General features: G+C 58.7%; 198 protein-coding genes and 5 pseudogenes (1 of these 203 cut by a window edge). 93 read left to right on the top strand and 110 right to left on the bottom strand.

What is annotated here, in order from left to right; translation table 11 throughout:
• The coding region (locus KUF73_RS19130; protein WP_218439618.1) for a hypothetical protein at positions 1–214 on the top strand (214 nt) is incomplete at its 5' end.
• 152 nt (positions 215–366) lie between these two features.
• Here the strand turns inward: KUF73_RS19130 and KUF73_RS19135 are convergent.
• Entirely contained in the window at positions 367–966 is a 600-nt protein-coding gene (locus KUF73_RS19135) for an FMN-dependent NADH-azoreductase (protein WP_218439619.1), read from the bottom strand.
• Between the two features lie 233 nt (positions 967–1,199).
• Positions 1,200–1,529, bottom strand: a complete 330-nt coding sequence (locus KUF73_RS19140; RefSeq protein ID WP_218439620.1) for a 3-phosphoglycerate kinase — start codon at positions 1,527–1,529, stop codon at positions 1,200–1,202.
• Positions 1,530–1,578: 49 nt separating this feature from the next.
• Between KUF73_RS19140 and KUF73_RS19145 the strand changes: the two genes are divergently transcribed.
• From KUF73_RS19145 to KUF73_RS19160, 4 genes and pseudogenes are all read left to right on the top strand, one after another.
• Entirely contained in the window at positions 1,579–2,502 is a 924-nt protein-coding gene (locus KUF73_RS19145) for a LysR family transcriptional regulator (RefSeq protein WP_218439621.1), read from the top strand.
• A 14-nt stretch (positions 2,503–2,516) separates the two neighbouring features.
• Positions 2,517–3,322 (top strand): annotated as a pseudogene (locus KUF73_RS19150) (alpha/beta fold hydrolase).
• 3 nt (positions 3,323–3,325) lie between these two features.
• Positions 3,326–3,883: a peptidylprolyl isomerase gene (locus KUF73_RS19155; RefSeq protein WP_218439623.1), complete on the top strand. Its 558-nt coding sequence runs from the start codon at positions 3,326–3,328 to the stop codon at positions 3,881–3,883.
• A 93-nt stretch (positions 3,884–3,976) separates the two neighbouring features.
• The gene (locus KUF73_RS19160; RefSeq protein ID WP_218439624.1) at positions 3,977–5,809 is read left to right on the top strand and encodes an ABC transporter ATP-binding protein; all 1,833 of its coding nucleotides are present in this window, start codon (positions 3,977–3,979) and stop codon (positions 5,807–5,809) included.
• A 92-nt stretch (positions 5,810–5,901) separates the two neighbouring features.
• Here KUF73_RS19160 and KUF73_RS19165 read toward each other — a convergent pair whose 3' ends face one another.
• On the bottom strand, positions 5,902–7,023 hold the full coding sequence (locus KUF73_RS19165) for a GNAT family N-acetyltransferase (RefSeq protein ID WP_218439625.1): 1,122 nt from the start codon (positions 7,021–7,023) through the stop codon (positions 5,902–5,904).
• A gap of 282 nt (positions 7,024–7,305) precedes the next feature.
• On the opposite strand from KUF73_RS19165, the gene KUF73_RS19170 reads away from it, so the two are divergent.
• The gene (locus tag KUF73_RS19170) at positions 7,306–8,628 is read left to right on the top strand and encodes a putative porin (protein WP_218439626.1); all 1,323 of its coding nucleotides are present in this window, start codon (positions 7,306–7,308) and stop codon (positions 8,626–8,628) included.
• 131 nt (positions 8,629–8,759) lie between these two features.
• On the opposite strand, the gene KUF73_RS19175 is transcribed toward KUF73_RS19170, so the two are convergent.
• The 5 genes from KUF73_RS19175 to KUF73_RS19195 form a co-directional block, all read right to left on the bottom strand.
• Positions 8,760–9,812, bottom strand: coding sequence for an AI-2E family transporter (locus tag KUF73_RS19175; protein WP_218439627.1), 1,053 nt, complete (start codon positions 9,810–9,812; stop codon positions 8,760–8,762).
• A gap of 69 nt (positions 9,813–9,881) precedes the next feature.
• Complete coding sequence (locus tag KUF73_RS19180) at positions 9,882–10,688, bottom strand: DUF4892 domain-containing protein (protein ID WP_218439628.1); 807 nt, start codon at positions 10,686–10,688, stop codon at positions 9,882–9,884.
• An 8-nt stretch (positions 10,689–10,696) separates the two neighbouring features.
• Positions 10,697–11,356 carry a glutathione S-transferase family protein gene (locus KUF73_RS19185; protein ID WP_218439629.1) on the bottom strand — a complete coding sequence of 220 codons (660 nt, stop codon included), beginning with the start codon at positions 11,354–11,356 and terminating at the stop codon, positions 10,697–10,699.
• A 50-nt stretch (positions 11,357–11,406) separates the two neighbouring features.
• Positions 11,407–12,261, bottom strand: coding sequence for an alpha/beta hydrolase (locus tag KUF73_RS19190; protein ID WP_218439630.1), 855 nt, complete (start codon positions 12,259–12,261; stop codon positions 11,407–11,409).
• On the bottom strand, positions 12,258–13,064 hold the full coding sequence (locus KUF73_RS19195; RefSeq protein WP_218439631.1) for an alpha/beta fold hydrolase: 807 nt from the start codon (positions 13,062–13,064) through the stop codon (positions 12,258–12,260). The genes KUF73_RS19190 and KUF73_RS19195 overlap by 4 nt, the downstream gene beginning before the upstream one ends.
• Positions 13,065–13,267: 203 nt before the next feature.
• On the opposite strand from KUF73_RS19195, the gene KUF73_RS19200 reads away from it, so the two are divergent.
• Positions 13,268–16,279: an RHS repeat-associated core domain-containing protein gene (locus tag KUF73_RS19200; RefSeq protein ID WP_218439820.1), complete on the top strand. Its 3,012-nt coding sequence runs from the start codon at positions 13,268–13,270 to the stop codon at positions 16,277–16,279.
• Positions 16,280–16,310: 31 nt separating this feature from the next.
• Here the strand turns inward: KUF73_RS19200 and KUF73_RS19205 are convergent, their stop codons facing one another.
• From KUF73_RS19205 to KUF73_RS19225, 5 genes are all read right to left on the bottom strand, one after another.
• The gene (locus KUF73_RS19205; RefSeq protein ID WP_218439632.1) at positions 16,311–16,754 is read right to left on the bottom strand and encodes a hotdog fold thioesterase; all 444 of its coding nucleotides are present in this window, start codon (positions 16,752–16,754) and stop codon (positions 16,311–16,313) included.
• A 32-nt stretch (positions 16,755–16,786) separates the two neighbouring features.
• On the bottom strand, positions 16,787–18,454 hold the full coding sequence (locus KUF73_RS19210) for an AMP-binding protein (RefSeq protein WP_218439633.1): 1,668 nt from the start codon (positions 18,452–18,454) through the stop codon (positions 16,787–16,789).
• A 158-nt stretch (positions 18,455–18,612) separates the two neighbouring features.
• Entirely contained in the window at positions 18,613–19,065 is a 453-nt protein-coding gene (sixA, locus tag KUF73_RS19215) for a phosphohistidine phosphatase SixA (RefSeq protein ID WP_218439634.1), read from the bottom strand.
• Positions 19,062–19,409 carry a DUF4389 domain-containing protein gene (locus KUF73_RS19220; protein WP_218439635.1) on the bottom strand — a complete coding sequence of 116 codons (348 nt, stop codon included), beginning with the start codon at positions 19,407–19,409 and terminating at the stop codon, positions 19,062–19,064. The genes sixA and KUF73_RS19220 overlap by 4 nt, the downstream gene beginning before the upstream one ends.
• Before the next feature lie 30 nt (positions 19,410–19,439).
• Positions 19,440–20,465, bottom strand: coding sequence for an NAD(P)H-dependent glycerol-3-phosphate dehydrogenase (locus tag KUF73_RS19225; RefSeq protein ID WP_218439636.1), 1,026 nt, complete (start codon positions 20,463–20,465; stop codon positions 19,440–19,442).
• Between the two features lie 195 nt (positions 20,466–20,660).
• Between KUF73_RS19225 and KUF73_RS19230 the strand changes: the two genes are divergently transcribed.
• The 6 genes from KUF73_RS19230 to KUF73_RS19255 all read left to right on the top strand — a co-directional run bounded on the left by KUF73_RS19230 (position 20,661) and on the right by KUF73_RS19255 (position 28,157).
• Positions 20,661–22,784, top strand: coding sequence for a TonB-dependent siderophore receptor (locus tag KUF73_RS19230; protein ID WP_218439637.1), 2,124 nt, complete (start codon positions 20,661–20,663; stop codon positions 22,782–22,784).
• Entirely contained in the window at positions 22,785–23,717 is a 933-nt protein-coding gene (locus KUF73_RS19235; protein WP_218439638.1) for an ABC transporter substrate-binding protein, read from the top strand.
• Positions 23,714–25,615 carry an ATP-binding protein gene (locus KUF73_RS19240; protein WP_218439639.1) on the top strand — a complete coding sequence of 634 codons (1,902 nt, stop codon included), beginning with the start codon at positions 23,714–23,716 and terminating at the stop codon, positions 25,613–25,615. Before KUF73_RS19235 ends, KUF73_RS19240 begins: the two co-directional genes overlap by 4 nt.
• A 247-nt stretch (positions 25,616–25,862) precedes the next feature.
• The gene (gene fabA / locus KUF73_RS19245; RefSeq protein WP_017127984.1) at positions 25,863–26,378 is read left to right on the top strand and encodes a 3-hydroxyacyl-[acyl-carrier-protein] dehydratase FabA; all 516 of its coding nucleotides are present in this window, start codon (positions 25,863–25,865) and stop codon (positions 26,376–26,378) included.
• Between the two features lie 11 nt (positions 26,379–26,389).
• On the top strand, positions 26,390–27,610 hold the full coding sequence (gene fabB / locus KUF73_RS19250) for a beta-ketoacyl-ACP synthase I (protein ID WP_218439640.1): 1,221 nt from the start codon (positions 26,390–26,392) through the stop codon (positions 27,608–27,610).
• A 358-nt stretch (positions 27,611–27,968) separates the two neighbouring features.
• The gene (locus KUF73_RS19255; protein ID WP_218439641.1) at positions 27,969–28,157 is read left to right on the top strand and encodes a hypothetical protein; all 189 of its coding nucleotides are present in this window, start codon (positions 27,969–27,971) and stop codon (positions 28,155–28,157) included.
• Positions 28,158–28,224: 67 nt separating this feature from the next.
• Here the strand turns inward: KUF73_RS19255 and KUF73_RS19260 are convergent, their stop codons facing one another.
• The 9 genes and pseudogenes from KUF73_RS19260 to KUF73_RS19300 all read right to left on the bottom strand — a co-directional run bounded on the left by KUF73_RS19260 (position 28,225) and on the right by KUF73_RS19300 (position 38,172).
• Entirely contained in the window at positions 28,225–29,172 is a 948-nt protein-coding gene (locus KUF73_RS19260; protein ID WP_218439642.1) for a hypothetical protein, read from the bottom strand.
• Between the two features lie 179 nt (positions 29,173–29,351).
• Positions 29,352–29,894: a DUF2058 domain-containing protein gene (locus KUF73_RS19265; RefSeq protein WP_218439643.1), complete on the bottom strand. Its 543-nt coding sequence runs from the start codon at positions 29,892–29,894 to the stop codon at positions 29,352–29,354.
• A 28-nt stretch (positions 29,895–29,922) separates the two neighbouring features.
• Positions 29,923–30,756, bottom strand: a complete 834-nt coding sequence (gene mazG / locus KUF73_RS19270; protein ID WP_218439644.1) for a nucleoside triphosphate pyrophosphohydrolase — start codon at positions 30,754–30,756, stop codon at positions 29,923–29,925.
• 157 nt (positions 30,757–30,913) lie between these two features.
• A complete protein-coding gene (gene relA / locus KUF73_RS19275) occupies positions 30,914–33,157 on the bottom strand; it encodes a GTP diphosphokinase (protein ID WP_218439645.1) in 2,244 nt (747 codons plus the stop codon).
• A 123-nt stretch (positions 33,158–33,280) separates the two neighbouring features.
• Positions 33,281–34,633, bottom strand: a complete 1,353-nt coding sequence (rlmD, locus tag KUF73_RS19280) for a 23S rRNA (uracil(1939)-C(5))-methyltransferase RlmD (RefSeq protein ID WP_218439646.1) — start codon at positions 34,631–34,633, stop codon at positions 33,281–33,283.
• Complete coding sequence (cysM, locus tag KUF73_RS19285) at positions 34,633–35,535, bottom strand: cysteine synthase CysM (protein ID WP_218439647.1); 903 nt, start codon at positions 35,533–35,535, stop codon at positions 34,633–34,635. The genes rlmD and cysM overlap by 1 nt, the downstream gene beginning before the upstream one ends.
• Before the next feature lie 116 nt (positions 35,536–35,651).
• Positions 35,652–35,945 (bottom strand): annotated as a pseudogene (locus KUF73_RS19290) (DUF1016 N-terminal domain-containing protein); the annotation flags it as partial.
• Positions 35,946–36,041: 96 nt separating this feature from the next.
• Positions 36,042–37,463: a sensor histidine kinase gene (locus KUF73_RS19295; protein WP_218439648.1), complete on the bottom strand. Its 1,422-nt coding sequence runs from the start codon at positions 37,461–37,463 to the stop codon at positions 36,042–36,044.
• Positions 37,453–38,172, bottom strand: a complete 720-nt coding sequence (locus tag KUF73_RS19300) for a response regulator transcription factor (protein WP_218439649.1) — start codon at positions 38,170–38,172, stop codon at positions 37,453–37,455. Before KUF73_RS19300 ends, KUF73_RS19295 begins: the two co-directional genes overlap by 11 nt.
• A gap of 215 nt (positions 38,173–38,387) precedes the next feature.
• Between KUF73_RS19300 and KUF73_RS19305 the strand changes: the two genes are divergently transcribed.
• Together KUF73_RS19305 and KUF73_RS19310 are read left to right on the top strand one after the other, a co-directional pair.
• Positions 38,388–41,141, top strand: coding sequence for a response regulator (locus KUF73_RS19305; protein WP_218439650.1), 2,754 nt, complete (start codon positions 38,388–38,390; stop codon positions 41,139–41,141).
• A 177-nt stretch (positions 41,142–41,318) separates the two neighbouring features.
• On the top strand, positions 41,319–42,308 hold the full coding sequence (locus KUF73_RS19310; RefSeq protein WP_218439651.1) for a 2-hydroxyacid dehydrogenase: 990 nt from the start codon (positions 41,319–41,321) through the stop codon (positions 42,306–42,308).
• Between the two features lie 5 nt (positions 42,309–42,313).
• Here the strand turns inward: KUF73_RS19310 and KUF73_RS19315 are convergent, their stop codons facing one another.
• Entirely contained in the window at positions 42,314–42,721 is a 408-nt protein-coding gene (locus KUF73_RS19315) for a hypothetical protein (RefSeq protein WP_218439652.1), read from the bottom strand.
• Positions 42,722–42,855: 134 nt separating this feature from the next.
• On the opposite strand from KUF73_RS19315, the gene KUF73_RS19320 reads away from it, so the two are divergent.
• Complete coding sequence (locus tag KUF73_RS19320; protein ID WP_218439653.1) at positions 42,856–43,290, top strand: hypothetical protein; 435 nt, start codon at positions 42,856–42,858, stop codon at positions 43,288–43,290.
• Positions 43,290–43,694, top strand: a complete 405-nt coding sequence (locus tag KUF73_RS19325) for an META domain-containing protein (protein WP_218439654.1) — start codon at positions 43,290–43,292, stop codon at positions 43,692–43,694. Before KUF73_RS19320 ends, KUF73_RS19325 begins: the two co-directional genes overlap by 1 nt.
• Before the next feature lie 124 nt (positions 43,695–43,818).
• On the opposite strand, the gene KUF73_RS19330 is transcribed toward KUF73_RS19325, so the two are convergent.
• Complete coding sequence (locus KUF73_RS19330) at positions 43,819–44,286, bottom strand: TlpA disulfide reductase family protein (protein WP_218439655.1); 468 nt, start codon at positions 44,284–44,286, stop codon at positions 43,819–43,821.
• Between the two features lie 114 nt (positions 44,287–44,400).
• Here KUF73_RS19330 and arsC point away from each other — a divergent pair, with 114 nt between their 5' ends.
• From arsC to KUF73_RS19345, 3 genes are read left to right on the top strand one after another with little or no spacing between them, the layout of a single operon-like run.
• Positions 44,401–44,754 (top strand): arsenate reductase (glutaredoxin), encoded by a 354-nt coding sequence (arsC, locus tag KUF73_RS19335; RefSeq protein WP_218439656.1) that lies wholly within the window; start codon positions 44,401–44,403, stop codon positions 44,752–44,754.
• A complete protein-coding gene (gene wrbA / locus KUF73_RS19340; RefSeq protein WP_218439657.1) occupies positions 44,751–45,347 on the top strand; it encodes an NAD(P)H:quinone oxidoreductase in 597 nt (198 codons plus the stop codon). Before arsC ends, wrbA begins: the two co-directional genes overlap by 4 nt.
• A gap of 1 nt (position 45,348) precedes the next feature.
• Complete coding sequence (locus KUF73_RS19345) at positions 45,349–45,774, top strand: DUF2069 domain-containing protein (protein WP_218439658.1); 426 nt, start codon at positions 45,349–45,351, stop codon at positions 45,772–45,774.
• 96 nt (positions 45,775–45,870) lie between these two features.
• Here the strand turns inward: KUF73_RS19345 and KUF73_RS19350 are convergent, their stop codons facing one another.
• Both KUF73_RS19350 and ttcA read right to left on the bottom strand, forming a co-directional pair.
• Positions 45,871–46,545, bottom strand: coding sequence for a DNA-3-methyladenine glycosylase I (locus KUF73_RS19350; RefSeq protein ID WP_218439659.1), 675 nt, complete (start codon positions 46,543–46,545; stop codon positions 45,871–45,873).
• 135 nt (positions 46,546–46,680) lie between these two features.
• Positions 46,681–47,505, bottom strand: coding sequence for a tRNA 2-thiocytidine(32) synthetase TtcA (ttcA, locus tag KUF73_RS19355; protein WP_218439660.1), 825 nt, complete (start codon positions 47,503–47,505; stop codon positions 46,681–46,683).
• A 357-nt stretch (positions 47,506–47,862) separates the two neighbouring features.
• Here ttcA and KUF73_RS19360 point away from each other — a divergent pair, with 357 nt between their 5' ends.
• Both KUF73_RS19360 and KUF73_RS19365 read left to right on the top strand, forming a co-directional pair.
• Positions 47,863–48,465 carry a Yip1 family protein gene (locus tag KUF73_RS19360; protein ID WP_218439661.1) on the top strand — a complete coding sequence of 201 codons (603 nt, stop codon included), beginning with the start codon at positions 47,863–47,865 and terminating at the stop codon, positions 48,463–48,465.
• A gap of 160 nt (positions 48,466–48,625) precedes the next feature.
• Positions 48,626–49,120, top strand: a complete 495-nt coding sequence (locus tag KUF73_RS19365; protein ID WP_218439662.1) for a SprT family zinc-dependent metalloprotease — start codon at positions 48,626–48,628, stop codon at positions 49,118–49,120.
• Positions 49,121–49,254: 134 nt separating this feature from the next.
• On the opposite strand, the gene KUF73_RS19370 is transcribed toward KUF73_RS19365, so the two are convergent.
• Positions 49,255–50,436: a CaiB/BaiF CoA-transferase family protein gene (locus tag KUF73_RS19370; protein ID WP_218439663.1), complete on the bottom strand. Its 1,182-nt coding sequence runs from the start codon at positions 50,434–50,436 to the stop codon at positions 49,255–49,257.
• 142 nt (positions 50,437–50,578) lie between these two features.
• On the bottom strand, positions 50,579–51,913 hold the full coding sequence (locus KUF73_RS19375; RefSeq protein WP_218439664.1) for a dicarboxylate/amino acid:cation symporter: 1,335 nt from the start codon (positions 51,911–51,913) through the stop codon (positions 50,579–50,581).
• A 339-nt stretch (positions 51,914–52,252) separates the two neighbouring features.
• Between KUF73_RS19375 and KUF73_RS19380 the strand changes: the two genes are divergently transcribed.
• Positions 52,253–53,266, top strand: a complete 1,014-nt coding sequence (locus KUF73_RS19380) for an AraC family transcriptional regulator (RefSeq protein WP_218439665.1) — start codon at positions 52,253–52,255, stop codon at positions 53,264–53,266.
• Positions 53,267–53,320: 54 nt separating this feature from the next.
• Here KUF73_RS19380 and KUF73_RS19385 read toward each other — a convergent pair whose 3' ends face one another.
• From KUF73_RS19385 to KUF73_RS19395, 3 genes and pseudogenes are all read right to left on the bottom strand, one after another.
• Positions 53,321–54,667, bottom strand: a complete 1,347-nt coding sequence (locus KUF73_RS19385) for an ATP-binding protein (RefSeq protein ID WP_218439666.1) — start codon at positions 54,665–54,667, stop codon at positions 53,321–53,323.
• Positions 54,664–55,341, bottom strand: a complete 678-nt coding sequence (locus KUF73_RS19390; protein ID WP_218439667.1) for a response regulator — start codon at positions 55,339–55,341, stop codon at positions 54,664–54,666. Before KUF73_RS19390 ends, KUF73_RS19385 begins: the two co-directional genes overlap by 4 nt.
• A gap of 74 nt (positions 55,342–55,415) precedes the next feature.
• Positions 55,416–55,736: pseudogene (locus tag KUF73_RS19395) on the bottom strand (hypothetical protein); the annotation flags it as partial.
• A 144-nt stretch (positions 55,737–55,880) separates the two neighbouring features.
• Here KUF73_RS19395 and KUF73_RS19400 point away from each other — a divergent pair.
• Both KUF73_RS19400 and KUF73_RS19405 read left to right on the top strand, forming a co-directional pair.
• Positions 55,881–56,672 (top strand): dienelactone hydrolase family protein, encoded by a 792-nt coding sequence (locus KUF73_RS19400; RefSeq protein ID WP_218439669.1) that lies wholly within the window; start codon positions 55,881–55,883, stop codon positions 56,670–56,672.
• A gap of 149 nt (positions 56,673–56,821) precedes the next feature.
• Entirely contained in the window at positions 56,822–57,547 is a 726-nt protein-coding gene (locus tag KUF73_RS19405; protein WP_218439670.1) for a 4'-phosphopantetheinyl transferase, read from the top strand.
• Positions 57,548–57,664: 117 nt separating this feature from the next.
• On the opposite strand, the gene KUF73_RS19410 is transcribed toward KUF73_RS19405, so the two are convergent.
• Positions 57,665–59,275 carry an ATP-binding protein gene (locus tag KUF73_RS19410; protein WP_218439671.1) on the bottom strand — a complete coding sequence of 537 codons (1,611 nt, stop codon included), beginning with the start codon at positions 59,273–59,275 and terminating at the stop codon, positions 57,665–57,667.
• Positions 59,272–59,994 carry a response regulator gene (locus tag KUF73_RS19415; protein ID WP_218439672.1) on the bottom strand — a complete coding sequence of 241 codons (723 nt, stop codon included), beginning with the start codon at positions 59,992–59,994 and terminating at the stop codon, positions 59,272–59,274. Before KUF73_RS19415 ends, KUF73_RS19410 begins: the two co-directional genes overlap by 4 nt.
• A gap of 735 nt (positions 59,995–60,729) precedes the next feature.
• On the opposite strand from KUF73_RS19415, the gene KUF73_RS19420 reads away from it, so the two are divergent.
• Entirely contained in the window at positions 60,730–63,624 is a 2,895-nt protein-coding gene (locus tag KUF73_RS19420; RefSeq protein ID WP_218439673.1) for a ribonucleoside-diphosphate reductase subunit alpha, read from the top strand.
• 235 nt (positions 63,625–63,859) lie between these two features.
• Here KUF73_RS19420 and flgE read toward each other — a convergent pair whose 3' ends face one another.
• From flgE to KUF73_RS19445, 5 genes are all read right to left on the bottom strand, one after another.
• A complete protein-coding gene (flgE, locus tag KUF73_RS19425; RefSeq protein WP_218439674.1) occupies positions 63,860–65,170 on the bottom strand; it encodes a flagellar hook protein FlgE in 1,311 nt (436 codons plus the stop codon).
• Between the two features lie 31 nt (positions 65,171–65,201).
• The gene (flgD, locus tag KUF73_RS19430; protein WP_218439675.1) at positions 65,202–65,924 is read right to left on the bottom strand and encodes a flagellar hook assembly protein FlgD; all 723 of its coding nucleotides are present in this window, start codon (positions 65,922–65,924) and stop codon (positions 65,202–65,204) included.
• Positions 65,925–65,939: 15 nt separating this feature from the next.
• Positions 65,940–66,383 (bottom strand): flagellar basal body rod protein FlgC, encoded by a 444-nt coding sequence (gene flgC, locus KUF73_RS19435; protein WP_034146132.1) that lies wholly within the window; start codon positions 66,381–66,383, stop codon positions 65,940–65,942.
• A gap of 3 nt (positions 66,384–66,386) precedes the next feature.
• The gene (gene flgB / locus KUF73_RS19440) at positions 66,387–66,794 is read right to left on the bottom strand and encodes a flagellar basal body rod protein FlgB (protein ID WP_218439676.1); all 408 of its coding nucleotides are present in this window, start codon (positions 66,792–66,794) and stop codon (positions 66,387–66,389) included.
• Positions 66,795–66,997: 203 nt separating this feature from the next.
• The gene (locus tag KUF73_RS19445) at positions 66,998–67,969 is read right to left on the bottom strand and encodes an IS110 family transposase (RefSeq protein WP_218439677.1); all 972 of its coding nucleotides are present in this window, start codon (positions 67,967–67,969) and stop codon (positions 66,998–67,000) included.
• A 382-nt stretch (positions 67,970–68,351) separates the two neighbouring features.
• On the opposite strand from KUF73_RS19445, the gene KUF73_RS19450 reads away from it, so the two are divergent.
• Positions 68,352–69,287: a glutathione S-transferase family protein gene (locus KUF73_RS19450; protein WP_218439678.1), complete on the top strand. Its 936-nt coding sequence runs from the start codon at positions 68,352–68,354 to the stop codon at positions 69,285–69,287.
• A gap of 91 nt (positions 69,288–69,378) precedes the next feature.
• On the opposite strand, the gene KUF73_RS19455 is transcribed toward KUF73_RS19450, so the two are convergent.
• Together KUF73_RS19455 and yejK are read right to left on the bottom strand one after the other, a co-directional pair.
• Entirely contained in the window at positions 69,379–69,729 is a 351-nt protein-coding gene (locus KUF73_RS19455) for a glutaredoxin family protein (RefSeq protein ID WP_218439679.1), read from the bottom strand.
• Positions 69,729–70,733 carry a nucleoid-associated protein YejK gene (gene yejK / locus KUF73_RS19460; protein WP_218439680.1) on the bottom strand — a complete coding sequence of 335 codons (1,005 nt, stop codon included), beginning with the start codon at positions 70,731–70,733 and terminating at the stop codon, positions 69,729–69,731. The genes KUF73_RS19455 and yejK overlap by 1 nt, the downstream gene beginning before the upstream one ends.
• A 499-nt stretch (positions 70,734–71,232) precedes the next feature.
• On the opposite strand from yejK, the gene KUF73_RS19465 reads away from it, so the two are divergent.
• Complete coding sequence (locus tag KUF73_RS19465; RefSeq protein ID WP_007905514.1) at positions 71,233–71,514, top strand: HU family DNA-binding protein; 282 nt, start codon at positions 71,233–71,235, stop codon at positions 71,512–71,514.
• 180 nt (positions 71,515–71,694) lie between these two features.
• Here KUF73_RS19465 and rlmF read toward each other — a convergent pair whose 3' ends face one another.
• The 5 genes from rlmF to KUF73_RS19490 form a co-directional block, all read right to left on the bottom strand.
• Positions 71,695–72,717 (bottom strand): 23S rRNA (adenine(1618)-N(6))-methyltransferase RlmF, encoded by a 1,023-nt coding sequence (rlmF, locus tag KUF73_RS19470; RefSeq protein ID WP_218439681.1) that lies wholly within the window; start codon positions 72,715–72,717, stop codon positions 71,695–71,697.
• A 252-nt stretch (positions 72,718–72,969) separates the two neighbouring features.
• Positions 72,970–75,816, bottom strand: coding sequence for a valine--tRNA ligase (locus KUF73_RS19475; RefSeq protein ID WP_218439682.1), 2,847 nt, complete (start codon positions 75,814–75,816; stop codon positions 72,970–72,972).
• A gap of 224 nt (positions 75,817–76,040) precedes the next feature.
• The gene (locus KUF73_RS19480) at positions 76,041–77,357 is read right to left on the bottom strand and encodes an MFS transporter (protein WP_218439683.1); all 1,317 of its coding nucleotides are present in this window, start codon (positions 77,355–77,357) and stop codon (positions 76,041–76,043) included.
• Between the two features lie 242 nt (positions 77,358–77,599).
• The gene (locus tag KUF73_RS19485) at positions 77,600–78,844 is read right to left on the bottom strand and encodes a transporter associated domain-containing protein (RefSeq protein WP_218439684.1); all 1,245 of its coding nucleotides are present in this window, start codon (positions 78,842–78,844) and stop codon (positions 77,600–77,602) included.
• Positions 78,845–78,856: 12 nt separating this feature from the next.
• Positions 78,857–79,669 carry an inner membrane protein YpjD gene (locus KUF73_RS19490; protein WP_218439685.1) on the bottom strand — a complete coding sequence of 271 codons (813 nt, stop codon included), beginning with the start codon at positions 79,667–79,669 and terminating at the stop codon, positions 78,857–78,859.
• Positions 79,670–79,864: 195 nt separating this feature from the next.
• Here KUF73_RS19490 and ffh point away from each other — a divergent pair, with 195 nt between their 5' ends.
• From ffh to rplS, 5 genes are all read left to right on the top strand, one after another.
• On the top strand, positions 79,865–81,241 hold the full coding sequence (gene ffh / locus KUF73_RS19495) for a signal recognition particle protein (RefSeq protein ID WP_218439686.1): 1,377 nt from the start codon (positions 79,865–79,867) through the stop codon (positions 81,239–81,241).
• Positions 81,242–81,490: 249 nt separating this feature from the next.
• Positions 81,491–81,742, top strand: coding sequence for a 30S ribosomal protein S16 (rpsP, locus tag KUF73_RS19500; protein ID WP_003198088.1), 252 nt, complete (start codon positions 81,491–81,493; stop codon positions 81,740–81,742).
• Positions 81,743–81,747: 5 nt separating this feature from the next.
• Positions 81,748–82,284, top strand: coding sequence for a ribosome maturation factor RimM (gene rimM, locus KUF73_RS19505; RefSeq protein WP_053155094.1), 537 nt, complete (start codon positions 81,748–81,750; stop codon positions 82,282–82,284).
• A 2-nt stretch (positions 82,285–82,286) separates the two neighbouring features.
• Positions 82,287–83,039: a tRNA (guanosine(37)-N1)-methyltransferase TrmD gene (gene trmD, locus KUF73_RS19510; protein WP_218439687.1), complete on the top strand. Its 753-nt coding sequence runs from the start codon at positions 82,287–82,289 to the stop codon at positions 83,037–83,039.
• Positions 83,040–83,084: 45 nt separating this feature from the next.
• Positions 83,085–83,435, top strand: coding sequence for a 50S ribosomal protein L19 (gene rplS / locus KUF73_RS19515; protein ID WP_003175895.1), 351 nt, complete (start codon positions 83,085–83,087; stop codon positions 83,433–83,435).
• Positions 83,436–83,525: 90 nt separating this feature from the next.
• Here the strand turns inward: rplS and KUF73_RS19520 are convergent, their stop codons facing one another.
• Positions 83,526–85,334, bottom strand: a complete 1,809-nt coding sequence (locus KUF73_RS19520) for a sodium:proton antiporter (protein ID WP_218439688.1) — start codon at positions 85,332–85,334, stop codon at positions 83,526–83,528.
• 108 nt (positions 85,335–85,442) lie between these two features.
• On the opposite strand from KUF73_RS19520, the gene xerD reads away from it, so the two are divergent.
• The 6 genes from xerD (at position 85,443) to KUF73_RS19550 (ending at position 92,164) form a co-directional block, all read left to right on the top strand.
• On the top strand, positions 85,443–86,339 hold the full coding sequence (gene xerD / locus KUF73_RS19525; protein WP_218439689.1) for a site-specific tyrosine recombinase XerD: 897 nt from the start codon (positions 85,443–85,445) through the stop codon (positions 86,337–86,339).
• Between the two features lie 249 nt (positions 86,340–86,588).
• A complete protein-coding gene (gene dsbC / locus KUF73_RS19530) occupies positions 86,589–87,320 on the top strand; it encodes a bifunctional protein-disulfide isomerase/oxidoreductase DsbC (RefSeq protein ID WP_218439690.1) in 732 nt (243 codons plus the stop codon).
• Between the two features lie 134 nt (positions 87,321–87,454).
• Complete coding sequence (locus KUF73_RS19535; RefSeq protein ID WP_218439691.1) at positions 87,455–88,759, top strand: homoserine dehydrogenase; 1,305 nt, start codon at positions 87,455–87,457, stop codon at positions 88,757–88,759.
• A 66-nt stretch (positions 88,760–88,825) separates the two neighbouring features.
• On the top strand, positions 88,826–90,235 hold the full coding sequence (thrC, locus tag KUF73_RS19540; RefSeq protein ID WP_218439692.1) for a threonine synthase: 1,410 nt from the start codon (positions 88,826–88,828) through the stop codon (positions 90,233–90,235).
• A gap of 122 nt (positions 90,236–90,357) precedes the next feature.
• Positions 90,358–91,719 carry a transporter substrate-binding domain-containing protein gene (locus KUF73_RS19545; RefSeq protein ID WP_218439693.1) on the top strand — a complete coding sequence of 454 codons (1,362 nt, stop codon included), beginning with the start codon at positions 90,358–90,360 and terminating at the stop codon, positions 91,717–91,719.
• A gap of 157 nt (positions 91,720–91,876) precedes the next feature.
• Positions 91,877–92,164: a DUF3509 domain-containing protein gene (locus KUF73_RS19550; protein WP_218439694.1), complete on the top strand. Its 288-nt coding sequence runs from the start codon at positions 91,877–91,879 to the stop codon at positions 92,162–92,164.
• Between the two features lie 171 nt (positions 92,165–92,335).
• Here KUF73_RS19550 and KUF73_RS19555 read toward each other — a convergent pair whose 3' ends face one another.
• Both KUF73_RS19555 and KUF73_RS19560 read right to left on the bottom strand, forming a co-directional pair.
• Positions 92,336–93,304: a TIGR02285 family protein gene (locus KUF73_RS19555; RefSeq protein WP_218439695.1), complete on the bottom strand. Its 969-nt coding sequence runs from the start codon at positions 93,302–93,304 to the stop codon at positions 92,336–92,338.
• Complete coding sequence (locus KUF73_RS19560; protein ID WP_218439696.1) at positions 93,258–94,457, bottom strand: CaiB/BaiF CoA-transferase family protein; 1,200 nt, start codon at positions 94,455–94,457, stop codon at positions 93,258–93,260. Before KUF73_RS19560 ends, KUF73_RS19555 begins: the two co-directional genes overlap by 47 nt.
• A gap of 147 nt (positions 94,458–94,604) precedes the next feature.
• On the opposite strand from KUF73_RS19560, the gene KUF73_RS19565 reads away from it, so the two are divergent.
• The 3 genes from KUF73_RS19565 to KUF73_RS19575 all read left to right on the top strand — a co-directional run bounded on the left by KUF73_RS19565 (position 94,605) and on the right by KUF73_RS19575 (position 98,284).
• Positions 94,605–95,147: a YaeQ family protein gene (locus KUF73_RS19565; RefSeq protein ID WP_053155117.1), complete on the top strand. Its 543-nt coding sequence runs from the start codon at positions 94,605–94,607 to the stop codon at positions 95,145–95,147.
• Positions 95,148–95,213: 66 nt separating this feature from the next.
• Positions 95,214–96,923, top strand: a complete 1,710-nt coding sequence (gene recJ, locus KUF73_RS19570; RefSeq protein ID WP_218439697.1) for a single-stranded-DNA-specific exonuclease RecJ — start codon at positions 95,214–95,216, stop codon at positions 96,921–96,923.
• 254 nt (positions 96,924–97,177) lie between these two features.
• Positions 97,178–98,284, top strand: a complete 1,107-nt coding sequence (locus KUF73_RS19575; protein WP_218439698.1) for an NADH:flavin oxidoreductase/NADH oxidase — start codon at positions 97,178–97,180, stop codon at positions 98,282–98,284.
• Between the two features lie 108 nt (positions 98,285–98,392).
• On the opposite strand, the gene glpD is transcribed toward KUF73_RS19575, so the two are convergent.
• The 4 genes from glpD to KUF73_RS19595 form a co-directional block, all read right to left on the bottom strand.
• A complete protein-coding gene (gene glpD, locus KUF73_RS19580; protein WP_218439699.1) occupies positions 98,393–99,931 on the bottom strand; it encodes a glycerol-3-phosphate dehydrogenase in 1,539 nt (512 codons plus the stop codon).
• A 245-nt stretch (positions 99,932–100,176) separates the two neighbouring features.
• Positions 100,177–100,932: a DeoR/GlpR family transcriptional regulator gene (locus tag KUF73_RS19585; RefSeq protein ID WP_218439700.1), complete on the bottom strand. Its 756-nt coding sequence runs from the start codon at positions 100,930–100,932 to the stop codon at positions 100,177–100,179.
• Between the two features lie 95 nt (positions 100,933–101,027).
• A complete protein-coding gene (gene glpK / locus KUF73_RS19590; RefSeq protein WP_218439701.1) occupies positions 101,028–102,533 on the bottom strand; it encodes a glycerol kinase GlpK in 1,506 nt (501 codons plus the stop codon).
• A gap of 75 nt (positions 102,534–102,608) precedes the next feature.
• A complete protein-coding gene (locus KUF73_RS19595; protein WP_218439702.1) occupies positions 102,609–103,460 on the bottom strand; it encodes an MIP/aquaporin family protein in 852 nt (283 codons plus the stop codon).
• Positions 103,461–103,769: 309 nt separating this feature from the next.
• Between KUF73_RS19595 and ybaK the strand changes: the two genes are divergently transcribed.
• Both ybaK and KUF73_RS19605 read left to right on the top strand, forming a co-directional pair.
• Positions 103,770–104,240 (top strand): Cys-tRNA(Pro) deacylase, encoded by a 471-nt coding sequence (ybaK, locus tag KUF73_RS19600; RefSeq protein WP_218439703.1) that lies wholly within the window; start codon positions 103,770–103,772, stop codon positions 104,238–104,240.
• Positions 104,241–104,403: 163 nt separating this feature from the next.
• Positions 104,404–105,186: a PhzF family phenazine biosynthesis protein gene (locus tag KUF73_RS19605; protein ID WP_218439704.1), complete on the top strand. Its 783-nt coding sequence runs from the start codon at positions 104,404–104,406 to the stop codon at positions 105,184–105,186.
• 87 nt (positions 105,187–105,273) lie between these two features.
• On the opposite strand, the gene KUF73_RS19610 is transcribed toward KUF73_RS19605, so the two are convergent.
• A complete protein-coding gene (locus KUF73_RS19610; RefSeq protein WP_218439705.1) occupies positions 105,274–106,383 on the bottom strand; it encodes an ABC transporter ATP-binding protein in 1,110 nt (369 codons plus the stop codon).
• On the bottom strand, positions 106,380–107,300 hold the full coding sequence (gene argF, locus KUF73_RS19615) for an ornithine carbamoyltransferase (RefSeq protein ID WP_218439706.1): 921 nt from the start codon (positions 107,298–107,300) through the stop codon (positions 106,380–106,382). Before argF ends, KUF73_RS19610 begins: the two co-directional genes overlap by 4 nt.
• A gap of 407 nt (positions 107,301–107,707) precedes the next feature.
• Between argF and KUF73_RS19620 the strand changes: the two genes are divergently transcribed.
• The 3 genes from KUF73_RS19620 to grxD all read left to right on the top strand — a co-directional run bounded on the left by KUF73_RS19620 (position 107,708) and on the right by grxD (position 110,676).
• The gene (locus KUF73_RS19620) at positions 107,708–107,998 is read left to right on the top strand and encodes a hypothetical protein (protein ID WP_218439707.1); all 291 of its coding nucleotides are present in this window, start codon (positions 107,708–107,710) and stop codon (positions 107,996–107,998) included.
• A gap of 134 nt (positions 107,999–108,132) precedes the next feature.
• Complete coding sequence (locus KUF73_RS19625) at positions 108,133–110,238, top strand: molybdopterin oxidoreductase family protein (protein WP_218439708.1); 2,106 nt, start codon at positions 108,133–108,135, stop codon at positions 110,236–110,238.
• Between the two features lie 96 nt (positions 110,239–110,334).
• A complete protein-coding gene (gene grxD / locus KUF73_RS19630; RefSeq protein ID WP_218439709.1) occupies positions 110,335–110,676 on the top strand; it encodes a Grx4 family monothiol glutaredoxin in 342 nt (113 codons plus the stop codon).
• Between the two features lie 199 nt (positions 110,677–110,875).
• Here the strand turns inward: grxD and bfr are convergent, their stop codons facing one another.
• A complete protein-coding gene (gene bfr / locus KUF73_RS19635) occupies positions 110,876–111,352 on the bottom strand; it encodes a bacterioferritin (RefSeq protein WP_218439710.1) in 477 nt (158 codons plus the stop codon).
• A gap of 198 nt (positions 111,353–111,550) precedes the next feature.
• Positions 111,551–111,769 carry a bacterioferritin-associated ferredoxin gene (locus KUF73_RS19640; RefSeq protein WP_008057530.1) on the bottom strand — a complete coding sequence of 73 codons (219 nt, stop codon included), beginning with the start codon at positions 111,767–111,769 and terminating at the stop codon, positions 111,551–111,553.
• Between the two features lie 302 nt (positions 111,770–112,071).
• On the opposite strand from KUF73_RS19640, the gene KUF73_RS19645 reads away from it, so the two are divergent.
• The gene (locus KUF73_RS19645) at positions 112,072–112,674 is read left to right on the top strand and encodes a peroxiredoxin (RefSeq protein WP_218439711.1); all 603 of its coding nucleotides are present in this window, start codon (positions 112,072–112,074) and stop codon (positions 112,672–112,674) included.
• A 194-nt stretch (positions 112,675–112,868) separates the two neighbouring features.
• Here KUF73_RS19645 and rnt read toward each other — a convergent pair whose 3' ends face one another.
• Together rnt and pyrC are read right to left on the bottom strand one after the other, a co-directional pair.
• Positions 112,869–113,546 (bottom strand): ribonuclease T, encoded by a 678-nt coding sequence (rnt, locus tag KUF73_RS19650; RefSeq protein ID WP_218439712.1) that lies wholly within the window; start codon positions 113,544–113,546, stop codon positions 112,869–112,871.
• Positions 113,543–114,589: a dihydroorotase gene (gene pyrC, locus KUF73_RS19655; RefSeq protein WP_218439713.1), complete on the bottom strand. Its 1,047-nt coding sequence runs from the start codon at positions 114,587–114,589 to the stop codon at positions 113,543–113,545. Before pyrC ends, rnt begins: the two co-directional genes overlap by 4 nt.
• Before the next feature lie 159 nt (positions 114,590–114,748).
• On the opposite strand from pyrC, the gene KUF73_RS19660 reads away from it, so the two are divergent.
• Complete coding sequence (locus tag KUF73_RS19660) at positions 114,749–115,654, top strand: OmpA family protein (RefSeq protein ID WP_218439714.1); 906 nt, start codon at positions 114,749–114,751, stop codon at positions 115,652–115,654.
• A 129-nt stretch (positions 115,655–115,783) separates the two neighbouring features.
• Entirely contained in the window at positions 115,784–117,001 is a 1,218-nt protein-coding gene (locus KUF73_RS19665) for an argininosuccinate synthase (protein WP_048720141.1), read from the top strand.
• Positions 117,002–117,146: 145 nt separating this feature from the next.
• Here KUF73_RS19665 and KUF73_RS19670 read toward each other — a convergent pair whose 3' ends face one another.
• Positions 117,147–117,854, bottom strand: coding sequence for a hypothetical protein (locus tag KUF73_RS19670; RefSeq protein ID WP_218439715.1), 708 nt, complete (start codon positions 117,852–117,854; stop codon positions 117,147–117,149).
• Between the two features lie 562 nt (positions 117,855–118,416).
• Between KUF73_RS19670 and KUF73_RS19675 the strand changes: the two genes are divergently transcribed.
• On the top strand, positions 118,417–119,043 hold the full coding sequence (locus tag KUF73_RS19675; protein WP_218439716.1) for a response regulator transcription factor: 627 nt from the start codon (positions 118,417–118,419) through the stop codon (positions 119,041–119,043).
• A gap of 91 nt (positions 119,044–119,134) precedes the next feature.
• Here KUF73_RS19675 and KUF73_RS19680 read toward each other — a convergent pair whose 3' ends face one another.
• The 8 genes from KUF73_RS19680 to metG form a co-directional block, all read right to left on the bottom strand.
• On the bottom strand, positions 119,135–119,314 hold the full coding sequence (locus tag KUF73_RS19680; protein WP_218439717.1) for a PA3496 family putative envelope integrity protein: 180 nt from the start codon (positions 119,312–119,314) through the stop codon (positions 119,135–119,137).
• Between the two features lie 106 nt (positions 119,315–119,420).
• Positions 119,421–120,059, bottom strand: coding sequence for an endonuclease III (gene nth / locus KUF73_RS19685; RefSeq protein ID WP_218439718.1), 639 nt, complete (start codon positions 120,057–120,059; stop codon positions 119,421–119,423).
• 25 nt (positions 120,060–120,084) lie between these two features.
• Positions 120,085–120,672, bottom strand: coding sequence for an Rnf-Nqr domain containing protein (locus tag KUF73_RS19690; RefSeq protein ID WP_218439719.1), 588 nt, complete (start codon positions 120,670–120,672; stop codon positions 120,085–120,087).
• The gene (locus tag KUF73_RS19695) at positions 120,665–121,276 is read right to left on the bottom strand and encodes an RnfABCDGE type electron transport complex subunit G (protein ID WP_218439720.1); all 612 of its coding nucleotides are present in this window, start codon (positions 121,274–121,276) and stop codon (positions 120,665–120,667) included. The genes KUF73_RS19690 and KUF73_RS19695 overlap by 8 nt, the downstream gene beginning before the upstream one ends.
• Positions 121,273–122,259: an RnfABCDGE type electron transport complex subunit D gene (locus KUF73_RS19700; RefSeq protein WP_218439721.1), complete on the bottom strand. Its 987-nt coding sequence runs from the start codon at positions 122,257–122,259 to the stop codon at positions 121,273–121,275. Before KUF73_RS19700 ends, KUF73_RS19695 begins: the two co-directional genes overlap by 4 nt.
• Positions 122,246–123,460, bottom strand: a complete 1,215-nt coding sequence (gene rsxB, locus KUF73_RS19705) for an electron transport complex subunit RsxB (RefSeq protein WP_218439722.1) — start codon at positions 123,458–123,460, stop codon at positions 122,246–122,248. Before rsxB ends, KUF73_RS19700 begins: the two co-directional genes overlap by 14 nt.
• Positions 123,457–124,026 (bottom strand): electron transport complex protein RnfA, encoded by a 570-nt coding sequence (locus tag KUF73_RS19710; protein WP_218439723.1) that lies wholly within the window; start codon positions 124,024–124,026, stop codon positions 123,457–123,459. Before KUF73_RS19710 ends, rsxB begins: the two co-directional genes overlap by 4 nt.
• A gap of 188 nt (positions 124,027–124,214) precedes the next feature.
• Complete coding sequence (metG, locus tag KUF73_RS19715; RefSeq protein ID WP_218439724.1) at positions 124,215–126,266, bottom strand: methionine--tRNA ligase; 2,052 nt, start codon at positions 126,264–126,266, stop codon at positions 124,215–124,217.
• Between the two features lie 256 nt (positions 126,267–126,522).
• On the opposite strand from metG, the gene apbC reads away from it, so the two are divergent.
• A complete protein-coding gene (gene apbC, locus KUF73_RS19720) occupies positions 126,523–127,617 on the top strand; it encodes an iron-sulfur cluster carrier protein ApbC (protein ID WP_218439725.1) in 1,095 nt (364 codons plus the stop codon).
• 89 nt (positions 127,618–127,706) lie between these two features.
• Here apbC and KUF73_RS19725 read toward each other — a convergent pair whose 3' ends face one another.
• Complete coding sequence (locus KUF73_RS19725; RefSeq protein WP_218439726.1) at positions 127,707–128,465, bottom strand: SDR family oxidoreductase; 759 nt, start codon at positions 128,463–128,465, stop codon at positions 127,707–127,709.
• Between the two features lie 161 nt (positions 128,466–128,626).
• On the opposite strand from KUF73_RS19725, the gene KUF73_RS19730 reads away from it, so the two are divergent.
• From KUF73_RS19730 to groL, 4 genes are all read left to right on the top strand, one after another.
• The gene (locus tag KUF73_RS19730) at positions 128,627–129,358 is read left to right on the top strand and encodes a HugZ family protein (protein WP_218439727.1); all 732 of its coding nucleotides are present in this window, start codon (positions 128,627–128,629) and stop codon (positions 129,356–129,358) included.
• A 66-nt stretch (positions 129,359–129,424) separates the two neighbouring features.
• On the top strand, positions 129,425–129,901 hold the full coding sequence (locus KUF73_RS19735) for an FxsA family protein (protein WP_218439728.1): 477 nt from the start codon (positions 129,425–129,427) through the stop codon (positions 129,899–129,901).
• Between the two features lie 249 nt (positions 129,902–130,150).
• Positions 130,151–130,444, top strand: a complete 294-nt coding sequence (locus tag KUF73_RS19740; RefSeq protein ID WP_003227685.1) for a co-chaperone GroES — start codon at positions 130,151–130,153, stop codon at positions 130,442–130,444.
• A 50-nt stretch (positions 130,445–130,494) separates the two neighbouring features.
• Positions 130,495–132,138 carry a chaperonin GroEL gene (gene groL, locus KUF73_RS19745; RefSeq protein ID WP_218439729.1) on the top strand — a complete coding sequence of 548 codons (1,644 nt, stop codon included), beginning with the start codon at positions 130,495–130,497 and terminating at the stop codon, positions 132,136–132,138.
• A gap of 171 nt (positions 132,139–132,309) precedes the next feature.
• Here the strand turns inward: groL and KUF73_RS19750 are convergent, their stop codons facing one another.
• A complete protein-coding gene (locus KUF73_RS19750) occupies positions 132,310–133,053 on the bottom strand; it encodes a phosphatase PAP2 family protein (protein ID WP_218439730.1) in 744 nt (247 codons plus the stop codon).
• Positions 133,054–133,107: 54 nt separating this feature from the next.
• Positions 133,108–135,057 carry an LTA synthase family protein gene (locus KUF73_RS19755; protein WP_218439731.1) on the bottom strand — a complete coding sequence of 650 codons (1,950 nt, stop codon included), beginning with the start codon at positions 135,055–135,057 and terminating at the stop codon, positions 133,108–133,110.
• Positions 135,058–135,258: 201 nt separating this feature from the next.
• Here KUF73_RS19755 and colR point away from each other — a divergent pair, with 201 nt between their 5' ends.
• The 5 genes from colR (at position 135,259) to KUF73_RS19780 (ending at position 138,976) form a co-directional block, all read left to right on the top strand.
• Entirely contained in the window at positions 135,259–135,942 is a 684-nt protein-coding gene (gene colR / locus KUF73_RS19760) for a two-component system response regulator ColR (protein WP_008155536.1), read from the top strand.
• Positions 135,932–137,215: a HAMP domain-containing sensor histidine kinase gene (locus tag KUF73_RS19765; protein WP_218439732.1), complete on the top strand. Its 1,284-nt coding sequence runs from the start codon at positions 135,932–135,934 to the stop codon at positions 137,213–137,215. Before colR ends, KUF73_RS19765 begins: the two co-directional genes overlap by 11 nt.
• A 141-nt stretch (positions 137,216–137,356) precedes the next feature.
• On the top strand, positions 137,357–138,028 hold the full coding sequence (locus tag KUF73_RS19770; RefSeq protein WP_218439821.1) for a class I SAM-dependent methyltransferase: 672 nt from the start codon (positions 137,357–137,359) through the stop codon (positions 138,026–138,028).
• Positions 138,029–138,032: 4 nt separating this feature from the next.
• Positions 138,033–138,746, top strand: coding sequence for a lipopolysaccharide kinase InaA family protein (locus KUF73_RS19775; RefSeq protein ID WP_218439733.1), 714 nt, complete (start codon positions 138,033–138,035; stop codon positions 138,744–138,746).
• Positions 138,747–138,748: 2 nt separating this feature from the next.
• Positions 138,749–138,976: a hypothetical protein gene (locus KUF73_RS19780; protein WP_218439734.1), complete on the top strand. Its 228-nt coding sequence runs from the start codon at positions 138,749–138,751 to the stop codon at positions 138,974–138,976.
• A 137-nt stretch (positions 138,977–139,113) separates the two neighbouring features.
• Here the strand turns inward: KUF73_RS19780 and KUF73_RS19785 are convergent, their stop codons facing one another.
• From KUF73_RS19785 to KUF73_RS19835, 11 genes are all read right to left on the bottom strand, one after another.
• Positions 139,114–142,140 (bottom strand): multidrug efflux RND transporter permease subunit, encoded by a 3,027-nt coding sequence (locus tag KUF73_RS19785; protein ID WP_218439735.1) that lies wholly within the window; start codon positions 142,138–142,140, stop codon positions 139,114–139,116.
• A 13-nt stretch (positions 142,141–142,153) separates the two neighbouring features.
• The gene (locus KUF73_RS19790; protein WP_218439736.1) at positions 142,154–143,302 is read right to left on the bottom strand and encodes an efflux RND transporter periplasmic adaptor subunit; all 1,149 of its coding nucleotides are present in this window, start codon (positions 143,300–143,302) and stop codon (positions 142,154–142,156) included.
• A 205-nt stretch (positions 143,303–143,507) separates the two neighbouring features.
• On the bottom strand, positions 143,508–144,605 hold the full coding sequence (locus tag KUF73_RS19795) for a DUF1513 domain-containing protein (protein WP_218439737.1): 1,098 nt from the start codon (positions 144,603–144,605) through the stop codon (positions 143,508–143,510).
• 14 nt (positions 144,606–144,619) lie between these two features.
• The gene (locus KUF73_RS19800) at positions 144,620–145,684 is read right to left on the bottom strand and encodes an imelysin family protein (protein WP_218439738.1); all 1,065 of its coding nucleotides are present in this window, start codon (positions 145,682–145,684) and stop codon (positions 144,620–144,622) included.
• Between the two features lie 27 nt (positions 145,685–145,711).
• Positions 145,712–147,139, bottom strand: coding sequence for a di-heme oxidoredictase family protein (locus KUF73_RS19805; protein ID WP_218439739.1), 1,428 nt, complete (start codon positions 147,137–147,139; stop codon positions 145,712–145,714).
• Positions 147,140–147,390: 251 nt separating this feature from the next.
• Positions 147,391–148,746, bottom strand: coding sequence for an imelysin family protein (locus KUF73_RS19810; protein WP_218439740.1), 1,356 nt, complete (start codon positions 148,744–148,746; stop codon positions 147,391–147,393).
• A 228-nt stretch (positions 148,747–148,974) separates the two neighbouring features.
• Positions 148,975–151,026, bottom strand: coding sequence for a bifunctional diguanylate cyclase/phosphodiesterase (locus KUF73_RS19815; RefSeq protein ID WP_218439741.1), 2,052 nt, complete (start codon positions 151,024–151,026; stop codon positions 148,975–148,977).
• Positions 151,027–151,030: 4 nt separating this feature from the next.
• Complete coding sequence (locus KUF73_RS19820; RefSeq protein WP_218439742.1) at positions 151,031–151,408, bottom strand: hypothetical protein; 378 nt, start codon at positions 151,406–151,408, stop codon at positions 151,031–151,033.
• 559 nt (positions 151,409–151,967) lie between these two features.
• Complete coding sequence (locus KUF73_RS19825; RefSeq protein WP_065949384.1) at positions 151,968–152,564, bottom strand: superoxide dismutase; 597 nt, start codon at positions 152,562–152,564, stop codon at positions 151,968–151,970.
• A gap of 176 nt (positions 152,565–152,740) precedes the next feature.
• Positions 152,741–153,343 (bottom strand): LysE/ArgO family amino acid transporter, encoded by a 603-nt coding sequence (locus tag KUF73_RS19830; RefSeq protein ID WP_218439743.1) that lies wholly within the window; start codon positions 153,341–153,343, stop codon positions 152,741–152,743.
• 5 nt (positions 153,344–153,348) lie between these two features.
• Entirely contained in the window at positions 153,349–153,750 is a 402-nt protein-coding gene (locus KUF73_RS19835; RefSeq protein ID WP_218439744.1) for an ACT domain-containing protein, read from the bottom strand.
• Between the two features lie 97 nt (positions 153,751–153,847).
• Here KUF73_RS19835 and KUF73_RS19840 point away from each other — a divergent pair, with 97 nt between their 5' ends.
• From KUF73_RS19840 to KUF73_RS19855, 4 genes are all read left to right on the top strand, one after another.
• Entirely contained in the window at positions 153,848–154,747 is a 900-nt protein-coding gene (locus KUF73_RS19840) for a LysR family transcriptional regulator ArgP (RefSeq protein WP_218439745.1), read from the top strand.
• An 89-nt stretch (positions 154,748–154,836) separates the two neighbouring features.
• Positions 154,837–155,829, top strand: coding sequence for an NAD(P)-dependent oxidoreductase (locus tag KUF73_RS19845; protein WP_218439746.1), 993 nt, complete (start codon positions 154,837–154,839; stop codon positions 155,827–155,829).
• A gap of 106 nt (positions 155,830–155,935) precedes the next feature.
• Positions 155,936–156,811: an ATPase gene (locus KUF73_RS19850; RefSeq protein WP_218439747.1), complete on the top strand. Its 876-nt coding sequence runs from the start codon at positions 155,936–155,938 to the stop codon at positions 156,809–156,811.
• Positions 156,812–157,054: 243 nt separating this feature from the next.
• The gene (locus tag KUF73_RS19855) at positions 157,055–157,903 is read left to right on the top strand and encodes a cache domain-containing protein (protein ID WP_218439748.1); all 849 of its coding nucleotides are present in this window, start codon (positions 157,055–157,057) and stop codon (positions 157,901–157,903) included.
• An 81-nt stretch (positions 157,904–157,984) separates the two neighbouring features.
• On the opposite strand, the gene KUF73_RS19860 is transcribed toward KUF73_RS19855, so the two are convergent.
• Positions 157,985–159,502, bottom strand: a complete 1,518-nt coding sequence (locus tag KUF73_RS19860) for an MDR family MFS transporter (protein WP_218439749.1) — start codon at positions 159,500–159,502, stop codon at positions 157,985–157,987.
• A gap of 78 nt (positions 159,503–159,580) precedes the next feature.
• On the bottom strand, positions 159,581–160,765 hold the full coding sequence (gene pobA, locus KUF73_RS19865; protein ID WP_218439822.1) for a 4-hydroxybenzoate 3-monooxygenase: 1,185 nt from the start codon (positions 160,763–160,765) through the stop codon (positions 159,581–159,583).
• A 190-nt stretch (positions 160,766–160,955) separates the two neighbouring features.
• Here pobA and KUF73_RS19870 point away from each other — a divergent pair, with 190 nt between their 5' ends.
• Complete coding sequence (locus KUF73_RS19870) at positions 160,956–161,852, top strand: helix-turn-helix domain-containing protein (RefSeq protein ID WP_218439750.1); 897 nt, start codon at positions 160,956–160,958, stop codon at positions 161,850–161,852.
• A 7-nt stretch (positions 161,853–161,859) separates the two neighbouring features.
• On the opposite strand, the gene KUF73_RS19875 is transcribed toward KUF73_RS19870, so the two are convergent.
• Complete coding sequence (locus KUF73_RS19875; RefSeq protein ID WP_218439751.1) at positions 161,860–162,036, bottom strand: hypothetical protein; 177 nt, start codon at positions 162,034–162,036, stop codon at positions 161,860–161,862.
• Positions 162,037–162,282: 246 nt separating this feature from the next.
• A complete protein-coding gene (locus tag KUF73_RS19880; RefSeq protein WP_218439752.1) occupies positions 162,283–163,188 on the bottom strand; it encodes a LysR family transcriptional regulator in 906 nt (301 codons plus the stop codon).
• 214 nt (positions 163,189–163,402) lie between these two features.
• Here KUF73_RS19880 and KUF73_RS19885 point away from each other — a divergent pair, with 214 nt between their 5' ends.
• Together KUF73_RS19885 and KUF73_RS19890 are read left to right on the top strand one after the other, a co-directional pair.
• Entirely contained in the window at positions 163,403–164,281 is an 879-nt protein-coding gene (locus KUF73_RS19885; RefSeq protein WP_218439753.1) for an MBL fold metallo-hydrolase, read from the top strand.
• A gap of 156 nt (positions 164,282–164,437) precedes the next feature.
• Positions 164,438–165,052, top strand: a complete 615-nt coding sequence (locus KUF73_RS19890; protein WP_218439754.1) for an NAD(P)-dependent oxidoreductase — start codon at positions 164,438–164,440, stop codon at positions 165,050–165,052.
• A 138-nt stretch (positions 165,053–165,190) separates the two neighbouring features.
• On the opposite strand, the gene KUF73_RS19895 is transcribed toward KUF73_RS19890, so the two are convergent.
• Complete coding sequence (locus KUF73_RS19895) at positions 165,191–166,072, bottom strand: LysR substrate-binding domain-containing protein (protein WP_218439755.1); 882 nt, start codon at positions 166,070–166,072, stop codon at positions 165,191–165,193.
• 159 nt (positions 166,073–166,231) lie between these two features.
• Here KUF73_RS19895 and KUF73_RS19900 point away from each other — a divergent pair, with 159 nt between their 5' ends.
• The 6 genes from KUF73_RS19900 to KUF73_RS19925 all read left to right on the top strand — a co-directional run bounded on the left by KUF73_RS19900 (position 166,232) and on the right by KUF73_RS19925 (position 173,689).
• Positions 166,232–167,869, top strand: coding sequence for a 5-guanidino-2-oxopentanoate decarboxylase (locus tag KUF73_RS19900; protein ID WP_218439756.1), 1,638 nt, complete (start codon positions 166,232–166,234; stop codon positions 167,867–167,869).
• Complete coding sequence (locus KUF73_RS19905; RefSeq protein ID WP_218439757.1) at positions 167,866–169,314, top strand: aldehyde dehydrogenase family protein; 1,449 nt, start codon at positions 167,866–167,868, stop codon at positions 169,312–169,314. Before KUF73_RS19900 ends, KUF73_RS19905 begins: the two co-directional genes overlap by 4 nt.
• A gap of 298 nt (positions 169,315–169,612) precedes the next feature.
• The gene (locus KUF73_RS19910; RefSeq protein ID WP_218439758.1) at positions 169,613–170,716 is read left to right on the top strand and encodes an ABC transporter substrate-binding protein; all 1,104 of its coding nucleotides are present in this window, start codon (positions 169,613–169,615) and stop codon (positions 170,714–170,716) included.
• A gap of 148 nt (positions 170,717–170,864) precedes the next feature.
• Positions 170,865–171,773, top strand: a complete 909-nt coding sequence (locus KUF73_RS19915) for an ABC transporter permease (RefSeq protein ID WP_218439759.1) — start codon at positions 170,865–170,867, stop codon at positions 171,771–171,773.
• Positions 171,770–172,618, top strand: coding sequence for an ABC transporter permease (locus KUF73_RS19920; RefSeq protein ID WP_218439760.1), 849 nt, complete (start codon positions 171,770–171,772; stop codon positions 172,616–172,618). Before KUF73_RS19915 ends, KUF73_RS19920 begins: the two co-directional genes overlap by 4 nt.
• A gap of 15 nt (positions 172,619–172,633) precedes the next feature.
• Entirely contained in the window at positions 172,634–173,689 is a 1,056-nt protein-coding gene (locus tag KUF73_RS19925; RefSeq protein WP_218439761.1) for an ABC transporter ATP-binding protein, read from the top strand.
• A gap of 141 nt (positions 173,690–173,830) precedes the next feature.
• Here KUF73_RS19925 and KUF73_RS19930 read toward each other — a convergent pair whose 3' ends face one another.
• Positions 173,831–174,760 carry an AraC family transcriptional regulator gene (locus KUF73_RS19930; RefSeq protein ID WP_218439762.1) on the bottom strand — a complete coding sequence of 310 codons (930 nt, stop codon included), beginning with the start codon at positions 174,758–174,760 and terminating at the stop codon, positions 173,831–173,833.
• Between the two features lie 405 nt (positions 174,761–175,165).
• On the opposite strand from KUF73_RS19930, the gene KUF73_RS19935 reads away from it, so the two are divergent.
• Both KUF73_RS19935 and KUF73_RS19940 read left to right on the top strand, forming a co-directional pair.
• The gene (locus KUF73_RS19935; RefSeq protein ID WP_218439763.1) at positions 175,166–175,519 is read left to right on the top strand and encodes a putative quinol monooxygenase; all 354 of its coding nucleotides are present in this window, start codon (positions 175,166–175,168) and stop codon (positions 175,517–175,519) included.
• 41 nt (positions 175,520–175,560) lie between these two features.
• A complete protein-coding gene (locus KUF73_RS19940; RefSeq protein WP_218439764.1) occupies positions 175,561–175,791 on the top strand; it encodes a hypothetical protein in 231 nt (76 codons plus the stop codon).
• Here KUF73_RS19940 and KUF73_RS19945 read toward each other — a convergent pair whose 3' ends face one another.
• The 7 genes and pseudogenes from KUF73_RS19945 to KUF73_RS19975 all read right to left on the bottom strand — a co-directional run bounded on the left by KUF73_RS19945 (position 175,792) and on the right by KUF73_RS19975 (position 188,360).
• On the bottom strand, positions 175,792–176,421 hold the full coding sequence (locus tag KUF73_RS19945; protein WP_218439765.1) for a flavin reductase family protein: 630 nt from the start codon (positions 176,419–176,421) through the stop codon (positions 175,792–175,794). It abuts the gene before it with no gap.
• Between the two features lie 257 nt (positions 176,422–176,678).
• Positions 176,679–176,933: a hypothetical protein gene (locus KUF73_RS19950; RefSeq protein ID WP_218439766.1), complete on the bottom strand. Its 255-nt coding sequence runs from the start codon at positions 176,931–176,933 to the stop codon at positions 176,679–176,681.
• Between the two features lie 321 nt (positions 176,934–177,254).
• On the bottom strand, positions 177,255–178,574 hold the full coding sequence (locus KUF73_RS19955; protein ID WP_218439767.1) for an MFS transporter: 1,320 nt from the start codon (positions 178,572–178,574) through the stop codon (positions 177,255–177,257).
• 258 nt (positions 178,575–178,832) lie between these two features.
• Positions 178,833–180,157: pseudogene (locus tag KUF73_RS19960) on the bottom strand (sigma-54-dependent transcriptional regulator).
• Positions 180,157–181,917, bottom strand: a complete 1,761-nt coding sequence (locus KUF73_RS19965) for an ATP-binding protein (protein WP_218439768.1) — start codon at positions 181,915–181,917, stop codon at positions 180,157–180,159. Before KUF73_RS19965 ends, KUF73_RS19960 begins: the two are co-directional and overlap by 1 nt.
• Positions 181,918–181,983: 66 nt before the next feature.
• Positions 181,984–186,627 carry a SpvB/TcaC N-terminal domain-containing protein gene (locus KUF73_RS19970; RefSeq protein WP_218439769.1) on the bottom strand — a complete coding sequence of 1,548 codons (4,644 nt, stop codon included), beginning with the start codon at positions 186,625–186,627 and terminating at the stop codon, positions 181,984–181,986.
• A 209-nt stretch (positions 186,628–186,836) separates the two neighbouring features.
• Positions 186,837–188,360: a fumarate hydratase gene (locus KUF73_RS19975; protein WP_162439642.1), complete on the bottom strand. Its 1,524-nt coding sequence runs from the start codon at positions 188,358–188,360 to the stop codon at positions 186,837–186,839.
• A gap of 398 nt (positions 188,361–188,758) precedes the next feature.
• On the opposite strand from KUF73_RS19975, the gene KUF73_RS19980 reads away from it, so the two are divergent.
• From KUF73_RS19980 to KUF73_RS19990, 3 genes are read left to right on the top strand one after another with little or no spacing between them, the layout of a single operon-like run.
• Positions 188,759–189,865, top strand: a complete 1,107-nt coding sequence (locus KUF73_RS19980; RefSeq protein WP_218439770.1) for a diguanylate cyclase — start codon at positions 188,759–188,761, stop codon at positions 189,863–189,865.
• Entirely contained in the window at positions 189,858–190,793 is a 936-nt protein-coding gene (locus KUF73_RS19985; RefSeq protein ID WP_218439771.1) for an iron-sulfur-binding ferredoxin reductase, read from the top strand. The genes KUF73_RS19980 and KUF73_RS19985 overlap by 8 nt, the downstream gene beginning before the upstream one ends.
• A 29-nt stretch (positions 190,794–190,822) precedes the next feature.
• On the top strand, positions 190,823–191,572 hold the full coding sequence (locus tag KUF73_RS19990) for an enoyl-CoA hydratase-related protein (protein ID WP_218439772.1): 750 nt from the start codon (positions 190,823–190,825) through the stop codon (positions 191,570–191,572).
• A 147-nt stretch (positions 191,573–191,719) separates the two neighbouring features.
• Here KUF73_RS19990 and pyk read toward each other — a convergent pair whose 3' ends face one another.
• Entirely contained in the window at positions 191,720–193,171 is a 1,452-nt protein-coding gene (gene pyk / locus KUF73_RS19995) for a pyruvate kinase (RefSeq protein ID WP_218439773.1), read from the bottom strand.
• A 171-nt stretch (positions 193,172–193,342) separates the two neighbouring features.
• Between pyk and KUF73_RS20000 the strand changes: the two genes are divergently transcribed.
• The 6 genes from KUF73_RS20000 to KUF73_RS20025 all read left to right on the top strand — a co-directional run bounded on the left by KUF73_RS20000 (position 193,343) and on the right by KUF73_RS20025 (position 205,802).
• Positions 193,343–193,717 carry a tol-pal system YbgF family protein gene (locus tag KUF73_RS20000; RefSeq protein ID WP_218439774.1) on the top strand — a complete coding sequence of 125 codons (375 nt, stop codon included), beginning with the start codon at positions 193,343–193,345 and terminating at the stop codon, positions 193,715–193,717.
• 247 nt (positions 193,718–193,964) lie between these two features.
• Complete coding sequence (locus KUF73_RS20005) at positions 193,965–194,324, top strand: PilZ domain-containing protein (protein ID WP_218439775.1); 360 nt, start codon at positions 193,965–193,967, stop codon at positions 194,322–194,324.
• A gap of 276 nt (positions 194,325–194,600) precedes the next feature.
• The gene (locus tag KUF73_RS20010) at positions 194,601–194,948 is read left to right on the top strand and encodes a hypothetical protein (protein WP_218439776.1); all 348 of its coding nucleotides are present in this window, start codon (positions 194,601–194,603) and stop codon (positions 194,946–194,948) included.
• 351 nt (positions 194,949–195,299) lie between these two features.
• Positions 195,300–200,432, top strand: a complete 5,133-nt coding sequence (locus tag KUF73_RS20015; RefSeq protein WP_218439777.1) for a Tc toxin subunit A — start codon at positions 195,300–195,302, stop codon at positions 200,430–200,432.
• Positions 200,433–200,578: 146 nt separating this feature from the next.
• Entirely contained in the window at positions 200,579–205,168 is a 4,590-nt protein-coding gene (locus KUF73_RS20020) for a neuraminidase-like domain-containing protein (RefSeq protein ID WP_218439778.1), read from the top strand.
• Complete coding sequence (locus KUF73_RS20025) at positions 205,161–205,802, top strand: hypothetical protein (protein WP_218439779.1); 642 nt, start codon at positions 205,161–205,163, stop codon at positions 205,800–205,802. Before KUF73_RS20020 ends, KUF73_RS20025 begins: the two co-directional genes overlap by 8 nt.
• A gap of 33 nt (positions 205,803–205,835) precedes the next feature.
• On the opposite strand, the gene KUF73_RS20030 is transcribed toward KUF73_RS20025, so the two are convergent.
• The 6 genes from KUF73_RS20030 to KUF73_RS20055 form a co-directional block, all read right to left on the bottom strand.
• On the bottom strand, positions 205,836–207,167 hold the full coding sequence (locus KUF73_RS20030; protein WP_218439780.1) for a DUF58 domain-containing protein: 1,332 nt from the start codon (positions 207,165–207,167) through the stop codon (positions 205,836–205,838).
• Positions 207,168–207,297: 130 nt separating this feature from the next.
• The gene (locus tag KUF73_RS20035) at positions 207,298–208,299 is read right to left on the bottom strand and encodes a MoxR family ATPase (RefSeq protein WP_218439781.1); all 1,002 of its coding nucleotides are present in this window, start codon (positions 208,297–208,299) and stop codon (positions 207,298–207,300) included.
• Positions 208,296–209,459 carry a DUF4350 domain-containing protein gene (locus KUF73_RS20040; protein ID WP_218439782.1) on the bottom strand — a complete coding sequence of 388 codons (1,164 nt, stop codon included), beginning with the start codon at positions 209,457–209,459 and terminating at the stop codon, positions 208,296–208,298. The genes KUF73_RS20035 and KUF73_RS20040 overlap by 4 nt, the downstream gene beginning before the upstream one ends.
• Entirely contained in the window at positions 209,456–211,000 is a 1,545-nt protein-coding gene (locus tag KUF73_RS20045; RefSeq protein WP_218439783.1) for a DUF4129 domain-containing protein, read from the bottom strand. Before KUF73_RS20045 ends, KUF73_RS20040 begins: the two co-directional genes overlap by 4 nt.
• A complete protein-coding gene (locus KUF73_RS20050) occupies positions 210,987–211,964 on the bottom strand; it encodes a stage II sporulation protein M (protein ID WP_218439784.1) in 978 nt (325 codons plus the stop codon). The genes KUF73_RS20045 and KUF73_RS20050 overlap by 14 nt, the downstream gene beginning before the upstream one ends.
• Complete coding sequence (locus KUF73_RS20055; protein ID WP_218439785.1) at positions 211,961–212,686, bottom strand: RDD family protein; 726 nt, start codon at positions 212,684–212,686, stop codon at positions 211,961–211,963. The genes KUF73_RS20050 and KUF73_RS20055 overlap by 4 nt, the downstream gene beginning before the upstream one ends.
• A gap of 184 nt (positions 212,687–212,870) precedes the next feature.
• Between KUF73_RS20055 and sbcB the strand changes: the two genes are divergently transcribed.
• Positions 212,871–214,301 (top strand): exodeoxyribonuclease I, encoded by a 1,431-nt coding sequence (sbcB, locus tag KUF73_RS20060; protein ID WP_218439786.1) that lies wholly within the window; start codon positions 212,871–212,873, stop codon positions 214,299–214,301.
• 99 nt (positions 214,302–214,400) lie between these two features.
• Here sbcB and mvaT read toward each other — a convergent pair whose 3' ends face one another.
• Positions 214,401–214,778, bottom strand: a complete 378-nt coding sequence (gene mvaT, locus KUF73_RS20065) for a histone-like nucleoid-structuring protein MvaT (protein ID WP_218439787.1) — start codon at positions 214,776–214,778, stop codon at positions 214,401–214,403.
• 339 nt (positions 214,779–215,117) lie between these two features.
• Between mvaT and purU the strand changes: the two genes are divergently transcribed.
• Positions 215,118–215,966, top strand: a complete 849-nt coding sequence (gene purU / locus KUF73_RS20070) for a formyltetrahydrofolate deformylase (protein WP_218439788.1) — start codon at positions 215,118–215,120, stop codon at positions 215,964–215,966.
• Positions 215,967–216,055: 89 nt separating this feature from the next.
• On the top strand, positions 216,056–216,232 hold the full coding sequence (locus KUF73_RS20075; protein WP_218439789.1) for a hypothetical protein: 177 nt from the start codon (positions 216,056–216,058) through the stop codon (positions 216,230–216,232).
• Between the two features lie 72 nt (positions 216,233–216,304).
• On the opposite strand, the gene KUF73_RS20080 is transcribed toward KUF73_RS20075, so the two are convergent.
• The 5 genes and pseudogenes from KUF73_RS20080 to KUF73_RS31840 all read right to left on the bottom strand — a co-directional run.
• Positions 216,305–217,300 (bottom strand): lysylphosphatidylglycerol synthase transmembrane domain-containing protein, encoded by a 996-nt coding sequence (locus tag KUF73_RS20080; protein WP_218439790.1) that lies wholly within the window; start codon positions 217,298–217,300, stop codon positions 216,305–216,307.
• Positions 217,297–218,061, bottom strand: coding sequence for a DUF2334 domain-containing protein (locus tag KUF73_RS20085; RefSeq protein ID WP_218439791.1), 765 nt, complete (start codon positions 218,059–218,061; stop codon positions 217,297–217,299). Before KUF73_RS20085 ends, KUF73_RS20080 begins: the two co-directional genes overlap by 4 nt.
• A gap of 3 nt (positions 218,062–218,064) precedes the next feature.
• A complete protein-coding gene (locus tag KUF73_RS20090; protein ID WP_218439823.1) occupies positions 218,065–219,186 on the bottom strand; it encodes a glycosyltransferase family 1 protein in 1,122 nt (373 codons plus the stop codon).
• A gap of 190 nt (positions 219,187–219,376) precedes the next feature.
• Positions 219,377–220,141: a methyl-accepting chemotaxis protein gene (locus KUF73_RS31835; protein ID WP_371135524.1), complete on the bottom strand. Its 765-nt coding sequence runs from the start codon at positions 220,139–220,141 to the stop codon at positions 219,377–219,379.
• Positions 220,142–220,234: 93 nt separating this feature from the next.
• A pseudogene (locus KUF73_RS31840) lies at positions 220,235–221,266 on the bottom strand (cache domain-containing protein); the annotation flags it as partial.
• 190 nt (positions 221,267–221,456) lie between these two features.
• Between KUF73_RS31840 and KUF73_RS20100 the strand changes: the two are divergent.
• A complete protein-coding gene (locus KUF73_RS20100; RefSeq protein WP_218439793.1) occupies positions 221,457–222,938 on the top strand; it encodes a helicase HerA-like domain-containing protein in 1,482 nt (493 codons plus the stop codon).
• A gap of 92 nt (positions 222,939–223,030) precedes the next feature.
• On the opposite strand, the gene KUF73_RS20105 is transcribed toward KUF73_RS20100, so the two are convergent.
• Positions 223,031–223,486 (bottom strand): DUF721 domain-containing protein, encoded by a 456-nt coding sequence (locus KUF73_RS20105; protein ID WP_218439794.1) that lies wholly within the window; start codon positions 223,484–223,486, stop codon positions 223,031–223,033.
• Between the two features lie 307 nt (positions 223,487–223,793).
• Between KUF73_RS20105 and secA the strand changes: the two genes are divergently transcribed.
• The 4 genes from secA (at position 223,794) to KUF73_RS20125 (ending at position 229,607) form a co-directional block, all read left to right on the top strand.
• A complete protein-coding gene (gene secA / locus KUF73_RS20110; protein ID WP_218439795.1) occupies positions 223,794–226,529 on the top strand; it encodes a preprotein translocase subunit SecA in 2,736 nt (911 codons plus the stop codon).
• Positions 226,530–226,650: 121 nt separating this feature from the next.
• Entirely contained in the window at positions 226,651–227,868 is a 1,218-nt protein-coding gene (argJ, locus tag KUF73_RS20115; RefSeq protein WP_218439796.1) for a bifunctional glutamate N-acetyltransferase/amino-acid acetyltransferase ArgJ, read from the top strand.
• Positions 227,869–228,033: 165 nt separating this feature from the next.
• Positions 228,034–228,666 carry a glutathione S-transferase family protein gene (locus tag KUF73_RS20120; protein ID WP_218439797.1) on the top strand — a complete coding sequence of 211 codons (633 nt, stop codon included), beginning with the start codon at positions 228,034–228,036 and terminating at the stop codon, positions 228,664–228,666.
• Positions 228,663–229,607 (top strand): Nudix family hydrolase, encoded by a 945-nt coding sequence (locus KUF73_RS20125; protein WP_218439798.1) that lies wholly within the window; start codon positions 228,663–228,665, stop codon positions 229,605–229,607. Before KUF73_RS20120 ends, KUF73_RS20125 begins: the two co-directional genes overlap by 4 nt.
• Before the next feature lie 135 nt (positions 229,608–229,742).
• On the opposite strand, the gene KUF73_RS20130 is transcribed toward KUF73_RS20125, so the two are convergent.
• Together KUF73_RS20130 and KUF73_RS20135 are read right to left on the bottom strand one after the other, a co-directional pair.
• The gene (locus KUF73_RS20130; RefSeq protein ID WP_218439799.1) at positions 229,743–230,324 is read right to left on the bottom strand and encodes a cob(I)yrinic acid a,c-diamide adenosyltransferase; all 582 of its coding nucleotides are present in this window, start codon (positions 230,322–230,324) and stop codon (positions 229,743–229,745) included.
• Positions 230,325–230,326: 2 nt separating this feature from the next.
• Positions 230,327–230,686, bottom strand: partial view of a HAMP domain-containing sensor histidine kinase gene (locus KUF73_RS20135; protein ID WP_218439800.1) — the final stretch only. The gene runs 1,677 nt beyond the window's last position; the window shows 360 of its 2,037 coding nt (coding positions 1,678–2,037); its start codon lies off the right edge, out of view — the gene reads right to left on this strand; its stop codon occupies positions 230,327–230,329.

The raw sequence follows: 230,686 nt of genomic DNA on the forward strand, positions 1-230,686 counted from the left end.
CGCCACAGGAAGGAAATCGGGTGGCGTGGGGTGTCAGATCAATCTGGAGGGCGTCACCATCAGGCTTGATCGTGACGACAGAAAAGCCCTCCCAAAACGGAAGGAAAGTATTAATATCGCGCATAAGAACGCCGGTTTGTTAGATGTGTTTGCTCGCACGAACATCATCAACCAAATCGGCGTTCTTGTTTCTGTGTTTCCCGGGATTCCGTGAAGAACCAAAAAAAAGCCCGATCTCGCTAAAGCGTTCAATCGGGCGGTAGCACTCAGGAGCAATAAGTGCAAAGGGAGGTTCGATGCGCGTACAGGCTTGAAGGGTTGCGCCAGATCACTAGACCATCCAGCGATTATCTGGCGATTAACGGGTCAGGCCACTTGAGCGAGCTTGGCGTTCGCCTGGTTCAGGCCTTTCTCCTGGAAGTCACCGCCCAGGTTCATGCCTTCAGCGTGAATGAACGTTACGTCGTGGATGCCGATGAAGCCCATGACCTGACGCAGGTAAGGTTCCTGGTGATCCGCCGTGCTGCCGGCGTAGATCCCGCCACGGGCTGTCAGCACATAAGCGCGCTTGCCACTGAGCAAACCCTGAGGACCGGTTTCGGTGTACTTGAAGGTCACGCCGGCACGCAGCACATGGTCGAGCCAGGCCTTGAGTGTGCTTGGGATGGCGAAGTTGTACATCGGCGCGGCCATGACCAATACGTCAGCGGCCAGCAGTTCGTCAGTCAATTGGTTGGAGCGCTCCAGCGAAACCTGTTCGATGTCGCTGCGCTGCTCGGCAGGTTTCATCCAGCCACCCAGCAAATTGATGTCCAGATGCGGCACCGGGTTGACGGCCAGGTCACGCACAGTGATCTCGTCCTTCGGGTGAGCGGCTTGCCACTGGCTGATGAAGGTTTGGGTCAGTTGACGCGAAACCGAGTCTTGCTGACGGGCACTGCTTTCGATGATCAGAACGCGGGACATTGGATGTAGCCTCCATCTGAGAATGCTGTAAGTCGATGGAGTGAAGGTTAAAGAGTGTCATATCGATGAAAAAGCGCAAATAACTGCTATAACCGATCAATAATTTCGTTTATAAGCTGAGCATACGCTCTTGTAGGAGCAAAGTTTGCTCGCGAAGGCATCTCGTCAGTCGATATCGCTGTTGCCTCATGCACCGTATTCGCGAGCAAGCGTTGCTCCTGCAAAGAAGGCGGCTATTTCGGTGCGCAGGCCAGTTCGATGCGTAACTTGATGATGCTGCGGGTGAACTTGGCAGTCGCATTTTTGTGTGTGCCGGCAGCCACTTCGATATTGCGGGTACGCGGCGCTTCAGGACCGTTGATGAATTTCACCTTGCAGCTGGCATCGACGTCGCCGTAGTTCGCGACCTGAATGGAGCCGATGTCGTTATCCGTGTCGTAGGTGATGTAGTCGATCTTCATGCCCTTGAGGTCTTTCTGCACATCGATCGGGTAAGCGAACGCAGTCAGCGGCAACACCGCCAGCAGCACACAACCTGACACCACACAACAAAGCTTTTTCATTCAGCAGCCTCCAATAAGGGCTGCCAGCTTAGGACAAGAGGAGCTCATCATGAAAGCGCCCCGCGTGACCCTTGATCAATGGCGAACGCTGCAAGCCGTGGTCGATCACGGTGGTTTCGCCCAGGCCGCCGAGGCGCTGCATCGTTCGCAGTCATCGGTCAGTTACACCGTGGCGCGCATGCAGGACCAACTCGGTGTGCCACTGTTGCGCATCGACGGCCGCAAAGCGGTGCTGACCGAAGCCGGCGGCGTGCTGTTGCGCCGTTCGCGGCAACTGGTGAAACAGGCCAGTCAACTGGAAGACCTGGCCCACCATATGGAGCAAGGTTGGGAAGCCGAAGTGCGGCTGGTGGTTGATGCCGCCTACCCGAGCGCCCGCCTCGTCCGCGCACTGACTGCCTTCATGCCGCAAAGTCGTGGCTGCCGGGTTCGTCTGCGCGAAGAAGTACTGTCGGGGGTGGAAGAAGTCTTGCTTGAGGGCGTGGCCGATCTGGCGATCAGCGGTTTCAGCATTCCCGGCTATCTGGGCGCGGAACTGAGCGATGTCGAATTCGTCGCGGTCGCCCACCCGGAACATCCCCTGCACCGTCTCAATCGCGAGCTGAATTTTCAGGACCTCGAAAGCCAGCTGCAAGTGGTTATCCGCGACTCCGGCCGCCAGCAACCACGGGACGTTGGCTGGCTCGGCGCCGAACAGCGCTGGACAGTCGGCAGCCTCGCCACCGCCGCGACGTTTGTTGGCAGTGGCTTGGGGTTCGCCTGGCTGCCAAGGCACATGATCGAACGGGAACTCAGGGAAGGGACGCTCAAGCTGCTACCGTTGGACCAGGGTGGCAGTCGTAATCCGAGTTTCTTCCTGTATTCGAACAAGGACAAACCCCTCGGCCCGGCCACGCAGATTCTCGTCGAGCTGCTGCGCACCTTTGACACCGCACCGCTGGACGCCCCTTTCGCCGCCCCTGAACAAGCCTGACACGGAGTGTACGCATGGCCTATTTCGAACATGAAGGTTGCAACCTGCACTATGAGGAATATGGCCAGGGCGCTCCGTTGCTACTGGTCCATGGGCTGGGGTCCAGCACCCTGGATTGGGAAAAACAGATCCCCGCACTGGCCGCCCGTTACCGGGTGATCGTCCCCGACGTGCGCGGCCACGGGCGCTCCGACAAACCACGCGAGCGTTACAGCATTGCCGGGTTCAGCGCCGACCTGGTCGCGCTGATGGAGCATCTGAACCTCGGCCCGACACATTATGTGGGACTTTCGATGGGCGGAATGATCGGCTTTCAACTCGGAGTGGATCAGCCACAACTGCTCAAGAGCCTGTGCATCGTCAACAGCGCGCCCGAGGTCAAACTACGCAGCCGCGATGACTATTGGCAGTGGTTCAAGCGCTGGAGCCTGATGCGCGTGCTCAGTCTTCGCACCATCGGCAAGGCCTTGGGCGGTAAGCTTTTCCCAAAACCGGAACAAGCTGATTTGCGACAAAAAATGGCCGAACGCTGGGCAAAAAACGACAAACATGCTTATCTCGCCAGCTTCGATGCCATTGTTGGTTGGGGCGTTCAGGAACGACTGTCGAAGGTGTCCTGTCCAACCCTCATCGTCAGCGCCGACCACGACTACACACCGGTCTCGTTGAAGGAAAACTACATAAAACTGCTGCCCAATGCCCGGCTGGCGGTGATCGCCGATTCGCGTCACGCCACCCCACTGGATCAGCCCGAACACTTCAACCAGACACTGCTCGAGTTTCTCACCGCAGTCGATACCACCACACTCAGGATCACTGACCCATGCTGAAAAAAATCGCCCTCGTCGCTGGCTCCGTTCTGTTTGCCGCCAACCTGATGGCGGCAACGCCTGCCAAGGCGCCGCATGTTCTGCTGGAAACCACCAACGGCCAGATCGAAATCGAACTGGACCCGGTCAAGGCCCCAATCAGTACCAAGAACTTTCTTGAGTACGTCGACAGCGGCTTCTACAACAACACGATTTTTCACCGTGTGATTCCGGGCTTCATGGTCCAGGGTGGTGGTTTCACCCAACAGATGTCGCAGAAAGACACCAAGGCGCCGATCAAGAACGAGCACAAGAATGGTCTGGTCAACGTTCGTGGCACCTTGTCCATGGCCCGAACCTCCGATCCTGACTCGGCCACCAGCCAGTTCTTCATTAACGTCAAGGACAACGACTTCCTCGACAGCGGTGACGGCTATGCGGTGTTCGGCAAAGTAGTCAAAGGCATGGATGTGGTCGACATCATCGTCAATTCGCCTACCACTGTGCGCAGCGGCATGAAGGACGTACCTGCCGACCCGGTGTTCATCAAGTCGGCCAAGCGCATCGACTGAGACTAAGCTGGACAGGGATGTCAGAGCCGTTGCCGGTCACGCCGGCAACGCTCAAACCGTTTAAAGGAGAGCCCGTTCGCGGGTGAAAAACCGATGCTTTATCGCCGTTTTGAAAAACTGATCGACATATTTCGTGACGCTCCAACCCCCGCACCGCCGGATCGGGTTCTGCCGTTTTATACCTACTACCTCAAGCAGGTCTGGCCAAGTTTCGCCGCCCTGCTGATCGTCGGACTGTTCGCCGCGTTAATCGAAGTTGCGCTGTTCACCTATCTGAGCCGCATCATTGACTTTGCCCAGGGCACGCCGAACGTCAATTTATTCAAGGAACATGGTCTCGAGCTGGCCTGGATGGCCGTCGTTGCGCTGGTCTTGCGGCCAGTGTTTGTCGGCCTGCATGACCTGCTGGTGCATCAGACCCTGAGCCCCAGCATGACCAGCATGATCCGCTGGCAAAACCACAGTTACGTGCTCAAACAGAGCCTGAATTTTTTCCACAACGACTTCGCCGGACGCATTGCCCAACGCATCATGCAGACCGGCAACTCCTTGCGCGACTCGGCTGTGCAAGCGGTAGATGCGTTGTGGCATGTGCTGATCTACGCCATCAGCGCGCTGGTGCTATTCGCCGAGGCCGATTGGCGCCTGATGATCCCGTTGCTGACCTGGATCATCGCGTTCATCAGTGCGCTCTATTACTTCGTGCCACGGGTCAAGGAACGCTCGGTGGTGTCCTCCGATGCGCGCTCCAAACTGATGGGCCGAATCGTCGATGGCTACACCAACATCACGACCCTGAAGCTGTTCGCCCATACCAATTTCGAGCAGCAGTACGCCCGGGAAGCGATCAAGGAACAAACCGAAAAAGCCCAACTCGCCGGCCGTGTTGTCACCAGCATGGACGTGGTCATCACCAGCATGAACGGCTTGCTGATTGTCAGCACTACGGGGCTGGCCCTGTGGCTGTGGACCCAGTCGCTGCTCACCGTGGGCGCCATTGCGTTGGCCACGGGGCTGGTGATCCGGATCGTCAACATGTCCGGCTGGATCATGTGGGTAGTCACCGGCATTTTCGAAAACATCGGCATGGTGCAGGACGGCTTGCAGAGCATCTCGCAACCGGTCAGCGTCACCGACCGTGACCAGGCCAAACCCTTGATGGTGGCCCGTGGCGAAGTGCGTTTCGAGAACGTGGATTTCCACTACGGCAAGCAGAGCGGGATCATCGGCGGCCTCAATCTGACGATCAAACCCGGTGAAAAAATCGGCCTGATCGGTCCGTCCGGTGCAGGCAAATCGACCCTGGTCAATCTGCTGCTGCGCCTCTATGACGTCGAGGGCGGGCGGATACTCATCGATGGCCAGAACATCGCCGATGTCGGCCAGGAAAGTCTGCGCGAGCGCATCGGCATGATCACCCAGGACACCTCGCTGCTGCATCGCTCGATCCGCGAAAACCTGCTTTACGGCAAAACTGACGCCACCGATGCCGAGCTCTGGGAAGCGGTACATAAAGCGCGGGCCGACGGGTTCATTCCTGCGTTATCCGATGCCGAAGGCCGCACCGGTTTCGATGCCCACGTTGGCGAACGCGGGGTGAAACTCTCGGGCGGTCAACGCCAGCGGATCGCCATCGCCCGCGTGCTGCTCAAGGATGCGCCCATCCTGATCATGGACGAGGCCACGTCGGCCCTGGATTCGGAAGTTGAAGCCGCGATCCAGGAAAGCCTGGAAACCTTGATGCAGGGCAAAACCGTGATTGCCATCGCCCACCGGCTTTCGACCATTGCCCGGATGGACAGACTGGTGGTGTTGGAAAACGGCAAGATCGCCGAAACCGGTACCCATGCCGAACTCCTGGCTCATGGCGGTTTGTATGCGCGGTTGTGGCAGCATCAGACGGGCGGGTTTGTCGGGATCGATTGAACCCTAAGATCAAACGATCGCAGCCTTCGGCAGCTCCTGCATGGGGGACGTATTCCAAATGTAGGAGCTGCCGAAGGCTGCGATCTTTTGCTTTATTGCCGGTAAGGCAACGCCGTCCTCGCCTCTTCGGCATACGCCAGAACGCCCAAACGCTCCTGATGCAGGAAGTCTTTGACTGCCGCTTTCAGCCCCGGATGGCGCAGGTAATGCCAGGAATGGGTGATCACTGGCTCGAATCCGCGAATCAACTTGTGCTCGCCCTGGGCACCGGCATCGAAGCGCTGAAAACCATTGGCAATCGCATAGTCCATGCCCTGATAGAAACAGGTCTCGAAATGCAGGCGATCGAACTCCGCGAGACAGCCCCAGTAACGCCCGTAAAAACTGTCGCCCCCCACCAGACTGAACGCCATCGCAACTGGCCGTGAACCTTGCTTGGCCAACACCACACGAATGGATTGCGGCATGCGCTCAGCCAGCAAGCTGAAAAACTCCCGCGTCAGATAAGGCCGTTGTCGACGTACCGCGTAGGTATTGGCGTAGCAGGCGTAGACAAAATCCCACTGTGACTCGGTCAGTTGCCGGCCTTCAAACCATTCGAACTCGATGCCCTGCCCCGCGACTTGCTCGCGCTCTTTGCGCATCTGCTTGCGCTTGCGCGAACTCAGGGCATCAAGGAAATCCTGAAAATCCCGATACCCGCGGTTTTGCCAGTGATACTGACAGCCGATGCGTTGCAACCAGCCCGGTTGCTCGGCCAATGCGGCATCGGTGAATGGATCGGTGAAGTTAATGTGGGCGCTCGAGAGCTGTTCGATTTCCAGGTAGCCGGGCAGGCTTTTCAGTAGTTCGAATCCGTCCTCCACGTTGGCCGCCAGCAACCGCGGACCGCTGACCGGGCTGAACGGCACGGCGGTCAGTAACTTGGGGTAGTAATCGATACCGGCACGTTCGCAGGCATCGGCCCAGGCATGGTCGAAAACGTACTCACCGTAGGAATGCCATTTGCGGTAACTGGGCAATGCGGCAATCAGTCGGCCACCCTCGACGTGCAGCAAATGCTCAGGCTGCCAGCCGGAATGAGGGCCGATGCTGCCGCTGTCCTCCAGCGCGCCGAGAAACGCGTGACTCAGAAATGGCTGACTCTCGGGCACCAGTGCATCCCACGCTTGCGGGGTAATTTCCGACAGACTTTGCAGGCATTGCAACGGCATCACCATCCTCACTCTTCATGGCGTGAAAGCATCGCGAGTATCGCCTATCGCTATCCATTGCACACGATCAATTCGACGACAGCGCTCTAGATCAATGGTTCGCGACGACTTTGTATCGTCATCGACGCGCCATCACATTGCCACCGCCCTGTCATAAACCATCGCGATACTTGCGCCTGTTTTTAGAGCGCCGGGTTATAGCCCGGTCACTGTTTTCCGTCCATCAATGGTCGGTTGTGCCCTGGATGGCTCTGTCATCCACTCTCATCTTCGGAGATTGATATGCGTCTTGCTTCCACAAAAACTGCGGCGGCCCTGTGTGGCGGCTTTCTGCTGGCCATGAGTGTTCCGGCCAGCGCCGCAGTCGACGCCAAACTGCTGGACATGCTTAAGGCTAACGGCTCGATTACCAACGCGCAGTACAGCGAACTGCAAGCCGAGCTGGCCAAGGATCAGAAAGACCAGCAAATTGCCCGTCAGGCTCAGCAAGAGAGCAACGAGCAGATCGCCGCCACGGCGAAGAAAACCACGGAGCTGAGCACCTTCGACCAGAAACTGGCATGGGCCGCCAAGACTCAATTCAAGGGCGACGTGCGTTTCCGTGAAGAAACAGTGCACAACGATGGCGTACCGAACAACAAAGACCAGGATCGTCAGCGCGTTCGTGCCCGCCTGGGTGCCTACAGCGAGATCAACCCGCAAGTCGACACCGGCATTCGTATCGCTACCGGCAGTAACGATGACCCTCGTTCCACCAACCAGGATTTGAACAACTACTTCGACAAGAAGCAGATCTGGCTGGATCAGGGTTACGTTGACTACCACCCCGATGCCATCAAAAACCTGCACCTCGTTGGCGGCAAGATGCCACAGCAATGGGTGAGCATGGGTGACATCATCTGGGATAGCGACATCAACCCGGAAGGTCTGTCGGTTTCTTACAAATACCCGCTGAGCGGCAGCACCGAACTATTCGGTAGCGCCGGCCACTACACCCTCAAGGACAACGTCGACGGCGAAGGCGTGCAGTTCAAACACGACCTGCGTCTGTATGCCGGCCAGTTGGGCGCGCGTTTCGCCATCACTGACAACCTGAAAATGACCTTGGGCGGCAGCATCTACGCCTACGACAACGATGACGACATCACTCCAGGGGGCACCAGCATCCCCTCGGCATTGGCTGTTAACGGCAACACCCCGGGTGAACAATTCAAGCTGTACGAAGGTTTTGGTCAACTCGACATCGGCGGCCTGCCAATGCCACTGTCGTTGTACGGTCAAGTCGTCAACAACAAGGATGCCAGCAACGATCAGGACACTGGCTGGCTGGCCGGCGTCAAGACCAAGTTCTACGGCTTCGCAGTGGACTACAACTACCGCGATGTACAACAGAACGCTGTGGTCGGCGCCTTCACTGACTCTGACTTCGCCAACGGCTTCACCGGTTCGCGCGGTAGCAAGTTGAAAGTAAGCTATGACATCGACAAGAACTTCGCCCTTGGCGCGACGTACTTCATGGCTAACTCCGACTACACCAACGCCAGCGTCAACAAGAAAGACTCCGACATCAACACCCTACAACTGGATGCCGAAGCTAAGTTCTGATTCCCCGCTACACGACTCGGGCAAGGAAGCCCGAGCCGCTTTTACAGCCTGGCGTTGGTAAATCGGTCCCCATCATCCTCCGGTAGGCCAACGCGAGACTGTGTTCTAACTCTTCGCCATCCTTCCAAAAATCAGCGGCGCTCCTCAATTCTCGACTGGCTTTTGCTCCAGTCGGTCAACAAGCTGTAAGCCACCGCCAGCAACGTCGGGCCAATGAACAAGCCGATGAAGCCAAAGGCAATCAACCCGCCAAATACCCCCAGCAGCACAATCACCAGTGGCAGATTCCCGCCGCGACTGATCAGGTAGGGTTTGAGCACGTTGTCCACGCCGCTGATGATAAAGGTGCCCCAAACCCCGAGGAATACCGCCATCCCGTACTCGCCTTTCCAGGCCAGCCAGGCCGTGGCCGGAATCCATATCAGCGGCGGACCCATGGGAATCAGGCTGAGCAGGAAGGTTACGATGCCCAGTACCAAAGCACCTGGCACCCCGGCAATCAGGAATCCGATCAGCGCCAGAACTGCCTGGGCTGCTGCCGTCCCGATCACCCCGTTCACCACCCGCTGCACCGTTCCCGCCACCAATTCGATGTAATACCCGGCTTTGTGGCCGATCAGTCGTTCCAGCAACCCGTGAACAAACGCCGCCAGACGCGGCCCGTCACGATAGAAAAAGAACACGAAGACAATGCTCAAGGTCAGTTCGAGGATGCCGCCGCCAATCTGCGCGCTACGCGCCAGCAACCAGTTGCCGACCTGGCCCAGATAAGGTTTGAGCGCCATCATCAACGCCGCGCCCTGCTGGTCGATACTGTTCCAGATACCCACCAGACGCCCGCCCACCAGCGGAACAGTGCCCAACCAGGCCGGCGCTTCCGGCAGGCCTTCGACCTGCGCGTCCTTGATGAACACCGTGGCATCGCGTATGTGGTCCGCGAGGTTGAACCCCAGCCAAACCAGAGGCACCGCCACCAGCAGCATCCAGCCTACGGTCAGCAAAGCCGCCGCCAGCGACTCGCGGCCATTGAGCAAACGGGTCAGCAAGCGCATCAACGGCCAACTGGCGAATGCCAACACCGCGCCCCAGAACAACGCCGACCAGAACGGCGCCATCACCCAGAAGCTCGCGCCAAACAGCACCAGGAGCAGGATCTGCACCAACAGCCGATCGTTATTGATCATCTAAATCTCGAAAAAAGTCAGTCCGCAAAAGAATAGGCGAACGCGCGGAACGCGTTCACCTGATCAAGCTTATCGCAACAGTTCGAAGTGCAGACCCGCGCTTTCGACGCTGCCAGTCTCCATCCGCGCCGCGCGTACGCCCTGGTCGATCAACGCCTGCCGCCAGGCTTCGGCATTCGCTCCGGAAATACTGATACGCAGCGTCGCGTCCAGGTTCAGGCCGCGGGAGATCAAGCGCAGCCAGGTGTCGTCCGGCGCGTGGGTCAGTTTGGGGAAGTCGAGTTCGCCGGTGCTTTTGAGTTCGCGCAATAAGGTCGCGGACGTCGGCAACAGATCGCCCAGTGGTGCGGCGGCTTCGAACTGCTCGACATGCAAATAGGCTTTGCGATTTCCGCGAGTGATGCTGTAAAGCGCCACCAGCGTGTTGTCCTTAGGCGCCGCCAGACGCAACAGCAAATATGCCTGTTCATTATCGGAGCCGTAGAGCTTGGCGTTACCAAACACTTCATTGGCCCACAGGCTGCTTTCGCCGCAATCACGGGCCTGGCACCAGAACAGCAACTGCGCGCCCTGCTTTTGCAAGGCTTCACGGGCATCGGTGAAAGCCTGGGTCGCCGAATGCTCCGCTGGCAACTCGTAGGTCACCGCCGTGGCATTGCCACGAGTGCTGACCTGACCATCGAAGCGTAACTGGCCGCTGATCTTGCGGATCGAACCGAGCGGGTAAATCCGCTCAAGCTCGACCGCCGGGCGATAGTCGACGATTTGCGCATCGGTCATGCGCGGCAGGATGGGCAGGTCCTGACTGCCCGGAACATCGGCAGCAAACAACAAAGGACTGAAACAGCACAGCGCCAGCAGGTTGAGGGAACGCATCGATAGACTCATCGGATCAGCATGGCCTGGGCACCCTTGACCGCGCTGGCATCATCGGCGCGCTCGGGCGTTCGCAACCCGCGCTGGACCGCCGGACGCGCTTCCATGGTTGCCATCCAGCGTTGCAACGCTGGCAAGCCATCCACTGACACACCGGACCACTCGTAGCCACGTACCCACGGGAACGTCGCGATGTCGGCAATGCTGTATTCGCCGGCAAGAAACTCAACGGCTTGCAGGCGCGTGTCGAGCACTTCGTAAAGACGCCGGGTTTCATGCTGATAGCGGTCGATGGCGCCCTGAAGCTTTTCCGGAAAATAACGGAAGAACACGTTGGCCTGGCCCTGCATCGGGCCGATGCCGCCCATCTGGAACATCAACCATTGCAAAGCCACCGAACGCCCCTTGGGGTCGGCGGGCAACAGTTTGCCGGTCATTTCAGCGAGGTAAATCAGGATGGCGCCGGATTCGAACACGGCAAAATCGCCGTTGGCGCGATCGACAATCGCCGGGATCCGGCCATTGGGGTTGATCTTGAGGAAGTCCGAGGACTTCTGTTCCTTTTTGTCGAAACTCAGGGCATGCACGGTGTAGGGCAGGCCGAGTTCCTCGAGCACGATAGAGACCTTGTGGCCATTCGGAGTCGCAGCGGTGTAGAGATCTATCATGGTTGTCTCCCATTTCAACCCGCCCAGCCTCGACAGTTGCCCGGCGCAAGTCAAGGAACGGCGAAGAACCGATTGAAACAGTCTGCGACAAGGTCGGCACCGGACTCGTCATTCAGGTGTAAATGATGGCCACCTGGCAGCTGTTCACGGCTAAAGGGTAGACGCTCCAGCAGCTCAGGATGTTTGGCGAGCATGCCATCGGCAGCTACCACCAGTTTTGCAGGGCAACTGACCCGCTGGACGAAGGCCATGGCCTGTTCAGTTGTAAGACGCAGCGGAGATGGCAGCGTGAGGCGGTTGTCGGTGCGCCAGGTGTAACCGCCCGGCACCGGCATCAAGCCACGTTGCGCCAGCAGTTCGGCGGCTTCGCGGCTGACGGCTACCAAACCCTTCATGCGTGCTTCGATGGCTCGCTCAAGGGAGTTGTAGACCGGCTTGCGTTTTTCCTGCAGGTCCAGTTGCGCTTGCAGGGCCGTACCCATGCGCTCGGCAGCATTTTCGCCTTTGTCTGTAGGAGGAATGACTCCGTCAATCAACGCCAGATGAGTAACACGCTCCGGCATCGAGCCCGCGAGGATCAACGACGCAATCGCCCCCATGGAATGTCCCAGGAGTGCAAACCTCTTTAGCCCCAGTTGCTCGGCGACTTGCAGCACATCGTGGGCATAGTCCCACATCGCGTATCCGGCACCGGCCGGGCGATGCCCGGAGTGACCGTGGCCGGCCATGTCCAGCGCAATAATGCGCAGGCCTTTGAGTTTCGGCGCCAGGCGCGCGAAGCTGTTGGCGTTGTCCAGCCAACCGTGCAGGGCAATCACCGGCAAACCGTCTTCGGGGCCGAACAGGTGCGCCGCCAGCTCGATGTGCGGCAGGCTCAGACGGACTTCTTCGACGACGTTGCTCATGCGCAATCCTGTTGGCGACGACCGTCCCAGCGACTGAACAGGTTTTTCAGCAGCGTGGCGGTGTCTTGCGGGCGTTCGAGAGGAAACATGTGGCCGCCGGGCATGGTAAGGGATTCACCCAACGGCATGCGCCCGACCGAACTGACGTGATGACGCATCACCACCCGGCTACTGTGCCCGCGCACCACCGCCAGCGGCACTTTCAATTGCCGTGCGCGGCCAGGACTGGTGTGCGGTACGCCACGATAAATGCTGATTTCCGTGGCTGGATCGAAGCGCAGGCGAAGCTTGTCGCCGACCTGATGCAAACCATGCTGCAAATAGGCGTCGAAGCATTCCGGATCGAAGCCGCGGAACAGGGTCTTACCGGAGAAATAGCGACGGGCGCTTTCCAGGTCGGCAAATTCTTCGCGCCGCCCCAGCGTACGACCGGCCGGGGTCAGGCGATCAATGAAACCGAAGCGCTTGGCGGCTCGGATAACCCACTGATCGGTACGCGTCAGTACCGGCGAATCGAGCATGACTACCCCGCGATACAGCTCAGGACAACGCAACGCCGCATGCAGGTGCAGTACGCCGCCGAAGGAATGGCCGACGCCCCACACCGGCTCAGGTTGCTGCTGCAGATGATGGATCAGTTCGTCCACCAGGTTGTACCAATTGTCGTCCGCCGGGTAACGCGGGTCATGGGCATGCTGCTCCAGATGCGTCACCTGATACTCGGGCGCCAGCGCCGCGAACAGCTTGCCGTAGGTCGCTGACGGAAACCCGTTGGCGTGGGCGAAAAATATCTGCTGCGACATACCGGCGATCCATCAACGAAAACAGAGCCCGATTGTCCGCAAGGGCGTCGATATCTGCAATGACCGTAACTGCCAGGAATGATGACAGTCGCGCCGTGGCTATGTCCTTGAACACGCTCGCACCTGTTATTTCTGACAGTTGACAGTCAAGTCGCAACACGCGGATAAGAACACTGTCTCGCACAGGTACAGGCACGATGGTCATCACTCACGCCAATACTCCCGCCATCAAAGCGTTCGACCCTCGCGGGCTCGGCGTGCGTGGCGTGGTATATCACCGGCGTGACGGTGGATCTGCCTCCGAGAGCCATATCACCCAGCAGGTGCACGATGCAGCCGGGCGGGCGGTGTTCAGCCGCGACCCACGCCTGTTCCGTCTGCATCAGGCGGGTCAACCGGCCGCCAATCATATCAATGTGTTCAACCTAACGGGTACGGTGTTGCTGTCGCAAAACAGCGATGCCGGCTGGCGACTGGGAATGCTCGGCGAGGATGGGCAAAGCGTGGAAGGCTGGGATCAGAAGCTCAGCCACAGTGGCGTAGCCTATGACCGGCAACGACGTCCGGTGGCTATGTTCGAACGCGCCCTCGATGAGCCGGAACACTGCACCGGGCGTTTTTCCTACGCCGATGCCAGTGCCGATGATGGGCACAACCGACGTGGCCAGTTGATTCGCAATGACGACACTGCTGGCACCCTGAACTTCACGGAGTTCAGCATCGCCGGCACGTTGTTGCAGCACAGCCGTACATTCATCGCCGATCCAGAATGGGTGGTGGACTGGCCCGAGGCCGAGCCCGAACGCGATGTTTTTCTGGAACACCAACAGGCCGTTAGCCGCACTGACTGCAATGCCGCAGGCGAACCCGTCAGTCAGACCGATGCCTTGGGCAATCGACAGACATTTACTCAGACACGTGCTGGCGAATTGTGCGAAGTCCGTCTGAAACTTGCCGCCGAGTCCGATGAAAAAACCCTGGTCAGTGAAATCCAGTACAACGCCTTCGGCCAGATCGAGCGACAGCGTGCGGGAAATGGCGTCATTTCCTGCGCGACATTTCGCCTCGAAGATGGCCGACTTGAACGCCTGAAGGCTTACGTTTCCGATCAACCGGCGCTGCAAGACCTGACTTACGAATACGATGCGGTGGGCAACATCACCTGCATCAGCGACGCCGCCGAAGCGACCCGGTTTCACCGGAATCAGCGCATTGAACCGAGCAATCGCTACCACTACGACTCGCTTTACCGGCTGATAGAAGCCAGCGGCCGGCAGATTCGCAACGCCCCCGGCGGGCCGCAATTACCGTCGTTCCAGTGCGAGCCTGACCCTGGACAACTGGAAAACTACACGCGGACCTACACCTACGATGAGGCTGGCAACCTGAAGGTCATGCAGCACCAGGCGGCCAGTGCCAGTCGCACCGAACACACCGCCATCGCCGGCGTCAATAATCGCAGCCTGCCGGAAAAGGCTAATGGCGACCTGCCTGATGAGTTGGAAATTGCCGCTGGTTTTGATCTCAATGGCAACCGTCTCGAACTTCAACCGGGGCAAGACTTGCGATGGGATCGGCGTAATCAGTTGTGCCAGGTCGAGCAGATTGTGCGCGAAGACGAGCCGAACGATTGCGAATGTTATGTGTACGACGGCAGTGGCCTGCGCCAGCGAAAAATCCGCAAAGCCTATACCGGCACGTTGACCCGGACTCACGAAACCCGTTACCTGCCGGGTGTGGAAATCCGCACATCCGCCGACGAAGTCCTGCATGTCATCACGGTCAGGGCCGGGCGCGGTACGGTTCAGGTTCTGCATTGGGAAAAAAGGCAGCCGAGCGGCATTCCTCAGGACCAGCAACGCTACAGTTTCACCGATCATTTGGGCTCCAGCACCCTCGAACTGGACGAGGCAGCGTTACTCATCTCATGCGAAAGCTACTACCCCTACGGTGGAACTTGTTGGTGGGCGGGGCGCAACAAGCTGGAAGCCGGTTACAAAACGCTTCGCTACTCGGGGCAGGAACGGGACGCTACCGGGCTTTATTACTATGGGTTTCGCTATTACGTGCCGTGGTGTCAGCGCTGGTTGAATGCAGACCCGGCGGGGACGGCCGATGGGCTGAATCTGTTTGCCATGGTGCACGGCAACCCGATCAGGTTTGTTGATATGCAGGGGTTGAGCGCAGGTGAAACATTGCATGCGGTTACAGCATCGGCAGCCAGGGAGTTGACCAGCGCCTTTATCGCCTCCGCCGCGCAGTATGCTGCGACAGCGGTGCTGAATCCGATCAACTTGGGCGTGACCCTCACCGGTGCTGTTCTGGGCGGTGCATCCGGGGCAGTGAGTGGCTACGCCACAGCGAATTGGGCGCAGAACCGGCTATCGGTTGAAGATATGGAGAGTTGGGCTCCATTCATTGCTAAAGTCTCCGGAGCTGCAATGGGCGCAGCTCTCGGTGCAGCCCCTTCGCTGGTCGGTCATTTCAACCCCAGTGGCAATACCGCCGCTGCGACGCAAATTGGCGGTATGTTTGGAGCCCTGTTTCGCGAATTGTCCTTTCAGAAGCTGCTCAATGCCGGTCCGAACAATGTAATTCCCGGTGGTCCAGACATCGTTACCGGATTGAGCGGCTCCGCCGCCGTGGGTCTGACAGGTGGGGCCGCAGGGTATGCAGGTGCAATATTGTTCGGCAGTAGCAATGCTGGCCGTGCACTTCAGTCAACGGTGATCACTCCACTGGCCACAATGATGGGGACCGGCAGTTCTTCACTTGTAAGAGCCGCACGGGGTGCCGCTAACGTGCCAGCAAAACAGGAGGACTCACCGTTCAATCCGGCCAAAGGTGTGCTCGGCGTCACTAGTCGGCATTTCCTCGCCTCTTTAGGTCAGTTAGCGAATCAGGCCGTGGAACAAATGCCTGGTTACAGTAATTTGTCCCCGGAAATCAGAGCAGGCTTAGCACGAGCCGTCGGCAATGCGATTGGCGAGATGCGCCTGACTTATATGAATGCCCTCAATCCGGGGTTGTTCGCAGAACTTGGTCAAACGGCCTGGGACGTGGAAAGCCAAGCCATCGGGCTTGGCGTCCAGCGCGAGAATGTGCCGACCTCTTCCAGCCAAGCTTACGATCCGGCAGCAACCGAAGTTTTTCACATGACCAGTGAACCGAAGCGCGGTCAACGAAATTACAAAAGATCAACGCTGAACTTTTGACCGTGTTGTCGCCCAGAGAAAAGATGCGTTTTCAACGACCCGGCGGAGTCTCCCCCAACGGCACCACCGCCATGGTCAACCGCGACACACAGCTGGCCTTGCCCTCTTCGCTGGTCAACCGAATGTCCCAGACATGCGTCGTGCGCCCAATGTGAATCGCCTTCGCCACCGCTGTCACCCGCCCACTGCGCAGGCCGCGCAGATGGTTGGCATTGATTTCCAGGCCCACGCAATAAAATTTGCTGGCGTCGATGCACAGGTAACTGGCCATGGAGCCAACGGTTTCGGCCAGCACCACCGAGGCGCCACCGTGCAGCAAGCCGTAGGGCTGATGGGTGCGATGGTCGATGACCATACTCGCGCTCAGTGACTCTTCGTCAAAGGCTTCGAAGCGGATATCCAGCACTTCGCCGATGGTGTTTTTCTGGATTGCGTTCAACTGCTCGATGTTGGGAGTGGTGCGCCACAGACTCATCGCTGCTTTCCTTTGTGGGTTTTGTTCGTGACTCAATCCTGCCACAGCACCGCCTCATTGCGCTCGCTCCATTCCTCGAAGCGGGCGCCATAAGCGGCTTCGATGACGTTGCGCTTGATCTTCAGCGTTGGCGTAAGAAAACCGTTTTCCACCGCCCAACTGTCCTTGACCACCACCAGTCGCCGCAAACGTTCGTGTTTGTCGAGGGCGCCGTTGACCTCCTCCAGCAGCTTTTCCAGGCTCGAATGCAGGCCGGCTCGCGCCGCTCCGCCCGCGTCTTGCTGCCCGACCGCCGAAAGTACGCACAAGCCCAGCGGTGCCAGCAAACCATCGCCCACCACGCACACTTGCTCGATACGCGAATGCACCGCCAGGCGATTTTCAATCGGTGCCGGGGCCACGTATTTGCCTTTGCTGGTCTTGAAAATCTCCTTCAGGCGCCCGGTCAGGCGCAGATTGCCTTCGGCGTCTTCCTCACCTTTGTCACCGGTGCGCAGAAAACCGTCCTCGGTGATGGTCTCGGCGGTTTTCAGTGGTTCCTTGAAATAGCCGACCATGGTCGCGCCGCTGCGCACGAGGACCTCGCCCGTTTCATCGATCCGTACCTCGACCTCCGGGCAAGGCTTGCCGATCCAGCCGGGTTTGTTCTGACCAGGCAGGCAAATGTGCGAATAGCCGCAGCTTTCGGTCATGCCGTAGACCTCTAATACATCCAGCCCGAGCTTTCGGTACCACAGCAACAGGGTCTGCGGCACCGGTGCGGCACCCGACAAAGCAATGCGCAAGGCATCGAGTCCTAACCCGGCGAGTACCTTGTGCCCGACACGCTTACCGATAATCGGCAGGCCTAGCAGGAAGTCGAGGCGTTTTGCCGGGATCTTGCTGTACACGCCCATCTGGAATTTGGTCCAGATTCGCGGCACGCCAAACAGCGCGGTCGGTCGCGCACGTTTCAGATCAACGAGAAAGGTATCGAGGCTCTCGGCAAAGAACACGGTTTGCCCGGTGTAAATCGACGCCAGTTCGACAAACATCCGCTCGGCGACATGGCACAGCGGCAGATAGGACAGAAGTCGATCCGACTCATTGAGGCCGAACAATTGTGTGCCACGAGTGGTGGCAAATCCCAGGTTAGCAAAGCTGTGCATCACGCCCTTGGGCATGCCGGTGGTGCCGGAGGTGTAAATAATGGTCGCCAGTTGATCGGCGGCGGGTTTCGGATCGTCCTGGATTGGCGAGCTTCGTTGCAGATCGGCCCAGCTGAAATCGAAGGTGCCCGGTGGATGCAATGGCAGGCTGATGGTCGGCAAATCCGCGCTGACTCCACGGGACATGCCCGGCCAGTCGTCAAGTTTGCCGATGAAGGCCAACGCCGCTTCCGAATGTTCCAGCACCTGGGCGACCGACTCGGCGGTGAGGTTCGGGTACAGCGGCACCGACACATGTCCGGCCATCCAGATCGCCAGGTCGGCAATGATCCAGTGGGCGCAGTTTTTCGAGATAAGGGCAATGTGACTGCCTTGGGGCAACTCCCGCGCCCGTAACCAGTGCGCAGCGCAGCGAGCCTGATGCCCGACGTCGGCCCAGGTCAGGGTCTCGACTTGTCCGCCGCCGATAGGCTGGACCAAAAAGCGCTGGCGGGGATGACGGGCCTCACGCTCGTAGAAAACGTCCAGCGGCAAACGAAAAGCAGCAGACATGCGACTCGCTCCTTTATTTTTGGTCTGGAGCAAGCGTAGCCAACCAAGCAAGTGCTTGGTTAATTATTTTAGAAGCAAAGGCAAGATCAAAAGATCGCAGCTTTCGGCAGCTCCTACATGGGGTTCCCGTTCCTCCCGAAGGCTGCGATCTTTTGCTTTTAAGGGTGCTTGATACCGTTGAGCTTCATTGAACCGATCAATAGTTCATCACCCTTGAGCTCGGCCAGCCCGGCGGTGCTGACCTTTTCCGGCGGATGGCCGGCACCATGTTGCAGGTAGCTCAGCAAGTTGCCCACCAGCGGGTTGTGGCTGACCAAAAGCACGTCACTCACGGACACCAATTGCTCGGACACCTTGTCGGGGTCGGTTTCCGGCGTCAGCCATTCGACGGTGCGGATTTCCGGGCCGAAACCCAGGGCCTCTCGCACCAGTTGCGCCGTTTCCTGCGCTCGAAGGTAGGGGCTGGCGTAGATCGCGGTGAGCGGTTGGCCTATCAGGTTGGCGGCGCTGCGCAGCACTTCTTCACGACCGTGGGAGGTCAAGGCCCGTTCCGAATCGGGTCGGGAACCGTAAGGCTCGGCTTCACCATGACGCAATACCCAGAGTTTCATAGTTTGGGTTCCTCATCTCGGGCCGGATGCGGGGTTGGCGGCACGGTGTGCGGCGCTTCACCTTCCGGCGTACGCGGTGTTGGCCAATCGGCGAACGGCCAGGGCTTCTGGTCGCTGTGAAAGCTGCCGAAACGACCGATCTGCGCCAAAAACTGGCTCAGGCTGTCGCCAAAATTCATCAGACTGGCGCTCGGGGCTCCGTAAATCAAACGATAGATCAACTGCACCAGTACCACAGCGCCAAGGATGAACTGCGCCACTTGCCAGACCAGCACGAAGACGATCATCCACAACACCCGCAACAGAATGGACTCGTATTTGGCTTCTACTTTTTGATCGCTCATGTCTTGCTCCGTTCCAGATAAGTAGAGGGCTCAGTTGAAACCGCTGGTGGAAATAAAATCGACGTCAGTCTTCGGTTCGCCGCGCATCAGCAGCGCGATCACCTGCTCTAGCGTGCGCCCTTCGAACAAAATCGCGTGCAACCCGGCGACCAGCGGCATATACACGCCGACCTCCTGCGACTTGGCCTTGAGTACCTTGAGTGTGTTTACGCCTTCGGCGACTTCGCCCAAGCGGTTGACCGCCTCGTCCAGGCTCAAGCCCTGGCCAAGGGCGAATCCGACCTGGTAATTGCGGCTTTTTGGCGACGAGCAGGTCACGATCAAATCGCCAACGCCCGCCAGGCCGAGGAAAGTCATCGGGTTGGCGCCCTGATTCACCGCGAAACGGGTCATCTCCGCCAGCGCCCGGGTGATCAGCATGCTCTTGGTGTTTTCGCCCATGTCCATCGCCACCGCCATGCCGGCGATGATCGCGTAGACGTTTTTCAACGCCCCGCCCAATTCCACGCCGAAACGGTCGGCGCTGGCGTACACGCGAAAAGTGCGGCCATGCAGCGCGGCCTGGACCTGTTGGCAGAGGTCTTCATCTTCACTGGCGACCACCGTGGCGGTCAGCGCGTGTTCGGCGATTTCACGGGCCAGGTTCGGCCCGGACAACACGCCGATGCGTGCTTGCGGGGCGATCTCTTCGAGGATCTGGCTCATCAGTTTGAAGGTGTGAGCTTCAATGCCTTTGGTCAGGCTCACCAGCAATTTGCCTCGCAACCTTTCAGCGTGCGGGGCCAGCACCGAACGCAACGCGCTGGAAGGCAGCGCAACGAAACTCAGGTCGCAGGCGTCCAGGGTGGCTTGCAGATCAGTGACCGGTGTTACACCGGGCAGAATCTTGATGCCTTTGAGGTAACGCGGGTTCTCGCGGTTGACCCGAATGGCCTCGGCCTGTTCGGGGTCACGCATCCACTGCAAGACCTGATGACCGTTCTCGGCCAGCAGATTAGCCACGGCGGTACCAAAACTTCCGCCTCCCAGGACCGCAATCGGGCGCTGTTCAGTCATATGTAATCCGTTAATCCATACCAGTGGCGATGTCGGCATTATACGGAGCGGCCCAGTGGCGGCCAGCCCCCGCGTCAATTAGCGGCGCATGTGCAAAGAAGTCCAATAAAACCGAGGAAAATGCCGACATCGTGACTGGAAAAGTCATCCGCCTCGGTTAACATGCGCGCCATCAATCGCTAACAAGGATGTGTTGTGTCACTGGGTCCCTCTTCACCTCGCTCGCCGTTGGTATTGGCGCTGGTCTTCAGCTCGCCATTGCTGGCCGACGATTTGTTCCTCGACAGCGAACCGCTGCCGCAAGTGCTGACGGCCACGCGCCTGAAGCAGTCGCCGGCCGCGGTGCCGGGGAGCATGACGGTGATCGACAGTGCGCTAATCACCGCCACCGGTGCCCGGGACATCAGTGAAGTGCTGCGACTGGTGCCGGGCATGATGGTTGGCAACATCAGCGGCAACCAGGCGGCCGTGAACTATCACGGCACCAACGCCGCAGTGGCGCGGCGCATGCAGGTGCTGATCGACGGTCGCTCGGTGTACCGCGCAGGCCTGGCCACGGTCGATTGGAGTGACATTCCGGTGGCCATGGAAGACATCGAGCGCATCGAGGTTTTCCGCGGCCCCAACACCGTCAGCTATGGCGCGAATGCGCTGATGGCGGTGGTCAACATCATCACGCGCAACCCGGCAGACAGCCACGGCACACGGATGAAAGTCACCCGCGGCCAACGAAGCATCAACGATTTTTACGCCAGCCAGGGCGTGGGTTGGGATGACGGCGATTTACGCCTGTCCCTGTCCGGCCAGCAAGACGACGGGTTTGACTCCGACCGGCGCGGTGCCGATTACCGCGACAGCCGCCGCCTGAACCGTTTCAATCTGGCCGTCAGCCAGACCCTCGACGAACGACAAAGCATCGATTGGCAATTGAACGCCAAGGAAGGCAGCAATCAGGAGCCTTATACCTACCGACCGGTGTTTTCGGGGATTACCAACGCCGGCAACAACTCCGACATCAATGCCAAGGATTACGCCGGCTCGCTGCGCTGGAACCTCGAAATCAACCCTGATCACAGCCTTTATGTACAAGGCTCGGCCCAGCATTGGGATCGCCAGCGAACCTGGCGTGCCTGTGATGCCGAGGTGTCGTTCAGCCCGCAGTTGACCGAGCTCTGGCAGCTCAACCCGAACTACACCGAACGCCTGGCGCGCAATATCACGCGATTCACCGGCCCGGGTGCGCCGCCAGGCACGCCGGCTGAGCAGGCACTGGCCAATCAAGTGCTCGATCAATGGCGCAACGGCGCCAGTCAGACCGTCTGCGGCGACATCGACCAAAGTATCCGCGAGTCGCGCTACGACCTCGAATTGCAGGACACGTTGAGCCTGTCCGATAGCCTGCGACTGGTCAGCGGTTTGAACTATCGTTACGACCGGGCAGACTCCGAGACCTACTTCAATGGCACCCTCGACGACACCACCTGGCGGACCTTCGGCCAACTCGAGTGGCGCGCCACCGAACACTGGCTGCTGCAGGGCGGCGCCATGTTCGAAGACACCCAGTTGATCGGCAGTTCGCTGACCCCGCGGGTGGCGGTCAACTACCTGATCAATCCACGCCACGGCTTGCGGGCGGTGTACTCGGAAGCCATCCGTTCACCGGACATGTTCGAGAACAGCGTCAACTGGAGTTACCAGGTCAACAACCTGAAGCCCAGTGCCTATGGCCAGTCCAGTGCCCGCTATTTCGTCAAGACCCGTGGCCCCGGCAACCTCGATCAAGAACATATGCGCTCCCGGGAACTGGGCTATAACGGCTACTTTGCCGAATGGGGCCTGGCCGTCGATGTGAAGCTGTTCTACGACGAAATCACGGGCATGATCAGTGAACCGCTGCGCAACAATCAGTACATCGCCAGTAACAGCAACACGGCACGCTTTTCGGGAACGGAAACCCAACTCGACTGGCGAGTCGGCCGTGCTGATCGCCTGCGCCTGACCTATGCCTATGTCGATGCCGACGCCAGCAATCCGCTGGATGCGCAACAGACTGCGCGTAACAGCGGCTCCGCCGGGTGGCTGCGCGAATGGGGCCAGGGCTGGAACAGTGCACTCTTCTACTATGGCGACGACGCTCTCAATGGCTACCGCTTCGAGCGGGTCGACACGCGCATTGCCAAACGCATCCGCCTGGGCAACACCAACCTGGAACTGGCGGGCGTGCTGCAGCAGCGTCTCGACAATCAACCGACCACCTTCGTCGACAACAACTACGACGAGCGTCGGGTGATGTACGTCAGCGCGGAGTTGGCGTTTTAAATGCTGCATTGTCCATCACGCAAGGCGCCAACCTTTGGCCACCTGCTGGCCTTGTTGTGCCTGGTATTCAGTGGCTGGCTGACCAGTCTGTCGGCCCACGCCGCGGACATTCTGCTGACCGGCGTCGAGGACAGTCCTGGCGTGCAAACCTTCACCCAGGCCCTGCGCGAGTTACGACCTGCCGATAGCGTGCGTTTTGAGCCGCTGGCCGATATGCCGGCACCGGGCAAGCTGTCCGGCGACATCCGCTTGATTCTGCTCGACCTGCCGAGCCTCGACTGGCGCCTGCAAGATGCCCAAGGTCCGGCGACGCTGGTGCTGCGCATCAGCCGACTGCAAGCGCGGCAGCGCTTGGGCGACAGCCTTCCCCCTCGCCTCTGCCTGCTATGGAGCGATCCGCCCCTGAGCCGCCAATTACGCCTGACCCGTATTCTCCTGCCTCAGGTCAAACGGGTCGGCGTGCTGTATGACGGCCACAGTGAATTCCTGTTGAAGGAACTGCGTCAGGCCGCCCTGCCCCTGGGTCTTGAGGTGGTCACCGAACGCTGGGACAACATCCACGACAGTCGTCCGTTGCAAACCCTGCTGAAAAACAGCGATGTACTGCTGGGCCTCGACGATCCCGACCTGTACAACCCGAAAACCGCGAAAAACCTGCTGCTCAGCAGCTATGCCCGACAACTGGCGCTGATTGGCCCCAATGCCGGTTTCGTCAAGGCCGGGAGCCTGGCCAGCACCTACAGTGATCAGAGCGATTGGCTGGCGATACTCGATGACCTGCTCGATGAACCGCCTGCCAAATGGCCACGCACGCACTACCCATCGCGTTTTAAAGTTTCGAGCAACGCGCAAGTGGCGCGTTCGTTAGGTATTGAACAGATAAAAGAAGCGTCTGTCGCAGCACTGTTGGCAGAAGGAGAACGCCGCCCATGACCTTCCGTCGTCGTTGGGATATCAACACCCGGACCCAGCTCATCAGCCTCGGCCCTGCCTTGTTGCTGACGCTGCTGTTGATCAGCTTCTTCACGTTCGTGCGGATCCAGGACCTGCGCCAGGAGCTCAACCACACTGGCCAGTTGATCGCCAACCAATTGGCCCCGGCCACAGAGTACGGGGTAATTTCCGGCAACAACGAAGTGCTCGAAAGTCTGCTCAAGGCCACGCTGGCCACACCCAATGTGCGCTTCCTGGAAATCCAGGACAGCGCCAACCGGATTCTGGTGTACGTCGAGCAGCCCTCGGCAAACCTCAGCCGCCCTCATCAGGTCGAAGTGTTTCAAGCGCCGGTAAGACTGCAACGGGTACCGTTGCACAATGATTTTTTCCAGAGCAGCAAGGCCGCCACCACCGCGCCCGCCGAAGATTACCTGGGCCGGGTGATCGTCGGCCTGTCCAACGATGCGTTCAGCCAGCGCCAGCAGGAGATTCTCCTCAAGGCTGGCATTCTTGCGCTGTTCGCCTTGCTGTTTACCTTCCTGGTCGCCCGGCGTCTGGCGGGGAGCCTGTCGCAACCGATCCGCGACATCGGCAACGCGGTCAAGGCGATCCAGAACGGCGACTACAAAACGCCGTTGCCCATCGTCGATGACACGGAACTGGGTGCCTTGTCGGAGCACATCAACAACCTCGCCAGCGGTCTTGAACAAGCCAGCCGCGAACAACATCAGGCGATGGCGCAGTTGATCCAGACTCGCGAAGAAGCGGAAAAGGCCAACAACGCCAAGTCCGATTTCCTCGCCATGATGAGCCACGAATTGCGCACGCCGATGAATGGCGTGCTGGGCATGCTGCAGTTGCTGGAAACCACCGACATGACCGAGGAGCAGGTCGAATACGCGGCGCTGGCCTCGGAGTCCACCGAACACCTGCTCAAAGTCATCAACGACATTCTGGATTTCTCGCGTATCGAACGTTCGGAGTTGGAGCTGGAACACATTCCGTTCAATCTCGCGGACTTGATCGGCGCCTGCGCCCAGTCGTTCCAGCACAGCGCTGTGCAACGCGGGCTCGACTTGCAGTTGCAGATTCCGGAAGACATGCGCGCGCTACAGGTTCAGGGCGACCCGACGCGCATCCGGCAGATTCTGGTGAACCTGGTCGGCAACGCCTTGAAGTTCACCGAGAAGGGCCGCGTGGCCATCGAATCGCAGTGGCAATCACTGGACCATGAGTTGTTGTGGTTCACCTGCACCGTGCGCGACAGCGGGATTGGCATCTCGGCCGAGAGCCTGGAATTGATGTTCAACGCGTTCCAGCAGGCCGACAGTTCTATTTCCAGGCGTTACGGTGGCACCGGCCTGGGCCTGCCAATTGCCCGCACCCTCGCCGAACGCATGGGCGGCACGTTGCGTGCCCAGAGCGAGGAAGGTCGGGGTTCGGTGTTCACGTTGGAAATCCCGCTGGCGCTTTATCAACAGCCACTGCCGGTGCTGACACCCCGCACGCCGAGCGGCAATGACGACGGTGAGGGCCGCAACGTGCTGCTGGTCGAGGACAACCCGGTCAATCAAACCGTCATCGAGGCAATGTTGCGCAGCCTGGGCTTTACTGTCAGCGTCGCCACCGATGGCGCGCAGGCAGTACGCAGTGCCGAAAGCCTGATTTTCGAGGCGATCCTGATGGACTGCCGGTTGCCGATCATCGACGGCTACGAGGCCACCCGCCAGATCCGCCAATTACCCGGCTGCACCGACTTGCCGATCATCGCACTGACCGCCAACGCCTTGCAGGGCGACCGCGAAGCCTGCTTGTCGGCGGGGATGAACGATTACCTGGCCAAGCCCTTCAAACGTATTGATCTTCAGCAAATTCTGCAGCGCTGGGTGCAGTAGTACAGGCCTTTCGACCATCTGCGACTGGCGTGAAAGGCGAAAGTGCGGCAGTCTTAGGCACCCGTACAAGCCCGAAAAGGGGCTTGAATAAAAATTTCAGTGCACAAGTGTACATTCATGTCCTTGGTGCTGTGACTTTCACCACAACGCAATAGTCTATGAGTAGGCTGCCGGTTCGAGGCATGAACGCTTCGATCGGCCGGGAAGATTTGCCCCACCTGCCGCATGGGACTATTGAGGAGCTCGCATGACCAAACAAAACGCCTTTACCCGGGAAGACCTGCTGCGCTGCAGTCGCGGTGAGCTGTTCGGCCCAGGTAACGCGCAACTGCCCGCCCCGAACATGCTGATGGTGGATCGCATCACCCATATCAGCGAAGAGGGTGGCAAGTACGGCAAAGGTGAATTGGTCGCAGAGCTGGATATCACTCCGGACCTGTGGTTCTTCGCCTGCCACTTCGAAGGTGATCCGGTGATGCCAGGTTGCCTGGGCCTCGATGCCATGTGGCAACTGGTCGGTTTCTTCCTCGGCTGGCAAGGCCTGCCGGGCCGTGGCCGTGCGCTGGGTTCGGGCGAAGTGAAATTCTTCGGCCAGGTTCTGCCGACCGCCAAGAAAGTTACCTATAACATTCAGATCAAGCGCGTGCTCAAGGGCAAGCTGAACCTGGCCATCGCCGATGGTTCGGTCACTGTCGACGGCCGCGAGATCTACACCGCCGAAGGCCTCCGGGTCGGCGTTTTTACCTCCACTGACAACTTCTAAGGGTTATCCGCATGCGCCGCGTCGTTATCACTGGTCTGGGCATCGTTTCGTGCCTGGGCAATGACAAAGAGACCGTCTCCGCTAACCTGCGTGCAAGCCGCCCTGGCATCCGGTTCAACCCGGAATATGCCGAAATGGGTCTGCGTAGCCAGGTTTCCGGCTCCATCGACCTTCCCCTCGAAGAGCTGATCGATCGCAAGATCTATCGCTTCGTTGGCCACGCGGCGGCTTACGCCTACCTGGCCATGAAAGATGCCATCACTGACTCCGGCCTGACCGAAGAGCAAGTGTCGAACCCGCGTACCGGCCTGATCGCCGGTTCCGGTGGTGCTTCCACGCTGAACCAGATGGAAGCGCTGGACATCCTGCGCGAGAAAGGCGTCAAGCGCGTCGGCCCATACCGCGTAACGCGGACCATGAGCAGCACCGTTTCCGCTTGCCTGGCCACGCCCTTCAAGATCAAGGGCCTGAACTACTCCATCGCTTCTGCCTGCGCCACCAGTGCTCACTGCATCGGTACCGCCATGGAACAGATCCAGATGGGCAAGCAGGACATCGTGTTCGCTGGCGGCGGTGAAGAAGAACACTGGAGCCAATCGTTCCTGTTCGACGCCATGGGCGCACTGTCCAGCAAGCGCAACGACACGCCGGAAAAAGCCTCCCGTGCTTACGACGCTGACCGTGACGGTTTCGTCATCGCCGGCGGTGGCGGCATGGTCGTGGTTGAAGAGCTGGAACACGCTCTGGCCCGTGGCGCGAAAATCTACGCGGAAATCGTTGGCTACGGCGCGACCTCCGACGGCTACGACATGGTCGCCCCAAGCGGCGAAGGCGCCATCCGCTGCATGCAGATGGCCATGTCCACCGTTGATGCTCCGATCGACTACCTGAACACCCACGGCACTTCGACGCCAGTCGGCGACGTCGCGGAAATGAAAGGTGTGCGCGCAGTGTTCGGCGACAAGGCTCCGGCCATCAGCTCCACCAAGAGCCTGTCGGGTCACTCCCTGGGCGCCGCCGGCGTTCACGAAGCGATCTACTGCATGCTGATGATGGAAGGCAACTTCATGGCGGGCTCCGCCAACATCGACGAACTGGACCCGGAAGTGGCTGACCTGCCGATCCTGACCAAGACTCGTGAAGATGTCGCCTTCAACACCGTGATGAGCAACAGCTTCGGTTTCGGTGGCACCAATGCCACGCTGGTACTGAAGCGCTGGCAGGGTAAGTAATACCCGGCTACTTCGCTGCACACGAAAACGCCCCGACTGGTTCGGGGCGTTTTTTTTGCACATGTTTATGGAGGCGCTGCCGCAGGCTGCGATCTTTTGATTTTTTTAACAACAAATCAAAAGATCGCAGCCTGCGGCAGCGCCTACAGGTATTGAGTTCGCACTCGGGAACATGAAGCTTTTGTCATGAAACTTAGCGGCCTGCGACCGAATGCCGCGGGTTTAAAGGCCTGCAGGATTGTGTCCGATTTCGCAATAGTTCCTTTCCAAACTCAGTCATTTACTTAGCGAGCTACCAAAACATATAACAGAGTCCTGCACATGCCTTGGTGCAGATAACAGAGATTGGAGCTAGCAGATGACTGTAAAAGTAACTGAACGCGACGATTCACACATGTCCCATGAAGGCGTAGCCGCCGGTATCCGGATCTGGGATGTGCACCAACAGGACCTGCTGGTCGGGATGTTCCACTCCGAATCCGACGCCCACAGCTACAGGGCTGAACTGGAGTCACTGGAACAGAAGCGCGAGCTCGCAAACGGCTGAAGACAGCATTCACCATCGGCGCAGTCTGCCCAACCCTTTGTAGGCAGGCTGCAGCCACGCCGCCACTTCAGACAATTTGAACAGACGCTAAATGGAGGCTGTCGTCGATCACTACCGAAGGGACATCACCAACGATCAATCCGGCCTCAAGTTTTACCACTTCGCATTCGCCCTCACCCATCCCATCATTCCTGATCGAATACTGAATCGTTGACGGGTGGCGCTTGCCACGGTTGAAATCCATTCCACACGCAATCAGGAAATCGATCTTTGCGCCGGTCAGTTCAATCTCCTTGTCACGCTCACCGTCTTTCAGCACGGCGTAATCAAGACACAGGTTAATGCCAAAGGGACAACCTGAAACAAGGCTGTTAATAAACTTACCTTCGTATCCACCAAAATAACTGTGCTCGGCTCGCACACTACTAACGTCCTTCACCCTGACAACAACATCACCAAAAAGACTGAAGTACCAATACCCCTCAGAAGACCCCACATGCTTGCCGAAATCGATACCTGAGACATAACGTTTTGGCCACATCGACATGAGCGGAATATCCACCTCATATTCTTTATTAGTAATGACCAGCGAATAATTAATCACATCGTAATAACCGGTCTCTCCCTCACCGATCTTTATGAGCGTCGCGCAACTTCCCGCTAACAGGACTATTTTCCCGTATCGCTCCACAGGCAGATCTTTCATCAACGATGCGACGTACTTTGGCACCCTCTCCAGATAGGCCGAATTCAGCGCATGGAGCTCGTCTTCACTCTCGACCTCGCCCCAGGGGATGTTCCAGAAAAACTCCGGCAGGGTAAAGAAAAGACAGACGGCTCCTTCATGGTCCTCTCGAGCGGACTTTGCAGCGATTTTTATTTTCCGACGTATATGTTCAACCCGTGCCTCCAACTCGCTCGCCAGGTAATCATCTATCGATTGACCGGGGATTCGCAATTGTGAGAACTGCGACTTATAAGTGGGCTGACGCAATGAAGCGATACTTACCAGCATTGACAATATCCTTATTTATTAAAATTCAGTCCATGGTTTTTCTCCAGACAGAAAACAAGAACACTTATTTTTTGGCAAAAGAAAACCCGAAAGATCGTATCGATACAATCTTTCGGGTTCAATGTGTTAATGAGGCCAAGTACTAGCAAACATGTAGAGCCGCTAGTTCAACGCATCCGTTACCACATCAGGTCATCAGGAATCTGATAGGCCGCGTACGGATCATCCTCGTCACTGACCTCTTCAGTCTGGACATTCAGCTGCACGATGCGCTGTGGATCGCGCTCCTGGATCTTCAACGCCGCCTCACGCGGTATCACTTCATAGCCGCCGGCGTGATGCACGATGGCCAGCGAACCGCTGCTGAGCTTGTTGCGCATCAGCGTGTTGACCGAGATGCGCTTGACCTTCTTGTCATCGACGAAGTTGTAGTAGTCCTCGGTCGTCAACTTTGGCAAGCGCGAGACTTCGATCAGCTGCTTGACCTGCGCGGCACGAGCCTTGGCCTCGACTTTCTCCTGCTGCTGGCGGTTGAGCTCCTGATCGCGCTTGACCTTCTCGGCCAATGCCTCCTGCGCCAAACGCTGCTGGGTGTCGTCTTGTTCGATCTGGCCTTTATGGACCAGACGCTGCTGCTTCTGTTTGTCTTTGCTGACCTGCTTGGCCTGCTTCTGGTTGACCAGCCCTGCTTTAAGCAACTGGTCGCGAAGGGAAATGCTCATGGTGCTTATTTCTCACTTAGGCAACTGCTCAACCGCAGCTGGGCATATTCTTTTCCTGGCGTTTGGCTTCGCCCCACAAGGCGTCCAACTCTTCGAGGGTGCAATCTTCCATGGGACGGTGGGTGTCGCGCAATGCCTGTTCGATAAAACGGAAACGTCTTTCGAATTTGCTGTTGGCGCCACGCAGTGCGGTTTCCGGATCGACCTTCAGATGACGCGCCAGGTTAACCACGGAAAACAGCAGGTCGCCGACTTCATCGGCTATCGCTGCCGGGTCGTTATCGGCCATCGCCTCAAGTATTTCATCGAGTTCTTCACGGACCTTGTCCAGCACCGGCAACGCGTCCGGCCAGTCGAAACCGACCTGGCCTGCACGCTTCTGCAACTTGGCGGAACGAGACAGCGCCGGCAGCGCGGCGGGCACATCATCGAGCAATGACAGTTGCTCAGGCGCGGCAGATTTTTCCGCGCGCTCTTCGGCCTTGATCTCTTCCCAGCGCTGCTTGACCTGCTCTTCATTCAAACGCGGGACATCCAGCGGGGCGTACAGATCACCAGTGGGGAATACGTGTGGGTGTCGACGAATCAGCTTGCGGGTGATGCTGTCGACCACCCCGGCGAATTCGAATCGCCCTTCTTCCCGGGCCAGCTGACTGTAGTAAACCACCTGGAACAGCAGATCGCCCAACTCACCCTGCAAGTGATCGAAGTCACCGCGCTCGATGGCGTCGGCGACTTCATAGGCTTCCTCAAGGGTATGCGGAACAATGGTGGCGTAAGTTTGCTTGATGTCCCACGGGCAACCGAACTGCGGGTCGCGCAAGCGATTCATCAGGTGCAGCAGGTCTTCAAGTGAATACATCGATCAGTCTCTACATCCGGGACGAGGTGCGCCTGGCAAACCGCATTTCTGTAGGAGCTGAGCTTGCTCGCGATAGCGGTGTATCAGGTAAATCGCTATCGCGAGCAAGCTCGGCTCCTACAGGTATCGGTTCCATAATCCGACGCGGACACTTTATTTACGGGGTGCGGTTACGCCGGGTTTCGATGATGTTCGGCAACTGGGAAATCCGCCCCAGCAAACGCCCCAGCGCATCCAGCCCCGGAATCTCGATGGTCAGGGACATCAACGCCGTGTTGTCCTCCTTGTTCGAGCGGGTGTTCACCGCCAGCACGTTGATGCGCTCGTTGAGCAGCACTTGCGAAACGTCACGCAGCAAACCGGAACGGTCGTAAGCACGGATGACGATGTCCACCGGATAGGTAAGCACCGGCACCGGCCCCCAACTGACCTGGATGATCCGCTCTGGCTCACGCCCAGACAGTTGCAACACTGAGGCGCAATCCTGACGGTGAATGCTCACGCCACGGCCCTGAGTGATGTAACCGACAATCGCATCCCCCGGCAACGGTTGGCAGCAGCCAGCCATTTGCGTCATCAGGTTGCCGACGCCCTGGATCTGGATGTCGCCACGCTTGCCCGGTTTGTAACCGGTGGCCTTGCGCGGAATCAGCTCCAGCTGCTCGCTGCCCCGTTCCGGCTCGACCAGTTGCTGCGCCAGGTTGACCAGTTGCGCCAAACGCAAATCGCCGGCACCGAGGGCGGCGAACATGTCCTCGGCGGTCCTCATGTTGGCTTTTTCGGCCAACTTGTCGAAGTCCACCGCTGGTAAGCCGAGGCGAGTGAGTTCGCGCTCGATCAGGGTTTTACCGGCCGCGACGTTTTGGTCACGCGCCTGCAATTTGAACCAGTGAACGATCTTCGCTCGCGCCCGCGAGGTGGTGACATAACCCAGGTTCGAGTTCAGCCAGTCGCGGCTTGGGGTGCCGTGCTTGCTGGTGATGATCTCGACCTGTTCACCGGTTTGCAGGCTGTAGTTGAGCGGCACGATCCGGCCGTTGATCTTGGCGCCACGGCAGTTATGGCCGATTTCGGTGTGCACACGGTAGGCGAAGTCCAGCGGTGTCGCGCCCTTCGGCAAGTCGATGGCGTGACCGTCGGGGGTGAAGATGTAGACGCGGTCGGGTTCGATATCGACCCGCAACTGTTCAGCGAGACCACCGATGTCACCAAGTTCTTCATGCCACTCGAGCACCTGACGCAGCCAGGAAATTTTCTCTTCGTAGTGGTTGGAGCCGGATTTGACGTCGGTGCCTTTGTACTTCCAGTGCGCACACACGCCCAATTCGGCTTCTTCGTGCATGGCATGGGTACGGATCTGCACTTCCAGCACCTTGCCCTCAGGCCCGATCACCGCCGTGTGCAGCGAGCGGTAGCCGTTCTCTTTCGGGTTGGCGATGTAGTCGTCGAACTCTTTAGGGATGTGCCGCCACAAGGTGTGGACGATGCCGAGCGCGGTGTAGCAGTCGCGCATTTCCGGCACCAGCACGCGCACGGCACGCACGTCATAGATCTGGCTGAACTCCAGACCCTTGCGCTGCATTTTGCGCCAGATCGAATAGATGTGTTTGGCGCGGCCACTGATATCGGCGTCGACGCCGGTGGCCTGCAACTCGTTTTTCAGCTGGCTCATCACGTCGCTGATGAAGCGTTCGCGATCCAGTCGCCGCTCGTGGAGCAACTTGGCGATTTGCTTGTACTGGTCGGGCTCAAGGTAACGGAAGGACAAGTCCTCCAGCTCCCACTTGATGTGACCGATCCCGAGACGGTGGGCGAGCGGCGCGTAGATGTCGAAGACTTCACGAGCCACGCGGTTGCGCTTTTCATCGTCGGCGGTTTTGACCGCACGGATCGCGCAGGTGCGCTCGGCCAGTTTGATCAGCGCGACGCGCACGTCGTCGACCATGGCCACGAGCATTTTGCGCAGGTTTTCAACCTGTCCCTGAGTGCCCAGCACCAGGGATTTACGCGGGCTCAGGCTGTCGCTGATCGCCGCCATGCGCAACACGCCGTCGATGAGTTTGCCAACCACCGAACCGAAGCGCTGGCTGACTGCCGGCAACAGAATCTGCCCTTCGCGTACGCCTCGATACAGAATCGCGGCAACCAGCGAATCCTGATCGAGCTTGAGGTCGGCGAGAATCTCGGCGATCTCAAGGCCGGTACGGAAACTCGAGTTTCCTTCCGACCATAAATTCTTCGCCGCATTGGCTTGTTGTTCCGCCTCACGAGCGAACTCGCAGGCTTCTTTCAAGGCTTCGCGATCCAGTGCCAGATCGACACTGACCGCGTGATCGAGCCAAGCCTCGAGATTGATACTGCCGTCGGTGTTGATCGGCTGGTGTGCTCTCACCTGTACCATCTTGCTTACCTTCCCTACGACGCAGATTCAATGCGTCAAAATCGCTGACCTTCGTTGCCCGTGAGCCCTCGTTGGGCTGGTGCGCGGCTGCACGGGCGGGCCAGTCGGACTAGACGAGCCGTCCTAGCTCGCTTCAAATAACGCCATGGCCTCGACATGTGCCGTCTGAGGAAACATATCGAGAATCCCGGCACGTTTTAACCGGTAGCCCTGCTTAATCAATTCGACCGTGTCGCGCGCCAGAGTTGCAGGGTTGCACGACACATACACCAACCGTTCGGCACCCAGGGACTTGAGCTTGCGCACGACCTCGAAAGCACCGTCACGCGGTGGGTCCAAGAGTACCGCACAAAAGCCTTCGGCGGCCCATTCAGCATCAGTCAAAGGCTGGGATAAATCGGCCTGAAAAAACTGTGCGTTATGCAGATTGTTGCTAATGGCGTTCGCGGCTGCCCGCTCGACCATCACCTGCACACCTTCCACCGCCACCACTTCACGTACGACTTGGGCCAACGGCAAGGCGAAGTTGCCCAAGCCGCAGAACAAGTCGAGAACCCGCTCATCCGCTGTCGGTTTCAACCATTCCAGCGCCTGGGCCACCATCGCTTCGTTGACCCCGGCGTTGACCTGAATGAAATCCCCCGGCCGATACGCCAGCTCCAGCCCCCACTGTTCGAGGCGATAACCCAGCGACTGACCAGGATCGACCGGCTGTGGTTCACCGTCACCGTGCAGCCACAATTGAGCCTCATGGAACGTGCAGAAATCTTTGAGGATCGTCAGGTCGGCATCAGACAACGGCGCCATGTGCCGCAGCAATACCGCCAGCGATGAGCCGCTGAACAACTCCACATGCCCCAACGCCTGAGGCTTGCTCAAACGGCGAAGCATCTCCGGCAAGCGGGTCATGATCGGTTGCAAGGGCTGTACCAGCACCGGGCATTCATTGATGCCGACGATGTCCTGGCTGCCGGCCGCACGGAAACCGACTTCGAGTTTTTTCGCCTTCATGTCCCAGCGCACCGCCACTCGAGCGCGACGACGATAGCCGAATTCCGGACCGCTCAATGGCGCGGCCCATTCTTCAGGCTCGACACCGGCGACCTTGGACAATTGCTCGGCGAGCATGCGCTGTTTCAGGGCAAGTTGTTCGTTGTGCGGCAGATGTTGCACGCTGCAGCCACCGCAGCGGCCAGCATGGGCGCACGGTGCCGGACGACGCAATTCGCTGGCCTTGAATACCCGCTCGGTACGTGCCTCGACCACTTTGCCGTGGGCACCGAGCACGCGCGCCTCGATTTCTTCACCGGCCAATGCGCCGAGGACGAACCAGGTGCGGCCTTCGAAAAACGCGATACCGCGACCGTCATTGGCCAGGCGCTCGATAGTCAGGCGCTGCTTTTTGCCGGTCGGGATTTGCGGGGCCTTGCTGCCGCCCGTGGGCTGGAAGCGCAGGCCTCTCTCATGCTTGGCCATCAGTTGGGCGCGTCGAAAATGCCGGTCGACAAATAACGGTCGCCACGGTCGCAGATGATCGCGACGATCACCGCGTTTTCAACTTCTTTGGACAAGCGCAGCATTCCTGCCACGGCACCGCCCGAGGACACGCCGCAGAAAATGCCTTCTTCGCGGGCCAGTCGACGGGTTACGTCTTCGGCTTCGCTTTGCGCCATGTCAATGATCCGGTCGACGCGATCAGCCTGATAAATCTTCGGCAGGTATTCCTGGGGCCAGCGACGGATGCCCGGAATCGCCGAGCCTTCCATCGGTTGCAAGCCGATGATCTGCACGCTCTCGTTCTGCTCTTTCAAATAGCGCGAGACGCCCATGATCGTACCGGTGGTGCCCATCGAACTGACGAAGTGAGTAATGGAGCCTTCGGTCTGGCGCCAGATTTCCGGGCCGGTGGTGGTGTAGTGCGCCTCAGGATTGTCGCCATTGGCGAACTGATCCAGCACCTTGCCACGGCCTTCGGCTTCCATACGCTGGGCGAGGTCGCGGGCGCCTTCCATGCCCTCTTCCTGGGTGACCAGGATCAGCTCGGCGCCATAGGCGGTCATCGCCGCCTTGCGCTCGGCGCTGGAGTTGTCCGGCATGATCAGGATCATCTTGTAACCCTTGATCGCGGCGGCCATGGCCAGCGCGATGCCGGTGTTACCCGAGGTCGCTTCGATCAGCGTATCGCCCGCGTGGATCTGCCCGCGCAATTCGGCGCGGGTGATCATCGACAGCGCCGGACGGTCCTTGACCGAACCCGCCGGGTTGTTCCCTTCGAGCTTGAGCAAAAGGGTATTGCTGGTGGCACCGGGCAGGCGCTGCAAACGAACCAGCGGAGTGTTGCCGACGCAATCGGCGATGGTTGGGTACTGCAAGGTCATGGCGTATTCGCAATCCAGACTGCGGGGGCGCCTATCATACCGGCAAACCTCAGAAGGCCATATCACGCAAAGTGCGGTGCTTATGGTTTATGGGAATAAGCGGGGGAATCATTACTCTTCTGCTGTTTCAGTGCACCGGAGATTTTTGCCGGTTCGGTGACGCTTCGCTCGAACAAGGCAGCCTTGAACTGCCGCTCCAGCTCCCGCTTCGACCATTTTTCCTGAATTGCCATGCGCAGATAGAACTCGCGTTCCTCAGGGCGTTTGCCTTGGCCGAAGATCAACACGTTATGTGACCAGGATAATTGTCGCACCCGTGGTGCGACTTTCTCCTCAGCGTGGTAAATCTCAAAGAATTGGCGCATCCGGAACAAATTCGACCGCGTAAAACCGCGCAACCCTGGTTGGGTAACAATGCCGGAACGCTCCGGCATGAGCAGCTTTTGATGATGGCTTGGCGGGCTTCTTCGCGGGCAAGCCTCACGCCTACAGGAGATCAATCGTGCTCAAATCGTTTGTGGCTGATGTTGTTCCAATGTGGGAGCGAGCTTGCTCGCGAAAGCGTCATCACTGCCTGCAGATTTATCCGCTATTAACCTCATATTCATCCGTAATCCGGTCCCGGTGTTCTGCGCCCAAAGCTTGCCGCCCTGCCGCCGTACCGCATTCCTCGCAATACTCAGCCCCAAACCAAACCCACCACCTCCCGGTCGCGAACCGTCGAGGCGGGTAAACGGCAGAAAGATTCGTTCCAGATCGGTTTCAGCCACGCCGCCGCCCTGATCCTCCAGCCATAGATGCCAATAGTCACCATCACGCCGCCCGGCAAGCCGGACGATGCCGCCCTTGGGTGAATGTCGAATGGCATTGCGCAGCATGTTTTCCAGTGCTTGAGCCAACGTATTGAGATGGCCGCGCACCCAGCATGACGAATCCACCGTGCACTGCAGTTGCCCGTTCGGCCAGCAACTTTCATAGCAGGCGTTTTCTGTGAGCATTTCCCACAGTGCCTGAACCTGGATCGCCTCATCGGGTAATCGAGTGCGCTCGCTGTCGAGCCAAGCCAGTTGCAGCGTGTCTTCCACCAGGCGCTGCATGCCATCGACTTCTCGACCAATGCGCTCGCGCAATTGCTCCAGGCCCTGCTCGCTTTCACTCGCCACCCGCAGGCGACTCAGCGGTGTGCGCAACTCATGGGACAGGTCGCGCAGCAATTGTTGTTGCAACGCCACGGTGCTTTGCAGGCGCTCGGACATCTGATCGAACGCCCTGCCCAGTTCACCGAGCTCATCCGAACGATTGGTAGTACGGCTCGACAGTCGCACATTCAACTGATCGGCACGCCAGGCATTGGCCTGTTCGCGAAGGTTATTCAGTGGGACCACCAGCAAACGGTACAGCCCGACGCACAACAGCAAAGTGAAGAGCCCTGGAATGACACCGTTGGTAATCACACGCCAGAACAACTTGTAGCGCCCGGGCAGGAACCGCTCGGGCAATTCGATCACCAGGCTGCCAGCGGAATGGTCGCCGGGAAACGGTACCCGCAGCCACGGCAAGCCTTTCTTGTGGATGGGCCAATCCAGGCCACGCAAAAAGGTCAGGCGTTCGATTTCCATTTCCGTCAGCGTATGACTGCTCAAGGACTGCAAATCACCGCCAATCACACCCACCCAGCCCTTTTCACGGTGCTGCATGTTCTGTAGCCAGTTATCGACGCCTTCACGTTGATGTTGCTGCCACGCCTCCTCTGCCTCGGCGGCATAGCGTGCCAGGGTGCCGCGAGCCTGATCCGACAGAAACTGATTTCGCTCTTCCATATAGCGACCCCAGGACCAACTCAACCAGATCATCAGCAGACAGAACGCCACCAGCAAACACGCCAGTTTCCAGATAAGCGAATGCCTGCCCGGCAAGTTACATTTCATCAGTGGCACTCAGGATGTAGCCCTTGCCCCACACCGTGCGCACTTCGCGCTCGGTGTAGTCGATGGCCTTGAGCTTGCGGCGAATCTGGCTGATGTGCATGTCCAGGCTACGGTCATGGGCCGCATAGCCGCGTTGCAGCACATGCTGATAAAGAAAGGCTTTGCTCAACACTTCATCGCCATTGCGATTAAGCGTTTCCAGCAGACGGTATTCGCTGCGGGTCAAGCCAGCAGCCTGCTCGGCATAAAAAACGTCAAACAACTCTTCATCGAATCGCAGGCTGTCCACCGCGGGCGTAATAACTGCAGGCGTCGGTCGACGGTCGAGTGCTACCCGGCGCAGGATCGCCTCGATGCGCACCCGCAACTCAACCATGCTGAAAGGTTTGGGCAAGTAATCATCGGCACCCAGACGAAAGCCGCTGATGCGATCGGCCTCGGCACCAAGTGCTGACATCAGCACCACCGGTGTGGAATGGCTTTGGCGCAGTTGCGTCAACACCGATAACCCGTCCAGGCCCGGCAACAGAATATCCATCAGCACCACATCAAAGGTTTGCCGGCGGGCCGCGTCCAGGCCTTCCTGACCGTTTTGGCACCAGGTCACCTGAAAACCGCTTCGACCCAGATGCTCGTGAACATAGGCACCGAGTACGAGGTCGTCTTCGATGGAAAGGATACGGGGATAGCCAGCTGCAATGGGAGTCATGAGTATCTGCAAATAATTCTCAGATGATAATTATTCAAGATTGCGCCGCGCACGGCAACCCAAGGGTTTGTCCTGAAGGCAAATGTGCTGGCCTGATCGACGAATGACGACACCAACTTTCCGAAGATTGCCCGCATGCAAATGGCTACACTGCGCAAGTGGCGCGTGCCGGACGCACGTGCAGCTCTATAAATAGCTGGATGCAGGAGAAATGCGTGCTCAAGAAACTGGGAATTAAAGGCCGCGTGCTGTTGCTGACCCTGCTGCCGACCAGCCTGATGGCGTTGGTCCTGGGCGGCTATTTCACCTGGATGCAGCAATCCGACCTGCAAACCCAACTCATGCAGCGCGGCGAAATGATCGCCGAGCAACTGGCGCCGCTGGTGGCTCCAGCCATGGGGCACAAGAACAACGAACTGCTGGAACGCATCGCCACGCAGTCCCTGGAACAACCGGACGTGCGCGCCGTGACCTTCCTCGCGCCGGACCGCACGCCGCTGGCCCATGCAGGACCGACCATGCTCAACCCCGCACCGCTGGGCGATGGTTCACAGATGCTGCGGCGCAGTGGCAGTGACGCGACGCGCTATCTGTTGCCGGTGTTCGGCAAGCACCGCAACCTGGCTGGCGACGTGATTCCCGATGAATCCGAACGCCTGCTGGGCTGGGTAGAACTCGAACTGTCCCACAACGGCATGCTGCTGCGTGGCTATCGCAGCCTGTTTGCCAGCCTGATGATGATCGCAGCGGGCCTCGGGGGTGCGGCGCTGCTGGCATTGCGCATGGGCCGTACCATCAATCGGCCGCTGAGCCAGATCAAGCAAGCCGTGACCCAACTCAAGGATGGCCATCTGGAAACTCGCCTGCCACCCCTCGGCAGCCATGAACTGGATGAATTGGCGTCCGGCATCAACCGCATGGCCGGCACCCTGCAGAATGCCCAGGAAGAGTTGCAGCACAGCATCGATCAGGCCACTGAAGACGTGCGCCAGAACCTCGAAACCATCGAAATCCAGAACATCGAGCTCGACCTCGCGCGCAAGGAAGCGCTGGAGGCGAGTCGGATCAAGTCCGAATTCCTGGCCAACATGAGCCATGAAATCCGCACGCCGCTCAACGGCATTCTCGGCTTCACCCATTTACTGCAAAAAAGCGAGCTGACCCCACGCCAGCTCGACTATCTGGGCACCATCGAAAAGTCCGCCGACAGCCTGCTGGGGATCATCAACGAGATCCTCGACTTCTCGAAAATCGAGGCCGGCAAACTGGTGCTCGACCATATTCCGTTCAACCTGCGCGACTTGCTCCAGGACACGTTGACCATCCTCGCCCCGGCCGCCCACGCCAAGCAGCTGGAACTGGTGAGCCTAGTCTACCGCGACACGCCGCTGTCGCTGGTGGGCGATCCGCTGCGTCTCAAGCAAATCCTCACTAACCTAGTGAGTAACGCAATCAAGTTCACCCGTGAAGGCACGATCGTCGCCCGCGCCATGCTCGAAGAAGAACACGAAGACAGCGTGCAGTTGCGCATCAGCATTCAGGACACCGGCATCGGCTTGTCGAACCAGGATGTACGCGCGCTGTTCCAGGCGTTCAGTCAGGCCGATAATTCGCTGTCGCGGCAACCCGGTGGCACCGGGTTGGGGCTGGTGATTTCCAAGCGCCTGATCGAACAGATGGGCGGCGAGATTGGCGTCGACAGCACGCCGGGCGAAGGTTCGGAATTCTGGATCAGCCTGAGCCTGCCAAAAACCCGCGACGATGCCGAAGACCTGCCCAGCCCGCCACTGCTCGGGCGTCGGGTGGCGGTGCTGGAAAATCACGAACTGGCCCGCCAGGCGTTGCAGCACCAACTGGAAGACTGCGGCCTCGCCGTTACCCCTTTCAATAACCTGGAAAACCTCACCAACGGCGTGACCAGTGCCCATCAGACGGATCAGGCCATCGACCTGGCGGTGCTGGGTCTCACCAGCAACGACATGCCGCCGGAGCGGCTCAACCAGTACATCTGGGACCTCGAACATTTGGGCTGCAAGGTGCTGGTGCTATGCCCAACCACCGAACAAACCCTGTTCCACCTCTCGGTGCCCAACCCGCACAGCCAGTTGCAGGCCAAACCGGCCTGCACCCGCAAATTGCGTCGCGCCTTGTCGGATCTGGTCAACCCGCGCCAGCCGCGCAGCGAACCTGGCGAACCGATTTCCAGCCGTGCGCCGAAAGTGCTGTGTGTCGACGACAACCCGGCCAATCTATTGCTGGTGCAAACCCTGCTCGAAGACATGGGCGCCAAAGTGCTCGCCGTGGAAAGCGGTTATGCGGCAGTCAAAGCGGTGCAGAGCGAGACCTTCGACCTGGTGTTGATGGACGTGCAAATGCCGGGCATGGATGGACGCCAAAGCACTGAAGCGATCCGTCAGTGGGAAAGCGAACGGCATTGCACGCCGCTGCCCATCGTCGCCCTCACCGCCCACGCCATGGCCAACGAAAAACGTGCGTTGCTGCAAAGCGGCATGGATGACTACCTGACCAAACCGATCAGCGAACGGCAACTGGCGCAAGTGGTGCTGAAATGGAGTGGTCTGGCGCTGCGTAACCAGCGACCGGATCGCTCCGGCGACAGCCACGGCAGCGCTTTTGAATTGCAGGTGCTCGATCACGAAGAAGGTTTGCGCCTGGCTGCCGGCAAGGCCGATCTGGCGGCGGACATGCTGGCGATGCTGCTGGCGTCGCTGGAAGCCGACCGCGAAGCGATCCGCCAGGCCCAGGAAAGCCACGACCACAACGCCCTTATCGAACGGGTTCATCGCCTGCATGGCGCGACCCGTTATTGCGGTGTTCCGCAACTGCGTGCGGCCTGTCAGCGTAGCGAAACCCTGCTCAAGCAACAGGACCCGAAAGCCTTCGGCGCTCTCGAAGAACTCGACCGGGCGATTAACCGCCTGGCCGCCCAGGCGCGTATCAATGCCTGATGCAGCGCAAGGCGTCGATGGCTGGAAGGGCTAATGTAGGAGCTGCCGCAGGCTGCGATCTTTTGATCTTCGGCGACATTTTGGTCGCCAAATTCAAGATCAACAGATCGCAGCCTGCGGCAGCTCCAACATTAAGGGTGTGATAACGCTTGGACATGAGTCTTCAAGGAGGACAGCATGCGCACGATTCTTTTCAGCAGCCAGACCTACGACCGCGACAGCTTTCTTGCCGCCGACTTGCCGCCCGATATCGAACTGCATTTTCAACCGGCACGTCTGAGCCTCGACACAGCGGCGCTGGCGGAGCATCACGAAGTGGTTTGCGCGTTCATCAACGATGACCTGAGTGCGCCGGTGCTCGAACGCCTGGCTGCGGGTGGCACACGCTTGATTGCCCTGCGTTCAGCCGGTTACAACCACGTCGACCTGGCAATGGCCAAGCGCCTGGGGCTGGCGATTGTGCGCGTCCCGGCCTACTCGCCCCACGCGGTGGCCGAGCATGCAGTGGCGCTGATCCTGGCGCTCAACCGCCGCTTGCACCGCGCCTACAACCGCACCCGCGAAGGCGATTTCAGCCTGCACGGACTGACCGGCTTCGACTTGGTGGGCAAGACTGTCGGCGTGGTGGGCACCGGGCAGATCGGCGCGACCTTCGCCAAAATCATGAATGGATTCGGCTGCCAGTTGCTGGCTTACGACCCCGACCCCAACCCGGAAGTCGAAGCACTCGGCGCCCGTTATCTGAGCTTGCCGCAGCTGCTGGCCGAATCGCAGATCATCAGTTTGCACTGCCCGCTCAACGAGCAAAGCAAGCATTTGATCAACCGCGAATCACTGGCACACATGCAACCGGGGGCGATGCTGATCAACACCGGTCGCGGCGGCCTGGTGGACACGCCGGCGCTGATCGACGCCTTGAAGGACGGGCAACTGGGTTATCTGGGACTGGATGTGTACGAAGAGGAAGCGCAACTGTTCTTCGAGGACCGCTCGGACCTGCCTTTGCAGGACGATGTTCTGGCGCGTCTGCTGACGTTCCCCAACGTGATAGTCACCGCGCACCAGGCCTTCCTGACCCGCGAAGCCCTCGGCGCGATCGCCTCGACCACCCTGCAGAACATCGCGGCGTGGGCAGCCGGTACGACGCAGAATCAGGTCGAGGGCTGACTCGTTCAGGCCTTGGACAAAGCGATCATCAGCCCCAGCCAGCCAAATCCGATCAAGCGCTGCATCGAGGAATGCCCGGGGCGCAGCAGGAACCAGACAAAAAACGGCGGCAGCAGGAACACCATGATCTTCAGCCAAAGCTCGACCGGACGCGGCCCTGTTGGCATTGGTGCTGCAATCGCACTCCCCAACTCAGGCTCGGTCTCTACTGTACGCCGACGCCTGAAAGCCGCAGGCGTAACCCTGGGCACGCTCTCATTGGTCGGTAAACGCCCGAAAGACAGCGGAGCGCTTTGAAGTGTTTCTTTCGGAGCCGCCGCTTGCGCCGACCCTGCAGGCGCACCGCAATGAATACAGGCAGGCGCCGTCGAACTGATGCGCTGTTTGCATTCAAAACACTCGATTAACGCCATGTCCATTCCCTAGAGATGCAAAAGCGGCAGTGTGCCATGAGTCGGCAAGCAAATTGAACCTGATCGAAGGTCATATGCCCACGCCATGCTGCGCGTATGCCCGTGCTAGCATATCGCGCATATTTGGAGGACCCATGGTCGAACACGATTTCCGCTATAGCCTGATGAACCCGCAACACACCCTCACCGAATGCCGCGCCCTGGTGCCGGGGCGTTATCAAGTCACCGGCAACGGCGGCTCGATTCGTAATAATGACGTGCTGGTCGTGACCCTTAAGGGCAGCAAGGACTTGTCCATGCGCCTGACCGTCGAAACGGTTCGCCACTTGATCAACCCGCCGGGACAATGGGTCGCGGTGGCCAGTGGTCCGGTGTTCGGCGAATTGGCGATCCACACCTGGCAAGTCAATTGCGACAGCTGCGCCAAAGCGCTGAGCTTCGAGTTCGCGGTCGACGCCAAACTGGGCAACAAGGCTGAAAAACCTGCCGCCACTGCGCGGATTGCCGAGTTGGGCTGGACGTCCGTTGGCGAGAAACACCTGTGCCCGAAATGCCAGGAGCCTGCGTGATGAAACGCCTTGCTCTGACCGCGATGGTTGGTGCCAGCCTGTTGGGCTGCGCCGCCGAGCCGGTGCAATTGCAACAAAACCGCAGCTACATTCTGGAGTGGATCGGCGAACGTCCGTTGATGGACTACAGCCACCTGACCATCACCCTCGGTGAAGACGGTCGGGCTTACGGTAACGGCGGCTGTAACCATTGGTTCGCGCCGTACACGCTGGAAGGCGGCAAGCTGAGTTTCGGCAAGATCGGCAGCACCCGCAAACTCTGCGCGCCGGCGCTGATGGAGCAGGAAAAACGCTTCCTCCAGGCGCTGGAAAACGTGCAGCGCTGGGACGTCTCACCGATCGACCAGATGCGCTTCTGGCCGGCCGAAGGCAAGCCGCTGCGCTGGTGGCTTGAAGAGGGTTGATCCCTGATAGATCGCAGTCTCTGTAGGAGCACGGCTTGCCGGCGAAGGCGTCCTTGAGACCGCCATCGCGAGCAAGCTCTGCTCCTACAGAGGCTGCGATCTTTTGACCCCTCTTAACAGCAACTCAATTCTTAGCCTGCAACGCCTCCAGCTTCGCCATCACCCCCGCCGCCGTCTGCTCGCCCATCAACTGTTCGCGCACCTTGCCCTTGTTATCGATGATGTAGGTCACCGGCAGTGCCTCACTGCGTGGCAGTTCGAACAACTCCGAAGGGTCCTGCGCCAGCACGGTGAATTTGATCCCGAGTTTTTCGCTGGCACTTTTCAGTTCTTCGCCCTGCACATTGTCGAAGTTGACTCCGAATACACCGATCTTCTTGTCCTTGAGCTGGTCGGCCAAGTGGTTCAATTCCGGAATCTCGGTTCGGCACGGGCCACACCATTCGGCCCAGTAATTGATCACCAGCCATTGCTTGTCCAGACGTTCGGCGGCGACCTTGTGCCCGTTCTGGTCGATGCCATAGTCGTTGCCGCAGCCCCCCAGCATCAACGCCCCGATGATCGCCAATGCCGCTGCCAGTCGCCTTGTCATGTCGTGTTCCTTGTCAAAAATTGAATGCGCCTGCAACCCATCGCCTGCCAAGGTTCTGGATTACGCGCTGCACAGTTAGAATAGCCGCCACCTTACGCAAGATGCGACCCGCTCATGACCGATCTGACGCTTTATCACAACCCGCGCTGCTCGAAATCCCGCGGTGCGCTCGAACTGCTCGAAGCCCGTGGCCTGACCCCGACCGTGGTGCGCTACCTGGAAAACCCGCTGGACGCCGCTCAAATCCAGAGCCTGCTGAGCAAACTCGGCATCGACGCGCGGCAACTGCTGCGCACAGGCGAGGACGAGTACAAAACTCTCAACCTGGCTGACAGCAGCCTGAGCGAGGCGCAATTGATCGCCGCCATCGCCGCTCACCCGAAACTCATGGAACGACCGATTCTCGAAGTCGGCAATAAAGCCGTCATCGGCCGTCCGCCGGAGCAAATCCTGGAGTTGCTGCCGTGAGTGCCCCGTACATTCTGGTCCTGTATTACAGCCGCAGTGGCTCGACCAATGAGATGGCCCGGCAGATTGCCCGTGGCGTCGAACAGGCCGGCCTTGAAGCGCGGTTGCGTACCGTGCCGGCGATTTCCACCGAATGCGAAGCCGTGGCGCCGGACATTCCGGAAGAAGGCGCGCTCTACGCCAGCCTCGACGATCTGAAGAACTGCGCAGGCCTGGCGCTGGGCAGCCCGACCCGCTTCGGCAACATGGCGGCACCACTCAAGTACTTTCTCGACGGCACCAGCAATCTTTGGCTGACCGGCGCACTGGTGGGCAAACCGGCGGGCGTGTTCACCTCCACCGCGAGCCTGCACGGCGGCCAGGAAACCACCCTGCTGTCGATGATGTTGCCATTGCTGCACCACGGCATGCTGATCACCGGCCTGCCCTACAGCGAGTCGGCACTCCTGGAAACCCAGGGCGGCGGCACACCGTACGGTGCCAGCCACCATGCCGGTGCTGACGGTAAAAGCGGTCTGGATGCCCATGAAGTAGCGCTGTGCCGTGCGCTGGGTGCGCGTCTGGCCAAGACTGCACAGAAACTGGAGCGCTGAAGTGGCCAAGAAGCCGAAGATCTTGCCTTCCGTCGAATGGCTCGAACCCCGGGTTCGCGCGATGCGCGTCATCAGCCTGCTGTGTTTTTTTGGTTTGGTGGGGCTGCTTTGCGCCTATTACCTGGTGGTTGCCGACTTGCATGGCGCACGACCGTGGGTGATTTTGCTGATCGAACTGGTACCGCTGCTGTTGCTGGCACCGGGGATGATTATCGGCAGCGCTCGCGGGCATTCGTGGATGTGTTTTGTGGTGAACCTGTATTTCATCAAGGGCGCATTGGCGGCGTATGACCCGAACCGGCAGTTGTTCGGTTTGCTGGAGATGGGGGCGAGTTTGGCGGTGTTTTGCTCGGCGCTGCTGTATGTGCGCTGGCGGTTTCAGTTGAACCGCAAGTTGGCTGGCGAGGGTGAAACCTCCATCGCCTGATAGAAAAAGATCGCAGCCTTCGGCAGCTCCTACAGCTGTACGCATTCCACTGTAGGAGTTGCCGAAGGCTGCGATCTTTTCACGGCCAACCCAATCTCAATGATTCACTGTGTAAGCCAGCATCGTTGAGATCTGGCTCATCGCCCGCCCGCCACTCTCTTCATGCCACTGGTTGAACACGTCCTGGACCAACGCCAGATCCCGCAGACTCGTCGGCACCTTGTCGATGATGTTCTGCGCATTCAACGCAGCGACCACGTCGTAGCTCGGGACGAACGTGTCCTTGCCGACCATCCGCAAAAAGCGCGGGGCTGACAGGCCGCCTAACTGGTGACCGCGTTTTTTCAGAAAGGTCCAGAGCCCGACGATATCGGTCACCGGCCAGTCGGCGATCAACGCGCCGAAACAGCCCTTCTCATGGGACACATCCAACACGAACTGCGCATTGCGCGGCACGCTTTTGAGCTTGCCCAGGTGGCGGATGATCCGCGCGTCCTGCATCAGGCGCTCCAGGTGTTCGGCACTCATGAGCACGACTTTTTCCGGGTCGAACTTGAAGAACACTTCTTCGAAGGCCGGCCATTTGGCGTCTACCAGGCTGTGTTTGAGCCCGGCGCGGAACACGCGCAACGCCATGGTCGAGAGGTAGCGATCGTCGCTGATCTTGCGCAACTGCGCCGGGCTCTTGGGGACGGGCAGATGGGCTTCCAGTTCAGCCGCCGAACCGAAACGGTTCAAGCAGTACTCGTTCAGCCACTTGTAGTCGCGCATGCCCTCTCCAGTAATTTGAAATAAAACGAAAATCCTGTGGGAGCGAGCTTGCTCGCGATAGCGGTGTGTCATTCAACGTTGATGTCGACTGACATGACGCAATCGCGAGCAGGCTCGCTCCCACAGTAATTGGGGTCAGAGGTTAACGACGTTCACGAAGCGCGAGGCGGCGCTTTCGTCGATCTTCAGACTGGTGAAGTCGAACAGATTGCGGTCCGCCAGTTGCGACGGAATCACGTTCTGCAAACTGCGGAAAATACTTTCGGTGCGGCCAGGGGTCTTGCGCTCCCAGTCCAGCAGCATGTCCTTGACCACCTGACGCTGCAGGTTTTCCTGGGAACCGCAGAGGTTGCACGGGATGATCGGGAATTGCTTGAGGTCCGAGTAGGCCTGGATGTCTTTTTCGTTGCAGTAGGCCAGCGGGCGGATCACCACGTTGCGACCGTCATCGGCGCGCAGCTTCGGCGGCATGGCCTTCAGCGAACCGTTGAAGAACATGTTCAGGAAGAACGTCTCGACGATGTCGTCGCGGTGATGACCGAGGGCCATTTTGGTCGCGCCGATTTCATCAGCAAAGGTGTACAGCGTGCCACGACGCAGGCGCGAGCACAGCGAGCAAGTGGTCTTGCCTTCCGGAATCAGCTCCTTGACCACTGAATACGTGTCTTTCTCGACGATGTGGTACTCGATGCCCAGCTCTTTTAGGTAAGCCGGCAGCACGTGTTCCGGGAAGCCCGGCTGCTTCTGGTCCATGTTCACGGCCACGATCTCGAACTTGATCGGCGCGACCTTCTGAAAGTGCATCAGCACGTCGAGCATGGTGTAGCTGTCCTTGCCACCGGACAGGCAGACCATGACCTTGTCGCCGTCTTCAATCATGTTGAAGTCGGCAACAGCCTCACCGGCCTGACGGCGAAGGCGCTTTTGCAGCTTATTCTGGTTGACCGTAAGAGTGCCCATGACGCGAAATCCGTGAGGTGTGACGAAAGGCCGGCATTTTACGCAAAAAATTCAGTTCCGGCGAAGACATGTAGGAGCTGCCGAAGGCGGCGATCTTTTGATCTTCGGCAATTTCGGTCCCGTAACCCGATCAAGATCAAAAGATCGCCGCCTTCGGCAACTCCTACAGATGCAAGCGCGATTACCGCGGTGCTTTACAGCGCAATTTGCTCTAAGCCCATGCTCCTTGTGCGGTTAAGTCCTTCCTATACTGCGACATAAGGTCGCATTCAAATCCAGACCTATAACTTACTTGGCCCGATTGGCCCGTAGGCGCTCCACTGGGGGGCGACGGTAAAAACAAGAGGAGTGACTGGCATGATCCATCACGTAGTGGGGCTCTTCACCCACCCTGACCAAGAATGGAAAGAGATCCGTGGCGATCAGGAGGAAAGCATCAGCCACATGTACCTGACCCATACCTTGATCCTGGCGGCGATTCCCGCAGTGTCGGCGTTTATCGGCACCACACAGGTCGGCTGGGTTATCGGCAATCGAGCGCCGGTGATGCTGACCCATGAAAGTGCGTTATGGATGACCGTCATGTCGTACCTGGCCATGCTCGGCGGCGTGGCCGTGATGGGCGCATTCATCCACTGGATGGCCCGCACCTATGATGCCAATCCGAGCCTGGCGCGCTGCGTGGCGTTTGCGACCTATACCGCGACCCCGTTGTTCATCGGCGGCCTCGCGGCACTTTACCCACACATGTGGCTGGGAATGATCGTCGGCACTGCGGCGATCTGCTACACGGTCTACCTGCTGTATGTCGGGCTACCGACCTTCATGAACATTCCATCTGACGAGGGCTTCCTGTTTTCCAGTTCGGTACTTGCTGTTGGCCTGGTGGTGCTGGTGGCCATCATGGCGTTCACTGTCATTGTCTGGGGACTCGGCGTGGGGCCGGTCTATACCAATTAGCAACACATCACCCTAAAACTAGATCTGCCGACACACAGGCCGCCGCAAGGCGGCCTTTCAATTCTTCAGCCTGCAGAGCGGCAACGACCATTCGGCGCTTCAGCGATTCGCAAGTCCCGAGGGTTGCGGCATACTCGACTTCTCTGGAGATCCATCAAGCATGCCCGAGCAACTCAATACCCGCGTCGAAGACTGTTTCCTACAAGCCGAATCTTTTTTCAAAAGACCTTTCAAACGCCCCGTGGTGAGCCTCAAGCTGCGCGGGCAAAAAGCCGGTGTCGCGCATTTGCACGAGAACCTGCTGCGCTTCAACCCGCAGTTGTACCGGGAAAACACCGAAGACTTCCTCAAGCAGACCGTGGCCCACGAAGTGGCACACCTGATCGCTCATCAATTGTTCGGCGACCGCATCCAGCCCCATGGCGAAGAGTGGCAACTGATCATGCGTGGTGTGTACGAACTGCCGCCCAACCGATGCCACACCTACGACATCAAACGTCGCAGCGTCACCCGCTACATCTACAAATGCCCGTGCGTCGACAGCGATTTTCCGTTTTCGGCACAGCGCCATGGCCTGGTGAGACAGGGGCGGCGGTATTTGTGCCGGCGCTGCCGGAGTACGTTGGTGTTCAGTGGCGAGATGCGGGTCGAGTAGTGAGTTTTTCGGCGCCTGTACCGGCCTCTTCGCGGGCAAGCCCGCTCCCACAGTGATCGACGTCGTTCACAAATCCTGTGCTCAAACCAAATCCTGTGGGAGCGGGCTTGCCCGCGATGAGGCCAGTCCAAACACTAAAGAACCACCTTGGCACGCCGCAACGCTTCGATCCGCTCAGCACTAAACCCCAACGCCCCCAACACCTGATCCGTATGCTGCCCCAGCGCTGCGCCAATGTGCCTCGGCTCGGGCAATCCATCTGAAAACTTCAACGGACACGCCAGCTGCGCCTGACGCGTACCATCCCCGCGCGGCACCTGCGTCACCAATTCCCGCGCCTGCATCTGCGGATGCCGTGCCGCCTCGCCCAAACTCAGCACCGGTTCGACACAGGCATCCAGCTCGGCAAACAGTGCGCACAATTCGGAAAAGTCATGCTTTTCGAACTCAACCTTCAGCGCATCCTTGAGCTGCTTCTGCTGCGCCGGGTTCGGTGATAAACCAAGGCTCGCCAGCTCCTCCAACCCCAACGCCGTGCACAACTGTTTCATGAAACCCGGTTCCAGGCTGCCCACCGACAACCAGCGTCCGTCCCGCGAACGGTAATAGTCGTAGAAGCTGCCACCATTGAGTACCTGGTCTTCCCGCCCCGGCTCGACCCCACAGGCCAGATACCCGGCACCCGCCATGGCGTTCAGGCTGAAGGCGCAATCAGTCATGCTCACATCCAGATGTTGCCCCTGCCCTGTTTGCTGCCGGGCGATCACCGCCGCCAGCAAACCGATCACCCCGTGCAGCGAACCACCGGCAACGTCCGCCACCTGCGCGCCCAAGGGCAGCGGACCACTGTCGGCGCGGCCGGTGTAGCTCGCCAGCCCCGCCAGTGCCAGATAGTTAATGTCGTGGCCGGCGCGATCCTTGTAGGGGCCGGTCTGGCCGTAACCGGTGATCGAGACATAGATCAATTGTGGATTGATCGCCTTCAACGCCTCATAACCCAGGCCCAACCGTTCCATCACGCCGGGGCGAAATTGCTCCAGAACGATGTCGTAGTCCTGCAGCAATTGCTTGATCACCTCCAGCGCTTCGGGCTGTTTAAGGTCCAGTGCCAGGCTGCGCTTGTTGCGATTAAGGTAGGCATGGCTGGCGGAAACGCCTTGATCGTGTGGCGGTAACACCCGCAGCAGGTCCATGCGGGTCGGCGATTCAATGCGCAACACCTCGGCGCCCATGTCCGCCAGCAGTAACGAGGCAAACGGCCCCGGCAGCAGTGTCGAGAAATCCAGAACCTTGAGTGATGCCAATGGACCGAGCATGGGTGTTCTCCCTAAACAATGCCCCAGCCTAGGCAAGCGGTCGCCTTGCAGCAATCACCTTATGCGCCAGTTGCGCTGACCGTTGTGCTCAAACCGCAGGCATGAAAAAACCCGCCGAAGCGGGTTTTTCATACAGCGCGTCTTACTTGACGTTGCTTGGGGTTGGGCCTTCGGCCACGCCCAAGTCGTCTTCTTTACGCTCGTCGGCGATACCGCGACCGCCCGAAGCCAGTTCGGCGTGCATCACGTCGGTGTCCAGCTCCTTGACCCACTTGGCCACCACCAGGGTGGCAACGGCGTTACCCACCAGGTTGGTCAGGGCACGGGCTTCGGACATGAAGCGGTCGATACCGAGGATCAGCGCCAGGCCGGCAACCGGCAAGTGGCCAACAGCCGACAAGGTGGCAGCCAGCACGATGAAACCGCTACCGGTCACGCCCGCAGCGCCCTTGGAGGACAGCAGCAACACCACCAGCAACGTGATCTGGTGCGTGATGTCCATGTGTGAGTCGGTGGCCTGGGCAATGAACACGGCCGCCATGGTCAGGTAGATTGCAGTACCGTCGAGGTTGAACGAGTAACCGGTCGGGATCACCAGGCCTACGACGGATTTCTTCGCGCCCAGACGTTCCATTTTGATCAGCATGCGTGGCAGTACGGACTCCGAAGAGGAGGTACCCAGCACGATCAGCAGTTCTTCACGGATGTAGCGAATCACTTTCAACACACTGAAGCCGTGGGCGCGAGCGATACCGCCCAGCACGACCAGGATGAACAGCAGGCAAGTGATGTAGAAGCAAGCCATCAACTGACCCAACTGCACCAGCGAGCCGACACCGTACGCACCGATGGTGAAGGCCATGGCACCGAAGGCACCCAGTGGCGCGAGCTTCATGATCATGTTGATGATGTTGAACATCACGTGGGCGAAACGATCGATGAAGTCCAGGATCGGCTTGCCGTAGTCACCCAGGCGATGCAGGGCGAAACCGAAGATCACCGAGAACATCAGCACTTGCAGGATGTCGCCCGTGGCGAACGCGCCGACGATGGTGGTCGGGATCACGTTAAGCAAAAAACCCACGACGCTTTGATCGGCACCGGCAGCGACGTAACTGGCGACTTTGGAGGCATCCAGCGTGGCCACGTCGATGTGCATGCCGGCACCCGGCTGCACGACGTTCACCACAACCAGACCCACCAGCAAGGCGATGGTCGACACGATTTCGAAATACAGCAGCGCATAACCGCCGGTCTTGCCCACCGACTTCATGCTTTGCATGCCGGCGATACCGCTGACGACCGTACAGAAGATGATCGGCGCAATGATCATTTTGATCAATTTGATGAACCCGTCACCCAGCGGCTTAACGGCGATACCGAGCTGCGGGTAGTAGTGACCGAGCAAAATACCGATGACAATTGCAACGATCACCTGGAGATACAGGGATTTGTACAGTGGCTGACGAGTCGTCATTGCAAAGTTCCTCAAGAGTGCGCGGTGACAACATCCATCTGTTGTCCACGACACCTGAATTGCGAACCCTCCTGCACTGGAGGGATTTGTTTTTTCGAGCTGCGCAACGGCAAGCATCTGCTCGTTGTATCGCAAGGCCCGTGCCACCTTCCGCGAAAACCCTGCAAGCCTTTTGACATCAAGGGGTACAGGCTGTTCTGCATCATTCCAGGCTTGCGGCGCAGTGGCGGATTTCCGCCCATCGACCAAATCGCGTCCTGCAATTTGGCGGATATCCGCCTTGTTCATCAGCCATTGCCGCCGCTACCATCCGCCGCTCAATGGAGGGGTCTGCCTGCTATGCGCGAACGCACCATCGCCAGTCATTTCGCCCGCGCCGCCCTCGGTGGCGCGCAACGGCGTGGCTACGACTATTCGGGCCTGCTTGAGCAATTGGGGATCAGCCCTGAGTTGCTCGACGAGCCGCGAGCGCGCATCGCCCCGGAGCAGTTCACCCGACTGATCCAGGCACTGTGGCTGGCACTGGACGACGAGCACCTGGGTTTCGGCCAGGGCCCGAGCAAGCCGGGCAGCTTCGCGATGATGTGTCATGCCGTGATCCATTGCCGCAATCTGGATAGGGCACTCAATCGCGGCTTATTATTTTATAGCCTATTCCCCAACGCCCCGCGTCTGACCCTGACCCGCGAAGACGAAATGATCCGCCTGAGCCTGGACGATTCGCAGCTGTGGGACCCGGACCATTTCCTCACCGAGAGCCTGCTGGTGATCTGGCACCGGTTCGGCAGTTGGCTGATCGGCCAGCGCATTCGCCTGGAACAAGCCACGTTCAGCTATCCCAAACCTGACCACGGGGCCGAATACGATTTGCTGTTTTCCTGCACGCTAGGCTTTTCCACAACAAAAAGCAGCACGGACCAAAGCAGCCTGCTGTTCCACAGTCGCTACCTGAACATGCCACTGTTGCAGGACGAGCGCACGCTCAAGCATTTCCTTGAACGCTCACCGGCCGATTTGTTATCGCGCCCCGACGACGGCGACAGCTTGAGTAGCCAGTTGCGGCGATTGCTCAGCCGCGACAGTTCGCGTTGGCCAGACCTCGAAGCCGTGGCCGCGCACTTGCACATCAGCCCGCAGACGTTGCGCCGGCATCTGCGTGAGGAGGGCAGCAGTTTTCAAGAGTTGAAAGATAATTTGCGCCGCGACATCGCGATTTATCACTTGGGCCGTGCGGATCTGTCGTTGCAACAGATCGCCGAACAGTTGGGGTTTTCCGAGCCTTCAGCGTTTCATCGGGCGTTCAAGAAATGGACGGGATTGACGCCGGGAGCCTACCGGGCGCAGGAATTTTAAGATCAAAAGATCGCAGCCTTCGGCAGCTCCTACATGGATTGCGATCTTTTGACTTCAAACCACCGGGAAATGAATCCGGAACGCCGCACCGCCCATCGGCGAGTCGCCCAGGGTGAGCTTGGCGCTGTAGCTTTCGATGATGTCCTTGACCACCGCCAGGCCAATGCCCTGCCCCGGATGCTGGCGGTCCAGGCGTTCGCCGCGTTGCAGGATTCGCGCGCGCTGGTCGGGAGGGACGCCGGGGCCGTCGTCTTCGACGCACAATTCAACGCCGCTTAGCGTCTGACGCACGCTGATGCGTATTTCGCCAAGACACAGGCGATAGGCGTTCTCCAGCAGGTTACCCATCATCTCCAGCAAGGCGCCCTGCTCGATCGGCACATAACAGTTGGAGGGTAAATCGAAGGCCACCCGCACCCGCTTGTCGCGATAAACCTTGTCCAGCGTGTCACACAAACTTTGCAGCACCGGTTGCAGGCGCACCTGATGACGTACCAGACCGCTTTTGCGCAGGCTGGCGCGCTGCAATTGATAGCTGATTTGCTGGCTCATGCGCTCGATCTGGTTTTGCAGAACCCAGGCCTGCTCGCGATTTTCCGGGCGTTGCGCCATGTCTTCGCTGACGCCTTGCAGCACCGTCAGCGGGGTTTTCAGGCTGTGCGCCAAATCGTCGAGGGAATCGCGATAACGGCTGCGCTGTTCACGTTCGCTGTGCAGCAAACGGTTCAGGGAGCCGGTCAGGCGCAGCAATTCGCGCGGGTGTTGTTCGCTTAGGCTTTCGCGGGTGCCGCCTTCGATTTCATCCAGTTCCTGACTGAGCCGGCGCAACGCCTGCAAGCCCCAGGTCAGACCGATCCACAGCAACGCCAGCAGCACCAGCAACGCCGCGCCGAAACCCAGGTAGAGGTTTTCCCGCAGGCCTTCGAGGGTCAGTTCGTACTCACGAACCGGTTGCAGCGCGACAATGCTGAACGCCGCGCTTTTGCCACCCAGCAACTTGACCTCGACGTCATAGACGAAGAATTCCTGGCCATTGGCTTCGCTGATCCGGGCGAACTCATTACCGCGTCCGTCGTAACGCGGTTTGTAATTGATCTGATCTTCCTGAGTGCCTTTCGAACGCCAGACCAAATGACCTTCGCGGTCGTAGATGTAACCGAGCAAGCGGCTGTCGGTGAGGTTGAAGCGCTCGTCGGGCAATTGCGACGGCATCTGCAAGTGGTTGTTCTCCACCCGCGCCGCGGAAATCAGCGTCGTGACATCCGACGCCAGGCGTTGCTCGATGGAATCCTGCAACGCCAGGCTGAACGCGCCCTGCATCGCCGGCAACAGCGCCAGCATGAACAACACCGCCAGGAGGGTGGCGGCGAGCATCAAGCGGACTCGGAGGGAACGAATCAAGTGCAGCGCTCATTGAACAGGTAGCCGAGACCGCGCACGGTATCGATCGGCTTGAACCCGGTCGGCCCTTCGAGCTTGCGCCGCAGGCGGCCGACCAGCACTTCGATCACATTCGGATCACGCTCGTCGTCGTCCGGGTAGAGTTGCTCCATCAAGCGATCCTTTGCCACCACTTGCTGGTGATGGCGCATCAAGTACTCAAGGATCCGGTATTCGTAAGCGGTCAGTGCCAACGGCTGCTCATCGAGCGACGCCTGCTTGCGATTAAGGTCGAGCAGCAACGGCCCGGCAACAATGGTCGACTGGGTGAACCCGCTGGAACGACGCAGCAAGGCATTGAGTCGGGCGTCGAGCTCTTCAAACTGGAACGGCTTGACCACATAGTCGTCAGCCCCGGCGGCGAGGCCTTCGACTTTGTCCTGCCAGTTGCCGCGCGCGGTGAGGATCAGGATCGGAAAGGTCTTGCCCCGCGAACGCAGTTGGCGGATCAGGTCCAGACCGCCCATGCCCGGCAGGCCAAGATCGATCACCGCCAGATCGTGATTGAACTGTTCAGTCTGGTACAGCGCCTCTTCGGCATTGGCCACGGACTCGACCACGTGGCCGCTATCCGTCAGGCGGGTTTGCAGGTGATGGCGCAACAGCGCTTCATCTTCGACGACCAGCAGTTTCATAACGCTCTCCCGAGCAAATCAACGTCTCCAGAAGTACATACGGTGTACCTCGATGGCTCACATCACGATTGTTTGCTGACACCCGACGGATTGGACAAATCATAGCGGCCCATGAGGTCCTCCTGACGGAGTTTAATGCCATTGTGCGAGACCGACACGTTGTCGTAACCGACGTAGTAATCGGACTGGCTGTTTTGTTGCCCCAGGCGCGCGCCCCAAGCGCTGTCATTACCCACTACGGCATTAACGCTCGAACTGCTCAAGACTCGGGACTTTTTGACCTTGTCGCTGGTCTGTCCAAAAACACGGCTGGTGAAATTATCGTCGGCAGCGTGGGCGGCGGTACTGGCGCCCAGGACAGTGAAAGCCAGAATCAGGTTTTTAAAGCCAGTCATAGGGAGTTTCCTCATGCGCTGTTCGCTTTTTGGGTACGGGCAAGGTTACCCACCCCGCCCTGAACTCCCCCTGAACGCAATCTGAACCTAAGCTGAATCAAATCAACCCAAGCGTTTCGATGAGTTTCAACAGGAGATTCGACCATGCGCATGTTTCTCGCTGTCCTCTTGCTGGCCTTGAGCGGGCTCAGCCAGGCCGCCATCAAGACCCAGGAAATTCCTTACCAATCTGCCGACGGCACGAAAATGATCGGCTATTACGCCTACGACGATGCGATCAAGGGCCCGCGCCCTGGTGTGGTGGTGGTGCATGAGTTCTGGGGGCTGAACGACTACGCCAAACGCCGTGCCCGGGACCTGGCCGGTCTGGGCTACAGCGCCCTGGCCATTGATATGTATGGCGACGGCAAGAACACCGAACATCCCAAGGATGCCATGGCGTTCATGCAGGCCGTGTTGAAGGACAGCGCCGTCGCGAGTGCGCGGTTCCAGGCCGGGCTCGACTTGCTGAGAAAACAACCGCAAACCGACCCGAACAAAATCGCCGCCATCGGCTACTGCTTCGGCGGCGGCGTGGTGCTTAATGCGGCGCGCCAGGGCGTTCCATTGAAGGGTGTCGTGAGTTTTCACGGTGCGCTGGCGACTGACTCACCCGCCACGCCGGGTAGCGTGAAAGCTAAAATCCTTGTCGAGCATGGGGCGATGGACAGCATGGTCACGCCGGATAACGTGACGGCATTCAAATCTGAAATGGACAAGGCCGGTGCCGACTACAAGTTCGTCAGTCTCGATGGCGCCAAGCACGGTTTCAGCAATCCTGATGCCGATCGTTTGAGCCATGGTGATCATGGCGGGCCGGACATTGGTTACAACAAAGCGGCGGATGAATCGTCGTGGGCGGACATGAAGGCGTTTTTCAAAAAAATCTTTGCCTGATCAGATAGACCGCATCCGGGCCTTCGCGGGCAAACCTCGCGCCTACAGGGACAACGTAACCCCGAAGAAGCGGCTTGCCCGCGAAGAACGAATACGCGGTTTAACTTGAAGACTACCCAGCCCGAAGGCAACCCGGCAAAATGCCCGACATGAATTCTGTACCCGCCCTTCCCGCCTGTTGCACCCCACTCGATGCCCATTGGCCGCTACCTTCGGTGCTGCCCGATACGGTGCTGTTGAGTACCCATTTCAATCCCTCGCAACTGACCAATGATGATTTTCATCGCAGCGCCATCGAGGCACCCGCGACCATCCAGCGCTCGGTCGCCAAGCGCCAGGCGGAGTTTCTCGCCGGGCGGGTCTGCGCCCGGGCCGCGTTGCAGCAACTGGAAGGTCTGAACTTCAGCCCGGCCATCGGCGAAGACCGCGCGCCGGTTTGGCCGGCGCATATCACCGGGTCGATCACCCACAGCACTGGCCGGGCCGCCGCAATCGTCGCGAAAAAAAGCCATTGGCGCGGCTTGGGCATGGACCTGGAAAACCTGCTCAATGCCGAACGTGCCGAACGCCTGGCCGGGGAAATCCTCACCCCGCCAGAGCTACAGCGCATGGCCGCTGGCCGTCGCGATCAACTGGCGTTGCTGGTGACCCTGACGTTTTCGGTAAAAGAAAGCTTGTTTAAAGCGCTGTACCCCATCGTTCAGCAGCGTTTCTATTTTGAACATGCCGAAGTTTTGGAGTGGACCGAAGCAGGTGAGGTGCGCCTGCGATTGCTGACGGACCTGTCCAGTGAGTGGTGTAACGGCACCGAGCTGGATGCACAGTTTGGCGTCAAGGATGGGCAGCTGTTGAGTCTTGTCAGTATCAAGGCCTGAGGATTCTTGGCGGCTCGGATGGCCTCTTCGCGGGCAAGCCTCGCTCCTACAGGTAATGTGTCTGACCTGAAGGAGCGAGGCTTGCCCGCGAAGGCGATGGGCCAGACAACAAAAATCTCAGCGCTTCTCCTGATTCCTCGGCCAACTCAAACTGAAGCAGGCCCCGCCCAGACTTTTGCTCTTGCCAATCAATGCGCGCCCGTCATGCCAATGAATGATCCGCCGCACGATCGACAGCCCCAAACCATGCCCGCCCGAAGCGCGAGTGCGGCTGTCGTCCAAACGCAGGAACGGGGTGAAGATTTTCTCCCAGGCCAACTCCGGCACGCCCGGCCCGTCATCCTCGACATCCACCCGACAGCGCTGCTGGCCCACCTGATAACTGATGGTCACCCGTGATTGCGCGTGGCGCATGGCGTTACTCACCAGGTTCTGCAACGCCCGGTGCAGGTAGCGCGGCTCGGCCTCCACCCAGGCGTCGTCGCAATCAGCCGCCGACAGGCACAAGCCACGTTGCACCGTGACGTCGGCGCGCAATGGCGCCAGCTCTTCGATCACCTGATTGACCAGTGCATCCAGATCAATGCGCTGGAAATTCAGCGCCGGCGAGCCCTGTTCCAGTCGCGCGTAGGTCAGCATCTCGTCCACTAGACGGTCGAGGTCCTCGATGTCGTGGTCCATGCCTTCGCAGTATTTTTCCAGGGCTTGCGGCGTAGTGGCCGAGCCGATCATCTCCAGGCCGAAGCGCAGCCGAGCTACCGGCGTTCGCAGTTCATGGGACACGGCGCGCACCAGTTCTCGCTGGATCGCCAGCAGTTGCTGCAAGTGCTCGGCCATGCCGTTGAATGCCGATGCCAGACGCCCCACCGAATCCGCACCGCGTGCCGGCACGCGGGTTTCCAGGCTGCCCTTGGCGATGCGCGTGGCCGCGGCTTCCAATCCGCGAAGACGGCGTTCAAGTTGACGCACCAACAGATAGACGATCAAACCGATCAGGGTCAGGCCTAACGCGGCAATCAGCACCAGCCACTCCGGCGGATACGGATTCATCTGATACAACGGGCCGATTTCCAGCACCCACGGCGTGCCGACCATGCCCGCGAACACGCGGATCGAATCGCCGCCCTTGCCCAGCGCCATCACCGTGTCGCCCTCCGATACGCGGCGGCTCTGGTCTTCGTCCATATCGGCCTCTTCGACCGTGACCAGCCGCAAGTCGAACCCGAACCCCTTGTCCTGCTTTAATTGCGCCAGGCGCTTGGGTTGCTCGGCCACTGGCGAGCGCACTAATTCATCGGCCAATAAATAAATGGTCGCCCGCGCCAGTTGCTCGCTGATCTGCTGGACTTCGCCGGTGAGTACTAGCTGTTCCTTATCGCTGACCAACCGGTAAACCTTGGCCGCATGCGGACCGGTCTGCTCCACCAGTGCCTGGCCGTGCAGCACACGGGTGCGCTGGGTGAGGTCGAGGTCGGTCTCGTTAAAGGTTTTCAGCGCCAGCGGAATCCCCAGCAGCCGTTCCCAAACCAACAAGGCACGGTGCCGTTCGGTCTGGTTCATCGGTTCCAGGTTGTCGGCCATCAACGAAAACGTACCGTGGGCCAGCCGCTCGCGGTACTGCTCGCTGCGCACCTGATTGAGCATGTGCAGCGCCAGAACGCCGAGCACCGCTACCAGAACCAGCGCGGCACACATGCCGCCATAAATGCGCAGGAAGATCGAGTTCACAGGGACGAGTCTACGCAGGCCTCGGGAACGAACAGGTAGCCTTTGCTGCGCACGGTCTTGATCAGCCGCGGATGGTCCGGGTCATCGCCGATTTTCGGGCGGATGCGCGAGATGCGCACATCGATGGAGCGGTCCTGGCCGTCATAACCGATGCCGCGTAGCGCGGTGAAGATTTCTTCCCTGGACAGAATGCGCCCGGCGTTGGCCACCAATAGCCAGAGCAGGTCGAACTCGGCGCTGGTCAGTTCGATGCCATTGCCCTGCAGCCAGGCTTCGCGCAATGCGTTGTCCACCACTAGCGGGCCGAATTGCAGGCGCCGTTGTTTTTCCGGCGCGGCTTCTGGTGTTTCACTGCGCCGCAACAACGCCTGGATGCGCGCCAGCAGCAAGCGCGGGCGCACCGGTTTACAGACGTAGTCATCGGCACCCAGGTCGAGGCCGAGGATCTGGTCGGTGTCATCGGTACGGGCGGTGAGCATCAGGATCGGGCCGTCATAACGGTTACGGACCTTGCGGCAAATACTCAGGCCGTCTTCACCGGGGAGCATCAGGTCGAGAATCACCAGGTCCGGCTGCTCCTTGATGATGCGGTTGGCAGCCAGGGCGCCATTGCCCTCGATCGACACACGCAGGCCATTGGCTTCCAGGTAATCGCGAGTCAGCTCAGCCAGACGCTGGTCGTCCTCGACAATCAATACCTGCCAGGCTTCTTGCTCCACGGGTGACCTCTACTTGCCAAGAACTCTAATAAGGAAGGATCCACCCGTCTTTTTGTAATGATTGGGGAGGATAAATTGCATACACACTGGCCGATTGTATAAACGTCGGCCGCGCAGAACACAAGCCGGTAAATGCGTTCGGACAAGACTGTTTTTTGTGATAGGGTTCGCGCCCTTAAAAATCCGCCCGGACCGATTTCGACAGGTGAAAATCTGTGACAAACGGTCTACTCCAGTAGGGTCGCGGCCTACACGCTCTTTCCACCTTTCACACACAATTTACGCACAGGTTTATCCACAGGTAGTACGTTGCAATCGCCCCCCAAAACGCATTATCTTGTACCCCAGCGCCAAAAAAACCCTACATGTAGGGTTTAGCGCAAAAAACCAAACACAAACCGGACACCAATTTCAAGCGCTTTTCTTGCCACTGTCCGGTTGAACCAAACGTATTTTCGAAAGCCCAAACCGCGCGTGCGGATGGCTACTGTATTTCGGCCCATAAGGGTGAAAACGGTACGGGTGTTGCAGTCCCCAACTGTCACCTGAATGGACCCCGGTCTTGTGCCTACGGCGCACGACCAAAGACTTCGGCATGGAAGCGGCGCCCAAATAGCACCCCTTCCTACTGTCCCGAAGTTGTTATGCCCGGCATTCGCCGGTTGTAGTGCTTCAGGACGGAACGGTGGGCACCGTGATGGTGCCCAAACAAACATAGAGAACGTGGAGACACCCATGCAAACCGACACAACTCGCGAGAACCCGCAGGGCACCTTGCCGCAGGCCGCTGATTCGAATTCGGATCTGTCCGCCACCGCGCCAGGCCAGCTTCGCGTGATCAAGCGTAACGGCACTGTCGTTCCTTACACCGATGACAAAATCACCGTCGCCATCACCAAAGCGTTTCTCGCAGTTGAAGGCGGCACCGCTGCCGCTTCGTCGCGAATCCACGACACCGTTGCCCGCCTGACCGAACAAGTCACCGCGACCTTCAAGCGTCGCATGCCTTCGGGCGGCACCATCCACATTGAAGAAATCCAGGACCAGGTCGAACTGGCCCTGATGCGCGCCGGCGAGCAAAAAGTAGCTCGCGACTACGTGATCTACCGTGACGGTCGTTCGAAAGAACGCGCTGCCCACGCTCCGGTCGAGGAAGCGGTCAACGCTCACCCGTCGATCCGCATCACCCGCGCCGATGGCACCTTTGCTCCTCTGGACATGGGCCGCCTGAACACCATCGTCACCGAAGCGTGCGAAGGCCTGGAAGAAGTCGACGGCGACCTGATCCAGCGCGAAACCCTGAAAAACCTGTACGACGGCGTGGCCCTGACCGACGTCAACACCGCGTTGGTGATGACCGCCCGTACACTGGTTGAGCGTGAGCCAAACTACTCGTTCGTAACCGCTCGCCTGCTGATGGACACCCTGCGTGCCGAAGGCCTGGGCTTCCTCGGCGTCGCCGAGAGCGCGACCCACCACGAGATGGTCGACCTGTACGCCAAGGCCCTGCCTGCCTACATCGCCAAGGGTATCGAGTTCGAATTGCTGAACCCGGTTCTGGCGAGCTTCGACCTGGAAAAACTGGGCAAGGCGATCAACCACGAGCGCGACCAGCAGTTCACTTACCTGGGTCTGCAAACCCTGTACGACCGTTACTTCATCCACAAGGATGGCGTGCGTTTCGAACTGCCGCAGATCTTCTTCATGCGCGTGGCCATGGGCCTGGCGATCGAAGAGAAGAATAAAGAAGACCGTGCGATCGAGTTCTACAACCTGTTGTCGTCTTTCGACTACATGTCCTCGACGCCGACCCTGTTCAACGCCGGCACCCTGCGTCCACAGCTGTCCAGTTGCTACCTGACCACCGTGCCGGATGACCTGTCGGGCATCTACCACGCGATCCACGATAACGCCATGTTGTCGAAATTCGCGGGCGGCCTGGGTAACGACTGGACGCCGGTTCGTGCGCTGGGCTCGTACATCAAGGGCACCAACGGCAAATCCCAGGGCGTTGTACCGTTCCTGAAAGTCGTGAACGACACCGCCGTCGCCGTTAACCAGGGTGGCAAGCGCAAAGGCGCTGTGTGTGCCTACCTGGAAACCTGGCACATGGACATCGAAGAGTTCATCGAGCTGCGCAAGAACACCGGTGATGATCGTCGTCGTACCCACGACATGAACACTGCCAACTGGATCCCCGACCTGTTCATGAAGCGCGTCTTCGATGACGGCCCGTGGACCCTGTTCTCGCCATCCGAAGTACCGGACCTGCACGACCTGACCGGTAAAGCCTTCGAAGAGCGTTACGAGTACTACGAAGCGCTGTCCCAGTACCCGGGCAAGATCAAGCTGTTCAAGACCATCCAGGCCAAAGACCTGTGGCGCAAAATGCTGTCCATGCTGTTTGAAACCGGCCACCCATGGCTGACCTTCAAAGACCCGTGCAACCTGCGCAGCCCGCAGCAGCACGTCGGCGTGGTCCACAGCTCGAACCTGTGCACCGAGATCACCTTGAACACCAACAAGGACGAGATCGCCGTTTGCAACCTGGGCTCGATCAACCTGCCGAACCACATCGTCAACGGCAAGCTCGACACCGCCAAGCTGGAACGCACCGTGAACACCGCCGTGCGCATGCTCGATAACGTGATCGACATCAACTACTACTCGGTGCCCCAAGCGAAGAACTCCAACTTCAAGCACCGTCCGGTTGGTCTGGGCATCATGGGCTTCCAGGACGCTTTGTACCTGCAGCACATTCCTTACGGTTCCGACGCTGCCGTCGAGTTCGCCGACAAGTCGATGGAAGCGGTCAGCTATTACGCGATCCAGGCTTCCTGCGACCTGGCAGACGAGCGCGGCGCCTACGAGACGTTCCAGGGTTCGCTGTGGTCCAAAGGCATCCTGCCGCTGGATTCCCAACAGATCCTGATCGAGCAACGTGGCCAGAAGTACATCGACGTTGATCTGAATGAATCCCTGGACTGGGCACCGGTTCGCGCCCGTGTACAGAAAGGCATTCGTAACTCCAACATCATGGCCATCGCACCGACCGCGACCATCGCCAACATCACTGGCGTATCGCAGTCGATCGAACCGACCTACCAGAACCTCTATGTGAAATCGAACCTGTCAGGCGAATTCACCGTGATCAACCCGTACCTGGTTCGCGACCTCAAGGCTCGCGGTCTGTGGGATTCGGTCATGATCAACGACCTGAAGTACTACGACGGTTCCGTTCAGCAGATCGAGCGCATCCCGCAAGAACTCAAAGAGCTCTACGCGACCGCGTTCGAAGTAGACACCAAGTGGATCGTCGACGCGGCAAGCCGTCGTCAGAAGTGGATCGACCAGGCTCAGTCGCTGAACCTGTACATTGCTGGCGCTTCGGGCAAGAAGCTGGACGTGACCTACCGCATGGCTTGGTACCGTGGCCTGAAAACCACTTACTACCTCCGTGCCTTGGCTGCGACCAGCACCGAGAAGTCGACCATCAACACCGGCAAGCTGAACGCTGTTTCCAGCGGCGGCAACCACGGTGACGACTCGGTCCTGGCCGCTCCAGCCGGTCCTGCTCCAGTACCGAAGGCTTGCGCCATCGACGAGCCGGATTGCGAAGCTTGCCAATAAGCTGAGCCAGTAACACGAAACCCCCGACAGGCCTCTGGCTTGTCGGGGGTTTTCTTTTGTGCCCTGCTCAAATGAAAAGATCGCAGCCTCGTTTCACTCGACAGCTCCTACAGGAATCGCATTTCAATGCAGGAGCTGTCGCGTGAAACGAGGCTGTGATCTTTTGACCTTTAACAGCTGTAAAAAAGCCCCTCTTCCGAGGGGCTTTTTGTGCAACCCGTTCAGCCAACCAACATCAGGTCATCTGAATGATGGTCTGCATGATGGTGCTCTGGGTGGAGATGGTCTTGGCGTTCGCCTGGTAGTTGCTCTGCGCCTTGATCAGGTCGACCAGTTCGTTGGTCAGGTTGACGTTGGACTCTTCCAGGGAGTTGGAAACGATCGAACCCAGAGTGCCGGTTTCCGGCGCATCGTAACCCGGGATGCCCGATGCGTAGGTTTCCTTCCAGCTGGTGCCGCCGACTGGCTGCAGACCTTGTTCGTTGGTGAAGCTGGCCAACGAAATCTGACCGATAGGCTTGGTCTGGTTGTTGCTGAAGTTGGCCAGCAACACGCCGCTGCCGTCGATGGTCAGGTTGGTGATCTGGCCAGTGGCGTAGCCGTTCTGCGCAGGAATCGAGCGTGCGGTGTCGGCATTGAACTGGGTAGTGTTGGCCATGGAAATGGTCAGACCGGCCGGATCGGGAGCTGCGCCGTTGGCGGCCCACACACCATTGGTCACTTTACCCGGGACCCAGGTCGTGATTTTCAGGTCGCTGCTGATAACCGGGCCAGGAAGCGTGCTGACCGAAACCAGTTTGCCACTGGTATCGAAGTTCATGGTCGATGGGACCGGAGCCGTCACAGCGGGGTCGCTACCATTCGGGTTACGACCATCGATCAGGGTGTAAGTGTCCCAAGTGTTCGGCCCAGTCTTGACCATGTACTGGTCCATGCTGTGCTGGTTGCCCTGGGTGTCGAACACCGGGGTGGTGAACTGCTTGGTGTAAGTGGCAGTCTTGGTCGGATCGAATTTGTTGGCCGCAACAGTCTGGTCGATCACGTCAGCCGTGGAGTTCAGGTTGATCGTCGACGAAACGCTGTTGGTAGCCTTCGGCGCCAGGTTGGACGTGTCGATGCGCAGGTCGGTCAGCACGCCATTGATGATCTTGCCATTGGCATCCACACCATAACCTTGCAGACGCGCAGTGCCGTCGCTGTTGGTGACGTAGCCGTCCTTGTCAGTCTTGAACGTACCGGCACGGGTGTAGGTCAGCGAGCCGTTGTTGCTCAGGACAAAGAAACCGGAACCCTGGATACCCATGTCGAGCACGTTGCCGGTGTTGTTCACGTCACCCTGGCCAAACTGCTGGGAAACGTTGGCCAGACGCACGCCGTTGCCGACGGTCTTGCTGCCAGTACCCAGCTTGGTTGCCGAGTACACATCTTCGAATTCCGCACGGGACGATTTGAAACCGGTGGTCGCGACGTTGGCGATGTTGTTGCCGGTCACGTCCAGTTGCTTGTTGGCTGCATAGAGACCGCTAAGGCCGATATTGAAAGACATATTCCACTCCTTTGTGCCGTGCTAGTCGGCTCTATATACCAATGGTTTGCACTTTGGACAGGGCGATGCTGCCCAGCCCGGCCAGATTGAGCATCAACTCACCGCCGGTCTGGCTGATGGTCACGCTGTTGACGGTCGCTGGCAGGTTGGTGATCAGCGATACGGCTTGACCATCGATGGTGGTCGAAGCAGCGAAGGTGTACGTGCCTGCGGCCGCCACCTCCCCCGCATCGTTCTTGCCATCCCAGGTAAAGCTGGCATTGCCTGCCTTCTGAGAGCCCATGTCGATGGTGCGTACGACCTTGCCGTCCGCGTCGGTGATTTTCAGTGTGGCATCGGATACCGACGACGGCATCACAACGGTACCGTTCAGAGGCTTCGAGGTGTCGACCACCGCCTTGTCACCAGGTGCAATAACGGTACGCCCTACCAGCGCCGAGGCCTGCAATGCCTGGGACGAGTTGTAGTTGCTGGCCAGTCCGCTCACGGTGTCGTTGAGGGTGGTGATCCCTTCCAGACTACTGAACTGTGCCAACTGGGCCACGAACGCGCCGTTGTCCTGAGGCTCTAGCGGGTTCTGGTTTTTCAGTTGTGTCACCAGCAACTGCAGGAACGCGTCCTTGCCCAAGGCTTTATTACCCGTGGCGCTGCTGGCTGCCGCCCCAAGACCGTCTTGCGAGGTGTTGGTCTTGATCGAAGAATTGGCCAGGATGTCGTTGAGACTCAAACCGCCTGTGGAATCGCTAACACTCATCTGAGTCGCCCCTTATCACTGACCGAGGGTCAGGACTTTCTGCATCATGGTTTTGGCGGTGTTCATCATTTCGGCGTTGGTCTGGAACGAACGGCTCGCGGAAATCATGTCGGCCATTTCTTCCACCACGTTGACGTTCGGGTAGTAGACGTAGCCCTTGGCATCTGCAGCCGGATGGTTCGGCTCGTAGCGCGCCTCGAGGTTGCTCTGATCTTCGACCACGCCCATGACCTGCACGCCTTGACCGGCAGCGTCCTGGTTCTGGAACAGCGAATCACTGCCGCCGCTCTGGCCGCCCTGGAACATGGTGGCGAATACCGGGTGACGCGCACGATAGGTCTGGTCGATGCTCGACGAGACGGTCTCGGCGTTGGCGATGTTCGAGGCCACGGTGTTCAGGCGCGTGGTCTGCGCACTCATGCCGCTACCGGCAATGTTGAAAACACTGGATAGAGACATGACTTACTCTCCGCGCAGGGCTGAAATCAGCCCTTTGAATTTGCTGTTGAGCAGGGTGAAGCTCGCCTGGAAGCCGACCGCGTTTTCCGCGTAGTTCGACTGTTCCAATTGGGCGTCCACGGTGTTCTGGTCGATCGACGGTTGCATTGGCGTGCGATACATCAGCGACTCATCACCATTGCCCAGACCTTCAGCTTCGATATGACGGCTGTTGGTCATGTTCAAGGCGAACGTACCGTTATTGGCCTTGTTGCTCTGCGCCTCGAGTACTTTCGAGAACTCCAGATCCCGCGCCTTGTAGTTCGGGGTGTCGGCGTTGGCAATGTTGTTGGCCAGGACTTCGGCGCGCTGGGCGCGGAAGCCCAGAGCCTTTTCGTGAATACCGAGCGCTTTATCGAAGCTGATGCTCATGTCGGGAAACCTTCGAGTGACCTGATTTTTCGTACGATGAACATAGCAAGCGGCATGCCAATTCAAGAACCCCCGTAAACCGGGCCTTTGCGGGCAGTGGCAAAGCGGCAATGACAGAAAAGCGGCAACGGGTTTCCGCCGTCTGCCGCTTTTCTGCCGCTTTCGTGAATTGCCCGCATCCCCTGTAGATACCGTCTTGACTCTCACCGGGCAAGTGCAAGTTTTGGGTCAAATGGTTGTCCCGATTTGAGCACCCCGTAAACGAAATGCAGCAGCTTACGCATTGCAGCACAGATGATCTGCTTGGGGGCCTTGCCGTTGGCCTTCAGGCGATCTTTCATGGCAATGATCGCTTCGTTATGCCGCAGCGCTACCAGGCCTGGCATGTAGAGGCCAGCACGCAAGCGCGCTGAACCGATTTTAGAGATCAAGGTGCGGCCCTTGAACGTGCCGGAGTCCTGGAGTTCTGGGTTTAATCCGGCGGCGGCAACCAGTTTGCGAGGGTTGTCGTACTTGCGCAGGTCACCCAGCTCGGCCAACAGTCGCTCAAGCGTTTTCTCGCCAATGCCATCGATGGTCACGACCAAGTCGCGCATTTGGCGCATGTCCGGGTCGTCATCGATGTGTTTTTTGATCGCCTTGTGGGTTTCAGCGATTTCTTTTTCGATGTGACGCAGCACCGAATGGATCGAGTCTTTGACGCTTTCGTCGGACACGTCCAGTCGATTGAGCTCCATTTGCTGCATTTCCTGAAGGTCGTCGAGGCGTCGAACCATCGCCTTCAGTTGACGAAACTTCAGTGGTTCCGGGGCCCACAGCTGAAGCTTTTCATTTTTTTCTCGGGCGAAGTCAGCAATCAGCTTGGCGTCGCTTTTATCGGTTTTGATCCGGCGTAACTCGCTGCCGGCATACGCATGCGTGGTGGCCGGATTCACCACACAGACCCGATAACCCTTTTTGTAGATAAACTCGGCAAGCTCCAGGTGATAGACGCTGGTGGCTTCCATCACGATCAGGGCCGAAGGCTCGGCTTGCTTGAGCAGCCAGGCTTCAAACTCCTTGAAACCCTTGGTGTCGTTAGCCAGTTTGGCCTTGGTTTTGTGCTTGCCGTTTGGCAAGTGCGTAGCAATATCAAAGGTGTGTTTAGCGATATCGACACCGACGAAACTGGACATATTCCTCTCCCAATCAGATCAATTGCGATCATCACTGCACTCTGTCCAACCTTGCAAATGCGGGCTCTCGCCAAGGACGGGCCCAAGATACCGTTCGAACTATACGAGTGAGTGTGGAGGGTAGGAGCACGATCTACATTGCAGGCAAAAAGCCTAAGGAGCTGCGCGGCTTCCAGGTCCCTCCCTCGATGATCAGTCGAGAACTATCGCTCCTGACGGAGCGATAGTCGAGATACAAGGAGCTGCCGAAGGCTGCGATCTTTTGATCTGCGCTTGAAATGCCTTATCAATCTGACTGATCAGTTCCCATCAGGCAGATCTGTAGGCTGCTAACCGATTGCGCGCTAAGCTGCGAATTCCTATTCGTGCGGCGGAGCCGAGCATGTCCGAGTTGATCCTGCATCATTACCCGACGTCCCCTTTTGCCGAAAAGGCGCGATTACTGCTGGGCTTCAAGGGGCTGTCCTGGCGCTCGGTGAAAATCTCGCCGGTGATGCCCAAACCCGACCTGACCGCGCTGACCGGTGGCTACCGCAAGACCCCGGTATTGCAGATCGGTGCAGATATCTATTGCGACACCGCGTTGATCGCCCGCCGGCTGGAACAGGAAAAAGCCCTGCCGGCGTTTTTCCCGGAAGGCCAGGAAATGATTGCCGCGTCCTTCGCTGCCTGGGCCGATTCGGTGGTGTTCCAGCATGCCGTCAGCCTGGTATTCCAGCCGGAGTCGGTCGCGGTGCGTTTTGGTCACTTGCCGCCGGAAGCAATCAAGGCGTTTATCGCGGATCGCGCCAAATTGTTCAGCGGCGGCAGCGCCACACGTTTATCAGCCGAGCAGGCCAAGCATCAATGGCCGACCATCATGGTGCGTCTTGAGCAACAGCTGCAGCGCGAGGCGGGCGACTACCTGTTCGGCGAGCCGTCGGTTGCCGACTTTGCTTTGGCTCACCCGCTGTGGTTCCTCAAGGCGACACCGGTGACGTCACCGCTTGTGGATAACTATCCGGCCGTTTCGGCCTGGCTGGCGCGAGTTCTGGGGTTCGGTCATGGGGCGCCGAGCGAAATGACCTCGGAAGAAGCGCTGGAGATTGCACGCAATGCCACACCCGCGGCATTGCCGGATGAAGCCTTTGACGATCCGAATGGGTTCAAGGCGGGTCAGCAGGTGCAGATCGCGGCAACTGACTACGGCGTTGACCCGGTGGCGGGTGAGTTGTTGTTTGCTGGCCGCGAGGAATTGATTCTGCGCCGCGAAGACGAACGCGGTGTCGTGGTGCATGTGCACTTTCCGCGTTTCGGCTTCCGTATCGAGGCGTGCTGATCTACAAAAACGAAAAGATCGCAGCCTTCGACAGCTCCTGCATGAGATCGGTGCAGGAGCTGCCGAAGGCTGAGATCTTTTGATCTTTAAATCATTTCAACGCCGCCATAATCGCATCCGGGTCATACCCGCGAATCAGCGTGCCGTTCACATCAATGATCGGAATCCCGCCACCACCGAGCGCTTCATAGTCCTTGCGCGCCACGGCATCCTTCTCGATATCGAAGTCCTTGTACGGGATGCCCCTTTGATCGAGAAAACGCCGGGTCAGTTTGCAGTAGCCGCACCATTGCGTGCTGTAGAGCACGACGTTGGCTTTGAGCTGAATCTGCTCGGACACCACTTGGGTCGGATCCATTAGCCGCTCGATCTTGCCCCAGTTCTGGTAAACCACCACCACGACCAGGATCAGCAGGAATTTCTTCAATACGCTGCCGAGCATCAGTTGCGTCGCTTGAGCTGGTCGGTGAGCGAGGTGGGCAGGCCTTTGATAATCAGCGTGCCGGCGTCTTCGTCGTACTCGATCTTCGAGCCCAACAGGTGCGCTTCGAAGCTGATGGACAGGCCTTCGGCGCGTCCGGTGAAACGGCGGAACTGGTTCAGGGTGCGTTTATCGGCCGGGATCTCCGGCGACAAGCCGTAATCCTTGTTGCGGATGTGATCGTAGAAGGCTTTCGGGCGTTCTTCGTCGATCAGTTCCGACAGCTCTTCCAGGCCCATCGGCTCGCCCAGTTTGGCCTGGCTGCTGGCGTAATCCACCAGGGTCTTGGTCTTCTCGCGGGCTGACTCTTCCGGCAGGTCTTCACTCTCGACGAAGTCACTGAAGGCCTTGAGCAGGGTGCGGGTTTCACCCGGGCCGTCGACGCCTTCCTGGCAGCCAATGAAGTCGCGGAAATACTCCGAAACCTTTTTGCCGTTCTTGCCTTTGATGAACGAAATGTATTGCTTGGACTGCTTGTTGTTCTGCCACTCGGAGACGTTGATTCGCGCCGCGAGGTGCAACTGGCCCAGGTCCAGGTGACGGGACGGGGTCACGTCCAGTTGATCGGTCACAGCGACGCCTTCGCTGTGGTGCAGCAGGGCGATGGCCAGGTAATCAGTCATGCCTTGCTGATAATGGGCGAACAGTACATGGCCACCGACCGAGAGATTGGATTCCTCCATCAGCTTTTGCAGGTGTTCCACCGCCACGCGGCTGAACGCCGTAAAGTCCTTGCCGCCCTCGAGGTACTCCTTCAGCCAGCCGCTGAACGGAAAGGCCCCGGATTCCGGATGGAACAGACCCCAGGCTTTGCCTTGTTTGGCGTTATAGCTTTCGTTGAGGTCGGCGAGCATGTTCTCGATAGCTGCGGACTCTGCCAGTTCAGAGTCACGAGCGTGGAGAACTGCAGGTGTGCCGTCGGGTTTTTTGTCGATCAGGTGGACGATGCAATGACGGATCGGCATGGGCTTCTCGGCTGATTGAAGAGAGGAGGGCGTGCTCCCCGAAAAAGCGCTCAGTGTACCGCAATCTCCACGTGAGGCACTGTAACCACAACCCTGCAGGAGCTGCCGAAGGCTGCGATCTTTTGAGTTTGATTTTTGGGAAACAAGATCAAAAGATCGCAGCCTTCGGCAGCTCCTACATGGGGGGTGTAGGGCAATTCGAGGGCGACCAGCGGCGCTTATGCGTTTTTTTCCCGGTTTAGAGCAATAAAGCTGACCAAATGGGTAGCTAGAGGCGGATATTTCCCCGCCTCTGTGCTAGTTTTGCCCGGTCTTACGCGAAGTCACTGCGTTAAGCGTGCATTCAGCATTTGTCAGGTCGAACCAAACCCTGATTTCGGTATCTATAACCCCGATCCAGTGGTTATTTAGGCCGAGGGTGCCAGATCCAGAAGATCGGGCTCGATGGCTGACACTGCACTCTGCAATCCATATGAATTTGATAGGGAAGGAACACTACATGGCTCTTACTAAAGACCAACTGATCGCCGACATCGCTGAAGCTATCGACGCGCCAAAAACCACCGCGCGTAACGCTCTGGACCAACTGGGCCAAATCGTTGCTGATCAGCTGGAAAACGGCGGCGAAATCACTCTGCCAGGTATCGGCAAACTGAAAGTGACTGAGCGTCCTGCCCGTACCGGCCGCAACCCTTCGACTGGCGCTGCCATCGAAATCGCTGCCAAGAAAGTGATTAAGCTGGTTGTGGCCAAAGGCCTGACCGACGCTGTTAACAAGTAAGACTTGTTAAAAAAAACCGTGCAACGGAGCGATCCGGGCACGGTTTTTTTGTGTCTGTGATTTGCTACAAATACCGCTAAACCAATGCAGGAGCGAGCCTGCTCGCGATGGCGGCGTGTCAGTTAACGATGATGTCGACTGATGCACCGCCATCGCGAGCAGGCTCACTCCCACAGTGACTCAGCTTTTGCGCGCCCAGCGCTCGCGCCAAACCTGCTGTTCGGATTTAGTCTGATAAGTCCAGGCAACGAAGCGGCTCTGCTTTTGCCCCTGAGACATTTCCACAACCTGGCTTTCCAGAACGCCGGCCTTTTTCAGCGCCGTCTGAATTGCGGGCAGGTTCGAGGCCTTGGAGACCAGCGTACTGAACCACAGCACTTTGTGCTGAAAGTGCGCGCTCTCGGCGATCAGTTGCGTCACAAAGCGCGATTCGCCACCTTCACACCACAACTCGGCGGATTGGCCGCCGAAGTTCAGCACCGGCAGTTTGCGTTTCGGGTCGGCGCGGCCCAGCGCACGCCATTTGCGCTCGCTACCGCGTGTCGCTTCTTCCATCGACGCGTGGAACGGCGGGTTGCACATGGTCAGGTCAAAGCGTTCGCCCGGCTCAAGCAGGCCCAGCAGGATGTGCTTGGGATTGGTTTGCTGGCGCAACTGAATGGCTTTGTTGAGCCCGTTGGACTGCACAATGGCTTTGGCCGAGGCCACGGCCGTCGGGTCGATTTCCGAGCCGAGGAAGTGCCAGCGATAGTCGCTGTAGCCGATCAGCGGATAGACACAGTTGGCGCCCATGCCGATATCGAGCACCTTCACAGGCGCGCCCCGAGGGATCTCCCCGTCGTTGACACTGGCCAGCAGGTCGGCGAGAAAGTGCACGTAGTCCGCGCGCCCCGGCACCGGAGGGCAAAGGTAGTCGGCGGGGATATCCCAGTGATTGATCCCATAGAACGACTTGAGCAATGCCCGGTTGAACACCCGCACGGCATCGGGGCTGGCGAAGTCGATGCTCTCTTTGCCGTAAGGATTGATGATCACGAACTTCGCCAGCTCCGGCGTGCTCTTGATCAGCGCCGGGAAGTCGTAGCGACCCTGATGGCGATTGCGCGGGTGCAGGCTGGCCTTCTCGCGTGGTTCCACGGCTTTGGCCGGGGTCGCGGGTTTTGGCTTTTGGCGCGGGGCTTTGGGTTTGCTAGGGGCGGTCATGGGAAGTCGATTCAAGGTTTGGCTCAAAGTGGCGGGCATTGTCCCACATCCAGCTGCTGTGAGCTCAATTGCAAAGATCACAACTGTCCCCTGTAGGAGCTGTCGAGTGAAACGAGGCTGCGATCTTTTGATCTTGTTTTTAATGAAGCAAGATCAAAAGATCGCAGCCTGCGGCAGCTCCTACATGGAGAATGTAGAGCGGCATAAAAAAGGGAGGCCGCTTTGGCCTCCCTTTTTCATTGCGATTTGCCGTTACAGGCTGGCAATCCGTGCGTGTTGCTCGGCCAGTTTGCCCAGAGCCTGTTCGGCTTCGGCCAGTTTGGCGCGTTCTTTCTCGATGACTTCAGCCGGAGCCTTGTCAACGAAGCCGGCGTTGGACAGCTTGCCGCCGACCCGCTGCACTTCGCCTTGCAGGCGCTGGATTTCCTTGTCCAGACGCGCCAGCTCGGCACCTTTGTCGATCAGGCCGGCCATCGGCACCAGCACTTCCATCTCGCCGACCAGTGCGGTCGCGGACAGCGGTGCTTCTTCGCCTGCGGTCAGTACGGTGATCGATTCGAGGCGCGCCAGTTTCTTCAGCAGCGCCTCGTTTTCGGTGAGGCGGCGCTGATCTTCGGCACTGACGTTTTTCAGGAACAGCGGCAGCGGTTTACCCGGCCCGATGTTCATCTCGCCACGGATGTTGCGCGTGCCGAGCATCAGTTCCTTGAGCCATTCGATGTCGTCTTCGGCGGCCTGATCGATGCGGGTTTCATTAGCCACTGGCCAAGGTTGCAGCATGATTGTCTTGCCTTCGATTCCGGCCAGCGGCGCGATGCGCTGCCAGATTTCTTCGGTGATGAACGGCATGAACGGGTGAGCCAGGCGCAGGGCCACTTCCAGCACGCGAACCAGCGTGCGACGGGTGCCGCGCTGGCGCTCGACCGGCGCGTTTTCGTCCCACAGCACAGGCTTGGACAGTTCCAGGTACCAGTCGCAATACTGGTTCCAGATGAATTCGTACAAGGCTTGCGCGGCCAGGTCGAAACGGAACTGGTCGAGTTGACGGGTCACTTCGGCTTCGGTGCGTTGCAGCTGTGAAATGATCCAGCGGTCAGCCAGCGACAACTCGTAGGCTTCGCCGTTCTGGCCGCAGTCTTCGCCCTTGTCCAGCACGTAGCGCGCGGCGTTCCAGATCTTGTTGCAGAAGTTGCGATAGCCTTCAACGCGGCCCATGTCGAACTTGATGTCGCGACCGGTGGACGCCAGCGAGCAGAAGGTGAAGCGCAGGGCGTCGGTGCCATAGCTGGCGATGCCCTCGGCGAACTCGTCGCGGGTCTGCTTCTCGATCTTCTTCGCCAGTTTCGGCTGCATCATGCCGGAGGTGCGTTTCTGCACAAGCTCTTCCAGTTCGATACCGTCGATGATGTCCAGCGGGTCCAGGACGTTGCCCTTGGATTTGGACATCTTCTGGCCTTGGCCATCACGCACCAGGCCGTGCACGTAAACGGTCTTGAATGGAACCTGCGGCGTGCCGTCTTCGTTTTTCACCAAATGCATGGTGAGCATGATCATCCGGGCAACCCAGAAGAAGATGATGTCGAAGCCGGTCACCAGAACATCGGTGGAGTGGAATTTCTTCAGGAACTCGGTCTGTTCCGGCCAGCCGAGCGTGGAGAACGTCCACAGGCCCGAACTGAACCAGGTGTCGAGTACATCGTTGTCCTGTTGCAGCGCAACATCCGGGCCGAGGTTGTGCTTGGCGCGCACTTCGGCTTCGTCGCGACCGACATAGACTTTGCCCGACTCGTCGTACCAGGCCGGAATACGGTGGCCCCACCACAGCTGACGGCTGATGCACCAATCCTGGATGTCACGCATCCACGAGAAGTACATGTTTTCGTACTGCTTCGGCACGAACTGAATGCGGCCGTCTTCAACGGCAGCAATCGCAGGCTCAGCCAAAGGCTTGGTGGAGACGTACCACTGGTCGGTCAGCCACGGCTCGATGATCGTGCCGGAGCGGTCGCCTTTCGGTACTTTCAGTGCGTGATCGTTAACGCTGACCAGCAGTCCTGCCGCATCGAATGCAGCAACGATCTGCTTGCGCGCTTCGAAACGGTCGAGGCCGGCGTATTCGGCCGGGATCTTGCCGTCGATGCTCTCGTTCAACGTGCCATCAAGGTTGAATGCCTGGGCGGCAGGCAGGACGTTGGCGTTCTTGTCGAAGATGTTCAGCAGCGGCAGGTTGTGGCGCTTGCCGACTTCGTAGTCGTTGAAATCGTGGGCCGGGGTGATTTTCACGCAGCCGGTGCCGAATTCAGGGTCGCAGTAATCGTCGGCGATGATCGGGATGCGGCGGCCAACCAGCGGCAGCTCGACAAACTTGCCGATCAGGGCTTTGTAGCGTTCGTCGTTCGGGTTAACCGCAACGGCGGAGTCGCCGAGCATGGTTTCCGGACGCGTAGTCGCGACGATCAGGAAGTCGTTGCCTTCAGCGGTCTTGACGCCGTCGGCCAGCGGATACTTCAGGTTCCACAGGAAGCCTTTCTCGTCGTGGTTTTCCACTTCGAGGTCGGAAATCGCCGTGTGCAGCTTGGTGTCCCAGTTGACCAGGCGCTTGCCGCGATAGATCAGGCCGTCTTCGTGCAGGCGTACGAAGGCTTCTTTAACGGCTTCCGAGAGACCGTCGTCCATGGTGAAGCGCTCGCGGCTCCAGTCTACGGACGAGCCGAGGCGGCGGATCTGGCGGCTGATGTTGCCGCCGGACTGATCCTTCCACTCCCAGACTTTCTCGAGGAATTTGTCGCGGCCCAGATCGTGGCGATTCTGGCCCTGGGCTTCGAGTTGACGTTCCACCAGCATTTGCGTGGCGATACCGGCGTGGTCGGTGCCCGGCTGCCACAGGGTGTTGCGACCCTGCATGCGGCGGAAACGGATCAAGGCGTCCATGATCGCGTTGTTGAAGCCATGACCCATGTGCAGGCTGCCGGTGACGTTCGGCGGCGGGATCATGATGGTGTAGGACTCGCCCGCGCCTTGCGGGGCGAAGTAATTCTCGGACTCCCAGGTGTTGTACCAGGAAGTTTCAATGGCGTGCGGCTGGTAGGTCTTATCCATGCGCGGCGGGACCCTATTGGCATTTATTCAGGAAAAGCCGGCAAGTATAGCGGGGATGTTCCGATGCGCGTAGAGCGAGGTGACAATGGGGCGGGGAAAAATGTGCTTTGGCAATCAGGAGGTCATGTAGGAGTTGCCGCAGGCCGCGATCTTTTGATCTCGCTTCCTTAAAAACAAGATCAAAAGATCGCAGCCTGCGGCAGCTCCTACCTGTCGTCTATTTGTCAGGCGACCCGATTCAGATCGTTATGGCGTGTTTCCTTCAGGCACAGCACCGCAATCAAACTCAGCACCGCCGCCCCGGACACATACCCGCCGACATAACTCAAACCGCCCATCGCCACCAGTTTCTGCGCGAAAAACGGTGCCGCCGATGCCCCGACAATCCCGCCCAGGTTGTAGGCGGCGGAAGCGCCGGTATAGCGCACATGGGTCGGAAACAGTTCTGGCAGCAGCGCGCCCATCGGGGCGAATGTCACGCCCATGAGGAACAATTCGATACACAGGAACAGCGCCACGCCCCAGGTCGAGCCTTGGGTCAGTAATGGCTCCATCAAGAATCCGGACAGAATCGCCAATACGCCACCGATGATCAGTATCGGTTTGCGCCCGTAACGGTCACTGGCCCAGGCCGAAAGCGGGGTCGCGGCGGCCATGAACAGTACGGCGAAGCACAGCAGGCCGAGGAAGGTTTCGCGGCTGTAGCCAAGTGTCGCCACGCCGTAACTCAGCGAGAATACGGTCGAAATGTAGAACAGTGCATAACACACCACCATCGATCCGGCGCCCAGCAGAACGGGTACCCAGTATTGGCTGAACAACTCGACCAGCGGGATTTTCACTCGTTCCTGACGCGCTATGGCATTAGCGAATACGGGTGTTTCGTGAAGCTTGAGGCGAACGTACAGGCCGACCATTACCAGCGCGGCGCTGAGCAGGAACGGAATCCGCCAGCCCCAGGAGCGGAACTGTTCGTCGGTCAGGGTCATGGCCAAGGTCAGGAACAGGCCGTTGGCCGCGAGAAAGCCGATGGAGGGGCCAAGCTGCGGGAACATGCCGAACCAGGCACGTTTGCCCTTGGGCGCATTTTCCGTGGCAAGCAACGCTGCGCCACCCCATTCACCGCCCAATCCCAGACCCTGGCCGAAGCGCAGCACGCAGAGCAGGATGGGTGCCCAGGCGCCAATGCTGTCGTAACCGGGTAGCACGCCGATCAGCGTGGTGCACACGCCCATCAACAACAGTGAGGCAACCAGGGTCGATTTGCGCCCGATGCGGTCGCCGAAGTGACCGAACAGCGCCGATCCCAGCGGTCGCGCGAGGAACGCGATGCCAAAGGTGAGAAATGCCGAAAGCATCTGCGCCGTGCCGGAAGTCTGCGGAAAGAACACCGGACCGATCACCAGCGCGGCAGCGGTGGCATAGACGTAAAAGTCGTAGAACTCGATGGCAGTGCCGATGAAGCTCGCGGTGGCCACGCGGGTGGCGGAGTTCGTCGGTTGCGCGGGTGCGGAATCGTTGTAAGCCGTGCTGGTCGTCATGCGGTTATCCCTGACAGTCATGTGCCCCAGTGGAGCGAATTATTATGGTCGAACACCCAGGGATGTGGGTTTGGAGCAGGGTGCGGGTAGCACTGGATGTGGCGGGGCTTGGGTAAGCTGTTGGATTATAGGAAGGCGGCTAACGATTCAACAAGAGCAAAAGATCGCAGCCTTCGGCAGCTCTTACAGGCGTAACGCATTCCAGATGTAGGCGCTGTCGAAGGCTTCGATCTTTTGACTTTCTAACGGACAGACACAGTCGACGGCGCCGGGCTGATATGCCAGATCAGCACCCGCGTAACGCGATTGTCTTCCGTCTCCAGAATCTCCAGCCGATAGCGCCCGATCTTCAGGCAAACCGCACTCTCAGGAATGGTCTCCAACGCTTCGGTTACCAAACCATTCAAGGTCTTCGGGCCGTCGCTTGGCAAATGCCAGCCAAGGCTCTTGTTCAATTCGCGGATGGACGCTGCACCATCGATTACCAAGCGGCCATCGGCCTGAGGATGGATGTGCGGGTTGTTCAGGGTTTGCTGGCTTTCGAACTCGCCGACGATTTCTTCGAGAATGTCTTCCAGGGTCACGATGCCAAGCACTTCGCCATATTCGTCGACCACCATGCCCAGGCGTCGTTGCTGTTTGTGGAAGTTCAGCAATTGCAGTTGCAGCGGGGTGCTTTCCGGTACGAAGTACGGTTCGCGACTGGCCGCCAGCAACGCTTCTCGTGTCAGGCTCCCGTCAGCCAGCAAGTGGCCGATTTGGCGGGTGTTGAGTACGGCTTCGACCTGGTTGATATCGCTATGGAACACTGGCAGGCGCGTGCGCTTGTTGTGGCGCAGTTGCTCGATGATTTCTTCGATCGGATCGTCCAGATTGATGCCGTCGACTTCACTGCGCGGTACGAGAATGTCATTGACCGTAATGTTGTCCAGGGCATGAATGCCCGGCAGCGAATGCGGGCGGCAGACGGCGGGTTCGCGATCGTCGTGCCGGTCATTGGGTGTCTCGTCTTCGCTCTGTTGCACCACTTTGGCTTTGCGTGCGAGGGGGCGCATCAGCAATTGGCTGGTGGCGTTGAGCAACCAGGCTGCCGGGTAAATGATTTTCAGGGGAATGCGAAGCAGATTGTTGCCGAAGGCCAGGATCGCATCCGGATGACGGACGGCAAGGGCGCGCGGCAGGAAGTCGGCAAACACCAGCACAAGGGCGCCGGCGCCCAGGCAGGCCAGCCAAGGACCGTTTTCGGCCCAGATAAATATCCCCAGCAAGGTACAGATGATCACCAGCAGCGTACGGCACAGGGTATTGCAGAAGATCAGGCTGTTAAGCGGAAAGCTCAGCCTGGCCAGCGGCTGGTCGCTTGAACGCGAGGCAGTGCGCAGGGCCAGCACATGCTGGTGCGCGGCTTCGATAGCGGTAAACAGCCCTGACCATAAAATCAGCAGAGCCACTACTGCAAGCATCGGCCCTATGGGCAAGTCGTCCATTAATACCGCCCGTCAGATGTGCAGGATGTATTCACGAACCAGCTTACTGCCGAAATACGCCAGCATCAGCAGGCAGAAACCGGCAAGGGTCCAGCGAATGGCCTTGTGCCCGCGCCAGCCGAGGCGGTTACGGCCCCAGAGCAGCACGCTGAAGACGATCCAGGCCAGGCAGGCCAGCAACGTTTTGTGCACCAGATGCTGGGCGAACAGGTTTTCGACGAACAGCCAGCCCGAGATCAGCGACAGCGACAGCAAGGTCCAGCCAGCCCAGAGGAAACCGAACAGCAAGCTTTCCATGGTTTGCAGTGGCGGGAAGTTCTTGATCAGGCCAGACGGGTGTTTGTGCTTGAGTTGATGATCCTGAACCAGCAGCAGCAAGGCCTGGAACACGGCGATAGTGAACATGCCATAGGCAAGGATCGACAATAGGATGTGGGCGAGAATGCCCGGCTCTTCGTCGATGACTTGCACCGTGCCGGCAGGGGCGAACTGTGCGAGCAGAGCGGTCGCGGCCCCGAGCGGGAACAGCAGCACCAGCAGGTTTTCCACCGGGATGCGCGAGCAGGCCAGCAGCGTCAAGGCGATGACGGCAGCGGCAATCAGGCTGGCGGCACTGAAAAAGTCCAGGCCCAGGCCGATCGGCGTCAGCAAGTGAGTGAGCAGGCTGGCGCTGTGGGCCAGCACGGCAAGCACGCCGAGCGTCACCAGCAGGCGTTTGTTCGCCTTGGCACCATTGGCCAGGCGAGTGCCCTGATAGAGAGTCGCAGCGGCATATAAGCAGGCGGCGGCGAGAGTGGTAAGCAAGCTGGGTGACAAGGGGAGCATAAATCCTGTTAGGCAAGCCCGAAAGCCGCTGAGTTTGGCATAGAACCCACGCAGCACGAAAGTGCGAGGTGTCCGCCAGACGCAGTCTTCGCTATAATCCGCGACCTGCCCACGCCGCAGGCTCGCCGAGCACATGTTTAGTCCGGTCCGGGCCGCCATTATCCCGGTCTACACAGGGCCTGAAAGGATCGCGCAATGTTTGAAAACTTAACCGACCGCCTCTCGCAGACGCTTCGCCATGTCACCGGCAAGGCCAAGCTGACCGAAGACAACATCAAAGACACCCTGCGCGAAGTGCGCATGGCGTTGCTCGAGGCCGACGTCGCCTTGCCGGTGGTCAAAGACTTCGTCAATTCGGTCAAGGAACGCGCCGTCGGCACCGAGGTGTCGCGCAGCCTGACGCCGGGCCAGGCCTTCGTGAAGATCGTCCAGGCCGAACTCGAAAGCCTGATGGGTGCCGCCAACGAAGACCTGAACCTGAGCGCCGTTCCGCCAGCGGTCATCCTGATGGCCGGTTTGCAGGGTGCGGGTAAAACCACCACCGCCGGCAAGCTCGCGCGCTTCCTTAAAGAGCGCAAGAAGAAATCGGTCATGGTCGTGTCGGCGGACGTTTACCGTCCGGCGGCGATCAAGCAGCTGGAAATGCTTGCGGGTGAAGTCGGCGTTACGTTCTTCCCGTCCGACCTGAGCCAGAAGCCGGTCGATATCGCACAAGCAGCTATTAAAGAAGCAAAACTCAAATTCATCGACGTGGTCATCGTCGACACCGCCGGTCGTCTGCACATCGATGAAGAGATGATGGGCGAGATCAAGGCGCTGCATGCCGCGATCAACCCGGTCGAAACCCTGTTCGTGGTTGACGCCATGACCGGCCAGGACGCGGCCAACACGGCCAAGGCGTTCGGCGATGCGTTGCCGCTGACCGGTGTGATCCTGACCAAGGTCGACGGCGACGCCCGTGGCGGTGCCGCGCTGTCGGTGCGTGCCATTACCGGCAAGCCGATCAAGTTCATCGGTATGGGCGAGAAGAGCGAAGCGCTCGATCCGTTTCACCCGGAGCGTATTGCCTCGCGCATCCTTGGCATGGGTGATGTGCTCAGTCTGATCGAGCAAGCGGAAGCGACCCTCGACAAGGACAAGGCCGACAAGCTGGCCAAGAAGCTGAAGAAGGGTAAGGGCTTCGACCTCGAAGACTTCCGTGATCAGCTGCAACAGATGAAAAACATGGGCGGCCTCGGCGGCCTCATGGACAAACTGCCGAACATGGGCGGTGTCAACCTGGCGCAAATGGGCAACGCCCAGACTGCGGCAGAGAAGCAATTCAAGCAGATGGAAGCCATCATCAATTCCATGACCCCGGCCGAGCGCCGTGACCCTGAGCTGATCAGCGGTTCGCGCAAACGTCGTATCGCCATGGGTTCCGGCACTCAGGTGCAGGACATCGGTCGCTTGATCAAGCAACACAAGCAAATGCAGAAGATGATGAAGAAATTCTCCGCGAAAGGCGGAATGGCCAAAATGATGCGCGGCATGGGCGGTATGTTGCCCGGCGGCGGCATGCCAAAAATGTAAAAAAATCGCGCAAGGGCACGCTCTTGCGCTACCCACACGGATGTGGGAGATCCAGCAAACCCGCACTTGGCGGGAGCTGACCGGCCGTTTTTACCGACGGCTCTATAGCAAATCTTGATGGCGACCGAAAGGCTGCCGGAAAAAGACATTTGCAAAAGTCCGGATATTCCTTAGAATATGCGGCCTTTCGGGCACCCATGCCCGCTGTGCCTTTAGATTTGCAGCACCGACTACAGGAACGATGTTCACATGCTAACAATCCGTCTTGCCCTTGGCGGCTCCAAAAAGCGCCCGTTTTACCACTTGACCGTAACCGACAGCCGCAACCCGCGCGACGGTTCGCACAAGGAACAGGTTGGTTTCTTCAACCCTGTTGCTCGTGGTCAAGAAGTTCGTCTGTCCGTGAACCAAGAGCGCGTAGCCTACTGGCTGAGCGTTGGTGCACAACCTTCTGAGCGCGTTGCTCAGTTGTTGAAGGAATCTGCTAAGGCTGCGGCCTGAGCAATATGAACGCGACGCCAGCTGTTGCTGATGATTTGATCGTTATCGGCAAGATTTACTCGGTTCACGGCGTTCGCGGCGAAGTGAAGGTGTACTCCTTTACTGATCCGATTAAGAACCTGCTGGAATACAAAACCTGGACGCTCAAGCGTGACGGCAATGTAAAGCAGGTAGAGCTGGTCAGCGGACGCGGGAATGACAAATTCCTGGTCGCAAAGCTCAAGGGTCTCGATGATCGTGAAGAAGCTCGTCTTCTGGCCGGTTATGAGATCTGCGTGCCGCGCAACCTGTTCCCTGAACTGACCGACGGCGAGTACTACTGGTACCAGCTGGAAGGTCTCAAGGTCATCGACACCCTCGGGCAACTGTTCGGGAAGATCGATCACCTGCTGGAGACCGGCTCGAATGATGTAATGGTGGTCAAGCCTTGCGCTGGCAGCCTGGATGATCGCGAACGCCTGTTGCCCTATACCGAGCAATGCGTGTTGGCCATCGACCTCGCCGCAGGTGAGATGAAGGTGGATTGGGACGCGGACTTCTAAGCGTGGCTAACTTGCGCGTAGAAGTGATCAGTTTGTTTCCCGAGATGTTCTCCGCCATCAGCGAGTACGGCATCACCAGTCGTGCGGTGAAACAGGGGCTCTTGCAGCTGACCTGTTGGAATCCGCGAGACTACACGACGGATCGACATCACACTGTGGATGATCGCCCATTTGGCGGTGGTCCGGGCATGGTGATGAAGATCAAGCCCCTGGAAGATGCTCTGGTTCAGGCCAAGGCAGTCGCCGGGGAGGGCGCGAAGGTGATTTACCTGTCGCCCCAAGGCCGCCAACTGAATCAGTCGGCGGTACGCGAGTTGGCGAATCTGGATGCATTGATCCTGATTGCCGGCCGCTATGAAGGCATTGACGAGCGATTTATTGAAGCTCATGTCGATGAAGAGTGGTCGATTGGCGACTATGTACTGTCTGGCGGCGAGCTGCCGGCGATGGTCCTGATCGATGCGGTTACACGACTGCTGCCTGGAGCTTTAGGGCATGCGGACTCCGCCGAGGAAGATTCCTTTACGGATGGTTTGCTGGATTGCCCGCACTACACCCGACCGGAGGTGTATGCGGATCAGCGTGTTCCCGACGTATTGCTAAGTGGCAATCACGCGCACATCCGGCGTTGGCGTTTACAGCAGTCCCTTGGTAGGACCTTTGAACGACGCGCCGATCTTCTGGAAAGCCGCTCGCTTTCTGGAGAAGAGAAGAAGCTGCTCGAGGAATACATCCGCGAGCGGGACGATAGTTAACAACGTATCGATGGTAGATCCGACGATTTACCTTAGGAGCACAGCATGACTAACAAAATCATCCTTGCACTCGAAGCAGAGCAGATGACCAAAGAGATCCCTACCTTTGCCCCGGGCGACACCATTGTCGTTCAGGTGAAAGTAAAGGAAGGCGACCGTTCGCGTCTGCAAGCGTTCGAAGGTGTTGTTATCGCCAAGCGTAACCGCGGCGTAAACAGTGCATTCACCGTTCGTAAAATCTCCAACGGTGTTGGCGTAGAGCGTACTTTCCAGACCTACAGCCCGCAAATCGACAGCATGGCCGTTAAACGTCGCGGTGACGTACGTAAAGCCAAGCTGTACTACCTGCGTGACCTGTCCGGTAAAGCAGCTCGCATCAAGGAAAAACTGGCTTAAGTCCAGCTTCCGATGCAAAAAAAAGCAGCCTGCGGGCTGCTTTTTTGTTGCCTGCAATTTATCCGCAGCAGGAACGGGCTTGCGCGCGAATCAGGCGACGCCGGTCTCAGGTTGAATCAACGCCACCAACGTCCATCCCGCTCCGGGCTTCAACCCGCTGTCCGACGTCGCCACATGCACCCACCCGCTGTCGTCACGGGCGAATAACACCATTGCCCGCTCTCCATGGAGTGCCTGGTATTCCACCCAGCCAAATCCCTCGGTCAGGTTCGTGCTGTACAGCTCCGAGCCCTGATGCAGCTGATTGGCCAAGTGGTTGTAGGTCAAGTCCTCGCTGCCAAGCAAACGCCCGCGATGCTCATGACTGGCGCGGTGCTTGTCGGAGCGTCGGCTTTCCTGGCCACTGGCCAGGCCAAACAGTCGCTGATGACCAAAGTCATGCCGGAAACGCATCGACGCGAGGGTGTTCAATTCGCCGGACGGTGACAGCGTCAACAAGTGTCCGAGGCCGACCAGGTCCAGATGGGCGTCGGCATGCTGGGAAGCCGGATTGCCGAAGTAGGTCGGTAATCCGTCCATGCGCGCCGCGCGAATATTCTCCCAACTCGAATCAGTCAGCAGCACCCGGCTTCCAAGTTGTTGCAGGGCTTTGCCGAGGATGCGTGCGGGGCCATTCGCACCGACGATCAGGAAACCGCTGGGCGCGGGCTCCGCGACTTTCAACAGGCGCGCCAGAGGGCGGGCAGTGGCACTTTGCAAAACCACCGTGCCGATGATCACGGCAAATGTCAGCGGCACCAACAGCAGGGCGCCTTCATGGCCGGCTTCGTCCAGGCGAATTGCAAAAATCGCCGAGACGGCTGCGGCGACTATCCCCCGTGGCGCAATCCACGCCAGCAGCGCTCGCTCACGCCAGCTCAGCTGTGATCCGGCCGTAGAGAGCAGCACATTCAATGGTCGGGCGATGAATTGAATGATCAGCAGCAGAATCAGCACCAGCGGTCCGAGACCGATCAACGCCGTCAGGTCCAGGCGCGCTGCCAGCAAAATGAACAGCCCGGAGATCAGCAGCACGCTGAGGTTTTCCTTGAAGTGCAGAATCTGCCGAACATCCACGCCCTTCATGTTCGCCAGCCACATGCCCATCAGCGTTACGGCCAGTAACCCGGATTCATGCATGACCTCGTTGGACACGATGAAAATGCCCAGTACCGCCGCCAGCGCTGCCAGGTTTTGCAAGTATTCGGGCAGCCACTGGCGTCGTATGAGGATGCCGAGCAGCCAGCCTCCAGCGCACCCGAACCCGCTGCCACACAGAATGACGCCGCCAAACGTGAGCAGGCTTTGACTCAACTCATCGCCTGAGGCCCGGGCGATGATGAAGCTGTAGACCACCACCGCCAGCAAGGCACCGATGGGGTCGATAACGATGCCTTCCCAGCGCAGGATGTTGGAAATCGAGGCTTTTGGCCTGACCACACGCAACATCGGCACGATGACAGTGGGGCCTGTGACCAGCGTCAGGCTGCCGAACAGGATTGCCAGTAGCCAGTCAAAGCCCAGCAACCAATGCGTCGCCACCGCGATCACCAGCCAGGTGGAAAGGGCGCCAATGGTTACCAGGCGATGAACCACGCTGCCGATCTCGCGCCACTCCGAGAGTTTCAGCGTCATGCTGCCTTCGAACAGAATCAGCGCCACCGCCAGGGACACCAATGGCATTAGCAGGGGGCCAAACATTTCCTGTGGATCGAGCAAGTGCAATACCGGACCGACCAATATGCCGGTCAACAACAGAAACAAAATCGCTGGCAACTTCAGGCGCCAGGCCAGCCATTGGCAAGCCAGCGCCCCCGCACCAATGCCACCAAATGCCAACAAAATCTGCTGTTCGCTCATTGCAGCTCCCTGTTCCTTGAAGTGGCGGGCTATGAAAGACTAGCGGCCGTTTCTACAGTCTTCCTGATTATTTACGCGTGGCTTCAAGGCTGCGCGTCTCGAGTGCCCATGCCTGCCATCGAACACCCATTGATTGATCAGTTCCTCGACGCCCTGTGGCTGGAGAAAGGTCTCTCCGATAACACTCGCGACGCCTATCGCAGCGATCTGGCCCTGTTCAACGGCTGGTTGCAGGAGAAGGGGCTGGAGCTGATCAACGCCGGTCGAGAGTTGATCCTCGATCACTTGGCCTGGCGCCTGGAGCAAAACTACAAACCCCGTTCAACCGCCCGATTTCTCTCTGGCGTGCGTGGCTTCTATCGCTATTTGCTGCGGGAAAAACTGATCGCCGTCGATCCGACGCTTCGCATCGACATGCCGCAACTGGGTAGGCCGTTGCCTAAGTCCCTGTCGGAAGCTGACGTTGAGGCGCTATTGAAGGCACCGGACTTGAGCGAGCCCATCGGCCAGCGTGATCGCGCCATGCTTGAGGTGCTGTATGCCTGCGGGTTGCGGGTGACCGAGTTGATCAGCCTGACGCTGGAACAGGTCAACCTGCGCCAGGGTGTGCTGCGAGTGATGGGCAAAGGCAGTAAGGAACGGCTGGTGCCAATGGGCGAGGAGGCGATTGTCTGGGTCGAGCGCTACCTGCGTGATGGCCGGGGCGAACTGCTCGGTGGACGTCCCAGCGACGTGATGTTCCCCAGTCAGCGCGGCGAGCAGATGACACGACAGACCTTTTGGCACCGCATCAAGCATCAGGCCAAGGTCGCGGGGATTGGCAAATCGTTGTCGCCGCACACGCTACGCCACGCGTTTGCCACGCACTTGCTTAACCACGGCGCCGACCTGCGGGTGGTGCAGATGCTTCTAGGGCACAGCGATCTGTCGACCACGCAGATCTATACTCACGTCGCCCGGGCGCGCTTGCAGGAATTGCACGCCAAACACCATCCGCGTGGCTGACTCAAATTTCCATGTAGGAGCTGCCGAAGGCTGCGATCTTTTGACTTGGATTTTTTAAGATCAAAAGATCGCAGCCTTCGGCAGCTCCTACATGAGTCTGTGTCGGTAACAAGATGTCTTGCGACAGGCGCATTCGGCCACGCCGGCCTTATGTGGTAGGCTTTGCCGGTTTGCACGATGGGCGGTTAAGACCCGGTGTTTCGGCACGGGCGTTCTGGCTGTCCCATTTGTCCGCCTTCAGGAGTTCTCATGCGTCTGACCCAGATTTTCGCCGCCGCCGCCATTGCGTTGGTCAGCACCTTTGCCGTCGCCGATGACGCGGCCGACAAAGCCATCCGTAAAAGCCTGGAAAGCCTCCAGCTCGAAGTGCCGGTAGAGAGCATCACCGCCAGCCCGCTGCCCGGCCTGTACGAAGTCAAACTCAAGGGCAGCCGCGTGCTGTACGCCAGCGCCGATGGCCAATACGTGGTGCAGGGCTACCTGTTCGATCTCAAGGACGGAAAGCCGGTCAACCTGACCGAAAAAACCGAACGCCTGGGCATCTCCAAGCTGATCAACGATATCCCGGTCGCTGAAACCGTCGTTTATCCGGCCATCGGTGAAACCAAATCGCACATCACCGTATTCACCGACACCACCTGCCCGTATTGCCACAAGCTGCATGCCGAAGTGCCTGAGCTGAACAAGCGCGGCATCGAAGTGCGTTACGTGGCGTTCCCGCGCCAGGGTTTGGGCTCGCCGGGTGACGAACAGTTGCAAGCGGTGTGGTGCTCGAAAGACAAGAAAGCAGCCATGGACAAAATGGTCGACGGCAAGGAAATCAAGGCCGCCAAGTGCGATAACCCAGTATCCAAGCAGTTTGCCCTCGGTCAGTCGATCGGCGTGAACGGCACACCGGCCATCGTTTTGGCCGACGGTCAGGTCATTCCGGGCTACCAGCCTGCGCCACAAGTCGCCAAACTGGCGCTGGGCGCGAAGTAAATTCGCATCGTCACGGTCAGCCTTTGACGATCATGGTCCGGTGGCAACATTTGCCGGGCCATTAATAGAGAACCGCGAGCACGCGGTTGTTTTCACGGCCGGCCTTGAGTCGGCCGTTTTATGGGGAGTTCACAGTGAAACCGGTCAAAGTAGGCATCTGTGGGTTAGGAACCGTCGGTGGCGGTACCTTCAACGTACTTCAGCGCAACGCCGAGGAAATTGCTCGTCGTGCCGGGCGTGGAATCGAAGTGGCACAAATTGCCATGCGCACGCCAAAGCCTCAGTTCCAAACGACCGGTATTGCGATTACCAACGATGTCTTCGAAGTGGCCACGAACCCTGAGATCGACATCGTCATAGAGCTGATGGGCGGCTACACCGTTGCCCGCGAGCTGGTACTCAAGGCCATCGAGAATGGCAAGCATGTGGTCACCGCGAACAAGGCGTTGATCGCCGTTCACGGTAACGAAATTTTCGCCAAGGCTCGCGAAAAGGGCGTGATTGTTGCGTTCGAAGCCGCCGTGGCGGGTGGCATTCCAGTCATCAAGGCGATCCGCGAAGGCCTGTCCGCCAACCGCATTAACTGGGTGGCCGGCATCATCAACGGCACCGGTAACTTCATCCTTACCGAAATGCGCGAGAAGGGTCGCACCTTCGAAGACGTACTGGCTGAGGCTCAAGCCCTGGGTTACGCCGAAGCCGATCCGACCTTCGACGTCGAAGGCATCGACGCGGCGCACAAGCTGACGATCCTGGCGTCCATCGCGTTCGGCATTCCGTTGCAGTTCGACAAGGCCTACACCGAAGGCATCACCAAGCTGACCACCGCAGACGTGAATTACGCCGAGGCGCTGGGCTATCGCATCAAGCACCTGGGCGTGGCGCGCAGCACCGCGGCCGGTATTGAACTGCGCGTACACCCGACGCTGATCCCGGCCGATCGCCTGATCGCCAACGTCAACGGCGTGATGAACGCGGTGATGGTCAACGGTGATGCGGCCGGTTCGACGCTGTTCTACGGCGCCGGTGCCGGCATGGAGCCAACCGCTTCGTCGGTCATCGCCGACCTGGTGGACGTGGTTCGCGCCATGACGTCCGACCCGGAAAACCGCGTACCGCACCTGGCCTTCCAGCCAGATTCGCTGTCGGCTCACCCGATCCTGCCGATCGAAGCCTGCGAAAGCGCGTACTACCTGCGCATTCAGGCCAAGGACCACCCCGGCGTGCTGGCTCAAGTGGCGAGCATCCTGTCGGAGCGCGGCATCAACATTGAATCGATCATGCAGAAAGAAGCTGAAGAGCATGACGGTCTGGTGCCAATGATCCTGCTGACCCATCGCGTGCTGGAACAGCACATGAATGACGCGATCGCCGCGCTGGAAGCCTTGGCGGGCGTGGTCGGTCCGGTTGTACGAATCCGCGTCGAACACTTGAACTAAGTCAATTTGTTCACCGGGTCCGTGATCGGGCCCGGATTTGCGAACACTGTTTTATTGGAGCCAGTCATGCGCTATATCAGTACCCGCGGCCAGGCACCGGCCCTGAATTTCGAAGACGTCCTGCTGGCAGGTCTAGCCACTGACGGCGGTCTGTACGTCCCGGAAAACCTGCCACGTTTTACCCAGGAAGAGATCGCCTCATGGGCCGGCTTGCCGTATCACGAACTGGCCTTCCGCGTGATGCGCCCGTTTGTCACCGGCAGTATTCCGGACGCCGATTTCAAAAAGATTCTTGAAGAAACCTACGGCGTATTCGCCCACAGTTCTGTTGCACCGTTGCGCCAGTTGAATGGCAATGAATGGGTGCTGGAGCTGTTTCACGGCCCGACCCTGGCGTTCAAGGATTTCGCCCTGCAACTGCTTGGTCGCCTGCTCGATTACGTGCTGGAAAAGCGCGGCGAGCGCGTAGTGATTGTCGGCGCCACTTCCGGCGACACTGGCTCGGCTGCCATCGAAGGCTGCAAGCACTGCGAAAACGTCGACATCTTCATCCTGCACCCGCACAACCGCGTATCCGAAGTGCAGCGTCGCCAGATGACCACCATTTTCGGTGAGAACATCCACAACATCGCCATCGAAGGCAACTTCGATGACTGCCAGGAAATGGTCAAGAACAGCTTCGCTGACCAGAGCTTCCTCAAGGGTACGCGCCTGGTGGCGGTGAACTCGATCAACTGGGCGCGGATCATGGCCCAGATCGTCTACTACTTCCATGCAGCCCTGCAGTTGGGCGGCCCGGCGCGTTCGGTGTCGTTCTCGGTGCCGACTGGCAACTTCGGCGACATCTTCGCCGGTTACCTGGCGCGCAACATGGGCCTCCCGATCAACCAGTTGATCGTCGCCACCAACCGCAATGACATCCTGCACCGCTTCATGAGCGGCAATCAGTACGTCAAGGAAACCTTGCACGCCACGCTGTCGCCGTCGATGGACATCATGGTGTCGTCGAACTTCGAGCGCCTGCTGTTCGACCTGCACGGTCGCAACGGTGCGGCTATCGCCGGCTTGATGGACAGCTTCAAGCAGGGAGGCGGTTTCAGCGTCGAGCAAGAGCGCTGGACTGAAGCACGCAAACTGTTCGACTCGCTGGCCGTGGATGATGCGCAAACCTGCGAAACCATCGCTGAAGTCTACGAGCAGACCGGTGAAGTGCTGGACCCGCATACCGCCATTGGGGTCAAGGCTGCGCGCGAATGCCGTCGTAGCCTGGATATTCCAATGGTGATCCTGGGCACAGCGCATCCAGTGAAATTCCCGGACGCCGTGGAAAAAGCCGGTGTAGGAAAAGCGCTCGAACTCCCCGCACATCTTTCTGATTTGTTTGAGCGAGATGAACGTTGCACCGTGTTGCCGAATGACCTGAAGGCTGTGCAAGCCTTTGTCAGCCAGCATGGCAACCGTGGTAAGCCTTTGTAACCGGCAAAAGCTGTCACACATTGAAGCCCGTCTCATGACGGGCTTCTTCGTTTCTGCATGCCACACTTGTCGGGAAGAGTCGCCCATGAAGGACGGGCGAGCTGATCACCAAGGAAGTGGCAATGCAGTTTTTCACAAGGTTAAGGCCAGCCTCCTGCTGGCTGTTTCTGCTAGGTGTCCTGGGTTTTACCCCGTGGGTACTGGCGGCGCACGCGGTGGCTCATGAGCCCGGTAAGGCCGTCGCGGATGTAAAGATCACGCTGGATGCTCGGGAGTTGAAGTGGATTGCCGAGCACCCGCTAGTCATCGTCGCATCGCTGGAATATCCGCGGTACCTGTTCAAGGACGAGCATGGCCATTGGAGTGGCTTGAACAGGGATGTGCTTGATCGCATCAGCGCCATGACAGGGTTGCAGTTTGTTCATGCCGAATCGTTTTCCACCGAACAGATGCTTGAGCGCCTGGAGCGTGGTGAGGCGGACATGAGCACGACGTTGGCGATGAATGAAGATCGTAAGGCCTTTCTGGACTTCAGCCATGCGTTTGGTGGTGCCGGCTGGGTCTTCGTTGGCCGGGCCGGCGCTGCAAAGGTGCAATCGTTGCAGCAGTTGGCGAAGCGGGTACTGGTGTTGCCGACCCGCCACGCCCTGGAGCCCATGATTCGCCGCGACTACCCGGCCATCGAGTTGCGCTCGGTGAAAACCTATGCCGAGGCCCGAGCCTTGGTCGAAAGCGGTGAGGCCTTTGCCACCATCGAAAACGAAATCGGCGCTCGGCTCTTTCCCTCGGGTCAGCTTCAAGTGGGGCACATCGTCGAGGGCAAGTGGGACCCGGACTACCTGGCGGTGCGTAAAGGTCAGCCGCAGTTGTTGAGCATCCTCAACAAGGCGCTGGAGGCGTTTCCCCCTGCCGAACTGCGCGCCATTCGCCTGAAATGGCTCAATGGGGTAACCACGGCGCCAGAGCTCACTGTGTGGCACCGCATTACCCCGTGGGGTTGCCGGGCGTTGTTGGTCGCCGGCGTATTCGGGCTGCTGTCCTTACTCTGGAACCGCCGGTTGGCCTTGTTGGTTCGGCAACGGCTGGAGGCTGAAAAAAGTCTCAGTGATCAACTCGCTTTCCAGCATGCGTTGATGGATGCCATGCCTGATCCGATGTTCGTTCGTGATCTGCAAGGGCGTTTGATCATGTGCAACAAAAGTTACGAGGAGAGCTTGTCCACCCGATTTGATCAGGTGCAGGGGCGGCAATTGATCGAGCTGGATGTGCTGCCCAAAGCGACCGCCGAGTTGTTGCACGGCGAATTCATGGCCCAGTTGGGAACGCGCAAGATGCGCTTCAGCGACCGGCAACTGCTGTTCAACAACGGTCTGAGGGATATCTACCAGTGGACCGTGCCGTTCTACAGTGCGGACGGCCAGCTGCGCGGTTTGCTTGGGGGCTGGACCGAGAGAAGGGCAGCGTATCCGACCGACGTGACGTGACTGTTTTTTCTCTGTCATCTTTGCCGTGCATGCTCCATCGTTCAGAGACGCAGATTCATCTGCAGCTGTAATCCAGAACTTTCTTCTCGGGCCAGCGGTCATTTACTGTAGGGATGCCCCAGGCACTTCGTTTTCGGACTATTGAGTGGTGATCGAGATGGAAAGTATCAGTCTCTTGCTCGGTGAGGCTCTGAGCCCGTACCAGGTGACGTTGACCCCGTCAGGCATTCGTGGCGAATGCCGGGTGACATTGAAGAATACGAACGGTGCTGTCGTGGTTGATCGTGAGTTCAATCAGGCGCAGTTAACCGATAAGCGTTTGCTCACGGATGTGGTCGACGGTTTGCATCGCGATGTGCTGATCGCAGAAGGGCGCCTGGAGCCCTGTGTCATTGCGGCGTTGCGCAATGCCGCCCAGGACAAGCTGCTGGCCAGCCGAAATTGAATTGGTTTTTGTGGGAACCTTCCTGCGCCAAGGTCAGTCAGACCTTTTAACAGCAGGATCAAGCATTGTGCTCCGGTGCTTGTCGCTTGCTGCTACGGGTCTTTATGTAGGCCACGTTTAACCCCGAGTCGTCTCCCCACTTCTCGGGGTTTCTTTTTGCCTCGAGATTTGTCAGTGCCCGGCCTGCTGCTCAAAAAACGCTCTGGACGCTTCGAGGTATTCACTGCGACTTTCCGGGTCAAGCCAGGCGGCATAGCCCTCGCTCAAATGATCGCGGGGCAGGTTGTGCAGCAGTTGGTTGATCTCGATGATCGCCTGGCGACCCTGCGGGGTATTGGTGCAGCCGATATAGCCGGACAAATATTTGCCCGTGCCGCGAATCGGATAGAACTGCAATTCATCCTCGGCGATTCCTTGCAGTTGGGCCTGGTAGCGAATCTCCGGACGGTAGCCCAACAACAGGCGCAAGCGCCCCCGACGTTGCATTTGCAACAGGCTGCCCAAGGCATCGTTGCCATAGTGGAGCGTCAGTGCTTTAGGCGGCGCCTGTTTGAGCAGTGCATCGAGAAACTCGCCGTAATTGCGCTCGGCAATAATTCCCAGGGTGATGTTGCCGGAAGCCAGCAGGGCCGCGAGGTCTACCTCGCCGTCCTTGATGAAAGGCGTCAGCGTGTCCCGATCAATACGTCGCACAGCCAAGCCATTGCTCATGGCGCGAAAGACCGGAACGGAAAACGCGATCCAGCCTTCGCGCTCTTTGCTCCAGTTCAACGCCGCATCGCAGGTTAGGGAGGATTCACGGAGCATTTGCAGCCCGCGAGCACGATTGACCTTCATCACGCTGTGCTGGTACTGCGGCATACCGGCAACCAATTGCGTTAACAGTTGATCGATAACGCCTTGACCCTTTTTCGGTCCTTCGAAAATAAACAGCGGCGGAAGATCGCGCTTCAGCCAGGCCAGGGTTTCCTTGGCTTGCGCCAACATCGGCGAGGCCAGCCCCGTGAGCAACAGCATACCCGCCAATGCATACAACGCCCGCCCGTTGCGCAACAGGCAGTGTTTGATGAACCGCGCGAGCAGACGCTTCAGCTCAGATGGCTCCGTCTTTGCGCAGTTGTGTGATCTGCGACGCGTCATAGCCAAGTTCCTGGAGTACCTGTGCGTTGTGCTCACCCAGTTGCGGCCCGACCCATTCACAATCACCGGGTGTCTCAGAGAGTTTCGGCACAATCCCCGGCATCTTGAAGTCTTTACCGTCCGGCAGCTTGGCCTGTAGGAACATTTCCCTTGCCAGGTACTGAGGATCGCTGAACATATCTTCGGCACTGAAGATCCGGCTGGCCGGAACGTCAGCTTGATTCAAGCGTTCGAGCACAGTGTCCAGCGGCAGCGAATTGACCCAGCGATCGATCACCCCGTAAATCTCGTCGCGTCGGCTGTCACGGCCATCGTTACTGGCCAGCGCCGGGTCGGTGGCCAGGTCTTCACGGCCGATGATCAGCATGAAGCGTTTGAAGATCGCGTCGCCATTGGCGCCGATCTGCACATGTTTGCCATCGGCGCTGGTGTGGATCGAAGACGGGGTAATGCCTGGCATGATGTTGCCGGTGCGTTCGCGAATGAACCCGAACACATCGAACTCCGGAACCATGCTTTCCATCATGGCGAAGATCGCTTCATACAGCGCCACATCCACTACCTGGCCCTGACCACCGTTGACCTCGCGGTGACGCAGGGCCATCAGCGCACCGATCACGCCCCAGAGCGCGGCAATCGAGTCGCCGATGGAAATGCCGGTGCGCACCGGTGGGCGGTCCTCGAAACCAGTGATGTAGCGCAGGCCGCCCATGGATTCACCCACCGCACCAAATCCTGGCTGATCTTTCATCGGACCGGTCTGCCCGAAGCCAGAGAGCCGCACCATCACCAGTTTCGGATTGAGTTCGTGCAGGACTTCCCAGCCCAGGCCGAGTTTTTCCAGCACGCCGGGGCGGAAGTTCTCGATCAGGATGTCTGCTTCACTCAGCAGTTTTTTCAGAATTGCCAGGCCGTCCGGATGTTTGAGGTTCAGGGTCAGGGACTTTTTGTTGCGTGCCTGAACAAACCACCACAGCGAAGTGCCCTCATACAATTTGCGCCATTTGCGCAGCGGGTCGCCGCCATCCGGTGATTCGATCTTGACCACGTCGGCACCAAATTCAGCACAGATGCGCGAGGCAAACGGGCCGGCAATCAAGGTGCCCAATTCAATGACTTTCAGACCGGACAGCGGTTTGGCGGAGAGCGGCATAGGGATCCTGTAGGACAAAAGGCTGAGCGAATACAGCGTTTTAACATAGCCGACTGTCAGGCGCTCAAGGTAGATCGCCTTCAATTCGATGATTGCCTGCCGCATCGGTTAGACTTGCCGACTTTCCTCGTATCAAGAAGCCCGTTCATGGCCCAGCCGTCCACGACCTACAAGTTTGAACTGAACCTCACCGACCTCGACCGCAGCGTCTACGAGAGCGTCAAGCAGACCATCGCCCGTCACCCTTCGGAAACCGAAGAGCGCATGACGGTGCGCCTGCTGGCCTACGCCCTCTGGTACAACGAGCAGCTGTCGTTTGGCCGTGGTCTGTCAGAAGTGGATGAACCGGCCTTGTGGGAAAAGAGCCTGGATGACCGTGTCCTTCACTGGATCGAAGTCGGCCAGCCGGATGCCGATCGCCTCACCTGGTGCTCCCGCCGTACCGAGCGCACCAGCCTGCTGGCCTACGGCAGCCTGCGCGTGTGGGAAGGCAAAGTGATCCCGGCGATCAAAAACCTGAAAAACGTGCACATCGCTGCCGTGCCGCAGGAAGTCCTGGAAACCCTGGCCAAAGACATGCCACGTGTTATCAAGTGGGACGTGATGATCAGCGAAGGGACAATTTTCGTCACCGACGATCGTGGTCAGCATGAAGTCCAGTTGCAATGGCTGAGCGGCGAACGCGGCTGATCTTTCGCCGCCCATTCGAATTGCACGGTTTTATCCTACGTACTGAAAAGAAGCCCCTGTCACCCCATGCGCATCGAACCTCGTCTGCTGCCCGCCACCCTGCCATTTCTTGGTGATATTCCGCCGCTGCTGACCCGCCTGTACGCGGCGCGGGGTGTGCAGTCCGAAGCCGAGCTGGACAAGAGCCTGGCACGGTTGATTCCGTTCCAGCAACTCAAGGGCATTGATGCCGCCGTGGATTTGCTGGTGACGGCGCTCGAACTGCGGCAGCGGATTCTGATCGTCGGCGACTTTGACGCCGATGGCGCGACAGCCAGTACTGTCGGCACGTTGGGTTTGCGCCTGCTGGGCGCGGCGCATGTCGACTATCTGGTGCCCAACCGATTCGATTACGGCTACGGCCTGACACCGGAAATCGTCGCGGTGGCGCTGGAGCGTCAGCCTCAACTGCTGATCACCGTGGACAACGGTATTTCCAGCGTCGAAGGCGTGGCGGCGGCGAAAAAGGCCGGGCTCAATGTTCTGGTCACCGATCACCACTTGCCCGGCGATGAACTGCCGTTGGCCGACGCCATCGTCAATCCCAATCAGCCGGGTTGCGAGTTCCCGAGCAAGGCGCTGGCCGGTGTCGGGGTGATTTTCTATGTGCTGATGGCCCTGCGCGCGCGCTTGCGCAGCCTCGGTTGGTACGAGAGCAAGCCGCAACCGAACATCGGCGAACTGCTTGACCTGGTGGCGCTGGGCAGCGTGGCCGACGTGGTCCCGCTGGACGCCAACAACCGAATTCTGGTGCATCAGGGCCTGGAGCGAATCCGCGCCGGTCGGGCCCGCCCCGGAATCAAGGCGATTCTCGAAGTGGCCAAGCGTGATCACGCGCGCATCACCTCCACCGATCTTGGCTTTATTGTCGGCCCGCGCTTGAACGCGGCGGGGCGTCTGGATGACATGAGCCTGGGCATCGAATGCCTGCTGACCGAAGACGCAAGCCTGGCCCATGAAATGGCCGCGCAGCTGGACGGCATGAACCAGGACCGTAAATCCATCGAGCAAGGTATGCAGCGGGAAGCGCTGGCCCAGCTCAAGGATTTGCCGGTGGAATCGATGCCGTTCGGTTTGTGCCTGTTCGATCCCGAGTGGCACCAAGGCGTCATCGGAATCCTCGCGTCGCGGATGAAAGAGCGCTATTTCCGTCCGACCATTGCCTTTGCCGACGCCGGCGATGGCCTGCTCAAGGGCTCGGGGCGTTCGGTCCAGGGCTTTCATATTCGTGATGCTCTGAGTGTTGTCGCGGCGCAGCATCCGAACCTGATCACCAAATACGGCGGTCACGCCATGGCCGCCGGCCTGACGCTGCCGGAAGCGAATTTTCCGTTGTTTGCCGAAGCCTTTGACGAAGAGGTACGGCGGCAGTTGCGCGAAGAGGACCTGACCGGACGTCTGCTGTCGGATGGCACCCTGGCGGTCGAAGAGTTTCACCTGGAACTGGCCCGCGCACTGCGCCATGCCGGCCCTTGGGGCCAGCATTTCCCGGAGCCGCTATTTCACGGGGTGTTTCAGCTGGTCGAACAGCGTGTGGTTGGCGAACGGCACCTGAAGGTGGTGCTGAGAAGTGAGTGCGGTTCGGTCAAGCTCGATGGCATAGCGTTTGGCATTGACCGCGACATCTGGCCGAATCCGACCATCAAGTGGGTGGAGTTGGCCTATAAACTCGACGTTAACGAGTTTCGCGGCAATGAGACCGTTCAGCTGATGATTGCCCACATCGAACCGCGATAAATCGCTAAAGATCAAAAGTCGCAGCCTTCGGCAGCGCCTACTTCGATCCATGTAGGAGCTGCCGAAGGCTGCGATCTTTTCTTGAACCCGCCGATATTCCCCGTTGTCGACTAGGCTCTAAGCACTGCTTGATTATCCTTGTGACGTCTTGTCGAATTTTTGCCCGCGGGGGCGGGTGCTGCGCTTTTTTCCTGTCACTCGTCGACTTTTCAAACAGAACCCTGGAGCCTGACCACTGATTTGAGAGGTGCCCCATGAGTCTGCTGCTTGAACCCTATACCCTTCGCCAACTGACCCTGCTCAACCGCATTGCGGTATCGCCGATGTGCCAATATTCCAGTGTCGATGGCTTGGCCAATGACTGGCACCTGGTTCACCTCGGCAGCCGCGCCATTGGCGGCGCGGGGCTGGTGTTTACCGAAGCCACCGCCGTCACCGCCGACGGTCGTATCACCGCGCAAGATCTCGGTCTGTGGAACGATGAACAGATTGAGCCGCTGCAACGCATTACTCGCTTCATCGCCGCTCAGGGCGGTGTTGCCGGCATTCAGTTGGCCCATGCGGGGCGCAAGGCCAGTACCTATCGGCCGTGGCTTGGCAAGCATGGCAGCGTAAAAACCGAAGAGGGCGGCTGGTTGCCCGTCGGTCCGTCGCCGATCGCATTCGACCCTCAGCACACGCAACCCAAACAACTCGACGACGGCGAGATCGCTGACGTCATTCAGGCCTTTGTCGATTCGGCGAAACGCGCGCTGACCGCCGGTTTCAAAGTGGTCGAAGTGCATGCCGCCCATGGTTATCTGTTGCACCAGTTCCTTTCGCCCCTGAGCAATCAGCGGCGTGATCAGTACGGCGGTTCATTCGAAAATCGCATCCGGCTGGTACTGCAGGTCACCGAAGCGGTGCGTGCGGTGTGGCCTGAGGAGTTACCGCTGTTCGTGCGGGTGTCGGCCACCGACTGGGTGGAGGATGGCTGGAATCCTGATGAGACCGTCGAACTGGCGCGACGCCTCAAAGCCTTGGGTGTGGACCTGATTGATGTGTCGTCGGGCGGCACGGCGGCCAACGCGGAAATTCCTACCGGGCCTGGGTATCAGACACGCTTCGCCGAACGTGTACGCAAAGAGTCTGAAATTGCGACCGGCACCGTAGGCATGATTACCGAACCGGCGCAGGCCGAGCACATTCTGCGAACCTGTCAGGCCGACATCATCTTCCTGGCTCGTGAACTGTTACGCGATCCGTACTGGCCGCTGCACGCGGACGATGACCTGGGCGGGCGCAAGGCCGTCTGGCCGGCGCAATATCAGCGGGCGACGCATCGTGATCAGCCCATTCATGAATCGGATTTGCGTGACTGAACATCAAAAGATCGCAGCCTTCGGCAGCTCCTACATGGAACGCATTCCCCTGTAGGAGCTTTCGAGTGAAACGAGGCTGCGATCTTTTGATCCTGACCAGCGCCCTGGTCAGGCCGCTTCGATCTTGCTGCGGTTCTGCTCGACCTTGTTCAGGTAATCCTTGAGCTTGTCCTGTTCCGCGACAGTGGTGAACAACCCGAGCTTGCTGCGGCGCCACAGGATGTCATGCGCGCTGGTGGCCCATTCTTCGCTGCACAGGTAATCGACTTCGCGGGTGTAGAGACCACCGCCAATGTGATCGCCCATGTCGCTCAGGTTCTGTACGCCTTCGAGCATGCGCCATACACGGCTGCCGTAGGTGGTGGCCCAACGACGCGAAATTTCGGTCGGCACCCAGTCGTACTTGTCGCGGATCAGCGAGTTAAGTGCTTGCGGCGTGGTCATGTCCTCGCCGCCCGGCAAGGTCGCGGTGGCGGTCCAGCTCGGCTTGATGTGCTGGAAGTACGGCGCCAGTTGCGCCAGCGCCGACTCGGCGAGCTTGCGGTAGGTGGTCAGCTTGCCGCCGAACACTGACAGCAGTGGTGCCTCTTCGCCGCTACCCGACAGCGCCAGGGTGTAATCGCGGGTGACGGCCGACGGGTTGTCGGACTCGTCGTTGCACAGCGGACGCACCCCAGAATAGCTGTGGAGGATGTCGTCGCGGCTGATCTGCTTCTTGAAGTGGGCGTTGACCACTTTCAGCAGGTAATCGGTTTCGCCTTCGGTGATCGCCACTGTTGCCGGATCGCCGGTGTACTCGCGGTCCGTGGTGCCGATCAGGGTGAAGTGGTTCAGGTATGGAATGGTGAACACGATGCGCTGATCTTCGTTTTGCAGAATGTGCGCATGTTCGCCTTCGTACAGTTTCGGCACGATCAGGTGACTGCCTTGGATGAGGCGGATGCCGTACGGCGATTCCATCTTCAGGTCGTCACGAATGAACTTGGCGACCCACGGGCCGGCGGCATTCACCAGCGCTTTGGCGCGGATCGAAAACAGGCTGCCGTCAGCGCGTTCCAGGTGCAAATGCCACAAACCTTTGGTGCGTCGGGCGCTGACGCAACGGGTCTGGGTGTGCACGTGAGCACCGTTTTCCCGGGCGGCCATGGCGTTCAAGACAACCAGTCGCGCATCGTCGACCCAGCAATCGGAGTATTCGAAGCCTTTAGTGATTTCACTTTTCAGCGGGCTGTCCGGGCCGAATTTCAAGCTTTTCGAACCGGCGAGTTTTTCCCGTTTACCAAGGTTGTCGTACAGGAACAGACCGGCGCGGATCATCCACGCCGGGCGCAGATGTGGGCGGTGTGGCAGCACGAAGCGCATTTGCTTGACGATGTGTGGCGCCTTGGCCAGCAGCACTTCGCGCTCGGCCAGGGCTTCGCGCACCAGGCGGAATTCGTAATGTTCGAGATAGCGCAGGCCGCCGTGGATCAGTTTGCTGCTGGCGGAGGAGGTGTGACTGGCCAAGTCATCCTTTTCGCAAAGGAACACCGAAAGGCCACGGCCGGCGGCATCCGCTGCGATCCCCACACCATTGATCCCGCCACCGATGACGGCGATATCGTAGACCTCGGCGAGAGGGGGCGTAGGCAAGGTAGAAGTGGACATCGGCAAAGGCCTCGGGACTTTTTGATTTTCTGTATTTGAATTCGAACATGAATGTTCATTTGCGAAAATATTAGCCCATAAAGACGCGCACAGCCAGTCAGCTTCGATTGAAAATACTCATCGAAGGGCCGTTAAAAGAAAATATTCGAACATTAAAAGCAAAAGATCGCAGCCTTCGGCAGCTCCTGCAGGTTTGAGTGAACCTGTAGCTGCCGAAGGCTGCGATCTTTTGAGGCTGAAAAGCCTTAAACGACTTCCAACCGAATCTTGTGCTGATTCAACAACTGCATCAGCGCCGGCACCGGCTGCTGATCGGTGACCAGGCAATCGATCAGGCTGATCGGCCCCAGGCGAATCATGGCGTTGCGCCCGAATTTGCTGGAGTCAGCCGCCAAAATCACCTGTCGGGCATTGGCGATGATCGCCTGGGACACCCGCACTTCCTGGTAATCGAAATCCAGCAGGCTGCCGTCTTCATCAATACCGCTGATGCCAACCAGGGCGAAGTCGACCTTGAACTGGTTGATGAAATCGACACTGGCCTGACCGACCACGCCACCATCACGCCGCACATTGCCGCCAGTCAGCAGCACGTCGAAGTCGTCCTTGGCACTGAGCATCGAGGCCACATGCAGGTTGTTGGTGATGATTTTCAGATGATTGTGATTGAGCAGCGCCCGGGCAATCGATTCGGTGGTGGTACCGATGTTGATGAACAACGACGCGTGATCGGGGATCTGGGCGGCAATGGCTTCGCCGATACGCTGTTTCTCGTCGCGCATCTGATCGGCGCGCATGGCGTAAGCGGTGTTTTCGACGCTGGAGTCGTAGGCTGCGCCGCCGTGGTAGCGACGCAATAAATTGGCTTCCGCCAGCTGATTGATATCGCGGCGGATGGTCTGCGGTGTAACGACGAACAGCTGGGCCATCTCCTCGATACTCACATAGCCGCGCTCGCGGACCAGTTCGAGGATTTGCTGCTGACGGGGAGGCAGATTCATGGGGCGTCCTTTGGGCTGCCGTGCAAAATTTGCCCATGATGCCGCAGGAATCCGCTCCCTGCCAGTTACAACCAGATGCGCGTCCTGTCCTTGGCTTATTCAGCCCCTTCCTGGGGTTCCCAGTCGCGAGTACGGCTGACGGCTTTTTTCCAGCCGGCGTAGAGTTTTTCTTTCGCCACTTCGTCCAGCGTCGGTTCGAATTTGCGTTCGATCACTGCCTTGCCGCGCAACTCTTCCAGGCTGCCCCAGAAGCCGCAAGCCAGGCCGGCCAGGTAAGCCGCACCCAGCGCCGTGGTTTCGCGCATTTGCGGGCGTTCGACTTGCGTGCCGAGGATGTCAGCCTGGAACTGCATGAGGAAGTTGTTCGCCACCGCGCCGCCATCCACGCGCAGGGCCTTGAGACGTTCGCCGGAGTCCTGTTGCATGGCATCAAGAACATCGCGAGTCTGGTAGGCAATCGACTCCAGCGCTGCACGAATAATGTGATCCACGCGTACGCCACGGGTCAGGCCGAACAATGCGCCTCGGGCATACGGGTCCCAGTAAGGTGCGCCGAGACCTGTGAAGGCGGGCACCAGGTACACGCCATTGCTGTCCTTGACCTTGTTGGCGAAGTATTCGGTGTCGTGGGCGTCGTTGATGATCTTCAGTTCGTCACGCAGCCACTGGACGGTGGAGCCGCCATTGAACACCGCGCCTTCCAGGGCGTAGGCCACTTCACCGCGTGGGCCGCAGGCGATGGTGGTCAGCATGCCGTGGTTGGACTTCACGGCTTTTTCGCCCGTGTTCATCAGCAGGAAGCAACCGGTGCCGTAAGTATTTTTCGCCTGACCCGCCTCGACGCACATCTGGCCAAACAGCGCAGCCTGTTGGTCGCCGGCGATACCGCCGATGGCGATGCCGCTTTTTGTATAGCCGTAGATTTCCGACGACGACTTCACTTGCGGCAGCATCTCCCGCGGAATATCCAGTACCTCCAGCATCTTCGCGTCCCACTCAAGTGTGTGGATGTTGAAGAGCATGGTGCGCGAGGCGTTGGTGTAGTCGGTGACGTGGACTTTACCGCCGGTAAATTTCCAGATCAGCCAGCTGTCGACGGTGCCGAACAGCAGTTCGCCGTTGCGCGCCCGTTCACGGCTGCCTTCGACATGGTCGAGGATCCACTTGAGTTTGGTGCCGGAGAAGTACGGGTCGGTGACCAGGCCAGTGGTGTCGCTGATGTATTGCTCGTGGCCGTCGCGTTTGAGTTGCTGGCAGATCTCTGTGCTGCGCCGGCATTGCCAGACGATCGCGTTGTAGATCGGGCGGCCGGTATTCTTGTCCCAGACCACCGTAGTTTCGCGCTGGTTGGTGATGCCGATGGCCGCAACCTGGTCGTGATGCAGGCCGGCTTGCGCCAGGGCTTCGACCATCACGGCGCTTTGGGTGGCGAAGATTTCCATCGGGTCATGTTCGACCCAGCCGGCTTGCGGGTAATGCTGGGCGAATTCGCGCTGTGCGGTGCAGACCACGTTGGCGTCGCGGTCGAAAATGATCGCGCGGGAGCTGGTCGTACCCTGGTCGAGGGCAATGATGTAGTTCTTATTCTGTGTGTCGGTCATGTCGATTGCCTTGGACGAAATAAGGAAGTGAGGTCTGGCGCGCGATTGGATGGGCAGACTCACGCGCCAACGGTATCAAGAAATTCTTGGTTTGCCGTCAATGGCAGGTGTGGTGTTCTTTGTAGCAGGTACGGCGCTCGGCAGATGGCGGGCAATTACCCCGCGATAGGCCGCAGCACCGAGACAGGCACCGACAATCGGTGCAAAAACCGGAACCAGGAAGTAAGGAATATCACGCCCGCCAGTGAAGGAAATGTCACCCCAGCCGGCGAAGAACGTCATCAATTTTGGACCGAAGTCACGGGCAGGGTTCATCGCGAAACCGGTCAGTGGCCCCATCGAACTGCCGATTACCGCGATCAGCAATCCGATCAGGATCGGTGCCAGCGGGCCATTGGGCAGGCCATTGTTATCGTCGGTCAGGGACATGATCACGCCCATCAGGATGGCGGTGATGATCACTTCGACCAGAAAGGCCTGTGACGTGGACAGGCTCGGATTAGGGAAGGTTGAAAATACCGAAGCCAACTCCAGGCTGGCTTCAGTGCCGCGAACCATATGGTGAGTTTGTTCGAAATCGAAAAATAGGTTGCTGTACAGGGTGTAGACCAACAACGCGCCACAAAAGGCACCCGCCACTTGGGCAAAAATATAGAACGGCAGTTTGCGCTTTTCGAAGTCGGCGAAAACGCTCAGCGCGATGCTGACGGCAGGGTTGAGATGAGCGCCGGAAACCCCGGCAGTCAGGTAGATCGCCATGCTCACGCCGACGCCCCAGATGATGCTGATTTCCCACAAACCAAAGCTGGCACCCGCGACTTTGAGCGCGGCCACACAACCCGTACCAAAAAAGATCAGCAGCGCAGTGCCTAGGAACTCGGCCATGCATTGGCTCGAGAGCGACGGTTGTTGTAAAGCGGTTGTCATTGAAACCTCATTCTTTTTCTTGTCTGGCGCTTTTATCCACAGGATCAAAGCGCGTTTTTCACCGAGGCAGGATCCCCATCCTGTTCTCGGTCGACTGTCAGGTGCTGCACTACGACAGTTGTGCATTATTCATATTCGAAAAAATATATACAAGAAACACTACTGTCAAAGATCGAAAGTGAACTGTCGGTCATAAAGAAACTATTAGTCGCATGAATGATTATGACTTTGTGCGATAGAGCCTTTTGTGGACCAATGTCCTAGAATTCGGCGCAATATTTTTCTACTGCCGCCAAGTCTGGAGCTGTCATGACACCCGCATTGGATTTGCTGAAAAAGGTTCGGGCCGAACACCGTGTGCACAGTTATGAACATGACCCGAAGGCTGCGTCCTATGGGCTGGAAGCCGCGGAAAAACTCGGGCTCGAACCGGCCCAGGTGTTCAAGACCTTGCTGGCAGCCAGTGAGAAAGGTGAGTTGCTGGTGGCGGTGGTGCCGGTCGGCGGAAGCCTGGATTTGAAAGCACTGGCTCACGCGGCCGGGGTGAAGAAAGTCGAAATGGCTGACCCAGCAGCTGCGCAGCGTTCGACCGGTTATTTGTTGGGCGGGATCAGCCCTTTGGGGCAGAAGAAGCGCTTGCGCACTTTTATCGACGGTTCCGCACAGCCTTTCGCGAGCATTTTTGTCAGTGCGGGTCGACGAGGTCTGGAAGTCGAATTGGCACCGGCCGTGCTGGCCGAACATACCCAGGCGAAGTTTGCCGATATCGGCCGCGCCTGACGGACCTTGAACCACTGTAGGGGCGAGCCTGCTCGCGATGGATTTAAGAACACCGCTGGGAAACAGACTCCCCGCGTTATCGTTGACGACCATTGCAAGCGGGCTCGCTCTTACATAAAAATTTCAACGAATTCATGCGAAGGCCTGACCAAGGGAGAATGTTATGCAGCTTGAGTTTTATCAGGTCGATGCGTTCAGTGATCGTCCATTTGCCGGTAACCCTGCGATGGTCTATCGGCTGGATGCGTGGCTTACGGATGAGTTGATGCAGAAGATCGCTGCCGAGCACAACCTCGCTGAAACCGCTTTCGTGGTGCGCGAAGGCGAGGGCTGGCACATTCGCTGGTTCACACCGACCACCGAGGTTCCGCTGTGCGGTCACGCGACCCTGGCCAGCGCTTACGTCCTGTTTGAAATCTATAAGGAAACGGCCGAGCGCCTGGACTTCACCTGCAAGTCCGGCCCGCTGAGTGTGAGTCGTGAGGGTGGGCGCCTGTGGCTGGATTTTCCGGCAATCGTCCCTTCGGAAGTGGGCGTGACACTGGATGTCGAGCGTGCGCTCGGTGTCGAAGCTGTCGACGTACTGGGCTCGAATGAATTGTTCGTGGTGCTGGAGTCCGAGCAGGCAGTGCTCGATTGCAAGCCGGACATGGTCGCCCTGGCGAAACTGCCATGGCTGGGCGCTATCGTCACTGCCCGGGGCAATAAACACGATTTCGTCTCGCGCTACTTCGCGCCGGCCATTGGCATCAATGAAGACCCTGTGACGGGATCGACCCATTGCAGCCTGATCCCGTACTGGTCGAGACGCTTGGGTAAATCGAGCCTGACGGCTTACCAGTGTTCAACACGGGGCGGGGAATTGTTCTGTCGCCTGGAAGGGGATCGGGTGAAGATTGGCGGGAATGCGACGTTGGTGGCCAGCGGCAAATTGATATTGGGTTGAAACGAAAAGATCGCAGCCTTCGGCAGCTCCTACAGGAGTATGCATTCCATGTAGGAGTTGCCGAAGGCTGCGATCTTTTGATGTTTATCAGATGGCGGTGCTGTAGCGCCGAACACCCGACTCAACAACAGGAATCTGCGCCGCCGTGCTGCCGTTCGCCTGGAACAACACCAAGTGTTCCGCCGCGACACGAATGCCAACCTCTGCGCCGACCAGATGATCGACATGGCTCGGGAAGATCGACTCCAGCTGGGCACCCGTAGGCAATTGCAGGCGATAGAGCGTCGAAGCGCCCTGGAAGGACTTGCCGACTATCCGTGCCTTCAATGCGCTGTCCGGCGCATAGACGATATCGTCCGGACGCAGCAACACGTCCACCGCGCCGCCGACCGGCCAGTTGTAGGCTCGGTTGCCGCGCAATTCACCGAGTTCGGTTTGCACTGATTCCGGGCTGCTCAACTGGCCACGAATGAAGTATCCCTGGCCGATGAAGCTGGCCACATAAGGGGTCAGCGGTTCGTGATACAGGTTGTAGGGCGTGTCCCACTGTTCCAGCCGGCCTTCCTTGAACACGCCGACATGATCACTGACCGCGAAGGCTTCTTCCTGGTCGTGGGTCACCAGAATTGCGCTGGTACCACGGGCCTTGAGAATGTCGCGCACCTCATGGCTGAGCTTGCGGCGCAATTCGCCATCAAGGTTGGAAAACGGTTCGTCGAGCAGCAGCAGTTGCGGTTCCGGCGCCAGGGCACGGGCCAGGGCGACACGCTGCTGCTGGCCACCGGAAAGCTCATGAGGGAAGCGCTTGCCGAGGTTTTTCAGGTTAACCAGTTCCAGCAACTCTTCGGTAACACGCTCCTTCTTTGGATGCTTGCGGATACCGAAGGCAATGTTGTCGGCCACGCTCAAATGCGGAAACAGCGCGTAGTCCTGGAACACCATGCCGATGCGACGTTTTTCTGGGGCGAGGGTAAAACCGGCGCTGGAGATGGTTTCTCCAGCCAGCTGGATGTCACCTTCGTGCACCGGTTCGAAACCGGCAATCGCACGCAGAGTGGTGGTCTTGCCACAGCCTGAGGAGCCCAGCAGGCAACCGATGTCGCCGGCGTTCAAATGCAGGTTGAGGTTCTGCACCACACGCTGGTCTTGATAGCCGCAGGCGAGGTTACGCAGGTTAAGCAGTAATGGCTGGCTCATGCGTGGTGATACGAAGGCGGAACGAGAAATTCGAGCAGGGCCTTTTGCGCGTGAAGACGGTTTTCCGCTTGATCCCATGCGACCGAACGCGGGTCGTCGAGCAGGTCGACACTGATCTCTTCGCCACGGTGGGCTGGCAGGCAATGCATGAACAGCACGTCTGGCGCGGCCAGGTCGAGCAGGGCACGGTTGACCTGGTACGGCGCGAACAGTTGCAGGCGCTTGGCGGTTTCCTCTTCCTGGCCCATCGAGGTCCAGACGTCGGTGCTCACCAGATGGGCGCCGCGTACGGCATCCTTCGGATCGCGAACGATAGTGACCCGGTCACCGGCCTCGGCCAGGAACTGCGGATTTGGCTCGTAGCCTTCCGGGCAGGCGATGCGCAGCTGGAAGTCGAACTGGATCGCCGCTTCTATATAGCTGTTGCACATGTTATTGCCATCGCCGATCCACGCCACGGTCTTGCCCTGAATGGCGCCGCGGTGTTCGAGGAAGGTTTGCATGTCGGCCAGCAATTGGCATGGGTGCAGGTCATCGGACAGGCCGTTGATCAGCGGGACGCGCGAATTGGCGGCGAATTCGGTGAGGGTACTGTGGGAAAACGTACGGATCATCACCGCATCGAGCATGCTCGACATGACGATGGCGGCGTCGCTGATCGGCTCGCCACGGCCCAACTGGGTATCGCGTGGCGACAGGAAGATCGCCTGGCCGCCAAGCTGGATCATGCCGGCTTCGAACGAAATGCGGGTGCGGGTCGAGGACTTCTCGAAAATCATCCCGAGCACGCGGTTTTTCAGGGGCTCGAACAGTACGCCGCGGTTACGCAGGTCCTTGAGCTCAACGCCTCGACGGATCACGCTGACCAGCTCTTCGGGCGTGCAATCCATCAGGGAGAGAAAGTGCCTTGCGCTCATCATTGACTACCTTTTTGCTACAAACCGCAGATGCTCAAAGCCTTGTTTAACGGAACAACGGGCGAGACCTGCGGCGTAAGCCGCACGGGGCGACGAAATAGGGGAAGGCGCGATCTTATAATTAAATGTCGCGTCTTACCAATAGGGCTACGGTTTTTAGGGGATTTCAGAGGGGCTACGGGATAACCGCAGTAGCGCTTTTGAAGCCTGTTTCCTGACAGCAGCCGAGCATTTGTACACCGGCCCTGCGCAGCTTGGCAATCAAGTGCGGCGGTGGCGAGGCACTGACAGTCGGTTTCTGACCTGTTGTTCGCATGCTTCGCAGGCAGCGTTTGCGATCTGAAATATTTGCTAATGCAAAGTGCTGGGTTATAAATAAATCACGAGCGACGCAGGAAGCCTCCGCGATGGAATCGAAAGAACAGCTGCTAATGGAATTGCTTGGGCTTACGGCCCGCTCCCTGACTCACCTGACCGCGTCCATGACCACCATGTCCTTCGAGCTTTTGCGAAGTGACGACCAGGTGACCCGGGACGCCGGCCGACGCATGATCGATCGCATGGCCACCATCAGCGCCGGGCTTGACGAACACTGGCGGCTGATCGGCGAGTTGACCGGCGTGCATATCGCCCATGAGCAGATCGAGACCCTCCAGGAGATCCAGTTGCAGGCGCCGCCCAGGTTGCCTTCAAACTGAGGCGCAGCGTTCATCGGCTGGCCTGATGGCCGCCAATTCACAAGACGAACGTCGCTGGCGCAGCCGTGGGGCACGCGCCATAGTTCTGTTCCCGCGGCCGAAATTGCCCGCCCAGAACAAAATAGAGACTGGCCATGACCAAGACTCTCCATCACCGCGCCTGCCATCTGTGTGAAGCCATCTGCGGCCTGACCATCGAAACCACCGAGCACGAAGGCAGCGTGCAGATCACCTCGATCAAGGGGGATTCGCTGGATACCTTCAGTCGCGGCCACATCTGCCCAAAGGCTGTCGCCCTGCAGGATATTCAGAACGATCCGGATCGCCTGCGTCAGCCGATGTTGCGCGTGGGCAGCGAATGGCAGCCCATCGAGTGGGAGCACGCCTTTAATCTGGTGGCTGAACGTTTGGCGGCGATTCAGGAGCGTCACGGGCAGAACGCGGTCGCGGTCTATCAAGGCAACCCCAGCGTGCACAACTATGGGCTGATGACCCACAGCAATTATTTTCTCGGCTTGCTGAAAACCCGCAACCGCTTCTCCGCGACGTCGGTCGACCAATTGCCTCATCACTTGACCAGCCACTTGATGTACGGCCACGGTTTGCTATTGCCGATTCCGGACATCGATCACACCGACTTCATGCTGATACTTGGCGGCAACCCACTTGCTTCCAACGGCAGCATCATGACCGTGCCGGATGTGGAAAAACGCTTGAAGGCGATTCAGGCGCGCGGCGGTAAAGTCGTCGTGGTCGATCCGCGCCGCAGCGAAACGGCTGCCATTGCGGATCAGCATCTGTTTGTGCGCCCCGGTGGCGATGCGGCATTGCTGTTTGGCTTGCTCAACACGCTGTTCGATGAAGGTCTGACCCGCGACAGTCATTTGCCGGTGGATGGCCTCGAAGAAGTGCGCGAGGCCGTTGCAGATTTCACTGCCGAGGCCATGAGCCCGTTGTGTGCGGTGCCGGCCGAGCAGATCCGCCAATTGGCGCGGGACTTTGCCGCTGCTCCGAGCGCGGTTTGTTACGGACGCATGGGCGTATCGACCCAGGCGTTCGGCACGTTGTGCCACTGGGTTGTACAGTTGATCAACCTCGTTACCGGCAATCTCGACCGCGTGGGCGGTGCGTTGTGCACCGAGCCGGCCGTGGACCTGGTTGCCTCCACGTCGGGCGGGCATTTCAATTTGTGGCAGAGCCGCGTGTCCGGTCGCCCCGAGTACGCGGGCGAACTGCCCGTGTCGGCGCTGGCCGAAGAGATGTTGACCGAAGGGGAAGGGCAGGTCCGTGCGCTGATCACCGTGGCGGGCAACCCGGTGTTGTCGACCCCTAACGGTCGTCAATTGGAGCAGGCGCTGGATGGCCTGGAGTTCATGGTCAGCGTCGACTTGTACATCAACGAAACCACGCGCTATGCCGACCTGATCCTGCCGTCCACCTCGGCGCTGGAAAACGATCATTACGACACCACGTTCAACATGTTTGCAGTGCGCAACGTCAGTCGTTTCAATCGCGCGATCCTGGCCAAGCCCGAAGGCGCGCTGCATGACTGGGAGATTTTTGTCGGGCTGGCCAGGGCGTTCGCGACGAAAACCGGCAAAGAGTTGAAACCGACCATCGCCCCGGCACAGATGATCGACCGCGGCTTGCGCATGGGGGCGTATGGCGACGCTTCCGAACACAAGTTGTCGCTGGCAACGCTGTTCGACCATCCCCATGGCGCCGATCTGGGCGCGCTGAAGTCCAACCTGGCGCCACGCCTGAAAACGCCCAATCAACGAATTCAGGCTGCCCCGGCCGCGATCCTTGCCGACCTGGCGCGTTTTGCTGCGTTGCAGGCACCGGCCGCCGATGAGTTGCTGATGATCGGGCGCCGACATGTACGCAGCAACAATTCGTGGATGCACAACTATCACCGGTTGGTGAAGGGCAAGCCGCGCCACCAGTTGTTGATGCACCCGGATGATCTGTCGAGTCGCGGGCTGAGTGATGGGCAAAAGGTGCGCGTCAGTTCGCGGGTCGGGGTCATCGAAGTTGAAGTGCTGGGCAGTCTGGATATGATGAAAGGAGTGGTCAGTCTTCCGCACGGCTGGGGCCATGCGCGACCGGGCGTGCAAATGACGATTGCGAGTAACCAGCCGGGCTCCAGCGCTAATGACCTGACAGACGAGTGTCAGCTCGATGAGTTGTCGGGGAATGCGGCGCTGAACGGGGTTCCAGTGACTGTGGCGGCGGCCTGATCGTTCTGACGGAGAGACCGAGCATGGCGCTCGGCTTTCCGTTACAATGCGCCACCGTGCCGACCCATGAGTCGGAAAGTTCAGCCGAGGTGCTCCATGGATATCATCGAAACGATTAAAGAGCAGATTGCTAACAACACCATTCTGCTTTACATGAAAGGCTCGCCGAATGCCCCGCAGTGTGGCTTCTCCGCGAAAGCCTCACAGGCTGTGATGGCTTGTGGTGAGAAGTTTGCGTACGTGGACATCCTGCAGAACCCGGAAATCCGCGCCAACCTGCCAAAATACGCCAACTGGCCAACCTTCCCGCAACTGTGGGTGGGTGGCGAGCTGGTTGGCGGTAGCGACATCATGACCGAGATGGCTGCAGACGGTTCGCTGCAAACCACCATCAAGGCTGCTGTTGAAGCCGCTGCTGCCAACAAGAGCGAAGCCTGATTCGCTGGCTCCCCTGTAGGAGCTGACGAGTGAAACGAGGCTGCGATCTTTTGATCTTCAGCAACTAAAAAGCCCCGCCACTCGAAAGAGGGCGGGGCTTTTTATTGGGTTTGAGAAGATGTCGCTACGTCATTACTGCTATCGCCAGGATCGCAGCCTCGTTTCACTCGACAGCTCCTACACAGCTCGTAAGCAAGTCTTACTCGTCTTCGCCCATCTGCGATTGCAGGTAGTTCTCAAGACCGATCTTGTCGATCAGGCCAAGTTGGGTTTCCAACCAGTCGATATGTTCTTCTTCGGACTCGAGAATATCTTCAAGCAGTTCACGGCTACCGAAGTCGCCAACTTTTTCGCAATGAGCGATGGCCACTTTCAGATCGGCATGCCCGGTACGCTCAATACGCAGGTCACACTCGATCATTTCCTTGGTGTGCTCGCCGATGTGCAGCTTGCCCAGATCCTGAACGTTCGGCAGGCCTTCGAGGAACAGGATGCGCTTGATCAGCTTGTCCGCGTGCTTCATCTCGTCGATGGATTCGTGGTACTCGTGTTTGCCGAGCTTGTTCAGACCCCAATCTTCATACATACGCGCATGCAGAAAATACTGATTGATCGCGACCAGCTCATTGGCAAGGATCTTGTTGAGATGCTGGATGACTGTAACGTCGCCTTTCATGATGGGGTCCTGCCCTGTATTAGCTGTCTATAAGGCAGAGTTTGAGCCGCGTATTTAATAGTGTCAAACCTAAGTTATTGAAACTTATATGAAAATTAATCGGAATAAGAATGTTTGTGTTCCGCGTCTAGAGTCTAAGCAGTTGATTTTCAGGCATAAAAAAACCGGACTTGAGTCCGGTTCTTTGAAATACGGTATTTATGCGGCTGTAAATTCAACAGGAAAAGGAATCGCAGCCTGCGCCGTTTGCAGTTTTGTCAGGGTCTCGCGGACCACTTCCTTGGCAAGGCACGCACATTTACCACATTGACTGGCAACGCCGGTGGCCTGGCGCACTTCCTTGTAGCTGCAGCATCCTTCATAGATCGCATCGCGGATTTGGCCGTCGGTGACGCCAGTGCAGAGGCAAACATACATAAGTGAAAACCGTCGCTTGTTTATGTCTTGATGCGATGGATCTTAATGTTAACGAGAATGATTGTCAAAGTGCTTTGAGGCTGCTTTTTCCTGGGGCTGACGAACGGTTTCTTCGAGGCGCGCAGGAACCAAATCGGCCCCGGCGTTTTTTACGTCCAAGGGAAAAACCGTTAAGGACAGGCGAAAAACGCAGTGTATGATGGCCGGTCTTTGCAAGCGGGCTCGTGTCACAGGGCTGTCGCCTGAAGGTGGCAGGCTGATGCGAATCCGGTTTTTCACGTTTATACACCAGGAGATATCCAATGAGCGTACTCGTAGGCAAACAAGCCCCTGACTTCACCGTTCCGGCCGTACTCGGCAATGGCGAAATCGTAGACAGCTTCACCCTGTCGTCTGCCATCAAAGGCAAATATGGCCTGGTGTTCTTCTACCCACTGGACTTCACCTTCGTTTGCCCGTCGGAGCTGATCGCTCTGGACAACCGCATGTCTGACTTCAAGGCACGCAACGTTGAAGTGATCGCTGTGTCGATCGATTCGCACTTCACCCACAACGCATGGCGCAACACCCCGGTGAACAACGGTGGCATCGGCCAGGTTCGTTACACCATGGCTGCTGACATCAAGCAGGAAATCATGAAGGCCTACGACGTTCAGTCCGCTGATGGCGTGGCTTTCCGTGGCGCGTTCCTGATCGATGACAAAGGTGTTGTTCGTTCGCAAATCATCAACGACCTGCCGCTGGGTCGTAACATGGAAGAGCTGATCCGTCTGGTCGACGCTCTGCAATTCCACGAAGAGCACGGCGAAGTCTGCCCTGCCAACTGGAAAAAAGGCGACAAAGGCATGAACGCTTCGCCAGAAGGCGTTGCGGCTTACCTGACCGAGCACGCTGCTGCGCTGTAAGGCACAGGCTCGTTCGAGGCATAAAAAAACCGGCTGATAAGGCCGGTTTTTTTATGGGTGGGATAAACCCGGATTACTGTAGGAGCGAGCCTGCTCGCGAAGGTCGTCAATGATAATGCTGCAATCCTGACTCCCCGCGGCGCTCTTGAGTTCATCGCGAGCAAGCTCGCTCCTACAAAGAATCCGCGACTCAATCAGTCGCTGAAGTCTTCCCAGCCGCCCATTTGTTTCCAGCGATTGACGATGCCGCAGAACAGTTCGGCGGTCTTCTCGGTGTCATAGCGAGCCGAATGCGCCTCGCGACCGTCGAAGTCGATATCGGCGGCCTGACAGGCCTTGGCGAGCACGGTTTGACCGTAAGCCAGACCGGCAAGGGTCGCGGTATCGAAACTGGAGAACGGGTGGAACGGGTTGCGCTTCATGTCCAGACGCGCGACCGCAGCGTTGAGGAAACCCAGGTCGAAGCTGCTGTTGTGCCCGACCAGAATCGCCCGTTTGCAGCCGTTGGCTTTGAGCGCCTTGCGAATGCCGCGGAAGATATCGTTCAGGGCTGCCTCTTCACTCACGGCCATGCGCAATGGGTGATCGAGCTTGATGCCGGTGAACTCCAGCGCTGCCGCTTCGATGTTCGCGCCTTCGAAAGGCTCGACGCGGAAGAAGTAGGTGTGATCCGGGTATACAAAACCCTTCTCATCCATGGCGATGGTGGTCGCGGCGATTTCCAGCAGGGCGTCGGTAGCCGAGTTGAAGCCACCGGTTTCTACGTCGACGACAACCGGCAGGTAACCACGGAACCTGGCGGCCATTGGGTGACGGGAACCGCCCCCGCCGCCATTGCCTTCCTGTTCGTCGTCGAAATGGTCTTCACTCACGCGTGTTCCTCCAGCAGGCGCCAGCGCAGTTTTTCACCGGCGCGCAGCGGGATAACGGTCAGCTCGCCAAACGGCAGGCTGGTCGGGGCGGTCCATTCTTCGCGAACCAGGGTGATGCGATCGGTGTTCGCGGGCAGGCCATAGAAGCGCGGGCCGTTGAGGCTGGCGAAGGCTTCGAGCTTGTCCAGTGCATTACGCTGTTCGAAGGCTTCGGCATACATCTCGATCGCGGCGTAAGCGGTGTAGCAGCCGGCACAGCCGCAAGCGGCCTCTTTGGCGTGCTGGGCGTGGGGCGCCGAGTCGGTGCCCAGGAAGAACTTCTCGCTCCCACTGGTAGCGGCGTCGAGCAGGGCTTCCTGGTGCGTATTGCGCTTGAGGATCGGCAGGCAGTAGAAGTGCGGCCGAATCCCGCCCACCAGCATGTGGTTGCGGTTGTAGAGCAGGTGATGCGCGGTGATGGTCGCGCCAACGTTGGCCGGAGCCGAGTTGACGAACTGCACGGCGTCAGCGGTGGTGATGTGTTCGAACACCACTTTGAGCGTTGGGAAACGCTCGACCACACGACGCATGTGCTCATCGATGAAGATTTTTTCGCGGTCGAACACATCGACATCGCCGCGGGTGACTTCACCGTGGATCAACAAAGGCATTCCGACTTCGGCCATGGCCTCGATTGCCGGGAAGATCTTGTCGATGCTGGTGACGCCAGAGTCCGAGTTGGTGGTCGCGCCGGCAGGGTAAAGCTTGGCGGCGTGAACGAAGCCGCTGGCCTTGGCCTCGCGAATTTCTTCAGGCTGGGTGCGGTCGGTCAGGTACAGGACCATCAGCGGTTCGAACTGGCTGCCGGCCGGGCGGGCTGCGAGGATCCGCTGGCGATAGCCATCGGCCTCAGCCGCATTGCGGACCGGAGGAACCAGGTTGGGCATGATGATGGCGCGACCAAAGGTACGCGCGACATCCGCGACGGTATTGGTCAACACGGCACCATCGCGAAGATGAATATGCCAGTCGTCGGGACGCAGCAGGGTCAGGCGGTCGGACATGAGGGGATTCCAGGCGGGTCAAACTGAGGGGAATGCTACCGGAAAAGACTCTTGCAGGCACTCGCTATCAAGTTTTGCAGGAAGCTTCCGATATCCAACAGGTATGCCGTAAACATGTGTGTGTCGGTCTTTTTGTTGTAGAAGCCAGTGGAGCCTCCCGTGCGCCAGCGTTATTTAGCCTTGCTCAGTGTGTTTGCCAGCCTTCCTGCGATGGCGCTCACTTTCCAGACGCGTCTGGAGAGCATCGAGTGGACGGTCGAAGGTGACAAGTTCGAATGCCGCCTGACCCAACCGATCACCGATTTCGGTTCGGGCGAGTTCGTGCGCCGCGCTGGGGAGCAGGCGACGTTTCGTCTGAAAGCCTACAACCCGATGATGGGCGGCGGTTCGGCCACCTTGCTGGCCGCTGCCGCGCCGTGGCAGCCGGGGCGTGGTGATATCAATCTGGGTACGGTAAGAGTCGGCAGCGGCAATGTGTTATTCAATAGTTCGCAGGTCCAGGCCGGGCGCCTTATCAGCGGCCTGATGGATGGACGCAGCCCTGTGGTCCGGCATTCGTCAGGTGATGGCCGTGTATCGGAAGTGCGCTTGCTGCCGGTCAAGTTCAACAAGGCCTTTGCGGATTATCAAGGGTGTGTTGCCAAACTACTGCCGCAGAATTTCGAACAGGTGAAGCAATCTGAAGTCGGCTTCCCCGGGGGCGGCATCGATCTGGATGCGGCGGCGAAAGCCAAGCTGCAAGTGATGCTGGAGTATATGAAGGCCGATCCGACGGTTAATCACATCGAACTGGATGGCCATTCCGACAACAGCGGCAACCGTTTGACCAACCGCGAGTTATCGCGTCGCCGGGCCTTGGCGGTCATGGAGTTCTTCAAGGCCAACGGCATCCAGGAGTCGCAAATTACCCTGCGGTTCCACGGTGAACGTTATCCGTTAGCGCCCAATTCCAACAACGCCAATCGCTCGAAAAACCGTCGGGTGGCGGTACGTCTGGAGCGTGGAGCGCCGGCCGAACAAGTGGCTCCGCAAGCTATGAAGCCGGCCACGTCGGCAACTTCCTGACTTGTCGGTCATCGTCGCGCCCTCGACATAATCTGTCGCTTCGTCGTCATAAGCTGTCGCGCCACTGTAAATTATCCTGCATGAGCGGTAGACTTCCCGGCTTTCCGTAGAACCCCGTGGAGTGATGGCATGGCGGACGTAAACAAGGTCGTTCTGGCGTATTCCGGCGGCCTGGACACTTCGGTGATCCTCAAGTGGCTGCAGGATACTTATAACTGTGAAGTGGTGACCTTTACCGCTGACCTGGGTCAGGGCGAAGAGGTTGAACCTGCTCGCGCCAAGGCACAGGCCATGGGCGTGAAAGAGATCTACATCGACGACTTGCGCGAAGAATTCGTGCGCGATTTCGTTTTCCCGATGTTCCGCGCCAACACCGTTTACGAAGGCGAGTACCTGCTGGGTACTTCCATCGCTCGTCCGTTGATCGCCAAACGCCTGATCGAAATCGCCAACGAAACCGGCGCTGATGCCATTTCCCACGGCGCCACCGGCAAGGGCAACGACCAGGTTCGTTTCGAACTCGGTGCCTACGCGTTGAAGCCAGGTGTGAAAGTGATCGCCCCTTGGCGCGAGTGGGACCTGCTGTCCCGTGAAAAGCTGATGGATTACGCTGAAAAGCATGCGATCCCGATCGAGCGTCACGGCAAGAAAAAATCCCCGTACTCGATGGATGCCAACCTGCTGCACATCTCCTATGAAGGCGGCGTGCTGGAAGACACCTGGACCGAGCACGAAGAAGACATGTGGAAATGGACCGTCTCCCCGGAGAACGCTCCTGACAAGGCTCAGTACCTGGAACTGACCTACCGCAACGGCGACATCGTGGCACTGGACGGCGTTGAAATGACTCCGGCTACCGTGCTGGCGACCCTGAACCGTATCGGTGGTGAACACGGTATCGGCCGTCTGGACATCGTCGAGAACCGTTACGTGGGCATGAAGTCCCGTGGCTGCTACGAAACCCCTGGCGGCACCATCATGCTGCGCGCCCACCGTGCGATCGAATCGATCACCCTGGACCGTGAAGTGGCTCACCTCAAAGACGAGCTGATGCCAAAATACGCCAGCCTGATCTACACCGGTTACTGGTGGAGCCCTGAGCGTCTGATGCTGCAACAGATGATCGATGCGTCCCAGGCACACGTTAATGGCGTTGTGCGCCTGAAGCTGTACAAGGGCAACGTGATCGTCACCGGTCGCAAGTCCGACGAGTCGTTGTTCGACGCCAACATCGCGACCTTCGAAGAAGATGGCGGCGCCTACAATCAGGCTGACGCTGCGGGCTTCATCAAGCTCAACGCTTTGCGCATGCGCATTGCCGCGAACAAAGGCCGGAAGCTTTTCTGAGACCTTTGAGCGTTTGATGGATTTGTGGCCTCGTCATCGATGAGGCCACAAACCTCAAATTCTGTTTGCCTGTCATTGCGATACCACGTGTTCGTTGTCACTTGCTTCTACCTTCCCTCTGCTTCTCTTTCCTCCAAACCCTGCGTTACTGCTGATCGCCATGTTGCGGTTGGCTGCTCTGGTCAATGACTGTGACCTCATGTGAATTCAAATTGTAAGCAGCACAAAATCTGATGCTGTCGCGTTTTCGCGCCTGCTTTGAGTGCTTGAATGCGCTTTCTTTCAGTACCATCTCCGATTTTGCATTAGTCAGAAACAAAACCACGCGCGCCGTTTCCTGTGGCTTTTGGATTTTTTCCAGTAAAGCGCCGAACTCGATTTTTTTGTTAACCCAGCGTGTATCAATGATGTACAGCTCTTTCAGCAGCTCGGGCACGCGGATGTGATGCGGCGTCGAAAAGAGACTGTGTAAGCCGATTTCCGCAGGTGGGGCCTGGGCAGGGCCAGGAGGCGAACTGGATCGCCGATTGGCCAAAGACGTCTGCCGTTTACTGTTTTTACGTGAAATCGTCGGGTCGTTGTTATCCGGGTGTTCAGTACTGTCCAGAATTTTTAAGAAGTGTTTTCCCTTTTCAAAATCCGAAGGTGCATACAGCGATCGATAATTGAAGTTGAGTGTGGCGAAGAAAAGAAGCAGTAAGTAAAAAGGAAAGCTGATCAGGAACCAGATGTAAATCTCTCTTTCTTTGTTGTCCAGAAAGGGCAGGGAGACAGCCGCCGATGTTTCAGACAGTGTTGCGAATATCGCGATAACGGTCATGGGGTTGGTGATTCTTTTTTTGATATTTGTCATATTTTATACTCATGTAAGTTGGTCTTTTCTCAGTTAGATGATTGGGTTTGTTTATTTGGTTTTTGTCAGTTTATCTGTAATGTTTGTTGTGTGGGTATCTCTATTTTGGCGAAAAGGCTCTTTATGTTGGTTGGGCGTTGTTTTGCTGTGTTAATAATTTTGTTGTCGTATGTACGTAATGATTGTTCATGTTGGGTTTTCTGCTGTAAGAGGATGTGGATACCTCATGTATGATATTTCTGGTGTGAATAGAAAGTCTGAAAATATCGGTTACTTTTCAGCCCTGGTTCGATGATTGTTGTGTGCCGGATTGCTGTTTTCGACACTTTCGTGAGCGATTTTTTGACGTGAATCGATACAAAAAATTGTAGAAAATCGATTGGTACTCAGCTGAGTTTAGTTTTCGAGGCATTCTGATAGCGGTTTTTTTGTAAGACTAATCCGCGATATTCGTAGGGAATGTCTCTTGGTGTGGGTGGCTGGGGGGGGCGGCATGCCAAGGGTGAAACGACTAGGCTATTGTGCGGGCTCTAAAAATTCGAACAGCGAAATTGGACTGCCCATGAATAAAGTGCTGATCGTGGATGATCATCCCGTCATCCGTCTTGCGGTACGTATGCTGATGGAACGTCATGGCTACGAAGTCATTGCAGAAACAGATAATGGCGTGGATGCATTGCAACTTGCCCGCGAATATATGCCAGACATTGTCATTCTGGATATCGGAATACCGAAGCTGGATGGGCTGGAAGTTATTGCTCGACTGGCGTCGACAGGAATGACGATGAAAGTGTTGATACTGACATCCCAGGCACCGGGGCATTTTTCCATGCGTTGCATGCAGTCGGGGGCCGCCGGGTATGTCTGCAAACAACAGGATCTGACTGAGTTGCTCAGTGCAATAAAAGCTGTTTTGTCCGGCTACAGTTATTTTCCCAATCAGGCACTGCATACCGTACGCGCAAGTCTTGGGAACGCCAGTGAAGCTGATATGGTTGACCGTCTGTCTGGGCGGGAAATGATGGTCTTGCAACAGTTGGCCAAGGGCAAGACTAACAAGGAAATTGCTGACGGGATGTTCCTCAGCAACAAGACCGTCAGCACTTATAAGACTCGCTTGCTGTTGAAACTCAATGCGCGGTCATTGGTTGACCTGATTGAATTGGCTCAACGCAATGGGCTGGTGTAGTTCCATCAACCTATGACGAGGCGTGATGAACGGGCATTTATCGCGGTTCGCACAAAGAAAAAAGCCTCCGTTTCGGGAGGCTTTTCAGGTGTCATAAATCAAAATCGTAATCGGCCAATTGCTTTTGCAATCGGCGCTCCTCCAGCAGATTGTCGATGGTACGGCGTTTGCTCAGGTTGGTTTTCGCTACTTCAACCACCGGTTCAGCGTCGTCCGCCTCTGCGGGGGTAAAGTCGTCTTCTACGTCCAATTGCTCTTTGCCAGTGCTCATTTAGTTACTCCAGGCTAAGACTGCCTTTGGGGCTCCTTATATCGACATTCTCCCGGCGGGTAAAAAAGATTTTTTCAATCGATAAATCAATAAACCTAATAGCGCCTCAATCGTCCGAGGTCTTTTGTTTGTATTCGCACAAATCTTCGATGCGGCAACTGCCGCAGCGCGGCTTGCGGGCCAGGCAGACATAGCGTCCGTGAAGGATCAGCCAGTGATGGGAATCGAGCAGAAATTCTTTCGGCACGAACTTCATCAGTTTTTTCTCGACCTCGACCACATTCTTGCCTGGCGCAATGCCGGTCCGGTTGCTGACGCGGAAAATATGAGTGTCCACGGCCATGGTCAGCTGACGGAATGCGGTATTGAGCACGACGTTGGCGGTCTTGCGGCCCACGCCGGGCAGGGCTTCCAGTTCCTCACGGGTCTGCGGTACTTCGCCTGCATGGCGCTCCACCAGCAAGCGACAGGTTTCAATCACGTTTTTTGCTTTGCTGTTATAAAGCCCGATGGTCTTGATGTAGTTCGATAACCCTTCGACACCCAGGGCATGAATTGCCTCCGGAGTGTTGGCTATCGGGAACAGTTTTGCCGTGGCCTTGTTGACGCCGACATCGGTCGATTGCGCCGAAAGTATCACCGCAATCAGCAACTCAAACGGTGAGGAATAGGCCAGTTCGGTCTTCGGTTCCGGATTGTCTTCGTGCAGTCTGCGGAATATTTCCAGACGTTTTGCGGCATTCATGGGCAGTGCTTTTCCTTGAAAACGGTCAGTGTGAGGATTTCGGTCGGTGCCAGGCTTGCCACGCGGCGATCATCAACCCCAGCAGGATGAAGCCGCCTGGCGCCAGCGTGGCCAGGCGCAAGCCGCCGTCGGCGGTCAGAAACCATCCTTGCCAGTCCGCTTGCGAAGCGCCAGCCATCCAGGGCAGATGGCTGCCAAGAGTCCCGCTGCCGATGAGTTCGCGCAACAAGCTCATGACCAGCATCAGCCCGCCGAACATAACGCACAAGCGCGTGCGATCTCGAAGGGAACGCCGGGAAAAACCGGTCTGCTCCAAAACGACGCATTGCAGCGCGATCAAACCTGAATAGATCCCCAAATGCTGATGCCATTGCAGTGACCAGACTTGCGCGCCAAGCTGCGCGCAACTGGTCAGTGTGGCGGCGAGCAATACGCTTGTCAGTAGGTGCGTCGCCGGGAGCAGTCGCGGGCGTAAGGCGTTCATGCACAGGCTAAATGCGCTGACGACGACGATGAGCATCAGCCACAGACCCACAGCGCTGACCAGTGAGCCCGTAGCGCCAATCAACGGCGCAAGCATCAGCGAGTTCTGCAGAACCGATGACTTATTCATGTGACGGGTTCCCGAGCAGCGGTTGCCGGTGCTCATCGAAGTAGCGCAGCGCGTCATGGGTGGCGTTGATCACCGCTCTTGAGGTGATGGTGGCCCCGGCAATCTGGTCGAATTGGCCCTGATCCTTTTTCAAGGCCCAGCCATTGTCGCCAGGCTCGGCTCGGGACTTGCCGGAAAACATCTGAAGCCAGGCATTGGGCCAGTCGGCGATTCGCGCACCCAGTCCGGGGGTTTCCGATTGCTTGAGGGTTTTGACGCCCACCAGCCTGCCGTTGGAATCAATGGCAATCAGCAGCTCGATGGCGCCGGCATAGCCCAGGGTCTGGCAGCGTAGCAACACCGCATAGGGTTTGTCGGCCTTGGTCGCCCTGTAGCCGCCCAGCAGGGTGCTATTGGTCAACGTAATGTTTTCCAGTGTGAGTGGCTGTTCCAGCGGCTGATTGTCATAACTGTCGGGCGGTAGCAGGTCTAGCAGGTTGCGACTGTCGATCAGGCGTTGTTCGCCCGTTATGTGCGGCGCGCTACTGCGCTGCGCCCAATACGTCAGACCCATGCCAAGGCCTGCCAGTATCGCCAGAATCACCAAGCTCGACGCTCGTTTCATGAAGTAAACCGCTCCTGCCTGGACGCGATAATCCGCTCCAGCGCTGGTACACACAGGTTCATCAACAGCACGGCGAACGCCACGCCGTCCGGATAGCCGCCCCACGTGCGAATCAGATACGTCAGCAGGCCGACACCCATGCCGAACAGCAGTCGCGCACCGGGGCTTTTTGCACCGGACACCGGCTCTGTCACGATAAAAAATGCCCCCAGCATGCTTGCACCGCTGAGCAGATGAAACAGCGGGGAGCCATGGGAATCGGAACCCGAACCGTTCCAGCACAACAAACTGATAATGAACAGGCTGCCGAGCATGCCAACCGGCGCATGCCAGCTGAACACTCGGCGTTGCAGCAGAAATGCACCGCCCGCCAAAAATGCCAGACTCACCCATTCCACGCCTCGACCACCGAAATGACCGAACGCCGGGTTTGTGGAGAACAGTTCATCCATGGTCAGGCTTTTGTTGATTCGCAATGTGTCCAGCGCCGTGGCCTGGACCCAGGCATCCGGCAACTGAGCAAAAGCGAAGACCTGCTGCAAACCTCCCGCCAGGTCCATGCCGTGGGACGACGGCCAGTGGGTCATCTGCTGCGGAAACGTCACCAGTACCAAGGCGAAGCCGAGCATCGCCGGGTTGAATGGATTCTTGCCAACGCCACCATACAAATGTTTGCCGAACAGCATCGCGAGAGCGGCGGCGCTGACGGTCAGCCACCAAGGGCAGTACGGCGGCAGGGCCAGCGCCAGCAACGTGGCGCTGACCAGTGCGCTGCCGTCACTCAATGTTGGCTTGAGTGGTCGCTTGCGCAACTGCAGCACGGCCGCTTCAACGGCCAAAGCGCTCACGCCAGACAGGATCAGGTTGATCAAGATTCCCCAGCCGTAAAACCAGAACAACGCCAGCATCCCCGGCAGCGTGGCCAGTAGCACCAGCTTCATGGCCTGCTGAAGGCGTTCGTCGACCGATTCAAGGGGCGACATAGGCATCCACCTGACGCTCGGCTTCCTGCAGGCGAGCGCGAGCCTTGTCGATCAGTTCGACGGGGGCGTCGGCGCGACGTTCGAGTTTGCTTACGTCGGCCCGGGCGTAGGCCAGTTCCGTCTTCAGTTGTCGAAGCTGGTGGTCGATGGCGCGCTTTTCGACACGCGCCAACGGCGGCACGGGTTGCTCACTGACTGCTTCGGCGGCATGCAAGGCTTGCTCAGCCTCGCTGAGAGCACGCTCCAGTGCCTCGATTTGTTCCGCGGAAGTTTCGCTGGCCTGGGCTTTTTTCAGTTCGGCGCGGCGCATGGCCAACTGGATCTTCGCCCGTTTCAGCTCGGCATCCTTCGCTGGAGCTGCCACGGGCGCTGGTGCGGGCGGTGCAGCATTTTCCAACTGCGCCAACGCGTGCTCGGCGGCTTCGAACTGCTGTTGCAGGACGATCAGTTGCGTTTGCTGTTCAAAGGTCGGCGGATGGCCGAAGGCCTTGAGCGATTTGTTCAGTTGCGCCCGGCTCATCGCCAGATCGATCTTGGCTTTTTTCAACGCCGCATCGGCAGTGGCGGCCTTCTGTGCACGGACGCGTTCAAGGGCGGCCTGTACCGGGTCAAGCGTCACCTCGCTTGGCTGAGCGACACGTTGCGCCCGGGCCTGGCGTTCGGCGGCTTTTTGCGCTTCTTCTCGTTGCAATCGAGCGTTGCGCTGCTCGAAGCGTTGCCGTGCATGATTGCGTTTGGCGGCGCGGGATTGTTGTTCTTCAAGGCTGAACGCCAGGCCACCGACAATCGGCAGCACCGTGGCCGCCGGTAACGGGCGCATTTCGATGCAGTCCACCGGGCATGGGGCCACGCAGAGGTCGCAGCCGGTGCATTCGTCGATGATCACCGTGTGCATCAGTTTGGCCGCGCCGACGATGGCGTCGACGGGGCAGGCCTGGATGCATTTGGTGCAACCGATGCATTCGGCCTCGCGGATATAGGCAATTTGCGCCGGGGCCGAACCACGGCTGATATCCAGCTCCAGCACCGGCACATTCAGCAGGTCGGCCAGCGCACTGATGGTTTCGCGGCCACCCGGCGGGCACTTGTTAATGGGCTCACCATTGGCGATGCCTTCGGCGTAGGGCTTGCATCCTGGATGGCCGCACTTGCCGCATTGGGTTTGCGGCAGGAGCGCATCGATGCGTTGAATCAGACTCATGTTTTGATCAGTCCGCTGAATCCGAGAAAGGCCACTGCGATCAAACCGGCACCGATCAGGTCGATCGGCAAACCGCGAAAGGGCAGGGGAACATCGTTATCAAGTGTGCGCTGGCGCAAGTCCTGGAACAGACTCAGCACCAGCCAGAAACCCAGCCCGGCACCCAGGCTCAAGGCGGCGGCATGAAACAGTCCTTTGTCATCCTGGACGTTGAGCAGGGCTACGCCGAGAACGCCGGCATTGCCCAATAAAAGTGGCCAAAGCCCTTCAAGCGACAGCGCCGAAAAAACCCGAGACAGCACCGTCAGCAGCGGGCTGATGAGCAGCACGCTCAGTGGCAAAAATACAAACAGGCGCAACGACGTCATTTCCAGCGGGATCAACAACCAGTGATAGAACGCGTAGCCGAGCAGGCCGACGATCAGCATCAGGCTGGTTGTCGCGATACCCAGCGCATGCACCTGCCTGCGTTCGCTGGCCAATAGCGGATCGACGCCCAGCGGCCAATGCAACACGAGGTTGTTGAGCAGAGCGGTGCTGATTAGCGTAACTAGCACTTCGGTCATAAGCATCCACACAGCGTCGCTGGCTGCTGAATCGTTCTGTAGGAGCTGCCGAAGGCTGCGATCTTTTGACGTTGTTTTTCAAGATCAAAAGATCGCAGCCTGCGCCAGCTCCTACAATATTATGGGCCAGACATGAAAATCCCACAGTCGCGCCAGGCACGACTGTGGGATCGGTTTGCCGCAGTACCTTACTTGATCCGTTGACCAGGCTTGGCGCCGCTGTCAGGGCTGAGCAGGTAGATTTCTTCGCCGCCAGGACCGGCCGCCATCACCATGCCTTCGGAAATGCCGAATTTCATTTTCCGTGGCTTGAGGTTGGCGATCATCATGGTCAACCGACCATTGAGCTTGGACGGGTCCGGATACGCGCTCTTGATCCCGGAGAACACGTTGCGTTGTTCGTCACCGATATCCAGTGTCAGGCGCAGCAGCTTGTCGGCGCCTTCCACATGCTCAGCCTTGAGAATCAGGGCAACGCGCAGGTCGACAGCGGCAAAGGCATCGAACTCGATTTCCGGTGACAGCGGGTCCTTGGCCAGTTCGCCGTTACCGGCTGGTGCGGCTTCGCCGGTGTCGGTCTGGCTGGCGGTCAGGTCTTCTTTCGAAGCGTCGGTCATGGCTTGCACTTTGACTGGATCGATACGGGTCATCAGCGGCTTGAACTCATTCAGCTGATGGTTGGCGAGCCAGATCGCGTGGTCGTTCCAGGTCAGTGGCGCGACATTGAGGAACGCCTCGGCGTCGGCGGCCAGCAGCGGCAGTACTGGTTTGAGGAAGATCACCAGTTGGCGGAACAGATTGACCCCGGTGGCGCAGATGGCCTGGACTTCATCCTGCTTGCCTTCCTGTTTGTTCAGCGACCATGGCGCCTTGTCGGCGATCCAGGCATTGGCGCGGTCGGCCAGACCCATGATCTCGCGCATGGCGCGGGCAAAGTCGCGGGCTTCATAGGCGTCGGCGATGCCTGGCGCGGCGGCCAGGAAGGCTTCGGTCAGTTCCGGCGCGGCATTGGTGTCGACCATCAGGCCGGCATTGCCCTTGTGGATAAAACCGGCGCAACGGCTGGCGATGTTGACGACTTTACCGACCAGGTCGGAGTTGACCTTCTGCACGAAATCTTCGAGGTTCAGGTCCAGGTCATCGACGCCACGGCTCAGCTTGGCCGCGTAGTAGTAACGCAGGTATTCCGGCGACAGGTGATCCAGGTAGGTCCGGGCCTTGATAAACGTGCCGCGGGACTTGGACATTTTCTGACCGTTGACGGTCAGGTAGCCGTGCACGTTGATGCCGGTTGGCTTGCGGTAGCCCGCACCTTCGAGCATCGCCGGCCAGAACAGGGCGTGGAAATTGACAATGTCCTTGCCGATGAAATGGTACAGCTCGGCGGTGGAGTCCTTGTTCCAGAACGCGTCGAAATCCAGCTCCGGCGTACGGTCACAGAGGTTCTTGAAGCTCGCCATGTAGCCGATCGGCGCATCGAGCCAGACGTAGAAGTATTTGCCTGGCTCGTCGGGAATTTCAAAACCGAAGTACGGCGCATCGCGGGAGATGTCCCACTGTTGCAGGCCGGCATCCAGCCATTCGGCGATTTTGTTGGCGACAGCGTCTTGCAGGGTGCCGCTGCGGGTCCAGGTTTGCAGCATTGCCTGGAAGTCCGGCAACTTGAAGAAGAAGTGCTGGGAATCCTTGAGCACCGGGGTGGCGCCGGAAATCGCCGACTTCGGATCTTTCAAATCGGTCGGCGCATAGGTCGCACCGCATTTTTCGCAGTTGTCGCCGTACTGGTCTTCAGTGCCGCATTTCGGGCAGGTGCCCTTGATGAAGCGGTCGGCCAGGAACATTTTCTTTTCCGGGTCGAAGTACTGAGTGATCGAGCGCTGGGCGATGTGCCCGGCGTCGCGCAGCTTCAGGTAGATCTGGTTCGACAGCTCACGGTTTTCTTCGGCGTGAGTGGAGTGGAAGTTGTCGAAGTCCACCAGGAACTCGGCAAAGTCGGCGCTGTGTTCAGCCTGGACATTGGCGATCAGTTGTTCCGGGGTGATGCCTTCTTTTTCCGCGCGCAGCATGATTGCCGAACCGTGGGCGTCGTCGGCGCAGACATAAATGCATTGGTTGCCGCGGTGCTTCTGGAAGCGCACCCACATATCGGTCTGGATATATTCCAGCATGTGGCCAAGATGGATCGAACCATTGGCATAGGGCAGGGCGCTGGTGACGAGGATCTTGCGTGGCTCGGACATGGGGCTCGGCTACTTGATGAAACGGAGGTCGGCCACTATAAAGCGCCGGCGCATATTTTTCACCCCATGGGCCTGTTTCATTGGGTGAGTTACAGGGTAAACCATCAAAAGATCGCAGCCTTCGGCAGTGCCTACAGGAGTAGAGCCGGACATGTAGGAGCTGCCGAAGGCTGCGATCTTTTAAGGGCATCCCGCCAAACGATCAGAACAGGTACGATACCCGCCTGATTTTCCAGTCTTGTTATCGGAGTTGCCCATGAGCGCCGTCAATCGCGCAGCGGTGGAAGCCGTCCTTCGCCAATACACCGACCCTTACCTGAACCAGGACCCGGTCAGCGCCGGGTGCGTGCGCAGCATCGATGTGCAGGGTGATCGCGTCAGCGTCCAACTTGAATTGGGTTATGCCGCCGGTCTGTTCAAGAGTGGCTGGGCGCAGATGCTGGAAATGGCCATTCAGGGGTTGGATGGCGTAGCAAGTGCCCGCGTCGAGATCACCAGCGTAATTGCCGCGCACAAGGCTCAGGCACAGATTCCTGGCCTGGCCAACGTCAAGAACGTGGTGGCCGTGGCGTCCGGCAAGGGTGGCGTGGGTAAGTCCACCACCGCTGCCAACCTGGCATTGGCCCTGGCCCGCGAAGGCGCCAAGGTAGGGATTCTGGATGCGGACATTTACGGTCCGAGCCAAGGCATCATGTTCGGCATCCCTGAAGGCACTCGCCCACAGGTCAAGGAACAGAAGTGGTTCGTGCCGATCCAGTCCCATGGCGTCGAAGTGATGTCCATGGCATTCCTGACTGACGACAACACGCCGATGGTCTGGCGCGGGCCGATGGTCTCCGGCGCCTTGCTGCAACTGGTGACCCAGACTGCCTGGGGCGATCTGGATTACCTGGTCATCGACATGCCGCCAGGCACCGGTGATATCCAGCTGACCCTGGCACAGAAAGTCCCGGTGGCCGGCGCGGTAATCGTCACTACGCCACAAGACCTGGCGTTGCTGGATGCGCGCAAGGGCGTGGAAATGTTCCGCAAGGTCAACATTCCGGTGTTGGGCGTCGTGGAGAACATGGCCGTGCACATCTGCTCCAACTGCGGGCATGCCGAGCATCTGTTCGGTGAGGGCGGTGGGGTAAAACTGGCCAACCAGTATGGCGTTGAGTTGCTGGCTTCGTTGCCACTGGCGATGGCTATCCGCGAACAGGCCGATGGCGGCAAGCCAACGGTGATCGCCGAGCCGGACAGCCCGATTGCGCTGGTCTACCAGGAACTGGCGCGCCATGTCGGCGCACGGATCGTGTTGCAGGAAGCTGCTACGCCGGCGATGCCGAATATCACCGTCAGCGACGATTGATCGGCGCAGCCTATTAAAAGATCGCAGCCTGCGGCAGCTCCTGCAAAGGTCCATGTAGCTGCCGCAGGCTGCGATCTTTTGATCTGGGTTTAGATCCGCAACCCGCCATCCATTTCCAGAATCCGGCCGGTGTAGTAGTCGTTCTCGAAAATGTACGCCGCCGAATGGGCGATTTCCTCAGGCTTGCCCATGCGCTTGAGCGGAATGCCCGAAGTCATCTTCTCCAGTGCTTCCGGCTTCATGCCCAGGGTCATTTCGGTTTCGATAAAGCCCGGTGCAATGCCGGCCACACGAATGCCGTAGCGCGCCAGTTCCTTGGCCCAGGTCACCGTCGCGGCGGCGACACCGGCCTTGGCGGCGGAGTAGTTGGTCTGACCGACGTTGCCGGCGCGAGAAATCGACGAGATATTAATGATTGCACCGCTGTTGTTCAGCTCGACCATTTTCGCCGCGACTTCACGGGTGCACAGGAACACACCGGTCAGGTTGACGTCGATGACCGCCTGCCACTGAGCCAGACTCATCTTGGTCATTTCGCCGTCCTTGACCTTGAGCAACAGGCCGTCGCGCAAGATGCCGGCGTTGTTGATCAGGCCGTGGATCGCACCGAAGTCTTCGGCGACCCGGGCAACCATGTGCGTCACCTGCTCTTCATTGGCGACATTGCACAGGTAGGCGCGGGCTTCGACACCCTTGGACTTGCAGGCAGCCACGGCGTCGTCGAGCTTTTCCTGGTTCAGGTCCACCAGTGCCAGCTTCGCGCCCTTGCCGGCGAAATACTCGGCCATGGAACGGCCTAAACCCTGGCAACCGCCAGTGATAATGATTACTTTGTCAGTGAGTTGCATTCGCATGCCCCGGTAGCAGATCTGAGTTGTTCCTTGTAGAGCGCCTCTCGATCTGCGCCTTACGTGGCTTGGCTGCACATGAGAATTGCCCGATGGCGAACTGAAACACTTATCAGTTGCCCGTCCGTTTTTCTGACGGATTCTATATAAGGAGTCATAAATTGAGCGTTGAAGCGGCCAAGAATGCCCGAGAATTGCTTCTCAAGGAATACCGTGGAGTGCTTTCGACACACTCCAAGGCGATGCCCGGTTTCCCCTTTGGCTCGGTGGTTCCGTACTGCCTGGACGGGCAGGGCAGGCCGCTGATCCTGATCAGCCGCATTGCCCAGCACACCCACAATCTGCAAAAAGATCCGAAATGCTCACTGCTCGTCGGCGAGCGTGAGGCCGAAGACGTGCAGGCCGTCGGTCGCCTGACGTACCTCGCCGAAGCGCAATTGATCGAGGACGAGGCCGCCATTGAAGCCGCCGCCGAGCGCTACTACCGCTATTTCCCCGATTCGCAGAACTATCACAAGGCCCACGATTTTGATTTCTGGGTACTGCAGCCGGTGCGTCACCGTTACATCGGCGGTTTTGGTGCCATCCACTGGGTCAACGACCTGGTCCTGGCTAACCTTTTCGCGGGCAAAGCCGAAGTGAGCATGGTTGAGCACATGAATGCCGATCACGCCAAGGCCATCGCCCATTACGTCGAACTGGCAGGGCTGCCGCAAAGCGAGCCGGCACAGTTGGTCGGTATCGATACCGAAGGCATGCACCTGCGCATCGGCCAAGGGCTTTACTGGTTGCCGTTTCCAACGCCGTGTAATACGCCGACACAAGTTCGGGAAGCCTTGGTTTTCCTGGCTCACGCGGAGCATTGGCCGAAAAATGAAGTGGCTGACGCTTGAATTCACGCAATGGCGACGTCATCTAGGGAAGACTGGCAAGGCATTCTTGCGTTGAGGAACCATTTGATGCGCCCTTTTTTATTGCTCTTTCTGCTGTTTCCGGTGTTGGAGCTGTTCGTATTCGTCAAGGTAGCCGGGGCCATCGGGTTTTTCCCGGCCCTGCTGCTGATTATTCTCGGCTCGATGTTCGGTGTGTTCGTGCTGCGCGTCGCCGGTCTGGCCACGGCATTGCGTGCCCGTGAGAGCCTGAACCGCGGCGAGTTGCCCGCGCAGACCATGCTCGAAGGGCTGATGCTGGCATTGGCTGGAGGCCTGTTGATCCTCCCGGGTTTCATCAGTGACGTGATCGGCCTGATCATGTTGCTGCCGATCTCCCGCCGTCTGCTGGCCAATAAAATGCGTCAGCGCGCCGAGGAACAAGCGATTCGCCAGCGTGCGTTCGCCGATGACCTGCAAGCCCGTGGAGGCCCTGCGCCACGTGAGCCTCTGGGTCGCGAGCCCAACGTGATCGAAGGCGAATTCGAACACCGCGACACCAAGTAACACCGCATGACTGCACGGCACCTTCGGGTGCCGTGTTCGTTTGCGGGGCATCGAGATGAAAATTTTTCGACCCCCGCCCTTGTAATAAGCTTATGCGCCCTTATGTAACGGTCACCGCAAGGTTTCTGGCGATCACGCCAGACAGACTTCCGCGGTTCGCTTGACGAACCGCACCCGGCTCCGCCGGACTTTGTTAAACCCGCCGGGATTACACCGGCCGATGAAAACCACAATTAGGAGAGATCGACAATGAAGCTTCGTCCTCTGCATGACCGCGTCGTCATCCGTCGCAGCGAAGAAGAAAAGAAAACCGCTGGCGGTATCGTCCTGCCAGGTTCGGCTGCTGAAAAAGCCAACCACGGTGTGATCGTCGCTGCAGGCCCAGGCAAGACTCTGGAAAACGGTGAAGTACGTGCGCTGGCCGTTAAGGTCGGTGACAAGGTCGTGTTCGGTCCTTACTCCGGCAGCAACACTGTGAAAGTCGACGGCGAAGACCTGCTGGTAATGGCTGAGAACGAGATTCTCGCTGTACTGGAAGGCTGATTTCCCCGCTCATTTTCCCGTTACTACAAAGTATTTAAGGAATATCGATCATGGCTGCTAAAGAAGTTAAATTCGGCGACTCCGCCCGCAAGAAGATGCTCACCGGTGTAAACGTCCTGGCTGACGCAGTAAAAGCAACCCTGGGCCCGAAAGGCCGTAACGTGATCATCGAGAAGAGCTTCGGCGCTCCGACCATCACCAAGGACGGCGTTTCCGTAGCCAAAGAAATCGAACTGGAAGACCGTTTCGAAAACATGGGCGCGCAGCTGGTCAAAGACGTTGCCTCCCGTGCCAACGATGACGCAGGCGACGGCACCACCACCGCTACCGTTCTGGCTCAATCGATCGTCAACGAAGGCCTGAAAGCCGTCGCTGCCGGCATGAACCCGATGGACCTGAAGCGCGGCATCGACAAGGCGACCATTGCCATTGTCAAAGAGCTGAAAAACCTGTCCAAGCCATGCGCTGACACCAAGGCTATCGCTCAGGTAGGCACCATCTCCGCCAACTCCGACACCTCCATCGGCGACATCATTGCCGAAGCCATGGAAAAAGTCGGTAAAGAAGGCGTGATCACCGTTGAAGAAGGCACTGGCCTGGAAAACGAACTGTCGGTTGTAGAAGGCATGCAGTTTGACCGTGGCTACCTGTCTCCGTACTTCGTCAACAAGCCGGAAACCATGGTTGCCGAGCTGGACAGCCCGCTGATCCTGCTGGTCGACAAAAAGATTTCGAACATCCGTGAAATGCTGCCAGTGCTGGAAGCCGTTGCCAAAGCCGGCCGCCCACTGCTGATCGTATCGGAAGACGTTGAAGGCGAAGCCCTGGCGACTCTGGTAGTGAACAACATGCGTGGCATCGTCAAGGTTGCAGCCGTCAAGGCTCCAGGCTTCGGCGACCGTCGCAAGGCCATGCTGCAGGACATCGCTGTTCTGACCGGCGGTACCGTTATCTCCGAAGAAATCGGCCTGAGCCTGGAAAGCGCCACCCTGGAAAACCTGGGTAGCGCCAAGCGCGTGACCATTTCCAAGGAAAACACCATCATCGTTGACGGTGCTGGCGTAGAGGGCGACATCCAGGCGCGTATCGCTCAGATCCGTGCACAGGTTGTCGAAACTTCCTCGGACTACGACCGTGAAAAACTGCAAGAGCGTCTGGCCAAGCTGTCCGGCGGCGTTGCAGTGATCAAGGTTGGCGCTGGTTCCGAAGTAGAAATGAAAGAGAAGAAAGCCCGCGTTGAAGACGCCCTGCACGCAACCCGCGCAGCCGTTGAAGAAGGCGTGGTACCTGGCGGTGGCGTAGCGCTGATCCGTGCTCTGGAAGCTATCCTGGACCTGAAAGGCGACAACGCTGACCAGGACGTGGGTATCGCTGTTCTGCGTCGCGCTGTTGAAGCACCGATGCGTCAGATCGCTGCCAACAGCGGTGACGAGCCAAGCGTTGTGGTTAACGAAGTCAAGAACGGCAAAGGTAACTTCGGTTACAACGCTGCGACTGGCGAATACGGCGACATGATCGAAATGGGTATCCTGGATCCAACCAAGGTCACCCGTTCCGCTCTGCAAGCTGCATCGTCGATCGGCGGTCTGATCCTGACCACCGAAGCTGCGATTGCTGATGCACCGAAGAAAGATGGCGCTGGTGGTGGCATGCCAGACATGGGCGGTATGGGCGGCATGGGCGGCATGATGTAAGCCAGCCTTACCCCCGTAAGAAAAAACCCCGCCTGCGAAAGCAGGCGGGGTTTTTTATTGTCTTCCATTTGGTAAGTCGAAAGACCGAGTCGCAGCCATCGCGGGCAAGCCACGCTGCCACAGGTTCAGCGCAATCCCTGTGGGAGCGGACTTGCCCGCGAAGACGCCTATTCAGGCGCCGATCGGTTCAGCCTTGCCTACTCGCTCAGGCTTACCCACCGGGCGATACAGAATCCAGTAATACGAGCCCAAACAAATCAGCCAGCAGAAAATCGCCGTCCAGACGTTGTGCGAGAAAAAGTGCGCACCCTGCATCATCCGGCCGATGGAAAACACCGTGCCCAGAGCGAAGGCGAAGGCGAACGCTGCGCGTGCCATGCGCGGACGGCGGTCGCGTAATACAAAGAACAATGCAAACAGTGTGAAGCCAGTCGCCGCATGGCCGCCGGGCCAGCAACGGCCAGGTTTATCGGTAGGCGGGCGAGGGCTCAACAATTCGCTGTAGGTTTCGTGGCCGCCGAACTGTTCAAGGCTCCAAGGGCATTGCACCGCGGTCACTGCTTTCATGGGCGTGACAAAGGATGTCGCCAGACCCAGCGAAAGCACCAGGCAGCCCAATTCCCGTTTGTACGGTTTGAGCCTGGCCATGAAGAACGAGGCGATAAAACCGACGATGGCGAACACCGAAAACGCGATGACCACTTGTTTGGCGCGGTCGTGCAGGATGTTTTCCAGGAAGTAGCTGTGTCTGCCGATGAAGTCACCAGCGGCCGGGTCGTAGAACAATCTGGCCAGATCCATGTCCAGAGACGTCATCTCCAGCAATACCAGAATGATCGCCGCAACGGCAGGAACGCCAAGGCACACCCAAAAGTTGATCGGGCGTGAGGCGGGGCGGACAGCGGTTGATGACATGACGGATCCTGAACAATAGAAAAAACCCCGGGGCATCGGCCCGGGGTCATTCGGTTAATGTTGGCTGACTTGGTCGGTGCCCTCCTTGGGCGCCTTCCAGCCAAGCAGCTGTTGCTTGAAGCCATAACTGGCAGTTTGGTAATAAGTAATTGCCCGGGTGATCAGCGGATCACTGGCAACGGCCCGAGACTCGCGACTATCGGTCAGCGCGTCATCGTGACGACGCAGCCCCTGGCGCGGACTCAGGATCGCCAGATCCTTGCCGTCGAACAAGCCCAAATGCTGATAATTGCCAACCACTACACGCGGCGGCAGCTGATTATCCTGCAAAAGGTTGCGACCGAAAAACGTCGACTCATAGTCCAGGTTCAACAAGCCCAGTAATGTAGGCGCAAGGTCGATCTGGCTGGCCAGCTGTGCAGTTTCGCGGGCTTCGATCAGCTTCGGTGCATAAATGAACAGCGGAATCTGATAGTTACTGATCGGCAAGTCCTCCTTGCCCGCACTGCCGGCCGTATGGTCGGCGACAAAGACGAAGATTGTATCGTCGAACCAGGGCTTTTTACGCGCCTGATCGAGGAACTGACCAATGGCATAGTCGGTATATTTCACCGCGCCATCGCGCCCGTTACCGGATTTGATGTCAATCCGATTGTCCGGATAGGTATAAGGGCGATGGTTGGAGGTCGTCATCAGTTGCAGCAGAAATGGTTGCTGCTTTGCATAGTCGGCATCAGCCAGCTTCAGCGTTTGTTTGTACAGATCTTCGTCGGCCATGCCCCAGGCGTTCTTGAAGTGAATCTCTGCCTCATCGACGCTGCTCTGGTCCACGACGCGGTAGCCGTTGCCACTGAAGAAGGCATTCATGTTGTCGAAATAACCACGGCCACCGTAGACGAACACGCTGTCATAACCCACGGCGTTCAGTTGCTGGCCGAGGCTGGCAAAACCGCTTTCGCGACCGACGCGTTTGACGATCGAACGCCCGGGCGTCGGCGGGATCGCTAGGGTAATGGCTTCCAGGCCACGGTCAGTGCGGGTGCCGGTGGCGTAGAAGTTATTGAAGTACAGGCTTTGTTTGCGCAAGGCATCGAGGTTCGGTGTCAGATTGCGTTCGTCACCGTTGCTGCCCATGTATTTGGCGCTGAAGCTTTCGATGGTCACCAGCACGATGTTCGGTTTTCGTGGCGTCCCCGGGTTATCGATTTTCCGACGAATGTCCTGTGGGTCTTCGCCAATGAAGCGAGCATTGGGCTCTTGCAACTCGGCGCGAATCTGTTGCGCAACGACCGGCGACGGCAAAGTGCTGTAGAACTGCGGGTAATCCAGCTCGTTATTGCGGAAGGCGGCGAAGAACTGATACGGGCCGTTGCTCGCGAGTTCGTTTTGATAGGCGTTGCCACCTTGGGCGCGAGGCGCGTCCTGGCTGAGCAATTGCAGGCTCAGGCCGGCGGCGATCAACAGAACCAGCGCATTCAACAGGCGCCCGCGGAGGGGCGGCAACGGCGCATTCAGCGCAGCATTAAAGGGCTTGCGCAAGGCGACGCTCAAGGCTATCGCCAGCACGGCGAGGATGCTCAGTAACGTGCCAATCGGGTAGGACTCAAGCAGGTTGTTCAACACCTCGTCGGAATACACCAGGTAGTCGACGGCGATGAAGTTGAAACGTACACCGAACTCATCCCAGAACAGCCACTCGGCCACTGAGGTAAATAGCATCGCAAACAGACTGACGGTGAACAGCCCCTGAAGAAACCAACGATGGCCACGACGTCGCCACAGCGCTGGTGGACAGAGCAACAAGTAAAGGCCCATGGGCAGCGCCGCATAGGCAATGAAACCCAGGTCGTAGAGCAGTCCGATACCAAAAACCGACAGGAAACCGCTACCGGCCTCATCCAGGTGAGTCAGCAGCAGAACCATTCGGGTCAGGGAAAAAATGACCAGCCAAGTGCCGGTAATCAATTGTAGAAAACGCATGGGCGCCGTCTTTAAAACATCCATTGGCAACATTCCTTATAAGCAACCACGTCCATTCTGTTTCAAATGCTGTCGCGGCCATGTGAATCGAGAGTGAAAAACTCGTTATTCGCCTTCTTTAATTGAGCGAAACGATTGTGCGACCCGCAACCCTAGCCGTGAGCCACACTTGGCCTTAAGCTGCGCGGGCCAAGACGGCCGTTACTGTATACGCAGGAGATGCCCATGCGAATTCTATTGGTTGAAGACAACCGCGATATCCTGGCCAATCTGGCTGATTACCTGGGGCTCAAGGGCTATACCGTGGATTGTGCGCAGGACGGTTTGTCGGGCCTGCACCTGGCGGCCACTGAACACTACGACTTGATCGTGCTGGACATCATGTTGCCCGGCATCGACGGTTACACCCTGTGCAAGCGCCTGCGTGAAGACGCTCGCCGTGACACACCGGTGATCATGCTCACGGCTCGCGATCAACTGGATGACCGGCTGCAAGGCTTCAAATCCGGTGCCGATGACTACCTGATCAAGCCTTTTGCCTTGTCTGAACTGGCCGCGCGCATCGAGGCGGTAATGCGCCGTACCCAGGGTGGCGGTCGCCGCACCTTGCAAGTCGGTGACTTGAATTACGACCTCGATACCCTTGAAGTCACCCGCGAAGGTCGCTTGCTCAAGCTCAACCCGGTCGGCCTGAAGCTGCTCGCGGTGCTGATGCAGAAAAGCCCGCATGTGCTGCGCCGCGAAATTCTCGAAGAAGCGTTGTGGGGCGATGATTGCCCTGACAGTGACAGCCTGCGCAGCCACGTTCACCAATTACGTCAGGTGATCGACAAGCCGTTTGCCAAACCGTTGCTGCAAACCGTGCACGGTGTGGGTTACCGCCTGGCCGAGGGCCGTGATGGAGTTTAAACAGAGCCTGGCTCAACGGATCATCATCGCCTTCGCGCTAATGAGCGCATTGGTAGCGGGTGCCTTCGCCATGGGCATCGTCGCCACCGTGCACCTGGTGGAAGAAAAATTGATTTCGGCAGGTCTGGGCGGCGACTTGCAGCGTCTGTTGCTGATGGACACCGTCTCGGACTGGAGTCATCGCCCTGAGCCGGACCAGTTGTTCTATTTCAGTGGCGGGCAAGGTGACTTTGAACTGCCCAAGGATCTTCGGCACCTGGACACGGGTTTTCACGAAGTATTCCGCGAAAATCTGTCGTACCACGCGATGGTCGAAATCGTCGACGGTCGACACTACGTATTGTTGCAGGATCAGAGCGATTTCGAAGAGCGCGAACGGGTGCTGTTTGCCGTGGTGCTGGTGGGTTTCGTGCTCAGCCTGGCGCTGGCGGTTTTCCTCGGCTGGGTGCTGGCGCGCAAGGTGATGGCGCCGGTGGTGCGGCTGGCCCGTCAGGTACGCCATCGTGACCAGTTGCTGGGCCTGGCGCCGCCGTTGGCACCGGACTATGCCGCCGATGAAGTGGGTGAGTTGGCTGTGGCCTTTGACGCCACGCTCGGACGTCTGCGTCAGGCGTTGAGCCGGGAGCGACTGTTCACCAGCGACGTCAGCCATGAACTGCGCACGCCTTTGATGGTGCTGGCCAGTTCCTGCGAGTTGTTGTTGGAAAACCCCGCCCTCGATCAGCGCGGCCGCGCTCAGGTCGAGCGAATTGCTCGCGCGTGCGAAGAGATGCGCGAACTGGTACAGACCTTCCTGATGCTGGCCCGCGCTCAACGCGAAGACGCCAGTATGTCGCCACAACAATCGGTGAATCAGGTGGCAGACGGGCTGCTCAATCTGTGGCGTGAGCCGATCGAGACAAAAGGGCTCAGGCTGATCTTCGAGCCGGGTCATCAGCAGAACACCTTTTATAACGCGACGCTCCTGCATGCCGTCATGGGTAACCTGCTGCGTAACGCCCTGCATTACACAGAGCGTGGCTTCATCCGTTTGACCGTGACGACCGACGGTTTCATGGTTGAGGACAGCGGCGTGGGCATTCCCGAGGAGAAGCGCGAAGCGATGTTCGAGCCTTTTGTGCGAGGCACCGAGAAACGCGGTGAGGGCCTGGGGCTTGGGCTATCGTTAGTGCAGCGTATTTGTGAAAACCAGGGCTGGAGCGTCAGCCTGACAACCATGGAACCCAATGGCTGTCGTTTTGTAGTGAAACTGCATTTAGCGCATGTGAGCTGATCAACCAGTGATCCGTCGCGGCTTGAAAAACCTCGAAATAATTCGGGGTTTTTCTTAACGAATTTTTCACAACTGCATAACCTGACACTGACAAGTCGCTGCCTATGGTGGTCGGTATCAGAAGCTCAGGAGACCTTGATGATGGTAGACGGCCCGATCAAACTGGATTTTTCCGAAAAGTACGACGATCAGCACGCTAAACGATACCTGCGCAAACACCAGGATGGCCTCGGTCGCAAGCTGTCACACTGGCGCGATGAACAACTGGCACGAAAAGCACTGGCCCTGGTTGGCGAGCCGGGGCTGGTCCTCGATTTGCCTTGCGGAGCGGGGCGTTTCTGGCCATTGCTGGCGGAAAAACCCAACCGCGTGATCATCGGTGCCGACAACTCCGAGTCCATGCTGAAGATCGCTACGCAGGCGCAGCCGGCTGATGTGGTGAAACGGGTACAACCCTTGCACACTTCTGCATTCGACATCGCCTTGCCTGATAACGCCGTCGACAGCATTTTCTGCATGCGTTTGCTCCATCACATCGGTGAAGCCGAGCATCGACTCGCCATCCTGCGTGAATTCGAACGCGTCACCCGTGACAGTGTGATTCTTTCGTTGTGGGTGGACGGCAATTTCAAAGCCTGGAAGCGCAAGCGCTCAGAGAAAACCCGTGGGCAGGAAGGTTACCAAAACCGATTTGTGTTACCGGCCGCTACGATAGAAAAGGAATTTGAACAGGCAGGTTTCCGAATTCAGGAACAACTGGACTTTTTACCGCTCTATGCCATGTGGCGGGTCTACGTATTACGCAAGAGGTAAGAGAATGGCAGTGCAATGTGCAGCAGAATCGGAAGTCACTTCCCAGGACCGCTTCGACTATTTTTGGAACCAACGCGGTGAATGGGTGGAAGAGCCCAATGTCCGTCGTGGTGGCGAAAGTGGCGTGCAACGAGTCATCGGCAGTGATGGCCAGCTGCTATACGTTAAGCGGCAAACCGGGCATATCCATCGCAGTTGGCTGCATCCTTTCGGTCGGCCAACCGTGCTGCGTGAGCGTGATGCGCTCATCGGTCTTCGTCAGCTCGGCGTGCGTGTTCCAGAAATCATTTTCTGTGGTGCCCAGCGCGATCCGGTGCACAAATGGCGTGCATTGCTGGTGACCAAATCGCTGGACGGCTTTCAGGAGATTGAACAGTGGTACGCCAGCGGCGGTCGTGAGCATTACGGCGAGGCGGTGAACGATCGAATCCTGAAGGATCTGGCCGAAAACCTGGCCCGCATGCACAAGGGCCGTTGGCAGCACAGTTGCATCTACATCAAGCACGTATTCGTCCGCGTGACCGGTGAGGGCGACGCCGCCAAAGTCGAAGTCGCATTGATCGATCTGGAAAAATGCCGGCAACGGTTGAGCGCCCAACGCGCAGCTAGCCATGACATGAAGCAGCTGCGTCGCCACTCGTCGTTCAGCGCGACGGACTGGAAGAAACTCGTCTACCTTTATGAGACGGCGTTTGGCAGCGCTATCAAAGGTTTATAGCGATGAAACTCGAAGTTGCACGAGGTTTGTTTCTAGTTGGAGCCTTGGCAGTTGCTTCACTCGCGATGGCTGCCTGGGAGCAGCCACGCACGCAAGTTCTCAGTTCATTGAATGGGGACGCGCACTGTCCGTTGCCACGGGTTGCCAGGGCATCCGTGGCCACACAGCCCGATCATGATTTACTGTTGTTCATGTTCGGACTCTCTCAAGGATTGAGGCCGCAAAGTTGAACAAATTGAAGCCCAAATAAAAGGCCTCGCTAATGCGAGGCCTTTTATTTTCAAACGGCAAAAGATCGCAGCCTGCGGCAGCTCCTACACTGGCATGTCACCCTTTGTAGGATGACGCAGGCTGCGATCTTTTGATCTCAGGGTTTATCGGGTTTGGCCAGCAGCGTGTACACGCAGGGCAATACAAACAGCGTAAACAGTGTCCCGATCGACATGCCGGTCGCGATCACCGTGCCGATGTCGAAACGGCTGACAGCGCCCGCACCCGTGGCGATGATCAATGGCACCATGCCGAACACCATCGCCGCCGTGGTCATCAACACGGGTCGCAGACGGATGGCGGCGGCTTGTTCCACTGCCTCGCGAGGCGACAGGCCTTTGTCCTTGCGCAACTGGTTGGCGAACTCGACGATCAGGATCCCATGCTTGCTGATCAGGCCGATCAATGTCACCAGGCCGACCTGGGTGTAGATGTTCATGCTCGACCAGCCGAGGAACAGCGGAAGCAATGCGCCGCAGATCGACAGCGGCACGGTCACCAGAATCACCAGCGGGTCGCGGAAGCTTTCAAACTGGGCGGCCAGCACCAGGAAAATGATCGCCAATGCCAGGGCAAAGGTGACCCACAGCGCACTGCCTTCCTGCACGTATTGCCGCGATGCACCGGCGTAGTCGAAGGCAAACCCGGCAGGGGCTTCTTCGCGGGCAATCTGGCGTACGGCATCGATGGCTTCCCCCATACTGACCAGCGGCACCCCGGAAAGAATGGCCGAGTTGAGCTGCTGGAACTGGTTCAATTGTCGTGGGCGCGCCCGGTCGGTCACGGTAATCAGGGTCGACAGGGCCAGCAGCTCGCCCTTGCTGTTCTTCACGTAGTAATTGTTCAGCCAGTCAGGGTTATCCCGGAACGGTCGTTCAACCTGGGCAATGACTTTGTAGCTGCGGCCCTCAATGGTGAATCGGTTGATTTCCGCTTCACCCAGCAATGTCGCCAGTGTGCCACCCAAATCCTGCATTGAAACGCCCATCTGGGCGGCTTTGGCGCGGTCAATATCCACGACGACTTCCGGTTTGTCGAAGGCCAGGTCGACATCGACAAACGCGAACTTGCCGGACTCCATCGCGCGTTTTTTCACCCGGTCCATCACTTGCAGTAGTAACTCGTAATCGTTGGCGGTGTTGATGACGAACTGGAAGGGCAGCCCTTCGCCAGTGCCCGGCAGGGAAGGCAGGTTGAAACCAAACACCTGCAGTCCGGGAATGCTTTCCAGTTTCGCCTGAACCTCCGGCAGGATTTTCATCTGGGTGCGGCTGCGCTCGTTCCACGGCTTGAGCAAGAACCCGCCGACGCCCGATTGCACGCCGTTGAAACCGTTGATCTGGAACGAAGAGTAGTACTCGGGAAACGCCTTGAAAATCTCGATGAACTCGTCCGTGTAGGCGCTCAGATAGTCGAGGTTGGTCGGTTGCGGGGCATTGGCCAGCATGAAGATGATGCCTTGGTCTTCATCCGGCGCCAGTTCCGACTTGGTGAACTTGAGCAGCACGGGAATCAGGCACAGCACGATCACGGCGAACACCAGCACCACCGGCCGGGTGTTGAGCGTGCCATGCAGCATTCTCTGATAACGGCGCTTGAGGCCTTCAAAAATCAGGTCGAGGCGGTGGGCCAGACCGCTGGGGTTTTCATCGTGTCGCAGCAGCAAGGCGCACATCATTGGCGACAGGGTCAGGGCGACGATGCCGGAAATCACCACGGCACCGGCCAGTGTCAGCGCAAACTCTTTGAACAGCGCGCCGGTAAGGCCCGTCAGGAAACCGATCGGCGCATACACGGCTGCCAGGGTGATGGTCATCGAGACCACCGGCATCGCAATTTCCCGGGCACCCTCAATGGCCGCATCCAGTGGTGTTTTGCCCTCTTCAATATGCCGGTGAATGTTTTCCACCACGACGATAGCGTCGTCCACCACCAGGCCGATAGCCAGCACCATCGCCAGCAGGGTCAGCAGGTTGATCGAGTAGCCCATCATCTGCATGAAGAACATCACGCCGATCATCGACAACGGGATGGTGACCACGGGGATCACCACCGAGCGCAGCGCACCGAGGAACAGGAACACCACCACGATGACGATCAGCACCGCTTCGAACAGGGTTTTGATTACCTCGTTGATCGAGGCCTGGATGAACAGCGTGGCGTCATAGGCGATTTCACCCTTCAGGTTCGGCGGTAACTGGGCTTCAAGTTCCGGCATGATCTTGCGCACTTCCTTGATCACCTCCAGCGGGTTAGCCGCCGGGGTCGCCTTGATGCCGATGTATACCGAGGGCGTACCGCCGAACGAGCTGATCGAGTCGTAGTTTTCCGCACCCATTTCGACCCGGGCCACATCGCGCAGCAGCACGCGGCTGTCGCCTTCGACCTTGAGCGGGATCGCGGCGAAGGCTTCGGCGGATTTGAGTTCGGTGTTGGCGTTGATGCTGGTGACGACGTACTCGCCTTTCACTTCGCCGGCGGCGGAGAGGAAGTTGTACTTGCGCACTGCATCGGTCACGTCGCTGGCCGCCAGGCCAAAACCGGCCAGTTTCACCGGGTCCAGCCACAAGCGCATGGCGAACACCTGATTGCCAAGAATCTCGGCTTCGGCCATGCCCGGCAGGGTCGCCAGTTTCGGCTGGATCACCCGCGACAGGTAGTCGGTGATTTGCGGGTTGCTCAGCTCTTTGCTGAAGAAGCTGATGTACATCAACGCCGAAGCGTCGGCGGCCTCCTTGCTCAGGACCGGGTCTTCGGCGTCCTGGGGCAGTTGGTTCTTGACCTCGTTGGCCTTGGCCAGCAGTTCGGTGAACAGGCGGTCGCTGTTGGAACCAATGCGCGCATAGATCGAAATCACCGAGAAGTTCTGGCGACTGACCGAGGTCATGTAGTCGATGCCCTCGGCGCTGGCCAGGCTCTGTTGCATCGGCTGGGTGATGTAGCCCTGGATCGTTTCGGCGTTGGCCCCGGGGTACGCCGTGGTCACTGTGATCAGGGCGTTTTCCATTTGCGGGTATTGGCGCAGCGGCAACTTGCTCCAGGCCTGGAAGCCGAGTAGCACGATCAGCAGGCTGACCACGGTGGCGAGCACCGGGCGGCGTATGAACGGATCAGTAAAAGCCATGGGGGTTCCTTGATCAGTCAGCGCGCGGCTGGCTGTTCTTCTCGGCTAGGGTCTTGTCGTCGCTGATGGCGATGTGCGCACCGTTATCCAGTTTGATCTGGCCGGCCGTGACCACTTTTTCGCCGTTCTGCACGCCTTTTATAATCGTCACTCGCCCATCGCGGCGCTCGCCGGTTTCGATGAAGCGTCGCTCGGCAATCAGGATCGGTTGGCCTTTGTCGTCTTTTTCGAGGTTGCCGTCTTCGGCTTTTTTCTCTGCGACGACATACACCGAGTTGCCGTAGAGCGTGTAGGTGATCGCGCTTTCCGGCACGACAATACGCGGCTGTGGGTCGGGCAGCAGGACCTGCAGGCTGGCGAACATCCCTGGCAACAGCTTGCCATCGGGATTGGCCAGGGTTGCGCGGACCTGCATGTTGCGTGTGCTGTTTTCGAGTTTCGGGTTGATGGCGCTGATGGTGCCGGGGAAGGTCTGCGCCGGGTAGGCGGCGACAATGATTTCAATCGGCTGGCCGAGGGCAACTTTTGGCACCGACTGTTCGGGCACGAAGAAGTCGACATAAAGACTGCTGATATCTTGCAGGGTGGCGATTTTGGTGCCGCTGGCCACGTAATCGCCGACGTCTACCTGGCGAATACCGATGGTGCCGCTGAACGGCGCCAGAATGCTTTTTTTGCCAAGCGCCGCCTTGAGTTGATTGACCGAAGCCTTGCTCTTTTTAAGGACTGCCGAAAGTCGGTCGAATTCGCCTTTGGAAATGGCCTGGCTGCCCACCAGTTGACTGCCACGGGAGTAATCCACCTGGGCCAGCCCGAGGTCGGCCAATGCGGTTTCGAGCAAGGCACTTTCCACGGCGCTGTCGAGCCGGACGATGGGTTGACCGGCCTTGACCTTCTGCCCTGACTCGAATTGCACATCAACGACGGTGCCGTCGGTCTCCAGGCTCAGGTCCACGCCTTGCAGCGCCTTGAGTGTGCCGACCGTTGGCAACCGGTCTTGCCACGGCCGTTCGGTGGCAGTGGCCACGGCAACACTGATCGGCGGTTTCGGCGCGGAGAAGCCTTGGATCATCGTGTAGATGGAGAAGGCTTTGTAACCGGCCAGAACCAGCACGATCAACAGAACAACACCCAACATGATCAGCATGCGGCGACGCAGCATATTTCCAGTTCCTTGGAGAAATCAGGTGAGACAGTTGGGCACATTAACGCGAGTGGGAACGGGAATCCAACTGCCAGTTTTTACAGGCAGGTGCAAAACCTGTAGGAGCCGAGCTTGCTCGCGATGGCGGTGTGTCAGTCACCCCGATGGTGCATATGCGGCCGCCATCGCGAGCAAGCTCGGCTCCTACAGGGGGAGGGCGAGATCAAATCAAATGAAGATGGTTGTCCCAGAGGCCTGCCGGCAGTTCCAGCGGTTTTGCAACAAGATTTGTCTGGCGACAATCGTAGTAGCGGCAACGTCCCTGGCCCGAGGTCACGACAAAACCATCGGCCACCGCGCCAACCCCTGCGCAATCGGGAAGCGGCGCGTCCAGGCGCACTTCGCCGCTGTCCAGGTCCCAGATGAAAAAGCGATTGCCTCGCGGCGCGGTCAAGGCGACCAGCCGCAGTTCGCTGTGCACTGCGACGCTGGCGGTGTAATGCCCCATCGCCTGCAACTGATGCTCGGGCACCGGGAACGCCACGAACGGTTGGCCGGGACGCTTGATCGCCAGCAGCTCTGAGGATTCGTGAGCCGCGCCCATGAATTGCTGGCCGGCGACGATGGTGCCGTCGCTGGCAATCCCCAGATGACGCACGCTGTTCATTTGCTGAGGGAGGGTTTCCTTGCTCAGCAGCGTGCCATCGCGTTGCATCAGGACCAGGCTAGGCTCCATGGCATTGAGGTTCATCTCGACCCGACTTTCGGCTTCGGTACGAATCCCGCCGTTGGCCACCACCAGGGTTTCGCCATCGGGCATCCACGACACCTGATGCGGGCCAAGGCCGTGGGTGGAAATCTCGCCGGCGTGCACTAGCCGCTCACCCTCGAACTTGTACACACCGAGCAAACCGCGGCCCGGATCGGTGGTGTCGTTCTCGGTGGCGTACAAATAGTCGCCACTCTTGTGAATCACTGCATGACCGTAGAAGTGCCGGTTCGGCTGCGACGTCACGGTTTGCAGCAACGTGCCGTCACGCAGGTCGATCAGGTAGCTTTCGGTGCCAGGACGCCGGGCGACGAACAGCGCCATCGGCAGCGACGGGTGATTAATGATGTCGTGGCAGCGCTGGCCGACCTGGGTGGCGAACACCCGGGTGCCATCCAGCCGATAACCGACGGCATAGTGCTTGCCATCGGTATTGTCCCGAGCCGACAGCAGCAGCGGGCTTTTGTCCTTTTGCTTGAACAGCGTCCAGCCGCCTAGTGTCACTGCTCCCAGCAGCAAACTACCTAAAGTCAGAGCCTGACGTCGCAGCATGGCACTCGTCCTCATCAGTCACCGTCGTTGGCATTGAAGCCCAGTTGGATGCCCAGCGCCTTGGCCAGCTCGCCTTCGTGCAGGCGGTGGACGACGTTGAGGCTGTCGTAGAGATCGTTGAGTTGCTGGCGGCCGGCATCGTCACCGAGCATTTCGGTCAACGAGCGCTGGTTGCTGGCAAACAGTTTCAGCGAGGCGGCATAGGCTGCGTCGATCTTGTCGGCCAACGGTTTCTGCTCGCTTGGCAACAGGCTGCGCAGGCCTTTGTTGTCGACACCTTCCCACACTGTTTTGGCGGCGGCGAGGCTGGCTTCGAGGCCAGTCAAGGACGACTGGCTGCGCCATGCATCGGCCTGGAACGGTTGTGGAACGCCTTTGCTCTGACGGCCCATTGGCGTGCCGAGCTTTTTCTTCAGGGTATCGATGGCGGTGACTTGCACGCGGAGTAAATCGGCAATGGCTTCGTGGGAATCGGCGTAGCGCTGGTTCGGGAATTTGCTCATCTGCGCGAGCATGCCGTCGGTGTTGTTCCAGCTTTTCAGAATCTCTTCGGCCAGTTGCTTCTGACGCTCGCCAATGGCAATCAGCAGCGGGCAGTACTTGGCTTTCTGTTCCGCATTGGCCACATCAGGCTTGCTGTCGAACAGGATGTATTCATAGGCCGACAGGCCCTGCACCACGACGCTGGACTTGGCCAGGGCGGTGGCATCGATCTGCGGCTGCGCGGTAACCAATTGCTCGACCTGACGGCCGACGAGGTTTTTCTTGTCCGGCCAGAATTGCACCTGCCACGAACGGTTGCCCTCAGCCAACGGGCCGATCAGCAACGGTTGCAGCTCGGCCCAGGCTTTCTGCGCGTGCAGGAAGTCGGCGCGGGCGGTGTCGAGGTTTTCCTTGCCTTCGCAGTAGGCGAGGGCGCTGACGGCCAGTTGCTTGTCGGCTTCCACCCAGCGGGTGTAGGTCGGCAGAATCACCGATTTGGCGATAGCCGCCGAAGTAACGGCTTGCGGGTCCTGCGGTGAACAGGCGCCCAAGGCGAGTGCGGCAAGGCTGGTGAACAACAATTTGGGACGGAACATGTCGGGCTCCCGCAGGTGGAATGCGTATTAAAGGGAATTCAAAAACGCCAGCAACGCAGCGCGCTGCTCGGCATTGAAAGACAAAACCTGTTGCTGCGCCGCTTTCGCTTCGCCGCCATGCCAGAGCACGGCTTCGAGCAGGTTGCGGGCGCGGCCGTCGTGCAAGAACTGGGTGTGGCCACTGACCGCTTGTGTCAGGCCAATGCCCCACAACGGCGGGGTGCGCCAGTCGCGGCCACTGGCCTGGAATTCAGTGCGGTTGTCGGCCAGACCGTCGCCCATGTCGTGCAGCAGCAGATCGCTGTAAGGGCGAATCGCTTGATTGGCCAATTCAGGTTCGGCGGCGTTGGCGGTGGTGGTGTATTTCGGTGTGTGACAAGACTGGCAGCCCGCCTGGTAAAACAGGTTCTTGCCGGCCAGCACCTCAGGCGCGCTGACATCGCGACGGGCCGGTACGGCAAGGTTACGGGTGTAGAACAGCACCAGACGCAGGATGTTATCGCTGACTTCCGGCTCGCCATTGGGGCCGGTGCCACTCGGTGCCTGTTTACAGGCGGTTTGCGCTTCGGTGCAGTCATCAAAGGGTCTCAGGCTGGTCGTGAGGCCCATGTCACCGGAGAACGCGTGAACATTTTGTTGATTGAGGTTTGGTTGCCCGGCTTTCCAGCCAAATCGCCCTAGGACGGTTTTTTGCAGGGCGTCATCCCAGACCCGGTTCGGGCGTCCGGCGATGCCATTGTTGTCTTTCGCCTGCGCCTCGGCATTCGCCAGGATGGCTTCTTCAGGGATGGCTTCCAGCAAACCCAGGCCAATCATGGGCGGCGCAACGCGTGCCGAGAAGCGGGTGTCTGGGTGCATCGGTCCGTAGGCCAATTGGGTGATGTTCAAGCTCGGCTTACGCAACTCGACTTCGCTGCCGTCCTTGAAGCGAACCGGCACGGGCGTGTAATCGACCCGCACCTTGCCTTCCGGGGCGACGCCGGGCACGGCCATGTCCTGGAATTGTCCGCCATAGACCGGTTCCGGCACGACACCTTGTTGCTCGATGACTTTGGCGTAGGTCGGGGTGTCGGGGATCGACAAGCGCACCAGCATCGACACGGCATTCGGCGCATCGGGCGCAGGCGGGTGACCGCGGCCGTCCTTGATGTGACAACCCTGGCAAGCATTGGTGTTGAACATCGGGCCGAGGCCGTCACGGGCGGTGGTGGTCGACGGGGCGATCACCCAGGGGCTGCGGAAGAAACTGTTGCCAACGCTGAAGTCCACACGTCGCGATGGTGGCAGGTTGGCCGAGGGCAAGGAAAACGAATTTTGATCGGTCTTGCGTACGGTCGTGCTGCCACCGGAGCGGGCTTCACCGGGTTCGGCTTTGGTAAAACGCGGGGCGTCATCGCAGGCACTTAGGCCCAGGGCCAGAAACAGTGCGGACAAGCGAAGAAGCAGCGGCGGCATCAGACATCCTGCAAGACGAGCAAAACAAGGGCGCAAAGTCTAACAGGGGATGGGAATTTGAATAAGAGGAATTATCGTTTGCTTTGAACCGTAGGAGCTGCCGCAGGCTGCGATCTTTTGATCCTGCTTTTAAAAAAAAATCAAAAGATCGCAGCCTCGTTGCACTCGCCAGCTCCTACGGATTTAGCCGCGCACCGGGCATGAAAAAGGCGACCCGGAGGTCGCCTCTTTATTCACTCAGCCCGCGTTGATCAGAATTCGTGATCAGCGTTGTCCGGGTTCAGGTCAGCGATACCCAGTTTGCCAGCGGCGGCTTCGATCGAACCGGTCTGCTTGACCAGGGATGCGATGGCGTCACGGACGATTTGGTTGCCAGCAGTGTTGCCGGCAGCGATCAACTGGTCGTAGTGCTCACCCTTGTTGGCGTGATCGACCATGAGCTGGATCTTGGCTTCGGTCGCGGCCAGGTCGGCTTTGAGCGCGGTGTCGGCGGCCGGATCGGCTTTGGCCACCAGCGACGACAGGCTGGCGCCGGTCATTTTGGTGCCATCGACGCGGGTGTATTCGCCCAGGTACACGTTACGAACACCTTTGGCATCGTAGAAGTGCGAGTTATGGGTGTTGTCGCTGAAGCAGTCTTGCTCGTCTTCAGGGGAGTTGGCTTCCAGGGAAACCTTCATACGCTCGCCCGCCAGTTCGCCCAGGGACAGGCTACCCATGCCGAACAGCATTTTGCGCAGGCCGCTTTCAGCCGGTTCCGCTTCCAGGGTGGCGCGGTAGTTGTCGGCCACGTTCGGCTTCCAGTTACCGACCATTTCTTCCAGGTCGCTGACCAGCAGTTGGGTCACGGACTTCAGGTAAGCGCGACGACGATCGTTGTGACCGCCGGTGGCACCAGCGCCTTCCAGGTAGTCGGAAGCCGGACGGTTACCAGCACCAGGGCCGGTGCCGTTCAGGTCCTGGCCCCACAGCAGGAATTCAATGGCGTGGTAGCCAGTCGCGACGTTCGCCTCGGAACCGCCCAGCTCGTTCAGGCTGGCGAGTTTTTCCGGGGTGATGTCTTTCACGTCAACCTTGTCTTCGCCGATCTGAACTTCGGTGTTGGCGATGATGTTGGCGGTGGCGCCTGGGTTACCCAGTGCGTGCTCGTAGGATTTGTCGACGTAATCGATCAGGCCTTCGTCCAGTGGCCAGGAGTTAACCTGACCTTCCCAGTCGTCGATGATCGTGTTGCCGAAGCGGAAGACTTCGCTCTGCAGGTAAGGAACGCGGGCAGCGACCCAGGCAGCCTTGGCGGCTTTCAGGGTGTCGGCGTTCGGTTTGGCGAGGAAAGCGTCGACGGCGGTTTGCAGGGTTTTCGCGGTGGATTCGGCATCGCTGTAAACAGCGAAAACCATGTCGGCGTAATGTGCGACAACGGCTTTGGCGGCGGCTTCATCGACTTTACCGGCAGCGGCAGGTGCAGCGGCTGGGGTGGCCGGGGCAGCAGCGGTGCTGGCAGCTGGCGCAGGAGCGGCAGCTTTTTCTTTGTCTTTGCCTTCACCGCAACCGGCGAGGGAAATTGCGATGGCCAACAGACTGGCGGTAGCCAGAGGCATACGAATCATGGCGAACATCCTGCTTCGAGAGGGGGTGGTATGGCGCGTTCGGCGCGCAAAACTGCGACATAATGCAAATCTTTCGCATTATGTGTAAAGGGTTGTGGTTGGAAATATTTCTTATTGGCAGATGGTTTTGTATCGAGGATCAAAAGATCGCAGCCTCGTTTCACTCGACAGCGCCTACAGAAGCGCGCGATTCATGTAGGGGCTGCCGAGGCTGCGATCTTTTGATCTTTATAAAATGGCCGCGTTGCTGCGCTGGGCCTGCTTCAGGTAAGCGCCCAATTCCCGTGCTGGCAGGGGTTTGCTGTAAAAGTAACCCTGACCTTCATGACAGCCTTCGGAAATGATGTAGGCTTCTTGTTCAGCGGTTTCTACGCCTTCGGCGATGACCTGCATGCCCAGGCTCTTGCCCAATTGGATGATGGCGCGAACGATGGTCGCATCATCGTCGTCATCGAGCAGATCCTGCACGAAGCTCTTGTCGATCTTGATCTTGTCCAGCGGCAGGCTTTTCAGATAGCTCAATGACGAATAGCCGGTGCCGAAGTCGTCGATCGCAATCAGCGCGCCGGAGCGACGCAGGCTCAGCAAGTGCTGGGCGGCGGTGCTGATGTCTTCCATCAGGCCGGTTTCGGTGACTTCCAGTTCCAGGCTGCGCGGTGGCAGGCGATACATCTGCAGCAGGTTGTTGACCACCCTTGGCAGCTCGGCGTGGTGCAGTTGCACGGTAGACAGGTTCACTGCCATTCGCAGATCGCTGAAACCCTGGTCATGCCAGTCGCGCAGTTGCTTGCAGGCCTGATCCAGTACCCATTCGCCGATGGCAATGATGGTGCCGTTTTGCTCGGCCAGCGGGATGAACAAGTCCGGTGGAACCAGCCCGTGCTCGGGGTGTTGCCAGCGAATCAATGCCTCGACGCCCACTACGCGGTTATCGCGGTAGCTGATTTGTGGCTGGTAGACGAGGTAGAACTGCTCGCGGACCAGGGCATCGCGCAGGTCTTTTTCCAGCTCGCGACGGCGACGCATCTCGGTGTCGACGCTGGCGATATAAAACTGATAACGGTTGCGCGAGCGAGTCTTGGCCAGCGTCATCGTCTGCTCGGCTTTTTGCAGCAGCTTCTCGGTGCTGTCGCCGTCTTCTGGGAACAAGGTGATGCCGATGGTGGCGCGCAGGCGGATCTCCTGATGATCGAGGGCAAACGCCGCTTCCAGATCATCGAGAATGCTTTGCGCCAGTTCGGCGGCTTCGTAGGGTTGTTCGATATCTGCCTGGACCAGGGCGAATTGGTCGCCCCCGAGACGGGCGAGGGCGCCGAGGCGTCCGCTGTGCCCTCGCAGACGATCGGCCAGGGCCAGCAGCAACTGGTCGCCGGTCTGATAGCTGAACTGTTCGTTGATGCCCTTGAAGTCATCGAGGCCGACGCACAGCACGGCGACGCGACGTTGCAATTTGCCGGCGTCGACGAGGATCTTGTCCAGTTGATGCTGCAACTGCTGGCGATTCGGCAGGCCCGTGAGGAAATCGTACTGAGCCATGCGCAGCAGGCTGTTTTCTGCCTCGTGGCGCAGATGGGTGTTGCGCTCGATGGACTCCAGCAACTGGTTGGCAGTGTTGATCCAGATCCCCAGTTCGTTTTTCTCGTGACCCTTTAACTGCGGAATCTTGTGTTCGCTGGGGCGGTCCGGATTGATTTCGGTCAGGTGCTCGATAATCCGCGACAGGGGTTTGGTCAGCAGCCAGTGATAGACCAGGTACAGCACCAGTCCCATTGCCAGGGCGCGCAACACGCCGGAAATGAAAATGATCACCGAACTGACAATAAAGCCTTGCCCGTAGGTGGCGGTGTCGAGGGTGATGCTCAGGTCACCGTAATACTCGCTATAAGGGCCGCGACCCACCAATTGGGTGGTGAAAGTGCGTTCCTTGCCGAGGATCAGGTCGGTCAGCCAGCGACTATTGGAGTGCTGCAACTCGCGTGATTTTTGCGCGAGCATGGCTTCGTTGGGGTGGCCGATCGAGGCCTGGCGCACGGCGTCGTCCTGAAACAGGCCCTCGATAACCTGCATGCCCATTTCCCGATCCAGGCTGTAGACGGCCTGGGTCGAGGGGTCGCGAAACATGTCGAGGATGCGTTCGGCATCATTGGCGACGGCCTGGCGTGTTTTATAGGCATCGAAAACGATCTGCGCGCAGCTCAAGACCACGCCGACGATCAATGCCGACAGGAGCACGACCCGGAGCAACTTCACCGACAAGCTGTTCTTGAGTTCCAGCTTCAAAGGGTTATTCCTTGTTCCGTGCGGGTAGCATCAAGTTGCCATGAGTATTGGCAATCCCGTGACGGCAGTCAAAGGGACATTCATCACTGAGGGATTTTGCCTGCAGCTTGGCCAATATGCTGTTGTCTGAAGTAATTGCCCGATTAGCACTGTGTCGGTTGTCGAGTCCTTCAACTTGAGGGGGATGGAGATATTTTCCTGTTTTATTGATGGTAGTCGGCTGTGGCGCAGGGGCAAGGGGCTGAAGTCTGGTTTCATCGTGGGAAATTGCTCCGTTATTTGCGGATGTTCCAGCGCACCCTGTAGGAGCTGCCGAAGGCTGCGATCTTTTGATCTTGGCGGCTTTCGGGCCGGCCAAAAACTCATGGTTGGTTGAGTACATATTCATTTCTGCGGTAACGGCGGCTAGCGGTTTCGCCCTTACGGCGACTCACTTTTTTTTCAAACGCCAAAAAAAAGTAAGCCAAAAAAGGCTCGCCCCTGGCGTCCGGCCCCTCGCTGAGGCTCGGCGTTCCTTCGCTGCGGTATCCATCCGGGGACACTGCCCTCCGGTCGGCTTCGCTTCGACCTACATGCAGCGTGTTCGACTGCGTCGAACGGCGCTGCGCGCCACTCCCCGGATGAACACCTCCACTCAGCCTCCCGAGGGGGCGGGTGGGTCAAGATCAAGAGCTGAAGGCGAGCTGACGCTCGGCCTGATGAGTGGTGAGAAGCAAGGCGGTACGCCGATCACTTGTAGGAGCTGCCGAAGGCTGCGATCTTTTGATCTTGGCGGCCTGAAAGTCGACCAAATTCCAGCAAGTGATCGCTCCCCAAAACTGTGAGAACGGGCTTGCTCGCGAAGACGGCTGAATGAGCACCGTGTTTTCATGGGTGCAAACACTTTCCCTCGTCCATAAAAAAACCCGGCATAAAAGCCGGGTTTTTGACTGGCATCGAGCTTAAGCGGTGAAGGTTTTGCCTTCGAACTGCTCAGCTACGAATTTCCAGTTGACCAGGTTCCAGAACGCTTCGACATACTTTGGACGAACGTTGCGGTAGTCGATGTAGTAAGCGTGTTCCCAGACGTCGCAGGTCAGCAGCGGGGTGTCGCCGTTGGTCAGCGGGTTGCCGGCGCCGATGGTGCTGGCCAGGGCCAGGGAACCGTCAGCCTTTTTCACCAGCCAGCCCCAACCGGAACCGAAGGTGCCGATGGACGTCTTGCTGAACTCTTCCTTGAACTTGTCGAACGAACCGAAAGCAGCGTTGATGGCTTCAGCCAATGCGCCGGTTGGTTGACCGCCGGCGTTTGGTGCCAGGCAGTTCCAGTAGAAAGTGTGGTTCCAGACCTGAGCGGCGTTGTTGAAGATACCGCCCGAGGAAGATTTAACGATTTCTTCCAGGGTCTTGCCTTCGAACTCGGTGCCTGGCACCAGGTTGTTCAGGTTCACGACGTAGGTGTTGTGGTGCTTGTCGTGGTGGTATTCCAGAGTTTCCTTGGAAATGTGCGGCTGCAGTGCATCGTGTGCGTAAGGCAGTGGCGGCAATTCGAAAGCCATGGTGAATCTCCTAATCAGGTCAGGTGCGGTGAGCGCAAGGCCGATCACGGGCGGCCAGACTAGCGCCGGGGAGTTTGTACTCTTTGCGGCGCAGGTCTCGGATCATAGCACCGGGGGTGCGGCATAACCACGCAACAACTGTGTGGAATAGAGGTTCCAGAGCCTTTTGGAATAAATCAGCCAGCACTGATTAGCTGGAACGCTACCGCGAACATCATCACCGCCACCAACAGGTCGAGAATGCGCCAAGTGCTTGGACGAGCCAACCATGGCGCCAACCACGCGGCACCGAGCGCCAGGGTGAAAAACCACAAGAGTGAGGCGCTGGCCGCACCCACTACATAAGCACCGGGCTCGGTTTGCTGGGCGCCAAGGGAGCCAATCAATAAAACGGTGTCCAGATAGACATGCGGGTTGAGCAACGTCACCGCCAGCGCGCTGAGCATCACCGCCCGCAGCGAACGCACGGTCTGGTTTTCGCCTTGTTGCAGGCTCTGTTTCGAGCAGGCCCGGCGCAATGCCTGGCTGCCGTACCACAGCAGAAACGCCGCGCCGCCCCAACGGGCAATGGCCAACAGGGTCGGGTTTTGCGCCAGCACCGTCGCCAGGCCGAAGACCCCGGCGGCCACCAGCAAGGCATCGCAGGCAACGCAGAGCGCCGCCACGGGCAGGTGATGTTCACGACGCAGGCTTTGCGCCAACACGAATGCGTTCTGGGTGCCGATCGCCATGATCAAGCCGAATGCCACCAGCAGGCCGTTCATATAGCTTTGCCACATAGTTTTTACTCCGCGTTGGCTGCCAGATTGCGCAGCACTTGCATGGCACGTTCGGCGTCGGCCTGGCCGACAAACAAATGGTCGTGGTAGTAGCCGGCGATCACATTGCAGCTGATGCCGGCCTGACCCAGTGCTGTGGCGAACGCAGCGGTCAGGCCAACAGCTTCAAGGGCCGAATGCACGTTCAAGGTGATCCAGGCTGCGACGTAGTCGAAACTGAAACCGGCCCGTTCGGCGTGGGAACGATCCAGAATCACCGTCAGACCTTCCTGCTCGCGAAAGCTGCCAATGATTTCCAGGTCCGTGGGCAATTGACCGTCGCGCAAGGTGCAAAACACGTATTCGCCGGCGTTGAGTTGCGGGCTCATGCTGCGCAGCAGCGTTGCCAATGAAGTTTCGCCAGCCATATGGGTGTTCCTTCGTTCAAGAGTTCTTGCTGGTCATTCTCCAGCGTCAGGCTGTATAAGAAAAACCAATCTTGCTGATCGCTCATTAGGAAAACTGATGTTCGACTATAAATTGCTTTCCGCCTTGGCCGCCGTGGTCGAACAAGCCGGATTTGAACGGGCTGCACAGGTGTTGGGTTTGTCGCAATCGGCGATCTCCCAGCGCATCAAATTGCTGGAAGCGCGTGTAGGCCAACCGGTGCTGGTGCGCGGCACACCACCGTCTCCAACCGAGATTGGCCGGCGTCTGCTTAACCATGTCCAACAAGTCCGGTTACTTGAACGCGATTTGCAAAGCCTCGTACCGGCGCTGGACGAAGAAGGGTCGCCGGAGCGCCTGCGCATCGCGCTGAACGCTGACAGCCTGGCAACCTGGTGGGCGCAGGCGGTGGGGGATTTTTGCGCGGATCAACATCTGCTGCTGGATCTGATCGTGGAAGACCAGACCGTCGGTCTCAAACGCATGCGCGCAGGTGAAGTGGCGGGCTGCCTTTGTGCAAGTGAACGTCCGGTGGCCGGCGCACGCAGCGTTCTGCTCGGGGCCATGCGCTACCGGGCGCTGGCCAGCCCGGCGTTTATCGCACGGCATTTTCCTCAAGGTGTTCGAGCTGATCAGTTGCCGAAAACCCCGGCGCTGGTGTTTGGCCCGGATGATTTCCTGCAGCATCGATACCTCGCATCCCTCGGCGTCGATGGCGGATTCGAACACCATTTATGCCCGTCGTCTGAAGGCTTTATCCGTCTTACTGAAGCCGGGCTCGGCTGGGGGCTGGTGCCCGAACTGCAAGTTATCGAACAGCTGGAGCGCGGTGTTTTACTGGAGCTTCTGCCAGATAAACCTATCGATGTGCCGCTGTACTGGCATCATTGGCGCAATGGCGGGCAGTTGTTGGGTTTACTCACTGATCAATTGGTACGTTCGTCGAAGCAATGGCTAGTGCCCTTGGAGCAGCAGTAAGCGTCAAGCTGCAAGTGAAGCGCTTGCGCACCGTATTTAACTTGCAGCTTGAAGCTTAAAGCTCGCAACTGCATCTGTTGGAGCACTACATGAAGATTCTGGTCACCGGCGCAAGCGGCTTCATCGGCGGGCGCTTTGCGCGTTTCGCCCTGGAGCAGGGCCTTGATGTACGGGTCAACGGTCGCCGGGCCGAGGGTGTTGAGCATCTGGTGCGGCGTGGCGCCGAATTCGTTCAGGGCGATTTGAGTGACCCGCAACTCGCCCGCGACCTGTGTTCCGACGTCGACGCCGTGGTGCATTGTGCCGGTGCCGTCGGTTTGTGGGGCCGCTATCAGGACTTTCACCAAGGCAACGTCCAGGTCACCGAAAACGTAGTCGAAGCCTGCCTCAAACAGCGGGTGAGGCGCCTGGTGCATTTGTCGTCGCCGTCGATCTACTTCGATGGTCGCGACCACTTGGGGCTGACCGAGGAGCAGGTGCCCAAGCGCTTCAAACATCCCTACGCCGCGACCAAGTATCTGGCCGAACAAAAGGTCTTCGGTGCCCAGGAATTTGGCCTCGAAACCCTGGCCCTGCGCCCGCGTTTCGTGACCGGTGCCGGTGACATGAGCATCTTCCCGCGTTTGCTGAACATGCAGCGCAAGGGACGCCTGGCAATCATTGGCAATGGTTTGAACAAAGTCGATTTCACCAGCATGCAAAACCTCAACGAAGCGTTACTCAGCAGTTTGCTGGCCAGCGGTTCGGCCTTGGGCAAGGCCTACAACATCAGCAATGGCACGCCGATTCCATTGTGGGACGTGGTCAATTACGTCATGCGCAAAATGGAAGTCCCACAGGTTACGCGCTACCGTTCCTACGGCTTGGCCTACAGCGTCGGGGCGCTCAATGAGGGCGTTTGCAAGCTGTGGCCGGGCCGTCCGGAGCCGACGTTGTCGCGGCTGGGCATGCAGGTCATGAACAAAAATTTCACCCTCGACATCAGTCGTGCCCGGCATTATCTGGATTACGACCCGAAGGTCAGTCTGTGGACGGCCCTCGATGAGTTCTGTGGCTGGTGGAAGGCCCAGGACATTCGCTGAACCGCCCGGCACTGAACCGAGCCCGGGGTTGAAGGTCAATCGGTGCGGCAGTGGGGGTTATACTCGCCGCATCAAGCTATCACCGCGTTTCACAAAGGTTGACTCAATGTCCATGCGTAACGATGCCAACGACGACTTCGACGATGTACCGAGCCTGCGCGCCGACAGCCTCGACGATGATGATTTCCCGGTCACCACTCGCACCTCGGTGCACTCGCGACCTGCACCGGTCGTGAAGGTTAAAAGCGCGAGCACCGGGCCGTTGTGGGCGCTGGTTGGGGCTTTGGTTTTTGCGTTCGCGGGGTTGGCCTGGTGGAGCTTCCAGCAGATTTCGCTGATGGAGCAGCAACTGGTGGCGACGCAGGAAAGCTTCGCCCGGATAAGTGAGGAAGCGGCGGGGCGCTTGCAGGACATTTCCGGCAAGGTTGTCGCCAGTCAGACCAACGTCACCACCGACAGCGAAGCGCTGAAGCTGCAAATCAAGCAACTGGAAAGCAAACTTCAAGATCAGAGCCAGCAGCAACAAGGCGTGGTCGGTCAGACCTCGGACCTGGACAAGCGTCTGGCGCAGATGACTGCGCAAACCAGCGATCTGGACAAACGGCTGGCGCAGGTGACCACCCAAAGCGCCGAGCACCAGACCGTCAATACGCAGTTGCAGGCCCAGGTCAAAGTCCTGATCAGCGATGTGGCCGCGCTGAAAAGCACCCCGGCGGACACTGAAAAGTTCGACGCTCAGCTCAAAAGCCTCGGCGCCGATATCACAGCACTGAAAAAACAAGGCAACCCGAGCGCCGCCATCGAGCGTCTGGAACAGGAGGTCGTGGTGCTCAAAAGCGAGCAGGACAACCGCCCTGCACCTGCTCAAGGGGCGACCAATACGGCGGAATTCGACGCCTTCCGTGGTCAGGTGACCCGCAACATCAACACCCTTCAGGCGCAGATCCAGAACCTGCAACAGCAGCTGCGCGCCCGCCAGTAATTACGCGTTAAAAAACTATTGTGGCGAGGGAGCTTGCTCCCGCTCGGCGGCGAAGCAGTCGTAAACCAAGCACCGCTGTTCTGACTGAAGAACTGCGGTGAATGGATTAGAGGCCCCTGCGCGCCCCAGCGGGAGCAAGCTCCCTCGCCACAAGTGCGTTCCCCACCACCGTGCCTTGAATATTCGTACATATCCCCAACCCGTCTACGCTCTTGAAACATCGACAAGAACGAGGGATGCACAATGGGGTTTCTGCATAAGTTGGCCTGGATGGGCAGCGTGTTGTTGCTCTGCCTGGGCCAGGTCCAAGCCGCCAACACGGAAAAAGCCGACAGTCAGGCCGCCATCGCCTTGCTGGAAAAAGCCCTGGCCTATTACCACGAGAATGGCGACAAGGCCTTCGCCGCGTTCAGCCGCCAGGGCGAGTTTGTCGACAAGGACCGCTATGTCTTTGTCCTCGATACCAAGGGCGTGATGCTCGCCAGCGGCGGGCCGTCTTCGGCGCTGATTGGCCGTGATGTGTCTGACGTACTTGGGCCGGACCTGCAGAAAACCTTCAAGGACGCCCTGAAAGTGCCGGAAGGCAATGGCATTCAGCAGGCCGATTACCGCTGGCAGAACTGGGCCGACGGCAAGGTCGAGCGCAAGCATGTGTTCTATCAACGTGTGGGCCAGCGAATCATTGCTGTCGGTTACTACCTGCCGCGGGCCTCGGCGGAACAGGCCATGGCCTTGCTCAACAAAGCCGCGACCGATCTGACCAAGGACGAGAAGGGCACGCTGACGGCGATCAACTCGCTCAAGGGTGGCTACTTGCAGGATGACCTGTATGTGTTTGTCGTGGACCTGAACACCCAGCGCTACGTTGCCCACGGCACCAACCTGCGGTTGATCAACACCGATTTCGGCAAGATCAACGATCCGGAAGGCAAACCCGTGGGGGAACCGATTTTGGCGCTGATGGCCAAGCAGGATTACGGCGAATACGAATACCGCTGGAAGAATCCGGTAACCGGTAAGGTCGAGGACAAGCATGCCTACCTGAAGAAGGTTGGGCATTTTCTGGTGGCGGTGGGGTATTACAGCCCTTGATGTTTTAACAGCGAAAGATCAAAAGATCGCAGCCTGCGGCAGCTCCTACATGGGAGTGCATACGGCGGCGATCTTTTGCTTCTAGCGAACCTTATCCTCGCGCCCACGCAACAACATGTTCGGCATGGCAATCGCCGCCGCCAGCCCAAGCAGCGACACCGCCGCGCTGACCATCAGCAGATGCTGGAAGGTCAGCAACAGTTCGGCGCGCAAGGCGTCTTGGGCATCCCCCGGCGCGGCGTTCAGACCGTCCAGCAGAACATTCCCGGAATGGCCTTCGGCAATCAGCGTCGAGCCGGCCAGGTGCGCGAAGCTCGAATCCTGCAACAACGCCAACAACAGTGCCGACATCAATGCCACGCCCACCGCACCGCCCAACGAACGGAACAGGTTTGTGGTGCTGGTGGCAACGCCGATGTCGCGCTGTTCAACCGAATTCTGTGTGCCCACCAGCGAAGTCGGGAACTGCATGCCCGAGGAGATCCCGCAGAGCAGCATGAACAAACTGCTCATTAACAAAGCCTGGGGCGGACTGAACGCCATACCGAGAATCGCCAGCGGCATCAGCAAAGCGCCGCTCAGGATCATTGGTTTGTAGCGTCCGGTCACGGAGGTGCGGCGGCCGGCGAAATACGCACCAATCGGCAAGCCCATGGCCAGCGGCAGTAAGTGCAGGGCGGCGCTGTCGGCACCGGCACCGGTCACGCTCTGGAAGCGCAGCGGCATCAGCACGATCAATGAGATCGCCTGGAAGCTGGTGAAGAAAATCGTGCACCAGCAAAAAATCGCATTGCGATTAGTGAACAAATGCATGGGCAATAACGGCTCCCGCGCGCGCCGCTCATGGGCGACGAACAGACCGAGCACCACCACCGCGCAACCGAGCAAACCCAGCACTTCGGCGCTGCGCCACGAATGGCCTTGGCCGACCTGAGTGATCCCCAGCAGCAACGCCGTCAGGCCGATGATCATCAGCAGGGTGCCAAGGTAATCAATGATCGGTTTGCGTTGCGGAATCGGCAGGCCCACCAGTGTGCGATTGGCCACCAGCCAGGCGCCGAGACCCAGCGGCAGGTTGATCAGGAACACCCAGCGCCAGGACAGATACTCGGTCATGTAGCCTCCGAGCACCGGGCCGGCCACGCTGGCCACCGCGTACATGCTGCTGAAATAGCCCTGATAGCGACCGCGCTCCCGGGGCGGCACGATGTCGCCGATGATCGCCTGACTCACCGAGATCATCCCGCCCGCACCAATGCCTTGAAGAATCCGCGCCAGCACCAACTGCTCCATGCTCTGGGCCATGCCGCAGAACACCGACGCCAGCGTGAACAGGCCCATGCCGAACAGCATCAACTTACGCCGACCGTACAGATCGCCCAATTTGCCGTAGATCGGCACCGCCACCGTCATCGCCACCATGTAGCCGGAAATGACCCAGGCCAGCAGGCTGACATCCTTGAATTGCGCAGAAATGGCTGGCATCGACACGGCGACAATGGTCTGGTCCAGCGCACCGAGAAAAATCGCCAGCATCAGGGCGATCAGCACGCTGCGGATGGCTGGTTTGGCCGTTTCCGGCTGGTTGAGATTGGTCACGGGAAAACCTGCGGGCAGTGATTGACCCGCAAGAGACAAGGCGAGCGGGAATGCTCGTCAGTGTAAGTCGGTAGCAAGCTATTCGATAGCCTCATAAGGAAGGCCGACGTAATTTTCTGCAATGGTTTTTCGACCCGCTTCAGAATCGACAAAGTAGTCCAACTCCGACTCGGCGATACGCTGACTAAACGCGTCGTGCTCATCGAAACGGTGCAGCATCGAAGTCATCCACCACGAAAACCGCTCGGCTTTCCAGACCCGGCGCAGGCAGATTTCAGAGTACTTCTCCAGCAAATCGACACGTCCTTCGCGATAAACCTTCAGCAAAATATTGAACAGCGTACTGACATCGCTGGCGGCCAGGTTCAACCCCTTGGCGCCGGTCGGCGGGACAATGTGCGCGGCATCACCGACCAAAAACATCCGGCCGTATTGCATCGGTTCGACCACGAAACTGCGCAGCGGCGCGATGCTTTTTTCGATGGACGGTCCAGTCACCAGATTGTCCGCCAGCGCTTGCGGTAGACGGGACTTGAGTTCATCCCAGAAACGCTGATCCGACCAGTCCTCGACTATTTCGTCCGCAGGCACTTGCAGGTAGTAGCGGGTGCGCGTCGCCGAACGCATGCTGCACAGGGCAAAGCCGCGCGCGTGGCGCGCATACACCAGCTCGTCGTGGACCGGCGGCGTGTCGGCAAGAATCCCCAGCCAGCCAAACGGGTAGACCCGCTCGAAGACTTTCAGGCACTCGACGGGAATCGACTGCCGTGCCACACCATGGAAACCATCGCACCCGGCAATGTAGTCGCAGTCGAGGCGATACTGTTCGCCGTCCTTCTCAAAAGTGACAAACACTTCGTCGGTTTTCATGCCGTGGGGAACGACGTTGTCGGCTTGGTAAATCGTTTGCGCACCGGCGACCTGACGAGCGGCCATCAGGTCCCGCGTGACCTCGGTTTGCCCATAGACCATCACGGTTTTTCCACCGGTCAGGGCTTGCAGATCGATGTGCACCTGACGCCCGGCGAGGGCCAGCTCGAAGCCGCCGTGAACCAACCCTTCGGCATCCATTCGCTGACCCACGCCGGCCTGGCGCAACAGCTCTACCATGCCTTGTTCAAGGACGCCGGCACGGATGCGCCCGAGCACATAATCGGGACTCTGGCGTTCAAGAATGAGGGTGTCGATACCCGCGTTGTGCAGCAATTGACCGAGCAGTAAACCGGAAGGACCGGCACCAATGATGGCGACTTGGGTATTCAGCGTTTTCATTGTTTTTATGACTCGTAAGCTTCACGCGACCAGGGTCGGTGAATGATTTTTATGGATCGAGTGCTTGCATTTTTCACTTGCGAGTCTGTCAATTGAAGGTGAAAACTGAGCCAATAGCTGTTCGTTCTGCCAATCGGTGCGATTATCGCCCGTCATCTATTCCGAGGCCTGGATTGAAGTGATGAACAAGCCTGACCTGCCATCCATTCCAGTGTTCAAGCTCTACGGTGAAAGCCTGGATTGGCCCACCCCGGACTTGCTGCACTGTGAAACCATTTCCAAACGCAGTCGCGAACATCAATGGGAAATCAAACCCCACCGCCACGCCGATTTATGTCAGTTGCTCTTCGTATTCAAAGGTCAGGCCGAGCTTGAAATCGAAAGCAAACGCACGCAACTGACGGAACCGACGATCCAGATCCTGCCGCCGTTGTCGGTGCACGGTTTCCGCTTTTCCGAGGACGTCGAGGGCTTTGTCGTGACCCTGGCCGCGCCGCTGATCGCTCATCTCCAGGCGCAACTGGGACATTCGGTGAATGCCCTGGCCCAGGCCGAAAGTTATCCGGCGGGCGGCGACAGTGAATACCTCAACAGTCTGTTCAGTGCGTTGCAGAACGAATACACCAGCCACCAGCCGGCGCGGGAAATGCTGATGCATTCGCTGGTCAGCGTGATCATGGTGTGGGTCAGCCGCCAGGTGATCCAGCGTCGATCAGCCACGCAGCGGCCACAACGTGCGCGGGAATACCTCAACGGGTTCATTCAACTGGTGGAAGAAACCTATCGCCAGCACGTCAAGGTCGAGGACCTGGCCCATCGCCTGGGGATTTCCGTGTCCCACCTCAACGGCACCTGCCGTGAGCTGGCGGGCCAACCGGCATTGCAGATCATGCACGAACGACAATTGCTGGAGGCCAAGCGTTTGCTGACCTACACCAGCATGACCATTTATGAAATGTCCGACTTGCTGGGCTTCTCGGACCCGACCAACTTCACGCGCCTGTTCCGACGCAGGGTGGGGATTTCGCCCAAGGCCTTTCGCGACCGATTGAAGGCCGATCAGGACAACGAGGCCTGACCCCTCGTTAGCGAAGGGCGTTGAGGGTCGCGTTGTGGGGAATGCAACGTTCGAAATTGCAACTGGCGTATTCACGGGGCAGGTTACGCAACTGCTCCACGCGCCAGGCTGCAGCGCCGTACAACGCGAGCGTCACCGCGCAGGTGATGAAAATCGCGAGATATCTTCTTGTTTTGACGTTCATGGCGTTGACCTCTGAACCTATACCCTTCGGTATTACTTTGAGCATAGGTCAGGGTTGGTGAGTTGTGTAGGAGCTGCCGCAGGCTGCGATCTTTTGATCTTGATTTTGATCGGCAACGAGAGATCAGGATCAACAGATCGCAGCCTGCGGCAGCTCCTACAGGTTCAGTTCTTGCGCAAACCTCACCACCAAAAAATCCAGCAAGCTGCCGGCATGTGTTTGCGCGAGGCGAATTGTGGGAGTGGGTTACAGGTCGAGATCCCATGCCGGTTCCTGGGGAAACCTCACCACCAAAAAATCCAGCAAGCTGCGCAGCGCCGCCGGCATGTGTTTGCGTGAGGCATACACCGCGTAGATGTTCATCTGCCGAGGTTCCGCCTGGGGCAACAGGCGCACCAGTTCGCCACTGTGGATGTGCACGCCGGCCTGATAAGTCGGCAGCATCGCCACCCCGGCGCCGGCCATCGCCGCGCGAAGCAACGTACTGGCTTCGTTGGCGCTGATGTTGCCCTGCACCGGCACCGAGACCGGCTCGCCGTCCTGTTCGAAATGCCACAGGCTTTTGCTGAAGTAGGAATGTGTCAGGCAATTGTGCTGGCTCAAGTCCTCGATTCGCTGCGGCGTCGAGTGCTCGCGCAGGTAAGCGGGGGAGGCGCAGACCACTGAGCGGCAGACGGTCAGTCGGCGGGCGATCAGATTCGGGTCCAGGTCATTGCTGGTGCGAATGGCCAGGTCGATGCGCTCATCCACCAGGTTAACTGTGCGGTCGAGCATTTGCATGTCGATGCTGACGCCGGGGTAGCGCTTGACGTACGCCGCCATGGCATCGGCCAGTTGCGCCTGGCCGAACGAGGTACTGACGCTGATCCGCAGCAGGCCGCGCGGTGCTTCGTCCGGTTCACTGACAGCCGCTTGCATGTCTGTGGATAACTCGAGCATCTGCCGGCAACGGGGCAGGGTTTCGCTGCCAGCGGCGGTCAGGCTCAACCTGCGTGTGGTGCGGTGCATCAGGCGCGCGCCGACCCAGTCCTCCAATTCCGCCAGATACCGCGAAACCACCGGCCGCGACAGCTCCATATGGTCGGCGGCGGCCGACTGGCTGCCGAGGTCGACCACGGTGACGAACACCCGCATTGCTTGTAGACGATCCATGATTTGCCCGATTTCAGAAACAAACTATGTTCCAGCATCGCATTTTTTGTACTGAGTCAGGCAACTAAGCTCCGTTCCTATACCCGTAGGAGCTGTCGAGTGAAACGAGGCTGCGATCTTTTGACTTTGATTTTTAAAAAACAAGATCAAAAGATCGCAGCCTCGTTTCACTCGACAGCTCCTACAGGGTCATCATTGGACAACGGAGCAACACATGATTGAATTCACCGCCTTCAAGCGCCTTTTACTGGCTGCCGCGATCTTCGGGTTTGCCGCCCATGCCACGGCATCGACCTTGACCCTGGACGTCTACAACCCCGGTGATAAAGCGATCTTCCCGGTGACTTCGGTCCTGGTCAGCGGCGAGAAAGAGGCAATCCTGGTCGACGCGCAATTCGGTAAATCCCAGGCCGAACAAGTGGTGGAAAAAATCCGCGCCAGCGGCAAGCAACTGACCACCATCTACATCAGCCACGGCGACCCTGATTACTATTTCGGCCTCGATACCCTGACCACTGCATTCCCGAAAGCCAAGGTGCTCGCTTCACAGCCGACCGTTGATCACATCAAGCAAACCGTCAACGGAAAACTGGCGTTCTGGGGCCCGAAAATGGGCGCTGACGTGCCCGCAAAAACCATCGTGCCGGATGTACTCAAAGGCGACAGCCTGATCCTCGAAGGGCAGAAATTGCAGGTGGTCGGCCTTGAGGGCAAACAACCGGATCGCAGTTTCGTGTGGATTCCGTCGATCAAAGCCGTGGTCGGTGGTGTGGTCGTGGCAGAAAACATCCACGTGTGGATGGCCGACACGCAAACCGCGCAGTCCCATGCCGATTGGTTGGCTACGCTGCACTCAATCGAAACCCTGAAACCGAAAACCATCGTGCCGGGGCACTACCTCGGTGACAGCGCTCGTTCGCTGGCTGCCGTGCAGTTCACCGCTGATTACATCAAGGCCTTCGACGAAGAAACCGCCAAGGCCAAGGATTCTGCCGCACTGATCGCCGCGATGAAAAAACGCTTCCCGACACTGGGCGAAGAAAGCTCCCTGGAGCTGAGCGCCAAAGTCGCCAAGGGCGAGATGAAGTGGTAACCCGATACGCATGACCCTGTAGGCCTGTAGGAGCTGTCGAGTGAAACGAGGCTGCGATCTTTTGATCTTAAAAAACAAAATCAAAAGATCGCAGCCTCGTTTCACTCGACAGCTCCTGCATAGGTCCATTGAACACCCAACCCACTGGAGAACCTCATGAGCAAAATCGCAATCATCGGTGCCACCGGGCGTGCCGGCAGCCAATTGTTGGAAGAAGCCGTGCGTCGTGGTCATAGCGTCACCGCCATCGCTCGCGACACCGCTAAGGTCGGACCGCGCGAAGGTGTGGTCAGCAAAAATGTCGATGCCCTCGACGGCACGGCATTGCAAGCTGCGGTCGCGGATCATGACGTGGTCATCAGCGCGGCGCATTTCTCCACACTTCCCGCCAGCGCCGTTATCGGCCCGGTGAAACAGGCCGGCGTGAAGCGTTTGTTGGTGGTGGGCGGTGCTGGTTCGTTGTTGTTGCCGGACGGCACTCGCGTCATCGACAGCAAAGGCTTCCCGGCGGAGTACAAGGCAGAGGCCGGTGCTGGCGCCGAGTTTCTCGAAAACCTGCGTCAAGAACAGGATCTGGACTGGACCTTTTTGTCGCCGTCTGCAGAGTTTGTCGAGGGTGAGCGCACCGGCAAATTCCGGCTTGGAAAGGATGATTTGCTGGTGAGTAGCGAAGGGCGCAGCTGGATCACGTTTGCCGATTTCGCGATTGCGATGCTGGATGAAGTGGAAGCGCCGAAGCATTCCCGTAAAAGGTTCACCGTCGGTTACTGATCACCACAATTCCCGTAACACCGCAAACCCTGTAGGAGCTGTCGAGTGCAACGAGGCTGCGATCTTTTGATTTTGATTTTCTAAAAACAAGATCAAAAGATCGCAGCCTCGTTGCACTCGACAGCTCCTACATTAGCGTTAGCGTGATTGGGCTTGTTCTACCAACCACCCCATCAATTCGCGCAATTTCGGCGAAGGTCCGGGTTTTTCCGGAAAAACGAGGTAATACGCGAGCCCGGTTTTTACCTTCAATTCAAAGGGCATGACCAGCCGTCCGGCACTCAGGTCATCGCCAATCAGCGACCAGTCGCCGATCGCCACGCCTGTCCCCTGGGACGCCATCGACATCGCCAGATCCAGCGTTTCGAAATGCTGACCCTTGCTGACATTGCTCAAGCGAATATCCGCCGTGGCCAGCCAGGCTTTCCAGTCCCGTTCATCCCGGGTGGGGTGCAGCAGCATGTGCTGTTCCAGATCTTTCGGTGTTTGCAGCGGCACTGCGCCTTCGAGCAGTGGCTTGGAACACACGGGTGTCAGTATTTCTTCGAACAAGCGCTGCGAGACCAACGCACTGTCCGGCGGGGGGCCATACATCACCGCCGCATCGAATTGCTCACGATGAAAATCCACGCCGTGCTTGACCGTGGTGGTCAATTCCACCGGCACGTCCGGGCGCTCTCTTTGCCACTGCAGCAATCGTGGCAACAGCCAGCGCATGACGCAGGTCGGGGCCTTGAGTTGCAGGGTTTCGCGCTTCTCGCCGATCTGCTCCACGGCCTCATCGATCAAGCCGAAAATCTGCTGTACCCGTGGCAGCCATTCCCGTCCTTCGGCGGTCAAGTCGAGACCTCGGGCCTGGCGGATGAACAGTTCATAACCCAGAAAATCTTCCAGCCCGGCGATTTGCCGGCTCACTGCACCCTGGGTGATGTGCAGTTGCTCGGCGGCCCGGGTGAAGTTGCAGCACTGCGCGGTAATCAGAAAGGTGTGCAGCGCCGGCAGGGGAGGCAGTCGTTTCATTGGGATCCAAGGTATGACGTGAGGACATGGCTAGTATGACTTTTTATCCATTGTTGCGGCTACGTGTCGCCCGTTCCAATGAGGCCATCCCTGGACCTGCGAATCCATCATAAACACTGCGCAGGCCCGGCGTCTCAAACGAACAAGAAGGGAAATGACATGGCGACGTGCGGCGAAGTATTGGTCAAGTTACTCGAAGATTACGGGGTTGAGCAGGTGTTCGGCATTCCCGGGGTTCACACCGTGGAGCTGTATCGCGGGCTGGCCCGTTCGAGCATCAACCACGTCACCCCGCGTCACGAACAGGGCGCCGGTTTCATGGCCGACGGTTATGCCCGCACCAGCGGCAAACCGGGTGTGTGCTTCATCATCACCGGCCCTGGCATGACCAACATCACCACTGCGATGGGCCAGGCTTACGCCGATTCGATCCCGATGCTGGTGATCTCCAGCGTACAGACTCGCAACCAGTTGGGCGGCGGTCGCGGCAAGCTCCACGAGCTGCCGAACCAGAGCGCATTGGTCGCTGGCGTGGCGGCGTTCTCCCACACCCTGATGTCGGCGTCGGAATTGCCGGGTGTTCTGGCCCGTGCTTTTGCGCTGTTCCAAGCCGGTCGTCCGCGTCCGGTACACATCGAAATTCCACTGGACGTTCTGGTTGAAGAAGCCGACGACCTGCTCACCAGTGTACCGGTCAACATCGATCGCGCCGGTGCTTCGCCGACCGCCGTTTCGCGCATGACCGAACTGCTGGCTGGCGCCAAGCGTCCGCTGATTCTCGCCGGTGGCGGTGCCATCGATGCCGCCACCGAGCTGACTGAACTGGCTGAACTGCTGGACGCGCCCGTCGCGCTGACCATCAATGCCAAAGGCATGCTGGAGTCCGGTCACCCGCTGCTGATCGGTTCGACCCAAAGCCTGGTCGCCACCCGCGCGCTGGTTGCCGAGGCCGATGTGGTGTTGGCCATCGGCACAGAGCTGGCCGAGACTGACTACGACGTCACCTTCGCCGGTGGTTTCGAGATTCCTGGCAAGCTGTTGCGCGTCGACATCGACCCGGACCAGACCGTGCGCAACTACCCGCCGCACGTAGCGTTGGTGTCCGACTCACGCAACGCCGCGCAAGCCTTGCTCAGCGCGCTGTCGCACAAGTCTCTGGCTGAACGCCGCAACGATTGGGGCCAGGTGCGTGCCGCCCGTTTGCGCGAAGAATTGAATGCAAACTGGGATGCGCCGACCCTGGCCCAGACCCGTTTCCTGGAAACCGTACTGCACGAACTGCCGGACGCTGTATTCGTCGGCGATTCGACCCAGCCGGTGTACACCGGCAACCTGACGTTCAACCCGGAGCGCCCACGTCGCTGGTTCAACTCGTCGACCGGTTACGGCACCCTCGGTTATGCCCTGCCAGCCGCGATTGGCGCATGGCTCGGTGGCCGCGTTGAAGGCGGCGCACGTCCTCCGGTTGTTTGCCTGATCGGCGACGGTGGCCTCCAGTTCACCTTGCCGGAGCTGGCCAGTGCCGTGGAAGCGCGCACCCCGGTGATTGTGCTGCTGTGGAACAACCAAGGTTACGAAGAGATCAAGAAGTACATGGTCAACCGTGCCATCGAGCCGGTTGGCGTGGACATCTACACCCCGGACTTCATTGGCGTAGCCAAGGCCCTGGGTTGCGCCGCCGAGGCGGTCACCGGCGTCGAGCAACTGCGCGGTGCACTGCGTATGGCCACGGACCGCCAAGGCCCGACCCTGATTGAAATCGACCAGACCCTATGGACGCAGGCGGTGTCGAAATGACTTTCCCGACGACACTGGATGGCTTGTTCATCGACGGCCAATGGTCCGCCGGCAGCGAACACTTGCGCGTGATCAACCCGGCGACCGAAGCGCTGCTGACCACCGTAAATGGCGGTGACGAGCGCGCCGTCGAGCAAGCCGTCAGCGCCGCGACCAATGCCTTTGCCCAGTGGTCGAAAACCACCGGTGCCGAGCGCGGCGCGATCCTGCGCAAAATCGCTGCGGGCGTGCAGGCCGGTCGCGACCAATTGATGCACTTGCAGTCGAGTAACAACGGCAAGCCACAGTTTGAAGCGGCCATCGACGTTGACGACGTGATCGCCACGTTCGAGTACTACGCCGGTCTGGCCGAAGGCCTGGATGCCAGGCAGGACAGCGTCGTTGAATTGCCGAGCGACGATTTCAGCGCTCGCCTGCGCCGCGAACCCTGCGGTGTAGTCGGCCTGATCGTGCCGTGGAATTTCCCGATGGTCACCACCGCGTGGAAACTCGCCCCGGCCCTGGCCGCCGGTTGCTGCGTGGTGCTCAAGCCTTCGGAAGTGACCCCTCTGCCAGAGCTGGAATTGGCAGCGATCATCGCCGAAGCGGGTTTGCCTGCCGGCGTGTTCAACGTGGTGTGCGGCACCGGGCTGGCCGTGGGGGCACCGCTGTCGGCGGACCCGCGTATCGCCAAGATTTCCTTCACCGGCAGCAACGCCGTCGGCGTGCAGGTCATGCAACGCGCGGCAGAAACCGTCAAAGGCGTGAGCCTGGAACTGGGCGGTAAATCCTCGTTGCTGGTACTGGCCGATGCCGATATCGAACTGGCGGTGGAAGTGGCCTGTGGTGGCGGTTTCTTCAACGCCGGGCAGATGTGTTCCGCCACCAGCCGCGTGCTGGTCGCCGATGAACTGGCCGATGAATTCCTGATGCGTCTGAAGGCCCGCGCCGAAGCGATTCGCGTGGCCGACCCGTTCGACCCGAACGTGGAAATGGGTGCGCTGGTCAATCAGGCGCAATACCAACGCGTGCTCGGCCACATCGATCGCGGTTTGAGCGCGGGTGCCAAGCTGATTTGCGGCGGCAATCGGCCGGCGGATCTGCCGCGCGGATATTTTTTGCAGCCGACGATTTTCACCGAAGTGCCCCTCGACAGTGCGTTGTGGTGTGAAGAGATTTTCGGCCCGGTGATTTGCGTACGCAGTTTTGCCAGCGAAGCCGAAGCGATTGCCCTGGCCAATGACAGTCAGTTCGGTCTGGTCGCCAGCGTGGTCACGCGCAATGCCGAAGCGGCGGATCGCGTCGCCAACGCCTTGCAGGCGGGGCTTGTATGGATCAACGCGCCACAAGTGATCTTCCCGCAGACCGCGTGGGGTGGCTACAAACAGAGCAGCATCGGCCGTGAATTGGGCCCGTGGGGCTTGCAGGCTTTCCAGGAAATCAAACACGTGATTCGGGCCCTGTAGGAGCGAGCTTGCTCGCGATGGACGTTAACGATGACGTGGGCTGCCTGAATGAACGTGGCGCCCTTGTGCCCATCGCAAGCTCGCTCCTACAAAGGGCAACGCATGCCTCGCGATGAGGCATGCGATGGCGTCATGGCTTCGATGAGTTTTTATCGATAGTCAGGTGTTTTACACGACCTCAGGATGAACTCGCTGGCTCAGCCAAGCCCCCGAAAATACGGGGGCCAATTCTGATCCGGTCGCGCGGATGCAACAGTTTCGACCTGCCTTATACCTACAAAAACAACGGGAGTCCGTAATGGGCGAGCATGATCTGAACAGACGTCAATTCATCAAGACCGTAGGCGTAGCCTCGGTTGCAGCGGCGGCCATGAGCCTGCCGTTCGTCAGGGCCAACGCCAGTGACACCCGCTTCCAGGGCAAGACCCTGCGCCTGTTGACCTGGTCCGATGACACGGGCCTGGCTGCGCTGCGCAACATCGCTGCGACTTTCGAAGACAAGTACGGTTGCAAGGTCATCGCTGACCGCACCGGCAGTACCTCGGAAATGGTCGCCAAACTCAAGGCCGGCGGTGATCGTCCGCAGTACGACATCATCACCCTGGCAGGCGTCGGTGCCGAAGGTCTGGCCGCCGCCAACCTTCTGGAAAAACCTGACCTCAACCGCATCCCCAACATCGTCGATGTACCGGAGAAGTACCGCACCGGCGCCAATGGCCACGGTATCGGTTACCTGCTCTGGTGCAACAGCCTGGTCTACAGCACCCGCACCCAGAAAGAAGCGCCAACCAGCTACGCGGCCCTGTGGGACCCCGAGCTGGCACCGAACATCTTCCTGCCGCCGCCGAACTGGACCGAGGCCATGGACCTGATCATCATCGCCGCCAAACTGGCCGGTGGTGACGAACACAACATTGAGCCGGGCTTCAAGAAACTCGCCGAACTCAAGGACCGTGTGGTGACCCTGGGTGAAAACCCGAACCAGATCGCCGAGCTGTTCCGCACCGGTTCGCTGGACATGGGTGGCCTGTACGCGCCAGCGTTCTTCCCGAAACAGATCCGCGATCCGAACTACGGTCTGAGCGCAACCTTTGGCATGAAAGAAGGTTTCTACACCGACTTGATGCAATCGGTAATGCCGAAAAACCGCCCGGGCGATACCGACCTGGCCTACGCCTTCATCAACCATTCTCTGGACCCGCTGGTGCAGGGCAAGATGGCTGAGGACATTTACAACGGCCCGGTCAACGCCAAGGCGATCATTTCCGCCGAAGCGCGCAAGAGTCCGTACATCCTCACGCCGGAGCAGATTGCCGAGAAGGCGATCATGCACGACAACGCCTTCCTGGCCACCGTGCATGACCAATGGATTCGTCGTTACACGGAAATCTTTTCTTCCTGATCTGTAGGAGCTGCCGAAGGCTGCGATCTTTTGATCCTGCTCTTCGGTGGCTCTGAAAAAGATCAAAAGATCGCAGCCTGCGGCAGCTCCTACAGGGGGGGTCGTACAGGCTGATATTTCTGATCTTCCATTGACGAGACCCTTTGCTATGGAACACCAACCTCTGACCCATCCGGTGAGTGCCGCCCCCGTGCGCGCTGCTCAGGGTGTTTCGCCGACGACACGTGCCTGGTTTTTCCTTTCGCCGTCGATGCTGTTCTTGGGCGTGCTGATTGCCGCCAGCCTGCTGGTGCTGCGTATGAGCGTCGGCACTAAAGGCGCGGAATGGACCGGGTTCAGCCTGGCGAGTTACGCCCAGCTTCTGGAACCCTATTACCTCAAATCCCTGCTGCTGACCCTGCGCCTGGCGCTGATCAGTGCGGTGATCGCGGTCGTGCTGGCGATCCCGGTGGCCTACACCATGTCGCGCCTGACCTCACCGTTCGTGCGCCGGATTTTCCTCGCTGCGGTGCTGCTGCCATTGCTGGTCAACCTGCTGCTGCAAAGCTACGGCTGGCTGGTGATTCTCGGCCCGGGCGGGATGCTTAACCAGACGCTGATGGGCCTGGGGCTGATCAAGCGTCCGATCATGCTGCTGTACAACCAAAACGGCGTGTTGATGGGCCTGGTGCAAACCGCCTTCCCGCTGGCCGTGCTGCCGATTGCCAGCGCCATGCGCGGCGTCGCTCGCAGCTATGAAGAAGCCGCTGCAACCTTGGGCGCCAGTCGATTTCAAGTGTTCCGCCAAGTGGTGCTGCCAATGAGTCTGCCGGGGATCATCACCGGTGCGACGCTGGTATTCGCCTACAACGCCAGCAGCTTTGTGGTGCCTTTGTTGCTCGGAGGCCGTCGCGTGCCGATGCTGGCGGTGATGGTGCATGACCAGATCGCCCCGCTGATGAACTGGCCCGCCGCGTCCGCTGCCGGTGTCGTGCTGATCATTACCACGCTGGCGATCATGACTTTGTCTGAATACATCACGGGCCGTCGTCGGCGCATGCTGGAGGCTTCGCAATGAGTACCCTGACCAAGAAGCGCCACTCGCTGTTGCCGGGTGAAACCGGCAAGTTCGCCGGCATCCTTTCGGGCTTCATCCTGCTGTTGGCGGTGTTGCCGATCCTGACCATGATTGTCATGTCGTTCAGCGGCGCGTCGAACCTCGACTTCCCGCCGAGCAGCTACAGCCTGCAATGGTACAAGGCCGCCTGGCACACCTTCGCGTCGCCGGATGCCAGCGATGTGCTGAGCCTGGGCAAAGCCATGACCACCAGCCTGATGGTGGCGTGCCTGACCATGATCTTCGCCACGATCATCGCGGTACCGGCGGCTTATGCGCTGACCCGTTGCGAATTCCGTGGCAAGGCTGTGGCCCTGCAATTGATGTCGTTGCCCCTGGTGTTCCCGATGGTGGTACTGGGCCTGGCGTTGCTGCTGGTATTCGACAGCCTGCCGTTCCAGATGACCACCTCGCGGCTGGTGATTGCCCACGTGATCCTGGCCCTGCCATTCGTGGTGAAGAACTGCACGGCAGCAATGCTCTCCATCGGCAGCGAAGTTGAAGAGGCCGCACAAATGCTCGGCGCTTCACCCCTGCGGGCGATTATTGATGTGGTGGTGCCGTTGATGAAGTCGGGGATTCTGGCGGGCATGCTGCTGGCGTTCATCGTCTCGTTCAACGAATTCACCGTGACCTATTTCCTCTACACCATCGACGTCATGACTGTGCCGATCTGGATGTACAGCCGCACCGTGTCTTCGCTCGACCCAACCGTATTTTCGTTTGCCGTGCTGATCGTGCTGATCGACTTCGTCCTGATCTGGGCGCTGGAGAAGCTGGTCGGTGAAGGTGGCGTTTCGTTCTGATTCTTGAGGTGCAACATGACTGGTCTGATTCTGGAAAACGTCGAGAAACATTACGGCTCGGCCTGCGCGGTAAAAGATGTAAACCTGCATTTGCCCGAGGGCAAACTGGTGTGTTTCCTTGGCCCGTCGGGTTGTGGCAAAACCACCTTGCTGCGGATGATCGCCGGCCTGGAAACCCTGACCGGCGGCGAGATTCGCCTCGACGGCGAAGACATCGGCAACACCCCGGCGCACCTGCGTAATTTCGGCATGGTGTTCCAATCCCTGGCGCTGTTCCCGCACATGACCGTGGGCGAGAACATCGCTTACCCGCTGAAACTGCGTGGGGTCAGCAAGGCTGACCAGCAGGCGCGGGTAGTGGAACTGCTGGAATTGATTCAGCTGCAAGAGATGATTGATCGCCCGGTGGCGAAACTCTCCGGCGGTCAACGCCAGCGGGTGGCGATTGCCCGTGCGATTGCCAACCACCCGAAAATTCTCCTGCTCGACGAACCGCTGTCGGCGCTGGACGCCAAGCTGCGTGAATCGATGCAGGTGGAAATCCGTCAACTGCAACAGCGCCTGAACATCACCACGATCATGGTGACCCACGACCAGCGCGAAGCCATGACCATGGCTGATATCGTCGTGGTATTGGGTGAGCATCGCGTGCAACAAGTCGGCACGCCGATCGAAATCTACCGCCATCCGGCCAACGAGTTCGTCGCGGATTTCATTGGCTCGGGCAACATCTTCCCGGCCACCGTGCTGGGCAATGGCCAGGTCAGCCTGCCGGGCGGGGATGCGCTGCAAGTGCCGATCTGCAGCAGCATTGTGGTCGGTGAGAAAGTGAAAATGCTGATTCGCCCGGAAGACCTGCAACTGTCGGCACCGCAGGCGACGGCGGGTAATCGCTTGCTGGGCAAGGTGACGTTCGTGCGCGATATCGGCGCGACCATCGAGACCACCGTCGAGTGTTCCGGCGTGTCGTTTACCGCGCTGAGCACGCCGTGTCAGGGGATCGGCTTGAGCATCGGGCATCCGGTGTCAGTGACATTGCCGGCGGAGGCTTGCCGCGTACTCGGTGCCTGATTTCAGCGCCCTCGCGGCATTGCGATGCCCCCTGTAGGGGCTGCCGCAGGCTGCGATCTTTTGATCTTAAGAAATCAAGATTAAAAGATCGCAGCCTGCGGCAGCTCCTACAGGGCTTAGCGCTGCCAATACTAGTCTCAGCTAAACGCTCAACCGCAACCGCGCCAAATCCCTTAACGGCGGCGCCCCAAACAAACGGCTGTACTCACGGCTGAATTGCGAAGGGCTTTCATACCCCACCCGATACCCCGCCGCCGAAGCCTCTAACCCTTCCGCCAGCATCAACCGCCGGGCTTCTTGCAGGCGCAGTTGCTTCTGATACTGCAACGGACTCATCGCCGTCATCGCCTTGAAACGGTGATGCAACGTCGACACGCTCAGGTTCACTTCCTTCGCCAGATCATCGATACGCAGCGGCTGCTCGTAATTGCCGTTGAGCCATTTGATCGCCTGACTGATTCGATGGCTCTGGCTGTTGGCAATGGCAATCTCGTACAGCCGATGGCCCTGCTTGCTGCGCAGCAACCGATAGAGAATCTCCCGGCGAATAAGGGGTGCAAGCATGGCGATGTCTTTCGGGGTGTCGAGCAACCGTGCCAGGCGCAGCACCGCATCGAGCATTGCGCTGTCTAGCCGCTCCACGTACAGCCCGCGCCCGGTCGGCCGGGTGGGTACCCCGAGGGGGCCGGCGTCGGCGATCAGCGCGGTGATTTCCGCCGGGTCGATATCCAGCCGAACAGCGAGGATTGGCTCTTCAGGCGAGACGTCCACGACCCGGCCACTGAGCGGCATCGAGACCGATACCACCAGGTAATTCAACGGGTCGTAATTGAAGTATTCGTCGGCCAGCCGAACTTCCTTGCGTCCTTGGGCCATGATGCACAGCGCCGGTTGCGCGAGCACCGGGGCGAATTCGTGGGACTGGCTATGGCGTGACATGAACAGCGAATCGACGGCGGTGGCGTAACTGCCATCCTCGGCGGTGTTGCGACGAATAAGCGCCGCCAGTTCCGCGCGCTGCTTTTCCATGTCGGCATCCAGCGGGGCTTGAAAGTGATCGAGCGACGACATGCAAGGCATCCTCGGCAAGGCAGGAGTGATGGGGCAGAGCATATGTTTGTGCAAGCCAGAGCGGTAGACACATCCTGCCTGATGCTTGCCTGATTCTGCACGGAGTGGCTTCTAACCTGGCGAATGCTCAGCCCCAGACAGACTGCCTGACGCCAGCCAACCCCTGTAGGAGCTGCCGCAGGCTGCGATCTTCTGATCTTGAAAACAAAATCAAAAGATCGCAGCCTGCGGCAGCTCCTACATGGCTGAACCGTGACAGGTTGTTACAGGTAATGGATGCAGTTTCGCAGGATTGTGCAACACCCCGGCAGGAATCGACTAACGGCCCCCGCGTCCTGGCCCTTAACCTTTGATCCTGTCGCAGCCCGTCCCAGGCTGCCACGCGACTCCCCGGGAGGGTTGAACATGTCCAAGCAAATCCCTGTCAGTCATATGGCCTTCGTTCGAGCACGCGCCGGGCGTTCGCTGGAACTCGGTGTGCGCCTGAGCGCGCTGATCGAGCCGTCCCGCGCCGCCCCTGGTTGCCTGAACTTTGCCTTGCAGCATTCGCAGTGCGACCCCGAGTTGTGGTTGGTGTCCGGTTTCTGGACCCACCAACAGGCGATGACCGCGTATTTCAGCACACCGGCCATGGAGATTTTTGCCGAGCTGGTGCAAGAGTTGGTGGTCAACAGTCTGGATTTTCATACCTTTAAAGATGTGTCGGCGGCGCAGGCCCTTGGTCAGTCCGGGGCGGCGGTACACAAACTGGCTGGTTGAGGGTTTAATGGCAGCATTCTCAACCAGCCAGGATGCGCGACATGGCACGCAAAGCCTTTGAAACCTTCGAAGCAGTATCGGCCGTAGTCCCCCGTGAAGGCGGGTATTACGCGGCAATCGCCACCAAAGCCATCGGCGGCTCGGGTGCGCCTCGTTTCACCAAACTGCAGGAAGAGCAGACTTTCAAAACCGCCAAAGAAGCGGATGAAGCCGCAGCCTTGCAACTGACCCACCTCAAAGGCGTCGGCGAAGAAGGCGAGCTGATCTGGTAACTACTTGATCGCCCCTGGGCGATACATCTTGAACAAGGCCTCAGGCCCCAGCTGGAAATAATCCGCCGGCCCGCCGCCGCGCAGAATCGGTTCTGCCGCGGCGGTGTCGTACACCCCATCCTTCAACAGCCGTTTGGCAATATGCACGGCGACCACTTCGCCGAGAATCAGCCAGCTCGGCACCACATTGCCGTCGGCTCGCTGCAACTGAATGATTTGCGTGACCTTGCACTCGAAGGACACCGGGCTTTCGGCGACGCGTGGTACTGCAATGACTTTCGAAGCAACGGTGGCCAGGCCCGAGAGTTCGAATTCGTCGACTTGTGGCCCGACCATGGCGCAGCTCTGGTTCATCTGTTCGGCCAACGGCCGGGTGGCCAGGTTCCAGGCGAATTCACCGGTCTGTTCGATGTTGTTCAGGCTGTCTTTACGCCCGATGCTGGAAAAACCAATGATCGGCGGGATGTAGTTGAAGGCGGTGAAGAAGCTGTAGGGCGCCAGGTTCAAGTGGCCGTCGGCATCCTGTGACGAGATCCAGCCAATGGGACGCGGGCCGACGATTGCGTTGAACGGGTCGTGGGGCAGGCCGTGGCCGTTGGCGGGTTCGTAATAGTGGATGTCGTCGGGCATGGACAGTGTTCCTGAGGGCGACTTGCAAGAATGGACAATAGTGCAAGGGCCAGCGGCTTATTTCCAGCTAGATGAAGAACCCTGTAGGAGCGAGCTTGCTCGCGATGACTGCCGCTCAGTCAATATCTATGTTGAATGACAGTCCGCTATCGCGAGCAAGCTCGCTCCTGCAGGGGTTGTAGCCGGCCACAGATTTGTGTTCCCCCAGAAATGACTAAGCCCGGCCGAAGCCGGGCTGTAATTGCCGCGTTGGCGGATTAGCTGATGGTCGAGCCTTCAGTGCGGTCGTAGCCGTCAGAGGCGACGGTAGCGCCGTTGCCTGTGCGGTCGGAGCCATCGGCGGCTACGGTAGCGGAACCGGTGCGGTCGTAGCCGTCTGCTGCAACAGCGGAGCCGGTGCGGTCGTAACCGTCTGCTGCAACAGCGGAGCCGGTGCGGTCGTAACCGTCGGCGGCGAAGGTGTTGGCGGCCAGTACGGTCAGGGCCATGGCAAGGAACAGTTTGGTTTTCATCTTCGTATCTCCAGGTTCTTTGGCGTTTTCTGTCTTGGGCATGGGGTTCATGCCGCGCCAATTAAACTGATTAAAAAGCGCAATTAAAGGCTATAAATAATCGATTAAATTGATATTAAGGCCGGCAGGCGTTTTCGCTTTCAAGGTCTGAATGAGCGCATCGCAGTTAATCGATCAGGCAGGTTCAGGATGCCGACGGAGCATTAACTCGTGATTAATCTCGCTCCTGAGCGAATGAAGGATTTTTCATATCGGAGCCCAGACAAAGAAAAAAGGGGCAGACCCCGACGGTCTGCCCCTTTTGCTGTAACGACGTCGGATTTAGTCAGTGACAATACGCGAATGCTTGCGGGTGTCTTTCATGGTGATGTACACCAGCAACGACACGGCAATGCACGCCGTGACATACCAGTAGTAACCGGTTTCCATGCCTATGCTCTTGAACCACAGCGCGATGTATTCAGCGGTGCCGCCGAAGATCGATACGGTTAACGCATACGGCAGGCCAACGCCCAGGGCGCGGATTTCAGTCGGGAACAGTTCGGCTTTTACGACGGCGTTGATCGAGGTGTAGCCGCTGACGATGATCAGCGCGGCCATGATCAGGAAAAACGCGCCCCACCAGGTGGTGATGGTGTGCAGGGTGGTGAGGATCGGCACGGTGAACAGCGTCCCCAGAACGCCGAAGGCAATCAGGATCGGACGGCGGCCGACTTTATCCGACAGCCCGCCGATGATTGGCTGCAGGCACATGAACAGGAACAGCGTGGCCGCGGAAATAGTGGTGGAGTCGGAGATGCTCATGCCGACCGTGTTCACCAGGTATTTCTGCATGTACGTGGTATAGGTGTAGAACGCCAGGGTGCCGCCCATGGTCAGGCCGACCACGGTCATCAGTTCTTTTGGATGGCGCATCAAGGTGCGCATCGCGCTTTCCTTGGACTTCTCTTTCTTGGTGAACGACTCGGTTTCTTCCATGCCGCGACGCAGGTAGAGCGCGACCACGGCACACAGCGCGCCGATGGCAAACGGAATACGCCAGCCCCACGCGTACAGCTCTTCGGTCGTCAGCAGGTTTTGCAGGACGATCAATACGCCCAACGCGATGAGCTGGCCGGAAATCAGGGTCACGTACTGGAAGCTGGAGAAGAACCCGCGACGCTCCTTGGTCGCCATCTCGCTGAGATAGGTGGCCGAAGTGCCGTATTCGCCACCGACCGACAGGCCTTGCAGCAGGCGAGCGAAGATCAGCAGGATCGGTGCGCCGATGCCGATGGTTTCATAGCTCGGGCTCAGGGCGATCAGCAGCGAGCCGAAGCACATCAGGTAGACCGAGGCCATCAAGGCTTTTTTGCGTCCGACTTTGTCGGCGTACAAGCCCATCAGCCAGCCCCCGATCGGGCGCATCAGGAAGCCGACGGCGAAGATCGCGGCGGTGTTGAGCAGTTGTGCGGTGGTGTCGCCTTTCGGGAAAAAGGTCTTGGCGAAGTACAGGGAGAAGGCGGCGTAGACGTACCAGTCATACCACTCGACCATGTTGCCGACCGAACCGCTGAAGATCGATTTGATGCGACTGGAAGTGGTTCTTTCTTTGGCAGGCACGGCAGCCGACCCGGCGGGCAGGGTGTTGGAGTTATCCATTGAAGGATCCTTCGTTTAATTGTTTTTGTGGAGCGCGTTTAAACGCAGCCTGCGGGGGCTATAGCAGGAGCTGTGCCAACGGGGAGAGGGCCGGTTTAGAGGGGGTTTGGTGGATTGTTGAGCGGAAATCCGCTTGTGCGTGGTGGCTGATGAGCGGATTTCCGCCGAAAAGATCGCAGCCTTCGGCAGCTCCGACATTGGAATGCTTTCCCCTGTAGGAGCTGCCGAAGGCTGCGATCTTTTGATCTTTAAGGTCGATTACAAAAACATCTCTCTGCTCAACCCATGCCGCTGCATCTTTTCATTGAATGTGCGTCGGGGCAGTTGCAGCTCTTCAGCACCGCTTTCACATCGCCCTTGTGCCGGGTCAACGCGGCGCGCAGGCACTGCGCTTCAAAGGCTTCCTGCTGTGCCGCCAGTGACTGGCCTGGCTCAATGCCCGCAGGCTCCGGTTCGCCGAGGCCCAATATCTGCCGCTCGGCGACGTTGGCCAATTCACGCACATTGCCCGGCCAGTCGTGGCTCAGCAGATAGCTCAATTGCGGGCCGCTCAGCGGCGTGAAGGTGCGGCCCAAACGCTCGGCGGCACTTCGGGCGAAGGACGCATACAACAAGGGAATGTCTTCGCGGCGGTCACGTAGCGGAGGTAAACGCAACTCGGCGACGTTCAAGCGATAGGCCAGGTCCTCGCGAAACCGTCCGGCCCTTGCTTCGTCGAGCAGGTCCGGTTTGGTTGCCGCGATGATGCGTAAATCCACGCGGATACTTTGGTTCGAACCCAGTCGTTCCAGTTTCTGTTCCTGCAGCACCCGCAGTAATTTCACCTGCTGCGCCAAGGGCATGCTTTCGATCTCATCGAGAAACAGCGTGCCGCCGTCGGCGTATTCGAGCTTGCCGATGCGCTTGCCCTGGGCACCGGTGAACGCACCGCTTTCATGACCGAACAGCTCGGCTTCAAACAGTTGCTCGGGGATGGCCGCGCAGTTCAATGCGACGAAGGGTTTGTCGGCGCGTGGGCCGAAGTCGTGCAGGCAGCGGGCGACCAATTCCTTGCCGCTGCCGGTTTCGCCACGGATCAGTACATTGACCGGCAACGCTGCCAGATCCAGCACTTGCCGGCGCAAGGTCTGCAAGCCCCGGGATACGCCCAGCAGCGTAGCATCGAGTTTGTCGCGGTTGTCCGCTTGTTCGTGCAGGGCGCGGTTTTCCAGCACCAGTCGGCGCTTCTCCAGCGCTCGGCGCAGGCTGCCGAGCAGGGTTTCGGGGCTGAAGGGTTTTTCCAGAAAGTCGTAGGCGCCATCGCGCATCGCATCGACGGCCATCGGCACATCGCCATGGCCGGTCAGCAGGATCACCGGCAAGTCGGCATCGCGCCGCTGCACTTCAGCCAGCAACTCCAGACCCGTCATGCCGGGCATGCGCACGTCACTGAGAATCACCCCGGCGAAATGTTTGGGTAACGCTGCCAGGCATTCGTCGGCGCGGCTGAACAACTTTACCTCGAACCCCGACAGGCTCAGCCATTGTTCGACGGCGCTGCGGATGCTGCTCTCGTCGTCGACCACCATCACGCTATTCAGCATCAGCTTTGCGCCTCCTGATCAATCGGCAAGGTCAGGGAAAACACCGCGCCTTTGTCATGATTTTCCGCCATCAGACGCCCACCCGACTCGTGAACAATCGCGAAAGAAACCGCCAAGCCGATGCCCAGGCCATCGCCCACCGGTTTGGTGGTGAAAAACGGGTCGAACACCTTCGACAGGTTCTCTTCGGCGATGCCGCCGCCGTTGTCGATCACACTCAAGCGCCACAATTGTTCGTCGGCTTCGAGGCGGATTTCCAGGCGCTTGCAGGGTTTATCCTGCATCGCATCGAGCGCGTTGCGCAGCAGGTTGATCAGCACCTGTTCGAGGCGAATCGCATCGCCGCGAACCCAGGCCGGACGCGTCAGGTGCAGAACCGAGCTGACCTGTTCATCGCGCAGACGAGTGTCGAGCAGTTGCAGTGACTGGTCCACCACCGCCGCCAGATCCAGACGTTCGCGCAAGCCGCTGGGGCTTTTGCGGGCGAAGGTTTTCAGATGGCCGGTGAGGGCGGCCATGCGCGTGAGCATGTCGTCCACCGGTTTGAGCGCCTTGTAGGCGTCGTCGACCCGGCCGTGATCGAGCAACAGGCGCAGGGTGGCGAGTTGCATGCGTTGGGCGGTCAGCGGTTGATTGATCTCGTGGGCCAGCGCCGCCGACATTTGCCCGAGCGCCGCAAGTTTCGCCGATTGCACCAGGCCTTCCTGGGCGGTGCGCAGGTCACGGGTTCTCTCGTCCACAAGCTGTTCGAGCTCCTCACGGCTGCGCTGACGCAGTTTGGCCAGGCGCCAGCGCTGATTGAGAAACAGCAGTAGAAACACCAGTGTCAGCCACAGACCTGCCGCCGCGAGCGCGGCGTTACGGCTGTCTTCGAAGGCAACATGCGGGCGACGCAGCAGGTGCAGGGTCCAGCCTTCCGCCGTCAGTGGCAGGGATTCCCAAAGGTAATCCGCTTGCCCGTCGGGGCCATCGACTCGCGCCAGCTCGCTGTTTTCGTCGAAGCTGCGCAGCGATTGATACTCAAGCGGCGTCAACGGTTGTTTGTCGTATTGGCGGGTGACCTTGAGTTCGGCGTGATCGCTGTCGTTCAGCGGTTTTAATTGTCGATAACGCCAGCCCGGCTGGTTGGCGATGAAGATAATCCCGCGCGCGTCGCTGACCAGCAGCGTGTCAGTGCCCTGACGCCATTCCCGCTCCAGTTCGGGAAATTCCAGTTTCACCACCATGGCCCCGAGAAACTGCCCGTCGTCGTTGGTGACGGCGCTGGACAGGAAGTAACCCGGAATCCCGCTGGTCACGCCCACGGCATAAAAGCGCCCGGTACCCTGGGTGCGAGTCTGACTGAAGTAGGGACGGAAACCGTAGTTGTGCCCGACGTAACTGCTGGGCAAACGCCAGTTGCTCGCGGCCACGGCGAGACCGGTGCGATCGAGCAATTCCAGGGTCGAGGACTCGGCGGCACCGTTGATCTTTTCCAGTTTGCGATTCAGCACGTCCTGTTGCTCGGGGCTCACCGGGCCATTCAGCGCGTCACGCAATTGCGGATCCAGCGCCAGCACCGAGGGCAGGGCGCGGTAGCGTTCGATCAGGGTGTGCAGCGATGTCGCGTACAACGCCAATTGCTGATTGGCCCGAGCCGCGTCTTCAACCATCGACTGGCGCACGGTGTGGCGCATGGCCAAGGTGGCTGCAAGGGCTGCACCGGCGATGATTAATAAGGTGTAGAGCGCCAGGCGCAGGGTTCGGGAAGTCGGGAGCATGCGGTGAACAACAGGCGAAAAGGGGGAGCACGATAGCATGCGCGCTACGGTGGTCCCCCCCTCGGTTCATCCTGTTATCGAACGCGTGCGGCGTTGCACGGGCGGCGGGTCAAACAGATCATTCTCATCAAAGGCAATGGTGTACCACGTGCGGTAGCGCTGTTCCCGGCGCAGCGGTTTTTCTTCCGGTGGGTTTCCTTGCAGCATTTTTTTCGCCAGCACGGTGTGCGTAGGTCTGCCTGCGGCGTCGTAGAACTGCTGATCGTGGTAGCCGAATGCGCGGATCGCCTCGTCATTGATGTAGCGGAACAGGTTGGCGAAGTAGGGTCGATAGGTCCTCACGATTTCGTCCTTGTTGTTGCGCTCGACCCGTTCGCTGACCCGCCAGCGTCTTGCCGCCAGCGCTTCTTTTGGTTTGCCGTTTTCAATTTCGAGTTCGCCCTTGTCGTTCACAACCCAGGCCATGCCGGGCTCGACTTCTTGCTTGGTTTGCAGGGGTCGGCCGAAGCCATCCCAGCAGGCGATGGCCACACGGACCTGCATCGCTGAATCACCGGGGTAACGGTCGGCCTGTAAGGTGGCAATGAGTACCGGTTCACGTTGGCTCGGGTCGATGCACTGCAGCAGGTATAGATCGTTCGCGCTAGAGTTTTCGAGGCCTTCGATGTACAACCAGGCGCTGGCGCAAATGTGACCACTAGGCACTATGAAACCTTTGGCGCGCGCCCAAGTCAGCCAGGCAGCGGAAGGAGGTATGTCCTGCGGAACCCGGCACATCCAGGCGAACGGGTCGGAGAACGTGGCCGTGGCGTAGTTGCCGATGGCTATTTTGGGGTCGGCAATGGCGGTAGCGGGGCTGCGGTCCTCTGATGGCGTGTAACCGCTTAGTGGATCGAAACCTACCTCGACGCCTGACTCGGTGCCATGGAAGCTGGTCACCCTTACCGCGCCAAAAGCGTCGTAACGGGCTTCCTGAATGTTCTGATTGGGGTCGATGATGCCAGCGGGGAGAAACGTGCAGTAATCAATATCGAAGATGAGCGTGGTGCAACCGTCCGGCAGCGTGACCGAAGTACTCAGGCACCAGTAGCCGTCATAGGTCACGGTGGTGATGCCATGGCTCTTGGTCTGTTGGAATTTTTCGACGTTATAAAAACCGGTCAAACCATGATAGGTGGGGAAGCTTTTGCGCACTGACCACAGGTAATTCTTGGCATCGGTCGGATCATCGGGTTCGCCTGCGGGGGAGGCCGGCAGGAACAGAGCCATGATGTGATAGCCCACCTCGGGCGATTGAAGTTTTTCCTTGAGGTTGAACGGCATGATGCCGTTTTCGTCCTTGAGCTTGTCGTAGGCGCTCAGGGCCGTGGCGTCCAGTTCGGCGGTTTCCTGGTAATCGGGCAGGGCATTGAAAATGATCTTGTTCTGTTCTGGATCTGGGTCCAGTAGCTCTCCGGTGGCCGGATCCTGATAGCGCTGCAAGGACAAGCCGGTCAACACGGCCTTGGCAGCCCAGGCCCCGTTGTCACCAGACCATTCAAGGAATTTCTGGTAGTTGATGTCGGCAGATCGTAGCTCATCCTTGTTCAGGACCAGCGCGTTGCCGCGTTGACGATAGGGCAGGCCCAGACGCCAGCCAGCAAAATTTTCCAGGTGGTAATACTCGGCCTTGGCCTGGGTCAGGTACCAGCACTGTTGGGCCTCATCATGGGCGTCCAGCCACCATTTGTTTTCGTAGAACTCATCGCTTTCGTCAACGGATTCGTCAACGGCAAAAGGTGGTGTGTCCTGGTCGGTTTTGCGCCGGGCGTAGTGCACGGTAAAGCCGTGGACCAAACTGCCGAACTTGTCCCAATCCAGATTGAGGGTGTGCTGGCATTGCGGGTCGTCGGCGACTTGCGGTTCGTATTGATAGGCGATGCTTTCCAGTGCGAGAAGTTGCAGGACGGCATAGGGATGATGGTTGCCTTTGGGGCGCAGCTCGCGGATCAGAAAACGGTTCTCTTGCACGGTGTAAGGCACGGCTGTTTCGGGATCATCATCGGCGGCGAAAATCTCCGAGCGCAGCACCGTGCCGCTGAGCGCACGGGCCATTTCTCGCGCGAGGCCCTCATCTGGAGTTTTCAAACGACCGGCTGCATCGTTGAGGTGATACTCGTGCAGCAGTGTTTCTTGCAGAGCGACGGCGTTGGCGTCACCGCTGTAGTAATCGTCGTCACGCATATCCACGGCTTTGCCTGTGTGAAACCAGGTCTTGCTGAGGATGGGCGCGGTGAAACCCTGGCTGGTGCGCTCAGCGGCCGAGGCTTCAGTATCCGTTTGCAGCAGCAGGCCAAAGCCGCGGAACTCACGCTCGACGCTGTCGTAAAAACCCTGGCGGTAGGAAAAACCCTGGGTCAATCGGTTGCCGGTGATCTCATCGAGCTGCGTTTGCTGGTTGACCAGGTGCATGGCAAAAGGCAGAAACGACACCGGGTCTTTGCCGGCTGCAATCAGTTCGGCTTTTTCGTCCAGCCATTCCTGAGCTGAACTGCGATAGGTCACGCCGGTGACGGCCCCCATATTGTTGTGAGTCGCGTTGACCAGATAAGGCTTGGCGCTGACAAAATCGTAACGCCAGTGTTCGGGTTTCATATGCGGCACGGTTAGTATCAGGCTTGAACAGCCCAGGCCTTGCAGGTCGGCGATGCTGACCTGGCAGAGACGGTCGTAACGCACACCCTCGGGCCACGGCATGTCGATGGAAGCCTGATCGAAACCGTTGCCGCTGTTGTTCATGAAGACCCGGAAGCCATCCGATTCCAGATAGATCAGGTCGACAGCGCCGGAGCCGTCCAGGTCGGCCAGTTGCACTCGGGAGGCGTCGAATTCTTCATAAAGAAAGGGCAAAGCGCAGAGCACAAAACCTTTGCCGAACTTTCCATGGCCCAGGTTCGGCCAGCATTTGACCTCGTTGTGTCGGATGCGGATCAAGTGTTGTGCACCGCTGCCCAGTGGATCGCTGAAGGCCACGAGTTCATTGCGGGCATTGCTCAGTAACGGCAAGGCGTCGTCATCGTGAGGCACGTCGCTACCAATGGCGAAGCCGATTTCACGCCGGCTGGCATACAGGCGCACGCTGCGCGGGCCGATCAGTGCCAGATCGGTCAGGCCATCGCCGACCAGATCCGCCAATTGCGCCATGGGATGAAAAAACTCCGTGGGGAACGCATCGTATCTCACGAAGTTCGACCAGCTCCGGTCGGGATTGAGGGTGAAAAAACCACAAAGACCGGGTTGGGCGATCACCCAGTCAAGCTTGCCATCACCGGTCAGGTCGCTGAGGGACTGGCGAATCGGTTTACTGCTGTCGGCCACCGGAATGTGAGGCAACCGGTTCCAGTCGCCGTACTGCACGTCGTCGCCTCCGGTTTCAGCGCGGAGGGGCTCGCGGTAATACCAGGCCTTGTCACTGCGAAACAGCACGCCCGGCGTCCCTTCGCCATACAAGTCCACCAACTGATAGTGCTGGCCGTCGTTGAGGCCGGGCATTTGTGGGAATTCGCTCCACCCCGGGCGGCGACTGTCCAGTTTGAACGGGTTGTAGACGAACTCCATCGGTGGTCGACTTTCCATCTGCCCCTGGTTGTCGTAGGCCTGAATGTGGGCGGCGGACAGGTGGTTGTAACCCAAGGCACTTTCGCGGTGTTCCAGCAGCAGGCGTTGGACCAGTACCGGTTCGTCGCCCAACGCATCGATAAACTGATGAAACATCAACACTTGCCGGCACAGGCGCCGCGAGCCCAGTTCGAAACCGTAGGCGTAGTTCCAGAACGGATCTTTGCGCGGCTCGCCCCATTCGCCGTTCTCGATGCCGGCCAGATCGTAGAGCGGCACTTGCGTCAGGTCGGCGCTGCGTTCGCCGTAATCGAACAGCAGATGGAAATGCCATTGCACGTTTTTCCAGCGGTCGGCACTCCAGGAATACAGATCGACAGACGCCAGGGCATTTCCGTACAGGACCCGGCGCAGGTATCGCTGGGCGCGGTAGTCGCGAGGCAGCGGTTCGTCGACTTCGGCCTGGTATTCGTACACCACATGTTCGCCGCGCAGGTTGAGGCTTTCATCAATCAGCCAAACGCCGACATGGGTCTTGTCGTTTGGGTCGGCCCGGCGCGAAGCGTCGGTTTTGCCGTAGCAGTGCAGGCTGCCGTCGGCGCCATGGATCAGCCAGAATCCTGAGGTATTGTCCGCGTCATCAATTTTGGTCCAGTGCTCGATCAAATCGAAAGCACCTTCGACCCGTGGCCAGTAGCGCACGACCCGGTGCTTGCCCAGATTTTTGACGGCGTTGTACTCCGACACTTCTCTGAAGATGACGTTGCCGGCGCCATCCTTCTCAGGCATCCATACATCACCGCCTGGACCAACCACCTGATCGTTGCCGTCGTATTTGGGCACGCCCTTGGTGGTGCGCAGGGTGATCGCGTTGGTGGTCAGCCGCCAACCAATGCCGAACGGGCTATTGCCGACGTCGCTGCTGTAGCTCAAGCCCAGCGGCGGGACCATGTCGCGGTTGGGCGCGTTGCTGATCGGTAGCGGCAACTCCAGCGATGCAGCACCGGTGGTGCCGACGCCGCCCCAACCCTTGCCGATGCTTTGGATCGCACCACCACCCTTTGGAAGGGAAGGTGCGTTGATTTCCAGAGTGCCCTGTTGTTCTGTGGCCATGTGGGTGTCCGCCGTGACAGAGAGTGCAACCAGTGCTTTCAACTTATCAGGCGTGATCGTTGCTGTGACCTGTCAGATCTGACAGGTCGAAGGGAAATGCTTAGAGCAAATCGGTTTGTTTTTTCTTCCCGTTGATTACTTTTCAAAGGCACAAAAAAACCGGCCCGTTGTTTCCAGCGGGCCGGTTTTTCACTGCGCCATGTCAGTGGTTATTGCACTTCCACTGCCAGGCTTTCACTGATCTTTTTCTGCCAGATGGCAGGACCGGTGATGTGTACCGATTCGCCTTTGCTATCAACCGCAACGGTCACCGGCATGTCTTTGACGTCGAACTCGTAGATCGCTTCCATGCCCAGTTCGGCGAACGCTACAACGCGGGATTTCTTGATCGCTTGCGCCACCAGGTACGCCGCGCCGCCCACTGCCATCAGGTAAACGGCTTTGTGGTCCTTGATCGCTTCGATCGCGGTCGGGCCGCGCTCGGATTTGCCGATCATGCCCAGCAGGCCGGTTTGCTCGAGGATCTGACGGGTGAATTTGTCCATCCGCGTAGCGGTGGTCGGGCCCGCCGGGCCAACCACTTCTTCGCGCACCGGATCAACCGGGCCGACGTAGTAGATGAAGCGACCCTTGAGGTCTACCGGCAGGGTTTCGCCCTTGTTCAGCATCTCGACCATGCGCTTGTGCGCGGCGTCGCGACCGGTGAGCATTTTGCCGTTGAGCAGGACGGTTTCGCCCGGCTTCCAGCTCTGTACTTCTTCCGGGGTCAGGGTGTCGAGGTTGACACGGCGAGCCGACGGGCCGGCTTCCCAGACGATTTCCGGGTAGGCGTCCAGCGGCGGCGCTTCCAGCGAGGCCGGGCCGGAGCCGTCGAGCACGAAGTGCGCGTGACGGGTGGCGGCGCAGTTCGGGATCATGCACACCGGCAACGAAGCGGCGTGGGTCGGGTAGTCCATGATCTTCACGTCGAGCACGGTGGTCAGGCCACCGAGGCCCTGGGCGCCGATGCCCAGTTGGTTGACCTTCTCGAACAGCTCCAGGCGCATCTCTTCGATACGGTTGGACGGGCCGCGCTTTTTCAGCTCATGGATGTCGATGGATTCCATCAACACTTCCTTGGCCATCACCGCGGCTTTCTCGGCGGTGCCGCCGATGCCGATGCCGAGCATGCCCGGTGGGCACCAGCCGGCGCCCATGGTTGGCACGGTTTTCAGCACCCAGTCGACGATCGAGTCGGACGGGTTGAGCATGGCCATCTTCGACTTGTTCTCGGAGCCGCCACCCTTGGCCGCCACGTCCACTTCCACGGTGTTACCCGGAACGATGGAGTAGTGGATAACAGCCGGGGTGTTGTCCTTGGTGTTCTTGCGAGCGCCCGCCGGGTCGGCGAGGATCGAAGCACGCAGGACGTTTTCCGGCAGGTTGTAAGCCTGGCGCACGCCTTGGTTGATCATGTCGTCCAGGCTCATGGTGGCGCCATCCCAGCGCACGTCCATGCCCACGCGGACAAACACGGTCACGATGCCGGTGTCCTGGCAGATCGGGCGGTGGCCGGTGGCGCACATGCGCGAGTTGATCAGGATCTGCGCCATCGAATCACGGGCCGCTGGCGATTCTTCGCGCAGGTAGGCTTCGTGCATCGCCTGGATGAAATCCACGGGGTGGTAATAGGAAATGAACTGCAGGGCGTCGGCAACGCTCTGAATCAGGTCGTCTTGCTTGATCACGGTCATGAGTCGCGCTCCTCTAAAAGACGGGAACATTCAATAAGGTGCTTGCAGCTTGGTTGAATCGGTCGGTTGCAAGCACCTTTCAAGGCACGCCGGGCATGCTGGCGCGACGCTAAAAAGGCGCGGCAGTATACCGCGCCTCGGTGCCGTACACACCCGCCGGCAGTCAATCGTTGGTCTTATAAAATACGCACAAATCCTGTAGGAGCTGCCGAAAGCTGCGATCTTTTGACTTTGCTTTTAAAAACAGGATCAAAAAATCGCAGCCTTCGGCAGCGGGTACAGGGCAATTCGGGCAGCCGGAAAATTGAATGGTCATTTATCGGCCGCGCCACTACAGTGACATTCGGTCTGTAGAGTAGGACGCTCTGTCAGTCTCCTTTCATTCGGTGAGTCAACGATTGACCCATAACGCCATCCAGCGACTGTTGCTCAAGCGTTTCGCCCTCGCGGCCGGCACCTATGCCCTGGCATTGCTGCTGCTGTGGCTGGCGTTTTTTACCGGGCACTATCAGGACTCGCTTCCCGGCGTCGCCATTGGCAGCGCCCTGGTGGTGATCAGCCAGGCGACGCTGTTCGCCCTGTTTTATTCCGGCTACAACCTGCGCTTCGCCGACCCCAGCCTGACCGAAGCCCAAGTGCTGTTGGGCCTGGGTTGGCAAACCTGGCTGATTGCGCATCTTGGGGATGCGCGCGGTCTGTTCCTGGTTTTTTACGTGCTGATTCTATTGTTCGGGCTGTTTCATCTTTCTCGTCGCTCAATGCTGCGTTGTGCCTTGCTGGTGTTCTTCAGTTTCAGCGCGATCACGTTGTGGGAGGGCTACCGCTTCCAGCTGCCCGACCCGGCGCTGGCGGCGTTGCAGGTGTGCGTGTTGCTGATCGTGCTGGTCTGGTTGGTGCTGTACGCCGGTTATGTCCAAGCCTCGCGACATCGCATGCGCCAGCGGCGTTTTGCCCTACAGGCGCACCAGGACACACTGCGCGGGATGATGCGCCAGCTCGAAGATTTGGTGGCCACCGACGAGTTGACCGGGTTGTTCAATCGCCGGCATTTCCTGCGTCTGGCCTCCCGCGAGTTGAGCGCCATGGACGCCGGTGTCGTACACGGCCTGGCGTTGATCGATCTCGACCATTTCAAGCGGATCAACGACCTGCACGGCCATGCCGCCGGTGATCAGGTGCTGCAAGCCTTTGCCGGTGTGGCCTCGGCGTGTCTGCGTGATGGGGATGTGCTGGCGCGTTATGGCGGTGAGGAGTTCGTGGTGCTGTTGCCCGATTGCGATGCCGAGAGCCTGACCTCGTGCTGCGAGCGGCTGCGCATCGCCTTCACCGATGTCGAATTGATTGGCCTCAATGTGAGTAACCTCAGCCTGTCCGCCGGCATGACGTTGCTGGAACTCGGCGATGACCTCGACGACGCCTTGCAGCGCGCCGATCAGGCGCTCTATCGGGCCAAGCGTGACGGCCGCAATCGTTGCGCGGCGGCGTGGGAAAACGTCGATGCCTGAGTTACGCGTGGGCGAGCGCCAATGGTCAGTGGCGGCGGGCAGCAATCTGCTTGATGCGCTGAATCAGAACGGCGTGTCGGTGCCTTATAGTTGTCGTGCAGGCAGTTGCCATGCGTGTCTGGTGCAGTGTGTTCAAGGGCTGCCGAGCGACAACCGTCCCGATGCCTTGAGCGCGGAGCAGCGTCAGCAAGGCTGGCGACTGGCGTGTCAGTGCCAGGTCGTCGAGGACTTGCAGGTGCACACCTTCGACCCGCAGCAGGATGGTCGCCCAGCCGAGGTGGCAGCCGTCGATTGGTTGAGCGCCAGCGTGTTGCGCCTGCGCCTGACTCCGCAGCGTCCGTTGCGTTATCGCGCCGGTCAGCACCTGGTGTTGTGGGCGGGCAATGTCGCGCGGCCGTACTCCCTCGCGAGCCTTCCGGAAGACGACCGTTTTCTGGAGTTTCACCTCGATTGTCGCTTGCCAGGGCAATTCAGCGATGCGGCGCGCCAGCTGAAAATCGGCGATCCCATCCGCCTCGGCGAGTTGCGCGGCGGGGCGCTGCATTACGACCCGGACTGGCATGCTCGGCCGCTGTGGCTGATGGCGTCCGGCACCGGCTTGGGGCCGCTGTTTGGCGTGCTGCGCGAAGCTTTGCGTCAGGATCACCAAGGCGCGATCCGCGTCATTCACCTGGCCCATGATGCCGATGAGCATTACCTGGCCAAACCCCTGCAGGCAATGGCCGCCAGCCGCCCGGACCTCAGTATCGAACTATGGACGGCGGCCGAGCTGCCAGCGGCTTTGGCGCAACTGCGGCTTGTTTCCCGGCAAACCCTCGCCTTACTCTGCGGAGCCCCCGACAGTGTCGACGCCTTTGCCCGACGCCTGTACCTGGCGGGATTGCCGCGCAATCAACTGCTGGCCGATGTCTTCCTGCCCCGTGGTTGAGCGCTGACTTTTCAGACGCGAGACCTGTCATGACCGATGCCATCCAAGTTGAACGCGAACGCGGCCTGCTGACCCTGCGCCTGAATCGCCCCGACAAGAAAAATGCCCTGACCCGTGCCATGTACAGCCATTTGGCCGAAGCGCTCAAGCACGCCGATACCGATCCTAAAATCAACGCCGTGCTAATCACCGGTTCCAGCGAATGTTTCACCGCCGGCAACGACATCGCGGACTTTATCCAGCAACCACCGGGCAACCTCGACAGCCCGGTGTTCCAGTTCATGCTCGCGCTGCTTGAATGCCGTAAACCGGTGATCGCCGCCGTGGCTGGCGCAGCGGTGGGTATCGGCACAACGATGTTGCTGCATTGCGATCTGGTCTATGTCAGTCGTGATGCACGGTTACGCATGCCATTCGTCAACCTTGGTTTATGCCCGGAGTTCGGCTCCAGCCTGATCCTGCCGCGATTGCTTGGACAGGCCAAGGCAGCGGAGTTGTTGTTACTTGGCGAAGGTTTTACTGGCGCACAGGCCGCCGCTTGGGGCATTGCCTCCGAAGCGTTGGGCAGTGGCGAAGAGGCCTTGGCCAAGGCACGGGAAATGGCGCTGCGGTTCGAGTCGCTGCCACCGGAGGCGGTGCGAATCAGCAAGCAATTGATGAAGGCACCGGATCGGGCGTTACTGCGCAAGGTGATAGAAGAAGAGGGGGCGTTGTTCACTCAGCGGCTGCGTTCGCCGGAAGCAATGGCGGCGTTGGCTGGGTTTATCAAACGGCATTGAATCCTGAAAAGATCGCAGCCTTCGGCAGCTCCTACACGGATCGCATTGCCATGTAGGAGCTGCCGCAGGCTGCGATCTTTTGATCTTCAAAACACAAAAGCCCCGCCATTCACATGGCAGGGCTTTTGTTTTTCAGCAACCGATCACTCAGACCATCGGATCGCCAACGTGCAGGATTTTCATGCCGTTGGTGCCGCCGGTGGTGTGGTAGCTGTCGCCTTTGGTCAGGATGACCCAGTCGCCTTTCTCAACCACGCCGCGTTTAACCAGTTCGTCGATAGCCTTCTGGCTGACTTCGTTCGGTGCCAGTGAGGCCGGGTCGAACGGGATGGTGTACACGCCACGGAACATCGCCGCGCGAGCCTGGGCTTCGCGGTGCGGGGTGAACGCGTAGATCGGCACCGAGGAGCGGATGCGCGACATGATCAACGGCGTGTAGCCACTTTCGGTCAAGGCGATGATCGCTTTCACGCCCGGGAAGTGATTGGCGGTGTACATGGTCGCCAGCGCGATGCTCTCGTCACAGCGCTGGAACTCCTTGCCGATACGGTGGCTGGAGGTCTTGCTGGTCGGGTGCTTTTCAGCGCCGACGCAGATGCGTGCCATTGCTTGCACGGCTTCCAGCGGGTACAGGCCGGCAGCACTTTCGGCCGAAAGCATCACGGCGTCGGTGTAGTCGAGCACGGCGTTGGCCACGTCGGACACTTCGGCGCGGGTCGGCATCGGGTTCTGGATCATCGACTCCATCATCTGGGTCGCCACGATCACAGCCTTGTTGTGGCGGCGTGCGTGCAGAATGATTTTCTTCTGAATGCCCACCAGCTCGGCGTCGCCGATTTCCACACCGAGGTCACCACGAGCCACCATCACCGCGTCCGAGGCATTGATCAGGCCATCGAGGGTTTCGTCGTCCGCAACGGCTTCGGCGCGTTCGATCTTCGCCACCAGCCAGGCAGTACCGCCGGCTTCGTCGCGCAGTTTACGGGCGTATTCCATGTCGGCCGCATCACGCGGGAAGGATACGGCAAGGTAGTCGACTTCCATTTCGGCGGCGAGCTTGATGTCGGCCTTGTCTTTTTCGGTCAGGGCCGGTGCGGTCAGGCCGCCACCGCGACGGTTGATGCCTTTGTGGTCGGACAGCGGGCCGCCGATGGTCACGGTGCAATGCAATTCGGTGGCGGTGGCGGTATCAACGCGCATCACCACGCGGCCGTCGTCGAGCAGCAGCTCGTCGCCCACGCCACAGTCCTTGACCAGGTCCGGATAGTCGATGCCGACCACTTGCTGGTTGCCTTCGGTCAGCGGATGGCTGGTGGAGAAGGTGAACTTGTCACCGATCTTCAGCTCGATCTTCTTGTTGGCGAATTTGGCGATACGGATTTTCGGGCCTTGCAAGTCACCCAGCAGGGCGACGAAGCGACCGTGCTTGGCAGCGAGGTCACGCACCAGCTTCGCGCGAGCCTTGTGCTCGTCGGGGGTGCCATGGGAGAAGTTCAGGCGGGCGACGTCCAGGCCAGCCAGAATCAGCTGTTCGAGAACTTCCGGCGAGTTACTGGCCGGGCCAAGGGTAGCGACGATTTTGGTACGACGGACGGACATGCAAAGACTCCTGAGTTCAAGCGCTGAGTGAGGCTACTATGCTCCGAAGGTGTAGTCATTGTTCGTATGCACTACTTTTTGCTTTCTTTATTGAACCTGACAACTTTGCGCCGGGCAGCCTGAAGATTTCCGCCTGCAGGTCGATACAGCGTTCAAGACAGGAGATCCCCCATGCGATTCATGCTCATTGCAGCCCTTGCCCTCAGTGCCACGGGCTGCGTTCGTTTTGCGATGAACCATCATTTGAACAATGCCTACAGTGCTTATGACAGGGGCAATTGCGAGCAAGTGATGCTCGAATTGTCCAAGGTCGAGCGTGACAGCCGGGCGCGGCCGTATGTGTGGCCTGAGGTCTCGATGATGCGCGGCCAGTGCCTGGAACGGCAAAAGATGTTTATCGACGCGGCCCAGACTTACCAGTTCATCATCGCCTCGTATCCACAGAGCGAATACGCCTACCGCGCCCGCGCCCGCCTCGAAACCCTGGCAAGCCTGGGTCACTACCCGACTCGCAGTGCCACGGCGGTGCGTCCGACACAGTTCTAATGCTAGTTGTCTTCCAATAGCTGGCCGACCGGCGGCGGTGAGCTATAGTCGAATAAGCCGGTTTTAGAGCCTTGCCTCTAAGCCGGGGCAACACCTGTGATCGGCAGGCGTAAGCGGCAGCGGTTATCGAGGACTGTCGCACCGGGATCGGGGAGAGCGCGCCAATGCCTTTTTCAGTCTCAGCAGGCAGGCCCGTTCCGAAGCATTAGTGCGGCCCTGCTTAAGGGCCTTGCGTAGTGAATTCAGCATGTTCACCGACCGCCGGATCGAGCGGCATCAACTGCCGTATTTCCTGAAAGTGTTCAACAGCATCACCGACAAACCCATCGGCTTTCTGGGCAACGTCTCCGAAGATGGGCTGATGCTCATCAGTCAGCTGCCGATGATGATCGGCGCCGACTTCGACCTGCGCCTGAAAATCCCCGCCAGCGACGGCATCCTGCAGGTCATCGACCTGCGGGCGTGTTGCCTGTGGTGCCACGAAGATGCAACGCCTCAACACTATGACGCCGGGTTCAGCCTGCAACGGGCACCCGCGGAATATGGGCAATTGGTTGAGGCGTTGAAGCAGTACTTCAGTTTTCAGACGTTGTCGGCATCTGTCTGACAAGCAAAAAATCGCAGCCTGCGGCAGCTCCTGCACGATCGACGTCCAGTCAATGCAGGCGCTGCCGCAGGCTGCGATCTTGATGTGACGTAGTCCTCCGCCGCTATCTCGTTATCCCGCGTGCACAGACGAACGGTACCTATTTTATGGTCAGTTGTACCGCTACCTGTAATTTCTGACAGTAGCCAAACTTTTCGTGAAGCGCTAAACCGATGCTGCAGCCTCCCTACGCTATTTGCCCGGACCGCTGCAGCCAATCCAATAAGGAGCGTTTCAATGAAGACGACTGAAAACTCACCTGTCTTAACCACAAGTGCCCGCGATGCAGAGTTCCCGATTTCACCGTGGCCACCGGACTCGCCTCGTGGGGGTGAATTTTATTCGTCGCCAGTTCCGGTCAGTGGGCGTGGCGCTTATAACGGTGCAGCGGGGATGGAGCTTTTTTTCAATCCCTGGGGGCCACAAACGGTGGTGCTAACTCCTAATTACAACTACTCGACGTCGCAAGCATTGGAGGGTGGACCTAATGCGCTTCATTATAAATTCACGTATTCCAGCGGGGGCGGAGGTCAAACTCCGACGTACGACACTGGCTGGTTCTATGTATTAACTCCGCCCGAGTAAGCCTGCGACATCGAGTGAACACCGTAATGCTTGCCTGCATCAGAGGTCAGCACCTATTCCCTCTCGTCCTTCGACGAGAGTCCTGACCTCATCCATCTAGCCTTGGTAGATATCAAGGCCCAACGTCTGCGCGCTTATCTCATGCCTGGAACCCGACAAGTTCCGCTTCGTCAACGCCCCGGTCCCTGGTTTGAGATAAATGCCACAACCCTACCGTTCGTCTGAGCTGTCAGTTATGACAGGTAGTTGCCCGCGGCCCTTCAGCGTAAAAAAACACCACAGGGCAATGGCCGATCACTCTCCCTTGCGTGTCGCGATGGGCGCCACGTCCGGGGTTGCAGGAGACCTACGATGAGCAACGAATTCACCCCGCCTCTCAAACAGCTTCTGGATCTGATACCGGGTACAGCTGAGCCCGCCATTCAACGCAGCTATGAGGAGTTTGTTGCCGATGGCGGTTCGGTGTTCGAATTGCTCAAGCGAGGGCGGCAAAATGTGGTGGAGACATTCGGGCTGCACAGCCGCGATGCACAGGCGCTGCTCGACAGGGCAGCAAGCCTGGCGGTCTTCACCGCTCGCGAGTTTCGTGAGCAGCGTCTGGTGAATCATGCGCCGCTCAACCCGTTGCATCGCACCGGAATCCGGTCGCGGATAGATACGCCGACTTTCGACGATTTGTTCAATCCCGATTGGGAGGGTTTCAGCCCCTCACAAAGCCCCGATTCCAGCATCTCGCCCGCCGCTTATTTTGTAAGGCTGGTGATAATGGCGCGGGATCTTGAACGCCGCGCGGCAGGCGGAGTCGGGCGTATCACCCTCGATGATCGGCGGCCGGATCTTGCCCAACTGGTTATCGACTCAGTGAGCATGTTCCAGATCAAACCAACGGTAACCTTGGTCAATGAAGTGCTGGAAAGCATCATCGAATCGTTCATCGACGATAACCCTGTCCCCGCGAATGCAGACGATAAAGTGGTCGATGACCGTTTGCTGGAAACGCGTTTTCCATTTCGCAGCATGCCGTTCGAATGGTATGCCGAGCAATGGAAGCAAGTGTTGACGCAGAACAAGCTTTCACTGGGGGAAGTGGTGCGGGTCATTGACCTGACGGCACCTTACTTCAAGCAGTCAGGAATACATGGAAACTATTCGGATATCGCGCTTCGTCAATCCTGCAACATCGGGCCGCAAGGGCAACGGATGTTGCTGGAAATCTTTTTATCCCCCGACAGCCCTGCTCCGGAAATAGCTGCGTTCTACAAACGCAACTTTGGTTCAACCTTTGAAGACCTGAAGGACTCGGTGCATTTCTGTGCCCAGACCTCGATCGATGCCGAAACGCTCACGTCGTTTCTGTCGATCGAAGACTGTTTGCCGAGCCTTTCAAGTAATGTCGCCAGCGGCCTGATACCCGTGGCGTCACCCAAAGTGTTTGGCTCGGTGTTCATCAACGACGGTACGACTGCTGCGATGGACCTGAGCGTACGGACCAGCGGGACACGACAGTTTTTAAACAGCACCAGCAATCGTTTTGAACGCATGAACCGTATGTTGCGCTTGAACCGTTGGTTGCAATTGCCTCCCGAGCAAACCGATCGCTTGGTCATGGCAGCCATCCGCGCCGAGTTACGGGCCGACCTTGTTGATACGCAAAACCCGGCGGATACGCCGAAGCTGATCACCAACAACACGCTGCGAGCCATCGGTCTGTTCCAGGAGTTTCGCCTGCGGTTCAAATGCTCTGCCGAGCAGTTCGCTGCACTGATTGATGAAATCTCGCCTTATGGTCGGGGGGAGGAGCCCTCACAGTTCGACCGGATCTTCAACGCCCAGGCAATGTTCGATACGCCTTTACAACTGGATAACTCCTCCTTCGCCATCGACCCGCAGACCCGTGCCGACAAACGCACGGTCGACCAGATTTGCAGCAGCCTGGGAATCAATCAGGAAGCCTGGCGTTATCTGGCGCGGTTCGTGGCCAAGAGTCATAACCTGACGGACGAATTGCGATGCAGCCTGCCGGTGCTTTCGTCCTTGTATCGCCATGTATTGCTGGCAGCTTTTCTCCGTATCAGCGCCATTGAATTGGGCGCATTGCTGGAGGCTTTGAGTGACAAGGGCGGCAGTGAACTGTTGCAGCGGGTGCTGGGCGAATCGCGTTTGCGGGTCAGCGGTGCCAGCAGTAATGGCGATGTATTGAGCGTGATGCACGCCGTGCAATCCTGCGTTCAATGGTGTCAGGAAAATGAGTTGAGCGTGTCCTGGCTAGTGCAACATGTTGCCCCGGTTATTGCTCCGCCATTGGCGACTGAAGCGGACACCACACTGCTGCAGGAGCTGTACAAGCGGCTGCATCCAGTACGGTTCTCTGAACAGGCACTGCGGGCGGCGGGTGTGCCAGCCAGCGGCAGTCTCAACTATGAAGGGTGGCTGGAGCTGCTTGAAGAGGTCGTCGACCAGGATGGCCTGGTGGTGAGTCTCACGGGCGATGCGGACGACTACGAGCGACTGGCGCGTGGCGAAATCGAAGCGGCGGTCACCATGGCGCAAGTTCCGCCAGAGGATATCGAGCGGGTTTGTGAGGTGATTCTGGCCCTGCTGCTGCAAGCTCGGGACGCGCAGAGTGCGGTGGTGCAGGAAAGCTTGTCGGTATACCTGAGCCTTTCCCAGGATCTGGTGCTGCCGTTGCTCAAATGGGTCAACAAGGGCGGTGTTTACCTGTTGCTTCTGGAGACCACGCGGGCGCTGGAAGCGGTGACTTCCGGTTCCGATAAAGTGAACGTTGGCGACGATGTGCTGAACCTGTTGGCCCATCTGGTACGGCGCGCAGACGTTGTGCAAAAACTGGGGCTCAGTTCGGCGATGCTCGTCGCCCTGACCACTCGCCAGAACTGGCAATGGCTTGGCCTCCGGCACCCCGAAGAGCTTTCCCTCAGTTCTTTGTATTACTTGACGTTGTTCCAGCGAATGGTGAGCTACACCGGTCAGCCGGCTGAAAAACTGCTGCACTATCTTGAGCTGGTTAACGCCTTGCCCACCTACCTGTCGCCCGAAGACCTTCGTCTGATTCGTGATTCCGCCGCAAGCAAACTCGCAGAAGTGGTGAAGTGGGGTGTGAGAGAGGTGCTGGAATGCATTCTCTATCTCAGCCCATCGATGCCGGTTGTACGTGATCTGGTGACCCTTGACACCGTGATTCGCATTCGGGGGCTGGCCACGCGTAGCGGGCTGGATGCCAAGGCCATTATCGGTTTGGGCGCGCTGACCCCGGACAGCGACAAGGCAGCCTGCCGCAGCGCGGCAGAGCATGTGGTGGAATGCCTGTCCGAATCGGCCGTGCAGGGCCTGTCGCAGACATTCGGTGAAGTCGGCCAAAGCGTGACGCACGACATCAGGTGCATCAACGACACCTTGATCGCCAATGTGAGTGGTCAAGTTGCAATGATCGAGTTGACGCTGCGAGATCTCACCAATCAGGTGTTGCCGAACATCACCGTGACCTGGAGCAGTGACCGTCCAGGACTGATGGATTCGGTTTCCATCACTGATCATGAGGGCCGAGCGGTGATCCGCTTCAAACCGGAGATAGGAACCTGGATGGGGGCCGTGCAAGTGAAGGGCACTTATGGTCTGGCGCAAACGGTGTATGCGCCGAAAATCCTGATTGATAGCGACGAGTTCTCCCTGGGCTTCAGCCTTGACAGTACCGAAGATCCTGGAAGAGACGACACGTTCCTGGCTGGAGGACAGGCGTTTTTCCCCGTGTATGTGAAGCTTGTCGATAGTCATAAGAATCCGGGGCGCGGCCGTACCGTGACGTTCGCCGGGCAGAATGTCGTGGCCGATCCACTGGTGGTGATGACCGACGATCAAGGCATTGCCCGAACCAAAGTCAGAAGTATGGAACCGGTGACGAGCGCGAGTCTGGTTGCGAGTTACAGCACCAAGGATTCCTTGATCATTAACAACATCACCTTTGTCGACAAGCCGTTCATCAAACTGCTGGAGGCCACCTCGATGGCGCTCGCCGGGGAGCCGCTGGTACTGAGTTGTCACGTGATCGGTCTGGGGAAACAACCCTCGCCTGGTGTGAAAGTCGAGTTCCTCAACGGAGAGACGGAGCTCGGTGATAGCACCACATTGGCCGACGGCATTGCGCAATTTACCGTGGCCGCACCGGTCGCCGGAGACCAGACGTTCAGCGCCAGGGTCGAAATGGGCGAGCGGCAGCTTGATATTTACGTGGCGAAAACGGCAGTGATTCATGGCGAGTCTACTGACTACCTGTACCCGGTAGCGGGCTCGGGTACGCCGACTTTATTGTGGGTCGCCGTGCGAGAGGAAGCGAACAATCAGTCCAGGCTGATTGCCAATAGCCCTATCGAATGGACGGTGCAAAAGACGGGTGGCAGTGCCCCGACACCGGTCATCATTTCCACAGATGCATTGGGGCGTTCGACCTTTCCATTCGAGGCCGCTGAGGTGGGGGATTATGTGGTGACCGCCACGCTCAAGGGCATCACGGGACAACCGCGAGTGTTCAATCTCAAAGTTGTTCCGGCCATTGAGTGGACCTACAGGTTGACTGACACGACAACCAATGCCTTTAGCACCGAGGTGGATTTGAAATTCATCCGCGGGCATCAATACACGCTGGCGATTGACTTGCCGGTTTCGGTCGACCTCAAGGATGCCCGGGCAATGTTGGCCTGGAGCAGTGAGTTTTCGGCGAAGGGCCTGGGGATGATCTTCAGTCCGCCCACCGGGGCTTACGTCATGATCGCTGATCAAAGGACGCTTACCTGGGCCATCGATTGCAAGGATCTGCGTAACGGCGCGTTCGACCTGACCTTCTATTGCAATCGACTCGATCAGCGACTGGTGTTGTCAGGTGAGCTGAATGCGCCGCCACCGGTGCTCTCGTATCCCGTCAGCGGCAACGTGGAAGTTCAGCCGTTGCTCAATGGCACCGGCAGTCCGTCAGCGCAGATTTATGTGTTTGAAGGTCAGGAAGGTCCGCTGCTGGCGCGTACCAGTGTGAGCGATGACGGAAGGTGGTCGGTGCGGATTCCTGAACCGATGTCGATGGGGCCGCATGTGCTTTCGGTCAAGCAGCGGCATATCGATGCGACTGAAGCGTGGGCGGCGGATGTGCGGGTAACGGTGACGGATTTTGTTGCCAAAGGAGTCATCGTGAGCCCGGCTCTTAACCCGAGCGGCCACATCAAAGTTAGAAAAGAGTCCTGGGTCGAGGGGATCGGGTTGCCTGGTGTTGAGATCCGAATCATAAAGCAATCGGGGTCTTCTACTGTTTATGCCCAGGGGGTAGTCGGAAAAGACGGTCGCTGGCGTATTCAGTTCAAACCGACGCTTACTGCAGGGCAGCACACGTTAAATGCTGGTTTCTTTGTAGGCGGTGCTTTGAAGTCCGAATGGTTTTTTGTTCCTCCTTACTATCGGGTAGAGGTGGTCGATAGTAATTAAACGACCTTTGTTTAATGTTTTAAATTCAGTGGCAATGTCAAACAGGTTTTCTGAGTTTTTTTGCCGAAACGGCGATATGCATTCGCGACCTCTAATTTCGATTGGTCAGGTACTGCTGCTCGGATTTCCATGCACAGGAGAAAACAATGAACAAGTCAATTATTGGCGCGCTGGAAGAAAGTCGATGCATGGCCCTGGCAGACTTTTATTTAGGGCAAGTGGCTCCGCAAGAAGATGAAGGGCGTGAGCCCTCGCTGAACCTGACCTCGCTCGATGACTTGTACCAATACCTGTTGCTTGACACCCAGGTCGGCCAGGAACTGGATACAGCGAGGGTGGCAGAAGCGATCGCTTGCCTGCAGCAGTATATAGGTGCCATTTACAACGGTATGGAGCCGGGTCATACCACCGCGTTTTCTAAAGATGAGTTAGTGGCCTGGCATCAACGCTATTGCAATATCAGTGATTGGGCCGGTTACCAGATGCTTTTGGATTATCCGGAAAACTATATCGATCCGACCTTGCGCCTGAACAAGTCTGAATCGTTCCAGGAGCTGGAAAATAACCTGGGGCAAGCGAGTCTTAACGAAAAATCTGTACAAATTGCGCTGTTGAAGCACCTTAAGGATTTCGAGGTGGTGTGCAACCTTGATGTGGTGTCGGCTTGTATAAACAGCACAGACGGAACCGGTACTGGGAAGGGCACCAACTTCAAGAATGCCGATTATTACTTCATTGGCCGACAACGAGTCCAACCCTTCGGATATTTTTGGCGCAAGGCCCATGTCGAACTGGATACCGCGAGTACATTTCTTATTCCCGCTGCATGGAACGAGTGGAAACCCATCGGTATTCCTGCCGTACCAACGGTACTGGCAATTCGGCCGGTGTATTTCGCCGGTCGATTGATGGTGGTTCAAGTCGAAGGGATAAAAGCCAAAGACACGAAGCGGAAAGATAACGACGGTAACGAGGTGATCACTGAGGGGACCTGGCAAATCGAGGTGACGCTTTCTTACCTCGGGGTGGACGGGATCTGGACCACACCGTCGAGTCTGGGGAAAAAGGAGTTCACCCAGGCCTCCGTCGAGTCCGCTCGTTTGGTCGCAGTGACCTACGTTGGCGCAAAAAAAGACGTCGATGACCTGTTGGCGGTGTGCTTCACCACCACGGACTTGCCCAAGTCACAGGTGGCAGCGGACGACGAGGGGGAGCAAGGGTGGATTTTTGCTGCGTGCAATGCCTTGTTTGAGCCTCAACCGCCCAATATCGCCACTCTTAAGGTATTGGCCAATGGGCGTTTTTCCAATCAGTACGGTTTACAGCACAAGCTTTTGCTCAGTGAGGCGGCAGTGCTGAGTCAGGCACGAGTACCGGCGTCAAACGTGGCGGCTGTCGATGACACACGAGACGGCAAGCTGAGCAAATTTCTTTCGTTGAATATTAACTTCAGTAGCCAGCGTGACGGATCTGCTCAGCCTGTTAATACATTGCAAGTACAAGGCGTCTGCGACCTTGCGCGACCCGAATATGAACTGAGGAATATTGTCCTTGTGGGAAAACACGAGGTGAACCTTGAACCCGCTTTTTTTGAAGTTTCACGGGTCGGAACCAAGGGCATAAAATTGACCTTTTTCCATCATTCCGCTGCGGGATTCGATTTCTCGTGGTCTCTTGATGACATAGAAGGAAAACCCGTACAGATAGCGGCGTTCAAAAAGAGTGATTTCACCTTTAATAATGGTTGGGTGTCGGCAAAAAAGAACATCGTCCTGACCCATCAACAGCGGGAACTATTATGGTTGAAAACTACGAGTGACATCAGAGGCGGAGCCGGTTTCACAGTGTCGGTGGGTAACCAGAATGTACCGTTGGGCAACGGCGACAATTCGTTGTCTCTGGTACAGCTACCGGAGACAGTCACATTGGGGCTCAAAGTATTGGATGGCGCGACGGTCGTTCCGGGGAAATGGGAAGCGCTGAGCGAATTGAAGGGCTGGCTTCAAAGTCCCTGGATTGAATATCGCTGGACTGGCGATCCTGTCGGCAAGACCTTGAGTGTGGTGTGGGGTGAGAGCGCCGACGGTACTTACGGCCGTGATCGTTATGACATCGTGATCCAGCAAACGCCGAATGCCAGCAACGTTCCATTGATCAGCAAACAGGCTACCGGTGCGCAGTTCCTGGATATTCAGCCCCTGGCATTGACCACTCTCAAATGGATACGCCTCAATTCCCTGTTTGGCCCGGAACTGATCGCCAAAACCGCCATTTCCGTTGACGAGGTGTTGTCCTTGTCCACTCAGAACACCCTTGAGCCGCAGCCAGCGGGTGTCTCTCCAGCAACGGCACCCATCGATTTCAACAGCGCCCACGGTACCTTCTACTGGGAATTATTCTTTCACCTGCCATTCCTGATCGCGCATCGGCTGTGTGAATCGCGCGATTTCCATGAGTCGCAGCGCTGGTATCAGTACATTTTCAACCCTCACATTCGTGAGGCGCGGCCGGGCGCAGCTAATCCGAGCGATCGCTTCTGGCTGTGCCGTCCATTGCTGGAACAGGGCGATATCGGGTTTGAAGCATCGGGATTGGTAGACCCTGATGCAATTGCCTTTTCGAATCGTATTCACTACCGAAAAACCATTTTCGTCGCCTATGTGCGCTGCATCATTGCCCATGCCGATTCACTCTATCGCCGCTTGACCCGTGACAGTCTGACCGCGGCGAAACTGCAGTACGTGCGTGCCTTGTCGCTGATGGGCAATGCGCCTACTGCCAAGGCGATGAGCCATTGGGTTCCCCTATCCGCCGACCAGATACTCAAACCCCCGTCAGAAGCAGGCGCTTCCTCACTAATGACGTTCGCCCAGTCGCTGGATGTCAATGTTGCGAATTTGCCTGCGCGGGTAGAGGGAACGCCAGACTTCGAGATACTGGCGCTGAATGTCTTTCGCCCAGCCACCAATGATCAATTGCTCGGTATCTGGAAGTACATCGAAGAGTGCCTGTGGAACATGCGGCACAACCTGACCATCGATGGCAAACCGATGTCCCTGGCGTTGTATGCCCCACCGACCAATCCACTCGATCTGTTACGAGCCCAGGCAGGAGGTTCCTCAGGGGCAGCACGCAATGCGGGCGGCTGGCTGAACATTCCGCACTATCGATTCCGCACCATGTTGGCTACGTCGCAGAATGCGGTACAGACGCTTATCGGGTTTGGTCGTGAGGTCCGTCAGTTGATGGAGCTGCGTGACCGTGGTCAGTTGGAGGAATTGCAGCAGAGCCATGTCATTGCCTTGGGTGGGCATGCCAAGACCATTCAGGAGGAAACGATCAAGCAACTGGAGGCATCGGAAGCGTCGCTGAAAGAAAGCCAGAAGATGATTCAGGAACGAGCCACGCATTATGAGGACCTCAACGCGGACCCATTGATAGGGCTGGAGATAGCCGGGGATGTTATAGGGTTGTCCGGCAAGCTATTGGGAGCTGCGGCCGTTGTTCCGATAACTGCCGGCTCGTCGGTGAATGCATCCGTAAAGGAGCAAACACTCTTTGGGACTGCTGGCGTCGGCCCCGCTTCGTTTGGTGGTTACCAAGGAGGTGATCGTGGCGAGCCCGCGATAGCGACTGGTAAGGCGCTGTCGATAGCCGGTGCCACCGCGTATGCGGTAGGAGAGGCCTTGCAACGAACCGCTTTTTACTTGCGTCGAAGCCAGGAATGGAGCTTCGCCGAAGCCCAGGCCAAAAGTGAATTGCGGGTCATCGAGAAGCAACTTGAAGCCCATGAGTACACACTCAAGGCCGCCAGGGCCAGCCTGGAGCAAACCCAAAAAGCCAACGATCAGGCCCAGGAGCTCTACTCCTTCTACAAAACCCGCGCCACCAACGTTGAACTCTACCGCTGGTTGCTAAGCCAGATGGCCACGCTGTACTTCCAGGCCTATGACGCAGTAGTCGGGTTGTGCCTGAGTGCCGAAGCCAGTTGGCAGTATGAGATGGGCGATTTCGACACGCGCGTCATTCGACCCAACGTCTGGATGGACAACCGTCATGGCTTGAGCGCCGGCGAGTCAATGCTGCTCGACTTGCTGCGCCTGGAGCGGGATTTCCTCAATCGCAACGAGCGGCGACTGGAACTGACCAAGACCATTTCCTTGCGTGAGCTGCTCGAGAAGGGGCAATTCACTCCAGCTAAAACCTGGGAGCAGGTATTGGTTGATCTCGGGAAGGGCAAACTTGATTTCGAATTTACGCAGAAGTTGTTCGACAGCGATTATCCCGGTCATTACTGCCGGCAGATCACCACCGTGGCGCTGTCCTTGCCCGTGGTGCTCGGTCCTTACCAGGACGTACGCGCAACGTTGACGCAAACCGGCAGTACCACGGTGATCAAAGCCAATGTGGACTCCCTCGACTACCTGTATGGCGACGGCAATCAGATGCCGCCGGTCGATATCGTGCTCAACCTGCGTAGCCACCAGCAAGTGGGGATCAGTCATGGGCTGGATGATGCCGGGCTGCATCAGTTGATGTTCGGTGATGAACGCTATCTGCCGTTTGAAGGGACGGGTGCTATTTCAAGGTGGCAGCTGCAGATTCCGCGACATATGTCGGAGCAGCAAAAAGCCCTGATCGCAAGCCTGACTGACATCATTGTGACGGTGCGTTACCTGGCCAAGGCTGGCGGTACGGCTTACACCGAAGCGGTGTTGGACAGGTTGGGTGATTGAAGTCAAGCGGCCCCTGACTCGAAACGAGGCATTGGTTGCCAGCGTATCTGAGTGGCGTCTTGACCATTCAGCAGACATGAATCAACAGAGGCGTGAAACCATCATGAGCAATGACGAAATTCGAGGTCGTAACTTGATTATCGATGGCAGGTTTTCCTCCGATTGGAAGGATCATTGGACGCACTTCAACGGCAAGGGAATTGCGCGGCCCTTCGTGGATCCGGTGTACGGTTTTTACTTGATGATGAATGGCGAGGCGGCCGTTACTCAAACGTTCGATACGGCTGTATTTACCACCGCTCAGCTGACGAACGCCTGGTACCGGTTGAAATTTCAATATGAGAACCTCGGTGATGGTTCAAATTCCAAGGTGATCGTCAGACCCTCTACCGGAGTAGAGGACGCCATTGACCTGAGTGGCAAAATTCCGGGGCGGCCTCAGGCTGAGTGGAATCCCTTTGAACCTTATGAGTTCAAAGTAGTGGAGGCGGACGAAGATATTACCGTCGAGTTGCATGGTTCCAGCTTGGATGGGTCGAATGGTTTGCGTATAACCGACCTCGACGTTCAACTGCATCTCGCCCCGCTGGTGTTGGACTGGGTCAAGGTTGATGATCGGACGTACGAGCTTTAGTCACTGCTACAGGAAGCTGGTGTTGTCGCATAGCTACGCAGCGCCCGCCCGCTTCCACCCCAGGTACCGCGTCACCAGCTCAGCCCCGAGCTCCTTGGGCCGCGCATCCAGCACCGGCACTCCATGAGCGCTCAACCGCTCATGGAGTTCGGCCCGTGCATTCAAGTAGTCCACCGTGCCGCAATAGGCCAGTGCCTCGGGCAAGGTTTGCACCGGTTGGTGGCGTGTTGCGTCGAGTTGTTCTTCGCGCAGGCTGGCGACCAGCACCCGATGTCGCTTGCTCAAGCGTTTGACGGCGGTGAGCAGTTCTTCGTCGTCCTCATCCCTAAGGTTGGTCACCACGACCACCAACGCCCGGCGTTTCTGTCGCGCCAACAGTTGCGTTGCGGCAGCCTGATAGTCGGCGCTGTGCTGGCTGCTGTTGAGGTCATAGACCGTGTTGAGCAGCACGTTGAGTTGCCCGGTGCCTTTCACCGGGGCGAGGTAGCGCGGTTGATCGCTGGCGAAGGTGCACAGGCCGACGGCATCGCCCTGGCGCAAGGCGACGTAGCTCAGCAATAAACAGGCGTTGAGGGCGTGATCGAAATGCGCCAGATCGTCATCCTGGCTGCGCATGCGACGGCCACAATCGAGCATGAAGATGATCTGCTGGTCGCGTTCGTCCTGATACTCGCGGGCAATCGGTGTGCGTTGGCGGGCGGTGGCTTTCCAGTCGATCTGGCGCAGGCTGTCGCCCTCGCGGAATTCGCGCAGTTGGTGAAATTCCAGCCCTTGGCCACGGCGTTGATGCTGGCGCACGCCGAGTTGGCTCAGCCAGTTATCCACAGCCAGTAGCTGGCCGCCGTAAAGACGGGCGAAGTCAGGGTAGACGCGGGTGCTGTCGGTGACATCGAGCATGCGTTTGTCGGACCACAAGCCCAATGGACTGGGCAAGTTCACTTCGCAGTGTTCGAAGTTGAAATGGCCACGCTTGAGTGGGCGCAGTCGATAGTTGATCAGGCTGCGCTGGCCGGGTTGGAGCTCGACCGACAGCGGCAGGTTTTCGAAGCTCAGGCCGTTCGGGACGTGGTCGAAGATTTGAATCTTCAGTGCTTGCTGAAAGTCATGCTCGACCTCAATTCGCACTTCACTCCAGCGTCCGAGCGCCAGGCTGCCAGGCATATGCCGTTGAACGCGCGGTAAGGGCTGACGCTTGAGGCGGATCGCGTCGAGTAGCGCCAATGTCGACCATGCCAGCAGCAGTCCCCAATTGATCGATAACAGGCTCGACGCGATTGCGATATCCAACGCCCGCAATGCACCCAGCACGAGCCCGATGGCTAGAAGCAGTGCCAGCCAGATCAGTGACAGGCGTGAAGGTTTCATGGTGTTGCACCGCGCAGCCAGATCAAAAGATCGCAGCCTTCGGCAGCTCCTACATGGAATGCGTACTCCTGTAGGAGCTGTCGCAGGCTGCGATCTTGTCTCCGGTCTACGCGACTTGCGATTGAGCACTTCACAGGCGCGGTGCCGCTACTTGATCGAGCAATTGCTGCAGCACGTGATCGACTTGCAGCCCCTCGATATCCAACTCTGGCGAGATGCGCACGCGGTGGCGCAACACTGCCAGCGCGCAGCCTTTGATGTCATCCGGAAGTACAAATTCGCCGCCGCGCAACAACGCCCGTGCCCTGGCGCAGCGCACCAGCGCAATCGAGGCCCGAGGCCCGGCACCGAGGCTCAGGCCGGGCCAGCTGCGCGTGGTGCGGGCCAGGCGCACGGCGTAATCGAGCACCTGATCGTCCAGCGGCAAATCGCTGGCGATGCGTTGCAGGGCCAACACGTCCTTGGCCTGCAACACGGTGCGTAGCGGTTGTACGTCGAGCATGTCGGCGCGGGTCGAACGGCTGACCTGGCGCACCATGTCCAGCTCTTGCTCGGCGTCGGGGTAATCCATGCGTACCTTGAGCATGAAGCGATCCAGCTCGGCCTCCGGCAGCGGGTAAGTGCCTTCCTGTTCGATAGGGTTTTGCGTAGCCAGCACCATGAACGGTTGCGCAATCGGCAGGGCGCGGCCTTCGAGCGTGACTTGCCGTTCCTGCATGGCTTCGAGCAGCGCGGCCTGGGTTTTCGCCGGGGCACGGTTGATCTCGTCGGCCAGTAAAAGATGGGTGAATAACGGGCCTTTGCGCAGTTTGAATTGCTCGGTTTGCAGGTCGTACACCGCATGCCCGGTGACATCGCTGGGCATCAGGTCCGGGGTGAACTGAATGCGTGCGAACTCGCCGCCAAAGCAACGTGCCAACGCTCGCACCAGCAAGGTCTTGCCCAGGCCTGGCACGCCTTCTAGTAACACATGGCCACCGGCAATCAGCGCAGTCAGAACGTCGTCGATAACGCGGTTCTGGCCGATCACGGCTTTTTGCAGTTCGGCCCGTATTGCTTGAGCCAGTTGACTGGCGCGCTGGCGCTGCTGCTCGGCATGGCTCGGGGTGCCGGGCTCGATCTGATCATTCATAACGCATTCCTCAAGGATTGCAGGTGGGCGACCTGGCGGCTGAACTCAGCGCTGGAAAGCCGCTGATTCGGTCGCGGGCTCATGGCCTGGCTGATAGCGCGTGTGGGTTGGCCGGTCAGGCGTGCGAGCACCAGCCATTGTTCGGCGACTGCAAGTTGTTCATAGCCAGGATGGCGACGTCGGACGCGCCGCAGGATGTCTTGCTGCAAGGCTTGCAGCAGGTTGTTCTGGCCATTGCGACGCAACATGAAATCGGCGCTGGCACGCAGGTGTTCCTGCAGTTGTCGACGCGCTTTCGGGGCTGGCTCCAGCAGCGGCCCGTGACGTACACCGAAGTGCCAGAAACCCAGGCCGATCAGGGCAATCAAGGCCACCAATGCCTGGGGGAAATAGCGCAGCAGCAATGTGAGCAGGCTGTCGTGATCCGTATTGAAAAGCAGAGTCACGTTGGTGTCGGCCGTCAAATACCAGAGCAGCCAGGCGTTGTCGTATTGGGCGATGGCCGGGGTTTTCCACAGGTCGGCGTCGGTCACCACGACGATCGAACCGAGTCCGTGGTTCAGCTGCATCATGTGCGTAGCCTTGCCGCTGTTGGCCCAGGACTGGGCGAGGTTCTTCGGGTCTTCGAGGTGGAACGCGGTATCGAAACTGGCATAGGCCGGCGCGTCTTCGTTTTCCAGATAGAGCTTGGTGAGTTTCGGGTAAGGGTCCTCGCTGCTGTCGGGCGGCGGGTCTTTCAGGTCTTTGCTCAGGGATTGATGCAACTGGACCCGGTCGAGCAACAGGTCATTACTTTGCCCGGTCTTTTCATCCCACAACGACTGGGCGACGAACAACACGCGCCCCCCGGCCCGGGCCCAGTTCATCACTTGATCGATCTGCCGGGGTGTCATGTTGTAGCGGTCGCCGAACAACAACAGACTGTGCTGACGGGGTTCGAGGCTGGGCAAAATATCGAGGCTAATGGCATGGCTGACGGCCAGACCCTGCTTACGCAGAAAATGTTCGGCGGCGAGGTACGGATTGGCCTGGGCTTCGGGCGAGGGACCGTGGTCGATTTCTGCCGGATAGGGTGTTGCCTTGAGGTACAGATAAAGACTCAGCGCAGCCAGCAATACGGCGATGAACACGCCGACCGTCAGCCAGACACGCCGGGTCAACGGGCAGCTCCCGGGCCGAACAAGGCACGCCAGCCATCACACAGTTCCTGTTGCAAATGCGCGGGTGGCAGTAGGTGTCCGTAGGCCATGTTTTGCCAATGGCCGGTCAGGTTTTTGCTGAAAGCCAGCAAGACCGGTTGCTGCAGTTGCTCGACGCGCGCCAGTACCTGGCCTTCGGTGTCTGCAGCTTTCAGCGCGATACCGAAGTCATGCAGCAAATGGCTGAGCAGGGCGCGATAGAGCAGCCCGAGCGCTTCGCGGGGGTTGCTCTGCCAGAGGCTTTCAGCGCTGGCGGCAATGTCGGTGGGCAGGGTGTCGCGGCTGAGGTCCAGGCCGAAAGCCTGCGGCGGTAAGGGGCGCGCGGTTTTCTTTGGTGGCTTCGGGCGGCGGCTGACGAAGGCTTGCAGCCAGTCACGGTAATGCCAGATCAACCAGCCCACGGCGGTAATCACCGTCCCCCACAACAAGGCCTCGATCACCGTGCCCAATGCACCGAAGCGTTGGCTGTCGAACAGCTTCAACAGCGCTTTTAGCCAGTCCGGGGTCTTGTCGTCATCCGACGTTTCGGTGGCTGGCTTGTCCTCGCCGAAGCGATAGCGGGTGATCGTTTCCCTGTTCTTGAACGGGGGCTGATCGAGGATCGCCTTGATGCTGTCCCGCGATGCCTGACTGGTCAATGGCTGTTCCAGCAAGCGCGGGCTCTCGGGGGTAATGACCGGCTCGGCGGCCCAGACAGTTTGTGGTATTGGCAGGAGCAGGGCTGCGGCCAGAAACAGCATGCCGGCTACGGCGCTCAAGCGTTGGCGCAGGCGGCGGAACACCAGTTCGATGTCCCAGGCTTCCAGCACGGTGCGTCGGTTCAAATAGAGACTGAAGCCGCAAGCGACATAGATCGGCTCCCCAACCAGCAACACCAGCATGTAGAAAACATTGGTCAAATGTTCCAGCCATAGCCAGTCCTGGGAGGCGGCGGAGATCAGCGATTGCCAGCTCCAGTCGAGTGCAACTTGCTGGGGCAGGAGCAAATAGAACAGCACCATCAAGCCGATCCACAGCGCACCCTCCAGATGCGCGCCAATAATCGTCAGCCACCGCGCGGCGCTGGCATCGCGCTGCAACAACACCTGCAAACGCTGTTGCCGCGCATCACCGCCCAGGCCTTCGAGTTGCACCACCGGCATCAGGAAGCTGCGGCTCAGGCTCAGTCGTCGCCAGGTCAGGCTGGCGAGCAATTGTGGTTTGAGCAGCCGTGGCCACTGGCGCAACGCCTGATTGAGCGTGGGCGTTTCACCGAACATGGCTTTGGACAGGATGTACAAGGGCAGGCGTTCGAAGGCCGGTTTCAGCCACCAGAAGATCAACACAGCGAGAGAGGGCGACTGCCAGAACACCCAACTGAGCAATGCGAAAACCGGAAAAGTGATGATGGCCCAACTGCTCAGTAACAGGCGTCGATGGCGCTGGCTCAGCAGCACCCCAAGGTCCATGGCTTCCCAGGTCGGTCGCGGGCGAATCACCACCGTGGCATCACTCAGGCGCATGGCGGGTCCGTCCGGCAAACAACAGATAAACCGCCACCAACAACCAGAGCGCCGCACCGACCAGGTATTTGGTCATGGGCGTCGGTGTCGTCATCGACGACCAATAGGCTTCGATAAAAGCGGCGATCAGCAGAAACAGCATGACCCCGCAAATCATCAGCACACTCTTGCGCGCCGCCAGACGCAAAGCCTCGGCGCGGGGCAGTCGCCCCGGGGCGATCAATGCCCAGCCCAATTGCAGGCCGGCGGCACCCGCCAGGGCAATGGCGGTCAGTTCAAAGGCGCCGTGGCCGATCACGAAAGACCAGAAGGTTTGCCCAAAACCGATCTGCGTCAGATGCCCGGCCACCGCGCCGATCATCAGTCCGTTGAAGACCAGGAAAAACGCGCTGCCCAGGCCAAACAGCAAACCGCTGGCGAAGGTCTGAAAGGCGATGCCGATGTTGTGCATGATGTAGTAGCCGAACATCACCCAGTCTTCGCTGGCTGCCCGTTCCGCCGAGCGCCCCAGATGACCGGCGTCGGGGTCGTACATGCTTTGCATTTCGCTGACCTGCTCGGCAGGGATCAGGTTGTAGATCAGCTCCGGGAACAGGTACACCAGCAGCGCGAAGCCGGTCAGGCTGCCAAAAAACATCAGGCCGGCCGCCAGCACGAAGCGCCATTGTTCGCGTACCAGTCGGGGAAAGCCCGCGAGGATAAAACCCAGCACATTGGCGCTCAGTCGGCTGCGATGCCGGTAAAGCTGTTGATGGCCGCGCAGTGCCAGTTGCTGCAGCGAGTCGATGAGGAAACTGCTGTAACCGCGCTCGCGGGCCAGCGCCAGTTGTTGGCAGATTCGTCGATAGGCGCCGGGAAATCTGTCGACGCCGGTTGCTTTCCTGTCCCGCTCCAGCCGTTCCAGCATCAGCGAGAATTGCTCCCATTCGGCCCTATAGCGATGTTCAAAGAGACTTTGCTTCATGCAGGCCCCAACAAACCGCGAGCGATACCATTAAGTTCAGCCACGGCCTGTGGCGCCGGAACTTGCAACGGTTGGGCGAGGATGGATGCGAGTTCATGGACGCGGGCAACGGAGAGCTCGCTCTGGCGTTCGGCGAAGCCGAGGATGGCGCGTTGCTCAGTCAGTGTCGGGGTGAACGCAGGGCGACATGGTTGGGCGGGCGGCAGTTGCGGTCGGGTCAGCGGTTGTTCGCGGTAGATCACCAGTGTGCCGGCGGCCAGATCACCGAGGCGTTTGAAGTTGGGGTGTTGCAGGCAACTGATGGCACCGAGGAAGTAACCGAACGGCAACAGATCGACGAATCGCAACAGGTTGCGCAGCAGCGACGCGGACCAGCCAATGGGTGTGCCGTCGTCCTGCACCACCCGCAGGCCCATCCACTGCTTGCCCGGTGAACGGCCCTGATTGAGCACTTCGAACAACACCATGTACCACCAGCTCACCGCAAAAATCAGCAGCGAGCCCAGCCCTGCACCGAGTTTTCCGAGCATTGCCAGCACCATAAACAGCAGACCGAGGATCAGCCCGCGTACCGCCAGGTCGATGGCAAACGCCAGCGCACGAACCATCAACCCGGCCGGGCGCAGTGGCAAATCGATGCCTTCCGGCGTTTCGACTTGATACCGCGTATCCAGTGGCGGGGACAGCGGCGCTTTCCTTGGCAGTGCTGTGGTCTCGAGCATGGGCAACCTGATGATGTGGCCTGATCGGGATGAACTCTCCATCGGATGCTAGCAGCCCCACCGGAGAAAACGACATAACTATGTATTGCACGCTGATCGAGCAGCGATGATTGAATGACAAGTTACTGGCCGGAGCAGGACGTGAACGCCTAGACTTCGCCGATCTTCAGTTCAGGATTAGCCCGTGACCTCCATCTTCTGGTACGACTATGAAACGACGGGCATCAACCCCCGCTGCGATCGCCCACTGCAAATGGCCGGGCTGCGGACTGACTTCGATCTCAATGAAATAGACGAACCGGTCAACCTCTACTGCCAGCCCAGCGAAGACATCCTGCCGCATCCGGCGGCTTGCGCGATCACCGGCATTACCCCCGGCCAACTGGCCGAGCGAGGCTTGAGCGAAGCCGACTTCATGACCCGGGTACATGCCCAGTTGGCAGCGCCCGGCACCTGCGGCGCGGGCTACAACACTTTGCGTTTCGACGACGAGATGACCCGTTACAGCCTGTACCGCAACTTTTTCGACCCGTACGCGCGGGAGTGGCAGGGCGGCAACAGCCGTTGGGACCTGATCGATGTGGTGCGCGCGGCGTATGCCCTGCGCCCCGATGGCCTGGTTTGGCCTACGGACGACGAGGGGCGGGTGACGCTCAAACTTGAACGCCTGACTGCCGCCAACAATATCGACCACGGCAATGCCCACGAGGCGCTGTCGGACGTTCGCGCCACCATCGCCCTTGCGCGTCTGATCCGGGAAAAGCAGCCGAAACTGTATGACTGGCTGTTTCAATTGCGCAGCAAGCAAAAGGTGCTGGACCAGATTCGCCTGCTGCAACCGATGGTGCATGTGTCCGGGCGCTTTTCTGCTGCGCGCAACTACGTGGGCGTGGTGCTACCTCTGGCCTGGCACCCGCGTAACAAAAACGCCTTGATTGTCTGCGACCTGCACCTCGATCCTCAGGGCCTGTTCGACCTGGATGCCGAAACCTTGCGTCAGCGGCTTTATACCCGACGCGATGATCTGGCCGAAGGTGAGTTGCCGGTGCCACTCAAGCTCATCCACATCAATAAGTGCCCGGTAGTGGCCCCGTTGTCGGTGCTTCGTGCTGAAGATCAGCAACGTCTGGGGGTGGACATGGCGCTGTATCAGCAGCGTGCACTGCGGCTAAGTGACGCGCAGAAAGTTTGGCAGGATAAAGTTCTGGCGATGTATGCCCGTGAAGATTTTTCGCCGAGCCAGGACCCTGAACAACAGTTATACGACGGATTTATTGGCGATCGTGATCGGCGTCTATGTGAACAAGTCCGAACGGTCGACCCCGCACAATTAGCGCAAGAGCAATGGCCTTTCGATGATGAACGTTTGCCCGAATTATTGTTTCGATATCGCGCACGCAACTTTCCCGATACGTTGAATTTTGAAGAGCAGGAGCGGTGGCGATTATTCTGTCAGAAACGTTTGTCAGTACCTGAGTGGGGCGCGCCCAATACCCTGGAAAGTTTCATAGAGGCCGCAGCCCAATTGAATGTTACAGCGACACCGAGTCAGCAAACCGTGCTCAGTGAATGGCAGGAATATGTGCAGGTGTTACGCAAACGTTTGAGTCTTTGAAATCGAAGATGTCCGAATCTTGAACTCCGGGCATAAAAAAACGCCAGCGCATGCTGGCGTTCTTTTTTGTCGCGATCAGTCTGCGACAAGCACTGTGACTTAGCCCAGCAGGGTAGCCCAGCCTTCAACCACGTCACCGCCCCACTTGGCTTTCCACTCTTTCAGAGTCTTGTGGTTGCCACCTTTGGTTTCGATGACTTCGCCGTTGTGCGGGTTTTTGTATTGTTTAACTTTGCGAGCACGCTTGGTGCCGGTAGTTTTTACTGCGCCGCCGCGTGGTGCTTTGGTTTTGGATTCTGGATCCAGCAAAGCAATGATGTCACGCAGGGACTTGGAGTATTCGCCCATCAGGGTGCGCAGTTTGCCTTCGAATTCCAGCTCGGTTTGCAGTTTGTCGTCTTCGGACAGGTTCTTCAAACGGGCTTGCAGCTCTTTGATAGCTTCTTCGGTGGCGCGATATTCGTTGATCAAGGACATGATGACTACCTTATGCAGGTCATAGGATGGCAGGGAACAGTGTCGCAATAATAGTCAGGGTGTTTCACCAAGTAAACATTAAACCGGGGTTTATTTATTTTAGTTGTGGTGAATTCGCCACAGATTGGATGTGCGGTTAAATAGTTCGAAACGTCTGGCACAGATATTCACAATTGCAGGCTTGTAGATGACTAACAACACGGCTGTTGCCGCAGGCCGGCGGTGTCGGTTAACGCCCTGTCGGGCACCGTCGGGCAAGCTGATACGTCATCAATACTGCAGTTTTGCTGCGCAATCGCTAGAATGGCCGCCTTTGCGAAGTTCTGGAGTTTCCCCCTCATGCGCACTTTTCGGCTGGTGATTTCTTGCCCGGACCGCGTCGGCATTGTTGCCAAAGTCAGTAACTTTCTGGCGTCCCATAACGGCTGGATCACTGAAGCGAGCCATCACTCGGACAATCTCAGTGACTGGTTCTTCATGCGTCACGAAATTCGTGCCGACTCGTTGCCTTTCGGTATCGAAGCCTTGCGCGAAGCGTTTGCGCCGATTGCCGAAGAGTTCTCGATGGACTGGCGCATTACCGATACCGAACAGAAAAAACGTGTGGTCCTGATGGCCAGCCGCGAATCCCACTGCCTCGCCGACTTGCTGCACCGCTGGCACAGCGACGAACTGGACTGCGAAATCGCCTGCGTGATTTCCAACCACGACGATCTGCGCAGCATGGTCGAATGGCACGGTATTCCGTACTACCACGTCCCGGTCAATCCGCAGGACAAGGAGCCGGCGTTCGCTGAAGTCTCGCGCCTGGTCAAACAGCACGAGGCCGAAGTCGTCGTACTGGCTCGTTACATGCAAATCCTGCCACCCGAGTTGTGCCGCGAATATGCGCACAAAGTCATCAACATTCACCACAGCTTCCTGCCGTCGTTCGTCGGTGCCAAGCCCTATCACCAGGCTTCCCTGCGTGGCGTGAAGTTGATCGGCGCGACCTGCCACTACGTGACTGAAGAACTGGACGCGGGTCCGATCATCGAGCAAGACGTGGTGCGTGTCAGCCATAGCGACAGCATCGAAGACATGGTGCGTTTCGGCCGCGACGTCGAGAAGATGGTGTTGGCCCGTGGCCTGCGTTATCACCTGGAAGATCGGGTGTTGGTGCACGGCAACAAAACCGTGGTGTTCTGACCGACGCAACACGACACGGTTGAAATTCGAAGGGCCTGGGCGTTCAATCGCTGCAGGCCCTTCGCCGTTTCTGTACTGAGGATATCTCTATGGCCGATCCACTGGACAAAGCCACCTCCAAGGCACCCGCCACCTTGGGCGAGGGCTGCTTGAGCCGTTACGACCCGGATGACATGAGCCCGGACGATGGCACGGAGTTTCCCGGTGCTGCCGAGTTGTGGGAGCAGTTGCAAGAAGAGTCCGACGATAGAATCAATAAGCCGTGAAAAGATCGCAGCCTGCGGCAGCTCCTCCATAGGAATGCAATCCATGTAGGAGCTGCCGCAGGCTGCGATCTTTCAAGCTTGCCCGAGATTCATCAACTTCTTGAGCAGTGGCCGTCCAAGCATCAATAGAAAGACCGGTCCGCCCACCAGCAAATAAAAGTAATAGGTCACTGCGCGCCAGATCAGTATCGCCGCTGCCGCCGTGGATTTTCCCACCATGGGCGCCAATAGCGCCGCCGACGTCAGTTCTGCTGCCCCCGCACCACCGGGTAACAGACTGAACTGCCCCGCACTGAGTGAAAGCATCTGGATCAGAAAAGTCCAGGCCCACTGCAAATCCGCGCCGAGCCCGCGTAACGCCAGATACATCACGCTGTAACGCAACACCCAGTGCAGGCAGGTCAGGGCAAACACCGTGATCAATGTCTGAAAGGGTAGCTTCAGCGTGTCGGTAAATGCCGCCAGAAAATGCAAGAGCTTTCGTGCCCAGCGAACCCGGGTGGTGGACTGGACGTTAAGACGAGCCAGCAAGCGGCCGCTCAGGCGAATCAGCAAGCGGTGGTAGCGAGCCAGCACCACGCAAGTGATCAGCCCGCCAAACATCGAGATGGCACTGACTGTCAGCAGCCACTCCATACGCTGGCTCAGATGCTGGAACAGCGCGTAAATCAGAATCCCGCTGAGCGCGCAGAGAAAGAACAACAAATCACTCAACTGATCCATGGCAAATACCGCACTGCCCCTGGCCGGACGCACGCCGTTGCGCGCCAGCAAAGCCATGATGGTCAGTGGCCCGCCGCTGCCGCCGGGGGTGGCGCAGTAGGCAAATTCGGCGGCCATCACCACGCCGAGGCTTTTCAGCGGGCTGACCTTGTCGCGCTGATCCCCCAGCAACAGGCGCAAGCGCATGGTGTTCACCACCCAGCACATCAGGATCATGCCGAACATCACCAGCAACCAGCTCAGTGGAAAACTCTGCAATCGCGACCAGGTTTCGCTGCCGCCCAATAACCAGGGAATCAGCACCGCCGCCAACAGGCCGACGCACAACAGAACCCCGCGGCTCATGCAACACGACCCAAGTGGTGGCTTTGTTGTGCCAGCCAGCGCGCTTTGGTCATTGGCACACGCCCTTCGGCGAGCAGGCGCTTGAGGGTTTGTAACCAGTACGTGCGCGAAAACTCATGACGCATGTCCACCGGGTGCAAGCCGAGTCGAATCACCGGTGCCTGTTGCCAGCGTTGTTCGCGCTGATCGCTGACCAGTTTCGACAACCCCCGACGCCAAGCACTGCGTGCACTCCAGACCAGGCCGGGGGCATCGACCGGGGTGAAGTCCGGTAGACGATAAAGGTGCTGTGGATCGCTGGTATAGCTCAGCGGCAATTGGCGCAGGGCCTGACGTGTGCCTTCACTTATCAACCAGGCTGGGGCGACGAAGCCATGCAGCGGCCAGCGATAACGGTGAAAGATTTCGATACCGGCGCGCAGGCGGGCGAGAGCGGCCTCCTGGGACAGGCTGTAAAACTCACCTTCGTGGGTGTAGATCCGGCGCATGAACCAGTCCCGGGGATTGTTTGTCATTGGCGCGTCATCGCAATGATAGTAGCCGTGCAACGCCAGTTCATCCCCGTATGCAAGACGCTCGCTGAGCACGTGGCGAAATCCCGGATGCGCTTCAAGGTCATTGTGTTTGTGAAAGTCTGGCACCACCAACCAGGTCATCGGCACATTGCCCAGGGCATCGACGGCTTCGACAAAGGGCTGGTAATCGGCCCAGGTTTGCGGCGCGACGTCGTGAAGCACCAGTAACAGGCTAGGCGGGTTCATGGCTCAACCATTGGCCGCCCGCGGCCATTGACTGCCGAGCACGGCGTGATAGTGACCGAGCAAGCTGTTGACCACGGTGTCCCAGGCGTAATGCCGTTCGACATGGCGCCGTGCTTGCCGGCCCAGGGCGGCACTGCCTTGAGCGAACAGTTCGCGCACGGCGTTGGCCATCGCCAGCGAATCGTTCGGTGTGCACAGCAGGCCGCATTCATCCGTGACGATTTCCTCAAAAGCCCCGGCCGCTACCGCTACTACGGGAATGCCGCTGGCCATGGCTTCGAGGATGACCAAACCAAAGGTTTCCTGATCGCCGGCATGTAGCAACGCATCCGCGCTGGCCATCAAACGGGCGACTTGCGCGGCGGGGCAGAATTCATCGACGACAGTGACATTGGCTGGAACGGCGGCAGGCATCGACGAGCCAACCAGCAACAAGTGATAACGCCGGCCCAGGCGTTTCATACAGTCGAGCAGCACAGGCAGGTTTTTTTCCTTGGAGCCGCGCCCGGCGAAGATCAACAGGTGGGTGTTTTCATCAATGCCCAGTTCTGCCCGCAGGCCAGGATCGCGGGCATCGGGATGGAAAGTTTGTAAATCAACGCCCAAGGGCTGCACGAAAACGTTCTTTACCCCCAGGCCCCTGAGTTTTTCAGCCATGACCCGGCTCGGTGCCAGCACCCGGTCGAAGTTGCCGTAGAGCCTGCTGACATAAGCCTCGACGTTGGGGGTGACCCAGTTGCCCATGCGGTTGCTGACCAGTAACGGCAAGTCCGAGTGATAAAAACCAATCACCGGCACATCCAGTTGCCGTCGAGCATCCAGGGCTGCCCAAGCCGTCAGGTAAGGGTCGCCGACTTCAATCAGTTCGGGTTGCAAATCGTGCAGGACATTGCGCCAGGGTGCGAGACGGAGAGGGAAACGATAACCCTTGCCGAAAGGCAGGGCGGGTGCCGGAACGGTGTAAATGCCACCCTGTTCACTGAAGGAGGCACCCGGGATCAGCAAACTGTGGCGGATGCCCGGCCGGGTGAACAGGCGACGGTGTTTGGCATCCAGATAAGTGCGCACGCCACCGCTGGCCGGGGCGTAGAACATGGTTATGTCCGCGATATGCACGATGAACATCCCTCCGGTCATTGCTCTCCCTTGGTTGACCTTTATGAAGAATAGATGTTCGGTTGGGGTTTTGCGGCGGGGTGTCTGTGGGGTTTTGTGGTGAATGACAGACCGCATTCGCGAGCAAGCTTCGCTCCTACAGAGTATTGCGCTGAAGATGTAGGAGCGAGGCTTGCCCGCGAAGGGGCCGGTTCAGACACTAAATACGGAAACTGCCTACCAACTGCTGCAACCGCGCCGCCTGCTGCTCAAGATCCGAACAGGCACGCAAAGTCGATTGCAGGTTTTCCACCCCTTCCTGATTGAGCGTATTGATCTCGGTGATATCCACGTTGATCGACTCGACCACCGCCGTCTGTTCCTCGGTCGCGGTCGCCACCGACTGGTTCATACCGTCGATTTCGCCGATGCGCTGGGTCACGCTGCTCAGGCGTTCGCCTGCCAGGTTGGCGATTTCCACGCTGTCCTGACTGTGGCGCTGGCTGTCGCTCATGGTGCTGACGGATTCGCGGGCGCCGACTTGCAGCTCCTCGATCATGGTTTGCACCTGTTGTGCCGACTCCTGAGTGCGATGCGCCAGGTTGCGCACTTCATCGGCCACCACGGCAAAGCCGCGCCCGGCTTCACCCGCCCGCGCCGCTTCAATGGCCGCGTTGAGCGCCAGCAGATTGGTTTGCTGGGAGATGCTGGTGATCACTTCGAGAATCTGCCCGATGTTCACGGTTTTGCTGTTGAGCGATTCGATATTGCTGCTGGAGGCGCTGAGCATGCTGGACAGCTGATTCATCGCGGCAATGCTGCGATCCACCACGTGCTGACCGTCTTCGGCCAGGCTGCGGGCATCGCTGGCCTGAGTCGACGCTTGCGCGGCGTTGCGGGCAATTTCCTGGGCCGCGGCGCCAAGTTGATTGATCGCCGCCGCGACACTGTTGGTACGCGATGCTTGCTGGTCGGAGTTGTACATCGACGAGTTCGAGGCCGCGACCACACGCAAGGCCACTTCGTTGACCTGCCCGGTGGCCGAGCACACCTCACGGATCGAACCATGAACCCGCTCGACAAAACGGTTGAACGCGGTGCCGAGGATGCCGAACTCATCGTTGTTGACAATGGTCAGGCGTTTGGTCAGGTCGCCTTCACCGTCGGCAATGTCAGCCATGGCGCGGGTCATGACGTGCAGCGGCTGGATCAGGAAGCGGATCAGCATGCCCAGCAGGGCGATGATGATCACCACGGAAATGACCGTTGCAACGACTGCCGATGCGCGGAATTCGCTGAGCATCGCGAAGGCTTTTTCCTTATCGACTGACAGACCGATGTACCAGTTGACCGAGGGCAGGCCTTTGATCGGGGTGAATGTGACGATGCGGGTTTTACCATTCACTTCCACTTCGCTGAAGTCGCGGCTGATATGCGGGGTATTTTGTGGGTACGCCTCGCTCAGGGACTTCATCACCAGGGCTTTGTCCGGGTGAACCAGGATCTTGCCGTCGGCGCTGACCAGAAAGGCGTAGCCCATGCCGTCGAAATCGCGAGCGCTGAGTGTGTCGATCAGGGTTTGCAGGCTGAGGTCACCGCCGACCACGCCGACGCTTTGCCCGGCTTTTTTCGAGGCGGTGGCCATGGAAATGATGGTTTGGCCGGTGGCCGCATCGACATAGGGTTCAGTCAGGGTCGGGGTGCTGCTGTTTTCCGCGCCTTTGTACCAAGGGCGGACCCGAGGGTCGAAACCGTCGGGCATCTTCGCATCCGGACGGATGGTGAAATGTCCGGTGGCGTCGCCCAGGTAGGACGCCATGAAGGTCGATGTCAGTGCTTTCTGCTCAAGCAGGGCGGCTACGTTGGCTTGTTCCGGGTTGATGGCAATATTTTGCGAGAGGTTCTCGATCAGCAGAATACGGCCGGTCAGCCAGGTCTGGATGTTGTTGGCGGTGACGTCGCCCATCTCATTGAGGTAGTTGTTCAGGTCCGCGCGGATGGCGTTGCGCTGTAAATAGTCGTTGTAGAGGGTGAATGAGGTGAAGGTGGCAATCACGATGAGGGCGGCGGCAAGCAGGATTTTATGGCTGAAGCGTAGATTTTTGTTCATGGCTTGAGGTTCCGCTAAGGTCTTAATGTCCAGCGCGTGCTTTTATAAAGGAACGCGAAATGGGCAGTGTTGAAAGCAAGTGATATTTCCATCGCTCCCTAAGGGAAATATCCGGCCAGATTGTGTCTGTCTGCTTTGTCGATATTTCTATCGGCCGTGTAGGACCAAAAGTTTAACCATGGGTGACCAAATGCCTGACTCATTGCAACTCGTTATCGGCGCTGATCTCGCGGGGCAGCCCATTGCCCAGGCCATGCGCCTGGCCAACCGTCACGGTTTGATTGCGGGCGCTACCGGGACCGGCAAAACCGTCACCTTGCAACGACTGGCTGAAGCCTTCAGCGACGCCGGCGTGGCGGTGTTCGCTGCCGATATCAAAGGTGACCTGTGCGGTCTGGGTGCCGCCGGCAATCCCCAGGGCAAAGTCGCCGAGCGCATCGCCGCAATGCCCTGGCTGAACCACAAGCCTCAGGCGTATCCGGTCACGCTGTGGGACGTTCATGGTCAGTCCGGTCATCCATTGCGCACGACCTTGAGTGAAATGGGCCCGCTGTTGTTGGGAAGCTTGCTGGAATTGACCGACAGCCAGCAGTCGGCGCTGTACGCCGCGTTCAAAGTGGCGGACCGCGAAGGTCTGTTGCTGCTGGATCTGAAAGACCTGAAGGCGCTGCTCAATCACCTCAAGGACCACCCGGAACTGCTGGGCGACGACACGGCGCTGATGACCACCGGATCCAGTCAGGCCTTGCTGCGGCGTCTGGCCACCCTTGAACAGCAGGGGGCTGAAGCGCTGTTCGGCGAACCGGCGTTGCAACTCGAAGACATTTTGCAACCGGCCGCCGATGGTCGCGGACGTATTCACTTGCTTGATGCCAGTCGTCTGGTTCATGAATCGCCGAAGGTCTACGCGACGTTCCTGTTGTGGTTGCTGGCCGAATTGTTCGAGCAACTGCCGGAACGCGGCGATGCGGACAAGCCGCTGCTGGCGCTGTTTTTCGACGAGGCGCATTTGTTGTTTGCTGGCACGCCCAAGGCGTTACAGGATCGGCTGGAACAAGTGGTGCGGCTGATTCGATCGAAAGGTGTGGGCGTGTATTTCGTTACCCAATCGCCGGACGACTTGCCGGATGACGTGCTGGCGCAGCTGGGTTTGCGCATCCAGCACGGCTTGCGCGCGTTCACCGCCAAGGAGCAAAAATCCCTGCGTGCGGTGGCTGATGGATTCCGGCCGAATCCGGCGTTCGACACGTTGTCGGTGCTGACCGAACTCGGGATCGGCGAGGCGCTGGTTGGCACATTGCAAGAGAAGGGCACGCCGGAGATGGTCCAGCGGGTCCTTGTGGCACCGCCGCAATCGCGTATCGGGCCGTTAAGCGACGCCGAGCGTGCGGCGCTGATTGCCAGTTCGCCGTTGCAGGGGCGTTATGACAAGCCCATCGACCGCGAGTCTGCCTATGAAGTGCTGATGGGGCGCAAAGGCCTGGCGCCTGAAGCCGACGTCACAGCAGAGAAAAAAGCAGAACCGAGTTTCACCGAACAGGCCGGGGAATTCCTCGGTACGGCGGCGGGGCAGGCATTGAAGTCAGCGATGCGCCAGGCAGCCAATCAGCTGGGGCGGCAGTTGGTGCGCGGGTTGATGGGGTCTTTGCTTGGCGGCAGCAAACGCCGCTAAAAAACAAAAAATCGCAGCCTGCGGCAGCTCCTGCAGGGGAATGCATTCCAAATGTAAGAGCTGCCGCAGGCCGCGATCTTTTGTTTTTGCCTTTAGACTTTGGGCCTGGCGTGCGCTGCCAAGCGCTCAAGCGCGGCCCGCAGATTCGGATCGCTGATGCCATCAGCCGTCGCCTGAATGGTCGCCGCCGCATCATTGGACAAATCCATCGTGTGCCCGGCCGCACCCTGCTGAACGGTCGGCGGCTGCACCTTGAACAGAATACGCGTGAGGTTGGCGAACTCGTCGAACATCTGCAGTTGCCGTTGCAGGCGCTTTTGCTGGTAGCGCAGGCGGGTGGCCCAATGGCCGTCGGTGACAATCAGCAACAAACTGCCTTCGCGCCACGATGCCACATGGCAATGCTCGCGGGCGGCCGGCTGCAGTTGGCTTTCCAGCAGGCGTTGCAGATGGCCCAGGCGTTGAGCGTGGCCAAAAATGGCTTTGAGCGGCTTGGCTTCGCGAAGCAGAACGGCGGGTGCTCTGGCCGTAAGAGGGCGAAAAGCCATGATCAGACACCTGAAGTAACAGAGCCGCCATGGTAGCAGAAAGCACCGGATACACCCGACCCATTGCTTTGCGCGCGCTTTACCCATTAAATCAACAAGTAACTTCTGTCGTGAATGGCTTGAAGTTCAGCAATTAGCCCCTATTTTAAGTGAGCCCCGTCAAAGCGCTGTGCCAGCATCGTGGAATAACGCCACTTTCCTCTCCATCGTTTCCGGGTAGAATGCTCGTTCGCATGCGGCCATGAGGGCTGCACGGGCGACTCACGGGGCCGCCCTCCATCCCTTTAGTGTGGAAGATCCTGCCGATATGTTTGCGCCTTTGTTAAAGAAACTTTTTGGAAGCAAGAACGAGCGTGAAGTCAAACGCATGCTCAAGACGGTGCAATTCGTCAATGCCTTCGAAGAGCAAATGGTGGCCCTTTCGGACGATCAATTGCGTGCCAAGACGGACGAGTTCAAGGCCCGCATCGCCAAAGGGGAAACCCTCGACAAGCTGCTGCCAGAAGCCTTTGCGGTCGCCCGCGAAGCTGGTAAGCGTGTCATGGGCATGCGCCACTTCGATGTCCAGCTGATCGGCGGCATGACCTTGCATGAAGGCATGATCGCGGAAATGCGTACCGGTGAAGGCAAGACCCTGGTGGCAACACTGGGCGTTTACCTCAACGCGCTGTCCGGCAAGGGCGTGCACGTTGTGACGGTGAACGACTACCTGGCCCGTCGTGACGCCAACTGGATGCGCCCGCTCTACGAATTCCTCGGCCTGACGGTCGGCGTGGTCACGCCGTTCCAGCCGCCGGAAGAGAAGCGCGCTGCCTACGCCGCTGACATCACCTACGGCACCAACAACGAATTCGGTTTCGACTACCTGCGCGACAACATGGCGTTCAGCATGGAAGAAAAATTCCAGCGCGAACTCAATTTTGCCGTAATCGACGAAGTCGACTCCATCCTCATCGACGAAGCCCGTACCCCGCTGATCATTTCCGGTCAGGCCGAGGACAGCTCCAAGCTGTACATCGAGATCAACAAACTGATCCCGACGCTTGAGTTGCACATCGAAGAAGTGGAAGGCGAAGTCACCAAGGCTGGCCATTACACCGTCGATGAGAAGACCCGTCAGGTCGAACTAAACGAAGCCGGTCACCAGTACGTCGAGGAAACCCTCACCCGCATCGGCCTGCTGGCTGAAGGCGAGAGCCTGTACTCGGCGCATAACCTGAGCCTGCTGACTCACGTTTATGCCGGTCTGCGTGCGCACAAACTGTTCCACCGCAACATCGAATACATCGTGCAGGACGGTCAGGTTGTCCTGGTCGACGAACACACCGGTCGTACCATGCCGGGCCGTCGTTTGTCCGAAGGCCTGCACCAGGCCATCGAGGCCAAGGAAAATCTGAACATTCAGGCCGAAAGCCAGACCCTGGCATCGACCACGTTCCAGAACTACTTCCGTCTGTACAACAAACTGTCCGGCATGACCGGTACGGCCGACACCGAAGCGTTCGAGTTCCATCAGATCTATGGCCTGCAGGTCATGGTCATTCCGCCGAACAAGCCGCTGGCACGTAAGGACTACAACGACCTGGTGTTCCTGACTGCCGACGAGAAGTACGCGGCAATCGTGGCCGACATCAAGGAAAGCATGGCGGCTGGCCGTCCGGTACTGGTGGGTACTGCGACCATCGAAACTTCCGAGCACATGTCCAATCTGCTCGTGAAAGAAGGCATCGAACACAAGGTTCTGAACGCCAAGTTCCACGAAAAAGAAGCCGAGATCATTGCCCAGGCCGGTCGCCCAGGCGCGCTGACCATCGCCACCAACATGGCCGGTCGTGGTACCGACATCCTGTTGGGCGGCAACTGGGAAGTGGAAGTGGCTTCGCTGGAAGACCCGACCCCTGAGCAAATTGCCCAGATCAAGGCTGACTGGCAGAAACGTCACCAGCAAGTGCTCGAGTCGGGCGGTTTGCAGGTGATTGCGTCTGAGCGTCACGAATCGCGTCGTATCGACAACCAGTTGCGTGGTCGTGCCGGTCGTCAGGGTGACGCTGGTTCCAGCCGCTTCTACCTGTCGCTGGAAGACAGCCTGATGCGTATCTTCGCCTCTGACCGGGTGAAGAATTTCATGAAAGCCCTGGGCATGCAGCCTGGCGAAGCGATCGAGCACCGCATGGTGACCAACGCTATTGAAAAGGCTCAGCGCAAGGTTGAAGGGCGCAACTTCGACATTCGTAAGCAACTGCTTGAGTTCGACGACGTCAACAACGAACAACGTAAAGTGATCTATCACATGCGTAACACGTTGCTGGCCGCTGACAACATCGGCGAGACCATCGCTGACTTCCGTCAGGACGTGCTCAACGCCACCGTCAGCGCCCACATTCCACCGCAATCGCTGCCTGAGCAGTGGGACGTGGCTGGTCTGGAAGCGACATTGCAGAGTGACTTCGGTGTGGCGCTGCCGATCCAGCAATGGCTCGACGAAGACGATCACCTGTACGAAGAAACCCTGCGCGAGAAGCTGATGCAGGAACTCATCGCAGCGTACAACGAGAAAGAAGACCAGGCGGGCGCCGACGCGCTGCGTACCTTCGAGAAGCAAATCGTTCTGCGCGTTCTGGACGACCTGTGGAAAGACCACCTGTCGACCATGGACCATTTGCGTCATGGTATTCACTTGCGTGGCTACGCCCAGAAGAACCCGAAGCAGGAATACAAGCGCGAGTCGTTCACGCTGTTCTCCGAGCTGCTGGATTCGATCAAGCGCGACTCGATCCGTGTGCTGTCGCACGTTCAGGTTCGCCGCGAAGATCCAGCCGAAGAAGAAGCACGCCTGCGTCAGGAAGCCGAAGCACTGGCCGCACGCATGCAGTTCCTGCACGAAGAAGCGCCTGGTCTTGAGCAACCGGAAGTGTTAGGTGAAGAGGTCGATGTGGCCCTCGCCACCGCACCGGTACGCAACGAGCAGAAGCTGGGTCGTAACGAGCTGTGCTACTGCGGTTCGGGCAAGAAATTCAAGCATTGCCACGGGCAGATCCAGTAAAACCCGTTTCATACGCTGAAATACCCGCGCCGCGACCGGCTTATGCCGTCGCGGCGTTTTGCCATTCAAACCACCGCACTTCCTCAAGCGGTGCAGACATCATCTAGTTAGGAGCGCATTCATGGCTGTTGGTCTTGGTCCTTTGCCAACGTTGCACCCGGTTGCCGGTTTTGAACTCGGTATCGCCTCGGCCGGTATCAAGCGCCCGGGGCGCAAGGATGTTGTGGTCATGCGCTGTGCCGAAGGCTCCACCGTGGCGGGCGTATTTACCCTGAACGCTTTTTGCGCCGCGCCGGTGATCCTGGCCAGGCAGCGCGTGCAAGGCCCAGTGCGTTACCTGCTGACCAACACCGGCAATGCCAACGCCGGCACCGGCGAACCAGGCCTGGCTGCCGCCGAGCGCACTTGCGCCAAGCTGGCTGAGCTGACCGGCGTCGATGCGAGCCTGGTGCTGCCGTACTCCACGGGTGTGATCGGCGAGCCGCTGCCGGTCGAGAAGATCGAAGGTGCGCTGCAAGCCGCCCTCGACGACCTGTCGATCCACAACTGGGAAGCTGCCGCCACCGGCATCATGACCACTGACACCTTGCCTAAAGGGGCCAGCCGCCAGTTCCAGCATGATGGCGTGACCATCACCGTTACCGGCATCAGCAAAGGCGCGGGCATGATTCGCCCGAACATGGCGACCATGCTTGGCTACATCGCTACCGATGCCAAAGTCTCGCGCGATGTACTGCAAAACCTGATGCTGGACGGTGCCAACAAGTCGTTCAACCGCATCACCATTGACGGCGACACCTCGACCAACGACTGCTGCATGCTGATCGCCACCGGTCAGGCTGCGCTGCCGGAAATCACCCGTGCCGAGGGCGAGTTGTTCGGTAAATTGAAACAGGCGGTGTTCGAAGTGTGCATGGACGTGGCTCAGGCCATCGTCCGCGATGGTGAAGGCGCGACCAAGTTCGTTACTGTTGAAGTCAACGGCGGCGGCAATCACCAGGAATGCCTGGATGTCGGTTACACCGTGGCTCACTCGCCGCTGATCAAGACCGCGCTGTTCGCCTCTGACCCGAACTGGGGCCGCATCCTGGCCGCTGTGGGCCGTGCCGGCGTGCCGAACCTGGACGTGAGCAAGATTGACGTGTTCCTCGGCGAAGTGTGCATCGCCAGCCGTGGCGCGCGCGCTGCGACCTACACCGAAGCCCAGGGCGCGGCTGTGATGCAGCAGGAAGAAATCACCATTCGTATCGAACTGGGTCGCGGCGATTGCAGCGAAACCATCTGGACCACCGACCTGTCCCACGAATACGTGAAAATCAACGCCGAGTACCGTACTTAAGACCGATTCGAACCCATCGCGAGCAGGCTCGCTCCCCACAGGAGATCACCAGTGAACGCCGTAGTTGTTTACGACACGATCAAATGTGGGAGCGAGCCCGCTCGCGATGGCGGTCCGTCAGTCGTCAACTAGACTGGCCCGCTCCCCCATCAAAAGGTCCCGAACATGAGCCTGCACCTGATCATCGGCGACAAACTGTTTTCCTCCTGGTCCCTGCGCGGCACCTTGGCCCTGGATCTGGCCGGCGCGCCCCACACCGAAGAACTGATCAAACTCAACCAGCCGGACACCCGCGAGCGTCTGCTCAAGCATTCGCCGACCGGCAAAGTCCCGCTGTTGAAAACCGAACACGGCACCATCGCCGATTCCCTGGCGATTGCCGAATACCTGGCAGAACAGTTTCCCGAGGCCGACCTCTGGCCCAAAGACACCGCCGCCCGTGCCCAGGCGCGTTCGGCTTGCGCGCAGATGCACAGCGGTTTTTTCGCTATGCGCGGCAACATGCCGTTCGACCTGAGCCATGATGCACCGCTGTCGCCAACACCGACCGACGTCCAGGCCGATGTTGATCGTATGTCTGCCCTCTGGGCCGAGTGCCGCGCCGCTGCGACCGAAAGTGGGCCGTACCTGTTCGGCCGTTTGACTTTGGCTGATGCCTTTTTCGCGCCGATTGCCGTGCGTTTGCGCACCTATCAAGTGAAACTGCCTGCGGTCGACGAAGCCTATGTCGACACGTTGTACCAATGGCCAGCCTTCAAGGCTTGGCAGAAAGCAGGACTGGAGGAAATCGAGCGGTGAAACGAGTACACGTAGCCGCCGCCGTTATCCGTGATAACAGCGGCAAAATCCTCATCGCCCGCCGTGCCGACACCCAGCACCAAGGCGGCCTGTGGGAGTTCCCCGGCGGCAAGGTCGAGGCCGACGAATCGGTCGAAACTGCTCTGGCCCGCGAGCTGCAAGAGGAGTTGGGCATTGTGGTTGGCGCGGCGCGCCCGCTGATCAAAGTCCGTCACGATTACCCGGACAAGCAGGTGTTGCTGGATGTCTGGGAAGTCTCGGCGTTTACCGGCGAGCCACACGGTGCCGAAGGCCAGCCTTTGGCCTGGGTGACAGCGCGGGATCTGGCGGGTTACGAATTCCCCGAGGCCAACCGCCCGATCGTTGCCGCGGCACGATTGCCCGAGCAATACCTGATCACCCCGGAAGACCTGGAAACCCCGGCCTTGCTGCGGGGCATTCAGAAAGCCATCGCCGGCGGTATCAAGCTGATCCAGTTGCGTGCACCGAACGGCTACGACCCGAAATACCGCGACCTGGCTGTCGACGCAGCGGGCCTGTGTGCCGGCAAGGCGCAGTTGATGATCAAGGGTCCGTTCGAATGGCTGGGGGACTTCCCGTCCGCCGGTTGGCACATCACCTCGGTGCAACTGCGCAAGTACGCCGCTGCCGGTCGCCCGCTGCCTGCGTCGCGCTGGTTGGCGGCGTCCTGCCATAACGCCGAAGAGCTGGCGCTGGCTGAAGAGATGGGTGTGGACTTTGTGACGTTGTCACCGGTTCAGCCGACCCTGACTCATCCGGGGGCTCAGCCGTTGGGTTGGGAGCAGGCCTCTACCTTGATCGAGGGTTTCAGCAAACCGGTGTTCTTGCTCGGTGGCGTGGGGCCTGCGGAGGTTCAGAAAGCTTGGGCTGCTGGTGCTCAGGGCGTGGCGGGGATTCGGGCGTTTTGGCCTGAGGCCTGACTCTGTAGTGATACCGCTGGCCCCTTCGCGGGCAAGCCTCGCTCCTACAGAATTTACGTCGTTCGCAATTTTTGTGATCGACTAAAAACCCGTAGGAGCGAAGCTTGCTCGCGAAGGCGTCCTGACAGGCGCCGACTAAACCTGAGGTTTCGCCGCAGGTTGCCAAAGAATCTCCGCAATCCCTTGCCTCCTGGCAGTCAGGCGCGCTGCAACAAACAACAAATCCGACAGCCGATTGATATAGGCCAATCCCACACCGGCCAACGGTTCAATCGCATTCAAATGCTGACACCGACGTTCGGCACTGCGCGCCAGGCTGCGACAGACATGCGCCTGGGCAATCAGCATTGAACCGCCCGGCAGAATGAAGTTCTCCAGCGGCCCCAGTTCTTCGTTCCACACATCGATTGCCGCTTCCAGGCGTTCGATTTCTCCGGCATTCAACGCCTGATACTCCGGCATCGCCAGTTCGCCACCGAGGTCAAACAATCGATGTTGGCAGGGTGCCAAAACGTCGATCACTTCCTTCAATCCTGGGTACTGGGCGACTTCCGCTGCCAGCCCGGCCAGTAAAACGCCGACCTGGCTGTTCAGCGTATCGACCTCGCCAATAGCCTCGATCCGCGGATGATCCTTGGGCACGCGGCGGCCGTCGCCCAGGCCGGTTTCGCCTTTGTCGCCGGCGCGCGTGTAAATCTTCGACAGGCGAAAGCCCATGGTTACCTCGATAGCTGATTGAGTTCTTGTGAGACGAGCGGGGTGCCCGCCAAGGGCAGGCGCAAGGTGAAGCAGGTGCCTTGGCCCAGGGTCGATTGCACTTCCATCTGCCCTTTGTGGTTGTTGGTGATGATGAAGTAGGAGACCGACAGCCCAAGGCCTGTGCCCTGGCCGATTTCCTTGGTGGTGAAAAACGGTTCGAACGTGCGCTTGCGTACACTTTCGCTCATGCCGACGCCGTTGTCCTCGACCTGGATTTCCGCCCAGGGCGGATTAAGCTTGGTGCGCAGGATGATGCGCCCCGGCTCGCTGTCGTCTTCGCGCTGATGAATGGCCTGGGCGGCGTTTTTCAGCAGGTTGAG

It is taken from the genome of Pseudomonas sp. PD9R (genome assembly GCF_019200975.1).
Classification (GTDB): domain Bacteria; phylum Pseudomonadota; class Gammaproteobacteria; order Pseudomonadales; family Pseudomonadaceae; genus Aquipseudomonas.

Excerpts from the sequence above, each read along its gene's own strand:
- KUF73_RS19135 (WP_218439619.1), bottom strand. The coding sequence starts at position 966 with ATGTCCCGCGTTCTGATCATCGAAAGCAGTGCCCGTCAGCAAGACTCG.
- KUF73_RS19140 (WP_218439620.1), bottom strand. The coding sequence starts at position 1,529 with ATGAAAAAGCTTTGTTGTGTGGTGTCAGGTTGTGTGCTGCTGGCGGTG.
- KUF73_RS19145 (WP_218439621.1), top strand. The coding sequence starts at position 1,579 with ATGAAAGCGCCCCGCGTGACCCTTGATCAATGGCGAACGCTGCAAGCC.
- KUF73_RS19155 (WP_218439623.1), top strand. The coding sequence starts at position 3,326 with ATGCTGAAAAAAATCGCCCTCGTCGCTGGCTCCGTTCTGTTTGCCGCC.
- KUF73_RS19160 (WP_218439624.1), top strand. The coding sequence starts at position 3,977 with ATGCTTTATCGCCGTTTTGAAAAACTGATCGACATATTTCGTGACGCT.
- KUF73_RS19165 (WP_218439625.1), bottom strand. The coding sequence starts at position 7,023 with ATGCCGTTGCAATGCCTGCAAAGTCTGTCGGAAATTACCCCGCAAGCG.
- KUF73_RS19170 (WP_218439626.1), top strand. The coding sequence starts at position 7,306 with ATGCGTCTTGCTTCCACAAAAACTGCGGCGGCCCTGTGTGGCGGCTTT.
- KUF73_RS19175 (WP_218439627.1), bottom strand. The coding sequence starts at position 9,812 with ATGATCAATAACGATCGGCTGTTGGTGCAGATCCTGCTCCTGGTGCTG.
- KUF73_RS19180 (WP_218439628.1), bottom strand. The coding sequence starts at position 10,688 with ATGCGTTCCCTCAACCTGCTGGCGCTGTGCTGTTTCAGTCCTTTGTTG.
- KUF73_RS19185 (WP_218439629.1), bottom strand. The coding sequence starts at position 11,356 with ATGATAGATCTCTACACCGCTGCGACTCCGAATGGCCACAAGGTCTCT.
- KUF73_RS19190 (WP_218439630.1), bottom strand. The coding sequence starts at position 12,261 with ATGAGCAACGTCGTCGAAGAAGTCCGTCTGAGCCTGCCGCACATCGAG.
- KUF73_RS19195 (WP_218439631.1), bottom strand. The coding sequence starts at position 13,064 with ATGTCGCAGCAGATATTTTTCGCCCACGCCAACGGGTTTCCGTCAGCG.
- KUF73_RS19205 (WP_218439632.1), bottom strand. The coding sequence starts at position 16,754 with ATGAGTCTGTGGCGCACCACTCCCAACATCGAGCAGTTGAACGCAATC.
- KUF73_RS19210 (WP_218439633.1), bottom strand. The coding sequence starts at position 18,454 with ATGTCTGCTGCTTTTCGTTTGCCGCTGGACGTTTTCTACGAGCGTGAG.
- sixA (WP_218439634.1), bottom strand. The coding sequence starts at position 19,065 with ATGAAACTCTGGGTATTGCGTCATGGTGAAGCCGAGCCTTACGGTTCC.
- KUF73_RS19220 (WP_218439635.1), bottom strand. The coding sequence starts at position 19,409 with ATGAGCGATCAAAAAGTAGAAGCCAAATACGAGTCCATTCTGTTGCGG.
- KUF73_RS19225 (WP_218439636.1), bottom strand. The coding sequence starts at position 20,465 with ATGACTGAACAGCGCCCGATTGCGGTCCTGGGAGGCGGAAGTTTTGGT.
- KUF73_RS19235 (WP_218439638.1), top strand. The coding sequence starts at position 22,785 with ATGCTGCATTGTCCATCACGCAAGGCGCCAACCTTTGGCCACCTGCTG.
- KUF73_RS19240 (WP_218439639.1), top strand. The coding sequence starts at position 23,714 with ATGACCTTCCGTCGTCGTTGGGATATCAACACCCGGACCCAGCTCATC.
- fabA (WP_017127984.1), top strand. The coding sequence starts at position 25,863 with ATGACCAAACAAAACGCCTTTACCCGGGAAGACCTGCTGCGCTGCAGT.
- fabB (WP_218439640.1), top strand. The coding sequence starts at position 26,390 with ATGCGCCGCGTCGTTATCACTGGTCTGGGCATCGTTTCGTGCCTGGGC.
- KUF73_RS19255 (WP_218439641.1), top strand. The coding sequence starts at position 27,969 with ATGACTGTAAAAGTAACTGAACGCGACGATTCACACATGTCCCATGAA.
- KUF73_RS19260 (WP_218439642.1), bottom strand. The coding sequence starts at position 29,172 with ATGCTGGTAAGTATCGCTTCATTGCGTCAGCCCACTTATAAGTCGCAG.
- KUF73_RS19265 (WP_218439643.1), bottom strand. The coding sequence starts at position 29,894 with ATGAGCATTTCCCTTCGCGACCAGTTGCTTAAAGCAGGGCTGGTCAAC.
- mazG (WP_218439644.1), bottom strand. The coding sequence starts at position 30,756 with ATGTATTCACTTGAAGACCTGCTGCACCTGATGAATCGCTTGCGCGAC.
- relA (WP_218439645.1), bottom strand. The coding sequence starts at position 33,157 with ATGGTACAGGTGAGAGCACACCAGCCGATCAACACCGACGGCAGTATC.
- rlmD (WP_218439646.1), bottom strand. The coding sequence starts at position 34,633 with ATGGCCAAGCATGAGAGAGGCCTGCGCTTCCAGCCCACGGGCGGCAGC.
- cysM (WP_218439647.1), bottom strand. The coding sequence starts at position 35,535 with ATGACCTTGCAGTACCCAACCATCGCCGATTGCGTCGGCAACACTCCG.
- KUF73_RS19295 (WP_218439648.1), bottom strand. The coding sequence starts at position 37,463 with ATGAAATGTAACTTGCCGGGCAGGCATTCGCTTATCTGGAAACTGGCG.
- KUF73_RS19300 (WP_218439649.1), bottom strand. The coding sequence starts at position 38,172 with ATGACTCCCATTGCAGCTGGCTATCCCCGTATCCTTTCCATCGAAGAC.
- KUF73_RS19310 (WP_218439651.1), top strand. The coding sequence starts at position 41,319 with ATGCGCACGATTCTTTTCAGCAGCCAGACCTACGACCGCGACAGCTTT.
- KUF73_RS19315 (WP_218439652.1), bottom strand. The coding sequence starts at position 42,721 with ATGGCGTTAATCGAGTGTTTTGAATGCAAACAGCGCATCAGTTCGACG.
- KUF73_RS19320 (WP_218439653.1), top strand. The coding sequence starts at position 42,856 with ATGGTCGAACACGATTTCCGCTATAGCCTGATGAACCCGCAACACACC.
- KUF73_RS19325 (WP_218439654.1), top strand. The coding sequence starts at position 43,290 with ATGAAACGCCTTGCTCTGACCGCGATGGTTGGTGCCAGCCTGTTGGGC.
- KUF73_RS19330 (WP_218439655.1), bottom strand. The coding sequence starts at position 44,286 with ATGACAAGGCGACTGGCAGCGGCATTGGCGATCATCGGGGCGTTGATG.
- arsC (WP_218439656.1), top strand. The coding sequence starts at position 44,401 with ATGACCGATCTGACGCTTTATCACAACCCGCGCTGCTCGAAATCCCGC.
- KUF73_RS19350 (WP_218439659.1), bottom strand. The coding sequence starts at position 46,545 with ATGCGCGACTACAAGTGGCTGAACGAGTACTGCTTGAACCGTTTCGGT.
- ttcA (WP_218439660.1), bottom strand. The coding sequence starts at position 47,505 with ATGGGCACTCTTACGGTCAACCAGAATAAGCTGCAAAAGCGCCTTCGC.
- KUF73_RS19360 (WP_218439661.1), top strand. The coding sequence starts at position 47,863 with ATGATCCATCACGTAGTGGGGCTCTTCACCCACCCTGACCAAGAATGG.
- KUF73_RS19365 (WP_218439662.1), top strand. The coding sequence starts at position 48,626 with ATGCCCGAGCAACTCAATACCCGCGTCGAAGACTGTTTCCTACAAGCC.
- KUF73_RS19370 (WP_218439663.1), bottom strand. The coding sequence starts at position 50,436 with ATGCTCGGTCCATTGGCATCACTCAAGGTTCTGGATTTCTCGACACTG.
- KUF73_RS19375 (WP_218439664.1), bottom strand. The coding sequence starts at position 51,913 with ATGACGACTCGTCAGCCACTGTACAAATCCCTGTATCTCCAGGTGATC.
- KUF73_RS19380 (WP_218439665.1), top strand. The coding sequence starts at position 52,253 with ATGCGCGAACGCACCATCGCCAGTCATTTCGCCCGCGCCGCCCTCGGT.
- KUF73_RS19390 (WP_218439667.1), bottom strand. The coding sequence starts at position 55,341 with ATGAAACTGCTGGTCGTCGAAGATGAAGCGCTGTTGCGCCATCACCTG.
- KUF73_RS19400 (WP_218439669.1), top strand. The coding sequence starts at position 55,881 with ATGCGCATGTTTCTCGCTGTCCTCTTGCTGGCCTTGAGCGGGCTCAGC.
- KUF73_RS19405 (WP_218439670.1), top strand. The coding sequence starts at position 56,822 with ATGAATTCTGTACCCGCCCTTCCCGCCTGTTGCACCCCACTCGATGCC.
- KUF73_RS19420 (WP_218439673.1), top strand. The coding sequence starts at position 60,730 with ATGCAAACCGACACAACTCGCGAGAACCCGCAGGGCACCTTGCCGCAG.
- flgE (WP_218439674.1), bottom strand. The coding sequence starts at position 65,170 with ATGTCTTTCAATATCGGCCTTAGCGGTCTCTATGCAGCCAACAAGCAA.
- flgD (WP_218439675.1), bottom strand. The coding sequence starts at position 65,924 with ATGAGTGTTAGCGATTCCACAGGCGGTTTGAGTCTCAACGACATCCTG.
- flgC (WP_034146132.1), bottom strand. The coding sequence starts at position 66,383 with ATGTCTCTATCCAGTGTTTTCAACATTGCCGGTAGCGGCATGAGTGCG.
- flgB (WP_218439676.1), bottom strand. The coding sequence starts at position 66,794 with ATGAGCATCAGCTTCGATAAAGCGCTCGGTATTCACGAAAAGGCTCTG.
- KUF73_RS19445 (WP_218439677.1), bottom strand. The coding sequence starts at position 67,969 with ATGTCCAGTTTCGTCGGTGTCGATATCGCTAAACACACCTTTGATATT.
- KUF73_RS19450 (WP_218439678.1), top strand. The coding sequence starts at position 68,352 with ATGTCCGAGTTGATCCTGCATCATTACCCGACGTCCCCTTTTGCCGAA.
- KUF73_RS19455 (WP_218439679.1), bottom strand. The coding sequence starts at position 69,729 with ATGCTCGGCAGCGTATTGAAGAAATTCCTGCTGATCCTGGTCGTGGTG.
- yejK (WP_218439680.1), bottom strand. The coding sequence starts at position 70,733 with ATGCCGATCCGTCATTGCATCGTCCACCTGATCGACAAAAAACCCGAC.
- KUF73_RS19465 (WP_007905514.1), top strand. The coding sequence starts at position 71,233 with ATGGCTCTTACTAAAGACCAACTGATCGCCGACATCGCTGAAGCTATC.
- rlmF (WP_218439681.1), bottom strand. The coding sequence starts at position 72,717 with ATGACCGCCCCTAGCAAACCCAAAGCCCCGCGCCAAAAGCCAAAACCC.
- KUF73_RS19475 (WP_218439682.1), bottom strand. The coding sequence starts at position 75,816 with ATGGATAAGACCTACCAGCCGCACGCCATTGAAACTTCCTGGTACAAC.
- KUF73_RS19480 (WP_218439683.1), bottom strand. The coding sequence starts at position 77,357 with ATGACGACCAGCACGGCTTACAACGATTCCGCACCCGCGCAACCGACG.
- KUF73_RS19485 (WP_218439684.1), bottom strand. The coding sequence starts at position 78,844 with ATGGACGACTTGCCCATAGGGCCGATGCTTGCAGTAGTGGCTCTGCTG.
- KUF73_RS19490 (WP_218439685.1), bottom strand. The coding sequence starts at position 79,669 with ATGCTCCCCTTGTCACCCAGCTTGCTTACCACTCTCGCCGCCGCCTGC.
- ffh (WP_218439686.1), top strand. The coding sequence starts at position 79,865 with ATGTTTGAAAACTTAACCGACCGCCTCTCGCAGACGCTTCGCCATGTC.
- rpsP (WP_003198088.1), top strand. The coding sequence starts at position 81,491 with ATGCTAACAATCCGTCTTGCCCTTGGCGGCTCCAAAAAGCGCCCGTTT.
- rimM (WP_053155094.1), top strand. The coding sequence starts at position 81,748 with ATGAACGCGACGCCAGCTGTTGCTGATGATTTGATCGTTATCGGCAAG.
- rplS (WP_003175895.1), top strand. The coding sequence starts at position 83,085 with ATGACTAACAAAATCATCCTTGCACTCGAAGCAGAGCAGATGACCAAA.
- KUF73_RS19520 (WP_218439688.1), bottom strand. The coding sequence starts at position 85,334 with ATGAGCGAACAGCAGATTTTGTTGGCATTTGGTGGCATTGGTGCGGGG.
- xerD (WP_218439689.1), top strand. The coding sequence starts at position 85,443 with ATGCCTGCCATCGAACACCCATTGATTGATCAGTTCCTCGACGCCCTG.
- dsbC (WP_218439690.1), top strand. The coding sequence starts at position 86,589 with ATGCGTCTGACCCAGATTTTCGCCGCCGCCGCCATTGCGTTGGTCAGC.
- thrC (WP_218439692.1), top strand. The coding sequence starts at position 88,826 with ATGCGCTATATCAGTACCCGCGGCCAGGCACCGGCCCTGAATTTCGAA.
- KUF73_RS19545 (WP_218439693.1), top strand. The coding sequence starts at position 90,358 with ATGCAGTTTTTCACAAGGTTAAGGCCAGCCTCCTGCTGGCTGTTTCTG.
- KUF73_RS19550 (WP_218439694.1), top strand. The coding sequence starts at position 91,877 with ATGGAAAGTATCAGTCTCTTGCTCGGTGAGGCTCTGAGCCCGTACCAG.
- KUF73_RS19555 (WP_218439695.1), bottom strand. The coding sequence starts at position 93,304 with ATGACGCGTCGCAGATCACACAACTGCGCAAAGACGGAGCCATCTGAG.
- KUF73_RS19560 (WP_218439696.1), bottom strand. The coding sequence starts at position 94,457 with ATGCCGCTCTCCGCCAAACCGCTGTCCGGTCTGAAAGTCATTGAATTG.
- KUF73_RS19565 (WP_053155117.1), top strand. The coding sequence starts at position 94,605 with ATGGCCCAGCCGTCCACGACCTACAAGTTTGAACTGAACCTCACCGAC.
- recJ (WP_218439697.1), top strand. The coding sequence starts at position 95,214 with ATGCGCATCGAACCTCGTCTGCTGCCCGCCACCCTGCCATTTCTTGGT.
- KUF73_RS19575 (WP_218439698.1), top strand. The coding sequence starts at position 97,178 with ATGAGTCTGCTGCTTGAACCCTATACCCTTCGCCAACTGACCCTGCTC.
- glpD (WP_218439699.1), bottom strand. The coding sequence starts at position 99,931 with ATGTCCACTTCTACCTTGCCTACGCCCCCTCTCGCCGAGGTCTACGAT.
- KUF73_RS19585 (WP_218439700.1), bottom strand. The coding sequence starts at position 100,932 with ATGAATCTGCCTCCCCGTCAGCAGCAAATCCTCGAACTGGTCCGCGAG.
- glpK (WP_218439701.1), bottom strand. The coding sequence starts at position 102,533 with ATGACCGACACACAGAATAAGAACTACATCATTGCCCTCGACCAGGGT.
- KUF73_RS19595 (WP_218439702.1), bottom strand. The coding sequence starts at position 103,460 with ATGACAACCGCTTTACAACAACCGTCGCTCTCGAGCCAATGCATGGCC.
- ybaK (WP_218439703.1), top strand. The coding sequence starts at position 103,770 with ATGACACCCGCATTGGATTTGCTGAAAAAGGTTCGGGCCGAACACCGT.
- KUF73_RS19605 (WP_218439704.1), top strand. The coding sequence starts at position 104,404 with ATGCAGCTTGAGTTTTATCAGGTCGATGCGTTCAGTGATCGTCCATTT.
- KUF73_RS19610 (WP_218439705.1), bottom strand. The coding sequence starts at position 106,383 with ATGAGCCAGCCATTACTGCTTAACCTGCGTAACCTCGCCTGCGGCTAT.
- argF (WP_218439706.1), bottom strand. The coding sequence starts at position 107,300 with ATGAGCGCAAGGCACTTTCTCTCCCTGATGGATTGCACGCCCGAAGAG.
- KUF73_RS19620 (WP_218439707.1), top strand. The coding sequence starts at position 107,708 with ATGGAATCGAAAGAACAGCTGCTAATGGAATTGCTTGGGCTTACGGCC.
- KUF73_RS19625 (WP_218439708.1), top strand. The coding sequence starts at position 108,133 with ATGACCAAGACTCTCCATCACCGCGCCTGCCATCTGTGTGAAGCCATC.
- grxD (WP_218439709.1), top strand. The coding sequence starts at position 110,335 with ATGGATATCATCGAAACGATTAAAGAGCAGATTGCTAACAACACCATT.
- bfr (WP_218439710.1), bottom strand. The coding sequence starts at position 111,352 with ATGAAAGGCGACGTTACAGTCATCCAGCATCTCAACAAGATCCTTGCC.
- KUF73_RS19640 (WP_008057530.1), bottom strand. The coding sequence starts at position 111,769 with ATGTATGTTTGCCTCTGCACTGGCGTCACCGACGGCCAAATCCGCGAT.
- KUF73_RS19645 (WP_218439711.1), top strand. The coding sequence starts at position 112,072 with ATGAGCGTACTCGTAGGCAAACAAGCCCCTGACTTCACCGTTCCGGCC.
- pyrC (WP_218439713.1), bottom strand. The coding sequence starts at position 114,589 with ATGTCCGACCGCCTGACCCTGCTGCGTCCCGACGACTGGCATATTCAT.
- KUF73_RS19665 (WP_048720141.1), top strand. The coding sequence starts at position 115,784 with ATGGCGGACGTAAACAAGGTCGTTCTGGCGTATTCCGGCGGCCTGGAC.
- KUF73_RS19670 (WP_218439715.1), bottom strand. The coding sequence starts at position 117,854 with ATGACAAATATCAAAAAAAGAATCACCAACCCCATGACCGTTATCGCG.
- KUF73_RS19675 (WP_218439716.1), top strand. The coding sequence starts at position 118,417 with ATGAATAAAGTGCTGATCGTGGATGATCATCCCGTCATCCGTCTTGCG.
- KUF73_RS19680 (WP_218439717.1), bottom strand. The coding sequence starts at position 119,314 with ATGAGCACTGGCAAAGAGCAATTGGACGTAGAAGACGACTTTACCCCC.
- nth (WP_218439718.1), bottom strand. The coding sequence starts at position 120,059 with ATGAATGCCGCAAAACGTCTGGAAATATTCCGCAGACTGCACGAAGAC.
- KUF73_RS19690 (WP_218439719.1), bottom strand. The coding sequence starts at position 120,672 with ATGAATAAGTCATCGGTTCTGCAGAACTCGCTGATGCTTGCGCCGTTG.
- KUF73_RS19695 (WP_218439720.1), bottom strand. The coding sequence starts at position 121,276 with ATGAAACGAGCGTCGAGCTTGGTGATTCTGGCGATACTGGCAGGCCTT.
- KUF73_RS19700 (WP_218439721.1), bottom strand. The coding sequence starts at position 122,259 with ATGTCGCCCCTTGAATCGGTCGACGAACGCCTTCAGCAGGCCATGAAG.
- rsxB (WP_218439722.1), bottom strand. The coding sequence starts at position 123,460 with ATGAGTCTGATTCAACGCATCGATGCGCTCCTGCCGCAAACCCAATGC.
- KUF73_RS19710 (WP_218439723.1), bottom strand. The coding sequence starts at position 124,026 with ATGACCGAAGTGCTAGTTACGCTAATCAGCACCGCTCTGCTCAACAAC.
- metG (WP_218439724.1), bottom strand. The coding sequence starts at position 126,266 with ATGTCCGAGCCACGCAAGATCCTCGTCACCAGCGCCCTGCCCTATGCC.
- apbC (WP_218439725.1), top strand. The coding sequence starts at position 126,523 with ATGAGCGCCGTCAATCGCGCAGCGGTGGAAGCCGTCCTTCGCCAATAC.
- KUF73_RS19725 (WP_218439726.1), bottom strand. The coding sequence starts at position 128,465 with ATGCAACTCACTGACAAAGTAATCATTATCACTGGCGGTTGCCAGGGT.
- KUF73_RS19735 (WP_218439728.1), top strand. The coding sequence starts at position 129,425 with ATGCGCCCTTTTTTATTGCTCTTTCTGCTGTTTCCGGTGTTGGAGCTG.
- KUF73_RS19740 (WP_003227685.1), top strand. The coding sequence starts at position 130,151 with ATGAAGCTTCGTCCTCTGCATGACCGCGTCGTCATCCGTCGCAGCGAA.
- groL (WP_218439729.1), top strand. The coding sequence starts at position 130,495 with ATGGCTGCTAAAGAAGTTAAATTCGGCGACTCCGCCCGCAAGAAGATG.
- KUF73_RS19750 (WP_218439730.1), bottom strand. The coding sequence starts at position 133,053 with ATGTCATCAACCGCTGTCCGCCCCGCCTCACGCCCGATCAACTTTTGG.
- KUF73_RS19755 (WP_218439731.1), bottom strand. The coding sequence starts at position 135,057 with ATGGATGTTTTAAAGACGGCGCCCATGCGTTTTCTACAATTGATTACC.
- colR (WP_008155536.1), top strand. The coding sequence starts at position 135,259 with ATGCGAATTCTATTGGTTGAAGACAACCGCGATATCCTGGCCAATCTG.
- KUF73_RS19765 (WP_218439732.1), top strand. The coding sequence starts at position 135,932 with ATGGAGTTTAAACAGAGCCTGGCTCAACGGATCATCATCGCCTTCGCG.
- KUF73_RS19770 (WP_218439821.1), top strand. The coding sequence starts at position 137,357 with ATGGTAGACGGCCCGATCAAACTGGATTTTTCCGAAAAGTACGACGAT.
- KUF73_RS19775 (WP_218439733.1), top strand. The coding sequence starts at position 138,033 with ATGGCAGTGCAATGTGCAGCAGAATCGGAAGTCACTTCCCAGGACCGC.
- KUF73_RS19780 (WP_218439734.1), top strand. The coding sequence starts at position 138,749 with ATGAAACTCGAAGTTGCACGAGGTTTGTTTCTAGTTGGAGCCTTGGCA.
- KUF73_RS19785 (WP_218439735.1), bottom strand. The coding sequence starts at position 142,140 with ATGGCTTTTACTGATCCGTTCATACGCCGCCCGGTGCTCGCCACCGTG.
- KUF73_RS19790 (WP_218439736.1), bottom strand. The coding sequence starts at position 143,302 with ATGCTGCGTCGCCGCATGCTGATCATGTTGGGTGTTGTTCTGTTGATC.
- KUF73_RS19795 (WP_218439737.1), bottom strand. The coding sequence starts at position 144,605 with ATGCTGCGACGTCAGGCTCTGACTTTAGGTAGTTTGCTGCTGGGAGCA.
- KUF73_RS19800 (WP_218439738.1), bottom strand. The coding sequence starts at position 145,684 with ATGTTCCGTCCCAAATTGTTGTTCACCAGCCTTGCCGCACTCGCCTTG.
- KUF73_RS19805 (WP_218439739.1), bottom strand. The coding sequence starts at position 147,139 with ATGCCGCCGCTGCTTCTTCGCTTGTCCGCACTGTTTCTGGCCCTGGGC.
- KUF73_RS19810 (WP_218439740.1), bottom strand. The coding sequence starts at position 148,746 with ATGATTCGTATGCCTCTGGCTACCGCCAGTCTGTTGGCCATCGCAATT.
- KUF73_RS19820 (WP_218439742.1), bottom strand. The coding sequence starts at position 151,408 with ATGTACTCAACCAACCATGAGTTTTTGGCCGGCCCGAAAGCCGCCAAG.
- KUF73_RS19825 (WP_065949384.1), bottom strand. The coding sequence starts at position 152,564 with ATGGCTTTCGAATTGCCGCCACTGCCTTACGCACACGATGCACTGCAG.
- KUF73_RS19830 (WP_218439743.1), bottom strand. The coding sequence starts at position 153,343 with ATGTGGCAAAGCTATATGAACGGCCTGCTGGTGGCATTCGGCTTGATC.
- KUF73_RS19835 (WP_218439744.1), bottom strand. The coding sequence starts at position 153,750 with ATGGCTGGCGAAACTTCATTGGCAACGCTGCTGCGCAGCATGAGCCCG.
- KUF73_RS19840 (WP_218439745.1), top strand. The coding sequence starts at position 153,848 with ATGTTCGACTATAAATTGCTTTCCGCCTTGGCCGCCGTGGTCGAACAA.
- KUF73_RS19845 (WP_218439746.1), top strand. The coding sequence starts at position 154,837 with ATGAAGATTCTGGTCACCGGCGCAAGCGGCTTCATCGGCGGGCGCTTT.
- KUF73_RS19850 (WP_218439747.1), top strand. The coding sequence starts at position 155,936 with ATGTCCATGCGTAACGATGCCAACGACGACTTCGACGATGTACCGAGC.
- KUF73_RS19855 (WP_218439748.1), top strand. The coding sequence starts at position 157,055 with ATGGGGTTTCTGCATAAGTTGGCCTGGATGGGCAGCGTGTTGTTGCTC.
- KUF73_RS19870 (WP_218439750.1), top strand. The coding sequence starts at position 160,956 with ATGAACAAGCCTGACCTGCCATCCATTCCAGTGTTCAAGCTCTACGGT.
- KUF73_RS19875 (WP_218439751.1), bottom strand. The coding sequence starts at position 162,036 with ATGAACGTCAAAACAAGAAGATATCTCGCGATTTTCATCACCTGCGCG.
- KUF73_RS19880 (WP_218439752.1), bottom strand. The coding sequence starts at position 163,188 with ATGGATCGTCTACAAGCAATGCGGGTGTTCGTCACCGTGGTCGACCTC.
- KUF73_RS19885 (WP_218439753.1), top strand. The coding sequence starts at position 163,403 with ATGATTGAATTCACCGCCTTCAAGCGCCTTTTACTGGCTGCCGCGATC.
- KUF73_RS19890 (WP_218439754.1), top strand. The coding sequence starts at position 164,438 with ATGAGCAAAATCGCAATCATCGGTGCCACCGGGCGTGCCGGCAGCCAA.
- KUF73_RS19895 (WP_218439755.1), bottom strand. The coding sequence starts at position 166,072 with ATGAAACGACTGCCTCCCCTGCCGGCGCTGCACACCTTTCTGATTACC.
- KUF73_RS19900 (WP_218439756.1), top strand. The coding sequence starts at position 166,232 with ATGGCGACGTGCGGCGAAGTATTGGTCAAGTTACTCGAAGATTACGGG.
- KUF73_RS19905 (WP_218439757.1), top strand. The coding sequence starts at position 167,866 with ATGACTTTCCCGACGACACTGGATGGCTTGTTCATCGACGGCCAATGG.
- KUF73_RS19910 (WP_218439758.1), top strand. The coding sequence starts at position 169,613 with ATGGGCGAGCATGATCTGAACAGACGTCAATTCATCAAGACCGTAGGC.
- KUF73_RS19915 (WP_218439759.1), top strand. The coding sequence starts at position 170,865 with ATGGAACACCAACCTCTGACCCATCCGGTGAGTGCCGCCCCCGTGCGC.
- KUF73_RS19920 (WP_218439760.1), top strand. The coding sequence starts at position 171,770 with ATGAGTACCCTGACCAAGAAGCGCCACTCGCTGTTGCCGGGTGAAACC.
- KUF73_RS19925 (WP_218439761.1), top strand. The coding sequence starts at position 172,634 with ATGACTGGTCTGATTCTGGAAAACGTCGAGAAACATTACGGCTCGGCC.
- KUF73_RS19930 (WP_218439762.1), bottom strand. The coding sequence starts at position 174,760 with ATGTCGTCGCTCGATCACTTTCAAGCCCCGCTGGATGCCGACATGGAA.
- KUF73_RS19935 (WP_218439763.1), top strand. The coding sequence starts at position 175,166 with ATGTCCAAGCAAATCCCTGTCAGTCATATGGCCTTCGTTCGAGCACGC.
- KUF73_RS19940 (WP_218439764.1), top strand. The coding sequence starts at position 175,561 with ATGGCACGCAAAGCCTTTGAAACCTTCGAAGCAGTATCGGCCGTAGTC.
- KUF73_RS19945 (WP_218439765.1), bottom strand. The coding sequence starts at position 176,421 with ATGCCCGACGACATCCACTATTACGAACCCGCCAACGGCCACGGCCTG.
- KUF73_RS19950 (WP_218439766.1), bottom strand. The coding sequence starts at position 176,933 with ATGAAAACCAAACTGTTCCTTGCCATGGCCCTGACCGTACTGGCCGCC.
- KUF73_RS19955 (WP_218439767.1), bottom strand. The coding sequence starts at position 178,574 with ATGGATAACTCCAACACCCTGCCCGCCGGGTCGGCTGCCGTGCCTGCC.
- KUF73_RS19965 (WP_218439768.1), bottom strand. The coding sequence starts at position 181,917 with ATGCTCCCGACTTCCCGAACCCTGCGCCTGGCGCTCTACACCTTATTA.
- KUF73_RS19970 (WP_218439769.1), bottom strand. The coding sequence starts at position 186,627 with ATGGCCACAGAACAACAGGGCACTCTGGAAATCAACGCACCTTCCCTT.
- KUF73_RS19975 (WP_162439642.1), bottom strand. The coding sequence starts at position 188,360 with ATGACCGTGATCAAGCAAGACGACCTGATTCAGAGCGTTGCCGACGCC.
- KUF73_RS19985 (WP_218439771.1), top strand. The coding sequence starts at position 189,858 with ATGCCTGAGTTACGCGTGGGCGAGCGCCAATGGTCAGTGGCGGCGGGC.
- KUF73_RS19990 (WP_218439772.1), top strand. The coding sequence starts at position 190,823 with ATGACCGATGCCATCCAAGTTGAACGCGAACGCGGCCTGCTGACCCTG.
- pyk (WP_218439773.1), bottom strand. The coding sequence starts at position 193,171 with ATGTCCGTCCGTCGTACCAAAATCGTCGCTACCCTTGGCCCGGCCAGT.
- KUF73_RS20000 (WP_218439774.1), top strand. The coding sequence starts at position 193,343 with ATGCGATTCATGCTCATTGCAGCCCTTGCCCTCAGTGCCACGGGCTGC.
- KUF73_RS20005 (WP_218439775.1), top strand. The coding sequence starts at position 193,965 with ATGTTCACCGACCGCCGGATCGAGCGGCATCAACTGCCGTATTTCCTG.
- KUF73_RS20010 (WP_218439776.1), top strand. The coding sequence starts at position 194,601 with ATGAAGACGACTGAAAACTCACCTGTCTTAACCACAAGTGCCCGCGAT.
- KUF73_RS20015 (WP_218439777.1), top strand. The coding sequence starts at position 195,300 with ATGAGCAACGAATTCACCCCGCCTCTCAAACAGCTTCTGGATCTGATA.
- KUF73_RS20020 (WP_218439778.1), top strand. The coding sequence starts at position 200,579 with ATGAACAAGTCAATTATTGGCGCGCTGGAAGAAAGTCGATGCATGGCC.
- KUF73_RS20030 (WP_218439780.1), bottom strand. The coding sequence starts at position 207,167 with ATGAAACCTTCACGCCTGTCACTGATCTGGCTGGCACTGCTTCTAGCC.
- KUF73_RS20035 (WP_218439781.1), bottom strand. The coding sequence starts at position 208,299 with ATGAATGATCAGATCGAGCCCGGCACCCCGAGCCATGCCGAGCAGCAG.
- KUF73_RS20045 (WP_218439783.1), bottom strand. The coding sequence starts at position 211,000 with ATGCGCCTGAGTGATGCCACGGTGGTGATTCGCCCGCGACCGACCTGG.
- KUF73_RS20050 (WP_218439784.1), bottom strand. The coding sequence starts at position 211,964 with ATGAAGCAAAGTCTCTTTGAACATCGCTATAGGGCCGAATGGGAGCAA.
- KUF73_RS20055 (WP_218439785.1), bottom strand. The coding sequence starts at position 212,686 with ATGCTCGAGACCACAGCACTGCCAAGGAAAGCGCCGCTGTCCCCGCCA.
- mvaT (WP_218439787.1), bottom strand. The coding sequence starts at position 214,778 with ATGTCCTTGATCAACGAATATCGCGCCACCGAAGAAGCTATCAAAGAG.
- purU (WP_218439788.1), top strand. The coding sequence starts at position 215,118 with ATGCGCACTTTTCGGCTGGTGATTTCTTGCCCGGACCGCGTCGGCATT.
- KUF73_RS20075 (WP_218439789.1), top strand. The coding sequence starts at position 216,056 with ATGGCCGATCCACTGGACAAAGCCACCTCCAAGGCACCCGCCACCTTG.
- KUF73_RS20080 (WP_218439790.1), bottom strand. The coding sequence starts at position 217,300 with ATGAGCCGCGGGGTTCTGTTGTGCGTCGGCCTGTTGGCGGCGGTGCTG.
- KUF73_RS20085 (WP_218439791.1), bottom strand. The coding sequence starts at position 218,061 with ATGAACCCGCCTAGCCTGTTACTGGTGCTTCACGACGTCGCGCCGCAA.
- KUF73_RS20090 (WP_218439823.1), bottom strand. The coding sequence starts at position 219,186 with ATGTTCATCGTGCATATCGCGGACATAACCATGTTCTACGCCCCGGCC.
- KUF73_RS31835 (WP_371135524.1), bottom strand. The coding sequence starts at position 220,141 with ATGTACAACTCCGACCAGCAAGCATCGCGTACCAACAGTGTCGCGGCG.
- KUF73_RS20100 (WP_218439793.1), top strand. The coding sequence starts at position 221,457 with ATGCCTGACTCATTGCAACTCGTTATCGGCGCTGATCTCGCGGGGCAG.
- KUF73_RS20105 (WP_218439794.1), bottom strand. The coding sequence starts at position 223,486 with ATGGCTTTTCGCCCTCTTACGGCCAGAGCACCCGCCGTTCTGCTTCGC.
- secA (WP_218439795.1), top strand. The coding sequence starts at position 223,794 with ATGTTTGCGCCTTTGTTAAAGAAACTTTTTGGAAGCAAGAACGAGCGT.
- argJ (WP_218439796.1), top strand. The coding sequence starts at position 226,651 with ATGGCTGTTGGTCTTGGTCCTTTGCCAACGTTGCACCCGGTTGCCGGT.
- KUF73_RS20120 (WP_218439797.1), top strand. The coding sequence starts at position 228,034 with ATGAGCCTGCACCTGATCATCGGCGACAAACTGTTTTCCTCCTGGTCC.
- KUF73_RS20130 (WP_218439799.1), bottom strand. The coding sequence starts at position 230,324 with ATGGGCTTTCGCCTGTCGAAGATTTACACGCGCGCCGGCGACAAAGGC.